A 230,686-nucleotide genomic window follows, 5' to 3' on the forward strand; every position below is an offset into this window, starting at 1 on the left:
AGATAATAGTATCAATATATATAAAGGTATGGGATTTAAGGGTTTAGACAATAATAAAGCTAGAAGTTTTGGTTCAAATTTAATGTCTGGACTAAATTGAATTGGTAAAGCTTGGAGTATTAGTCAAGCTTCCAATGATGAAAATAGTTTTTTTTTTTTTTTTTTGCATATATAACCACAAAGGAAAACCTTTATTTAATAGTTAGAATATGCTTATTTATCTTATAAAAATAATATATGAATGATTTTAAAACTTCGACTTTTTGTCAAAGGACATATGACTTCTACTTAGATTTTTTGAATAATATACAAAGATCGACATAAATTAATGCAACTATTTTTGAAAAAAATTTTCATCCCGTTCATATTAAAATAATTCTATAATAAGTTGAGGTATTAATATGAAAAAGTTAATTAGTATTTTAGGTTCTATTTTTTTAGTAGCACCATTAAGTGTTAGTGTTGTATCATGTAGCTCAGGAATCTCAAAAAGAGATTTAAATTCTTTAGCTATAAAGGATTTAGGTGAAATAAAAGGTGTTGAAGACATCCCAACACTAGAAACAATTGTTAAATGATATGTAAAAAAAACAGGAGACAATTTATTTACCGTTTATGATGTTAGGTTTGTAGGAACTCCAACAAAATCTAAAGCTACATTAGAGGCATTAGAAAGCTCTGCAAGAATCACTGGTTCAGTTACATTTAACTATAATTATGAACTTGAAGAACCAATACTTTGGCCATCATCATCAAGAGAAAACCTTAAAGTTGGTCAAAGTGATAAAATTTATGTTGATATAGAAAACAGTATTGATACAGTTAAATTAGAAGCAACTATAGAAGATGAAAGAGATAAAAAAATGATTACAGTAGCTTCTATTGAAAAGTTGGAAGAAAATAATGTTATCGATAAATATAAATCAAGATACATAGTTAATTACGAAGTTAATGATTATATAGCTAAGGATGTAGAAAAAGAAAAAAATAATATTAAAGCGACAATGTCACTTAAATATAGAGGAGTAACTAAGAATACCGAAATTACTGTGAATAGAATTTATTTGGGCGATCTAAATACTTCTATCAAATGTACTTGAAATTCTAGTGAACAAGCAACTGAAGAACAAATTATCGATGCATGAAACAAAGCTAATCCAAAGAATAATTTATTATTAGGAAAAGATGTAGAAGTTTTACGTCAAAAAATACAAAACAATTTTAAATATGGTTTGAAAGCCATAGTTAATTTAACAACTTGGTATAGGGGTACTATAAATCTAACTCATTATGCGTGTCAAAATAATGATTAGCATAACTCTTTTATTAAATAGTTAACTTAAAGAGATTTATAAAAGTTTTAGACTTATTACAAATTTTGTTTGATGTTTGTTTAATACATTGAGACCTATTTATAAAGAAAAAAACATAAGTTTTATAAAACATTCGTTAATATAAAAATGAGATAAGTAGACGTACTTGCCGAAAGTTGATTTTATTGAAAAAAGGTGTTTAAAACAACGCTTATCTAAAAGAGGATGTAATTCTCTTTTTTTGTTTATTTCAGGTTAAACATATCTTTACTGTTATATATACCTCATTATTTATTTTATTTTTACCTATTTCTCCATTATTTTTATGAACAAAAGCATTATAATCCAAATCTCTATATTCTTTAAATTGTGTATATGTATGTGTTTTAGATTCCCAGAGAACTTATGTGCTTGTGTTAATATTGTCCATGATATTTAATTATTTTTATTGTTCTTTTAATTTAAATTGTTTAATAATTTCTAAATTATTTCTCTCATGGATATTACATCATTTTTTTACTCAGAAGTGATCAAGAACTCTAAAACTAGATTTAATGTTTCTCATAATGCATTTAGAAAAAAGGATACTTAATTGTATAGAAAACTATTGAAAAAACAGCTATTTATCTTGATAAAGAAATAGAGTGTGACTATATATTTACAAAATGGTATAGTAAAAATATCAATTATAAAATGTCATTATCTGTACAAGGAAATCAAATTAACAATTTAATGTGTGGACACTATTTTTCGTTGATAAAAGGAAATAATAATCTAATTTGAAAAAAATTTATTTTCATAGTTTTTAAAGAGTTTTTTATAAATATGTTAATTTTTACTTTTACATATATATAATGTTTAAACATAGTAACTAACTAACTTTTGCTTATCTTTTAACTAACATAAAAAAATACTTCTAACTTTATAGAAGTATTCTTTTAAAACACATTGTATACTTAATAAGTTTTACATTCTTTTTACATATAAAGAAGTTTTTATTTTTCATTTATTTCATACTATATTATTTTTCTGGAATTAATAATAAAATCCCAGAGATCAAACCAAGTGGCATAAAGAATATATGGCAAATACCTAATGTTATATGTTCTTGATTATCATCCATCGCTTTTTTAGTAGCTAATGTCATTGGAATACATCACAATAACGGTATCAACACTACACCAGCTAACACTGTACTAATAATTGAAATTATATATGCTGCTTTTCTCATTACCACATCCTCCAATTTCATATTATCATATAAAAATAACTATGGTCAATATTAAATGGGGGGGATATAAAAGTAATTTCTATTATTCAATTAAATATATTTCTTCAATTAAAGGTCACGCCGATCTACAGTTATTTTTAAATTATACTGATAACTTCATTTTAAATTTGCTCTTTATAAAATTTATCGATTTTGATTTGATAATAGCTGTTACTTTAAGGAAACTCAGAATCATATAAATTAACATGTATAAATAGAAGTATGTGATATTTATGTTACATTCTCACTAATTTAAAAGAAAATCTAAGATTAGCGAAAGCATGAATAATCATTTAGAACTAAGGTTATAAAATTTAGCATTGATATGGATTACATAATTGATTTAACTAACACTTTAAAAGGAAATTATTTACTGAAGAAAGATGAAAACTATTAAAGCCGTTCATCAACATACTCAATAAAAAACACACAATTTAATCATTATAAAAGCGAATAAATCAATAATTATTTTTGATAAAAATTAATAATGTGCTATTAATAATAAAAATATAATAACTTAAATTAACTTTATTTATAAAAAAACAACTTTTTTTATAATTTTATCAGAGTTAAAACAACTCATTTTAATAATCATAGCCACTTAAATAGAAAACCGATATTAAGTATTATGGAAAAATTATTAAATTTTTATAATTTATTAAAAGATATTACTATAAGCTATAATCAACATGTAGGAAAACTACGAATGGTGGAATATGAATGTTTATAATGGGTTTATTAAACTCAATGACATTAATTAGCCAACCATTAGCAACTACATATAGCGCAAATGTCATTAATAATATATCTAATATTAATGAACGTATAGATCTTGGTGAAATTTATATTGATACATCTGACTTTATAGTAGATAAATATAATAAGGATGGCTCATTTAATACTCAAGATTTAACTAAAGAAGTCTCATTAAATGCCTATAATAAAAATAGAGAAATAAAGGGTATGAAAGAGTTCTTCAATAGTTTTGTAAGAAATACTAGAGATTGAGAAGTTATAGGATTACCAAATTCACTACCCACTCAGTCGAACCAAAAAGTAGAAACCACATTAGCATTTGTTCCTATGATTGAAAGCTTAAATTTTGATAATTCATTACTTTTAAATGTAAACTTTTGTAGAACAAATGGAGAAGAAGGTTGTTCTAAAACAAAACCAGAAACAAACACAGAGAAAAAAGCTAAATTAAAAGATATTTTAAAAAATACCCACATTGGTACAATAAAAAATCCAAGTGAGAAACTTGTATTAACAAATGTTGTTAAATTAAATAATGATTTAGTTGTTAATGATTTAAATATTGACTCAATTAGCTATAAAGAAGCAATGATAAGTTCAAAAACTTATGATGGATCTGTTTTAGTTGATTTTGATAGCAAATTTGTTAGTGAACAAAATGAAAATAATAGTTTTAGAACTCAAAAAGCACAAGTGGAAGCATATAATAGTGAACAATCAATGACAAAATCTGCAAGCTTAAATTTTAACATTGCACTAGGAAAAGATGCATTAGCAGGCTCATTTGATTATATAGGTATCAATTGAAAAGGTTATTCTTGAAACAATCAGGATAGTGAGAGATGACATAATAACGATCACTATAGTGGTACTACCGATAACATCGAATTTACAACAAAAAAAATAGGAGTTAGAGGTACAAATGATACTGCAGTTTTTGATAGAATTTATTCAAATACAAACTGAATGAAATGTTTTGGTTACATTAGTATAAGCTGGACCGATGACTTTACTTTATCAATAAATTGTTGAGTAGAAGTTAGTTCATATGCAACAGCGTGAAATGCTTATTGAGCAAAGGCCGCAGCATATATAGAAATTGATAATGTATTATTTATTTAAAGTGTAAATATTTAAGTTTAATTACAAAATATATTATATTTTTAAAGATAATATTAACCAATGAACTGTGTTCACTCTAATCTTTTAAATATAAATTATTATAAATTGAACTTCTTAATAAGTTTCAATGATTCTAAAATATATCAAATAGATATAATAATCAAAAAAATAAATAATTTTGTAAGATAGTTATTAATATAATTATAAAATTTATTATTTTAATTGAGTCCTATTTATCAATTTTTGTAAATTTGAAACCGTAAAAAAAATATTATTCTTTTATAATATGGTAATAAAAGTTATTAAGTGATGCACATATAAGTATTTAATATAATTTGTATAAAATTTAAATAGGAATGAATGAGGAATGAATCAAATGAGAAAAACTTTACAAATTTTATTAGTATTTATAATGACTACCTTAACCACATTGCAATTTTTTATATTAGGATCAAATATCACAAATGAAAAGCAATATAATTCATACGATAATCGTTTATATAATAAAAGGAAAGAAGAAAAGGTCGATTCATTTGGATGAGGCGGACTTGCTATTCAATATTTTATTTTTGTACATTCAGATATATTGCAAAATAAATATATAACAGAATTAAAAGATAGTTTTTTAAACACAAAATCTTTTGAAGATAAAAAAACATTAACTAGTAGACAAAACATATTTTACTCAAGCATAGTTTCAAGTGCTTTATTGTTATCACTATATTCAACAACAGATTATACTGAATTTTTTGCAGAGTCTAATTCAAAATGACAAACATTCAACGATAATATAAAAAATAAATCATGAGAGGTTTTAAATTATTTTTTCTTAAATATTTATAAACTACTAAAAGCAAACACTCCTGGAGCTTTAAAAGATTTTAATTACATAAAGAATATAATCGATAAAGATTTTAAAAAAGAGGAGAGCAGAAGTTTAATATTTCGTACAACTTTAGAAAAACCGCAAACCGATCTAACTTATGAAGATCTTTATTATGAAGATGCTAATTTTGGAATGAGAAATTTTAATTCCAATGCTTATTGATATGGATTTGTACCAAACATTCTTGATTATTCTTTAAACGCTTGAACATATACATTAAATAATAATTTGCATCAATACTCTTTTGCATACTCTTTTAAAAAATATAATAGTGTAAACATCAAACAAATTTTAAAAAGTTTTAATCAAGAAAGTTTTAATATAGATGAACTCAGGAAAACTAAATAATGATATTTATACAAAAGCATCTCCAGAATCAATCAAAAATTTTCACAATATTCTTGATAATTCAAAATTTAAAACATTTGAAGATCTTTCAATCTTTTATAAAAATTTAACATATATAGAAAAATATAAATACTCTAATATAGATTTTGAGAAAAGCGTTTATGCGTTAGGATATGTTAATAATTGGTATCTTAAAAAAGTGGAACAATTTAAAAGCTTACTTCTTAAAGTATATAATTTAGCTTGATATATAACAAAGTATGAAAATGAAAATTATTTTGCATATTTTATATATACAAATATATATACGTCATCTTGACCGCTTTTTGAAGGAGCTGCTTCAACCGCCTATACATTCATATACACATCTAATGATTCTAGTATTGGAACATATCAATTGTATTCAAAAGATTCTTTCACTAAATATAAAAGTGAAAAATATAACGCACAGTATTATAATAATATTATTTCCACACCAGTTGTCATTAATTCAATAAGTCATGAAATGGGGCACTCATTGGACTATTTCCTTGGTCAAACTAAACAATATGAAGTTATACAAAAACAAAATTTTAAAAAGAAATTAGAAACTTCTTTTAATAATAGAAATCTTTTTAAAAAAACTATTTTAGGTTTAGATACAATTGCTCCAGAAGGTTATCCTCAACCTGAACCTATACCACCAGATCCACCAATTAAACCAGATCCACCAATTAAACCTAAACCACCAAACACAAACTCACAAAGTAATGGGTTATCTTCTTGAACAATAACAACATTGTTATTGGTTTTTACAATAGTCCCTGGCGTAATAATTTTTATAACTATAATTACATTAGTTATTGTTAAAAAGTATAAAAAAAATAAAAAAAAGCAATAGCAGATTAATTTTATTTAAAGTATGTATTAATAATTTGTCACAAACATATTCTGTCAAGTATAGAATATGTTTTTTTATGATTATAATTCTCTATGTATTTAGTTAGAATAAAAAAATTCTAATATAATCTATATATAAGAGAATTGTATTTAGTACGGCATTTAATTTTATTAAATAATATTTATTGAATAAAATTAAATTTATTTACCAAATAGATTCAAAATTGTATAAATATACAGTTTTATTAAAAGTAAAGTTTACTATGGGAGCAAATTTAATAAATCTCTAAGGATTTAGAAAATTAATTTATAGGCTAAATAAGAATAATCATAAAAGTGCTTCATATTTGATGTTATTTAAATCTTGAAATATATATTAACTCAAGTACTAAAAGGCTTTCACTTTCATAAGATATTGTCCTGTATTTACCCATAATATTTATAGTAAATAACCATGATCGTATATTTGTGTACATCATTCAACAATTTGCATACAGAGAACACCTTTTACTTAACTATATATATATTCTAATTTATATCCAATAATACTAATACATTCCTGTTTAGATTGACCTTAGGAAATATCCCTTCAAATAAAGACTCATTTTTGATATAATAATACAAATATAGTAAAAGGGGTCTTTTTATGTACGTAAGAAAAATAATTGTTAATAATTTTATTATGCCGGGAAAACAAACTTTTGTTTTTGATGATGATCAAAAACTTATAGATGGTGAATTTTATAATGTAGAAGATTTAAAATTAATTAATGAAATGTTTAACGGTAAGTGATTAGAAAGTACACTTAGCTTCGAAAAGTATTATCCAAAATTTCTGAAAAAAATACCAGACATGGATCTTCAATTAGATGCTCTTATTGAGTTTACAGACGAAGAACTTATGAAGTTAAATGTGATTATGAAATCAAGTTATTTGAAACTTATCAAATCAAAACTTTGATTTTATTCAATCAAATGTACATATCCCTATATATTCCCTATAGTTTCACTAAAACCAGCAGAATTTGCAGATGATAAAACTATCGGAATAGGGAATCATTACGACAAATTTACTAAATACAACTCAAGTAAAAAGGATTTATTAACAGTTACAGGTATGAACGCAGTTGGTTTATTGAGAGAAAAATATTTTGAGTATTCAAAAATGCCGATTGAAAAAACAGATATTTTACTACATAAGCAATATCTAGAAGTCTTAAAATCAACATTTAGAAATGATGAACAATTTATTAAAAAGTTAGGACAAATCGTTTTTAATATGGATGATGGTGATGTTTTAAACTACGGAGATCAAGCAGAATTCTTTTTTCAGAATAAAGCTTTTGAAGAGTTCATTGATTCAATTCCTCTTATGAGAAATGAACCAAAAATAAGAGAAGATTTTTGCGAAATGTTATATGAGTGCTATTTTAGAGATATTCAATGAATATATACAATAAAATCATCTAATGATGCTTTAGAAATAAAACAACTAGTTTTTGACTCATATTGTGAGAATGCAATTTATACTAAGGAGTTTATGAATTTATTTAACTTCAAATTGCACGATGATTCAGACAAAGAAGCTTTACTATTTAAAAAACTAGTAATAAATGACGATGACTTACTTGATCAAGATAAAGAACCATTTAATATTTTCGATAAGAAAAACAAAAAGTTTGTTTATCAAGAAATAGTTGTTGATGAACCTAAAGAAGTTAAAAAGAATCAAAATGCTATAAAACAAGAAAAAATTAGAATAAAAAAAGAAAAAGAGAATAGAAAAAAACAAAGAAAGAAAATAAAACAAGAAAATAAAATAAGGGAAAAAAAGAAAAAATTAGACATAAAAAGAAACATTCAAAATAAGAAAAAAGATTTAAAAAGACAATTAAAAAGACTTTCTAAAAAGCGTTAAAAAAATAAAGGCGGTTAATATATAGTGAAAAAATTTGAAAAAGAAGACAAAAATTTTAATACTCTAGTCGACAGAACCGCAATTTATGACTCAATTAAAAATAATAAAATATCAAATGAGGAAGCACAAAAATTTGTAGACTCTATTTTTGAAAATTATTTTTTAGATAATGATAATATTAATTTCTTGCAATCAAATGATATCGATTTCTTCAGATTTAAAAACGAAGAACTTTGCTATTGCTTGAGTACCTTAGCTTTCAAAGATTGCTGTAAAAAATCTATGAAGTCATCTGTAAGTAGCAAGTACGTTCCTTTTGTTAAGAGTCTATTATCAAAAAATGACTACGAAACATATTTGAATTATTCAAGTAACTTATTTACGCAACACTTCAATGATTTAGCTAAAAAAGAGAAGTGTAATTTTAAAGATTGTAGTAATAAAGCAACAGAAAATAAATTATACAATTTGAATTTTGATAAAAATCCTATGGTAACAACAAATAAAGTAAATCCGTTCGACAATAATTATAAAATGGGTGAGAACTTTTTTTCAGAAGTAACAGACAGTAATTTCAAATTTTTTGGTCTGTGTAGACAACATGATAACGAGATAAAAAAAATTGAGTTAGATAAGAATTCTAAAAATGTTGATATTTATAAAGTGCATTTTAAAATAGTCCTTTACAGATTATTTATTAGTAGAGTTCAATTAGAAGTAGCTAAAGAAGAGTTTGTTGAAAATTTTAACAACATTAAAGAAGATGGTTACAAAGCTTTAGAAATTTATAAATTAAAAAAACTTTCTAACCATGTTAAATCATTGATTAATTTATATACAGGTTTTATAGAAAATATATTTAACAATAAACCAACTTTTAAGGTGCTTACTTTCAATCTTCCACAAACTGAAATATTTGAAATATCAGATATATTGCAGCCACAAGTTTGTCCAAAAGATTATCTACTTGTAAATTCAGTAAATAATATTTATATAAAAAATAGGGCAGCAACAATAAATTTAAAGAATCAGGATAATTATTCGTATGTAACAATTGTTTATGATTCAAAAGATGATAGACTTTCTAGTTTTTTTGAGCAATATATGGAAGAGATCAAAGGTAAATTGAAAAATGAGACTGCCTTTATTTCAAATTGTTCTTTAATATTATGCGACAATATTTTATTTAACAAAGATTGATGAGATAAATTAAAAAATGAAGATAAGCAATTATATTCTGCTTTAAATAAATTCCGTTATGAAAATCCTAGTATCGGTCAAGAGTATATCAAAATGAAGTTCTTTGCAGGATTTAGTAAAGGAAACAACTTTTTTAATAGGAAAAAGTAAAAAATCGCTAATTAGCGATTTTTTTACATAATTACCTATTTAGTAAATTAATTATTCTTCTACTGAGTGTAGTCAATCGATATCATTTTCTTCTTTTTTATCATTATCATAGCACTCATCACAAACTGGAACAGCAACTTCATCTTCAATATTCTCATCATATTTATATACTCTTTTTGGGCTCAATTGATTGATTGCTTTTCCACAACCATTTAATAAACATTTTTCCATAAATAACATCTCCTTTTACAATCTTATTTTATAGTAAAAGGGTATTAATTACATTCATAATTACTTATAGTACTATAGTTTATTAAAAGTTACTTGTTTTTAAAATTACATAGTCTACTTTTTTAATATCACTAACAACTTTTCCACCAGAATAAGAAATTGATGATTGCAAGTCCTCGTTCATTTCTTTGTAAGTTTCCAATAACTTACCTCTTACTTGAATAAGTTCTTTTTTTCCTTCAACATAACGTTTTTCACCTTTATTATACTCACTGGCACTACCATAGTATTCTTTAAATAAAACGCCATCAATTTCAACATTTTTACCAGGAGATTCCTCGTGAGCTGCGAATAGGCTACCGATCATACACATAGTAGCTCCGAAACGTATTGATTTAGCAATGTCTCCGTTTACTCTTAAACCACCATCAGCAATTATAGGCTTATTGGCAGCCTTACTACATCATTTAATTGCTCCAAGTTGTCAACCACCAGTTCCAAAACCGGTTTTAAGTTTTGTTATACAAACTTTTCCAGGTCCAACTCCGACTTTAGTGGCGTCAGCTCCTCAATATTCTAAGTCTCTAACAGCGTGTGGGGTACCCACGTTACCTGCAATTATAAATGTTTTATCTTGCATATATTCTCTAATATGCTCGATCATTTTTTTTACATTGATAGAATGACCATGAGCAATGTCGATAGTTATATATTCAGGTATTAAGTTTTCTTTTGCTAGTCTTTTTATAATTTCATAATCTTCTTTTTTAACACCAACAGAGATTGATGCTATCAAACCCATACTTTTCATTTTTTTAGTAAATTCAAAAGTATCTATATTAAATCTGTGCATTACATAAAAAAAGTTATTTTTTGCTAATAAAACACATAACTCCTCATTGATAACTGATGCCATGTTAGCGGGTACTACAGGCATTTTAAAAGTGTGATTTCCTAGTTTTACCGATGTGTCACATTCACTTCTTGAGTTAACTACACATAAATTAGGTATTAACTGGATATCTTCATAATCAAAAGCGTACATAAATTAATATCTCCATTCCTAAAAAATTATACATTAATTATTTTATAAACCAAAGATAAAAAAACGAGTAAACTCGTTAAAATTTAGCAGCAATTTCTTTTATCTTAGAAGAAATGCTTTCAATTGCTTCTTTTGGTGTTTGTTTTGATATTGGTTCAACTTTAGTACCAGCGAATAATATTGGTTCATTAACTTTTGCCCCAACAAATTCCCATGTACCTTTAAGATAAGCAGTGTGATCTCCAAATGGATACCAACCATAGGGAGCTCCTTGCGTTGTTAAGATTTGAACTTTTAAGTGTTCCAACAATCCTTTAGCATCACCTTTTTTAACATACTTATACGAAAAAGTTTGATCAGCCATTAAAATATGATCTAAATAGTTTTTGATCATAGCAGTAACGGCAAAATTATTCATTGGACTAGAAATGATTACTTTATCAACTGACTTTAATTGATTGATATATTTTATTGAATCTTCTTCATTAAAAAATTCTTTGAAATTATCTCTTGTTAAAGTTTTTTGAGCCATCACTTCTTTATTCAAATCTAAATAAATAATTTCATCTTCTTTGTTTATTTTAGAATACTCTTCGATAAATTTTTCAGATAAAGCAATTGAATATGATTTATCAGCTGGACTTACTGTACCAGAAATTACTAATACTTTTTTTGACATATTTACCTCTTCCTTTGTAACTATTTTATAACTTATTTATAGAAAAATTTATTTTATTTACAAATAGAAAATGACCATACAATAAGGCATTAAATCCCAAAAGTCATGTGACTTGGTGATTTTCATAACCTTTGCAACATTAGTTTAACATTTTAATATTTTTTTTTGCTAAACTATATTGTGGAGAAACTTATGAGAAAAGTCACAATAATTTTAATTGCTGGTGGTAGTGCTAGCGGAAAATCTACTGTTTCTAGAAAAATAGCCGATGAAATATTAGATAAAGAATCTGTAGTTAGAATTTGTATGGATAGTTATTACAAGGATTATAGTAATTTATCCAAAAAAGAACGTAGTAATCTCAATTTTGATCATCCAAATTCAATTGATATAGAATTATTATGCAAACATTTGGATGAATTAAAAGAAGGTAAAAGTGTAGATGTTCCAATTTATGATTTTACAACACATTCTCAATCAGGAAAAACCAGAAAAATCAACTCAAGTGATGTGATTATTTTAGATGGTATTTTAGCTTTACATATCGAAGAGCTAAGAAAGAGAGCAGATATAAAAATATTCATTAGAACTGATGACGATATCAGGTTTATTAGAAGAATGATTAGAGATGTTAAAGAACGCGGTAGGGAACTTGATGATATTGTTAACCAATATTTAACAACAGTTCGTCCAATGTATAAGCACTTTGTGGAGACATCTATTGATTTTGCAGATATAATAATTCCTTATTACGAAGGAAATTATATCGCTATTGATATGATTGCAACGAAAATAAGAAGTATATGTAGAAAAAATAAAAGAAATTTAAAGTAATTGAAATAAAAAGTCATATTAAAAGCATCTATTAAGATGTTTTTTTTAATTTGAGTTGTCTAAAAAACTTGTTGTATTTTCATTTTTCCGATCAAAAAACCTAAAAAGTATTCTTAAATCACTTGAAAATCAATGTTTTTTTATTAAATTTAGCGGTTTTTTTAAGAAAAAGTAAGATTTAATCGCATTTTTTTAATTTTTAGCATTTATAAATTTTTTGTGTTATATTTAATTTATTAACTAAATTAACGGAGTTTTAAAAAATGGCAGAGACAAAAAAAGATTTATTATATACAGAAGATAGCATTCAAGTTTTAGAAGGTTTAGATGCGGTCAGAAAAAGACCTGGAATGTACATCGGTTCAACAGATGTAAAAGGATTACATCATTTAGTATGAGAAATAGTTGATAACTCAATTGATGAGGCATTAGCAGGTGTATGTACAGAAATAAATGTAACTCTTGAAAAAGATGGTTCTATCACAGTTAAAGATAATGGTCGTGGTGTTCCAATTGGAATGTATAAAGGAACCAATAAATCAACTCCTGAAATAATTTTCTCCGTGCTTCATGCTGGTGGTAAATTTGGGGGCGATGGTTACAAAACTTCTGGTGGTTTACATGGTGTTGGTTCATCAGTCGTAAACGCTTTATCAAGTAAGTTTAAAGTAACAATTTATAGAGATGGCGTAATATCAAAAATTAAATTTTCTAAGGGTGGTAAACTATCTCAACCTCTAAAACAAGTAGGAACATCTAAAACTACTGGTACAATGGTTAATTTTACACCAGATGAAACAATATTCTCTACAACAAAATTCTCTTTTTCAACTATATCAGAAAGATTGAAAGAATCAGCTTTACTTAATTCAGGACTAAAACTTACTCTTAAAGACGAAAGAAGCACTAAGTATGTTGAATACAAGTACGAAAACGGATTAATTGAGTTTGTAAATGAATTAAAAGGTCAACAAAAAACCTTGTGTAATCCAATCATAATAAAAGGAAGCGAACTTGACATTGATGTTGAAATAGCTCTTACATATTCAGATGATTTCTCAGAAACAGTTCTTGGATTTGCTAACAACGTTAAAACAAGTGATGGTGGTACACATATTACAGGTTTTAGGTCTGGGTTAATAAAATCACTTAACGAATATGCAAAAAGTCATAGTTTAATTAAAGAAAAAGACAAAAAATTAGATTCATCGGATATTAAAGAAGGGTTAATTGCAGTTGTAACAGTTAAAATTCCTGAAAGTTTAATTCAATATGAAGGTCAAACAAAAGGAAAATTAGGAACTAGCGAAGCTAAACAAGCTTGTGAAAAAATAACAGAACAAAGTTTTAATTTCTGATTACAAGAAAATAAAACAATTGCAATTGCAATTATTGAAAAAGCTCTTTTAGCAAGAAAAGCAAGAGAAGAAGCGAGAAAAGCAAGGCAAGCTATAAGAGATCAAAAAACAAAAACAAAAGGAAAAACAATGCTTGGTAAACTAACACCAGCTCAAGGGAAAAACAAAGCAATTAATGAACTATTCTTAGTTGAGGGTGATTCAGCTGGTGGTAGTGCAAAATCAGGTAGAGATAGAAAATTTCAAGCGATTTTACCACTTAAAGGAAAAGTAATAAATGCAGAAAAAACAAAGTTAGTAGATTTATTAAAAAATGAAGAGATAACTACAATTATTAACGCAATCGGGGCTGGTATTGGAAGTGATTTCGATGTTGAAGATATTAATTATGGAAAAATAATTTTAATGACGGACGCCGATACAGATGGAGCACACATTCAAACATTATTGTTAACATTCTTTTATAGATATATGAAAGAACTTATTTTAGAAAAACACATTTATATAGCAATGCCTCCTTTATTTAAAATCACACAAGCAAGTAACAAAAGTAAATTCATTTATTTATGAACAGAAGATGAATTAGTTGATTATATGAAAAAGGTAAAAACAAAAGTAGAAATTCAAAGATATAAAGGTCTTGGTGAAATGAATGCCATACAACTTTGAGAAACTACAATGGACCCCGAATCAAGAAAATTAATTTTAGTAACAATTGATGATGCATTAGCTGCAGAAAATGCTTTTAGAACATTGATGGGAGATAATGCAGAAAAAAGAAAAGAGTGAATTGAAGAGAATGTTAAATTTACACTAGAAGATAATAATGAATATGTAGAAGTATAATAAGTATATTATTCCGGAGGTATACATCTTGGAGCAACTAAGTTACGAAAAAAAGGTGCAAGCAATTTTAGAGAAATTCTTGGAATACAACAAAATTAATAAAGACATTAAACGGTTTGGTATTTTCAACAGTTTTAGTGTTTCTCATCAATTTGATCAGGGTAAACTTTATTTTGAAATGAGAAATACAGATGATGAAGACCAACTTTTAGTAACCTCCGCTTCAAGTGAACAATCTATAATGATTAATATTGAAAACGATAAAGAGTTTAATTGATTAATTAAAACTATGAACCGTTTCATTGAAAAATCAAAAATATCTATGAAAAAGGCCCGTGAATTAGCAAAACCACAAGTAGGAATCTTGGTATATGATGAGTTCACCGATTCATATTATTTAAATCCAACTTCTGGACCCGTTCTTTTAAAATCGAAGGAAATCGCTAAAGAAATAGCTTCAACAAGAATTGATATTTTTGGGATTTTCATAAACCTAAGATCCATTTTGATCGAAAAAGATAGAGTATCTGAGATTATTGGTGATAGTCTTGATGTAGTTTGTGAGAAAAGCAAAGAAAAAATCAATAAAATCATCGATATTGAAACCAGATTACGTAAGATAGAAGGAATTCCTAGGTGTATTTGTTTTTATAAAGAAGATAACGATACTATTTATTTTGAATCTTTTGTAACAACTGACTTCGGACTAGAAATTGAAGAGTACAATAAAATTAATGAAAATAACTTAAAAGTTAACAAGACAATCGCATCAGAAGTAGAAAACATGTATAACTACATCGGTCTTGTTGAAGATATTTCATTACAAATGATCGAGATAGCAAGAGATTTAATATCAAAAAATGACCCAAGAATGTATGTCCAAGATAAGACAACAAAATTATGAATTTTAACAACTGAGGGTAGAAATACTATGCAAAATTTAAATATAATGGATTTTTTAAACAATGATATATCAGAGATAAATTTTGAAATTAACTAAAGGAGACAATTATGGCTGACAATAAAAATGAAAAAGGAATATTGAATTATTCATTGGAAGACTTGATGGGTGATCGTTTTGGACGATATGCTAAATACATTATTCAAGAAAGGGCATTACCAGATGTCAGAGATGGACTAAAACCAGTTCAAAGACGTGTCTTATATGCGATGAATGAAATAAATTTAACGCATGACAAGCCTTATAAAAAATCTGCTCGTATTGTTGGTGATGTTATTGGTAAATATCATCCACACAGTGATACATCAGTATATGATGCATTAGTTCGTATGAGTCAACATTGAAAATTAAATATACCATTAGTTGATATGCACGGTAATAATGGTTCAATTGATGGTGATGGTGCTGCTGCAATGCGTTATACTGAATCAAGATTGTCAAAAACAGCTAGTTTATTATTAAATGACCTTCAAAAAGATACAGTTTTGTTTGCACCAAACTTTGATGATTCTGAAAAAGAACCAACAGTTTTACCAGGATACTTTCCAAATATCTTGGTTAACGGTGCTACTGGAATTGCTGCTGGTTATGCTACAAATATGCCTCCACATAATATCAATGAAATTATTGATGCCACTATATTCTTAATTAAAAACAAAAAAGCTAAAATCACTGATATTGCAAAAATTATTAAAGGTCCTGATTTTCCAACAGGAGCAATTGTTATGGGTAAAGAAGGTATTTTAAATGCTTTTGAAACCGGAAAAGGGAGAATAATTTTACAATCAAAAATGCATCAAGAGGAAAATGCAATTGTGATTGATGAAATTCCCTATGAAATTGTAAAACAAGATTTAGTTAGAAAAATAGGTGACGTTGTAGACGCTAACCCTCAAATAGAAGTAAAAGAAGTTAGAGACGAAACAGATAGAACTGGTTTAAGAATAGTTATTGAATTATCTCCTAAAGCAGATTATGAATTAACACGAAAATTTTTATTGAAAAATACACCATTACAGGTTTCTTATAATTACAATAATGTTGTTATAGTTGATAAACAACCTAAACAACTTGGAATTATTGGAATTCTTAATGCTTACATTAAACATTACCAAGAAGTATTTACAAGAAAAACACAATTTGATTTAAATAAAGCAAAGAAAAGACTTGAAATAATAGAAGGCTTGATAAAAGCTATCTCAATTCTTGATGAAGTGATTAAAATAATTCGTGAATCAACCAACAGAACTGATGCTATACAAAATTTAGTAAATAAATATCAATTCAGTGAAGTTCAAGCAATTGCAATCGTTGATTTGAGATTATATCGTTTAACTTCAACAGATATCACAAAACTTAATGAGGAAAAAGAAGAGTTAATAGGATTAGTTTCACAATACGAAGCAATTTTAAATGATAACAAAGTTTTAAATTCAGAAATTATCAAACAATTGCAAGACACTAAGAAAAATTATGGTGTCGAGAGAAGAAGTGAAGTTGTAGATGAAATCGAAAATATCGATGTTGAAATTAAAAAAACAATCGTTCAAAAGAACTATACAGTTTGAGTTTCACAAGATGGATATCTAAAATCGATTGAGGAATCACAACTTGGAAAATTCTCTCCAGATGACTTTAAAAGAAAACCTAATGATATTTGAATATCACAGTTTCCAGCATCTAGTTTAGATTTCATTTTATTAGTATCAAGTGCTGGGACTTACTATTCTATACCTGTTTATAAAATAACTCCAAGTAAGTGAAAAGAAATTGGTATGCACCTTAATAAGTTAGCAACATTAAGTGGTCAATCTGAAAAAATCTTAGCAGCTTTTGTGGTTAGAGATTATAAAAATGCAAAACAAGAAATATTATTAGCCACTAAAAAAGGGATGATCAAACGAACACCTGTTGAAGATTTAGAAACAAAGATGTTCTCAAAATCATTTAGAATAATGAAATTAGCAGAAGATGATGAATTAGTTTCTGCATCACTTGTTACTTCTAAAACTAAATATGTGACTATGTTAACTAGAACTGGTTTTTCTGTTAGATATGATATTTCTGAAATTCCAAGTGCTGGTCCTAATGCAAAAGGGGTTAAATCAACGGTTGTAAGGGATGAAGACATAATTGCAGGGAAGGCATTTGACTCAGGAGATATCTTAATCCTAACAAATAAAGGAAATGTTAAAAAAATTAAACAAGATTTAGTTCCTATAATGACAAGACCAAAAAGAGGTGTTAGGTTATATCCTTGAAACAAAAAACGTGATGAGTTTGCAACATTTCTATATAACGTAAATTCAAAAGATATTTTAAACATTTTAGATGAGGAAGATAACCTTACCCAATTAAATGTAAATACTTTCAAATACGCTGATCTAGAAGATGTTCCAGAAGACTTAGACATGAATGAAATTTTAACAACAACCTTGGAAAAATCATTTATCATTAAAAACAATGATATACCGTTACCTCCAAAATCAGCAGACGAAGAAAAACCTAAGGAAAATATTATAAAAAAACCTTTAGAAAATAAACAAGCAAAACAAAAATCAGAACAAACAAACTCTAAGGAAGAAAAATCAAATATTATTGACAATAAAGTAACTGATGATAATAAAGAAGATTCAACTCAAGACTTAAAAATAGATTTTGATGATTTAATTTAAAATACTCAGGGAGTATTTTTTTTCTATAAATAAATGTAACTAATTTAAAATAACTATGGGAGAATATTAATATATGCAAACACTTAAAGGCAAAGTAAAAAAATTTATATATAATAGCGATAATTTTGGTGTTGCCATTTTTAACTTGATAGATAATGAAAAGAAATCTATTGTTATCACAGGTCCTATTACAATTATGAAACTAGGTATAATATACGAAATCGAAGGAGAACTTCTTATAAACAACAAATTGAATAAGACAAGTTTTGTTGTTGAAACAGTTAAACAGGTTAAAGAACTTACAAGTGATTTAATCATACATTATTTAAGTTCATCTTTATTCCCAACTATTGGTAAAACTCTTGCCAAAAATATTTTTGATTTCTTTAAAGACGATGTATTCAAAAAAATTCTTGATAACCCAAATGATCTTATGTTAGTAAAAGGGATGACTAAAGAAAAATCACAAATAATTCAAGATGTAGTTAAAAAAAATTTCAATGAGAACCCAATTTTAGATACTTTTTTAAACAATAATTTGAAAATTGAATTCTATAACAGATTGCAAATGGATTTTGAGAACAAAGAAGAGATGTCATGAGTCTTAAAAAATGATTTTTACAAATATGCAAATAACAGCGGATTGAGTCCATTTGAAGAGGTAGACAAAGTAGCTTTGGCATTCGGTGAACCTTACGATAGTGAAAAAAGAATATCTTGATGAGCTAATATGTTGACAACCAATATACTTTTTAAAACAGGAGATACTTATACTGATTTAATAACACTTAGAAAAGAACTTATTAAGCATTTTCCTCATATTGATAATATTGACTCTAAATTATTGTATGCAAAACAAGAAAAAATATTATACTTTCAAAATAAAAAGGTGTATACAAAAGAAAGCTTTGAAGATGAAGAATACATAGCAAAAATTCTTAATGAAACAAACGAAGTATATCCATCTGATAAATGTAATAAAAGTTTTGATGAAATATTGACCGAAGTTGAAGAACATATCTCAAATACATTAAATATTGAAGGATTTAAATATAATGAGGAACAAGTTGAAGCATTAGAAAGTTTCTATACTTCCAACCTAATTATAATTACAGGTGGGCCAGGTACTGGTAAAACAACTGTGATTATGGGTTTAGTTAAAATGTATGAAATCATGTTTAATCTAGAAAGTTATGCGATAGCTGCTCCAACAGGAAGAGCTGCTGGTAGAATTAAAGAAGCATCAGGCTATTCAGCTACTACAATCCATAAACTATTGAAGTACTCTGGTAACGATAAATTTGATTTAGATGAAAAAAATCCTACATTCAAGGACCTTGTAATTCTTGATGAATGTTCAATGATTGATAATCATTTGTTCGCTTGTCTATTAAAAGGTGTATTGATAGAAAAAAAACTAGTACTTGTTGGTGATGTTGACCAACTTCCAAGTGTAAATTACGGTAACCTTTTTCAAGATTTAATTGAAAGTAATAAGTTCAAAATTATCACTTTGACAAAAAATAATCGTCAAACAAATCATGAAGGTAAAGAAAATAAAATAATAAAATTGGCAAACTCAATCAAAGAATCAACTATAAGAAACTTTGATTTTGTTGATTCTGATAATCTACATTTTATTTTTAATGAAAATAATGATGCTCTTTTAAGTGAAATTAAAAAAATTTATTCAGAATATAGACCACTTATATTGGAAGATGAGTTAACAGACATTCAAATTGTGGCACCAATGTACAAAAATAACTTGGGGATCATTAATTTGAATGAAGAAATTCAAGAACTCGTAAATCCAGCTCGTCTACACGAGAATGTTTATAAACGTGGTGCATATGAATATAGAAAAAATGATAAAGTAATGTATATTGAAAACGACCCTAAATTAGAGCTATCAAATGGAGATATAGGTTTTATAGAAAAATTAACTTTCGATAATAAAAAACTAGAATATGGTTACATAAATTTCAATGCTAGATCAAAATTCTTTAAACCTGAGGGTTTTTCTAAAATCAATTTAAATTATGCTTGTAGTATTCATAAGACTCAAGGGAGTGAATATAATACAGTAATTTTAGTATTAGATGACACAAACAAGTCTACTAACTTCTTTACAAATAAAAAAATGATTTACACTGCCATAACTAGAGCCAAGAAAAATTTATTTATCCTATCAAATAAAGAGTTATTTTTGAGAGCTTGTTCAAGAGAAATGAATCACCGAAAATCAACTTTAAAAGAGAAAATTATAAATTAATTACAAATCAAACATTATATAATATTTAAAGAGGTCAAATTATGAAGCATAAAACATTAATAATAATAACATCTTCATTTGCCATTACTTTTCTAACATTTCTTATCATTTCTTTAGTTTTAAATAATAAAGTGAACATTTCTAATGAAATCGATAATATAATGAAGTTTTTAGGTGACGAAGGCAAAGAATATTTCACACGTGTAAAAAACAATCTTAAAAACCCAATAGATTTAGCGTATTTTGTTTTTGGATTGGAAGGGCTTCCAACAATGATCAAAGTTCATTCATCATTACTAGTATTTATTGCTGTTATGTGGTCTTTTTTACTACCAATGCTAGGTATTATTTTAGGATTTTTACTATCAATTTCAGTATTTCTAACAATAATAGAAAAAATAAAAAGACAATACAAATATGATGCAATCAAAACTGTTGGTAAATATGGTATGTATGTATCTTTTGGAATCTTTATATTTATAGCTATTGTTGGTTTGATAACCATTTCTTTGTTGGAAGGACAATTAAACCAATTAGAAAATGTTAATAAGATTTGAAACAGTCTAGATAAAAATTATTTTTCATCTAACTTAAAGAATAGTTTTACTTACTTAACAATAATAAGATATCATTTCCAAAATGGACTAAGTAGTTTGCTAGGTAATGGTATTAACGAAATTAATAATACTTATAATGGTAATGTTTCTTTAAATCTTTTACAAGCATCTCTTGTATTTATCGTAATCTTATTACCAATATCTCTATCTTCTTTGATAATATTTTCAACTATGTGAGCAGCAACATTTATTTCAACAAGAAATAATGGTATGTCAAAATTCACAGGATGACTTGGAAATGTTAGAATAGATTCTAAAAGAGAATTTAAAAGTATGATATTAAAAAATGCTTGATTTTGATTTTTGATTATAACTTACATATTAACAATGATTTTACCAGGGTTAGTACACCCATATAAAAGTCCAACACAAATAACTATTGCAGTTTTAAGTATTGTAATTATGCCTTTCGCATTAACTCCTATTTTAGTAGGGTGGATTATGGCAATAAATATAAAACGTTTTAATTATAATAAATTGATGTTTAACCAATTGATAATATTATGAACTGTAACAACAATTATACAATTAACTATTTGAACTTTATTTAGAGAAGAGATTGCAGCGCCGACATGGTTAATGACATCTTGACCATTAGTATTAATATCATTCTCAACCGCATCTGTTTTTGGGTTCATTAAATGAAAATCTTAAAAAGATTTTTTTTATTTAATAACGGAATGTTAAGAAATTTACCTTAAAATTAATGTGTTAGGAGAGTAAAAATGATTTTAAAAAATGCACAAATTGTTCTAGAAAATGGAATTATCGAAAACGGTTGAATAGAAATCGAAAATAAGAAAATCAAGTCTATTAACAAGGGAGAATGTTTAAAAGATGGAATTGATTTAGACAACAATTTTATACTTCCTGGTTTTATAGATTGTCACGTACACGGTGGTTATGGTGTTGACTTTGAATCTGGAGATATAGAATCATATCATAAATTTGCAAATATTGTAAAACGCGAAGGAATAACAAGCTTTATTCAAGCAAGTGTTACAAATTCAAAAGACAACAATTTGAAGTATTTGAAAGCTTTTAGTGAGTTTATGAAAAATCAAAGATCAAAAAACTCTAAAAACTTAGGTTGCCATTTAGAAGGTCCTTTTATTTCGCCTTCAAAAAAAGGTGCTCATGAATTAGCATTATTAGAAACTCCAAATATCAATACTCTAAATGAGTTTATAGAAGCATCAGATAATAATATTAAAATTGTTACCTATGCTCCTGACTTACAAGATGGTAGTTTTACAAAGTATTTATTAGAAAACAATATTTTACCCTCTGCAGGACATACAAATTTGATGTTGAAGGATTTTATAAAAGATTATAATCTTGGTGTCAAACATGTCACTCATTTATTTAATGGTATGAGTGGTGTTTCACAACATGAACCAGGTTTAGCAACTGCAGGATTATATTTTGATGACATTTTGTGTGAAGTCATATCAGATGGAATTCATATAAAACCAGAAACTCTACGACTTATATATAAAGTTAAAGGACCCGATCAAATTTGTATTATAACTGATGCGATGAGTGCAAAAGGCTTAAGTGATGGTAATTACAAATTAGGAAACTTAGATGTCATTAAGGAAGGCATGAAAGTTTATCTAAAAGAGGGGGGTGCGCTTGCTGGAGCAGGGGCAACATATGATCATAATGTACGTGTAATGATGAAAGAAATACCTGGATTAACATTAAATAACTTGATAAAAATGACTTCTATCAATATTGCCAAACAACTTAATATCTACGGGCAAGTAGGTAGCATTGAAGTAGGTAAGTTGGCAGATTTGGTTGTTTTAGACAATAATTATGATGTCATTAAAACTATTATCGAAGGTGAATTAGCTTATGAAAAATAAAATAAATCCAAAAACGTTTGTATTCATTAAATTTTTATTGACTTTATCTTTAATTTTGATGTATTCAATTGGTTTGATTAGTCTAGTATATGCAATAAAAACTAAAAACAATGATGTGCTAGCCTTTAGTGAAATTTATTACAAAATTCAATTTACACTTTATTTTCTAGCAATTCTAGCTGGCATCATTTACTTCATTTTAAGATTTTATATACATAAATTAACTAAACAAAAGTTTACAAAGAATGAAAAAATATACATATCAATGTCTTGTTGCTTCATGATTGTTGTTTTTTTACTTGGTTTAGCTGTTATTTTATTCAAAAATCTAGACCCACGAACAAGATTAATATCAACAATTGTAGTAATTATAGTACTATTTATATTTGGTGTTTCTATTTCGATCCTAGAAACATTATCAAGACTAACTGAACAACATCACATTAATAAAACTTGATATGAAGAAATTAAACTGAAAGAAACAGTTGTTAATCCTATGAACAAAACAAAAAATATAGAAGAAAAAGTTTTGGATAAAAAAAAGGTTGACAATCCGTTTATGGAGAATGATAATTAATGATAAAAATTGGAACTATTGGGACAGGAAAAATTGTCGAAGAGTTTATCAAGGCTGCTTTAAAAAATCCAAATCTTGAAATTGCTTGCTGTTACTCAAGAAAAAAAGACAAAGCACAAAGTATCATTAGAAAATACAAATTATATGCAAGGGCAGTCGATTCATTTAATGTAATGATTGATGAGGTTGATGCTGTTTATATTGCAACACCTAATGGTTTACATTTTGAACAGGCTAAATATTTCATACAATTACAAAAACATGTCTTATTAGAAAAACCCTTAACATTAGAATATAATCAAGCACTCGAGTTATCAAAATTAGCAATAATGAACAATGTCATTTTAATGGAGGCATATAAAACAATTCATTTACCTCAATTCGCAATCTTATTCGAATACTCAAATAATATAAATCCTTTTTTAGCAACATTTAATTTAAAACAATACTCATCAAGAATGGAAAATGTAAAAAAAGGAATATACGATTCTGTATTTGATGAGAAATTAGGTAAAGGTTCAACTTATGATATGCTTATTTATCCTGTTGAATTAGCAATATCGCTTTTTGGTCCTGTAAAAGAAGTGAAAGCAATGGGTTTGAAATTACCTAATGGTAGTGGCTTAAACGATTGTGTATTACTAAGACACGAAAATGAAGTAATTGTAAATATAGTTTGTAGTAAAGCTAGTGCAGGAACAATAAAAAATGAAATATCTTCTGATATGGCTACGATTATATTTGATGATTGTATAAGTTTAAAAAATATTTCTGTTCTTTCTCATCAAAATATGAACAAAAATACTGTTTATGAAGAAAATGCTCCGCTAGAAGTAAACTTATTTGATTACGAATTAGCAGTTTTTTCAAAAATGATATTAAATAACGATTACAAATTAAGAGACTATTTATTGAATATTTCTTGTGAGGCAATTAAAGTGCTTAATGTCATCGAAAGAAACCAAGACGAAAGAGGTGTTATATAACATGAAAATAAATAATTACATAGATCATACTTTACTAAAACAAACAGCCACTAACAAAGAAATCAAGGAGTTATGTTTAGAGGCTATCAAATATGATTTTGCTACTGTATGTGTCAATCCTACTCAAATCGAACTTGCAAAACAAACCTTAAAAGGAAGTAATGTTGGCATTACAACAGTTATAGGCTTTCCTTTAGGTGCGACCTTAACATCTGTTAAGGCTTTTGAAACAAAAGAAGCATTAAATAGAGGGGCTAATGAAATAGATATGGTAGTTAATATTGGTGCTGTAAAAGATGGAAATTGAGATCTTGTATTAGAGGATATCAAAGAAGTTAAAAAACAAGCTCCAAATAATATTGTTAAAGTAATTTTGGAAACTTGTTTATTAACTTATGAGGAAATTATAAAAGTTTGTGAGTTAGCATTGGAATCAGGTGTTGAATATGTCAAAACATCAACTGGGTTTTCAACACAAGGGGCAACATTTGAAGTTGTTAAACTAATGCTTTCAGTTGTAAAAGGAAGAGCAAAAGTAAAAGCAGCTGGTGGTGTGAAGACTTATGAAGATGCTAAAAAAATGATAGATTTAGGGGTATCTAGAATAGGGACAAGTTCTGGGGTAAAAATAATAGAAGGAATTTCTATAGAAAATAACAGCTATTAATCTTTGTGTTAAAATAACCAAACAAGAATAATGATAAAAGCAAGATTCATCTCTAAAATTTTATATCTTATATCAATTTATGTGTTTATCGAGTTTTCCATATTAAATTAATTTAGGATATTATTTTGCAAAATACAAAGTAATATATATTACAATTAATTCAATAATGAAAGTTGGTTTTATATGATCGTAAATAAATTTAACTATATCGCTACTAATGATGCGGATATCAAATTATTTAATGATTTATTACAGAAAACATTAAACTCGAGTTATTTTAATAATAAATTAATTCATTTAGATCAAAATGTTATCAAAGTTCTCACTAAATATAAATCTGGGAAGCAATCATTGACTATATACTCTCTTTTATTTATCAGATATGATTTTATATGTAGTAAGTTGTACAACGAATGTAATGCTTTACTTGAAGCAGTTATGAAAAAATTGCCAATGTTAAAAACAAGCATAGGGTATGAATTAAATGTTGAGGATAAACCATCAGGATTGCAAGAATCTTGCATTAACTCATTTATTTATTATAAATGGTTTCAAAATCAAGAAGGTAATTGAATTAGCAAAGCTAGCGACTTATTAATTAGATTTTGTAAAGGCCATTTTCTAATTAATGGTAACAAACGAAGCGCAGTCTTATTAACGACATCTTTTCTACATAAATATTGTATTTACTTATATAACTCTTTCGAAAGTAATGAATTTATTAAAAAATGAGAGAAATTAGTGTCAGAAATTGTAGACAATTGCGAATATATTTATGTAAAGAAAAATGGTAAAATTAATTTAGAAAAGAACTCAAGTAAAGTATTTTCTGAAGATGAATTATTTTTATATGTATACAAATATTTATATGATCAAGCGTATTTGAGATTATTTTAAGGGGTGATCACATTGAAAAAAAATAATGTAGAAATAACAAAAGAAAATTTTAAAAATACGGATATTTTAACAATTGATAAAGATAAAATAGATAGCTCAGTAGATTTTGTTTCTAACAATAAAAATATGTCCGATTTATTTGCTAATTTAAGTAAAAAGTAATTTATCTAAAACAAGTAGTTACAACTAGAATGCTTGTTTTTTTTTTTTTTTTTTTTGAATGTTTCTTTATAAGTGAAATCTTATTCAAAAGAGTTATTTAAGTATGAAAAATCCTTCACTCTTTTTTGGATAATAAAATATTGTTTATTTTATTGAAGGTTAATCTACATTAAATTACGTGCACTTTCAAAACACAGAAATGTGTTATCAATAAGTATTTTATGATATAATAAACTTATAAATGTTGAGAAAAAACTCGATATTTTTTTATTTAGGAGAATTATATGAATCGTGCAAAATTATCTATTTTAGTTATTTCTTGTATTGTCGCAGTTTTGGGATTTTTATCTACAATAATTGTACTTATATCAGGAAGTTCATTAACTATTATTATTCCATCATTACTAACTGGGTTTTTAATAATAGTTGCAGCTATGTTTAATTTTCTTTTTTGTTTCAAAAAAGTTCAAAAGTTAAAAGTTTCTTTGATTTTATCTTTTGTGTATACATTGCTGGTTATTGTGTTATTTATTTTATACCCAATAATTGTTGGTTATTCTATAGGAACTATCATTGTTTATTCAGGAATTTTAGTATTTACTTTACTATTTTATGTAAGTATTATAGTTGTAAACTTTTCTGAAAGAATAAAAACACTTGAATATTAGTATTACGACAATACAAAATCGAAACCATATTGATGGTTTTTTTATTTTAAAATTTAAACATGTAGTGATAGGTAACAACTAAACCTATGATTTCAAAAAAACCAACTTGTTATATCTAAAAACAGTGTTCTACACAATAATTCAATAGTAATAGCAATATACTTATGTGTTTTATAATTGAAGAATGTGATATTATCAAAGCGGACAAGAAGTTTTTTTATGATTATTAATGATCGTAATCATATGTTTACACGAAACACAAATGGCTTACAGGATTAGAGAGCTTTTTTGTTATAATAAAGTTAAATCACTTATTTTAAGGAGAATATAATGGCTAAAATAAGAAAAAATGAAGTTAATACATTTGGTTTACCAAAGTCTATAAGAAGTAGAATAGATGAATTAGTGAATTTGAATTTAAATCCTACAACAGTAAACTTGCTTACATATGAGTTTTCTAATTTCGATGAAGAAATCAGAAGCAATATTGGAAAATACATAGAAGGATTATTAATAATCGAAAACGAGTTATTAGAAAATCAACTAAATCTTTTAAAAGAGAAAAACATTTTTGGAAATAATAAGCAAGAGTTTGTTTTGAAACAAAGAAAAAATAATTTATTAAGAATACAACAATTATTTAATAACGAAAAAAATAAGACTTATAACAACCGTAAGAACTCGGCAACTGAAGAAAAAACTAATTCTTTATTGAATAATGATTTCAAAAAGATCATGGTAACTAATCAAGATAATAAAACTCCAGAGCAAAGAGAAAAAGAAAAGTTTAGAGAGTTAGCAAATAAAAAGAGAATGCTTGAAGTTGTAATAGACGAGGAAAATAAAAAAATTAAACTTGCAAAACAAAATTATTTGAAAGCAAAAAAAGAAAATGATATTGCTTTACAACAAAAAAATTTAAATTTAATAAATGAAGCTAATAATAAATTAGTTAAGATAGATGACGCAATTAAAACATATAAAACCGTAGAATCTTTACCATTAGATTTACTTTTAGCTGATGACCTGACCATCGACATTGAAAGAGATGAAAAAAACGTTAGGGATTATTTAAAAGAAAAAAATAATGTGGCTTTGAAAAAACTACAAAAAGATATGATAAGGTTTAACCAAAATAAAATAAATAAAAATACAACAAACAAAAAAACTAACGAACCTTATGTAGATAGTTTCTTTACTGTAGAAGGTTTTGATGATGATTATGAAAGTGATTCACAAAATATTTTTAGTGAAGATGGAATTAATTTTACATCGAAGTATAATGCAATAATGGATGAAATTGAATCTGATACAGTAAAAAAAAGCAACGAATAAAAAAATAAATAATATTTTTAATACGTTAGAGTCAACAGTAAATAAAAAAGAAAAAAGTTTAGACAAGCTAAACAAAGAAAAAGAAAAACTTTTAGAAGAATTAAATTTTTTAAAAGAGCAAAATAAAATTGAAAAAGAAAAAAGAATATTAAAAGATAGAGAACGTTTAAAAAAAGAAACAGACTATATTATATTTAGAGATAAATACAAAGTATCCTTAGCTTATAAACATTTAGAAAAAAAATGAAAAACGTTCAACATGAAAAAAAACTTAGCAACAAAACATTTGTTCCTAAAAGCAATAAAAAATTTAAAACAAAAAAATAATAACATAAAAAATAACAAATATTTATTAAATGATGACTTAGTAGAAACTCCTTTGATGGATGAACTTACTTTCGAAGAGAAAATAACTCAAGCAAGAAATGTTTTTGAATTCGAAAAAGAGGAAACAAATAAAAATAATTATAAGTTTGATAACTTGAAATTATTAATAAATGAAGCTTATAACTTACAAATACAAAAAAGAGTTAGTTATTTAGAACGTAAAAAAATTTTGAACACCATTACCAAAAAAGAAAAATTAGAATTGGAAGAATATAAAAGACATAGTAATCAAGGATTATTAAATAAAAAATATAACTCAAAAAAAATAAAGGTGAAAATGTATTTAAAGAAATAGAGTTGAATGCAAAATGAAAATAACTGCTTTAAGAAAAAAAGAATTAGATATATCCTATTATACAAAAGCAAGCTTTAGAAGTTTTGTAGGGAAGTTGGGTGCCAGTTTTTCTTTTGTAATTATTCTAATGCCAATATTTGGTTTAATAATTACATTTGGAAATATTTTTAGAATATATTTACCTGGTGGTAGCGATAATGTTTTGTCTAAACTTTTTACAAGTGTTGGACAAATACTTTTTTTAAATATTGGTGTTTGGTTTGCATTAGCAATCAGTATAGGTTTTTCTAAGAATAAAGGTGCGGCTGTTTATGTTACCTTATTGAGTTATATTATTTTTATTGTTATCATTAACTCATTTTTAAAGATTAATGATAACAACAAAAATACTTTTAGTATATTATTTTGAAAAGCCCTTAATCAAAAAATATATTTAACTGATTTGTTCGGCTATAAAACATTCAATACTGGAGTTATTGGAGGAATAATGATCGGTTCATTAAATGTTATTTTTTTTAACTTTACAAAAAATGTTAGCTTACCAAAAAGTTTAAGTTTTTTTGAAAAAGAAAAATTTGCATTGTTAATTATGCCGCTTTACTCTTTTGTATTTTCTTTAATTTTTATTATGATATGACCGATTTTAGGATTTTTACTAAGTTGACTTGGGTCACAAGTTGCAAAATCACCAAATGGTTTAGATTCATTTGTATTTAGAACTATACAAAGAATGCTGATACCATTCGGATCTAGTTTATTGTGGCAAGCTCCAATGTGGTATACGCAAATAGGGGGAGACCTTTCACAATATCAAAGTCAATTATTAGCAGAGTATTTATCTAGAACTAATGGTATATCAAGAGAAATTTATGATCAGATTTATAATTTAGGATCTTTGGATATAGACTCAATATTTGATATTTTAAAAACCAATAACATTGAATACTTACTAAATAATATTGAAGAATGAATATATCAAACAAGTTCCGTAGAAAAACTTTGGGAAATAAGTGGTGATCAAAGAATATCTATTGCCATATTAAATAGTAAATATGTTTCTATTGATGATTGTTGAAATATAGGTTTTAGAGTTACTCGTTTCCTAACTGGTGGATTTGTAAATTCTATGTTTGTCTTACCAACTCTTGCGCTGTTTCTATTTTTAAAAAACTCTAATAGAAAAGAATATGGTTATTATATCTCAACAGCATTAACTTCTTTCTTGTTAGGAATCACTGAACCAGTAGAATATATGTTTTGTTTTATAATGCCTGGTTATTTTTTTCTTGTTTATGCACCGTTAACAGGGTTTATGGGAATGACAACATCATTGTTACAAGTAAAAGTCGGTACAACTTTTTCAACTGGACTTTTTGATTTTGTAATGAATGGAGTTATACCAACAATAAATGGTCAGAAGACTGGTATATATTGAATTCCTTTGGTAGGGATCATTTATTCGCTAATAGGTTATTTCTCATTTTACTTATGGTTTAAATTCTTTGACATCAATATTGAGAAGACAAAAAAAATATCTTCATGAGAAATAAAAAAACAATGTTTAGAACTTATTGAATATTTTGAAGGTTCAAAAAACATTATGAGTATAGAAATTAATAATGATATTTTGAAACTAAAGTTGAGAAGCTTGTCTAATTTGAAAGGTTATCATAAATGATTTAAGAATTTTAGAATTGAAAACGGATTTCTTTATTTCGAAATAAATGAAGAGAGAAAAAAATTAATGAAAACTTTTGTAGAAAGTTTTCAAGTAACAAACAAATTAATTATGCACCGCTAATTTTTCATTGATAGCTTTAATTATTTCAAATGCCACTGAATGTTTTGGTAAGTTATCTAGGTGAATAATATTTGTATTATCATTAAACATAATTTTTAAACTCGTTTTATCATTTCCAACAGAGTCTAATAAATTAACAACAAGCATATCTAAATTTTTTTCGACTAGTTTTTCTTTAGCTTTTTGAAAATCAAATTCATTTGATAAACTAAATCCTACTAAAAACTGGTTTCTTTTTATACTGCCTAATTCTTTCAATACATCTATTGAGTATTTTAAATCTAATTTCAATGAGTTATTTTTTAAATTTCTTTTTTCAATTTTTTTATCTACATACTCTAACACTTCAAAATCGTTAAGTGCAGCACAACAAATAACGACATCACTATCGAAAAAGTTTTTTTTCATTACTTCCAACATCTCTTCATTGGTGTTACAATAAATGTTTTTTTCATTCTGTTGAAGATTAAAATCTGTATCACCAAAGACACTGATTACACTTTGAGAATAATTAAGAAGGGCATTTCTAAGTGCTAATCCCATTTTACCGCTACTAGTATTTGTTATATACCTAATCTTATCTATGTAACTTCTTGTTCTTCCAAAATTCAACATAAATTTTTTATTATTGATATTAAGATAATCAGTTAATTCTTCATCTATTATTTTGATTGCTTCAATTGGTTCTAATGATCTTCCGATACCTTCATGTCCACTTGCCAGTTTACCATATGTTGGTTCAATTCATCTTATATTTGTATGGGTTAAAAGAGTCTTTTTGTTTTTTTCTAATATAGGACTCAAATACATGTTGGAATTCATACTTGGAAAGAGAATAGTTTTTGACTTAGAAGCAGCAAAAACTAGAGATGGTAGGTCATCAGCAATACCGTTAGCTATTTTACCAATAAAGTTAAAACTAGCTGGATAAACTATATTCAAATCAGACTCATGAGACATTTTAATATGTTTACCATAATGATGTGGGTCATAAAAACTTTCAGTAAAAATTTTGTCATGTGTTTCATACGACTCAAAATCAACAAACTTTCCAGCATTTGTGCTAAGTATCAATTTCACATCATATTTTTTAGCTAGTAAATGATATAATTCTTTTGACTTACTAGCCGCTATTCCACCTGTAACAATCAAATTCAAACGTTTCATATCTATATAACCCCTTATTTATAGTTATTTTAACTATATTTCTTTTCCAAAAGTGATAATTTATAAAAAAAATGAAAAAAAATATGTAAAATTATTCACAAGATATACATTTATATGTATAATAATTTTGAATTAGGAGTTGAAATCTAGATGGCAAGTGTAGTAGTACGCGAAGGTGAACCAATCGAAAAAGCACTTAAACGTTTTCAAAAAGTAGCTGCCTCTTCTAAAGCAGAAGCGAGAAAAAGAGAGTATCACTTAAGCAAAAAAGAAAAACGTATTTACAAACAAAAACAAAACAGAAAATTTGGTTAATTCCAATTTTTTTATTTTTTACCACTATTTTCATATTTTTGTAAATTATAAATAATTTTACTAAATCTAGCTTTTTGTTTTAATATAGTGTTAAATACGATATAATTAATATGTTTACAAGTATTGAGGAGAATCGATTATGATTAAAGCAACTAAGGCAAGCACTAACCAAAAGTTTGTCAATGATAAAAAGAAAAATACAGAAGATAAAATGTCATCTGGTAAAGTTATTACAAGACCAAAAATGTTAGAAGAAAAACACTCAAAGATTTACCTTTTGAAGCAATCAGCTATCGTTGCATCTTCTAAAAGTGGTAAAAGTAATCTTTCTGAACTTCCTAAAGGGGTTCAAGATTCTATAAAAAATAAAGAAAGAATAGATTCAATTATAAATAGAAAAAATAATAACTCAGTCGATTCTATGAAAAATAAATATGACATCGACGGTAAACCTTTAACTTTAAAAAGAGCTAAGATGATCACCGAAGAAAGAAATAGTTTTTTCAACTCAAATAGAAATAAAAAAACAATTTCTGTTCCAACCGAAACAGAAACAAGCAAGGTAGTTAATTTAAGCAAAAAAGCTGAAGGTAAAAAAGCTAGCGTATCAACTAAGAAAAAAGAAACCAAAGTGGCATCAACAACTAAGAAAAGTGCTACTACAACAAAAAAGAAAAATATTAGTAAATAATTGCACGCAAGTGTAATTTTTTTATTTCCCAACTAGATTATACATATTGGAGGTTTCACATGTATTTTTTAAAAGGGGAAGTTATTGAACATAACAATAAGGATTTGTTGATTGAGGTTAATGGAATCGGTTATAAAGGTATATTAATAGCATCAAAAGACGAAAGTGTTTGTAAAACAGATTGTGATTTATTTTATATATTACATTATCGAAATGATTTTACAGATAAAATATTATTTTTTTATAATTCTAAAACACGTGATTTAGTTGAAATATTACTAGAAATAAAAAATGTTGGTTTAAAAACTATTGAAAATATCTTTGATAATGTCAAACTAGATGATTTTTTAACTTATATAAAGTCAGGAGACATTTCTAGATTAACAGATCTTAGCGGAATAAGTGAAGTAAATGCTAAAAACATCATGTACAAATTGCGCGAGAAGTATTTCAAACAAAAATATTCACAAAAACAAATGAATGTTATCAATTCTTTACATAGACTTGGTTATAAAATTTCTGATGTTTATCAAGTTGTAAATAAGGTAAATTTTAGTCAAAAAGAAGACATCATATTGAAAGAATCTCTTATTTTGTTGGGGAAAAATATAAATGAATGAGTTTAGACCTGAGTCTTTTTCCGAATATATTGGTCAAAAAAATATTATTGAAAATTTAAAAGTGTGCCTTGAGTCTGCGCGAATTCGAGGTAAATGTGTAGATCATATTTTTTTGAGTGGTGGCAGTGGAGTTGGTAAAACTAGTTTAGCTTATTTGATTTCTAAAATATTAAAACAAAAGATTTATATATTAAATGGTCCTAGTTTACAAAAAGCTAGCGATATAATTTCACCGTTAACAGCGCTAAAAAATAATGAAATTATATTTATTGATGAAGTGCATTCTGCATCAAAAGAGGTTTTTGAGATTTTATATCCTGCTCTTGAAGACCGAAAATTGAGCATCATAATAGGTAAAGAATATAACTCTAAAATAGTTAATATCAAGCTACCAGAATTTACTTTGATTTGTGCCACAACTGAGATAAACAAAATAATACAACCATTTGTAAATAGATTTCCTATCAACTTTACATTCGACAATTATACAAATGAGGATATTTCTCAAATAATTAAAATAAATGTTCAAAAAATGAATTTTAACATAGATGATGAGATTGCAAATTTTATATCTGGTTTCTGTAAGTTAAATCCAAGGGTAGCTATCAACTTATTAAAGCGGATAAATGACTATGTTGTAATAGAAAAACCTTTAAGTATTAATATTGAGTTTATAAAAGATACTTTCAAAAAAATGAATTTATTTAAGTATGGCTTAACATCTTTAGAAATAGATTATTTAATCATATTATGGAAAAACGGTTGTTTAGGGATTGAGAGTATTCAACAAATTATAAATATGTCGCAACAACTTATTATAACTTTAATAGAACCAAATCTTTTAAAAAATAACTTAATAATAAAAACAGCAAGAGGAAGGAAGTTAACAAGCAAGGGAGTAAGTTTTTTAGAAAACTTTCTTAATATGAATCAATAGATATAATTTTTAAAATAAAGTATTATATTGGAAATTTTACCGAAAATAGGTTTATTATAAAGGTGGTTGAGAAACCACGAATGAAAGAGGTGTTAATATGAGTAATAATATCACAAAAGAAGGTATTGAAAAAAGATACGAAAAAATAAAACCTTTCTTAAATAAAACTCCTATGATATATGCGACCAAAATGAGTCAACTTACCGGGAACGAAATTTATGTTAAATTAGAAAATTTACAAAAAGCAGGTTCTTTTAAACTTAGAGGAGCCTTGTCTAAAATGATGTCAATTGATCCTGAAGTTTTGAAAAAAGGGGTTGTTGCTGCCAGTGCTGGGAATCACTCTCAAGGGGTAAGCTTTGCAGCTAATTTGTTAAAAGTGCCAGCTACAATTGTTATGCCAAAAACTGCACCGTTAGCTAAAATAAATGCAACTAGAAATTACGGTGTGGAAGTAATTTTACACGGAAATTTCTTTGATGACGCAAATGCTAAAGCAATGGAAATTGTAAAAGAAACAAATAAGGCATTAGTTCATGCGTTTAATGATATCGATGTTGTTATGGGTCAAGGAAGTATTGGTATAGAAATAATGGAACAAGTGAAAGATGCTGATTATGTACTAGTTCCAATTGGTGGTGGAGGTATATTAGCTGGAATTGCTACTTATATCAAAAATGTAAACCCTAATTGTAAACTAATTGGTGTTGAAAGTGAGAATGTACCAAGTTATTATGAAGCTAGAAAAAACAAAAAACCATTCATGGTTGACGGTAAACTTTCTATAGCAGATGGTATCGCTGTTAAACAAACAGGGGACGTAACTTTTGAATTACTAAACAAATATGTTGATGATGTGGTTTTAGTAACTGAGGAAGAAATAGCAAAAACAATTCTTTTCTTATTTGAAAATTGCAAAGTAGTTGCAGAAGGTGCTGGAGCTGTTTCGAGTGCGGCAATGTTATTTAATAAACTAAACATAAAAGGTAAAAAAGTTGTTTGTGTATTATCTGGTGGTAACATTGATGTTACAACATTTTTAAATATAACAAACAGAGCTTTGATTGATTTAAATCGTAGAGTGGTTATCAAAATAGATGCTCCACTAGGAAAAGGACATCTTTCAAAAATTACTAATATTGTAGATAATAATGGAGTGCAAATACATAAAATCTCAGATTCACAATTAGAAAATACTTTGGGAATTAATAGAGAAATTATAAGATTAGTAGTTGATATCAATACTAAAGAAGAGTTAAAAAATGTGATTAATGACTTGGAAAAAGATGGATATTCAGTTATGGAGAAAGAATTTTTAAATTCTATCATTTAAATGAAATATATTCATACCCCAAAAGCACCGAAAGCTGTTGGTCCTTATTCACAAGCAATTCAATTAGATAACGGTTTCTTGTATGTTTCAGGTCAAATTGGTTTAGACCCTAATACTATGGAATTGAAATCTGATTTAAAAGGTCAAACTGAACAAATTTTTGCTAATATTTCTGAAATATTATTAGCAGCGGGTTACACAAGAAATGATGTTATTAAAACAACTATTATTTTAGAAGATATCAAAGATTTTTCAGAAGTTAATAATTTATATGAGAACTTTTTCGAAAACCATAAACCAGCAAGAAGTACATTTGCTGTAAAAAACTTACCAAAAAATAGTCTAATAGAAATAGAAGTTATAGCTTTTAAGTAGCATAAAGAATGAGTAATCAAAAGTTAATCAAAAATGTTATGGAAAACGAAGAAGAACTACAAACTCATATATCTAACCTTTATAATTTAGCAGAGATAAAAATAGAAATGAAGACATTCTACAAAGAGCAACTAGGATTTTTAAGAAAAGAATTTAAGAATCAGAGGCTAACTAAAGAAGAATTTGATCAAAAAGTTGTGGAGTCAACAAATTTATATTCTGAATATGTATCCAAAATTAAAGACTATTTAGATTTAAATTATTCACTAGCTATTTGAGAGTATAATCAGTCAAATTTAATAAAAAATAATTTAAACTATATTGAATTGAAAGCTGAATATCAAGTAAAACTAGAGAGTTTAAAACAAGAAAATAAAAAAGACAGTATCAAGAAAGTAAAACAAGATTACTCAATTTTAAAGAAAACTCTAAAACCTAGAAATATAGCTTTTATTGCGATATTAGGGACTATCAGTTTATTGGTTATTAGTTTGATTGTTAATTACTTATATTATTTTAAAGTAGCTAATAATGGAGAAACATTTAGTTTTAAAGATAAGGATCAGATTACAGCCTTTATATTTATGTGTATCGGTGTTTGTTTGATAATAGGATTCTTGGTCTTTATAATTACCAAAACAACGAAAAGAATTTTTCTAGATAAAGAAGAAAACCTATTTAAGACTTCTTCTATTGGATTCATAGGTAGTTTTACTGACACAATTGGTGTTGGTTCATTTGCTGTTACAGTTGCTGCATTAAATGCCACTAACACAGTAAAAAATGTGAAGAATTTACCCGGAACTTTAAATATTGGCTTAACTATTCCAAACTTATTAGCTGGTACTTTGTTCGTGAGTGCTATACAAGTTGAATTAGTGACATTGATTAGTCTTGTAATATCAGCTATGATAGGTGCATTTCTAGCAGCTAAAATAGTTAACTTAGTTAATAAAAAAGTAGTAGCTTTGTTTGTATCAGTTTGCTTAGCAGTTGCTGGTATATTAATGATTCTTGCACAAGTTGGTTTATTTGAAAACGCAGGAACTAAAGGGCTATCTGGTTGAAAATTAGGTGTTGGTATATTAGCATTCTTTATAATTGGTGGTTTACAAAGTTTTGGTATCGGTTTATATGCACCCGCATTAGCGATAGTTTCGTTATTAGGAATGGAAACAATTATTGCATTTCCTATAATGACCTGTGCAGCTGGTTTTGCATTGCCAACAACAGCATGAACTTTCCACAGAGATAATAATTATAATCCTAAAGTAGCATACGGTTTGCTAATTGGTGGAGTATTTGGTACAGTGTTTGCATTTTTCGCTATATTTGTAGGTATTCAAGGTGGATTAAATATCAAGATGAATGACTTTACATATTACTTAAAATGATTTGCTGTTATAGTTATGTATTACGCATCATTTATGTTATTTCGTAAGTTTTTAGCTCTTAGAAAAGAATCGCTCGGTCTCGTTAAAACTGAGCCAGAAAATTATTACGAGAAGTATGGTACTAATTATTTAAAAATGTTAGATAAAAATTTCTCATCAATTATGGATTCTAAACAAATTGATATTACTAAAATCAATTTAAAAATTGACAAAAATAAAATAGAGAAAAAAAGTTGGAAGTAAATTATAAAACTTAATAAAAAAACTTTTTCAAATGCCTTGTTAATAATAAGACACTAGAAAAAAGTTTTTTGAATTTTGTCGCGGTAGTACCATATAGTTAAAATTCCAAAAGTATATATTTTTTCTCATGGACTGGAGACATTAAAATGTTAAGTATTGATTACATAGAAAATAATAAAGATGAAATAATTAGATTGCTTAATACTAGGCAAAAAAATTATACAAAAGAGATTAGTGAACTTTTGTTACTCAATAAAAAACGAAAAAAAATTATTTATGATTTAGAAAACTTGAAGTTTGAGAAAAATAAGATAACCAAAGATGTACAAAACAAAATTGTTGTTTTAGAATCTGTAAAAGTAAAACTTCAAGAAATAGAAAAAGAAATTTTGTACTTAGAAAAGATTTTAAGTGATATAGAGTCTAAGATCTTTACAATTAATATCAACATACCAAATATTCCTGATAAAAGTGTAATAACTGGTTTTGATGAAAATGATAATAAAGAGATAAGAAACTGAAATAATGATAAAAAAGTTGCATCAAATTTAAGTCATTGAGAAATTGCTGAGAAATTAGGATTGATTGATTTCAAATTAGGTACTAAATTAGCTGGATCTAGATATGTTGTTTATAAAAATAAAGGTTCACAACTAATAAGGGCTTTAATTGATATATTGTTAAAAAAACACTCAAAAAAAGGATATCAAGAGTTTTGGTTACCTTTAATTGTTAACGATAATATTATGTTTGGAACAGGTCAGTTACCAAAGTTTGAAGAAGACCTTTATAAGCTACAAGAAGGGGACCAATATTTAATTCCAACCGCAGAAGTTCCATTAACAAATTTATTAAATTCAGAAGTAATAGAACATTCAAATCTTCCATTATATTACACTGCATTCACACAATGCTTTAGAAAAGAAGCAGGAAGTGCCGGCAAGGATACTAAAGGAATAATTAGATTACACCAATTCAATAAAGTTGAAATGGTCAAAATCACTGATAAAGATAGTTCATATATAGAGTTAGAAAAAATGGTTGAAGATGCTGAAGAGTGTTTAAAATTATTCAATTTACCATATAGAGTATTGATGTTGTGTACTGGTGATATGGGTTTTGCATCAGCAAAAACATACGATTTAGAAGTTTGATTTCCAAGTCAAAATAAATATAGAGAGATATCATCTTGTTCAAATTGTTTAGATTTTCAATCAAGAAGGATGAACTCAAAATATAGAGTTAACGGTAAATTGGAATATTTACATACCCTAAATGGATCAGGTTTAGCAATTGACCGATTGCTTGCAGCCATTTTAGAAAATTATTATGATGGAGAAAAATTAGTATTACCAGATGTTTTAAGACCATATTTTGATAATAAAAGTTTTATAGAATAATGAGGTATATGTATGGAACTAGATATTATTAATTTTAAAAAAATAATTGTAGAAGAAAACATGTCTGTTAAAGATATTAAAAAAAATATAAATATAGAATGAAAAAAATATATTTTAAAACACAACGATTTAATACTAAACGATGAAGTGATAATAAAAATGGGATGCACACTAGAACTTTGCGAAAAAAATGACGAGTTAACTGAAATAACTATGAACAATATAGCAAAAAATTATCTTTACTCTTTATTAATTTCTAAATACAATTCTAAAATTTATAATTATTTTACAAATGACAATTTTATATTATTTGACACAACAGAAAATTTAAGCGGAGTTAATAATAATATCATAAAAATTGCTAAACCTATAAAAAGTTTATCAATAAGGGACGAGGTGGAAAAAGATCAAAATGAGAATTTGTTTGATTTAAAAGAGCTTGATTTTACAGATATTCAATATAAAGAAATAATATTTAAAATAATAAATATCTCTGCTTTTCATTTAAATGAAGAACAATCAATACAAAAAATTGAATTTATATATGGTTTCGATAATGAAGAAATTCTAAAAAAAAGTGAGCTTTTAGATGAAAAAAGACAAAGAGATCATAGAGTTATTGGTAAAAGATTGGAAATATTCAATATAGACCCATTAATTGGTCAGGGATTACCTATTTGATTACCGAATGGAACAATTTTAAAAAGCGAGATAAAGAAATACTTGTTGGAAAAGGAGTTCGAATATAAATTTATACAAATAGAAACACCTGTATTAGGTACAGAATTGCTATATAAAACATCAGGACATTGAGACCATTATCGTGAGAATATGTTTCCTTCAATTGAAATGGATAATAAAGAAAATCTTGTTTTAAGACCAATGAATTGTCCTCATCACATTTCGGTATATGACTATAAAAAAAGAAGTTATAAAGAATTACCTCTAAGGTTTGCTGAACACGCAATACAACATAGATATGAATTTTCTGGAAGTTTAACAGGATTGGAAAGAGTAAGGGCGATGGAATTAACTGACTCTCACATTTTCGCAACAAAGGAACAATTAAAAAACGAGTTTTTAAATTGTTACAAACTTATCAATGAGGTATTAGAGAAATTCAATATAACTATCAACTATATTTCTTTATCTTTAAGAGACTCTGATGATAAAGAAAAATACTATGATGATGATGATATGTGAAATGAAGCAGAAAATAACTTAGAGCAACTATTAGATGAGCTAAAAATCGATTATAAAAAAATGGTAGGAGAGGCTGCATTTTATGGTCCAAAATTGGACATACAGGCTAGAACTTCTCAAGGTCATGAAATAACTGTTTCTACAATTCAATTAGATTTTTTACTACCACAAAAATTTGACCTTACATATGTAGGACCTGATGGTAATCTTATTAGACCAATTATGATACACAGGGGATTAGTTGGTACATACGAAAGATTTATTTCTGTTTTATTAGAACAAACTAACGGGGAATTTAGTACATGATATTCTCCTGTTCAAGTCGATATATTATCTTTAGGAAAAGATGTAAATGATTATGCACAATCTATCCAAGACATTTTTTTCAATAATAAAATAAGAACATCATTGGATGATAGTGATGAGAGAATTGGTTACAAGGTTAGAAACTCAATCATAAAAAAAACACCATACTATATAGTTGTTGGAAAGAACGAAAAAGAGAATAATATATTAACAGTAAAAAAATACTCAAATAATACAGAAATCAAATATAAAATAGATGATTTTATATCAATGATAAAAAAAGAAATAGAAGAAAGAATATAAAAAAATAGGCAGCCATTTTTAAAAATGGAAAAAAAATATTTTAAAAAGTGGTGTATAATCAACTCAATTAAAGGTGTGGTGAATAAGTTGGAAAATAAAATTTATAACTTAAAAGAGTCTAGCTTGGGTAAAATTACATTTTTAGATGGCACAGCTTTTTTAGCGGTGTCATTCCTTTCAGACAGTGGACAAAAAATTAATGAGGTTCTAATTGTAGGGTCAATTGATGAAGGTATTAAGAGACTTCCATCATGAATTTTTGATTTAACTTCAAAATATATTCAAGATAAAGGTTTTATGAGAAACGAAATTACGAATTGACTAATAGAAAATTGACTAGATCCTGGTATAACTACCTTTAAACAAAGAATGGCTGAAAAATATGGATTTGATGAATTTTTAAATCAAGACCCAATAGAGTGAATAAAAAAAGAACCTGAAATGACACCACTAACCTTAGCTCATATAGCGATAAATTTTACTAATGGTTATTTATCTTTACCATTTAGGGAATTTGAAATCACTGTAAAATTTGTAAAAAATATATTAGCGATAAATTTTTGAGAAGAAGGTAATCCAAAAAATAGTGATCCTATAAAATAACAATAAATAATGTTTATGAAAAGGTTTATACCTTTTTTTTATTTTGACTTAACTATTTTAACCAACAAACAAGTAATAGTTAAATGTTAGGTTTCAATTTGTTATAATTTGAATGAGGTGCTTATATGAAAAAATTTTGAAGAATCATAAGTGGAAATTTTATATTTTTACCTTTATTATTAAGCACATCTTGTGGAACCAGTAAACCAGTTATAGTTGCCGAAGAATTTAACAATAATTTTGTCTATGTTAACACTTTCTCATCAAAAAAAACAAATGATAAAAAATTTTCAATGCTTCCAGATTTTAACAATGATAATCTAGATAATTTAAAAAATTTTGTAATGAAGGACAATTATTTTGGATTAAATTGCAATGATGCGATGAAATGCGAAAGAGAAAAAGAGTACACAGCTCAAAACATAATGAGTAGCGACTATAATAATCCTTTAAAAGAAAATAAGAAGGATTTTGACAATATCAAAAAAATACAGTTCTCTTATGACAAGTTAGCAAGATCATTAAATGTTATGCCATCTAATGGTGAAATCTTTTACAAGATGGAAGGTAAACAAATCACTATCGATGAAACCGAAAATACATATTATTTCAACGCATTGGAAGAAAGTAAAGATTTAATATTATTTTCTGAACAAAACGTGACTTATAATTCTAATAATAACCACAGAGAAAGATTGGCATTTTACAACACTTCATTTATACTAAACATAAAAGCTTTGAAAAGCTTGTTAAATATTGATGAAGAAGGTCCTGAAAACATTGAAGTTCAAAAAAACACAATTCAAGAAGAAGAGAATAAAGATAAGAAGGATAATTCAATGTCTGAACAAATAAAAGAAGAGGAAAATTTAGGAAATAAAATAGTTATTACCGTAAAAGAATCAAGGATAAATAATGTAAAGAATTATATTAAAAAAGTTCTTAATAATTACGATGAATCTTTAGTTTTTGAAGGAAATATATCTCAAAAATTCGAACCATTTTCATTTGAAAAGAAGTTAATAAAAAAAATAGAAGTTTTAAAAGTAAGTGAGGAAAGCAAAGATGAAGTTTAAAAAGTTTTTAACTCTTTTTTCGTTAATACCAGTTTCTTTTTCGCCTCTTACAGTTATTTCTTGCGAACCAATACAAACATTTCCTTCTATAAGTTCACGTATAACAACTGATGGTTTAGAAAAACTTTTTTCTGGTGACAATAAAATAACACCGGTTAATTTCAAATATCTAGAATACATAAATGGTTATTGAGAACACAATGGTTTTGAAAGTAGTTTAGATACATATAAAGTAAACAATCACATTGTAAATATATATGGCGAAACAGAAGAGGAAATTGCTGAAAAAATTTTTTTTACATCATTAGCTCAGATATTTGATACTCCTTTAGTTAATAATGAGTATGATTTTACAGGGTTAACTTTTGTAATAGAAAATATTTTTGTTGATAGCTTAACATTTAACTATCAACAAAAAATTCTCGAGACAAATACACAAACAACACTAGCAGTTACTGTAAATAAAGGTTGAGAAACTAAAGGAAAAATGCTATTGGAAGTAAAAACATCAGAACCATATTCAGAAATAGATGCTTATGCATTTATTTGTAAATGAATGGAGAGCACTTTATATAATTTTAAGGTTTTAGAGTATAACGATAAAGAAGCCATTTACTATATTAATGATGATTTTTCCTTTGAAAATGAGGAACTTATAACAACCTTGATTCAAAAAAGCAAAAGTTTGAATGGATTAGTTGTTAAAAAAAGTGATATTGAATTAAAAAAAGATTATTTTATATTTTTAAATAAAAAGTTTATGCATATCAAAGACAAAGACACTAACTTAGAGACAAAAAAAATTTAAAACTTATAACAATAGTTACAAGTTTTAAATTAATGTTGATCTAAAGTTGAATATACATCGACAATTAAGTCGATTTTTGCACATATTTCATCGCATATTGATATACCTTGATTAAAGATTACAACTTTGGATCTTTTATCAATAACACCAGTGTTTAATTCTTCTATATCAAATTGATCAATTTCGTTGCCAATTATTGTACCAAAATAATGTGCAATTATAGTGGCTGCTTCATTTCTATCCTTTATTTCATTATTATGATTTTGAAGTATATCTAATTCTTCTTTATAATTTTCTGCATGAGTAGGGTGGATTGTCGACCAATGTAACAATTTATCGATACTTGTTTTTAATTCACTGTCTAATATATACTCAATATCTTCTCGTTCAATTTCTTCGAAGATCGTATCTTTACCTAACTTATTTTTTAAAACTTCTATTACTTTCAAAGCTTTTTGAGTACTTTTCGATATGCTACCTAGTTGCATTTTAACGATTACTTCAGTAACTTTTTCATTTATATCGCTGGCATTGGTTTTAAAAGCCTCTATTAATTCATTTTGCAAGGTATTTCCTCTAACATCTTCTTTACCATCCGCTGTTTTAAGTATCATCTTGTCAATGAATGAATTAACTTCTTCAAGAGTCTCAATAATTTTTACATCTTTCTTAAGATTTGTAAAAATTTTATTTAATGTAGCTAAATTTGGTGTGAAATCCGCATCTTCATCGGTACCTACATCAAAAAAACCAACTTTAAGTTCATCCATCTTAGTTGTAAAAAAGTTTTTAAATCATTGTGAACTCACATTGTTTGTGAACTCATTCAAAATACTAAAATTTTTCATTTTAATTTATACCGCCTAACAATTATATAATATATTATTATTGATTTATTTTAATATATATTATGATAATATACTATTAAAGTAGGTAAAATAATGAAAAGAAATTTGATAAAGTATCTCGATGATGGTTCTTTTCTTTTAAATAAACACCAAAGCTTTTGATTTGATAAAACTGTTGCAAGGAAGTTATTAGAAAACATACAGTTTCCAATAATAGTATTAGACACAGAGTTTTTCAATCACTCACATGACAATGGCGAAATATCAGAAAAATTGTATAACGAGAATGATAAAGACCTAGTTTATGTAATACAATATAGTTTTGCAAAATCTTTAAAAGAAATATCGCATAGAGATAATAAGAAAGCGATTAAATCTATAACTATCAAAAGAGCTCATAATGATGCAGATTATGACTTTCATAAACAATATAAAAAAATGATAACAAGTTTCCTTAATATGTGTAGAAATAAAGAAATAAGAACCATAGTTTGTGCTGGTGCAACAAATGACATAAAAATAATAAATAAATGAATAAACGATAACAAACATTTTTTCACTCGAAAAACCCTAAATTTAGCTTTCTATAACAAAGAAAAAGGTGAGTTAAATGCAAATTATTTCGACATATATGATATATTAGAAAACTCTATGAGTTTCACAAATACCAATAAAGATGGAGAAAGTTTTTGAAACGCTAATTATCTACCTATTGGTAAACAGGGACACGACTCTATAGCTTTAACAAGTAGTAAAAAGTTCTTTGATTGATTTGCTTTAATATCTGAAAATACATTAAAACAAGAAAATGAAGACATTTACAGTATGTGTTGCAGTGCCTATAATTTTTATTCCTACCCAGTAAATAAAAAAATGAGTTTCGAACAATATCAAGAATTGAATAAGATAATTAAAAAAGTGATAGACCATTGTTACAACGATGTCTTAAAAGTACTTTTCTTTTTAGCGTTTGTTTACGAGTTTACATACTTACCTTTGTCAAAAAACAGTTATATTAAAAAAAGCGACATACTAAGTAATACAAATAAGAAGTAGGAAATCAATTTAATGTATAATTATATTTGTTAAGAGGTGTTAATTTTTGGAAAATAAAGTGAAAACAAATGGTATTTCTCTACTATTAAACTATTTCAAACCTTCTATCTACTTAGAAAACTACAAAAAAGTTAATCTTGACTCATTAAAAAATAATGGAATAAAGTTGATTTTATGCGATATGGATAATACATTAATCGGATGAAATGAAAGAATTCCAAGCACTGATGTAATTAACTTTGTAAAGAATGTTTATGCCCATAATATGGAGTTTGTTTTATTTTCAAACAATATAAGAAGTAGGGTAGAAAATTTTGCAAAAAAAGCTGGTATTATTAACTATTTTTGAGATTGTAAAAAACCTTTGCTTGGTAAAATGAAACTTGTTAAAAAATTATTGTCTTACAAGGAACACGAAATGGTGCTTATTGGAGATCAAGTAGTTACTGATATCTTAGTAGCTAATAGAGCACATATTAAAAGTATATTAGTGTCACCAATAAACAGAAATAATAGTGAGGGAAAATTTGTTCAGTTCTTAGAGAAACACTTATTAAAAAAATTAGCACAAAAAAATATACTTCACGAAGGTTTTTATAATGAAGGAGATTTAGGAGGTAATTATGAAATACTCTAGCGATAATAATTTAGATGATATTGAAAAAGATATTGATATTTTGGAAGATAAAATCCTCATTGATCATATTGAAAGTCCAAAAAAAAGAAAGTTTAAACAAAAAAATAAAGTTAGTTTGCATGAAATAAAACCTGGGATCGGAAATACAACTAACATCAACTCAAGTGGTCCTAAAAAATGTGTTGGTTGTGGGAAAGAACTACAGACAACTGACGATACTAAACCCGGTTTTGCTATCGATGTTAAAAATCAGGATTACTGTTTAAGATGTTTTAAAATAAAACACTATAATAGATTAGTTGAACAAGAAATAAATGACAAAGATTTCATAGATATATTAGATAATATAAATAGAACCACAAATAAAATAAGATATTATTATGTGGTTGACATATTCGATCTACCTGGAAGCCGATTAACTTGATTAGAGCAACTAATATCAAAAAAAGAAGTTGTAATTTTGGTAAATAAGATAGATTTACTACCAAAAGCGGTAAAAAAAGAGAAAATTTATAAATATGTGCGTAGTATTTTTTCAAGTTCGCCACTTAAAGATTCAAAAATACTTCTAACTTCTTCAATAAAAAATCAATATATTTATAATTTAATTAATGAATTAAAATCTGTTGAATATGACCAATACATCATAGGAATATCAAATGCTGGAAAATCTAGTTTGATCAATGCTTGCTTAAAGGCTAACAGTCAAATACCTTCAATTGTAACTTCAAAATACGTAAACACTACATTAGATAAAATAAAAATAAACTTCACAGAATCTAATTTCATTTACGATACACCCGGTTTAGTAAAACATAATCACATAGCTATAGCAACAGCACCATCTTATTGAGATTATTTTTTCTTTCAAAAAGAAATTAAACAAGTTACATATCAGTTACTAGCTGGTCAAACTATTTTTTATGGTGGTTTAGGATGGTTTACCTTTTTAGAAGGTGAAAACATTGACAATAAAAAAAATAAAGTATTAAAGACAAATTTTCATTTTTACGTCAATAAACAGTTACCATTACATAGAACAAAAGAAGCTAATACTGATAGGTATTTTAGAAAAAATAGACACAATCTTTCACCTAGATTGAAGGATAATAGTATTAAATTTACAACAAAAGTATTTGATTTTATTGATGAAGGTTACTACGATATAAACATTTCAGGTTTAGGGTGAATAAATTTCAAATCTTACAATGGTTTGAAATTATCTGTAACTGTACCAGTTACAGAATTCGGGGTTAAAATATCTCTATTACCTGCAATGATTTAATAATTAGGAAATTATATATATAATAGTAATAGATATTTTTTATGAATATGAAGAAATTCTTTTTTGGGGGTAAATAATATGAAATTAATTTTATCCATTGAACTAGGCGTGAATGCATCAAAAGTTGGTTTGGTCAATCAATACGGTGATATACAAGCTAAATTTTATGTTGAACATGATAATTCAAGACTATTAGAAAACTTATATGAAAAAATAGTACAAGGCATCGAAACAGTAGGTATTAATTACCAAGATGATATTGATAAAGTTGGCATAGCAGCAATTGGTTTTGTTGATCACATGTTAGGAATTGTAAGATATTCTGCAAACCTAGAATGAAGTAACTTTTATTTAAAAGACAAAGCTGAGGAACTTTTCAAAAAACCCATATTTGTTTTAAATGACGCTAATGCAGCTGCATTAGGAGAATTTTGAACTGGGGCTGCAAAACAACATGATTCAATTATTTTTTATACAATTGGTAGTGGTATCGGTGGTGCTGTTGTTTTAGATGGAAAATTAATTTCTGGAGCAAGAGGTTTTGCAGGAGAATTTGGTCACGGTGGTGGTGTATACCAAGATAAATACATTTGTAAATGTGGATTAACCGGATGTATTGAACCAGTTTCTTCAGGACCAGGTATTGCTAAGTTTTTTGAAGATACCTTTAGAGAAGAACCAAATCACCCTGCTGCAATTTATTTTAAAGAAATAGAATCTTTTCAAACAAAAGATATCGTATCAACTTATGAAGAAAACAATGAGCCGGTCGCTATTTTAGAGTTACTAGAAAGAGCATTGAACCCATTAATAATGCATATGGCAACGATGGTAAATGCATTAGATCCAGAAGCAATAATAATATCTGGTGGACTTGGTAATATGGGTGATTTATTAGTAAATATTATCTATAAAAATATAAAAAAATATATTATAAAAAACTTCGCCGATGAAATCATTGTCGAAATTGGTCAATTAGGAAATGATGCAGCAGTTATTGGAACAGCTTATTATGCCTTAAATGACTGAAAAATATTTTAAGAGGAAAATTTTGTGGAAAAATTATTAGATAGAATTAACGAATTAGCAAGATTAAAAAAAGAAAGAGAATTAACTAATGAAGAATTAGAAGAAAGAGATTTCTTAAGAGAAAAGTATATTAGTTTGTTCAGAGAGGGATTATTAGAGCAATTAAAAAGTATAAAAGTTGTAAATGAAAGTGGTGAAGATATAACGCCACAAAAAATCAAGGATTTAAAGCAACAAGTTTAATAGATTGCAACACTTTATTTTTTATCATACGTTTTTAAGACGTAAATAAAAAATAAAGTTTTTTTCATTATGAATAATGAAAAAAACTTAAGTAAAATGAAACGAATTTGCATCAACACTAAATAATTTGAATCTAAAATTAATTAGAAGTTTTTTTATTTCTTAATCTATATTCTATGTATCTAAATATATAATTATCTTAGAAGGTAAGGTATTCGAATAATGAACAAAAACAATAAGAATTTAAATGCAATGAGAATTCTAGGTATTGAATCAATTAATAAGGCAAACTCAGGACATCCAGGTATAGTATTGGGTGCAGCTCCTATAATTTACACACTTTTCACTAAAGTGATGAATATTAATCCCTCTAATCCAACTTGGATTAATAGAGATAGATTTGTATTAAGTGCTGGTCATGGTAGCGCATTATTATACTCTGCATTACATTTATCAGGTTTTAATTTATCAATAGACGATTTAAAAAATTTTAGACAGTTAAATTCTTTAACCCCAGGACATCCAGAATACGGACACACAGAGGGTGTAGACGCTACGACAGGTCCATTGGGGCAAGGTATGGCTATGGGTGTCGGATTGGCTCTTGCAGAGAGCCATTTATCAGCTAAATATAACACAGAAAAACATAAGATAGTTGATCACTATACTTACATTTTATGTGGTGATGGAGATTTACAAGAAGGGGTTACAAATGAAGCTATTTCTTTTGCTGGAAGATATAAATTAAATAAACTAATTGTTTTACACGATTCTAATGATATTCAATTAGATGCAAGAGTGGAAGTTGCCCAATCAGAAAACATAGCTGATCGTTTTAAAGCAGCGGGATGAAATACTTTGAAAATTGAAGATGGTGAAAATTTAGATGACATTTTGAAGGCTATCGAAATTGCAAAAAATTCTGATAAGCCAACATATATTGAAGTTAAAACAATTATTGGGATTGGTTCAACAAACAAAGGAACAACTAAGGTTCATGGTTCTCCTTTAGGACTAGATATCGTAAATGTAAAGAAATATTTTAACTGAGAAAATGATGATTTTAATGTTGATCAAGATGTCTACAACTACTATAAAACACAAGTTTACGATAGGGGAGTTGTAGCGAATGAAGAGTGGGTTAAAACTTTTGCGGAGTTCAAAAAAGAAAACCCAAAACTATCCAGTGAATTTGAAGTTTCATTAAACAAGGATTACAAAATAGAAATAGGGGAGTTAAAATCTTTAAATAAAAAAGTTGAGCAAGCAACAAGAGTATCATCTGGGGAAGTTTTAAATCTACTAAGTTCTAATATAACTTCTTTAATTGGTGGAAGTGCTGATTTAGCAGAGTCAACTAAGGCCAAGGGAGCCGATGGTAACTACGATTACAATAATAAACTAGGTAGAAACGTTATGTACGGTGTAAGAGAGTTTGCTATGGCTGCTATCAATAACGGAATAGCATTGCATGGTGGACTTCTTCCGTTCTCTTCAGGGTTTTTTGTATTTGCTGATTATTTAAAACCAGCAATAAGACTTGCATCATTGATGAAACTACAAACTTTATTTATATTCACACACGATTCAATTGCAGTAGGAGAGGATGGACCGACCCATCAACCAATTGAACAACTAGCAATGTTACGAAGTATACCAAACATAAACGTTTTTAGACCTTGTGATATGGCTGAAGTTCAAGCAAGTTATCTGCATGCGTTGGAAGATAAAACAAAACCAAGTGTAATTCTAGCAACTAGACAAAACTTGAAAGAACTTGATCATAAAAATGTTTTTAATGATGTAAAAAAAGGTGCCTACTTAATTAGTGAAGCTGATAATCCTTCTATAACACTTATTGCTTCAGGAAGTGAAGTATCAATCGCTTTAGAAGTAAAAGAAATTCTTAAAAATAAAGGATTTGAAGTAAATGTAGTATCTATGGTTAATATGAATGCATTTTTAAAAGAAGATGTAAGTTATCAAAATAAAATCATTAATAAGCAAACCAAACGTTTCTCCATTGAATTAGGAACAACTTATGGCTGACATAGATTTTTAGGTGATGATGGAGTTGCCTTTGGTATCGATAATTTCGGATATTCTGCACCTTATGATGCAATTATGAATCACTTAGATTTTAACGCTAAATCAATAGCAGAAAAAATCGTCAAGTTTATAAATCAATAAACTTATGTTATATTAATATTAAAGTAAAATTTACATAGGAAGGAATTTAAATTATGGTATGATGAGGAGTCCTTATAATAGCTATCGTTGCCGCTCTTGTTGGTGGAATTTTAGGTTTTATAATAACAAGAAAAATAATTCAAAAACAATTAAAAGATAATCCCCCAATTAATGAAAATCAAATCAGAGCAATGTATAGAAGCATGGGTCGTAAACCAACTGAAGCAGATATCAAAAAAACAATGAATGCCGTTAAAAGAGGTAAATAATTATAAGCACCAGTGTGCTTTTTTTTAAACTTTTTATGGCTGAGTGTTGTTTGTTAATTCGATACAATCATTTGAAGGGTAACAAAAAAAATACTTCGCGATGATTGATACGAATTACTAAAGAATAAAACACTTAAGAAAATTAATGTATATTTAAAAAAAAATAAATTAAAATAAAAGACTTTTTAGATTAATAATATGTATAAACATAAAGGTCTTATAAAAGTTAAGTAGAAGGTGAATGTTGTGATACAAGTTTTTAGTGATATAGATTTTAAAAGAACAAATGCGTATCTTATTTATAATGAGGACAAAAAAGGAATTTTAATTGATACAGCTTTTCGAAAATATCGTGAAGTAATCGATTTTGCTATCAACAACAATATTGAAATTACAGATATTTTCATAACACATGGACACTTTGGACATTTTTATGGAATAAATGAAATAACAGAAATATTGAATTATCCTAATGTATATATTGGTAAGGATGATTTAATGGCATTATTTGATCCAAGTAAAAACACTAGTGGTCTTTATGATGTTCTTGAAAAACCTTGAGCAGCAAAACCAATAAAAAACTTAAGAGTTATTACAGAACAATGTTCAATGATGGTAAATGGTTATAATTTACAAATTTATACTAAACCAGGACACACAATTGGTTCTATAATGTTAGATTTTGTTGATCTTAAGAGTTTATTTAATGGGGACTCATTGTTTTTAAAGTTTGATGTTTTAAATTCAAAACCTTCTGAGAAAAGTAATCAAAGTATCTTAGAAAATATTAAATGAATCTTAGAAACTTATTCTCGAGAATACTCAATATATCCAGGTCATTTTGATTGTGGTTTCACGATTCGTGATGTATATGAAAAAAGTAATATAATAAAAAAAAGATATTTTAAATATATTTTTCCCAAAAAAAACAAAGAGAAATAATAGCATTGAAACAGATACTTTAAAGTATCTGTTTTTTTACTTTAAGCGAGAATTATTTTTAATGACTATTATAGTACCGAAATATCTACGATACTTTATAAACAAGATTTGAAAACTAATTATCAAGTGAACTTAAATCTTAAAATGTATTTTATGATATTTAATAATAAAAAAATCCTCAATGAGCATAGTTGACGAATCACTATATTTATTTACTCAAAGAGGATTATGTAAATTTTTATTTCTTTTCATTCGAAAGTGTTTGTTCTTTTTTATCTTTTTTAGATTTTAAATAAGCTGGCTCAACACCTTTGATTAAACGTTTTATATTAGGTACATGTCTTAAAATTAAAACTATAGTTGACATTGTCACAACAATGTTCATTGTTAAGAAACTTTCAAAATAGCTATGTTTATTTCAAACATATAAGTAATTGAATCAACACAAATGATTACCATTATCATAAATAGGGGTGAAAAATTCTATTCCATTTATTATGAATGAACTTCCACCAGTTATTTGTGGGACCCAAAGTAAAATCATAGAAATAATTGATGAAAATATTGATGCAATACTTACTTTTTTGGTTGTTAGTAATATTAATCATCAAAGACCAAAAAACACTAATAAGATAGCTCAATTTGTAACCATCATTAAACCAAAAAAACAACTAACCGCTTTACCACCTTTGAATTTATAATAAATTGGAAAACAGTGACCTAAAACCGCAAAAAAAGATGCTACAAAGAAACTAGTCTCATTGAATGCTGGAGACGGTATGTAAGAAAATAGCATTGCAATAATTGCTGTGAATAGTATTTTAAAAGCATCTAAAAAAACAATTACAACCCCTCATGCTTTACCCAAGATCCTACTAGCGTTAGTGGCACCAGCATTTTTACTTCCTTCTTGCCTTATGTCTTTTTTGGTTTTAATTTTAACAACAGTAATTGAAAATGAGAAACTACCAACAAAATAACCAATTATTGATGCTAAAATCGTACCTATCACAAACATAAATTAACACTCCCATACTTTTATTTTGAACTATTAATTATGATACTACAAAAGGGTGGTTATGTATATTAAAATAAGATAAAATAAATGTGATTTACCAAAAAAATCATAAGAAGGAATGAAAAATGAATTTATACGACAAAATAGATTTAAAAAAAATAGTTTTTAATTTATACAAAAAAGATGTTCATTCATTAATAGAATCTAAAGATTACAAACTTAGTGAGAAAGACGTATCTGAAATAATTGTTTTAGCTAAAACCGATAACTTGAAAACTCTTTACGAGGGATTAAATAATGTTTTCGAAAAAAACTTGACCGATGATAAGTTTGAGTTGAGCTTGATGTTGACTTTATTTTTACAAAGGTATCATTATTTCTTTGTTACAGAAAATGAGTGAAAAAAATATTCTATTGGGATAGAAATACCAATGGAAATAAATCCTGGTACATTTTTCTTGGAATACGTTGCTCCTTTCTTTGAAACTCAAATCAAAAATTATACATATAATTATTTAAACTTAATTGAATCTTTTAATATATTGAAATGAAATAAAAAATTTGGACAAGATTTAATAAATATAATCAATGATATTAATAATAAGGATGACTTCGTTGAAAGATTGGCAAGTTCAGAAAACTTAGTAAAATTCTTGCAAGATACAAAGAATATTTACGCATCACTTGAAGCTGTTGGTATTGAAAGTGAAAAAAAGGAATTTTTAGCTCACACAAACGAAATCAAAATAGTATTTCAATCAATGAATCATATTATAAACGAAATATTGCTAAGCATTGTTAAAGCAGAATAGGGGAATTATATGTTTGAAAAATATAATGATATGTCATTAGAAGATCTTAATAACTCGTTGGAAAAACAAAAACAAAAGCAAGAAGTTTTAACTAAAGAAGAAAATTTTTACGAAAAAAAAGCAAGAAAGAATTTATACTTTTGGTTTATTTTACCAGTCTTTGGTTTATTTGCTTATTATTTTCATCTAACAAGAAGAAAATCTAAACCAGAAATATTCGAAAAGCTACACGAAATAAAAAATAATTTAGGATTTGTTGAGTTAGAAATGATGATAATAAAAACAAAAATAGAAAATTATAAAGAAAAATAATAATCAGGAGGTTTCAATGGTTAATTCATTTTTTTACAATAACTTATCTAGAATAATGATCAATTTACAAGAAAGTATGGCATTAGTTTGTGACTTTGAAAATTGATCTAATTACGAAGAGGAACTAGTATCAAACCTTAAAAAGTTGGCAAAAAAATATGAATTAAACACAACCTTATTGGTACCAGTAACCAGCGAAATCAATACTGGACTATGAAACTACGAAAATATTAAAGAACTAGCAGATAAAAAGAATATCACTAACGTTATATTTTATGTTCTTAATGATTTTACAACCGATGATAATCAAGAGTATCTGCATTCAAATCTTTATGAATTTCTAAATATAAAAAAAATAATTGTTGTTGATAATTTTAAAATAAAAAATAAGATAGTTTTTTCAAGTGAGTTCTTTAAAAAATTCTGGAAGAATAATTGTTTTCTTATCGAAGAAACTATTGATGAGCAAAAAAACTCCTTAAGAAAAATCCTATTAGAAGCCGATTTCAAAAAATTTAAAGAAAAAACGGGTCTTTATTACAAAATATCTGGGAGAGTCTCTGAGGGTAAAAAAATGGGTAGAAACCTTGGGTTTCCAACAATAAATTTATTAACCCCTGAGCCAATCTTATTATCAGAAGGAGTTTACGCTTGTGATGTGCATATAAAACATCTTGCAAAAAGCTATAAAGGTGCTGGTTGTTACTGAATAAATGAGTTAAATCAAAAAGTATTAGAAATAAACATTTTAGATTTTGATAAGGATATCTATGGCTGAGAAGTTGAAATAACACCAATTTGCAAACTTCGTAATAATAAAAAGGTTAATACAATAGAAGAATTAAAGGAACTTTTGAAACAAGATGTTGAAAAAGTTAGACAAACAGAAATAAACATTTCTTAAGGAGATAAAAATGGAAAAACAAAAATTTTATTTAGGTAGTCATGTAGGTATGAATTCAAAGAATAAATATCTTATTGGAAGTGTTTTAGAAGCGTTGAGTAACAACGCTAATACACTAATGTTTTTTACTGGTGCACCGCAAAATACCATTAGAACAGCAGTAGAAAAATTAAATATAAGCGATTTTAAAAGGCTTTTGGAAGAAAATAACATAGATATTGAAAAAGTAGTATGTCATGGACCTTATACCATCAATCTTGCTAATTCCGTTAAACAAGAGACATTTGATTTAGGAGTTAGATTATTAAAAGAGGAATTGATTAGATTAGAACAAATAGGAGTTAAACTTTTAGTGTTACATCCAGGGGCAGCAGTTGGTGCCCCTAAAAACAAGGCTCTTGATAGCTTAATTTTAGGTTTAGATAAAGTTTATGATGAGTTACCAAATATAGAAGTAAAGGTGGCTCTAGAGACAATGAGTGGCAAAGGTACAGAAATATGTACTAACTTTGAAGATTTGAAGTATGTATTAGATAATGTGAAACATAAAGAAAAAATAGGGGTCTGTTTTGATACTTGCCATATGCATGATTCTGGTTATGATATTAAAAATAACTTTGATCAAGTTGTTAAAAAATTTGACCAAATGATTGGTTTAAACAAACTATTGGTAATACACTTAAACGATTCAAAAAATCCAATTGGAGCACACAAAGACCGTCATCAAAACATTGGCTATGGACATATAGGTTTTGAAGCATTAGCAAGTATTGTGCATAATCCACTTTTTAAAGATACTCCAATAATTTTAGAAACACCTTGAATTGATGGTAAGTATAGTCCATACAAAGATGAAATAGAACTATTGAAACAAAATACATTTGAGAAAAGATTTGACATTGAGATTTAGCAAATCTTTTTTTTATTTATTTAAAAAAAGCAAAATATTATACAACTGTAATAACGAAAAAAAATACTATTTTAGAAAAAAACTCAAAAAAATGTTATTATTATCTTGGTCAAAATTTGTAAAATTAAACGGTATTTAGTTTTATTTTTTTTGTCTCTTTTATAGAAAGGTAACATTTATGGATTATCATTATGCATTAAAATTCTTTTTTAGTGAATTTCTAGGAACATTTGTTCTTATATTCTTAGGAAATGGTGCAGTAGCTTGCTACGACCTAAAAGCTACAAAAGGTACTCAAAGACCAGTAGGTGGACTAAGTTGACTTGGTGTTGGTATTGGTTATGGACTTGCTGTATTCATAGGGGTAATTGGTTCAGGTTTTTCAAACCATCAATTAAACCCAGCAGCAACACTTTTAGATATAATATTGCAAATTGGAGGTAAAGGAAATACATTTGAACATGGTTATTGACTAGTACCAGTTGCATTGCTTGCGCAATTTGTTGGAGCAATGGCATCACAATTAGTATTAGATGGTTTATTTTATATTAGTTTTAAAGAAACTGATGACTCAAGCAAAATTTTTGCAATGCACGCAACAACAAGAATCAAAAGCGATAAAGTTTCAGTAAAAGGACAATTTTTAATAGCTTTTTGTGTAGAAACAGTATGTACTTTTATTCTATTGATAGGATTAAAGGGTGCAGATTTATATTTCGCAGCCGGAAAAGGGACATTCGATTTAACTGGAAGTTCTAAAAACTTCATTTTTGGAATCACAGCAGGACTTTTAGTTATGACTTTAGTTATTGGAGCTGGTGGAATTACTGGTCCAGCTTTAAATCCTACTCGTGATCTAGCCCCTAGAATTATTTACACAATTCTACCTCTACCAAATAAATCAATGAAATCTGCAGAATGAAACTATGCATGAGTTCTAATCGTAGGACCTTTACTAGGTGCTACATTGGCAGCAGGTGTATTCTTAGGATTACAATCAATATAAAAAATTATTGAGACACTTTATATAAAAAATTACGACTGTTGTCATAATATTTATATAAAGTGTTTTTTTGTTGCACATTTTTTTATAAGTGTGTAATTTTATAAGTTAAGTTTATAGGTCATAAAATGAAAAGAACATCAAATAAAGAGGAAGATAGTTTGTTTGAAATAGAAACTTTTATAATCGATGGAAATAACGAAAAAAATACTATGTACTCTAACTCACAAACACAATTTATTCCTAATGAATAAGGCGAAAAAACATCTATTGTAAAATTTATTAAAAACAAATAGGGAACCCAAAAAATATTCTTATAAGTTCATCGAAAACTAAAAAAATAAATTTAAAATACATTTTGCATCAAAAGTACAAACAATGTTTGAAAGTACTTTATTTATTTACGTAACTAATGATAAAAATACTTAAAATAATTTACTTATTTAAAAATTATTTATAAAATATATTTTTTATATACTATTCTTATGAATCATTTTATTATTAATATAGAAATGAGTGATCTTATTGTTTTTTAATGTATATTTAATAAAAATCCTAACTTTTGGATCGATATTAGTGTTAGAAATTTTGCAAGCAGCTACAACTATGATGGAATTACCTGATTATCTAATACCTTTATTACTAGTAATTATTTTATTTAAAAATAATAAAATAAGACAATTTGAAATATTTAATAATATATTTGAAAAATGAGTTATTTCTGACTTTAGGTCGGTATTAGGACTAATAACCAAATATCACAAATATTAACATATGAAAATTTTTTTTACTTTTTTAAAAGTAAACTTATAGTATTCAAGGAGGCCGTTATGGTTATATTTTCATGATTATTAGCAATATTTCTCTCTTTATTTTTATGAACTTCACTATCATTATTTCCGAAATTTTATAAAAATAAAAAAACTTACACATCAATAAGAGTTATATTAATAGTATTTTTACTATTTGTTCAACTCCAAAGAACATGATATTTACATTTAAGAGTTAATGGTTGAGGTAACCCTGCAGACTACTTCTTATTGTATTTCTGTTCATTATCAGCATGAGCTGCAATTGTGATTTTGATCTATCCAAATAAAAGAACTCTAAATTGCTTTTTCCCATATATGATAATGGGTCCTGTTGTGACATTTATTTTTCCAACAGAAAAACCAGTTTTGTGAGATATAAACTTTTTCACTTTCTACTTATCTCATGCTTGCACTCTATTTACTGCAATGTATATTTATTTATATGGTTATACAGACTATAAACTTTCAAAAGATTCAATAGTTTGAAGCGCAGTTACAGGTTTTATAGTGGTATTTGGTGTTGAAGTATATAATCTTTACTTTGATCAAAATTTCATAATTGGTGATGTTGCTGGTGCATTTAATATCACTCATCTAAAAAGACCTTTACAATTATTGATAACATTTGTTGGGGGTGTCCCATTTGTCTTAATTGGATTGAGCTTTACCTACTTTTTCAAACCAATTTATATAAAAGAAGGTACCAAAGCTCATAATACTTGGTGAGAAAATTTTTTAATCAAAGTAAAAGAAAAAAGAGAGTTAAAATTGTCTAAAAAGTAATTTATATTACTTTTTTTTATTATGATTAAGTTATGCGAGTAAAATAATATTTGAGAAAATAAAGGAGATTTATAATGCAAACAGCTTCATTATCGTTATTGATAGTACTAATAGTATTGGTTTTAGTTCTGATTTTCATATTTGTTTTTAAAAAATCAGTTAAAAGCACTGATGGTGTTAGAAAAACTGATTTAGAAAATTTAAAACTAGAGTTTGACAAAACTAACTCTGAGAGTTCTAGTGAACTGAAAGTAATGTTATTAGAAAATATGAATAAACAACAAGAAAGTTTATACAGTGTTCAAAATAATTTTAGAGAAATCATTGCAGAAAAAACCAGAGAAACACAAGATAAACTAGTAAACGCAAACGAAATTGTTAGGTCAATGATATCTAAGGTGGCAGAACAATCACTACCAATAGCAGAAGTAAAAGAAAAAGTTAATAAATTAGACAATCTATTAAGTCAAAATAATAAGGCGGGTAGTTCAGGGGAGTATTTACTAGAAAGAATATTTTCTAACTTAACTGGTTTTATCAAAAATCACAATTTGATCTATGAAAGACAATATACAATGAAAAAACTTAATGAAGGTAAAAAACTGATAGTCGATCTTTTCATTAAAGGTGATGACTCAAAATTTGTTAATATACCGATTGATTCTAAGTTTCCTTTCAATGCATATACAGCGCTTCTAAATGCAGAAGTCGATTCAAATAACTATAAAGACTTAGTTAAACAGTTTGAAAAAGATGTTAATGCAAGAGTCAAAGAAACATCAAAATATGTTAGTAGCGAAGATAACACTGTATATGCCATAATGTTTGTGCCAAGTGAGGGAATATTCTCTTATATAAATGCTAATACAGATATAATAGACAGTGCATACAAGAAAAAAGTAATAATAGCAGGTCCAAGTACATTGATGGCGATTCTTCAGTCGGTTGACAAGTATATGTCATTATTCGATGATATTAGTAAATTCGATAAAAAGGTGGAAGTTCTTATTAAAACAATGAAATATATAGAAAATTATGACGCCAAAATGGAAGAGTTATTCTCAAATATTGTTAAACTTTCGAAAAGCTATGAAGAAGTAAAAGTAAAGGAAACATCTTTGAAAAATATATATAAAAAATTATTAAATGAAAGCAACATTGAAGAAATTAGTGAAATTAAATTATAAGATTACTAAATTACTTTTATGATAAAATCATTCTAAATAAGAATAGGTGAAAAAATGAAAAAAATTCTATCTCTAATTGCATCAGTTGGTCTTGTTACAACTCCAATCACTTCTATGGTAATCTCATGCAACACATCTACATCAAATAAAAAATTTAACAGCATCTCGGATATTGGAAAGCTTTGAAATACAAATAATTTTAAAACTATATCTTTATCAGAATTTTATGTAAAATCAAAAGTTGAGGAAAATTCTCAAAATGAAGATAGTTGAAAAGCTAAATTAAAATTATCTTTATCTAAACTAGTTGCATATCGATTTAGTGCAACAGATGGTGATGAAAGTAGTCAAGAAAAGGCATATACCGAGTTCAATAAAGAAGATGTTAAAGTCTACTTTGATAATCCACAAAAAAATAAAGAAGCTGAAGAAATCAATGATACTAATTTAGAAGACTATTTAGAATATACTGGTTTATCAAGTAATGAACCAGTAATGGCTACATTCTATTTAAAAAGTGACAACTTGGGAACTATTGATTTCAATGTTACAAATAAACATACAATTTATTTAAATTCAGAGTCAATCGCTGGTGGTGATTACACATATGTACTCGGTTGAAATGAAAAAATGAAAATATTAAAAAATTGAAAGAACAATATGAAAGCATCAACAGATCAAGAAACTACTGGTAATAATCCAACATTTTATTTAGACGAAAATGTCAAGGGTGAACTAACAGAGTTAGATTTGAAAGTAGAAATTTTAAAAGCTTTAAACAAGAATCTAAATCACGCCTTATTCATAAATAGTTTAATAAAAAAAGACACAAGAAAATCCCCAACAGATGAATCTAAAACAGAAGAGTATAAAAACTTTAGCTCTGAAATGTTAATAAACTATTTAATTGGATACAAGGAAAAAATCGGGGGTAATATTCAAACAAACTCAGTTTCACAATTAGATGCTAAAAAAAGTTTTGATGCAACCATCTTTGGTCAAGAATTTACTATAAAATGTATCAAAGGTATAACAATAGTAAAATAAAACAACTTCATAAACAAAATGGACTTTTTCAGGGTCTTTTTTTTGTTATAATATAAACAATTATTGAGTGAGGTAAATATAATGACTCTTAGTGTTAGTTTTTTGAAAAAAAGAAGAAGAATGTCTATTCAAATGATTTATAGAGCGCTTATTCTCGATGAAAATATTGATAGAGTAAAGCAAGACGTTCTTGATGGATTTCAATTACAAAATATTGATGATAAAACTAGTGAGTATTTGTTAAATAACCTAGATTATTGTGAGAAAGCTTATTTCATCATCAAACCTTTCATTGGTAAAACATGAAGTTGAGATAGATTACCTAAAATGATTCAGGCTATATTATTAAATGGTGTCTACGAAATAAGCGAAACAGATATTCCTAAACCTGTTATTATCAACGAATCAATTGAGTTAGTAAGAGAATTTTTACCGAACTGAAACCCAACATTCATCAATGCAGTTTTAGATCAAATAAATCCTATTAAGGAAGGTTAATATTGTGGAATTAAAAAACTATGATACTTTAATCTCAGAAGCACAAAAACTTTTTCTTAAAGTCAAAGAAAAAATACGGGTTTTTTTTATGATTGATTTCAAGAACTATATCTATAAAACAAAATTAGAAAAGTTTGATAATGTAGAAAAAAGTTTCTTGAATAAAGGCTTTTCTGAGTTTGTAGCTGTTCATTATTTAAAGAAAATAATTGAAAAAAACTTTACAGAAAATAATTACAAATATTTAACTAATTATAATTCTCAAGCAACAAAAAAAATTGAGAATAAAGAGTATGATAATATTCTTATAATTGGAGCCAATAATGTAACAAAAGAAAATAAAAAAATGGTTGACCTCGTAAATAAAATAGCAAAACACACAAACAAAAATATAAGTATAAAAAATATGAATTGATACAATAAGGTTTACTTTCATAAATTCATATTTCATCACTCGATGTTGAATTACTTGCAAACAGACTTATTAAATGATTTTTCAAATTACGATGTTTCATTATTTAACAACATTACAAATTACAAATTTAAAAATACAAGTTTAAACTTTGAAAACGATTGAAAAAACTACTTAAATTTTCATATAATACCCGAATTCAAAATTTTTATGAATACATACATAGAAGTCGATAGTGATTCTTTAGAGAAAAAAATAAAAATGAGTGAGGATGCAATTACTGAAAACACACTAGTTATTTTTTACAATAATGTTAAAATGAACTCACTTTATAAATCTTTGTATTTGAATAATATAAGTACGTTTTTAAAATTGTTAAAAAATAATACACCCGTAATCTCAATAAGAAATACTAGTTTATTCAACTTAATTAAAACTTTAGAAATATATAACTTTGAAAATCTAGAAGATTTGCAAAAGTTGTTATGTCAAGATAACGTTTCAGAGCCAATAAAGCCAACTGATATCTTAAATAATTATTGAGAAGAAATTTTAAAAGATCAAACACTATTAGAAGAAACTTTAAAAGATGATGATAATTTTTCTGCAAAAGAAAAAAATATGTGAGAAGATAGTGATCTTTTGAAAACTGTTGACATCAATGAACCTCACGAATTTAATATTTTTAAAAACAAAAACACCTTACTAATTGATAAATTATTAAGCGATAATAATTATAGTGATATAGATTCATTCAAGTTTGACTCCAACAAATTGAAGGAAAGTTTGAATCGATATATTGATCTATTTAAGGAATTATGAAAAAGTAATACTAATGTGAGTTTGAATAACACAGAAAATAAATGAAACCATTCATCATTAGATGGTATCACATTGAAAGAATTGCATGTCTTAGTCAACAATTCTTGCGAACGCATTTTAGAAATAATTAAGACAAATAACTTAGACCTTAATTCCTATCACTATTATTATCAGTTATACATGAAAGTCATAACGACAACGAAGGAAATTAAATTAATTTTAGAAAACTATAATTAGAGGTATACATTTTGGAAACAAAAGTTTTAAAAATTAAAGATTTGAATGAAAACTTAAAATTTTTTATAGAGTCATCAAATAATTTTAAAAATATCAATATAAAAGGTGAAATTGCAAACCTTACTTATAACAAATCAGGTCATATATACTTTTCTTTGAAAGATAATGAAGCGAAAATAGATTGTGCTATTTGAAAAAGTAATGCACAAAAGTTTATCAACTTAAATCCACAAGAAGGTACGGAAGTTATCGCATCAGGATCACTTAGTTTTTATAAACCAACAGGAAAATTAACATTTACAATTGTGAATGTTAAGCTCGATGGTATAGGTGAGTTATCGATAATTTATGATAAACGATATAATGAGTTGAAACAAAAGGGTTGATTTGATAATGAAATCAAAAAAAATATTCCTAAAATTCCAAAAAATATCGGTATTGTTACAGCTGAATCGGGAGATGCAGTAAGGGATCTTATAACAACAGCTAAAAGAAGATATCCACCAGTGAATATTTATTTATTCCCATCATCAGTACAAGGAGAAACTGCAGCTAATGATATCGCTAATAAAATAATGAAGGCTAATAGATTTCATAAAAAGTTAGATTTACTGATTGTTGGTAGAGGTGGAGGAAGTTATGAAGATTTATGAACGTTTAACGAAATGGCAGTATTGGAAGCAATTTATAAATCTAATATTCCCATTATTTCTGCTGTAGGACACGAACCTGATGTAACATTGGCCGATTATGTTGCTGATTTGAGAGTTTCAACACCAACAGCCGCAGGGGAAAGAGCTGCGCCTGAGAAAACTAACTTGATCCAAGCTTTAAATAATAAACTAAAAGAGTTGGGTAATGTGTTATCAAATAAAATAAATATTGAAAAAAATAAAATATTAAATTTTGAGAACGAACAAAAGAAAGTTTTAATAAATAAAATTTTATTCATGGATAAAGAATTATCTAACTTGGATAACTATTTGAATGAAAGTTTAATTAGAAAATTCCAAATGGCAAAAACAAGTTTAAATAACCACATCAACAATGTAAGATTCCTATTCAAACATAATTTTGATAAAACAAAAAATTATTTAATTGCAACCAATGAAGGATGAAACAAAAAATTATTAGAAAACTATAATTTATTGAAAAATACTATTTTTCAATTAGATGAAAAGTTAGATTTATTAAACCCTCTAAAACCTTTAGAACACGGTTTTGCAATTTTAAAACAAGATGAAAAGATAATAAAATCAGTCACAAGTATCAACAAACAAAATAACATAGAAGCTATTCTGATTGACGGTAAAATCAATTTGAAAGTAGAAAATTAAAGGAGAATTAAAGAATGTCAAATAAAAGTTTTAATGAAATGTTAGAAAATATTAAGTTAATATCTAATAAATTAAATGACCCAAATACATCAATGGAGGAGTCAATTAATTTATTTAAAGAAGGTAAGGAGATCATATCTCAAGCAAAAACTCAACTAGAAACTTTAGAAGGTGAAATAAAAAAAGTTCTAGATAATGATGAGTTAGAAGATTTTAATTAAGACCTTTTTAGGTCTTTTTATGTTTAAATATAGAGAGGGGAGTTGATGTTTATGAACTGAAAGGAAATCAATAATTACAATGATCTATCAGGTTGTGAAAGTACTGATACTCTTGCTTCCTTGGCTGAGGAAATAAGGAATTATCTTATTAATTTTACAAACTTGAATGGTGGTCATATCGGAAGTAATCTTGGTGTAGTAGAACTAACTATTGCCTTACTTTCGAGGTATAGTCCAGAAAAATATATTTATCTTTTTGACACAGGACATCAATCTCATGTTTATAAGCTTCTTACAGATAGAAAAGAAAAATTTGAAACTATAAATAAATTTAATGGTATTTCTAACTTTCAAGAGATTTCAGAAAGTGATTTTGATTATATATCAACAGGTCATAGCGGAACAGCAATTGGATATGCTATGGGATATAGCGTTGGGCAATCAGAAAAAAAAGTTATATCTATTGTTGGAGATGCTGCATTTTACGGTTCATATACCAATGCAGGGTTGTTAAACTTGATTAAAAGTGAAAATAAAACTATAACTATTGTTAATGATAATAATGAAGCAATTGGTAGAAACTCCATCAAAATAAAGAACTTAAGATCATATGTAGAAGGAATTGGATTCAACTATGTATATTGTGATGATGGTCATGACTTTTCCAAATTGTTTGATGCTTTCAATGAATGTGAAAAATACAACAATCATGTAATCATACATGTGATAACTAAAAAAGGATTTAAATATAATGGTGAAAAGGAATTAACATTCAATCACACAATAGAAGAAAATAAAAATAATACATTCCAAAAAAAAATACCTGAACTTATTGAAAGTTGTTTTAACAAAAACTCCTACTTGATTTGTCCTGCAATGATTAATGCCAGTGGCTTCACAAAGCTATGGGAAAATTATCCTAAAAACGTCATAGATTGTGGTATAAACGAAGAACTAACAGCACTAGTTGCAAGCTCGTTGGCTAATTTGGGTAAAACGGTTTTTATATCAGTGTATTCAACATTTTTCCAAAGAATGTTTGATCAGTTAACACACGATATTTTTAGAAATAACTTAAATATTATTTTTCTAATAGACCGAGCAGGTATAAATTATACAACAGGTATAAGTCATCACGGAATTTATGACGTTAGTTTAATCCAAAATTTCAATGACACAATCATTTATTGTCCAGCTACTTCAAGCGATATTTCAAATATAAAAAATTTAATTGTTAATAACAAAAAACAATTATTCATAAGATATGAAAAAGCAGAAGTGATAAATTTAAATTATAATGAAAATCAAAATGATCAAGGATGAGTGGAAGTTATTTACAATAAAAATAACTCATCAACTATAATTACATACAGTGTGATCTTAAAAGAGTTTTACGACATCATAACCAATAACAACTATCCTATAAATTTAATAAACGCCAGATTTATAAACCCCATAGATAAAAAAATATTGGAAAAACATAAAGAAAATAAAATTTATGTATACGAACAAGTTATAAATAAAAATAATTTATTTACAAACATAGATTTATTTTATAAAAAGAAAGATAATATATATAGTTATGCTTTAAATAGAAATGATATTCATCACGGTTCTAAAAAAGATTTGCTAAGTAATTTGAAAATGGATCCAGAAGATATAGTGAATATAATTTTAAAAAACAATTAGTAAAAAGGAGGTAAATTATGAATGATACAGATAAAGAGTTCTGACTTAAAAAAATAGCAGAAGAAGAACTTTTAAATAATTTATTAGACTCAAAATCTGAAAAAAAATTAGAAAGTTTTCTTGAAAATTTAAATCAAATAAAAGAAATACTACATATAAAAGAAAAGAATGATAAAAAAATCTTTCAAGAATACAATAATAAAATTGTCATACCAACAGGTAGTGAAGAAACATTAATTGAAGAGTTAAATATTTTTAACAAAAACATGTATGATGATTTTCCAGAACATTATAATTTAGATTTTCCAGAAAAAATAAAAGAACTAAAGAAGGAGTTCACTAAACCTAAACCAATTAAAAAAAATATTTTTAATTTATCTCAACCATATATACAGGAAACCACTAAAGAACTAAATTCTGATGATATGAAAACAATTTTATCTCCACAAAGTATTATAGAACAAGAAGAATCAGATAATAAAAATGAAACTTTATCAGATGAAGTTAAAGAAATTTATTTGAACTCAGAAGAAGAAAAACAAGAATGTTTAAATGAAATAGCAAATAATTTAAACAAAGGTAATTATAATAAACTTAAATTAAATAGAAGAATGTCTTTAACATGCAATAGATATATGAAAAAATTAAATAAAATTAAACAAGGCTTTATTGATACATATGGTTCAGAAATATTTAAGAAAATTAGAGGGTGAATAATTGAAGAAAATATTCTTTACCACAATGCTGACAAAGAAAAAAAACTTGAGGCATTGAATTTAAAGAAAGAAAAGATAAATGCAAAAAGAAAAAGATTTAAATAGGAGGTGAAAGGATGAAAGAAAGGTTGGACCAAATTTTATTAGACTCAAAACTAGTTGAGACTCGCAGCAAAGCAAGAGGTTTAATAATGGATGGAAAGGTTATTGTCAATAATGAAAAAATAACTAAACCAGGAACATTATTTGATCGTGAAAAAATAAAGCTAAACTTAGTGAATGAGGATAACCAATTTGTAAGTAGGGCTGGAGCTAAATTATCAAAAGCTATTGAATTATGAAAGTTAGATATAACAAACAAAGTTTGTTTAGATATTGGTAGCTCTACTGGTGGCTTTACAGATTGCTGTTTACAGTACGGAGCAAATCATGTATTTGCTGTGGACGTTGGTACAAATCAATTAGATTATAGGTTACGAACCGATAAAAGGGTAACTTCTATGGAAAAAACTAATTTTAGAAATGTAACAAGAAAACATTTCAATAGAAACATTGATTTTTTTTGTTGTGATGTGAGTTTTATATCCTTAGATAAAATATTAAAACCTTTAAAAGATATAGTTGACGATAATACTTTTGGTGTACTTTTAATAAAACCTCAGTTTGAATTAGACAAAGAAGATGTTAAAAAAGGAAAAATCAACTCTAAGATGGATCATAAAAAAGCGATAAGTAGGGTAGTTGATTATTGTAATGCTAATAATTTCAGAGTAAACGGAATTGATTTTTCCCCTATTTTAGGAAATAAAAAGAAAAATATTGAATACATTTGTTACATCGAAAAACTAAGTAATGTCAGTCATGAACAACCTACAATAAATAACATATTAGATATAGTTGAAACTGCTTGAAAATATTTTGAGGTTCACAATGAATAAAGTTATTTTCTTATTAGATATGGATGCTTTTTTTGCAAGTTGTCATATGGTTAATGACCCGAGTTTGAAAAATAAAAATGTTGTTGTGGCATCAACTAATAGAAGAGCAATAATTACAACTGCAAGTTATAATGCAAGAAAGTTTGGAATCTCAGCAGGAACACCAGTGTTTAAAGCTAAAGAATTATGTCCGGACTTATATATTGCTGAAAGTGATTTTAATCTTTATATACAATACTCTCATAGGGTTTTTGATATAATATACGAACACTTTACAAAAAATTTTGAAGTAGCTTCAATCGACGAATGCTATATAGATGTGACTAATATTTGAAAAAAACATGGTACAGTAAAGAGAACAGCTCAAGCGATTTTAAATAAAATATTCGAAGAAACAGGTTTAACTTGTTCAATTGGAATTAGTACAAATAAATTTTTAGCAAAGACTGCAGTTGATTTCAATAAACCTTTTGGAATTTCGTTCTTATTAGAAAAAGATATACCAGAAAAATTATGACCATTACCAATAAAAGAAATGCATATGGTTGGAGAAGCTACTGAAAAAATTATGAAGAGCTTAGATATTAATACTATTGGAGATTTAGCGAAAGCTGATGTCAATGCTGTAATATCTTCCATCGGAAAACGTGGCTATGTTTTATGAAATTGAGCGAATGGTATAGGTGATGATTCAGTAACTAGAGAGTCTAGTGAATTGAAATCTATTGGAAACGAGATGACACTTCATTTTACAACAACCAACAAAGATGAAATTGAAGAAATAATATACGAATTATCACTAAAAGTTAGTGAAAGAGCAAAGAAAAGATATTTGGTTGGTAAAACTATTGCTATAGTTGTAAAATTTTTAAGTGATAGTCATGGCGAATACAACAAGAAGGAAAGAAAGAAACACTTAATAAGACAAGAAACTATCACCGATCCAACAAATGATGTAGAAGTTATTTATTCAGTTGCGAAAGAATGTCTTTATGATATTTGAGAAGGTGATCCACTCTTGTTATTAGGAGTTCGATTAACCAAGTTATCAAATAAGATAGAAGAGAAGAAACAAATAACCTTTGATGAAATTGATTTAAACGATACTGCTAATTTAAATTTTATTGAAAGAATAATTTATGATTTGAATATCAAGTTTGGTAAAGAATTTATTTTCACTGGTAATAAATTATTGATGTATAATGAAAAAAATCGAAGTCAAAGTAAATATTTAAAAAATGATGATGTACATTTATCAAACAAACAAATAATGGATAAATGAAAAGGTGAATAACATGTCACAAGTAGATATTAAATTAGATGATATCATTTTAGAATTGAGATCAATTCATAGGCAACTTAATCAAATATTTTTTGAAGGAAAGCTGCATTCTGTTCAAATCAATATAGAAAACAACATTAGACGTAGAAAAGTTTTAACCCAAGGTACTTTCGAACCAAATGATAATTGAAGTTCAAAAGAGAGTCAAATCACAATATGAACATCTTCATTAGACGGTGATTATTATAATATAATAGCCATCTTGCTACACGAAATGGTACATCAATTCAATTACGAAAACGGAATAAAAGATGTTGAAAACAATCAGAGACATAATAAAAAATTTAGAGATGCGGCATTAAGAGTGGAGCTTTCGTTACCTAAAACTGTGAGAGGTGATGGTACAAATTCTAAAAAAGGTTTCATGTTTACAGAACCTAGTGAAAGTTTAAAAAAATTAATAGACGAAAAACTAGATTTTAATAAATCTGTATTTAGTCTTAAACATAACTATGCAATAAATAGAGCACAAAAGGGGTATAGTAGTAGAAATACTTACACTTGCTTAGGTTGCGACTTAAAGATAAGTAGTTCAAAAGAGCTAAATTTAAAATGTTTAGATTGTGATTTAACTCTTACCATCAAATAAAGTGTATATTTAAATATACACTTTATTTGATGTATTTGGTTTATTCGGATAATATAATTATAAGTTACTTTTTTTGACCCCCTATTGTTTTGAGTTTAAAAAAAATGGTAAAATTAGTATATTAAAGTCTACTTTAAGACTACTGGAGGTAAGCACATGTCAGGTTTCGCACCAAAATTTTGTCCCACACATTTAAAAATTCACGTATGTGAGCTACAAAATGTAACTAAAAAGGTTTCTAATATTGAGAATGATTTAGGAGCTAAGGTAAGAAGGTTGCACGGGATACAAACAGAAGAAGAAAGACTTAAAGAAGAAGCAAAGCGAAAGCCACAAAAAGGTACTCTGGGAGATATTTTAGCCAGAGCTAAAGAAAAAATAAAAAAAGAAAAGGAAGAGTACACTAAAAAAACTGGGATTGATAGTGATACCGACTCTAAACCAGTTACTCAAGAAGAAATATCTGACAGAATGGCATCACTGAGAAGAAAAATGTTAGGAGGGGAAGATATTATCAAAACTGATAACTCCCCTATCGTTGAGCCTATAACAACAAACAAAAATAAAAGTTCTTCACCCAAAAAACAAAAAAAATCTACACCTCCTATTAAAGAAGAAAAGTTAGAAGAATCAAACAAAAGTAAAAAATTATTCACAGAAGAAGAAACACAAGAGTTAATTCAAAACGCTGTTAAAGAGGCTTTAAAAAAAGTTGGGTATTTGAATGATACTAAACTAAAGACAGTTAAGACAACTTCTAGTAATACAAAAAAAACAACCAAACCACAAAATTTAAAAGAAAAAACAACAAATAATAATAGTAAAACAAAAAGTAAAAAATTATAGACTAACTCATTAAGATTTCGTCTATAATTTTTTTTATTTGTTTATGAAATTGTGAAATATTATAATTATTTTTAATAACATAATCGAACTCACAATTTTTTAATTGTTCTTTTTGATACTTAGTTATTTTTTTAAACTCATTCATTCCCCTTTTATCTCGCTTCAAAGTATCAGAAAAACGTTTAGTTCATTTTTTCTTTAATAGTATTTTCTTATCAAATTTCATATCAATACCATTGATCATAGCAGCTTCAACAACTATCATATCTTTATCCATATTATTCGAAACTATTGTTTTTATTTTATTTGAAATAAGCGGTCACATGAGAGATGTAAACTGGTTATTTAAAAATGTGTTATTAAATACAATATTTCTCAATATACTTTTATCAATTATATTATCCTTTATTGCTTCTGAGACATTATTTTCAATGAATCTCACAACATCTTTGTGATATAAAAATTCTCTTGCTATTTCATCAGCTTCGATGATTAAAACATTTTTCATAGTTTTAACATATTTTAATAAAGTTGTTTTACCACTACCAATAAAACCACTTACTCCTACCAGTTTCAAAATAAACCCTCCACAAAAAAATCTAATTTACATTAGATTAGATTAATTATATATTATTTTATTGGCATAATTAGATAGCTTTGTTTTGATAGGAGACATTAATTGAAGAACTTCTAGACAAGTATCTCGATAATCTTCATAATCTTCAGCTTGCTTTGCTTCATCAAGTCTTCTAAGATAATTAGCTTCTTTTTGAATATGTCTGAAGTGAGTTGTCAATCTTTCTTTGATGCAGTATCCAACCTTTGCAAGTAATGCTTCTTTTCTGAATGCGATTGCAAATATTTGTTCTACAACACTTTCAGCAACTAAAATATTTCATGTTTCAATTGCAACTCAATAATCATTAATTAGTTCTGTTAAATCATCAAGATACCTTCCAAAAATATTTAAATCTTTTCTTTTGGTTAAATTTTCAATCATTTTTACAAATCTTTGATCAGTATGTGTTAAATCTTGAAAATTCTCTTTGATCTCCTCAAAAATAAAGTTTCAGTTTTGTGAGTCTTTAGTTTTAACAATAAAATCATATTTATTCTTATTTTTTGTATAAAGACTGCTATTAGTATTTTTAGATATTTCAAGCATTTTCAATAATGTTCTATAATAATTTAAACATTTTCGCTTCAATTCTTCTTTCTCGTTACTCAACTCACTTGTTTGACTTTTGTTCTCTTTAGCTTCCAATATTATTGATTTCAGATTTGGCTTTTTAACATATTCATACTCAGGAGTTAATTGTGTCCCAACGTATGCATCAATATCTTTTAAAACAGCTATATTGATATTTCATCAAGCACATTCTCCTATAATAACACCAATAAAAGATATAAATAATATAGGCAAAATTAACAATGTTGGTGTTAGAATTCACCCTCATTTTAATAATTCATTATCACCTGCTGTATAAATTAAACCATCATAAAACCAAACCAAACTAGGTCAATAGAATGCTTTATAAAGTTTATCTGCTGATTCTGTTAATATATCTGACAAGGATTTTACAATTTCTGAATTAACCATAGGAGTGCCTTTAAAACTATATTCTCATAAAAGTCCTATCGAGAATGGTGCAGAAGCATTCAAGGTGATTAAACTTCCTAATACCAACACTACTATACCTATTCAACAAATTATCATTGTTAGTTGATAACCCCTAATAGGTTTAACTATTCTTGCAACTCCTTTTTTAGTTTTGTTATTATAACCTACATTATGAATAATAATTCTGGTTAGAATCAAAAATAAAATTGAGCCACCTATAATCCACGGTAGATAAAATAATGTAAATTTATTTGGTACAAAAATAAAATAACCATCTTTGTAAAAAATAAAACTTAATATACTAGGCATTCTCTTGTAGTCTCTGTCATAGAATAATGAGTATATTTTTTCGAATGATTCATCAATTCCTGTTTCACCAATAACTGCTGGTGAGAAAAACATTAGAGTTCCGAATAAGAGGTATAAAAAAGCAAAAATAGCTAGTGAAATTAACATAAATTTAGATTTTCTATTATTTTTTAAAATCTTTATTTTTTTCAAAACATTTCCTCCAAAACTATCTTAAAGTTATTATATAATAACAAGTTATTTTATATAAGCAAATGAGTAATAAATAATTAATTTAAGTGTGTTTATAAAAAATTATTAATTATATAACTAATATTAATTATTCTTTTTAATTTTAGATTCAGTTATTGAATATTTTTTAATTAAAATCTCTTTTTTATGCTCATTAGATGCTTTAAAAGTGCTTATATAATTATTTCTATTATTATTGATTACATAAAACATTATATTTTGCCCTTTATTTATAAATAAACCTTCGTTTTCAAGTTGTCTTTTCATTCTTGATTTGTTTACAAATTTTCAGACATTTTTGTCAACCAATCTATTAATGATGGGTATTGATACCAAACACAAACAAATAGAGAATGAAGTATCTGTAATATAATGCCCTCTCATAACAACCGTTGCAAAATTCATTGAAATTGCGTGTAAAGTTATGATATACATCAATATTATTTTATAATTTGATAACTTACGTTTTTTATTTTTTCCAACAAGTAAATAAATGAATGTTCCGTTAGTAAATGCTGATACAACATGACCAGAAGGAAAAGCATAATCAAAAAAACTTCGACCCGCAAAAGAGTTATTGTCTCGTAAAAAGAATGCATTAACTTTTCATCATGGTCATTCCCCGTTTATATTACTCGTATAACCATTAGTTAATTCATCAAAACTGCCGAACCTTAAGCCTGAATTCAAATAACTTTGTTTTCAATCTTCGCTAAATTTAGAATAAAAATCACCAAAGAAGATATTGTAGTAATAAGGTCTACCAAATAAAACTTTTAAAAAAACAATAATAAAATAATTTAAAAAAACAAACATCAAACCTTTGATGGCGTCAATTCAATACTCTTGTTCAAAAATATCTTTACGCTTTGGGAACCTTACGATCATATAAAACATAATAAAAAATAAAAATGGTAGTTCGTAAGAAGAAGCAACTAACTTACCAACAATTTTATATTTTATACTATCAAATATTTCTATATCATTACCTAAACCAATTCCATTGTCCACAAAAAACAAAGTACAAAGTTCATATGCTCATGCACTTAATCAAGCAGTCCCAGCAAAAATGATTATACTTTTTGTTAATCAATGTTGATTAGAGTATCAAGATGCTGGTTTTTTTATTCTCATATATTGAAAATGCGTTTGTAATAATATCGACCCTAATAATAAAAATAAGACAGATAAATCCATATTACCAGCCATCAAATAATACTGTGACCAATACTTTCAAACTTCATAACTCAATGCTTTTTCAAATATTTTAGCTAACTCTAAATCATTTTCTCAAGGGCTTGCATAAATAAAAGCAGAGAGACTTAAAATAAACACAATTGCTCCGGGAATAAAAATAAACCTAAACATTTTTTTATCTTTGATAATCATAAGGTCCTCCACAAATATTGCAAAAAATTTTTAACTAGTAATTTTAATATTTTAAGAATTGTTCAAAGTCAAGTTTTAGATCTCGATAAGTAAGACAATCATTAATTAAACGAATTTGATTCTCTACAAGTTCGAATGGTTTAAACGAGAATTTTTGAGTTTCTCCTAAATAGATACCCTCTTCTTCAATTATATGTTCAGGTTTTACACAAGCAGAAATATTTTCTCTATCCATTTTATTTTGACTAGTTAAATATTTAAACATAGGTCGGTACTCACCTCTACCAGGTCCCATATTAACTAAACCAAATGCAAATCTAGGATCAACAACAAAAACACTCAAAACATTTAATTTTGTTCTTTCATCCATAAAATGTGCAATTGTCTTGTTAGTAAGTAGGAATGAAGATTTTTCCAACATTGAGATTTTATACATTTTTAAAAAAGTATTATTTACAATATTGTGAAAATAATAATCGACAAACTTATAATTTTGTTCAAGATCAACATCATTAGGAATTATTATTTGTTTTTTATATTCTTGTTCACTAAAATTTATTCCTGAGTTTTCTACATAATCATATAAACTTTCAAAAGTTCTAGAAGTAAATATGTAATCGTACATTTCAAATATAACATAACTTATTATTGATAAGATTGTTCTTCTAACTTCTGATGGTGTTTCTTTATTTACAGCATCGAAAAGTCTATATCTTTTATCCCTAGACACAAAAAAATATTTGTAGTCGCCATTTAGTAAACTAACTAAAAAATAGAAATATTTTATAAAAAGAACTTCTTTACCTGTCAAAGAAATATAACCATGTTCTTTATCTACTCTTCTTTCGATTATAGACTTTGCAATTTTTGAGATTTGATTATATCTTTTATTTATTCTATCAATGTTAAAACTCGTGTCTCAAGAAAACAAAACATTTATAAGAGGTTCATTGTATACATCAACTTCAATTATTTCATCTGATTGAAAATCTATATATTTAAAACATTTTGTACCGTCTTCTTTGGTACTTATTCATTTATCTAAAAAACTACTTGGTAATATTAAGTTTTTTTTGATCCTTTTTTTTTCTGAAATTTCATTATACTTTTCGAACATGTTTTTATCCTCTTTACTCATTCTCAATCAATCATAATTGTTTAGTTGGAGAAATCGGTGTTGCTGTAATTATGGTCTTCGTACCTATATCTATAACTAAAAAAATGTCTTTTTTATTAACTTTAATATAAATGTATTTTGTAGTTTCAAAGTGTTCAGTTGAGCTTTCAATCAAGTCAAGTACCTTTTCTTTTAATAAAAACTCTTCTTCATTAGGCAGTAAAAGTCTTTGACGAATTCTGTGAATGCTGTGGGTTGAAAAATTAAACTGACGACGATAATAATAACCCATAATACACACCTTCTAATTACTTTATAATATTATTATAATGAAAAATCAAACTAAATTATATAGTTTGATTTTTTTGTCTAATCATTTTTAGGTTTGTTACGACCTTCTCTTTTCTCTTTAATTTTTCTGTAGAAATTGTCAACCTCTTCTTGATTTTCGTATAAAGTTGGATCCATTTGATATTTGCGACCTTGAAGAGCTTCATTAATTAGTTTTTGGTATTCTTGTGTAGCTCTGATAACTTTTTGTCTATCTAATCTTGGATTAATTGAAATCAACACTATTAATGATGCGAATGATGCTATTAAAAATACAAATAATAGTCAAATAACCGCTTTTATTAAAGGTAGATTAAATTTACCTACTAAGAAATCTACTAATCTTTTTATATCTCCATCATTTATTTGAATATCTTTTTGAGTAGAAAGGAGATTTGAAATGTTTTTTTCTAAATCATTCATACCAAAAATATATGAAAACCCGCCAATACCAGGTGTTATAACGATAGCGACAAGGAATATTACTGGAACAATAAGGTTATAAATTGGAAAAACAAATTGTTCTCTGTATCTCTTCGGTGGTGCAACTATTGTATAAACAATTCATGAAAGCAGTAACATTATTAAAATAATCATAACGTAATTGGCTTGACCTGATTTAATTCCTAGTAAAGAACCACTATCGATAATCCCTGTTTTTCCACCAAGGAATTTTCAATTTTCAAATAAATCTTTAATTTCATCAACAGATGCTCCTACATTTTGTTTTTGAAATAAAAATAATAGATTAAGAACAAGATAGAACAACCCTGTCAAGCCGAACATAACACCAAATACCAATTTCACTCACCTAATATACTTAGGTTTAGTCAAATATGGGTAAAATCTTGGATCTTGCATTGGTGGGATCGGTATAGATTCACCCTGATAGTTATAGTTGTTGTTGAAATTTTGGTTGGTATTACTATTTGATTGATTAGGTTGTTCATCAGATTTGTCCACCACTTCAACAGTTGGGTTTTCTTTTGTATCTTCATTATAAAGATTTTTCATTTCTTCTGATACTCTACTATTTAATTGGATTTCTTTCTCACTGATATCAATCAAACTATTATTCAATTCATCTCTAGATACACTGTAATTATTTAAACAAAAAGTAAGTGTATAAGAATAATCGGCATATATGTCTTCAAGTTTTTTATTATCTGGTTTTTCGAATTTGATTTTTTGTTTTAAAATGTTTACAATTGACTTTCCAAAAATAGGACTTCATTTTATATCCTTATACAAAGTCTTTTCTTCTACTTCTAAAAAAAGTAGATTGTTAACCATTTGAATTACTTGTTCTTTAAAATTATCATCCAAAACAATTTTTGTTCTTAATTTTTCATTCTTTACGATATTAAATAAAGAAATTACAGTGCTATCATATATTTTTTGTGCTTCCAAGACAATCTTTACCTTTCAAATTATATTAAACAAACATTTTTAACAACATTACAGAAGGAATAATCTTATTATCGATAATACCTTCTTTGATACTTTTATCTAATATATATAACAATTTGATTTTATCATTAATTTGTGTGATATCTCACTTATTTTGCTCCATTAATTTTTGTATTCTGTAGGGATTTTGAGACAAATATGAAGCTATTTGTGAGTTGCTTTGCCCTTCTTCTTTTAATATTATTGCGTTTCTTAGTATTATAAAACTATTTGCTAAAAGCATCAAAAACCCGAATATATCTTTATTACTTTCTGAGTAATCTTTTCAGCTTTTTAAAAATTTTTCAATATCATTAGTCAAAAATGCATTGGCTATTTCAAAAGTGTCATATTGCATATATTTGTTGAAAAATGAGTTAATAACTTCCTTAGTTATCTTTTTTTCTATGCTCAATAATTTGTTCAACTCATTTGAAAAAATAGACATGTCTATCGGTATTAACTCTAAAAATGCTAAAATTGCATCTTCTTCAAACTCCTTATTTAAAGTGGTCAGTTTTTTTATAACTAATTCTTTTTTTGTTTCAAATGTTGGTTGATCAAGTTTGATAATTTTCACTTTACTTTCAAAAAGTTTAACTATTTTTAGCCTTTTTGAGATTTTTTCACTGTTTAAGGTATATATAAAGGTTACATTATTTGATTTTAATTCTAGAAAATTCTCAATATATTTTAAATCAAAGTCACTATTTAATTTAACTTTTGATTCATTCATAAATCAGCAATCATTAATAATTATTAGTTTTTTGGTATTAAATAAAGAATATGTTTTGGCTTGTTCATCGATATTTCTTATTGAGTGATCTATCAAAGAATATGTATATATTTCATATTCTTGATCAGACGTTAGTTTTTTAGTTATTTTTTCTACTTGTTTTTTTATTAAATAATTGTCACTAGAATAGATAAAAAACATACTTAACACTCTTCTTTCAATATAATTAAACACTATTTTTTGTAAAATATTGTATTTTTATTTGTTTTGCTGTCCAAAATACTCTATAATCATTTTGTATATGTGAAATTTTACTATAAAGGGGTGAATTAGATGGCAAATATTAAATCACAAAAGAAACGTATTTTAACTAACGAAAAATCTCGTTTGGCTAATAAAGCTTTTAGAAGTCAAGTCAAAACTGCTATCAAAAAAGCAGCACTTGCAAAAAAAGATGGACTTGAAGAACAAACAACTTTAATCAATACTGCAGTGAGTTTGATTGATAAATCAGTAACTAAAGGAATTTGAAAAGCAAACAAAGCAGCTAGAGAAAAATCAAGATTGATGAAATAATTATTCTATGAGAGTTTTATAACTCTTTTTTTATTTCTCTAACAATATTGTCATCAATTTCATATCTAAAGCTATGCCTAGAATATGTAACACTAGTTTTGCAGTGAGCTTCATTCAAAGTATTGATAGTTTCTATATTAGGGAAAGGTCTACTAGGAATATTTTCACCAGAAATAAAACAATACTTTGGTTTTAATAAGCTTATAAATTCTTTTGAACTACTTGTCTTACTTCCATGATGACCTACTTGCAATAAATCCACTCCATTTCCAATAGATTCTATAAATCTTTTTTCCGTTATAACTCTATATTCTCTTTTCTTAGTAGTGTCACCCGTAAACACCTTTTTTCTATTTTCAATTTTGACGACTGAAATTTGTGAATTATCGTTCTCATCTTTATTTCCATTTTCGACAAAGTTGTCTATTTTTAAATCCTTATAACTAAAATATTGCACCTTGTCATAGTTGTAAAAAATATTTTCAATATTATATTCATCCTTGATAGTTTCCAATAAATTATAATGGTCCTCATGATTATGTGAAATAAAAACAGTATTGACAGTACGAACCCCTAGATAGTTCAAATAATCTTTTAAAAGGTTTTTACCATAACCACCCTTACCTTTACCTGTATCAAATAAAAAAGCTTCACCACGATGTATCAATACAAAACTGTTTCCATTACCAACATTTAACATATCAACTGATGAATAGTTTAATTTAAATTGATTTCATTGAATCATAAAAAATATGATTAATAGTAACGTCCCTTTTATTAAATTTTTTGTTATTCTACGAGCTAATTCACTTTTCACGAAAACAAACAAACACAAATAATAAGCAAATATCAAAAAAACACTGAAATGTCCACAGTGAGTAATGACATTATTAGTTTTCAAGAAAGCGACTGTCTCATTTAAAGTGGAATAAAAAAAAGTAAATATAGGATCAAGAAACTGAAGAAACCCAAAAAAAGATAAAAAATAGCAAATAGAAATATTTGGAAGCAAAAACATTTGTTGTATTTCACTTATTCAAAAAACTTTATAATCTAAGTACATTTGAATAGGAATAAACACTAAATTTAAATTTATAAAATTCAATACTATATTAGAAAACATTCTTCTATTTTGAAACTTTTTTAAAAACACAATAACTACCGATGAGTATATAAAACCAATATTATATACATATAAAGGGTCTCAAATTAGCATTATACTCCATACCAAGGAGTTTTTTATTGTCCGTTTCAGAGTGATACCCCTTATTTTGGCAAACCAATTTATGAATGAAAATATAATAAATTTCAGTAAAATGCTTGGTCACCTTAATAAATAACAATAAATCAAAAGTAAAAAAGTAAAAATTACTTTATACTTTTGAAGTTTTTTGCATTTTCTAAAAATTACTTTATCAAAAATCAAAGCTATACCGTATAAATAAAAACCACTCAGATTTAACATAAAACTTAAACCTAACTCAACAAGATTTTTATAGATAGGGTCATTTGTTCTTTGTTGATAGAAAAATAGGTTCATCAATTCAGTACCTTGAGTGTTTTTAAAGAAATAATAACGTAAATTATGGAAGCTATACTTTTCAATTGTATAATTCATTATTTCATAGATAACATTTTTGTCATTTAAATAAGAACCAAAGTCAAACTCTCAAAAGTTAGCATAACCATTGAGTTTTTTAAACTCCCCTATTATCTTTACATACTCCCCTACCGCTAATTTTATCTCCCCTACTCTTAAATAATATTTATCTAGTCCCTTTGATAAGAGGAAATAGTTATCTTTGACATCATAGACTTGGTAAAAATTTATACTATTGATTACAAACAGATTGTATTTATAGAAAATCAAAAATAGACACAAAAATATAACCCACACTATTAGGAATTTATAGCTATTTTTGATATCAATCAGGTATGTTAAAAATAGAATTGAGTAAATTGATCAAGTAAAATAATCAGAATTAAGTTTCTTTGTTAAACAAACTAATACAATATTAATAGCTGTCAATATGATGTAGTTAACATTAGTTAACCAAACGCCATAAAGCTTCTTTAAAAAACTGCCTATTATAATCACTCCCAACATAGATTTTTTTAAGTTTTGTTAAACACATTTCGAAACTTAATGAATAATCTGTAAATATTTTTACGGTTTTATTACTAACATTGGTTGATATTCCCCTAGTTTCAAAAAAGCCTACGGTAGTTTTAAATCTTGATACTTTTATAGTTTGTATATGTTCTTTTGGCAATAAGTTAATTATTTTTTTACTTTTGTAATCTTTGTTATTTTCTACGTAAAAAATATTATACAAATGTAGTAGTTTATTTTTCTTTAATAAATCATACTCATCTTTTGCATCTTTTAAATTTTCAATATAATCAGGCATAAGATTTTTATCCTTTAGTTGTATGTTATATTTAACTTTCAGAGTAATCTTATTGTCAATTTTATTTATAGTTGCCGTACTGTTGTTACGAGTAAATAAGAAAATACAAAATGCAATTAACAACAAAATTAAAATAATAAAAAAGTAATGAATCTTTTTCAAAGTACCCTCCACAAATATATTCGTACGTTTTTTTTTTTTTTTTTTAAAAAAAAAAAAAAATCCTTTAGGCGAGATAGATCTTTGACAGAATTCAATCATCGCTTATTTAAGGATTTTTTATTATCTTTATAAAATATTAAGATTGTAGTTTTTTAAGATGCACACAATCTTTTGAGGGTTTATTGTATTTGTTGATAGTATCATAATACATTCCAGTCTTTATGAATCCTGCTTTCTCCATGACTCTTTCCGATGGTACATTTTCAATATCGTGTAAAGCATATATTTTTTTATATTTAAATTTTTCAAATGCGAAGTCAGTTAAAGTTTTTACAGCCTCTGTACAATATCCGAGGTTTTGAAAATTTTTATTAACAACATAACCTATTCCATAATCTTTCTCATAACTTCTTATATTTATCGCTCCTATAACCTTGTTATTCTTTTTTAATTGAATTAAAAACTTTCCTTCTGGTTCATTTAAATAATATTCTTGAATATTTTTTTCTGTATCAGTAATTGATTTATGTACTTCAAATGAAAGAAAATAATTTATCTTTTCGTCACTACAATATTCAAATATATCATGTTTATATTTTTCTTCACACCGAATTAAATTAATTCTTTCACCACCAATGAACTTAATTGGTTTTCATTTAATCATTTTTATTGATATCCGAAAGCTTTTCTAAAATTATATTGTATTGATTTTCATACTGATCATATTTTTTTCTTTCGTTTTCTACCTTAGAAGCATTAGCTTTTTTTAAAAAGTTTTCATTATTTAATAAGTTTTTGCTTCGTGTAAGTTCGTTTTCTAATTCTATTTTCTTAGAAATCAATTCTTGTAACTGTTTTTCTTTATCGATGAAATCACTATTTAATATTTCTAAAAAACAATCATATAAAGGTATAGAAGTAATATCATTTGAAGGAGCTTTTTCTAATGAAACATTTGAATTACATAATAAACCTAAATATTTATTCAAAATATTTACAAGACTTTTTATTTTTTCTGACTCCTGAGAGGTTGAATAATTAAGGTAAAAAGATAATGAAATAGTATTTTTTATGTTATGTATTGCTCTAAATTCACGTATTTTTGTTATTGATTCTAAAATAACTTCTTCAAATAAGTCATTCTCAAATGCAAAATTAACTTCACTTCAGCTTTCTAACATTATAGATTCTTTTAAATCAAAATTCTGATAAATTTCTTCTGTCACAAAAGGCATGAATGGATGCAACATTATAAGTATATGTTTAAGTACATATCCAAGAGTTTCTTTAGTTTTTAATGCAGCTTTATTATTTTCACCAATTTTAGCTTTTGCTAACTCTAAAAATCAGCTGCAGTAATCGTTTCAAATAAAATTATATAAAGCTTTACCAGCAATTGTGAACTCAAACTTGTCCATAGCAGATTTAACTTCTTTTTTAGTAACAGACAAGCGATTTAATATTCATTTTTCTAGTTTGTTATCTTCAAAAGAAAAGTTTGACGTACTTAAAATAAAGTTTGTTTCATCAGGAATAACATCAATATACATCATGACAAACCTTGAAGCGTTTCAAATTTTATTTACAAAGTTTCAACTTGATCTTATTTTTTCTTCACTATAACGTAAATCCTGACCTGGGGTTGAGTTAGTTAAAAGAAAAAATCTTAATGCATCAGCACCATAATCTTCAATAACTTTCATAGGGTCCACGCCATTACCAAGTGATTTTGACATTTTTCTGCCTTCTTCATCCCTAATAAGTCCGTGTATTAGAACGTTTTCGAACGGTTTATAACCTGTGAATTCAAGACTTTGGAAAATCATTCTAGCTACTCAAAAGAAGATAATATCATAACCTGTAACCATTGTTGAAACTGGAAAATATCTTTTCATTAAATTTGAATCTTTGGTTGATGATCAATCCATTGTTGAAAAAGGTCATAGAGCAGAAGAAAATCATGTATCTAAAACATCTTCATCTTGTACTCAATTTTCAATATCAGTTGGTGGATTGGTATCAACATATAATTCACCTGTTTCTTTATGATATCAAGCAGGTATTTGATGCCCTCATCATAACTGACGACTGATAGTTCAATCATTAGCGTTTTCCATTCATTTTAAAAGAACCTCATTAAATCTTGAAGGATAAAAGTTTATCTCTTTTTCAGAATCTTGTAAATTAATAACTTCTGTTGCTAGAGATTCCATTTTAACAAATCATTGTTCTGATAGATATTGTTCAACAATAGCACCACTTCTTTCAGAATAACCTACTTGATGGACAATATCTTCTTTTTTTATGAATGTTCCTTCATTTTTTAATTTTTTAACCAAATTTTCTCTTGCTTCAAAACGTTCTAATCCTTCTAAATCATTAGCTAGCTCATTTAAAGTACCATCTGTATTCATACAAATTGGCATTTCCAAATTATATTTTAAACCAAGTTCAAAATCGTTAATATCATGTGCGGGTGTACACTTCATAACCCCAGTTCCAAATGCTATATCGACATATTCGTCTGCTATAACAGGGATAACTTCCTTATTAGCTGGATTTATAACATTTTTACCGATAAAGTCTGTATAACGACTATCGTTGGGATTCACAACAACACAAACATCACCAAACATTGTTTCTGGTCTTGTAGTAGCTATTTCTAAATATTTATCACTATTAGATTCTAAAATATATTTGAAGTGATACATCCCACCATTTGTTTCTTTGTAAATAACCTCGATATTAGAAATAGCGGTTTTTTGTTTAGGATCTCAATTGATTATTCTTTTAGATTTGTATATCAATCCTTTTTTATACATCTCTACAAAAACAAAATTAACAATTTTATTCATTTCTGGAGAATATGTAAACTTCTCTTTTGTATAATCTAAACTTAAACCAAGTTTTTTCCATTGTTCCCTAATAGTATTGGCATACTCTTCTTTTCATTCTCAAGCTTTTTCTAAAAATTTCGCTCTACCTATTTCATATCTAGAAATTCCTTGTTCCTTTAATTTCTGTTCAACTTTAACTTGAGTTGCAATTCCCGCATGGTCCATTCCAGGAATTCACAAGGTATCATAGCCAAATAGTTTTTTGTATCTAATTAGTGCATCTTGTAGGGCACCATCTCACGCGTGACCTAAATGAAGCTTACCAGTTACATTTGGGGGAGGAATAACAATTGAATATGGTGGTTTATTTGAATCATTTTCTGCTACAAAGAGATTTTTTTCCATTCAAAAATCATATTTATTTTCTTCCACTGCTAAGTGATTATATTTTTTTTCTAACTCTTTTTTCATACTTTCTCCTTTTTAAATAAAAAAATCGTTCCTTCTTATATAAAAGGAACGAATTAAATCCGCGGTACCATCCTGATTGACTCATTAGTAGAGTCCACTCTAAAATATTTAATTTAATTAACCATACAACCTTCGGTATTTTATAATATTAGTTCGCACCAACCACTAACTCTCTGAAAGAATAAAGATACCTACTCCTTATGTCTAGAAATATTATACACTTTTTTTGGGTTTTAATCATTTATATACTCAACCTACATGCTTGAAGTCTAAACTTTCGTTACTTTTCTCTTCTTTAAGTTTTTATATATCTTGAGATTCTTATAGTATTTATATAGGTTTTTTAACCCAAAGCATCTTATAATTGTTTTCATATAAGTTTATTAAATACTATAATTATATATGCATATAAATTACTTCATTACTATAATCTCAGTAAATACTTAGATATTTTTTTTCTTTTAGTCTTTGTTTTTTTTATTGTACTTATTTTAAAATAAAGCATTTTATTAACCTTGTTTTAATTGATTCAAACAAATGAGGAAATAAGTAACTATTATTTCACTTATAAATATCTGAATTTAACAAGTGTATAACACTCTTACAAAATCATCTAAGAAGTTATGATAAATTTAGATGCGTTTTTTATTTGAAAAAATTATAAAAAATAACCTAGTAGAGTCAAAATTATTGAGAAGACTAGATTTAAAATGAACATTCAGTTTTTGATAAATCAATTTTTACTTAACTCTAATCCTTTGCAAGTTAAAGTAGGCGTCAATTCATAATATATCAATCCTATTTTTTGATCACCTTTAAAAAATAACTCTTGAAAAAATCTTTCCCTACTCGAGGAATTGCTTAAACTACATCTAAAATTTCTAAAATGAAAATTATTAAATACATCATTTAAAGCTTTTGCATTATTCAAAAAATCACTATGTTCATCCGAATTATAATTTTCATAAATTTTCATGTTGTTCTCGTTATTGTAATAAATACTATTAGCTGCATCACATCTGATATATTTTATCTTAATATAGGTAGTTTTTATGTAACCTTCAACAAATAAATGATAAGATCTTTTAAATTTATCTAAAAATCTTGCAAAATTACGATCAAAATCGAATTCTACATACTTTTGTACAAAGAGTGACATATCAAAGCTTTCTTTTTTATATCAATCATCTTTTTCTAATTTCTCAAGATTTATTTTTATATTCAAATATACTTTTGTCTCTTCATTTTTAAATTCTAGATTCTTTCTTCTTTTATCATTTTGCTTTAAATTAGAAATATCAGGATAAATATATTCTTCATAACCATGTTTTACTAACGGCACGTTTTGAGAAGTATACTTTCCAAAACTATTAAATTCAGTAAAAGATTCAAAAAAAATAGCTTTTAATAAGTTTTTTTCATAATCTTTTTTAAATTTTTTAACTTCCTTGTTTGTATTCATAATTTTCAAGCCTCAATTTTAATTTTTGTTTATTTAGTACTTCTTTTTTCGATTTTTTACTGGCTTTAAACATATTTAGTTGAAAGATATTGAGGCAACTCCTAATATCTTTATTATATTTAATTTTTATTTAAATTTTAATCATTTAAAGAAACTTTACTTAGTTAGGGGTAAATATAATCGCTCCTTTTTTTTAATTTCTCATTTATGCAATACAATAAATTAAAATTGCATACATTTTTATTTTTTTAGCGATATTTGATTTATTTACTTTAAGTTAGTCATGACTTTTTTAATTTTTAGCAGATCACAGCACATTTAATTAAGTTATGCTTATTCATTATTTGCGTATTTGCGCTTTAAATCACCTTATTTCCTTTTTATAATCAAAATAAAAACTGCTTTTACATCAGTTATAAATATTTACTCGATCTATTTATTACCTCCTTATATTTCCCTCACCCAATTATATTCATAAAAATATCTTGTTCTTTATAAACATCCTTAGTTAAATAATTTTTAACATTGTAATTAACTTTATATCTTGATTTATATTTATTCATATCATTATTTAACTCCAACTTTTCAATAGAAGTAACTTCAATCAATTCTTTTATCTATTTCATTCTCTAAAGTTGCTTAAAGTTTAGTTGTCCCATAATTGTTATTTATATACACAAAAATTGTATCACTTTTACCAACCTCAAAGTTTTGACCTAAAAAAGATGACCAAATTATTGGCTGTATATGTTTGTTATCATAGTTAAATGTAACTTAACTAGTGAGTTGAATACCATTTTCATTAGGTTCAAATGTGGCTTGGGTTTTTGTTAGATTCTTACAAACCTAACATCGTACCGAAATAAAAAATGATCTACAAATCTTTTCTGATATGATTTAACAATTGTTTCCAATGTTAGGGTGTTTTCTACACCTTTTATCTCGCCTTAATCTTTTGTATCTCCGGAATTTAGACTTTTTTTTCTACTTGTTGAATGCATGATACAACTGTGATACTTAATGGCGCTACTAAAAAAAGCAGAAAGTAAAATACATTGGATTCTTATAAATTATTCTTGTCAAAAGACAATAAAAAAAAGAGATGCAAATCTCTTTTTAGCTAAATGTTGTTTCAAACATATCTTTTTCACCAAATCATCATTTAAGACATACATCTACTTCTCACACTTTTATATAAGAAAATATTTCATAAAATTTAAGTTTTTGAATCATAAATTATTTTAAATTTAGTAACCATTTATTAAGTAATCTTTATAAAGATAATAAATTATTATAATTTTCTTAAGATTTGTCCACTTATTACAATAATTATTGTAAATCAATAATTTATCCTCCTCATAAAAGGTTCACAGACCCACGATACCATGTTGTTGCATTAATTCTTGCTTTTAAACGGTATACAAATCTACCCTGCTCTTTTTTTCTTATAACTTCAACATCCTTTTTTACTGATAATTGATATTTAGGATTTTTCAAGTTTCAAGCATTAATTATTTCTTCTTCAGTTGCCATATTATTTATGTCTCAATTACGAGTTATAATGGGGTTTAATTTATCACTTTCTAAGTTAATTCTATGTACAACAATTTCAGTATCCTTAGTTACTTCTTTATATTTAAGTGACATTATCACTTTGATATTTTCTTGTTCTTTTTCTAAATCCTTAGCTATATAATCATTAACTTTGTAATTAATTTTATAACTTGATTTATATTTATCGATATCATTATTTACTTCCAACTTTTCAATAGAAGTAACTTCAATCATTTTTTTATCTCTTTCATCTTCTACAGTTGTTTCAAGTTTAGCTGTACCATAACTGTTATCTATATCAACAAAAATTGTATCACTTTCCCTAACTTCAAGGTTTACTTTTGATTGCGATGATCAAATTATTGGCTGTATAAGTTTGTAATCATAGTTAAATGTAACTGAACCAGTAAGTTGAACACCTTTTTCATTAGGTTCAATTGTGGCTTGGGTTTTTGTTGGAGTTCCTACAAACCTAACATGATATTGAGATAAAAAATGATCTCCAGTTTTTTTCTCATATGATTTAACAATTGTTTCTAGTGTTGGGATGTCTTCTACACCTTTTATCTCGCCTAAATCTTTTGTAACTACAGAATCTAAATCTCTTTTTAAGCTTTTTGAACCACACGATACAACTGTGATACTTAGTGGCGCCACTAAAAAAGCAGAACCTATAATACTAATTAATTTTTTCATATTAACACCTATTTCTTTTTCTTATGCATTGATTTTATTATGAACGCACTGAAAAACTTTTTCAAGTTGTTCTCATTACTTCAAGTTAGTCTTTCAAAATTATCTAAATAATAAAAATAGTAAACATAAGTGCTAACATATTGAATTGATGTATTGGATATTAAGTCAATATTATTCTAAAGCGTTTTCGTAACTATCAAAATATATATACTTATTTTTAATTTTATAAAATAAATACTATATTCGCCGTTAGAAATCAAAGAACTAAAATCATTCATCTCATTTTCAAAATATGGATATAATTCTCTAAATATACATTATGTTAAAAAAACAGAAAATTATACAAGGAGAATTTTTTATATGGCTAATTTAAAAGGAAACAAATCAAACATCCTAAATTTTGATACTAAAAAAGAATTGATTATCAAGCATTTTGATCAAAATTTATCTTATAAAGACCTATCAAAAATGTGCAATATTTCATATTCAACAGTTAGAAGAATGTGTGTAGATTGAGAAGTTTTTGGTGATGAGTCGCTTATTTCGAAAACTGGAAAACACAATAAGCACAACGGAAAAATTAGAATCAAGTCAAAAGATCCAAAAGATAAGAAAATTGCAGAACTTAATAAAAAATTGAAATGATTAGAAATGGAGAATGAGGTTTTAAAAAAGTTCAATGAACTGATGGAGAATTCAGAAAAAAAATTATAAAGTATTACAAAACTATAGATAAATATAATAACAAATACACGGTTCTTTCTTTATGTAAATTATTTAATGTCACAAGAGCGAGTTATTATCGCTGATGTGGTAAAAATAAACCGGATTATGAAATAAAAATAGATATGGACTTAGCATATAAAATAAAAAATATATTCATGATAAACAATGGCATTTATGGTGCACCCAGAATAAAAATAATTTTAAATAATCAAGGCATAGTAGTAAGTCAATCTAAAGTTGCTAGAATAATGAAATTATTCATTTTATATTTAGTTATAAGAATAAAAAAGTTGTATAGAAAACCAAAAGAAGTCAAAAAAAATAACTTATGGTCCTAATCACGCTAATAGAAATTGATCTTTGTATTCAAAAAATAAGCTTTGAGTTACAGATATTACATATATACCTTTCAATAAAAAATTTTGTATATTTCAGTGTTTTTAAAGACGAAAACACTGAATTCATAGTAGTTCATGAGGTATCTTTAAAAAAGGATATAGATATTTACAGAAAAACACTTGAGAAAGTTTCGTTTCATAGACAAGATCTATCTAAAAAACTTATTATCTATTCTGATAACGGAAGCCAATATACACCTATATTTGCAAAGCGTTATGCTAAAAAAAATAATATTATAATATCATTATCTAGACCATGTAATTCTATTGATAATGGAATATGTGGAACCTTTTTTTCATCATTAAAAGAAAAGTAAAAAACAAAACTAAAGCAAAATGAGTTTCGCAAGTTGAAAATAGCAATTGACAATTATATAGAGTTTTACAATTATGAAAGAATAATGATCAAACACATGAGACCTCCAGCATATGCTTATTTAGATTCCAAATTATAAAAAAAATGCTTCAAACTTTGTTGAAGTATTCTTATAAAAAAACATTCTGTATACTTAACAAAATATATTTACCTCTTTCTAGAGTAAAATTTATTTTTCCCAGTTTAATTAGTTAGTTTATATTTTTTTAGCATAACTTTTTTTTGAAAGAACTTAACCTAATTTAGGATAATAATTTTTTAATAAAATCTGAATTAGTATTCTTAAAAAGAATAAGTAAGAAATATTATCAACTGATTTTTTTAAAATACTTTAAATACGTATTAATGTTAGATCATATATTGAGTAGTTGAAGTTCGTAAAACTACTTTAGATAACTAATAAAGATAAAAAATTATAAACAACAAGTGCATATAAATTAAATAATAATCTAGACTACATTAAATAAGATAAAAGGAATCTACTAACTTTAATTGAATACAATCCTTAAGAAAGTATAATTTATAATGCATCATTGAGAGATATATTAACTTGTTTTTTTAAAAAAATAGTAACCAAAAAATCATTGAAGTTTTGTGTCAAGTTAACTAATCAAAATGTTCAGAAAATAGTATTTTAAAAACATTTATAATAAATGATTTTAAAGATTTATCTGGTAGTAAAGTACATAGAATATCAATCGCAAGAGCATTGAAACAAAATAAGCCACTTATGATTATGGACTAAATTACAGCAAGTATAGATAAATGGTCTACTTAGACTCCCATATTCAAATTTAGTCAATCTATAAATCTATAATTTTATTAAATTTTTTCAAAATATCACTATTTACTTTATGAGAAATCATTATTATCGTTTTATTTTCATCATTAAGAAAAATATCAAAAATTATACTAGCAGTTTTTTCATCTAGCGAAGAAGTTATTTCGTCTAAATAAAATCAACTTTTATTTGACAATAATGATCTTATAATCGATATTCTTTGTCTTTCACCACCAGAAAAATTAGAAAAATTATCTTCAACCATAGAATCAAGACCATTTGGTAATTTTGAAATTAAATCTTTCATATTTAATAGGTTAAAATAATTTAAAACTTCTTGCCTATTTTCATAATTATCATCAATAACTAAATTGCTATAAAGTGTACCTTTATTCAAAATACTCTCTTGATTCACATATGATGCAAAGTTTCTAATTTCTTTTTCTGCCATTTTTTTATCATTAATATAAACTTCTCCTGAGTTTTTTGCAATTGGATTAAATAATAATTTTAATAAGGTTGTTTTACCAATTCCACTTTTTCCACGAATCAATATTTTATCACCCTTATTTATTTCTAAATTAAAATTATTAACTGTAAATTTATTATCATTTTGAAACTTAAAATTTAAATTTTCATATTTTATTTTTTGCAAATCATTGATTGAATCAATTTCTTTATTTTTTCTTGAATTATCAACAATTGTTTTATTTATTAATTTATAGTCATTTTTTAGTACTTTTTTAAAAGATAAAATTTTCATAAATGCTCTAATACTATTGTTTCCAAAAAATACATATGTTGCACTAATTGTAGTTAAAGTTGTAATAATCCCAATACTATTAATGAATCCTTTTAGATAAAAATAACTAAATACTATTATTAAAATAACTTGACCCAAAAAAATAATTAGTTGATTTAAAAAAGAACTTAAAGACATAATGTTTTTCATTCTTTTATTTTTTTTCTCAAGTTTTAAAGAGTTGCTTTTTATATCTTTTATTAGCTTATTTGATAAATTCATAGTTCAATAAGTTCAATATGAATTGAATATATCTTTTGAAGATTGTAAAAATTTATCATTTTCTTCATTAGTTTTATTAACTGCTTTTTGACTAATTTTTGACATTGAGAAGGGAATGATTGTAACAATTATAGACAGAATCAAAATTGGCATTAAAGCAATTCAACTAATATATATTACTAAAACAAAACTCACAATAATTGCTAGTAAACATTTTGTAATTTCAAAAATGCTTTGAAAATAATTATTTTCTATCTGACTAATTTTATTTGAATTCATATTTATAAATTCACCTGAATCTAAATTAAGCTGATAGACATCACTAAATGTATTTTTCGCAACAATCTCTCTAAGGCGTGTATTTAAAGAAGTTAAAGCTGAATTAAGAATTAATTCTCCAATATATTCAAGTAATAAATGCATTATGATAAAGAAACATGAAAGTCCTGATCAATATAAAAAACTATTAAAATTATTTTCAATTGCTTTATCAATAATGAATGAAAAAGAATATGACATTGCCAAATAACACACATTACCTAATAAAGTTGAAAATGTGTATGACATGTATTGTAATCAATTCAATTTATTAAAATATTTCATAATATACTCCTATATCTTTTATTTTAAAAATAAAAAACACTTTATTTTTTTTATTATAAAACATTTAAAGTGTTATAGTACAGAAAAAAACTAATGATTTAAGTTTCAACAATTACCCATTTGCTCTAAAGCTTCTTGGATAATTTCTGCATCTTCTAAAATTTCTAAGATATCACTCATTATTTCCGCTCCTTTTTAAAACTTTTATGATAACATTAATATTTTAATATTACTAAATTTACAATTAATATTTAATTCACTATTAGTTAAATGATTAAATATATTGTAAGATAATTTTATCCAATCACTAAAAGTATCGATTTCCATCCATTCTAAAACTCTATTGTCATAATATCCATAATCAATCATTTTAATTAAAACTTTTTTTCATTTTTTATTAAATTTTTCATATTTTAATAATTCAAATATAAGATCTACATTATTTTTAGAATACTTATAACATTTTAGTAAAACTTTTTTTACAAAAAAATAATCTTGACTAATTGAAGAATAGTTTTTAGCTAACAAATTGCAATAAACATTCTTGTAATTAAGTTTAAGTATTTCTTTTTTTGTAAATTTTGATTCTATATATTTTAAAGCATTTTCTTTGTTATGTTTTTTTTAATTTGTAGAATGCAATTAAGTTAATTTTTTCAAACTTACTTTTTGAATTAAGAATAAGTTTTTTCAAATATTTTAAAGCAATTGAATAATCATTTCTAACAAAATAACTAAAAGTATTTAAGATTGATAACCTTTTTTCGTATGATTTTTTAACCAATTTAAATGCTTTCTCTCAAAGATTTATTTTATATTTAATTTTATAAAATTTTAACGAATGTATAATATGAATTATATAATATACATTATTTCAATCAACTTTAAATTCGTTATAAAATCCTCTACAACAAGAAACTTTAATGTTATATCAATTGGCATTTCTTTTTGAATATATTTTATCTTTTTTTATTACTTGAAAATTTATACCTAAAAGTTCTCTTAATACTATCAAAATTTTTTTAGAAAATTTATCAATGTTGCTGTCATTGTATAAAATAATATAAATGTTTATTTCTTTATATTTTTCTTTTATCTGACAAAAAAACAAAATTATTGAGGTCATATATCTAAAAATAATAGAGTTAGTAGCTGAAGATAAATTTTTATTTGGAATGTTTATGAAATGATTTTTATATCATTCCTTATCCAGTATATATCTTGCATACTTTTTTGTCTTTAATTGTTTAAAACCTCTAAAGCATTCAAGAATTTTTCCTGTTTTAAAAAATAATTTAAAAGTTTTTTTCATTTTTTTAATTATTAATGTTTTTTTGTCTATGAAACCTTTTTCTTTATAAAAAATAGATTTTTTATTACTAAAAAAAATCTATTTGTTTAGTAATTATAAATATAGAAGGTAACAACTCATGAAATTCAATTTTGTTTTCAATTTTTATTAATAATTCTTCTTTTCCGGAATCAATATTTCATTCAGATTTATCATTAGGATAATAAAACTCAGGCAATGCAGTAATGTTTCCTATATAACCCTTAGATAAAATATAAGGTTTAGAAAAAATTTTAGATACTTGTTTAATAATATTTGCATTCGTTTTTCAATCAGGTTCATCAGCACAAAGTATAGAAATATCTGGTGAATAATTTTTAAAAATTTTGCATAATTCATTTACAGAATTAATTTTAGTTTTTTTTTTATAATTTTAGAGTCATTTGAACATAATTCTTCAAGAATATCTACTTTGAATTTACCATTTTTTTTTTTTTTTTTCATTTATATCATCAATTAATATTATTTTTTTTATGTAATTTAATTTACTTATAGATAAATACAACAGACTCCCCATTGCACCACAACCTATTATTAAAATAGTTTTATCTTTTATACATTTCTTATTATTATATATTTTCAAAATGTTTAATTCCATTAAATGATATATTATGTTTTCTGCTTCGTTAACTGATTTTATTTTAAACTCATTTATAAAATCTAACATTGATTTTTTTGATTTTAAAAATAATAATACTTCTATCATTTTTTTTGTCAAATTTTAATTTTATTGCTTTAAAAATTCAAAATCATCTATAATTATTTTCCCTTTACCTTTATAAATTTAAATATCTTTATTTATTATATATTTCATTATTATCACCTAAATTTATTTTAGATGAATGATTTATTAAAGTCCACTTTTTTAATGATACGGATGTGAGAAATTTTAAGGGGTATAGAGATTTTTTTAAATTAGAAACTGGTTCTAAATTTAAAAAATAAGCTAAATCAATCAAACTCCTTTTTAATTAATTTTTATTTGGATTTTTAATATCACATTCATTTTAAAAAAATACTAAAAAATAAGTTTAATTTCTTTTTCTTATATGAATAAGAAGCGATTATGTACTCATTTATAATAAATAAATAGAGAAAATTATGAAAAGAAACTTTTTAAACACCATGAAACAAGAACAACTAAGATTAATTAAAGAACTATCTCTAAATAAAGACTCAATTAAAAATATTGCATTTCAACTTGGATATAGCATTAAACATACAAGAAGAAAATTAAATGAGTATAAAAAAATTGTGCCAAAAGCTTTTATTCACAAAAACTCTTTTAAGACACCAATTAATAAAATTCAACAAAGTACAAAAGATGAAATTGTTGAACTATTTAAAAGTACATATTATGACTTTAGCATTAAACATTATTGAGAATTAGTTTGAAAAAAACAAAATTAGTTAATCTTCAATTAGAAAAATATTGCTCCAAGAAAAAATTTTAATCGAAACTTTACATAGAAAAACAAAAAAAGATATTCTTAGAAATTTAAAAGCAGCAAAGCACAAAAATTATTTAGAAGAGTATATTTCAAAATGAATTATAACAAGTAAACCCCATCCAAGTCAAAGAAAAATAACAAAATTTGGAGAGATTTATGAAACTGATGCTTCAAATCATCAATGAATCAAAGATATAAAATGTCATTTACATTTTGTAATTGATAAAGCAGGCAAAAGAATTTTAGTTGGTTATTTTAGTGAACAAGAGACTACTGAAAGTTACTACAAAATCTATAAATTAGCATTTAAAACTTATGGTTTGCCAGAGTTAAATGTTAGTGATAATAGAAATGTTTTTAGTAGTAAAAATAATAGAGATCTAGAGGGAAATAGTGTTTCTAAGACTCAATTACAATTTATTTTTCATTCATTAGGAGTTAGAAAAAAAACTACTTCTATTCCTCAAGAAAAAGCTCTTGTTGAAAGAACTTTTGGTACATTACAAAATAGATGACCTCACTGATTAGAACTATGGGATTGAATAGCATTGAAAAATTAAACGAACATTTACCAATGTTAATTGAACAATATAACGCAATGTTTTGTATTCCAATAGAAAGTTTAGCAAACATTAAAAGACCATTTGATAAAGATGAAAATATTGTATTTCATATAGAACAGAGCGAGTTATAGATAGTGGTCACAGTATTAGTTTTCAAAACAAAAATGATTTGCTTGCGTTGGTTTTACACCAGTTTATCTAAAACCTAAATAAAGATAATGATTATGCAAACTAGTGAAGATAAATTGTTTGCATCTTATGGGAATGAAATTTATAACCTGTTTGAAGTTGAAGATAACAGATTATATGAAAATAAAGATACTTTGTTTGAAGAAGAATGTGAAAATATAAAGATTTCTAAAATTGATACTCCGTGAAGGTATTCAAACTGATATCTATTCAATAAAAAAAATACAAGATCTATTTACTAGTTCTTGTATTTTGGAACATAATTGCTTATTATTGACAGGTTATTTTTAACACATATTACTATAAAAATAAACTAATTGCTTTTTAAAATCCTTAATATCATATTGATTTTAATTTAAAGTCGTTATTTAATAGTTGTTTTTGACTTCAAAAATAAAATATTAAAGTTGTAAAATACCCAATTATAGGAATAAATGAACTGATTCCACTAGCTACTTTTTTAGATTTATGTTCATCTTTTAACACAACTTCTAAGATCAATCTTCTAATTGATCAATAAAATCATACTTGTTTTATATATAAAAGTAATAGACATATTCCAGCAGATGTTGTAAAAGGAATATATAAGTAATCTAAATTTTTTAAATTATTTAATAAATATATTGTAAGAAATATAAAATATGAAATTATTACAATCAATTGAATTATTCCTCAAAATAAATAAAATATTATTGGGTTTTTATTCAAAATTTTTTCTTTATAATCTTTTTTATAATAATTGTATGTACATCAACTGCATACAAAAAAAATTGTTTGAAATACATAATCAATAAACATGTGCAATATCCTTTCTTTTTTTTACTTAGTTAAATAAAATTATTAATAAATTAATTTATTAATTGGCCTTATACAATAAAACGTATAAGAAAATTTGCTACATATTCTCCATATGATACACGATATACTTCTTCATAATCATTATCTGGTAAATTATCTTTATCTATTTCTACAGTAAAGCTTACGATTAAATTATTTTTCGTAGGTTGTTTTTCTAATTTCAATTTGTAAGCTGTATTAGGAACATTTTGATCCTCAGTAGCTGTTAATGTTATTCCGTCTAAATATTCAGGTACTTCTATTGTACTAGTTTCACTTAATTTATTTTTATTCAATTCTATGTTAGAAACTTTTATGTTAGGTGCATCTGGATCAAAAAGCTTGGCATTGCATGCATTTACAATAACCCCTGAATTTATTAAAAAAAACATTGATGTAAGCGAGCATGATATTTTTTTCATTTTTATATCCTTTCTTTTAATAAAACTGATATAGAAGCTAATAATTTTTTAAATACAATTCACATTTTTTCTTTATATAATCATATATTAAAAGCAAAAAATGTCAATAAAGTAGGGCTGTGGGAAAAAATAAGGGGGTATTGGACTTTTTGATTCGGTTTATTCATATCAAAAAAGATTCAATTATTCTCAAGTAAAAAATTAAAATTGCTTATAGTTTGGAAAATTAAGTTCTACAGCTATAAAATAACAGTGCTGGCGTTAGCTGACTTTTTTCAATTTAATACTTTTTGTATTTTTTGTTATTATTTCTAATTATGTTTGATAAAAAATATAGATTTTTTTGAGTTTAACATACCATTTTTAGTCTACAAAAAAATAACTTATATAATGAATATTTATGGAACTAAACGATAGAACTTTTAGGAATATATTAAAAGCTGAGCTTTCTTTTAAAAGTATTCACATCACCTATCATATTTTTATAATTTATATTATCTATTCTTGTAGATTTCCCTAATCTCCTACACCTTGAATTTGTTGCTTTTCTATTTTAATTTATTGGGTAAATATAAACTTCAATTAATTTTAACTTTTTGATTGTGAAACTTAAATTTTCATATTACATTTTATCAAATGAGTGAATTTTTTCTGTTTTTGAACATCTTCAATTATCATTGCTATTGTTGATTAATTGTCGATCATTTAGCTAATAGAATTGAATAGTTATTATGAATTCAATATATCTATCTACACAATGTTTATCATCTAAGCTTGAGTTATTATTTTTCGTTCGTGTAATATATTAAATCAACCACATTTCTATTTAATTAAATATATTTTGTCAAGTATACAAAATGTTTTTTATAAGAATACTTCAAACTTGGTTGAAGTATTTTTTTCATAATTTGAAATCTAAATAAGCATATGCTGGGGGCTCTTGTGTTTAATCATTATTCTTTCATAATTGTAAAATTCTATATAATTGTCGATTGCTAATTTCAACTTGAGAAACTCATCCTGCTTTAGTTTTATTTTTCACTCTTCTTTTAATGATGAAAAAAAGGTTTCACACATCCCATTATCAATAGAATTACCTGGTCTAGATAATGATATTATAATATTATTTTTTTTAGCATAACGCTTTGCAAATATAGATGTATATTGATTTCCGTTATCAGAATGGATAATAAGTTTCTTAGATAGATCTTGTCTATGAAGCGAAGCTTTCTCAAGTGTTTTTCTGTAAATATCTATGTCATTTTTTAAAGATACCTCATGACCTACTATGAATCCAGTGTTTGCGTCTTTCAAAACACTTAAATATGCAAATTTTTTATTGAAAGGTATATATGTAATATCTGTAACTCAAAGCTCATTTTTTGAATACAAAGATCGATTTCTATTAACATGATTAGGACCATAAGTTATTTTTTTGACTTCTTTTGGTTTTCTATACATCTTTTTAATTCTTATAACTGAATATAAATTGAATAATTTTATTATTCTAGCAACTTTAGATTGACTTACTACTATGCCTTAATTATTTAAAATTATTTTTATTCTGGGTGCACCATAAATTCCATTGTTTATTATAAATAAATTCTTTATTTTATATGCTAAGTCCATATCTATTTTTGTTTCATAATCCGGTTTATTTTTACCACATCAGCGATAACAACTTGCTCTTGTGACATTAAATAATTTACATAAAGAAAGAACCGTGTATTTTCTATTATATTTATCTATAGTTTTGTAATACTTTATGATTTTTTTTTTGAATCCTCCATCAGTTCATTGAACTTTTTTAAGACCTCATTCTCCATTTCTAATCATTTCAATTTTTTATTAAGTTCTGCAATATTCTTATCTTTTGGATCTTTTGGATTGATTATAATCTTTCCGTTGTGCTTATTGTTTTTTCCAGTTTTTGAAATAAGCGACTCATCACCAAAAACTTCTCAATCTACACACATTCTTCTAACTGTTGAATATGAAATATTGTGCATTTTTGATAAGTCTTTATAAGATAAATTTTGATCAAAATGCTTGATAATCAACTCTTTTTTAGTCTCAAAAATTAGAATGTTTGATTTGTTTCATTTTAAATTAGCTATATGAAAAATTCTCCTTGTATAATTTTATGTTTTTTAACATAATGTACACTTAGAGAATCATATTCATTCGCTAGTTAGAGCTGTTAAATTAAACAAAAAAAATAGAGTCCTAGCGTTGCTAGTGTTCTATTTAACTTAATTTAAGTATAACATAGTTTTAAAACTCAAAGTCAATCTCATTATCTTTTAAAACTTTTTGGAGCTGATTGTTTTTTTGCTTTCGCTCTTTTAACTTGTTTTCTAACTCTTTAAACTTGTTTTCTAGCTCTTTGAACTTGTTTTCTAGCTCTTTAAACTTGTTTTCTAGCTCTTTAAACTTGTTTTCTTGATCAAGTAAAAAATTATTTATTTTTTCTTCTAAAATTTTATTATTTTTCTCAATTTCTGCACTACATTTTGACATCTCCAATTTAACTCCTTAATTCATCTTAGATATCTTTATTATACTTATATAATTACTTATTTCAAAATTTAGATTTTTTAACAATTTTTTTAATCTTTTAGGGAAGTTAACTTTGTGCGAAACAACAATAATAATCTCATTATTTTCATTTCCAACATTAATCATAATACTTATCATTTTTTTATCTCATTCTAACTTATCAACGATATTTTGTTCACTCATATTCAGGATAAGTTTTTTTATGCTTTCTAATATTTTCTTCTAATTAAAGGGTCATCCCAAACTACAATTATTTTAATAAATTACTCTTGTACATTTCTATAGTTGCAATTTTTAATTTATTTACTATTCTATTGTTTGAATAATTTCAAATACAATTTTCCATTTAAGTTAAAAAATATTTTTTTGTTTGAAAATTTATATCCTTTAAGATAATTCTGTTTGAAACTATTAAAGAATGTTTCTACTATTGCGTTTTGTCATAAAGCATAACCATCCGTCATACTTTGTTTTATTTTATTTGCTTTACAAAAATTCATCATATTAATACTTCTAAACTGGGCTCCTCTATCTGTATGGATAATTGAATTATTTATATTGTAGTTATCTTTTAATATATATAGTGATTTTATAATTCTTTTGTAGTTTGATTACTTGAAAATAAGTTTTTAACGGTAATCTAGAATAAACATCAATATATGCAAACATATATAATTTAGAGTTACTAAACTTAAATTCTGGTATATCTAAACATATTTTTCCAATGGTCTTGAAGCAAAAAAATCTACTTTACCAGTAATTGGATTTTTCAATAAATTTGGAGCAGTATTTACAGGTTCTTTTTTGCCACTAACATAAGATTTTCACTTTCTACTTTTTTCACAATTATCAGGAAAAAGTCCTTGACTTTTCATTGAACTTAAAACTGTTTTTCTACCAATACCGAATTTTAAAGCTATTTTTTTATGCCCTCATTTACGGTGTGTACCATATTTTAAGTCACAATCATTAAATACTAGTTTTATGAATAAATCATAAGAAGTATTTCTTTTTGTTTTATAATCTTTTGAACCATTATTAACTCAACTTTTATAAGTTTTAAAGTTAATGTTTAATAGATTTAATAATCATGAAAGTTTTATATTTTTTTGCAAGTATTTACTTATTATTTTATAAAATTCAATGTTTATTTTTTGTTTTTTAAATCCTTTACCAGAGATGCTGTGAACTTTTCCATAATTTCGACCTTATTAATTAACTCTCTATTTACCTTATTTTTATTTTGCATCTCTTTTCTTAAAAAATTTAACTCTTGTTTTATGTTTTCGAAGTTTTTTTGTTTATCAATACTGGATTTTCTGCCTTTTTTTTGACAAATAAACCAGAGAACCCACTAGTTATATACCTATTCTGTCATTGATAAATAGTACATGGTTGTTTAATATTATATTTTTCTGCTATTTTTTTGCACTTATATCAGATGATAAAAACTCATTTACTATTTTCATTTTTTCATCTGCAGTAAATAGTTTTGTTTTAGCCATAAAAAAGAACCCTCTTATAAAAATTATATACATAATTTTTGTGTAGTTTGGGGTGACCCTTTTACTTGACAAAATATATTTATTTCTTAACCTTTGCCGGTCTTTTTCTTGTCATTTTTCACAGGGCTAAATGATACGACTCATTCACCAATTTTCTATTTAGACAATTTCGTTACCTTTCTTATTAATAAAAAAGCACACAATGTGCTTTCATCTTGTTTAAAGGGAACACCCTACCTATCATAAATAGGCCTAAACTATCCTTAGAATTAGGATAATTTAAGTTTATCATAAATAGTTGAAATTACAATCTTTTTATACTTTTCGCTGTGGGAAAAAATAAGAGGGTTTTGGACTTTTTGATTCGGTTTATTCAAATCAAAAAAGATTCAATTATTCTCAAGTAAAAAATTAAAATTGCTTATAGTTTGGAAAATTAAGTTCTACAGTTATAAAATAACAGTGCTGGCGTTAGCTGACTTTTTTCAATTTGATACTTTTTGTATTTTTTGTTATTATTTCTAATTATGTTTGATAAAAAATATAGATTTTTTTGGGTTTAACATACCATATTTTAATATACAAAAAAATAACTTTTATAATGAATATTTATGGAACTAAATGATAGAGCTTTTAGGAATATATTAAAAGCTGAGTTTTCTTTTAAAAGTATTCACATCACCTATCATATTTTTATAATTTATATTATCTATTCTTGTAGATTTCCCTAATCTCCTACCCCTTGAATTTGTTGCTTTTCTATTTTAATTTATTGGGTAAATATAAACTTCAATTAATTTTAACTTTTTGATTGTGAAACTTAAATTTTCATATTACATTTTATCAAATAAGTGAATTTTTTCTGTTTTTGAACATCTTCAATTATTATTGCTATTGTTGATTAATTATCGATCATTTAGCTAATAAAATTGAATAGTTTATCATGAATTCAATATATCTATCTACACAATGTTTATCATCTAAGCTTGAGTCATTATTTTTCGTTCGTGTAATATATTAAATCAACCACATTTCTATTCATTTCTATCTTTTATTATAAAAAAAATATTACCTTTAGGTTCACCAAAATTTTATTAATTGCAAAGTTCTTTACAGTTTCTAAAATCCTAACTTTATTTATTTTGTTTTTTTTGTTTCTTAAGTAAGGAAAATGAAAAAAATAGATACATTTTCACATTTTGATACTTTAAATAAGTTAATATATTAAGTCTATTTTGTAGGTCAACACGCTTTCAATAGATTCTTCACTTGAATGAGAATGAATGACTAATTCTTTGTAGATGTCTGAATCTATGTTTTAAATAAAACATTGTAAGTAAGATTCACTAGACCCACTTCATTATTAATAGTCTCCATATTTTCTCCTAAATAAATAATAAAAAAGTTACCTTAGGTAACTTTACACATTATAACTATATATTCTTTAGACATAGTTGGAATAACACCAACCTTGTTATTTGAGTTTGAAGCTAAACTAGGCATTCTCTTATTCAAAATATCTCTTATTATTGTTTTTTTATGTTTAAAACCATTTTTCTCAAACATTCTTACCGTTATATCATCCAATGGTATTTCTATATTTCTCACTCTTCTGTTCCCAACAACATATACGACTACTCCACCTTTTTTTACTTTTTTAGAAACCATTTTTATAGAATTATAATAATCTACAAAAAAATAAATTACTTCTAAATATCTTTTAGATTTGAAATGTTTTTCCTTTTCTTTTATCTCGTTTATTGTTTCGTCGAGTTCTTTAATATCAAAAACATAATTTTTATCCTCTGTATTTTTTGTGCCACCCATAAGCAAGTTATCTAACTTATTAGCATTTTCAATATTTAACCATTCATTTGATAATCTCGAGAATTGACCATAAGCTACAGTGGTTCTACTATCTCCGTAAGGTGGAGATGTAACAACCAGTTCAATTGAATTGTCTGGAATATCTTGTTCACTAATGTTTAAAACCGATTTATTAAACAACTTTATCATACTTCTTTTTTTGAAGTTTGAATATTCTTCTATCATAAATAAATTGTTTTTTAGTATATTGAAAAAGCAATCAAAAACGTTAGGGTTATGAAGATTTCTTTTTTCTTTTTGAATTCTATAAAGCTTGAATTCTCCATTTCTTGTCATAGAACAAGCCCTTATAGTTTCTGAAAAACAAACCTTGAAAAAGTTTTTATTTTCCAAACTAACTTCTTTATCTATATAACTTTTTATTTTTGAAAGATCTTCTATAGTGTTTTTCTTAAATCATGTATCAATTATATTAAATGTAAACATCTTGAAATCAATTTGTAAAAAATCAAAATCAATACATTTTTGTATCTCTGACTTAAGTAAGTCTATATTATATGTGTCTGTTTTAACTTTTGCAATCAATACAGCCAAAGGATTTAAATCTACTCCATATATTTTATCTACGCATTGCATTTGTGCTTCTACAATAGAAGTTCCAGAGCCCATATAAGGGTCCAAAAAACTTTTAATATCTTCATTTTCCTTTAGTATGGCTCTTATAATTCTCGGCATAAGCATAGCTGGATAAGGATGTATCCCGTGAACTAATTCTTTCATACTAAAATCTTTAAAATTTCAATTTTTATCATATATTTTCATATTCTAATTTTATATTTATTTTAGAAGATTCTATTTAAAATTTTGCTTTTTTAACATTATTCATACTAAATTGTTCTACCTTAACACATTTACGAAATTTAATAAAAAATAACGTGATAAGTATAACCAATTCTAAAAAAATTTCATAAAACTTAAAACTGATCTTTGTTTTGACATAAATAAACTTTTTTTTGTTTAATTTTGTTCAATATCATTTTACTTCTGCATAATTATCTCGCTTCACTAATTGGTTGATTTCCTAACGAGGTTGTTTCTTTCGTATTATTAGGTTTTTGACAAAATAGTAATATTTTTTTCAGCCTATATATTCGGAAATATAAGGGTTTACTAAATTACATTATCAAATTCAAGATTAGACTTTCAAATGACTTAATTATACAAATAAAAACATTTTAAGAATTTTCCTATAAAACTTTTTTTTCTTTGATAAAGAAAAAATATTGTTCATGATTAATAAGATTTTAATTGTTAATAAACATAAATAAAAATATTTTGTTTAAACGTATATGTGATCTTGTAACTCAAAATTAATTAATTTTGTATTTTATATAAATTTTATTTACAAATACTCATTTCACATTAATTTTTTATTTAAGCTTAAAAAGCAATGTTTATTCCTGAAATTCATATACAATTACTTTTCTTATATATACATTCATAGTTGTATGATACTTTATCATTAAACACTTAACTCATATTGATTCATTTAAATTTTTTTTACTACATTTCTCACTTCTAGTAAATTTAATCTTTTATTTAAATCACAAATTAATAACTCTTATTATTTTATGTTGATTTTCCCTTTCCATTATGTTGATTAATTTTTTTGTATTTAAACATTAATTATATAATGATTAATCACAACTTCATATTTGGTATCAAATAATAATATGACGTATTTCTCAAGGCACAAATTTTCATAAAAAAAAATTCTCCTTGTAAGATTTATGTTTTTAAACACAATAATTACTTAGAGAATTTTCTTATTTTGATAATTTTAGTTATCGATCATTTCGAGTATTAAATTTTATAATTTTATTTTGAAAATGCTTAATGTATTATTTTCTCCATCCTGTGTAACGGGTCTTAATCCAATTTTAAGCATATTTTCATTAAATGGCAGATTTGGTATATATGCTGCCTTGATTTTTGACTCACCAACACGATATCATTTATTGACTAGATTATAATAGACTTCGAAATAATCATAATTATTATTGTCTGTCTCTCATTCTAATCGAACATTTGTATTTCCATTTCCTCTTGTTATGATAGCTTCTGAACTTAACTTTTTAACTTTAGCACCTTTATAAGGATTAGTAGTTTTGCTGATATTAAACTCACCAACATTAAACTTAAATTGTGTATTATCATTTACATTAATTTTAAGTCCAATTTTTGCTAGAGTTTTTTCTTTTGATGTTGCAATATTTTTAATTGTAATTCTTGATCAACCATCTTCTAGATTTTCGATAACTGGTTTATGAGATTCAATTATCTCTCTTTTCCCATCATTAGTAAAAGTAGTAAGTACATTTATATTTTTAATTACATCATTCAAGACTTTGTTATCATGACTTGCTTTCACTATAAAACTTATGTCATAAGAATCTTTTGAAAGGTTGCTACCCATTATATTCCAATCATAAATAGAATTTGCTTTTCAAGTCCCTTCAGTAATTGAACCATCTAGTTTTAATTGTCCTCCAAAAGCGAGTGAGTTACCTTTTTGATAAATATCATAGTAATCATAAAAACCATTCAAACCACCGGTAATAGGTAGTGAAGATAAATTATTTTGATTATTTTGTTTCATATCAAAATTGTATGTAGGGTTTAAATCTGTGAATCTTCTATTTGTTCATGGATAATTGCTAGTTTTTGTTAATAACTTACCTTCTTTGTTTCTATTTAAGAAAGTTATACCATTACCAAGTGAAAAGTTCGATTTTATACCACCTTTATCTGCTAAGTTTTCATCATTGATTGTTGTAAATTCTTGAATAATGTTACCAATCCCGAAACTATTAGAAATTAATCCGTTATTTTCTTTATAATCATAAACTTTATAAATTGGATTATTATCATCAACTTTTTCATTCCCTGTGTCAATTCTTGGATCGGCTTTAATCATATTGGAAACATTATTACGGTAATTAGCGTTTAAACCTTTGTCTTTTGACGATAATGAAGAGTTTAAACCTGAGAACATATAATTTTCATATAAATTAGCTACTTGTTGAGCATATAAGAACGAGTTTAATCTTTGTTGATAATTTGTCAAATCAACATTTTTGTTTGCTATTTGGAATGCTTGACTACCAAACTCCCCTGAACCAGCACCTGAGAATGAAGAAAAAGATTGATAAATATTTTTGTTGTATTCATTTTCATCTGGATTCGTACTTGCTTTACCATAAACTAAATTTCTAAAATCGTAGTTACCAATAAAACCATAGTTTGCTGATAGTTCAATTAGATTATGAACTTTATTAGGATTTATTTTGTTATCAGTTAAGTAACGATTATTTGTATCTGGACTAACTCTAAAATCTAATTGCGCAATGTCTGCGTATTCAGCAGTTTTGACATAGTCGCCATAAACAGGTGTTCCATTAACTTGGTCATAAGTTGCACTATCTTTATAATATGCTAACTTTAAGTTTTTCTTTTTTTCATCGTTACTATTTTTAGTTTTATCTCTATATTGTTTTACAACATCAAAAGCATAATTTGAAGAAGTTACTGTACCATGTGGTCAACCCCCATTTGCTTCATCATTAAAGAACCAACCATCAAAGCCATAAGTTATAGCCATATCAATTAAAACATCAACAATTTTATATGTACCATCAGAGTTTTTTTCTAAAAAGTCCGCGACGTCATTTCTTGAAAGACCACCATATCCAGATAAGAAAATTAGTCCAAATACAGGCGTTCCATTGATATGTCCAGCGTCTATCACATCTGCAGCAGGTGGCGAGATGTTACCGTGTTGACCTCAATCAAATAAATAGTCTCTATATTGATAATTTGAAATAGTTTTTTCAAATGTGTTTCTGGTTCCAACGTTAGTTGCTTGATATGAACCATTTACTCTCGAATGATCTCTAATGTCTCCGAATGAGATTCTTTCATCTTGTGTCTCTACTGACTTTAAAGCTGTTTTGGTACGTTTTTGTAATTTTTCAGTTGACATACCGTATTTTAAATCAATATCCTTATTATTGTTTCATTCCAAGATGGTATTAGCTCTTAGTCCTTTTCTTGCTTTTGAAGTAATTCCAAACTCCGCTCAAGTATTACCTGATGAGTATATTTTATTTATAGGTACTCCTGTAACCGCTTGTTTTGTTAATGAAGACGATTCTTTGAAATTTGTGTCAAGCACATCGTAATCAAAATAACTACCTTTGAAATTAGGTTCTACAATTTCATTTGATTCCTCAAAATTGAAGTCTGATTCATTCTTAAGTAAATAATCAACACTAACTGTAGGTACATTAATGTCGTTTCCCCTTGAATCTTTTTCTCAATCAAAGTCCTTCAAAGAAGAAAGGAACTTGTTTGATGATAGTTCACCAATATTGCACGATACTACAAATAGAGTGGTTGGTAGTACGATAGATAAGGATAACATAAAGTTTATTAATTTTTTCATTTTAGTTTTCCTTTCTATTCAAACTTTCATACTTCTCAGTTGATTTTATTGCAAAGTTTAAAAGCTTATTTGAGAGTCTTAATACCGGATTACTAAATAAAACTTGAGTATCATTTAGATTACTTGAGTTGAATATAGGGTGAACATAAAAATCAAATGAGAAATAGTATCAAGTATTTTCTAAATCTTCTTCTTCAATTGGTGCTCAAAATTCTATATACCCTAGAAACATATCAAAGTTCTTAGCACAAAACAATAAATTTAACATCCTTAAATCTAACAACGGTAATTTTGCTGTTAAGTCTTTTTGACTATTGTAGCAAGCATTATACATCATTTGAGCATAAATTTGAACTAAGTAACAAGCTGCAATTGATTGCATAACGTGTTGATCACTTAGGAAATATTTAAGATATATAAACGCTCTTCATTGTAAAAAAGATAAATCGTCATTTTTATAATTGTTGACATTAAGTTTAAATTTTAAAGTTTTATTATCCTTAATCGCTTCAATATTAATATATGCCGAACCTTCTATATCACTACCCTTGAAATAAATTGCACCATTTTCATCGATTGGGTCATTCTCATTTACTAAACTAATTGGTAAATCTAAACTGGATGAACCTTCAGAAGTTATATTAACTTTAAAAATATATCCCTTATCTTTAAGATATTTGTAATTATATATTTGAATGAATTCTACTTCTCCTAAGGTTGATGTAGCAACTAATGATCCATTTACTGGAATTTCAGGAGAGTTTCTATAAGGAAACTCTAAATCAACGAATATTTTGGTTTCGTAAATATCATTATCCAGATCTTTTTGAGGTAACGGTTGCAATTGAGATTTTAAAGAGTTTATGTTTCCCTTTTTCCATTTTCTTGCTTCTGCATAAACGTTATTATTAAACTCTTTGAAATACTTAGCAAGAGTTGTGGCATTTTGCAGTAACAAGTCTTGTCAATTATTCATATATTTATAATCAACCTTTGTTTCTCTAAAATTTAGAATATCATCTATTTTTAATTCATTATAATTAGAAATAGAGCAAGAAATTGATGAACTAGTAATTGATATCGGTAAGAATGTAGATAGTATAGTTAGAATTAATTTTTTCATGTTAGTCTCCTTTCTTTAAGATACAAAGTAGTTCAATACAGACCAATGATTGTTGCAAACTCAAAGATAATAATTGAGAAAGTAATCAAGTAATTTGTTGTAAACAGATGAGTCGTTAAGTTAGTGATTACTAGATTAATCAACCCACTATCAACTTGTATATCGATATAAAATAAATAGATCAATCAAGTTAAATATTTATTTGGAATCAAATATCCAAAATACATTATTTTGTTTGTAAAAGTTGCATCGTTTGGACTGACTATATGTTCGCTAAATATTAGTATCAAACATATTATCAAAATATTGATAAGTTGTGCTAAAGCAGTTTGCTTTATCAAAGTTCCAACGAAATATCCATAAATAAAGCTAAATATAATAGATAAAAGAAGCACAAATATAATTCCCAGTGTTCTTCTAAAAGTTGATAAAAAATTAACTGTATCTTGATTAACAAGTTCCTTATAATAGTTAAGATTCAATGCATTTAAAAATGATTTATTTTGAAGAAATATATCTACAGTTGAGCAAAGTATCATAAAGATAAATAAAGATAAAATATTTAAAATAATAAAAACCAACAATATAGAAAGTATCATATATATCTTTTTTAGTTTAAATATTGAAAGATATTTGTTAAATACTGAATTATTTCAATCAGAAATCATTGAAGTAATGAAAAAGATCGAGAAAATAGATGGTAATGTTAGTTTGACTACCATAATTGCAGGATTTACTACTTTTAAGTCAAAATTAGATGTATAAAAATAAGCAAACAAATAAACAAGAAATGGTATTAGTATCATGTACACATAAAGTTTAAAAGATTTAATTGAGGAACAAAAAGTAAATAGAATAGTTCTAGAAAAACTGTTTTTTGAAGTTAAATTATTCATTAATTTTTCACCCCTCAACTAAATTTATATTTAATATATAGACACATAGATATTAGAACTAAAACTGATATGAACAAAGGTATGTATATATTGTTAAAAGATACAAATAAACCACTTATATTATTTGTAGATAATATTTGTTGTATTCCAAAACTATCTATGAATTGGTACGATGTGATTAGATATATTATTCATACACAATATTTCAAAGGGTTTAAATATTCTAAAACAGCAATAAACTTTATCTTAGATGTGATATAAGGAATAATTGTTAAATCACAAAGTAATATAATGATAAATAGTGCTGCTGTATTGATTGCTAAGATGATATATTTATTGTTTGAAATATTTGAAATTGATATAAATATCATTAAAGAAACAATTGACATCAAAAAACTTGATAGTAGAAAAAATATTCAAATATATCAAGTTGCATTAATCAGCATAGAGAAGTCAATTGGAAACATTGGTATAAATCTAGTTGTTATTGCAGCTAGACTTGCAGAAAAGACAATTGAAATAAAAGAAAAGATAATAGCATTGACAAAAAGAACAAGCATTATGTCTAATGACGATATTCCAGACCCTTTTATTTTTTTCAAGAAGTTAGTTGACTTTCATTCTGTAACAACAAGAGAAAGATAAAATCCAACCATTATGCTTCCTATTGATAAAAATCCAAATAACTGAGGTGTATAAATAACATTCACAATCATTTTTCCTCAAACTCAATAAAGTAAAAATGATAATACCATCGGGATCAAAATTGAAACAACATAAATTTTTGGGTCTTTGAAAAGAATCTTTGTTACTAAGAAAAGTAACCTATTTAAATTTGTAAATTTAATTTTTGATTTCATTTTGTACCTTCGAATTTCTAAAATGATTTTCTAAAAAGTTTTTTACTGTTTTGTGCTCGTCAATAACCTTATTTAATTTTATATCTTCGTAAATGCTCCCATCCTTCATAACAATCAATCTATCGCACAAGGTTTCAATTTCGTCAGGTATATGAGAAACTATTAATAAAGTTTTCTCTTTACTTTCTTTCATCTTTTCAAAAAATGAAAGAAGTTTTAAATGTATTCTCAAATCAAGACCAGTTATAAGTTCATCTATAACAACCAATGATGGATCGTTAATAATTGCTAAAAAGCAATTTAACCTTTGTCTTTGACCTAGTGAAAGTTTATTAATATCGCGTTTATAGATTTCTTCAATTTCAAAGATTTCAAAAATGTCTGCAACATACTTATCCTCTGATCATTTTTGCCCTTTAAAAAACTTTATTAAATCTAAAGGTCTTGTTTTTGTCGGCCAGTTACCTTCCTGAAACTGTATACCGATTATGTCGTCTATATTTTTAGACATTTTTACACTACCGCTTGAAGGTTTTTGGATTCCGGAAATAATTTCTACAAGGGTTGACTTACCACTACCGTTTGCGCCAATTATCGCTACATTTTCACCTTTAGAAATATTTAATGATACATCATTCAAGGCAACCTTATTTCCGTATTTTTTTGTAATATTTTTAATTTCAATCAATTTTCTTATCCTCCCTGTTTGATTTAAAATTTTTATTTAAATCAATTTTCAAAAAAAACATGTGTTATCTTTTTTATATGTATTTTTACAAAAATTATATTTATTTTATTATAACCTTAATATTTCTAGAAACTTTTAAATGTAATCAAAAATTATCAATTCACAACTATATAAAAAGTTCATTAATTACTTTTCGTGTTACAAAAAAATCGCCTTGAATTATAAAAATTCTGGCGATTTATCCCGACTATTATTATTAATATATTATTTTATTAAAAAATTCATTAGCAATTAGAAATCACACTTGTAAATATTAAATGTATCTTTCTAATGGTGGGGTTGTAGCCTTTTTAGTATCTCGAAGTATTTTAACCTCACTAAAAATAACTTTATATAAAGTATATAAATAAGTTTCTATAAAAACAATTCTATTTTCAGCTTGTTTTTCAAGTAGGAATTTCTTAAACTCTAATTTAGACTCTTTTTCTTTTTTATTAGATATTTTTGACATTCTATATACTTTTTCAATACTTTTAATAATTTTTCTTTGCATTCTTACTTCTGAGACTTTGAAGCAAGTATAAGATATGATAATACCTGTTCCAAGAATAACAAAAAACAATGATGATGAAGACACCAATAGATAAATTATGTTTTTAACATAATAATTATTAAAAATATTCATTATATCTGTGACAGAATTTAAAGCTCAATAATCACCTTGTTTGTAAATTAAACCGTTATTTCTTGAAAAATTCTCAGTAAATTCACTTTTTTGTAAGAAGTTAATATAGTAAAAAGTTAATAAGATAAATATTGTTAAAATTAAACCTGTTTTTATAATATTATGAAACATTTTATTCTTAAAGAAGTAAAAGTAAGAAGTAATTTTTTTCTTTTCTTCATTATAACTTTTTACAAAATTTTTGAATTGAAATACAAAGATTTTTATAAAAATCAAAGAGATTACAAAACTTATTGTTGACTTAGCAGTAAAATAAGCTTTTACTCCAAACTCATTTTTGAAAAGAATATCTAAGCAAGGAAGTATAGCAAAAATTGAACATAAAATGACTAATGACAAACTAATTTTTGACTCTAAAAATGATTTTTTATTGCCTCTTGTGAAAACCATTGTTTATACTACCTTTCTTTTATGAATTTAAATACATTATGTATATATTTTATAACTAAAATATGAAAAAATTTTTTTAAGTTTCATATTTGTTGTATAAAAAACTAAGGATTACTAACCAATAACCTCTTAAAAACGTAGCAAAATAAAACTACTTAATAGTAGTTTTATATTTCAAAGTTACTTGTTTTTTTTAGAGTTTAAATATTCTTCCTCTACTTTTTTTTGAAGTTTTAGAGATCTTGAAACATCATTGATTGCACCATTATAAGCTATATATCTATTGCTCATTCTTTTATTAATTAAATGTAGTAATCAACCTAGCAATATTGCAGAAATAAAGTTTCCAAGCAATGTTGGCAGTAAATTGAATATTAATAAGTAAATAAATACCATAATGGATGAGTGTTGATGAATACCATGCATTAAAATATCGTTTTGACAGATTGCTTGAAACAAAATTAATATATATAAATATCAATTAGCAACACAGTGTTGATAACCAGAAATTGCAAATAAGAAAATCATAACCGACATTAAAAATATAGTTGCACAAAGGTCGTTTGTACCTTTTACAGACTTAGATGCAGGTAATGCAGCAGTAACGCAAAATCCACACATCATAGCAGAAAAAAGACATTTAAGAATAGTAATAGCATAATCCTTAACAGAAATGTTTCCTGTATTAAATTCTGATAATGCTAATGCTGATTTACCAATATCAAATAATCTAGAGACACCAACATTATATAAATAAGTATTCATTTCTAAATCTTGTCCAAAACTACTAAATTGTCATAGAACAGCAAAAAATAGTTGACCTATGATATTTCCTAGATAAATAAAGCCAAAAGCTCTTAATAGGGTCATCACTTTATCCGATCCTTTTATGACACTAAAAGTAATAAAAAAATATGATGTTAAAAACTGACCACCAACAAAAAAGATTGGAGAAAGGACGGTTGCAAAAACTACCCCCAATAGTATTTTTTGTGCAGATGGTGCTGATAGTGCATATGATGCATAAAATGCAGCAGTAAAAGCAACCCCAATTCAAATTCCAGCTAATATTCCTAATATAAAATGTTTCATATTTGAAAATTTTATTGTATCGCCAACAGCTTTTAACGCTTCAACATAACCAAGTTCAAATAAATAAAGTGGTTTTTCAACTTTTAAAAGTTCTTCTTTATCAATATTATTTAAATCCATTTTATAACTCCTTTCAAATTGTCTGAACTAAATTTAAAATAAATCTTTATCCAAACTTAGAAAAATTTTATACTAATTTGGAAAAAAATCTACTAAAAGTGGAGAAAATGAAAAAAACCGCCACTCTCGGCGGTTAATGTTATTTTTTACAACATTTTAGTAAATATTAAAGAATTCGTTACCTTCATTATTAAAAGATCTAAATGAGGTAATAACTCAATGTGGTGAAGATGGGTCTATACTGATATTTTCCCAAACTATTTTATATTTATTTTCAACGGACTCATATTTATTATAGTCTCCTAAACCATCATAAGCTTTGAGATCATCTTTACTAATAACACCACTGTTAACGCCTAATACTTCCCCAGAAATTCTAGAAGTGTCTATTCTACTTCCTAACTTTTCAATAACATCTTTTTGATTATCTTTTATTGTTTGATAAGGATTGAAGTTTTCTGGAACATCTACTTCTTTTGTTTGTTTTGAAGCATTTGAAGTAGTATCGCCCTTTCCTTTATATGTTAAATCAAACTCCATCTTTGCTCCAATACTTGTATTACTTGTTGAAGAAACATAAGTTACATTTTTATCTCAGAATTCATCATCAACTAAGTATTTAAATACTTTATCATGTGGTTCTTTCATTTTATTTGATAATTTATTTTTAAAGCCTTTAAAAATATATTCCAGTTCCTTAGTTCCCCTAATATTTTTATCTTTTAAACCTTCAAAAGCTCTTCCTAGAAAACTATCTTTAGTGAATTTTCCATTTTTATAACCAAGCATTTCTAAATAAACTTTTTTCTCTTTTAAATTCAAACTAGTAAATTTCTTTTTTTGAAGTTCTCTCATATAATCAGCAGCTTTATTCATTTCCTCTTTAATATCGTCATTAATTGCATCTTCGAATGGTCTTTTCATAAGCGACATAATATTGATTCCACCAATACCATTTTTTTGGATAGTATTTTCTCATAAACTTCCATCTGCGTCGATACTTTTTAATTGTTCTTCAAATGCTTTTTTAAATGGTGAGTCATCCATGAACATCATTCTTGCGAACTCTTCTTGTTTTTTAGAGTCTTTTAAATTTGAATAAACTTTTTCTATATCATCAATCATATTTAAAATGTACTTGGCATTAGTTCCATTATTTTCTTTGTCATTTGGCATTAACCCATATAACTTATCAAATCCGATTTGATCTTCATTCCCTGCTATTGATGATCCTGGGTTTGGTGCTTTATCTAAATTAGAGTAAGCTTTTTTTGCAATATCTAGTCCAACTCCTTGTAAATATTTTTTGACATTTTCATTGTCTATTATATTTTTTAACGCACTTCAAGTTGATGTCACCAATTTAAAACCTTCAACTTGAGATATTGCTTGCGCGTCAAAACCGTTTTTGCTAGACATTGGAACTACTGGTAATAAATAACTCATCAATTCACCTAATATCATTGCTCCAGATTCTGTTTCAAAAATATTATCTAAAAAACTACCGATGTTATTAATATGAGCATCAAAGTTTAATGCACCAGCAGTGTTAACAAGTAAAGAACCTGTATTATTAAATTCTACTTCGTCACTATTTTCTTGTAATATTGTTCCAAAGCTCTCTTTGTTCTCATTTTTTATTAGTTTGATTTTTTTGTTTTTTAACTTTTGATTAACATCTAATTGTTGTATACCGTTTGCGTTTTTGTTACCTTTTGTTGAACTTATCAAACTGTTATATCAAGCATAACCCCCACCATTGGTACCACCTAATTTGTCACTTGCTGGATTCATTGGTGAAATAGTACTATTTGCATCACCTGGAAAACCACCATCTAATCCATTAACAAGTAAAAAATTAGTTAATGCTCCAGTATCTTGTATACCTCAACTTAATGATCTTCTTTCTTTTTCCTTTGCTAAGTTAATATCTCTATTTAAACCTGCAGCATAACCAGTTGCATTATTTTTGTTTTTATTGTTACCAGTGTTACCTTCTTTAGAAAATGTATCATTAAAATAAACTGCTTTATCACTACCTTCAGTTATAAAATTTGAATAAAACTCATTATCATACATACCCATAACGTAACTTGCGTACATCCCTGTAAAATGATTGTCATCAAATAAGTCTAAATTTGGCTCTAAAAGTCTTTTGAATTTACTAATTTTTTCGGTTACATTGATTTCTTGATTGTTATATACATAACTTGTTGGAACTTTCAAAACAGAGTTATTAGGTGTTAAATACATTGATAAAATTTCATTTAAATTGTAGTTTAAATTCTCATGTCTTGAGGCAACTACCAATCTTGAAATGAAATCCGCCCCCTCTAGCATATCTTTTTGGTTATTTGTTTCCTTTTGTTTTTTAGATGTTACTTTTGGTTTGTTACAAGAAATAACTGATGATAAAGAAGTTGTCAATAAGCTTCCAGCCAACAAAAAATTAAGTAATTTTTTCATAAAATCTCTCCCTTTTCCTATTCATTTTTGTTTAGATAAGGATTAAATTTGGGGGAGTATTACCGTTTTTTAAATCAATAGTAATTTTAGTTTTAATAGTATTAACTTTGAGTAATACACTATTTTTTCGAATATTTAATAAATTCTTGGTAATGTTATTAAATAATATTAATATGAAACTAAAATTTAAGTTGACCAATATAAACTTAGATTTTATATTTATTATTGAAGAATGATTGATATTTTTAACAATGTATTTTTTTAATTTAATAATCAAAAAATCTATGAACAATACATATGTTATAAGTATGTTAAATCAAAGCAAACAAAAGAAGAAAAATGCCACCAAATATAAAAGCGTCATGATAATTAGTTTTACAAAATTACCGTGAAAAAACAATAGCTTTAGTGTATACCCTAAATCAAAAATGGTGTCATAATCAAACATATTAAAATTAGTGACATAAATATAAATGGCAAATATAAATAAAATAGAAAAATGTAAAATATTTAAAGAATAAATAACTTTGTTTTTAATACTAACAAAGTTAAATTTATTTAAAAAGAAAAATCTAGTTATTATAGAATAACCACTGATTATAGTCATAACTGATAATTTAAGATGACGTAATACAAATTTTGTTCATGACAAGCAAAAATAAAAGAAAAGATAACATCTTAAAGCAATTAAATTATTAAGTTTCATAGCTGTTCACCTTTTCTATACAAACTTAATCGTAGAGGAAATATCAAAAAAATCAATACATTACAACTTAATAATGAAATTTTTTTTCAGTTTCAAACATTTAAGTGGATATAAAAATGTTTGATATATAATGTTATAAATATTAACTACATAAGTGGTTAATATTTGAAAGGAAAAACAAATTTATGAAAAAATTATTAGGATTATTAGGGGCAATGGGAATGGTAGCCTCAACAGGATCTGCTGTAGTTTCATGTGGTAATAAATCAAAAGATGAAGCTAAAGCAACTTTAGAAAGTATTGTAAAAGTAAAAGCATTAGGAGAAATAGAAATTGCAAGTGATGCAGAAGTTCCAACTCTTGATCAATTACTAGTAGCAATTAAAGCTAAAAACGCAAGTTCTACTTTAACTAAAAATGATGTTGAATTAGATGGAGCAGCAACAGCTACAAAAGCAAAAATAAAAGCTAAAGCTGATTCATCAAAATATACTGGAACTGTTGAAGTATCATACACAGTTAAAAAAGCAGCAGCAAAAGCAACTTTAGAAAGTGTTGTAACAAAAAACGGTTTAGATACAATCAAAATTGCAAGTGATAAAGAAGTTCCAACTGATGAACAATTAATAGAAGCAATTAAAGAAAAAAATTCAGGAATCGATTTAACTAATGAAGTTACTTTTGAAGGAAAAACTGCTACAGAAGCAACTGTAAAAGCTAAAGAAGAATCATTAAAGTACACTGGAACAGTTAAAGTATCATACAAAGTTGAAAAAGCGGTTGAAAAACAAACTTTAGAAAGTGTTGTAAAAGAAAAAACATTGGGTCAAATTGATTTAGGTAAACTAGGAGACACTCCAAGTATTGAGCAATTAATATCAGCAATTAATGGTAAAAATGCAAGTCTAAATTTAACTAATAGTGATGTTGAAATAGATGGATCAGCTACAGAAACAACAGCAAACTTAAAAGCTAAAACTACTTCATCAAAATATAGTGGAACAGTTACTGTAACATACACAGTCACAAACAAAAAAACACAAGCATAATTAAATTTATTTATTAAAAAACATTGTATGACTAATTACAATGTTTTTTTTGTCTAAATTTATTTAAAATACTTCAAAACTCAAAGTTTTTTTAGTATTATTAAGTATCAAATACTAAAAAAATCTTTACTTAAAAAAGTAAAGATTTTTTTAGTAAATATTGTAAAATTGTTTTCCATTTTCATTAAAACATTTGATAGAAGTAACTACTCAATAAGGTGCTTGAGGGTCTTGACTAATATTTTCTCAAACGACTTTATATTTATTATTCACAGGTTTGTAGTTATTATAATTACCTAACCCGTCATATGCTATAAACTTATCGTCATCTCAATTTCAACCGAAACTTTTATTATTTACTAAAACTTCACCTGAAATTCTTGATTCATCTATTTTGCTTTTCAAAGAATTAGCGACACCTTGTTGATGTTTGATGTTAGTTTGATATGGATTAAAGTTTTCTGGAACATTTACTTCTTTTGTTTGTGTTGACGCATTGGAAGTTTTATCCCCGTTACCAGTGTATGTTAATTCAAACTCCATTTTGCCACCAATACTTGTACTGCTTGTGGTAGACAAAACAATATCATCTTGTTTTCAATATTTATCTTCATATAAATATTGAATGACGTTTTCATGTAATTCTTTCATTTCATTAGATGCAATGTTTTTGAATCCAGATAATAACCCAGCGATTTCAATAGATCCTGGTATTGAAGAATCTTTTAAACCTTCAAAACATCTTTGTAAGAAACTTCCTTTCTCATATTTACCATCAACATAACCTAACCTTTTTAGATATTCTTTTTTATTCGCCAATGAATAAGTACTATAATTACTATTTCCAATATCTTCCATAAAATCTTTTGCATTTTCAACTTGTTCTTTTATTTTATCGTTAGTTGCATCTTGAAATACTCTTTTTATGATGTTCAAAAGTTTTATACCACCTGATCCATCTTTTTTAATAACTGATTCTCACAACGATCCGTCTTTATCTATTATAGATAACTTAGATTTATAAGCATTATAAAAAGGGGAATCTGAGTTTAGGATAATTTTTTCAGCAAACTTATTTTTGTCATTATCCTTTAAATTATTATAAAAAGTTTCAATATCTTCAATGAACTTAATTATATATTTTGCATTAGTTCCGTTTTTACCTTCTTCTTTATCATTATTTTGAGTTTTATAAAGTTGCTCGAAACCTATATTGTCTTTGAGACCAAATGATAAAGCATCATCCAAATTTAAATAATCTTTATTTTTTAATTTAAACCCTTGTTCTTCTAAAAATGTTTTTGCACCAGAATACTCGTCAGACTTAAGTAAATTATAAATTCCTTTTCATGCATCATTTATCATACCAAAACCATTATTTTGAGTTAATTGAGCAGTATAACCTGATGTTATTCTTTTAATTGGTAAGATATAACTCAAAAGTTCCCCTAATATTAAGGCACCAGATTCTGTTTCTACAATATTATCTAACATACTTCCAATGGCATTTATATTTCCATTGACATTTAACTCACCAGCTTTATTAACAAAAAGAGAACCAGTATTATTAAATTCATAATCCTTATCATTATATTTAATATTAGATCCAAAACTATTTGGACCTGACATCCCTGTTATATTTAAATTTGAATTTTTTAATTTTTTGTTTATGTCGTCATATTTATTGGGTCTAGTCTCTCTTGTATTAGTTTTAGAACCAGGGTTAGGATTACTAATTACACTATTGTATCATAAGTAACCACTAGCATTTGTTCCACCATCTTTATCCTCTGGGTCAGTATCTGTACCTTTTGTTCTATTCACCTCACCAGGAAAACCACCATCTAAACCGTTATTTAACAAGAAGTTTGTTAATGCACCAGTATCTTGAATACCTCAGCTTAGATTTCGTCTTTCTTGATTAGAAGATAAATTTATGTCTTTATTTAAACCAGCTAAGTACCCAAAAGCATTATCTTTCTTTTTATTATTTCCAACATTCCCTTTATCAGAAAAGGTATCTTCAAAATAAGGTTTATTGTTTTCAGGAGATATAATATTTTTATAAAAATCATCATCATACATACCCATTATGTAACTAGCATAAACACCTAAATAACTATCATTATTGAATGCGTTTAATCCAGGAGCCAATACGTTTTTAAAACTATTTAGTTTTTTAGATAAATCTATATCTTTTCCGTTATAGGTATATGCTGTTGGTAACTTAAGTGCAGTATTAGATGGTGTAATAAAGCTTGAAAGGACTTCATTTAAATTGTAGTTTAAATTTTCGTGTCTACCACCAATAATAAGTCTAGTCATAAATTCAGCACCTTCTATCATTTCTTTTTGATTATTAGTTGCTGAACTACCTTCGTTTTTTATGTTCTTTTTACTACATGAAACAACGGTTACAAGTGTTGATCCCACTAGCGTTATTGATGATAATAAGTTTAATATTTTCTTCATATTTTTTACCTCTTATAAATAATACAACATTTATAAATTAAGTAACTTAAAATGAAAGATAAATAAAAAATTTTCAAAAGAATATATTATTTTACAAATACTCATAACTGTCGCCTTTATTAACCTAATGAATAATATTTTTTACTCTGAAAAAATAATTCATTTTTTTAACTTTAAAATGTTATTGTGAAAACACTTAAAGTAGGTTTATATGACAAAAACAACTAAAAAATATAAGTACAATTTCAGTAGAGTATTTTCGACAATTATGTTATTTCCTATAGTCGCTATCATTTCCAAGAGAAGGTTCAATAACTTCAGAGACTTTTGTTTTACTTACCCGAGATTTGGTAGATATCAAGGTAATAATGAATATTATAAAAAAATACCCACAGAAACAAATACATTAGAATACCACTATTGAGACTTAGAAAAAATGAACTTAAAATTTAAATCATTTGAAAAAGATGAACTCGAAGAATATCAAATTCAAACCGATAAAGGTAATATAAGTTGTTTAAAAGCAATAGTAAATAATTCTAGCAAATGAGTTTTTGGTTTGCATGGCTGAACTGAAGATAAATACTTAGGATTAAGATTAGTTAGACACTTTTATGAAAAAGGATATAATATACTAACATTCGACTCATTTGCGCATGGAAAAAGTTATGGTGAAAACACAGATATCGGTTACTCTTCAATTGAAATGATGGATGCAATAATTGAAGATCTTAAAAAGACGCATAAAGTTACATCCATTGGTTTAATAGGAAATAGCATGGGAGCTTCGACATCTATTCTATACTCGCAAAAAGGTAATTATAAAGACCTAATAAGTTGAGTTGTTTCTGATTGTGGATTTAGTAGTATCAAATTGCAATATCGATACTACATACAAAATAACTTATTTAAGAAGCCTTGGTGAATAGTTAGTTTTGGTTATACGAAGAAATTGAGTAAATTGACAAAGACTAATCAAAATAAATACAACTTATTGAAGTATATGAATTTAAACAAGAACATTCCTATATTTTTCGTACATGGAAAAGGAGACACTTTCATTGCATATGAAATGAGTTGAGATATGTATGAAAAAAAGGTTAAGAGCGAACCTAATCCCCCAATTAGTAAAATATGGACACCAGAAGGCTCAGAACACGTTTATATGATTAGTGATTATTACAGTGAATATATAACTAGAACACTAGAATTTGCAAAAGAAAGTGAGAAATTAATAAATGAAAAATAAAAAGATGGGTTTTTGAACAGTACTAGCTATGACATTAACTGCAACCATTGGTACAAGTATAATACTTACTTATGGTAATGTTTATTCTTTAAGTCAAAACAATCCTTTATTGATGATTTTTGCTTGAATTATTGGTGGAATAATAATTCTTCCTGAAACTTTCATAATGATCGAACCAGCAATATCATTTAAAGAAAATGGTACCGCTTATAGTTGACTAAGGAGAGCAAACTGAAAGATTGTTGCCTTTTGGTTTGGATGAGTACTAACACTGTTTGTTTCTGCAGTAGCAATTGCTACTGCCAGTCTAGCGATAACAAACATTTTACAAGAGTTTACAAATTATCAAAACGAGTATCTGTGAAAATTTACGTCAATATTGATATTATTTTTCATTGGTGGTACACAAATATTTGTTAAAAATATGAGTACTAAAAGTCAAATTGTCTTTATGGTTTTAAAAACCTTTCCAATTTTATTCATATTAATATTGGCACTAATTTATGGTACAAAAGATGACTTACTAAGTTCAAACGCTATGAAAAAAAATTTAACAGAAGCTTATATCGGTGGTGCTTTTATGATACCTGCAATTACTATGACTATGTTCTCGTATTCAGGTACAGAAATACCTACATATGTTACTTCTGATACTAAAGAACCCGAGAAAACAACACCAAAAGTTATTTTAGTCGGTGTCCTAGTTGTTATGTTAGTCTATCTAATATATGCAGTTGCTATCTTATCAATTGGTTCAGTTGGTGAAAATAAATTTTTAAATGTTTTTGCATATACTCCATATTGAGCAAAAATAGTATTCAATGCCATTGCTATTATCTTATTTGTTGGTGGCCTTAATTCCTATTTAGTCTATCAAACTAGTTTAGTTCAAAAAATGGCATTAGAAAAAGACTTATCTCACCACTTTTTAAAAGAGTCTAAATTCTCAGGAAAGCCATATAACTCAATGTTGTTGTTGATGATTGCTGCTTCATTTTACATAATATTCAATGAAATTAGAGATTTATTGGGTTACTTTTCCCTTGCAGTTAGTGCTTTGAAAATAATAATGACCACAAACGTTGTTTATTTAAGATTGAAAGACAAAGATTATAAGAAAGTATATAAAAATTGATTGTTTTGGTTGTTTGTAATATTTTCATACATTACTTGCATATTAACTTTGGTTGGTTCAGTCATGATTATGATAAGTGGAATATCAACTAAGGAACTTTGAAAACCGATTGTTATGATTATATTAGTTATTTTGATTCTACCTATTGGGGCTTTAAAATATTATATACAAAATAAAATTGAAGCAAAAAAAAGTAACGACACTAACCCTTCTCCAAAAACACTTGAAAAATAAACATTATCAAACAAATATGTTTTAAATTACTATCAGCTTTTAATTAAGTGACTGAAAAAACACCTTTAAAGGTGTTTTTTCTATTTAATAAATACCAAAATACTTGTTTGTTTTATAAAATATTACTCTCATTTAAAAGTTTTAACCGCTAGATAACTTAACAAACCAGTATAGCCTATCAATATTAAATATAATCATCAAACTTCCCCAGTATTTAAACCATTGCAAAGATATTGCATTAAAACTACTGAGCACCCAGTGGGAGAAAGATATTGCACATACTTGAATCAAATATCCTTTGGATCTAAAACGTATGTTGGCACTGTTGCTCCTGTAAGAAACATTAGAGCGTATAATGCAATAATGGTTACAAATGTATTATTTTTTAGAGTCGTTGTATTATTTGCAATGATAATAGACAACATGAAATGTATATAGAAAATAAATAGTGGCAAAAATATTAAAGTTAAGATCATTCTGGCCGAGATTTCAAGATTAAAAAAGATTAGGCTAATTGCTAAATTTATAGTGAAAATAATAAGATATGAACAGTAATAAAATATAATTAAAGATAATAGATACTTCTTTCTTGACCCTTCAGCTAATGATATATGTTTGATTCTCTTATCTAATCTATCAGAACCTAAAATAATAGGTACATTAGCTATCGTAAAAGATAAAATCAGAAAAATAACTATTGAAGGCATAATAAAATTCATCATATTGATATCACTACCGTGAAACTTAATAGAATATTTTCCTCACAAAAGTGCTATTGTTACATTTCATACAATTGGAAAAATAACAGAAAAAATAATATTGAATGGATTCTTAAAAAACTTATAGATTTGGAGTTTTATCAACGGTTTCATAATCATTTTCCTTTTCTAATATTTCTAAGTTATTTTTATAATCTGAACCTAAAGCAATATCTTTAACAATGTTGCCCTTTTCTAAATAAACTACCCTTTTGCAAAGACTAGCAACTTCACTAACATCATGCGAAACAAGGATTAATGTAACTTTGTTTTTGTTAAGATATTCTTTTATTAAATTTATAATTTTTTTTCTTCATTGATAATCGAGGGATGTTGTTAGTTCGTCTAACAACAATAAATTAGGTTTGTTAATAAAAGATATTAGCAGCTTGAACTTTTGCTTCTGACCACCAGAAAGCTTTGCATATTTTGCCTTTTTAAAGTCATCTAACTCAAAAATTTGGAATAATTCATCTATATTTGCACTAGCTTTAAATAATTCATTATAAAAATTTGCAATTTGTTTTAAATTGATCTCATTATCAAATGATGTTTCTTGAAAAACAGCATTCTTTCTAAGATCTTTATTATCGATTTTCAAGGTTCCTTCTGTAGGTTTTTTAGTACCTAAAATAATTTCACCTAAGGTTGATTTACCACTACCATTAACACCCATTATCCCTAAATGTTCATAATCATCTACTGTCAAGTGTTTTATATTTAATACAGCTTTTTTTTGATATATTTTTTTAATGTTTTCTATTATGTACATAAAAATCATCTTTCTTTAATTTGAAATATTAAGTTTTCTTTAAAACTTAATTAAATATTAGCATATAAATCATTATTATTAAAAAAACCATTCTAAATACTTAAGATTTAGAATGGTTTTAGAGAGTTTTTAAGAAACACCTATTAACGATGCTAATTTAGTTTTTGACATACTATATATTATTACAAAGTAAGCGATTGCAAATATCAATAAACCAGAAACCAATATTATCGGGAACACAGTTCAACTAAATGATAAAGGCACTGCAATATTTAAAGATATTAAAATTTTAGGAATTGCTGTGTAAATAATTAAAGTTACCAATACTTCTGCTAAAACTATTCCTATCAGTGTTAAAGGTAGGAATATCCACATAATTATGGAGTTAACTTCACGCATCGAGTATCCTTGTATTCTCATATAGTTCATAAATCTTTTATATTTACCTACAAATAAGTCGGTGATTAAGTATATAACGATGATGGCACTAATAATTGAAATACTTACAAAGACAATTGATAAACTCGTTGCTGAGCTAATCAAGTTTGAAGTAGCTTCTTTTCGTACTTTCATATAATCAGTTTTACCAATTGCGGTTGCCATATATTGTTTGAAACCATCTGTTGTTATATTTCCATCTTTTGATTGGAAAATGATTCTTTGTAATTGATCTGATATCATATCATTTGAACTCATTTTCGCATTACTTCAGATGTTTATACTTGTTTGACCAACTTTTACTCTTTCTTTAGGATTTTTATATCCAAGTATTTCATTAGCCTTTTCTTGATCAACAAATATTTTTGGTTGATCATAAGTATCTACTATATCAACAACTCTATAATTAATTTTAGATTCATTTGATAATTTATTATTAACGAATAGACCTTCTTTAAGAGCTATGTTTCATCAATTGTTAGTTCCACCAAGTAAGTTAGTAATCTGAAGAGGTTCTCATTTATCACCACGATACATTCTCACATCAAAAGGTTTTACAGTAATATTTTCATTAGTTGTGTCTACATCAAATCCAGAATACTCTTTATACTTACTATTAACTTCTTTCAATAGTTCTTGGTTAAATAGTTTTTTAGGGATTTTCAATTGGATATTTTGTAATTTGTTATAGTTACTTAGCTTATCATTATCTCTATAATTCCATTCAGACAACTTATCATCATTTTGCTCATAAAAAGTTAGTTTACTTAAATCCATTGAGAAGACGTCTTTAGTATTTTTAGAATCAGAATAGCTTCATCAATCGTTATTTACGGGTGTAAATGAGTTATTTTCAGATTTTAACTCTATTATATTTTGTTCAGTTGCTAAATTAATTTTTGAACCGATATTGTATCCTTTTAATTTAAGTTTCCTATTTATAATGATTGGTATTTCATCATCTCGCATACTTTCAAATAACTTGCTTCTATTTTTGAAACCTATACCTTTGAAATTAGACTCTTTATCCAAACCATATCCAAGAACATTTATACCGTCTTTTGATCCATCTAATATTCTAGCGTCGAATTTTGTAAATAGCTCATCTTCATTTGAGTTGAAAGGAATTGAACCAAATCCATATGTAAAGTTCTTAAATTCTGAATCATCATTATCCCATAGTTGCTTAATAGATGATGGCAAGATGTTATTAGAAATTTCTTTTATACTTTCTTTATATGACCTTTTTTTATTGTCACAACTTAGTGGTTTTTGATTGAATAGTTTAGGAATAACTTCACAAGTTAATTGATTTAGATACGTTAGAACAAGATTTTCTTCCCCTTTATTAAATAAACTTTCATAATGGTCTACCATTTTATCCATTATTCCAACTGATAATACATTTCCTTTAAATGTAAATAAATTATTTATCAACATTTTTTCAAAGTAATTTTTATAATCTCCCGAGTTTTCCTTTCAATAATTTTTAGATGCTTTATCTTCACCAAATAAAGTCACTTCTTTTCCTTCTTTGGTTTTTATAATACCTGAAAAAGTTGAAGCATCCATAGTACTTTGAGTAATATTGTTATTCAAATTATAAAATGAATATCTAGACAAAGGGTTATTTGGCGTATTGTAGGAGTATGTGTAGTCATTATTGTAACGAACATTTCGGTAATATTCATTGGACATTGTTGATAAAATGCTAGGTGTGGCTACAGAAACCATTAAAATTATTGAAGAAATGAACATCACTGTCAAAAAGATGAAAATATCTTTTAAAGAGACAGAAACAATAACACCTCTTAATTTAGAAGTAAAATTGATATATTTAATGAGCGAGAATATTCTAACTAAAAACAAATTAGGATGCGAGCTTTTTGAAGGTTGTAATAATGTTAAAGGACTTTGTCTAACAGTTAAATATGCTGTCATATAGACCATAAAACCGACAACAAGGAAGAACCCTAATCACATTATTAATAAAAATTTTCAATCAATTGTTAACATTGAAGGAATATTAAAATAATATTCAAAAATGTTCATGATTGGAGTTTGCAAGAATACACTTATTGCTCAACCAATTGGAACTGTAATAATTATTGGTAACGTCATATACATTACATAATTCACTAATATTTTATTATTGGTGGTTCCTAATGATTTTAGGGTACCTATTTGAGATCTTTGAGATATTAAGATTTTTCGTACAATATTGTATACCACAAATAAAATTATTAGTAAGAATATGACACAAAATACTACTGCTATTAATAAAAATAACTTTGTGACACTACCAAACAGTGTACTTCTTAAATTTATCAAATTAGTATCTTTATAACTTTGGACATTTATTCTTGACAAATCTGAGGTTTCACTTAAAGAACCTTTGCTAGCATAGGCTTCTTGTTGTTCTTTTACTTCATTTATATTAACCAAATTATCTGCTGCATATAATTTAAACTTAGCAAGGTTGTCTTTTTTCTCATGTATCTTTCCGTGATAATACATATACCCTCTACTAACGTCTTGGTATTTACTATCATCAACAATGTTATTTTTTTGATTGTTAGTTTCGTTAAACATTGTTCTAAAGGTATCATTTGATATATAAAATATCGCTTCATTTTGTTGATTAGTTAATAAGTCTTCTTCGTAGATTGATGGATACACATTTTGAGAGTCAACACCAATTGCATCTAATCTAAGGGCTCCATTTTTACCCTGACCAGGAAAGATTTCATACTCATCTCCTAATTCCATATTATTATATTTAGCATAACCACTTGATACCATGAAACTTTTTTCAGTAAACAGAGATCCATCATCAACTTTTAAACTTTCGTAAATAGTGTAATTTTTTCTATTATAGAATTTTACAATATTTTCATTTTTTTCGTTTTTTTCATTATAGAATGCAGAAACATATCTAAACTTTTTACCAGATGAGTCTCACATAACAACTTCACTTGTTAAATCAATATTAAAATCTGAGAGATCACCTAATAAAGAATAATAATTTTTAAATAAATCTCTAGAGATTAATGGATTAGACTTTATATTATATGGATTATTATTAGTACCTGGATTTATAAAAAGGTTATAAGCAGAAAAGTTTTTAATTAAATAACTTCCAAACTTTTTAAGTGTGTTATCTGGGTCCAAATCTTTACCATTCAGTTTAAAGTTTATATCTTCACAAATAAAATATGAATTTTGATCGTCTTTATCGCCCTTTACTATGTTACCAATTCTACCATTATAACCGTTTTTGATGATATCATCTTTGGTTTTATCACCATTTATACCATCACCATTTATGTATTTATTCATCTTTTGTACTTTATCATCTTTTAGTGTTTCATAGTAATTCACCATAGAAGACTTTATAACTGATGTGATTGAAGAGTTATTAACATAGAACATATAATCAAAAATATCAAGAGCAGTTTTTTCTGTTTTCTTAGATAATTTGCCTTGGAAATAATCATTTTTTTCATATAACTGACCAATTAATGATCTTTTGAATGCATTAGAGTTTTTATTAAATCTATAAAAACTTCCAAACTCCATACTTCTGACTTTTTCTATTTTTTGTTCCTTAGTAAAATTAAGTATGTAATCTTTTTCAGATGTTGGCTTATAACTTAAGTCTTTTTCTGAAGATATTACGTTTGGTTCTACATCACCAAAGTGAAAGTTAATTCATTTTTTGCCACCATTACCTTTGTCACCAATTATATATATGCTTGAATCATAGCTACTTTTGTTTTCTTTTAATCCATCTTTAAATGTATATGCTTTTAAAACACCGTCGTTTCCACCAATCGTAAGTGTTGGAAAGTAATTATCTTTATAATCTTTTACTAAATCTGAATCAAATGCAAATCACGGCGACAAAGTTTGTGTATCGTTAGATTTATATTTACTAGAAGTATATCTAAATGAGTAATCGTGGTGTTTACTATGACTAGATACCTGATTATTGGTTCTTAATAGATTGGAAGCCGATATACCAAAAGTTGCTGTAAAAATTACAGCAATACTAATTAGTATAATATATATTGAAAATTGTATATAATCTTTCAAAAGGTTTTTCAAACCATTTTTAAATAATAGCATCGTCCACATTCCTTAATATATATTGAAAAACTCCAAATCTTTATCATTATAACATTTCAAAGAAGTTATAACTCACAAAGGTGTATCTGGGTCTTTACTAATATTTTCCCATATTATTTTATATTTGTTACGAACATTTTTATAATTATTGTAATTACCTAAACCATCATATTTTATTAGATCTTCATCATTGAAATTACCATTGAACATGCTGTTGTTTATTAAAACTTCACCTGAAATTCTTGATTTATCTATTTTGTTTTCTAAAGTTTTGGCAACCTCTTCTTGATGTTTGATTTTAGTTTGATAAGGATTAAAGTTTTCTGGAACATCTATTTTTTTATATTGATTTGATGCATTTGAAGAGATATCACCGATTCCTTGATATTCTAAGTCAAATTCAAGTTTGGCACCAATACTTGTATTACTAGTTGAAGAAATATTTACATTTTTAGAAACTCAGTAGTTATCATCTATCAAGTATTTGATTAATTTATTATGAACATCTTGCATTTCATTTGAAACTGTATTTTTGAATCCTGCAAATAATTGTCTAAATTCTTTTGAACCGATTGCGTTGTCATTTTTTAATCCATCAAAAGATCTTTTTAAGAAACTACCATCTTTGAACTTACCATTATCATAGCCTAGAATTTTCAAATACTGTTTTTTAGAGGCGAGGTCGAATGAACTAAATTTAAAGTTTTCAAGTTTATCCATAAATTCACCAGCTTGTTTCACTTGCTCTTTTATATCATCATTGGTAGCATCTTCAAAAACCCTATTAAGCATATTTAAAAGATTTATTCCTCCTTGACCATCATTTTGAATAACGCTATTTCATAAGCTTCTATCTTTGTCAATTTGATTTAATTGAGACGAATAAGCTTTTTCAAATGGAGTGTTTTTACCGATCATTAAACGATTTGTGAACTCAACTTTTTGTTCTTTATTAAGATTTTTATAAATGCTAGTTAGATCCATAATAATATTTTTTAAGTACTTCATATTAGTTCCGTTTTCGTTTATGTCATTTGGCATTAACCCATATAACTTATCAAAACCGATATTTTCAGGTTTTGGGCTTGGAATTAAACCACTTCCACCGACATCTGGTGCTTTATCTAATTTAAAGTAATCTTTATTATCATCAAAACCAACTGTTTTAAGGTAATCAACAACTTCTTTATTATTTAATAAATTGTAAAATCCTTCTCATCCAGAAGTTATTAATTTAAATCCCTGTTGTTGCATTAAAGTATGTGCATTTGGAGAGAATAATCCACCGGCCTCGGTAACTCTTGTAGGTAGCACATAGTTAAGATATTCCCCTAATACCAATGCTCCAGACTCGGTTTCAAAAATATTATCTGGCATACCACCAAACATGTTAATATAACCATTAATATTCATTTTTCCAGCAGTATTAGTTAGTAATGAACCTGTGTTATTAAATTCTAAATCTTTGCCCTTAAATTTAAGCTTTGAGCCATATTGGTCATCTGTATTATTTGCCTTTGAAATTTTTATTTCATTCTTCAATTTAGTATTAATATCTAATGGATTTATTTTGTTTGCATTATTTTTACCTTTTGTTGTGCTTATTAAACTGTTATATCATGCATAACCACCACCATTTGTTCCACCTTTTTTATCAGTTGCACTAGATTTAGGTCCACTTGTACTATTTGTATCTCCTGGAAAACCACCATCAAGACCATTGTTTAATAAAAAGTTAGTTAAGGCACCTGTATCTTGAATACCTCAACTTAAGTTTCTTCTTTCTTGGTTATTTGATAATTTTAAATCTTTATTAAGACCTGCAAGATAACCAGTTGCATTATCTTTAGGTTTATTGTTTCCAACATTACCACTTGCAGAAAAGGTATCTTCAAATGAATAGCCTCCATTATTACCTTTGATAAAGTTTTGATAAAAGTCATCATCATACATACCCATAACATAACTTGCATACATACCTGCATAATTATCAACATCAAACTTATTAATGCTTGGAAACATAAGATTTTTGAATTTAATCACATCTTCCAAGGCGTTTATTTGTTTATTCTCGAATGAGTATGAAGTTGGTATTCTTAAAGCTGTATTAGTTGGTGTTAGATACATTGATAAAATTTCATTTAAATTATAATTTAAGTTTTCGTGTCTACTACCTATTATCATTTTAGTAATAGATTTAACACCATCGAACATATCTTTTTGTAAAGTTGTTAAATTTTCTGAATTATTATTGGACTCTTTATGTTTATTGCCACAAGCAAGTGTGGCTGAAGAAGAAGCCCCTACTATAGTTGTTATTGCTAAAATATTCAGCATTTTTCTCATTTTCTTTTTCTCCTTAAATTCAATTAATCTTGTTAAATTAAATGAATTTAAGGTTTGGAGGTGTAGTTCCTTTTTTAAATATGAGTATAATATTAGAAAACTTTACTTTTATTATTAAAAAAACAGATTTTCTTACTAAATTTAGAAATAGTTTTATTTTTTCTATAAAAAGTAAGATTATTGTAGCAATACTCAAACCAAGAATAGCTTTTTTATAAATAGAAATATTTTTGAGTATAATATAATTTCTAAAATCTATCATTTTCTTGAATATAATTGAAGCCAACTTGTAAAGTATCACCATTACAAATAGAAGTGTAGAAAAAAGTATCGGTAAAAAGGCAAAAGACATCATTAAAATTAATTCATAAATTAAGTATTGAATATTGAATATCTCTATGAAACCAAAAAGTGAAGAAGTTAATACGTTATCTTTATAATTTTGGTGAACCAAGCTTTCGATATTGCATTCTTTAACCATAACATTAATTATAAATAATCCAAGAAATGGTATCACTAAAAGAAAGAATCTATAACTGAAATAAATAAAAGTCTTAAATATTTCTTTAGTGGTTATTTTATTCTTCATTAATAAACTTAGTTTCTCACGTTTAGAATATTTGACAAGAACAGTTATGTATATGCAATTTATAAAAATAGCAAATGTTATATTAAGAACAACTTTAAATATTATAAAAATATTTATATTTTCAAAAGTGACAAAATAATTTTCTAATATAAAAGATGTAACAAATAATGACATCAATGTCAAAAAGAGCAATACTTTTAAGCATATAAAATGTTGTTTACTTGCTCTCATAAAAACACCTCTTTTGAGTTTTCTCAAACTTATTTAAAACTTACTTTATAATAAAGTAAAAAGCAAGTTATTTGACTTAAATATTTGAGTTGGGTAATCATTTTAAAATTTTTCTCAAGAATTAAAAAAACTCCTAAAAGTTTAGGAGTTAAGTGTTTTCATATATCTAATGATTAAATTTCAAAAAAGTCTAAAAATATGTGGTCGTATATTCTTTCCATTCAATACAGTTTGTGTGAAGCTGATTTACTAAATTTGCTTTTCAAACGAGATTGAAGTAAATCGTAATAACTTGTTCATATTTTTGAGTAAGTTTTTAAAATTTCGTTATTTATTTCTTTAATATCTTTTGCTTCTCTATTATTTAGATCATCTTGACTTAATAGTACAAATATTCCGTTTTTAGATTTTAAATTTGGTTTTACGCAAGTTAAGTTTAAATAATTGCTTTCAAATTCAACATCATCAAATAAACTTTCATTTGAATAATATTGATCTTTAATTAACTTGATGTAGTTAGAAGTTACTGATTGGTTTCCAGCTGCCATAGTATTGAATGAATTAATAAATGTTGGTACTAATAGCATGTCCATAGAAACCATTGTAAAAGCTTTTACAACAGTTAATTTTGGGCTAGTTTCCAAAAATGTTAGAATTTCATATTTTACCAAGACTGCTGTAAAGAAATTTGAAGCAACTGTTCAAAATAAAAATGTCAATGGTGAGAAATCAATATTTCTTTGAACATACACTTTAGTACGGTCAACATGTAATTGAATTTTAAATACACTTATTGATTTATAATAAGTATTTATTTTAAATCAATTTATCAAAACAAATTTAAATAATAAATAACCTGCACCAATAAAAATCAAAATACTTAAGTAGCTTATGTTATAAAAAAAATTATATATAAATACAATAAGTACTGATAATAATATTGTTTGATCTAAAATGAAATATGAAAACGCACCCTTTTTAAGTCTCATTAAACCATTAATGAACTTCATCTGATCTTTTACAAGATTTGGTTTTTCCATAAATTTCTCCTTTTTATATATATTGATAATAAATTATTATATATAAAAAAAACAAATAGTCATTATTAAGTGTAATACTTTTATTTTTTAAAAAAAATTTTCTTTTTGAAAATTATTTATTATTAGAAATACGTTCGGCTAAGTCATAGTCTTTAGAAATTTTTCAATTCAATAAAGCTCCCAATCCAATAATAAATCCAATAATCACAGGGATTGTTAGGATTAACAATACTGGACCACTAATTGGAAGTCCTTTTAAGGGCGTTGGGTTATGTACTTCAAGAAAAAAATATGGGTAAGGTCTATGTGGTTTTGCTAAATCCCAATTAGAATTATAGGCTCTAAATATCATTTCACCCCTTAATAGTGAATAAATTAGATATATAATTGGATAAATCATTGCATACAACATATCTTTTTTTGCAAAATTTCTGAATGATTTAGCTACGAAAGTTCGATCATTAAATAGGAAGACATATAAAAACATCAATAACGGAATTATTAAATGTAACATCATTTGTTGAAATCAAGCATGCGCATTAAATATTTTACCGCTCATTAATGAAGCTGGTAATATTACAGAATTATAGACTACACCAGTAATTATTATGTAAATTGTTATTGAAATTGTGGCTTCTCTTGATAAAATTATTGATTTTTTTCAAGTTTTTTTGTCACTAGAATGCTTCAGTGCACTAACAAAAAATCAAATAAGAACCATTATGTTTGATTGAATGGTAAAAAAACTCAAATATCTTATGGTAAAACCTTGATAATCATTTCCATAAGAAGTTTTTGAATCATCTAAAATTATTCTTCAATCAATACCATCAAAGTCGAAGCCGCTATTTGCAATACTTACGATGTTTGTTGTATAAGTGTCTATCAACACAGCAAAAACTAATAAAGCAGCTATAACCTTATATAAATATTTTCAATCTTTTCAAACTTTTGTTTTAATTTTCATAACAAATCCTTAATTTGATAAAAGAATATTTTTTATCTCTAAAAAATTATTTATCTAGTGCTGTTTCTATTTTACCTGATGATTTGAAGTAAAATATTCCAATATTAAGAGCTTTTCTTGCTTTTATCATATTTATATCAAAGGTTTTCCTATTAACTAACAAGAACGTTGTTCCACCAACAATTGAAAATAAACATAAGACACTCAATATTACAAATAAGCAAGCAAATATTATTTCCAATCTTCATCACCTAGGTCTTATAAAAATAAGAACTGATGCTATTATTGAAAATAGTATGAAGCTTATAATTGATATGATTAATACTTTTTTAATATTTTTCTTTATATTTTTAATTGTTTCATTCATTAAAAACAACTCCTACTAAGAAATTATAACATACTTCAACATTACTAATAAAGGCATAATCTTATTACAAATTATTCAATTATTATTATTTATATGTTGTTATCATTTATAGTACATTACCAAATTAGAAATTGATTTTATAATATTGCCGTTAATTGAAAAAAAAAAAAAAAATCTAGAGAGTGTTTGCTCTTTAGATTTCAAAAAGATTAATAATTGGTATTAACTTTGTAATCTTTTTCTTTTTTTCTTTGTTTTTCTCTTATCGGTAGCTATCATTTTTTCTAATATCATTTTATTTCTTCTTCTTGGTTCTGGGAAATAATGATAACTGACAAAAATTATTCCATCCACCATTAAAATTAAAGTTCCTGGTATCATTGCGAATGCTATAAACATTGGAACAAAATATCAATTAGAACTATTATAACTATTTGTAGGAATTAAGTTAAGTACATTATCATTCATTCCTGGGGTGAAAACAACAATTACATTCAATGTGAAAGATAAAAACGAAGATAATCACAAAGGTTTGTTAATGATTATATTAAGTTTTTTTGAAGATTTTCAATTTGATAACTTAATAAAGTTTGCGTATAAACAAGGAGCTACTGTAATTGTTAAAAATACAGCTGTTCTTCCATAATTACCTAACATGGTTTTTTTCTCGATATCCAAGTTAGGATCTCTTAATGCTTTTCATCAAGAACTATAATTATTTGATTCAGTTATGTTACATAGTTCTTCATTTGTTAAAAATGTCATCCCTAAGTAATAAGCAGCAACAGTTGTAGTTGATGTAAACAATATTATTTTAAACAAAGTGAAAATAATTCCTTTAAACAAAGAGTTTTTACCTTTAATTGGTTTTATTTTCATTAAAGTATCATCGTTTGCTCCCATACCAATTGCTAAAGCTATCAGTGATTCAACAATCAGATTCATTCATAATATATCAGTTGCTTCTAATGGAGAAACTGTATTTATTGAAGAAAGGATGAATATAGATAATACGTTGGCAAGATTTACACCAATTACGAATGCAATAGCACGTTTAATTTTTTGATAAACATTTCTACCTTCATGAACTCCCTTGATTATTGTTTCAAAATTATCGTCAGTTAAAATTATATCACTTGCCTGTTTTGCAACATCAGTACCTGTAATACCCATTGCAACCCCGATATCTGCTTTCGCTAGTGAAGGTGCATCATTTACACCATCACCAGTCATACTTGTTATGTTATTTCTTTTTTGTAAAGCTTCCACAATTCTAACCTTATGTTCGGGATTAACGCGAGCAAATACTTTTATTTGCTCAATAATATTGTAAAATTCTTCATCAGAGAGGTTGTTCAACCTTTCTGAACTCATAACCTCATCCTCATTTTCTGTCAAATCTAGATCCCTAGCAATGGCTAATGCTGTGACTGCATGATCTCCAGTTATCATAACAACCTTTATTCCGGCATCTCTAGCTTTTCTTACAGCCTCAATTGCAGATGGTCTAACTGGGTCAATCATTGCGACACCACCAAGAAATGTTAAATCATTTTCTAAATTTTCCTTATCTTCTAATAGATCATATTTATCATTATATGCAAACGAAAGAACTCTTAAAGCGTCATCACTTAGTTTACTTGCCATTTCAAGTAATGAATCCTTATCTTGTTGAGTAATTGGTCTTTCGACGTTGTCTACTAAAATTTTAGAACAATGTTTTAATAACTCATCTATTGCCCCTTTAGTAAAAATAGTATTGACACCGTTAATATTGTTTACAGTAGTCATCATTTTTCTTTCACTGTCAAAAGGTATCTCATCTATTCTTTCAAACTCATCACGCGCATCTTGTTCATCGTAGCCCAAAGTTTCGGCATAATCAACAAGAGCTAATTCTGTAGGATCTCCAATTCTTTCATCATTCTCTGTAATTGAATCATTACACAAAACTAATGATTTGATAAATAAATCCGTGTGCTTATTTATTTTATCTTTTGAGTAATCGCGAGATTCTATGATCTTATTATCTATAATTATTTTTTTAACAGTCATTTTATTTTGAGTAAGCGTACCTGTTTTATCTGTACATATAACATTTACACTCCCCAGTGTTTCAACAGCTTGTAATTTTTTTACAATAACATTTTCCTTAGCCATTTTTTTAGTGCTAATACTTAAAATAGTTGTTATGATTGCCGCCAAACATTCAGGTATAACACCTATTGACATAGTTATCGCAACCATCAGGTAGTTTGCTCATGCATTTTTAGTACCAGAAAAGAATAAAGTTATAAAAATTAATATACCAATTACAAAACTCATCAAAGCAACCAAAAGAGTAAATTTAGATAACTTTTTTTCTAATGGTGTACTTTCTTCTTCACTTGAGTTGATTGATGCAGCAATTTTTCCGATCTCTGTATTTTTACCAGTTTTTATAACCATACCAACAGCTCTACCCGAAGTAACAAATGTTGACATAAATGCAATATTTTTCATTTCTGCTAAAATTGTTGTTTTTGAATCTAAAGATGTATGTACCTTTTCAACAGGGGTAGACTCACCAGTAAGCACTGATTCATCAAGATAAAGATCACTAGATTCGATTATTCTAAGTTCAGCAGGTACATATTTTCCAGCTTCCAATATAACTATATCCCCAGGAACCAGTTCTGAAGCATCTATTTCTTGTTGTTGATTATTTCTTAAAACTATTGTTTTTGGTTTTGATAAACTTTTTAAGGAATCCATAGATTTTCTGGCTTTAACACTTTGTACTGTTTCTAATATCGCATCTATCAAAACTATTGAGAAAATTACAATGCAATCTATAAACTCATCAAAGTTTATTTTTCATCCATTACTTATTAATGGTGCAATGATACTTATAAAACCAGCTGCAATAAGTATTAACTGAATTGGTTCAATTAAAGTTTTTATAAAGATTACATATCATGGAGTAATCTTTCCTTCTGGAAGTTCATTTTTACCTGATTCTAAGCGTTTTTTATCGACTTGACTTGTATTAAGTCCGTTTTTTATATTTGTATCTAAGTCCTTCTCTAAAATATTAATTTTTTTCGACAGATATTCTTCCATTTTTTTACTTCACATTTCCTTTTATTTTTAAATTGATTTAAAAAAATTATAACAAAATCTCAAAAATTTGTAAACTTAATTTAATTTAACTTATTTTTTTTGGTAGTGAGATTTTGAAAGTTTATCAATCAAGTGCGTATTGCTTAAAGGGTTTTCAAAAACATATAATTATAAATTCTTAGGAGTCTAATTAATTATAAAAGTCCTTACCCATGAAAAAAGATAGGCTATTATATGAGTAGAAGGATCGATAGCATAAAAACATGGATTGTTGTTTATTAAACTCACACAAATATATAAAAAAATAAATAACATAGAAGTTATTTATTTATGTGTCAATTTTTAAACAATTGTTTTAAAAAATATTCACATTTTTCAAATATATGGTTTTAATTTTTTGAATCAGTTTGGCTTATCAATGGTTTGATTAATATTTCTTCATTAGAGATTATTGGAGATGTAATTACACCATCAAACTCTAATTGTAAATATAATTTTTGTAGTTTTGTTGGATATTCAGCACCAACAAATGTAATTGCACCATTAAAAACCCTATTATTTTTTTTACTTTCTTTAAAATCAGATACTTTTAAATCACAATTGTTTATTATAATGTCTCTTGAGTCCCTAAAATATCCCGCAATTTTGTATTTTGGGTTCAAAAGTTCTGGTAAGATAACGAAAATATTTATTTTATCTTCCTTTGATGTGATTTCATTTTTGTCTAAAAAACCTAGCTTCTTATCAGTTGTAAATACAGGGAGACTTTCACCACAAGAAGTAGCCATATAGCTGGTTGATACACTTAAAGTGAATGCACTTAACATAATCAATTTTTTCATTCGAAACACCTTCATTCAATAAATAAATATTAATAAAAATTTTCCTCTTACAATGTAAGTATATTATATAAGAAGAGAAAAGATTAATTAAAACGATAATTCTATAAAAATAAAATGACTTGTTTATTGATTATATGATATCTAGTATACTCTTGAAATATGATTATCTTAAAAAAGGAATCATATACAATTTTCTATAATTTGAGAAATTACATTGCTCTTCATTCTATGATTTTCATAGCCAAAAAGCACCATTTCCAGATTCATTATAATAAATCTTGAGGAATAGATGCTTTAAGGTTAATGCTTGAAAAATAAAGAATTTCATTAAATATATAAATTAATTTTTATATGTAAAACCTAAAAATTAACATCAATTTTTCTAATCAATAATAAGAAATTGAAACATTATCTTTAACATTGGTAATAGCCCCCGTCTACTTGATAAACACTTGTTGACGCTCCCCACAGGAAGCTTCAAGGCATATTATTAGTTTTATTATTCCTTATATATAATCCATTCTTTTTATATTCAACATCAGAAATAAAAAAGCACATCTCAATTAGTGCTTTGGAAAATATTTTTTAATAAGAGTATATTTTACAGTATCTCGTATATATAGAAAAATAATTGTGTTAAGGCTATATGTCTATAAAAAAAACCAGAGTTATCCCCTTCAAAAGTGATTATTTTATGACTTTTTTGAGGAAGATAATTTAGCTTCTCGATTTGATTTAATGTAGAAATAATATAATTAATATTTTGACTGAAATAAAGATAATTTTTTTTGATAAACTTCAATAAAGTTTCGTTGTCTCTTCCAGTTAAAATAATCAGGTTTATTGAATTATCAAAGACATTAAGCTTCTTTATTAAATAGTTTTGTTTTGAAACATCAATTATTTGAGAGTAAATATTTGAGTTCAAAAGTACTTGTGCTAAAAAATTAGCGCTTTCCATCGATTGAAAACTAGGAACTATATTTACACTTTTAATATATTTCAAATCTTCTTTAAAAGATTTAACAAAATCAACGTCTTCATAGACTCATTTAATAATTGAATTGTTTATAAAATCTTTTCTGTCTTGTTCAACTGACTTTAATTTTTTTTTAGATGAAGTTTTTTGATACTCTACTTTCATTAATACTATCAACTCACGATAACCACTGCACTTTATAGATTGTGCAAATTTTGTAACTGTTGACTTTGCTACATAACAATCACGTGAGATTTCGTCTTGTGTTTTAAAAACTCCACTTGAGTACATTTCAATCAACTTAGTAGCTATTAATTTAAATGTAGTTTTCTTAGTTTGTCTTGATAAGTTTTCTAATTGTTCATAGATTGACAACATAAACTTATACCCTTTCAACAAAATTTAAAAATCAAAGTTATTTGGATCTGGTCCGTCACGGTACTCAGAAATACTTGCTAATAATTCCATATCTTCGATAGTTAATTCAAAATCATCTATTTTAATGTTTTCTACAACCCTTTCTGGTTTAGAGGATTTTGGTATAATGACATACCCCTTTTGATATGCTCATCTTAAGCATATTTGAGGTTCACTTTTTTGATACTTCTTAGCTAATGTTTTGATTTGTTCTATATCAAAACATTTTCCTCTTATTAATGTACCCCATGACTCAACAACTATTCCATAATTTTGACAAGCTTTTACCAAAGAATTACATTGAAGTGCAGGGTGTAATTCAAACTGATTAATAACAGGTTTAATTCTTGCAACTTTCATCAGTTCATCTAAATGTTCATTAAGGAAATTACTTACACCAATTGATTGAACTTTACCTTCATCAACCGCTTCTTCAAGAGCTTTTCAACATTCTAATCTATTTTCTGTTGGTCAATGAACTAATACCAAGTCTAAATATTCTAATTCAAGTTCTTCAAGCATAACTTGGATAGCTAACTTAGCTTTTTCATAATCGTGGCTACTATTCCATACTTTTGATGTTATGAATAATTCCCCTCTTGGTACACCTGAATCTTTTATTGCTTTAGCAATAATCTTATGATTCCCATAAATTGTAGCAGTATCTATATGACGATAACCTGCTTTTAAGGCTGCTAGAACTGAAGAATATGTTTCGTGTTCATTAGTTAATTTATAGGTACCAAGACCTACTTGCGGGATTTCTAATCCGTTATTAAATTTTAGATATTTTTTTAGAATACTCATTATGATTACCTCTTTTTGTTATTTTATAACAAAGATAAAAAAAATGTAATTAATACAACTATTAATTACATTTTTTATGATTTAAAATTTGTTTTATTCTGTAATTTTTACATTAAATGATTTTGTTTCTTCTTTGCTTGATCATATATATTTGTCTTTATCTTTTGAATCGCTGATTGAATATTTATATTTTACTTTAATTGTTTTTGTGACAACGCTAGCCTCAACAAATAAGATTTTACCATTAGCAGCAGGATCAGCATCATTGGCAGTTACATTATTAACAGAAGTTGCAGCATCTTTTACTGCTTTAATTGCTTCGTCGTTATTTTTGAATGTTTTATCTTTTACTGCTTCTTCGATTTTTGCTAACATATTTTTTTCTGTTTCACTAGTTTCTTTTGAAACTTTTGTTCCACAAGAGATAACTGTCGCACCAGTTGTAGCAACCATTCCCATTGCTCCTAATATTCCAAGAATTTTTTTCATTTTATTCCCTCTTTCCATATGATATTGTATTCAAATTTTTTCAAATACAATTTTTATGATAGAGAAAAAAAAGAAAAAACATAGGTTTTTTTAAATAAACTCTTCTATTAGTTCTGTAATTTTTTTACCAACACCGTCATTATCAATGGAATCGATGACCTCTTTAGATAGTTTTTTTATTCCATCAATGGCATTTCCCATCGCATAAGAGTTAGGAAAGACTTTAAACATTGGATAATCATTAAACTCATCACCAAACACGTGAACATCTTCATCGGATAAGTTAAAATGTTTCAATAAAGCTCTGATACCCCAATCTTTACCAGCACCTTTTTTATAAATTTCTATATTAGTTCTTTTATTATAATTGAAAGAAATTATTTCAATGTCTAAATTTTTTAATGCATTATAGACATCCTCTTTTTCTTGAGAAGTAAAACACTCTACATTGATTGAAGGGAAAGACTCTAATTTAATAATGTGCTTATATAATTCTTCATAATTATTGTAGACATTAAAAGCTTTATCTTTTTTATGAGAAAAGTCTCATTTTATTTCTTTGAACTCCATAACATAACCAGCATCTTTAACCAAATGAACTTCAAAATCTCCTAATAAACTATATTTGAAGTTTTTTTTGTGTAATATATCAACTATACTTATCAATTCTTCATTAAAAAAGTGTAATTTATCAATGTAAGAATGTGTAAAGGGGTCAATTACACTGATACCATTTGTTGTTATGAGAGGTAGCTTTATGTCCAATGTTTTTGCATGATCTACGGTTAAAAAATAATTTCTACCAGTAACAAAAGTTAAAGCATGATTGGTTTTTTCCTTAAATTCTTTAATAAGATTTATAGTATTCATAGATATTTGATTGTTTCTGTTAACAATAGTCCCGTCTAAGTCTGTTGCCACTACTTTTTTGATTTTGTACATATCGATTCCCCTTTTTCTCTAATATTATGGGTTGATCATTTCAACTAGTACATCATAAACATTTTGCAAACTGTTTTTTTCCATAGAGGAAATTGACAAAAATTTATCCGTATCCACAACTTTTAAAGTTTCTTTTATGATTTTTTCATTTTTTTTGATATCGTTTTTTTTACATTTGTCTTTTTTTGTTGCAACAATCAAAACAGGTATATTATGGTGTTTAAAAAAATTGTACATTTCTACATCATCGTTTGTTGGTTTATGTCTTAGGTCAACCAGCTGACATACAAATTTCAAATTATTTCTAGATGTTAAGTATTCATCCATCATTTTTGCAAACTCAAGTTTTTGTTCATGATTAACTCTCGCAAAACCATAACCAGGTGCATCGACAATTCTAAACTCACCATTATTTATGTCAAAAAAATTCAATAATCTAGTTTTTCCAGGAGTTGAAGAGGTTTTCGCTAACTTATTTTGATTAGTTAAGGCATTTATAAATGTTGATTTTCCAACGTTACTTCTTCCGATGAAACAAACTTCATTAACATTGTCTTGTATTCATCCACTTTTTTGAGCTGCTGATTTTATAAATTTAGCTTGTTTTATCATATATTATTCCTGATCTATAATTAATCCTTTTGTATTTTTTCAAAGGGTTTAATTAAATTTTTAAATTCCTTATCCAAGTTTTGGAAAGGATCTTTAGTTGACTTTTCACTAATTAATACTACTTCGTAGTAGTATTTATTCAAATCTGCTACATATTTTTCTTGCTTTTCTATTTGTTTTTCGGTTACTTCATTATCAACGTTATCACCGTAATAACTTTCTTTAAGGGATTTCAGGAAAGTTTCTTGCATTTCTAAGTATGAAAAAAAGTCTTCTTTTTTAATTTTTTTAATATTCTTTTTTGAAAATAACTTTTTTTCCTCTTTATTTAAAAATGTTTTCATCATTTCGACTTCCGACCTTTCTTTAATATTATTATAATTATAATTTAAAGAGTAAGAAAAATTGTATATTATTTTAATAAGTTTAGTTTACCTTAAATCAATCATATAATTCTCAATGATATTTGATAGTCATTGTTTCAATGTTTTCCTCTTCATTTTTGAATGTAATTATAAGTGATTTTCTTCTTAATGTTGGTTGAATCGATATTATAGATTCCTTAGAAATTAAATTATTTATAAAAAAATAATTGCCTTGATATTCTGCAATATACATAGAATTAATTATTTTTTGACCAGTTAATATTATTAACAAAATAATCAAAATATAAAATAAGTATAAGATATTAAAAACCAAACCAAGATGGTGCTTATCATTTTCCCCAAGAACCAAGGACATTGTTCCTAAAGTTATATTAACTGATAAAAAGAAAGGTACAATAAAGCAAATTGTTCAATAAAACAGATGATAAACTGGTTTTCTTATATATACACGATCTTTATCTAGTTTTTGCAATTTCCTTAATCTAATAATAGTGATTGTTAACATTGATAAGTAAACTAATGTACAAATTAAAATCATAATTAACCCAGTAATTATTTTGGTTTTTGATATTATCATTTAATTATTACCTCCCTCTATAATTTTTTTGAATGTTGTAAGTAACTCGATATCCGAAATATTAATACGATATCTAACTTTCTCTAGAACAATTTCAATTCCATTATATCAAGTCTTATCAATATTATAAGTTGCCCCATAAATATTTTTTATCTTTGTTATAGGGAACTGTATAAATTCATTTGGTGTTTCAAACAACACGCGATTATTAGTGACAAAAATACTAGTTACTAGACAACTTTTCTTATGTTTTATATATATTAAAGAAAAATTATTTTTTAAGGAGCGATAAAATTCAAATTTAGGATTTGCATCATTGATAGACTTTTTCTTTTGTTTCTTAATTATTGGATAAACATATAAGGGTATATTTGAAGCAAAATAGTAACACTCTTCATCTTTTGGCATTTCATATTTTACATCATATGTTTTTAAAGTAAAATCTGGATCAACATTCTTTAATATTTGAGTGTATTCTTTATTTAAAGACAAATAATTTTTATGTCTTACCTTATATATTATCGCCAAGGAACCTGTAATTAATAAAGCAAATATTCATATAATTATTATTATTACTAGCATTTTTTCTTTATAACCCATAGTTTTACTCCACTATTAACTTTCTTTTTCATTAAAAGAAACTATTTTTATTTTATAATTAATCTCATCATTTTAATATAAAATAAATCACTTGTAAAAAATAAACAAGTGATTTATCGAAAACAATATAAATTTAATACTGATATATACGCTTATTTTTGAACACTCTTAAAAACACACATGCAAACACTGTTGTACCAGTATATTGTATACATTCATTTATTAGTGATTGAATTGCTCTACTACCATCATATGTAATTCATGCATAAGGTACATAAATGAACACTGGTAGGTAAGCTATGTAAACCACAATGTACATAGTTATTTTTTTTTTAAGTAAAAAGACTATTAGAAAAATAAGTAACTTAACCACTATCGTGATTGGTATATATATTATACCTCCACTAGCTAAATCAATTAATATTCCCGAACAAACGGAGGCAAATACTAATATAAAAAAAGGAACTGTGTTAACTAATGATAAAGAAATAACTTCTGATAACTGAAGGATACCTTTACCTGTTTGTTTTGTAAAGTAACTAGATAGCATTCCTAAAACAACCATAAGACTTGTTAAAAATGCAATCATAACCATATTTTTAGTATTTATTTTTTTATTCAAACGAATCACCCCTATTAAAATAATTTATAATTCCTAATGTAATCAATACCTTAGATATTTATTTTAAAGGGATTTTTAAAAAATAGCATAAAATTTATTTTTTTATTTAAAAAACCCACATTTTGTGGGTTTAAGATTTATTTTATTAGATTTATTTCTGATACTTTTAATTTTTTATTAACCACTTTTAGTTTAATTTCAAATTTGTTAGTTATTTTTCCATCTGAAACAGTGTATATAAAATCGTTTATATCTTTAATCTCAGTAGTCACTGTTAGTTTTTTGAATACTTCAAACGCTTCGTTTGTAATTTCATCCATACTCTTGTTGTATGATTTTAAATAACCGTCGATAACTTTTATTAAAGGTTCTACAACTGGTTTTACTTCTTTCACGATTTTAAATAGTTGTTCTAAAACAGAATCAGCTTTGATTTTAGCCTTACCATCACTAGTTTTTTCTAAACCTAGGATAAAGAACATGTTTTCTACATCCCTAAGTGCTCTTACTAAGGTGTCGTCTTTTCTCATTTTTACAATCAAATCTTTGAATGTGTCAAAATTTATTGTAAAACTATCTGAGTTCGTAACTTGCAAAGAACTATTAAGATCCTTAATAATATCTGCTAAACTTTTTTCTCCAAAAATAAGACTAAATGTACTCATTTGTTGGTTGAATTTTTTTGGCTTCTCAGTATTTCCACCAATCCCTAGTAAACCACCACTTAAAATATTTTTAATTGGGTTATTTAGTAATCCTTTAATAGATAAATTTAATTTTGAATTATCGTTATTTCATAAGTAACCTAATCAATCTTCGCTAAAGTTTTTTCAATCACCGTTATCCTTAATTGGTTTTAGTATTTTTTTTAACATTTCAGGTAGTTTGTCAATAAAACCCTCAAATATCGGCATTAAACTCCCAACAGTATTTTTCTCTCCTAGACCATAATTAAACAACATTCTTACAAAACTACTAACATAAATTTCAAAAGTTCCAACTTTTAGGCTTTCCCCACCAGCTAGTTTTTCAACAACAGCAGTTATGATAGACATATATCCATCAGATGCAGTTGACTTATAAGGTTTATTAAACTCAATCTTTTCATTAGTACTTAAGAAAATGTTTACTAAGTTTTTAAAGACGACACCTTTTTCATCGTTGACCATTTTTTCTAAAATCTCTAATATTTTTTTAACATCAAAAGAGTTTTTCTTTATGTCGATCTTTTGTGTTCTTTTTTCGTCAACATCATTAATAGTTAGTGGACTCTCTTTTACAAGTTCATCTTTAAATGAGTCAATATACAAAACCATAGTTCTTACGAATCTAATTACCTCAGCTATAGAGTCGATATTTTCTAAAATATCAAATTTAAAACTTTTTTCACCAGAGAATAATCCTAAAACGTTTGTAGCAATAACATTTGTTGCTTCCTTAAAATTGGTTTTAATATCTTCATTAGATTTGTAAGCTAGTTTTTTTACATTTTTTCCGTTTATCAATTTATTTACGGCATTAGACAAACCAATAACACTTGAATTTAAAGCTTCTTGGTAACTCATATCTTTATAAATATCATTACTAAAAGCGTTTTCTAATGTTTCTAATGTTTCATCGTTTAAAACATTAGCCAATGTTTTTAAAACACTTGGAGAAATAATTGATGATATTTTATCAACATTACCTGCAAAACCTAATAAAAGTTGTCCAACCTTACTAGGATCACTTAGAAGGTTTAATATTGTTGGCACCATTCCAGTAATTGATGATAGAGTTGAAACAATAGAACTTTCTGGTGATAAAACTTCTCCTTGATAAATATCATCAGATAATTTTAGATCATCAGATAGTAAATTGCTATCTAGATATTTATTATAAATTTCACTATATCTAGTTGTGTCCATAACACCTTCATTTTCATTAAAATCTTTTAATCCTAAATCACTCAAATATGAGTTTTTTATTTTTTTAGCCATTAGATATTCTGAACTAAAGTGATACTTATTTTTCCCTAACTCATTTTGGTTTAAAAATAAACCCTTTGAGTAAGAAGACATGATTTTTGATATTGAATCTTGTTGACTTTTATTGTCAAAGTTTATCTGTTCACTTTCTGCTTGACAAGCAACAACAGTTGCGCCTGCAGAAACAGTTAAACCAAGAGCACCTAATAGTCCTAATAATTTTTTCATACTTTACTCCTTTAATTAGATTTTCATTTTTCTTTAACTATATCGATTAATATTTTTGAAACATATTCATGTCCTTTTTTTGTAGGGTGCACTTCATCTATAAAGAAGAAGTTATCTTCCTTACCTTTATTATTTTCATCTTTGATTTGTGCATTTAGTTCTATATTACTAAAGTCCATGTCACCAAGGTTGAAAGCGTTTGATTTACATAACGCATCTGTTGTGTTTGCACCATTTCCGATTTCTTTTTTGAAACCATTAAGTATATTTTCTAGTTCTAAGTATAAGTTATATTCTAAAATAACATCCCCAAAACTTTCGTTTATCTTTTTAACAATTTTAGAAATCTTTACATCAAACTCTTTATTAACTCTTTCAATATTTTTTTTGACTTCATCATTTTCCTTATTGAATCTAGGTATTATTGTCATTTTTGGGGGAGCTGCAAAAACTATTCTACGAGCACCATTATTTAATAAAGTGTAAAAAGCATTTTTGATGTTTTCTAACGCTTGGTTCATAACAGAAACTTGATGATTATAGTCATTAATATTTCCTAACATTTCAAATAAATCATTTCCACCGATTTCAATAAAAAATAAATCTTTATCATTGATAACTTGTTGTTGAACAAGTGCTTGTGCTTGTTTATATATCCCTGTGTTTCCCATCAGTAATTTTCCAGCAACACCATCACTTACAAAAGCTGTTGCACCACCAATTGAGTAGTTTTTACCTCAAACTTTTGTATCTTTATATTTTTCGTTAGTTACATCTGCTTTATGAATAATATTTGATGTAACAAATTCTTCAGAACTAAATCCTAGAGCCGAATTAACTAATCTAGCGGCTGTTGGTCCATTACTAAAACCTTCTTTATATTCCCCAGTCATTTTTGCATTTGCTCCAAGTTCATCTTTGATAATTGTTGTAAGTCCGTAGTTGTCACTTAGACTATCTCCAAGAGTAAAGAAGTTTGAGAATCCAAAATGTTTTTCTGGATCACTACTAGTATCTTTGGCATTACTCTTGTCTAAATTTTTTCCAATTGTGTAATCTTTTTCAAAGCTAACGTTTGCTTGAATTGGAGTACAGGCTATAACTGATGAGGCTGTACTCACTGTTAAAGATACTGAGCTTAAAAACCCTAATAATTTTTTCATTATTTACTTCCTTTCTTTAAGTTGATTGCTAGCATTGTAATTGCATAAGCAGAGGTTGGTAATATAAATATTATGTAAATAAAGAACATTATAATTCCAGATCTCAATACTTCTAAATTATTAGTGAAAAATGGTGTATATAATTCATCTTTAGTAACAAATTTTTTAGGCATATTTGATTCGTTAAGTTCTTTGTTTTTGAAAATACTATGTCCAAATATACTAAAACCGTATTTTATGTTTTCAATTTGTAGATTTAAGAACCATACTTTGTTATTAACTAATAAAGTTCCTATTGATTGATTAATTGTTATTCCCTCTGTTCCTGGAGGAGTGTTGTCCATATATGAATTATAAGTTTCTTGGTCTATACTTGTTTGATTTCTTTTTAAGTCATCAAATCTTTCTTTAGAGAAGATATCTTTGATCCCTCCATTTTGGAAAAATCATTGGATACCACTGTGAACGTAACCATAGCTCAGGAATTCTGTTGAAACAGCTTGATCGAATTGAACAAGGTCCATTCCTAAATCGTAAAGATCAACATCTTGTTTTTTTTCAATGACACTTGATCATCTTTTATTGAATCAATCATCTGAAAACTTGATGTAAGCTTCTTTTTTTTGTTGATAATTTGTTTCTTGATAAGAATTTAGTGTTGAAACAGCATCGCTTGAGTATGCACTTTTTATAACAGAGTTCATGACTGCTTCGTATGTCGGGTCACTAGCTTCAATTACATAAACTCCTTGTGGCATAACCTCCTTGATTTGTTTTTCAATACTGTCTATAAATCTTTTAGCTTCTAATCCAACACCTGGAACAGTCATCAAGATGCTTAATAAGAATACTAATGAAGATATAACTGAAAATATTATCAGTTTTAATTTTGATTTTATTGAGAAAAACTCTTTAAGTTTTGCTTTCATGTATTTTTTACCTTTCTAATTGCTTTTTAATTTTACAACATAAAAAATACAACTAATAAAAGATTTAAAATGTAAAAATCTTTTTGTATTATAAAAAATTTATATTTTTGAAAATAAAAAAAATTTTGGTTTTACCCAAAATTTTCAAAAATATTTAATAATTAAACTGTTTTAGCATTAATAGTAATTTCAACTGCTTTATCGATGGTTGTTTCACCAACTTTAACAGTTAATTTTTCTTTAGTCATAGTTGCTGGAAGATCAGCACCTTTAAGACTAACTTCTATAGTATATTTTGTTTTAGTGGTTCCATCTTGTACCGCACTACCAAATTTTAGAAGTGATGTTTTTGCATCAGAAGATGCAATAATTGTTTTAACATCCACTTCTTTATTTAATTCAATTGTCAAAATTATTTTAGTATCTTTTGTATCAATTGTATTTTTATCTGCTGACACTTTACCAGATAAAGCAACATCGGCTGCTTTTTTAATAGTAATTTCTATTTTTGAACCGACCATTTTATCACCAAGTGAAACATTAACTTCTTCTTTAACGTCTGCTTTTGGTAATTCATTAGCAATTAAAGATACTTCAATAGTGTATTCTTTTTTATTTTTTTCGTTAACTTTTGCTTCTCCAAATTTTAAAATACTAGAAGCAGCTTTTGATTTAGCTACTAATTTAACAGTATCTTTTTTCTCTTCATTTAAAGTTACTTTAATAGTAATTTTATCTTCAACTTTTTCGATAATTTTTTTGTCAACTTCAACTTTTCCTAAAGTGTCTTCTTTTTTGCTACAAGCAACAGCTGTTGCTCCAGTAGAGGCTACCATTCCCATAGCTCCTAATAATCCAAGTAATTTTTTCATTTTTTCTCCTTTTAAATATCGCATATGTTTACATATGCTTATAAAAAGATTACATTTTGAAAAGAAAATAGCAAGTTTATGGAAATATTTTTTAAAATTTGTTAATTCTTTTCAAAAATTATTTTGAAAAAGAATATTTTTTAGCAACTTAATAGTTCATTATATACTTTATGAATTTATTCGTTTTATTTTTTTGAGACTCTCCAACAAAAAGAACTACATAACTATATGTAAATATTGCAAAGTTGAATAATACAATTACTATTGTTCCTATGATAGTTTCAATTAAGGCTCATATTTTAAAACTAATCACATAAATGTTATCAGCCCCTAAACTCATGAATAAAAACTCACTCATTTTTATCATAGATATCATTCCGATAGCTAATGGAAATGTATAGCATCCTAACAAAGGAGAGAATTTTTCTCTTGAGACTTTAAATAAAGATAAGTAAACAATTAACGTAAACAAAATAGCCAATGCACATAATATATATACAAAAAAATATTTATGGTTATTAATATCTTGATTACTAAAGGTGGTTAAATAACCTGCTAATAAAAGATTTGGTGGCGCTGCCATAACACCAAAGGTTTGTAATTTCTTTTCTTTCAAATGATTTGTAAACAAATATTTATACATCATTGGTGGTAACATAATCACATAAAAAGCAAGACCGATATATCAACAAGACTTTGATATTAAATTGATAACCGCAGCAAAATCACCACCTAAAAAACTTCCCAGATTATTTGACATAACACAAGCAACTACAATTCCAATCGGTGGTATAAATCATGAAGCCATATAGTTATTAAACTTAAAACGTACTAGGTGGTAGATCAAAAAAGAAACTATGTAAATTAAATGTAAAAAAACACAAACTAGTCAAATAACTATTTGTATTCAATTACAATTAACTACACCAAAAAAACCAGATATCACAAATAGAGCCATAAAGATCGTAGGAATAAAATTACTAGACACTGGACTTTTAAAATCGTTTATTAAATCAACTGGGTGTATTATGTATCTAATTAACATTAATATTATCAACAAAAGAGAAATTGATATAGTAATATATTTCACAAAACTTCCATCAAATGCAAAACCTATAGGATTATTAAATAATCCTCAAGCATTACCCATAGTGGCTGTTCCAAGTGCTGTACCAGCTAATGATAATGGTAGTTTAGAGGAGTTTTTATAAAATTTAACAAATGGGTTATTCATAGTTCTCCTTTTAAAATTATTATTTATTGGTTTTTGCACAAATCATTCCTAAAATTGAACCGACTAAGATAATCAATCCTGCTATTCCAAAAAATATTAAACCCAAACCTGATAATAAAATTTTAGAGCCATCAGATGCACTTGTTGCCGTAGCTGAAAATATCGATAGAGATACTAAAAACAAGATCGCTGATCCAATAATTCCCAAAAGATATCCAACTCTTTGCGTAAGGGCTTTTTGTGAATTTACAAAAACTAAGAAAATTATTATAAAACTAAGTATGATTAAACATAAAACAAACAATAAAGATCCTAACGTTTTTATGGAACTTAAAACTTCACCTGTTAGTTCTCTTAGAAACTGACCAAATTTATGTAATTGGTCATAACCACTTTCAATAAAAGATGTTGAACTTATCAATAATATTGAAAAAGTCATAACTAATGGCAAACAGCTCAACAGAAATATTGCTCCGATATTCACAAGTGTTTTAGATAACCTCGACATACTTACTCCTTAATAATAAAAAGATTATAAATTGTTTCAAAGAAAATATCTATCTATAAAAAGTGTTCATAAATGAAAAAAACAAAAAATTGAAGCACAAGTATAAATGCTTGAACATTTTGATAGTCGAATGAAATAACCATATATAAAACTAAAGACGAGATATTACAATTTATTAGGAAGTAATGGTGGATAAAAGCGACAAAATAAAATTAATAGTATTATGGTTCATAATTACAAAAATCTTGCTAATATCTAGCAAGCACAATTTTATTGTCTAAGGACTTGTTAGTCAAAAAGAGTTATTTCTGAAATTAAATATAAACCGTTTTTTTGAGTTATTTGAATTTCATACTTATTAACAATTTTGCCATTTGATACTTTGTATGTAAATTTATTCTTTTGTATTTTAGATTTCGAGATTTTCAAGTTATTGAATTCTTCGGTTATTATTTTATTGTACTCTTCAAGTTCTTGTAAATAAGTTTTTATGTAAGATAGAACTTTAGTTAAAGCGTTCTTTATTCAATCAATGTTTTCTTTTAAAATTAACGCTAAATAATAAAGCGGAGACCCTTCTTTAAACTTTTTACTTGATGAATCTAGTCCTAAAATATTAAAAATGTTTTTTGGATCTTTCAATGCATTTTGCAAAGTATTACCTTCGTATAAACTTTTGAACAATAACGCAACATCATCGAAATTCAAAGTTGCATTAGAAGATTTTACAGATTCATATAAGTCATTTGCAATTTCAGAAATACTTTTTTGCATTAGAAAATCCATTGAGTTATTTTTTTCTTTATTGAAAGTTTTCGAAGGGTTTGAACTAAATAAAGAACTTTCCATAATACTTTTTAAAGGTTGGTTTAATAATTTCTTTATAGAGAAGTTTAAAGTTTGGTTATCGTTATTCCATATATAAGCTATTCAGTCTTCCTTGAATTTGTTTCACTCTTTATCATCAAAAGACTTGATTATATTTTTGAACATATCTGGTAAACTATCCCCTGCCTGTAATATTAATCCAGGAGTAATAAGACCTGACCTTAATAAATTAGAGACGAGATTTTTCTTATCGCCTAAACCTGTATCAATAAAGCATCTCAATAAATAATCAACATTTATTTTTAAATTTACTGTTTTTATATCTATCTCTAAATAATCCTTATTTATTAATTTGCTTAATATCTTTGTTAAGACTTTGACATAACCACCGTTGCTGTCCCCTAAATAACTCATAGCACCGTTTTCATCTTTATTAACATTGCTATTTGCATCATTACCATCAACTATATTTCCAGTTCCTAATAAAATATTTATAATATTTTTTAAAATCACTCCATTTTCATCTTCAGTCATTTTTTTAAGTAATGTCACAAGTTTATTAATATTTATTTTATTTGTTGTAACTTTACTTTTTCTTTTATCCAAAACATAATCGAGACTTAATGGTGATTTTGTTAGTTCATCGGAAGTAAATGAATCGATTGCAAGGAGCAAAGTTCTTACAAACCTTAAAATCTCAGCAATTGTACTCATATTCTTCTCAATATCAAATGCTAACTTTTTTTCACCTTTGATTAAAGAGATCAAATTATCTCCTAACTGATCAATTGCTGGTAAAAAGTTTTTAGCAACGTCATCAGAATTATCATAACTAAATATTTTATTTGAGTTGACATTCAGTAATGTTTCAATCGCATTAGCGAGTCCAATAGCACTAGAATCCATTGCCTGTTGGTAACTCATGTCTTTATAAATATCTGGACTAAAAGCCTTTTCTAAAAGCATCAAGTTCTCATTGCTTACATAATTAGCAACCGAAGCTAATAAATCTGGTTTTAGAAACCCACCAACCATACTTCCGAGACTGGCTAACATTGATGGGTCTATCAATCCATTCAAAATCATAGGTATTAAACTAGAGTATTCATTTATTGAACTTAATGTACTGTTTGATGGTGACAATACGGTTCCTTGATAAATATTATCAGATAATTTTATCTGCTCAGAAAACAAAGAGTTATCGAAAAACTCTTCGTAAACTTCATTGTATTTAGTATCACCAGATAACTCACTAGGTAATTTATCAATACCTAGATCATTGAGAGCTTTGTCTTTTACGAAGTTATTCAAAATATAATTAGTACTGATATGTTCGTTATTTTTGATACTATTTTGATTAAAAAATAATCCTTTTGTAACTTGGGAAAGAACAACAGATAAAGATTCACTATGTTCAAGTACATTTTCATCTTTAATTGTGGTTCTTGATATCTTAGGTCCACAACTAACAACACTTGTTGAAGCTGATGACAATAAGGTAAACGTTCCAATTATCCCTAATAGTTTTTTCACGAAGTTCTCTCTTTTCTAAACTTTTTTTGAAGTACAAGTTAAATTTATAATAAACTAAAATATCCAATAATATAGAAATTCAAAACAAATTTAGATAAATAAAAAAATTTTACCTACATATAAAAAAATCTTACATAAGTAAGATTAATTATTATTCACTTTTAGGTTTTTTGCTAACCAATGTTCTTATCAATTGAGCGATTAATAAAGACCCAACAACACAACCAACAGTGATACCAATAATCATAAATAAGTTTGATTTATTGTATGTTTGGTCCCCTTCATATCCTAAAATTCTCCCTTTATAAGTTACATTGTTTGGATTTTGCTTTATATAATCAGAAAAATTTCTTTTATTCATTTCGGAATAAACTTTTAGAGATCCTAAATAACCGTCCATTACATGACCCATTTCGTGATTTAATGTACAAAAAATGTTCGGACTACTTCATCAACCTTTTTGGTATTGATCATTCAAGCTTGATGACTCATACATATTCATTGATTTACTAGAAAAAATCAAAAAAGCACTGGATGACGAAACTGCTAAACTTCTATTACTTTTATTAACTACAAACTTAGTTAAGGTGTAGGCCATTGTTGATTCTCCAGCATCTTTTAAAGGAAAATCTCGTGAAATTATAAAACCTCATAAATAATATAATAAATAATATTCATCACCGTACTTACTCAATTTTATTGATATATTGAATAAATCCAATGTTTGAGATTTGAGTTCATCTACTTTTTCAGTGCTTCAGTTATAAAATTTACCTAATCTTTCGATTGAATCACTTAATGCTATATTAGCGCCTGGATTTAATTTGTATTTGTTATTTGAATAACTATCGTTATTTGTAACTTTTAAATAATAATCATTCATTTTATCGAAACTTTCAAACATGACATTTTCTTTTTTAAAAGTTTTAAATTCTTGGATAGATTTATCGCTAGCTTTTGTGAAAGAGTCATTCATAATTGTACCTAGTGAATTATAGGAAAAAATGCCAAAAAACTTTTTAACTTCATTATCAATAAGATAAGATGAAGTGGCACCATAGTTGGTATCATTAGAACCATTACCAATATAATATTGAGCACTTGCTAATAATGCATTTTGACAATATTTGATTGAATCATTTTCACCAATACTTCTTAAACCAAAATTTTCACTTTTATAAAGCAAATCCTTATATGATAAATCATTTTCACTCTTAGTTTTTTTTGTGTCATATGAAATATTAGAACTAATTGTACTTTGATCAATTAATGCTTTTATATTATTTCAATTAGTATCATTTATTACACCAGAATACTCATTTTTAATATTATTATAAATTTTTAAAAAATATTCATTCAATATTTCTCATGACTTATTTTTTGCAGTATCCTCAGTAGTTGTTCATTTAGAATAAGCCTCAGCAAAAAATTCTTGGTAAGATGACATACCATAAGCTGATATATTAATTACACTTGATATTAAAGACATATAAAAATAATCATCTTCATTATTTTTGTAAATATCGAATAATCTGCTTTTAAACTCTCTTAATAATTTATTTGCATCTTCATTTTCTTTAATATTTGAGTGCTTATAAATAAAATATTGTAGACTTTTTCCGCCCCACATGAAGTCATTAACATTCGAAGAACCTTCTTGTCCTTCTGCAAAGTTTTTGGTAACCACTTCATCTTCTTTATTTGAATTTAGCTTCGTTATAAAAATAATAATTGGAGATAATAAAATGAAAGATAATAGATATATCCAAAATTTTTTAAACATGTTTAAGCCAACTTTCTTTGGTTTTTTTATCAAACTAATTGATTTTATTTATAAACTCATCGAATTTTATAGTTTTGTAGTTTCAATTTGAGAAGTCGTATTCAGATTCTTTAGAATCGTCATCTTCATTTCTTTCAACTTTGTTTTCCACTACTTCAACTTCTTTGTTATTATCATTAGTTTCTTCATTAAAATTACTATCATTTGCTTCGTTTGATAAAATAGTATCATTGTTTGTTGTCTCATTTAAAGTTGTCTCTTCATTTTCGTTTGAGACATTATCAAAGTTATCTACAGTTAATGTGTCAAAATCTGCACTTGATACATCGTCAAAGTCAACAACATCAATTTTAGAGTTTTCTAAAATCTTATTAGCAGTTTCGATAGTAGATGACAGATAATCTTCATTTTTTGATTTAACAACGTGTTTATTTTTAACAAATATACTTTCTAATGGATTAATAAAGCTATTATCTTTATTTTCTGATAAAAATGAATTTGTTTTATTTGAATAATCATTTGCTACTGTATTATAGTTTTGATTTATACTATTTGGAAATGGTTGATTATTTTTATTCATATAATCTTGATTTGCTATGAAAGTAGCAGAACCTTGATTATGAGAAGCTAATTGAGCTCCAAAAAAATCATTTCTAGGCGAGTAACTAGAGTTTGTTGAGTGATTATTATTGAATGATAAACCATTATTTATATCATAATATGATTGATTAGAAAAATTACTATTAACTAATCCCACATTTTGATAAACATTGTTTATTTGCGTAGAATAAAATAAACTTTTTAAATAATAATCGTTTTTCATTAATGTTTGATAAAAATTATTAGTATGTGCATTTAATGAATCACAAAAGTTTTTAGCTTGATTAAAATCATTAAATACATAATAAAAACAACCATTTGCATCTGTTATAAAGAACAATGAACTTGATCCCAATACATAATACATATAAATTCCATCCTTCATTTCATTTCATTTTTATTTATTTTATACTAAATTTTTTATTATGTCGTTATTTTTTGCATTTGCTTCTAATGCTTTATAAATTGATTCAATATTAACTGGTAACTTTACCAAGTTTAAGATTGGTGCAGTTTCTTTAAGTGAGTATAAAAATACTCAATTGATTTCTTTTGAAGTATTTGTAGCAATAACAAGAGAGTTTTCAAACTCATCATATTTAAATGTTTTTAACCCTTTTTCTTTTAAGAATGCTTTCAATTTAGGTAAATTAATTTCATCAGAGAAGAAAACTTTATATTTAGAATACATATCAAGTTGTAGTTTTGATCCCGTAAAAAGTAATTTTCCTGCTTCAACAACTATATAATAATCAATTAGGTCATTTACTTCATCAATGTTGTGTGAAGTCATAATGACAGTCTTGCCAGCGTTTTTGTAATCTATTAATAAATTTCTTACTTTATTTCTTCAAAACGAGTCTAGATTGGCTGCTGGTTCATCTAAAACTAAAACATCAGCTTCTTTTATCAAACAAAGAATCAAACTTAATCTATTTTGCATCCCTCAAGAGTATTCTTTAAGTTTTTTTGTTTTATCTTTTCATAAATCAAAATACTTCAATCAGTAATCAATTTTAGCTTTGATTTCTTTCTTAGGAATTCCCATTATTAAACACATTTGTTTTAAGTATGGAATTGCTGACATTTCGAAAAGTGAGAAATCAAGTTGAGTATAAAGACTAATATCTTTATTTCCGTAAAAGTGTTTACCGCTTTTTTTTGAAAATCCATTAACCGTTACTTTTCCATGAAATGTTTTAATAGCTCCAATTATGGTGTTGATGATAACCGATTTACCACTTCCAGATGATCCTAAAATAGCTGTAAATTGACCTTTTTTTATACCGAAACTTAATGGACCTATTTTGTGGTTTCTAAATTTTTTTACGTATTCATCAAAATGTATGATTAAGTCTTCCATATTATCTCAAGTCCCTTCTTGTAAATTTCAAACCAGTAATAAACATTAATGTTGCAGCAATACCTAATTGAACACCTATAAATATAATAGGATTCAAGAAATCATTATAAGTTTCTTTTTTTATAGCACCGTCATCATTTAAATTAAAGGTATATTGAACATAAGGTAAAAATAAGTTGTCTTGATTGTCTAAAATTATTTTTGAACTACTGTATGGACTAAATCAAAAGTCCTTAAATGAGTATCCAGAAAAATAAGTATATGTACTTCAAGTTCCAAAAAATGGACTTACATAAGAGAATATTTCAAGCGCATCTCTTCCAGATTTATAAGTTTTTCATTGACCTTGCTCTTGAATTACAGGGTTTTCTGTTGCTATTTGGTAGATAGTTGCATAATCAACCAAGTATTTTTCTACTATATTTGCAGCTAACATAAGTGGGAAATACATATTATTTTCCATAAAACTTGCTACTTCAGTACTTGATGAAACTGTTAAATCAGTTGGAGAAGCCGCACTTGTAAAGTAATATTTATAAATAGATTTTAAATATGAAGTTGTGAATGTAACTTTATCAAGTTTTTTATTTTTGTTTTTATTTTCCATAAAACTATTAGCTTCATCAACATAAATAAAGTCATTAAATAATTCAGCTTTTTGTTTTTGTAGATCTGGTAAAATTGCTTGTATTGATTTTGAAAAATCATAAAAATCTTTTAAAACATTTTTTTTATTTTGATCTGTTTCATTTAAAATAACGTTCTCTAATTGATAATCGTTAATAAATAAATTCTTCATTTTCATATCTATTTCGATTGGATCGTTAAAATCCCAACCTTTAAGTTCATTTGGAGAATTCATTAAAGTTGCATTTAATTTTTTGAATTCTCTTGTTTTTTCATCTACAAGACCTAACTCTTTTCAATAATTATTTAGTCTTTTTTCAATAGTATCTTTACTTGAAAATGTTCCTTTTTCAAACTTATTTTCAAGTATAAAATCATTAAGAGATTTTGCCAAATAATTGTATTTAATATCTCCTGAGTTAATATATTTTTGCAAATTGAATGTTTCATATAAAGAAGAAACCGTTAACTGTTGTGATCTATTTGTATTCTTCATGTTAAAAACTAATAATTCATTTTCTTCTTTAGTTTTTAAAAATTTTAAAGGTAGATTTGCTATAAATGAGAATGATAATAATAATGTTGAAGCAATCATTGTTATTTGAGGTGTTGTTAATAATAACAAAAATAAAATGAAATTGATTAAGCAAACACTAACCACAAATGTATAAAGTAGGAAAACTGTTGTTTTTCTAAATAAAACATTATTAACCTCAAATTGATTCATAATTAAATAATTAAAATTTATAATAAAATAACCAAATAATACATTTGCTCATGAAACTATAACTATCAATGATCATTGAGCTATAAAGAATTTTTTTCTTGACACTTGATTTGATATAACAATATACATTGTTTTATCTTCAACTTTCCTATTAAAGAAAAACTGTAGTCCCCTTAGTATTATTATAAAAAGTAGACTTGATATGAAAATTAATGTGTAGTAATCAAAAGCAATAACTATTTCTTTTCCAGATTTCAAAAATGATGTGTAAAAAGAAAACCCTATTGAGAATATTGAAACTACTAAATTTAATATTACAAATGATTTTTCTAAAACTACAGATTTAAAAGAAAATTTCAATAGTAATCAAAACGATATATTTCAAACCTTCTTTTCATTTTTATTCAGCACAGTTTTTTCCTCCTTGATACTCTTCTAAAATAAAAATTTAACATATTTTTTAAATTGACTTTATAATATTATTAATTTATCTTTAAATATATTAATTTATACTTTTTATCCCTTATATTATAAATGAAAAACACTATATATCATAGTGTTATTTTTAATTACCTAAATTCCATATGTAAATAAATTACTAAGGTAAAAAATCTTTTTAAAAAATTTCTGAGCATAAAAATATTCACTTATTAAACTAAGTGAATATTTTTTTAATTTATCACTTTGATTGATTTAATTTTTGATACTTGCATATTAGTTTTTTTAGAAAGTTCAATTCTATTAAAGTTCTTTACAAAAAATCTTGAAGTAAATATTGTTTGATAATTATCTGCAAATAGTTCTATTGAAGAAGAATCAATAAATATTTCTACAATTTGTTCTTTTAATTTTCTTTTAGCAAATCGAGGATTTTCGTAATCTCAATCTACAATTTCTGAACCACAATCTCGGTCAAGCATAATTTCTTTTTCTGAAAAACTTATAACAACATTTTCACCTTGGTCGTTTGAAATTTTAATTTCCAAAATGTCATCAAGTTCAAATTTAAGGTGGATGCTTTTGTTCACTTCTAAATTATCATCAAAGATTGTTTCAGTTTCTGATAATGCATTCATTGTAAATCCAATATATGGTTTTTGTATAAGATTATCACCTTCAACCGATAGTTCTCTTGGTATTGTTAACATAGAATGTCAAGAATATTGATCTGTTGGGTATTGAACACCAACAGCTCCCATTCAACCAATCACTAACAACTTGTTATTTTCAAAATATGTTTGAGGTGCATAAAAATCATGTCCATAGTCCATTGTTCTGGGTTCGAATAATTCATTTAACTTAGTATCATCAAAATCTAATTTTTCAATCAATGTATAAACAACATTTCTGAAACCATTCAATTCATATTTATCATCTTCTTTGATTCAACCTTCTGATGACATTATAAATAAGTATTTATCTCCAACTTTATCTAAATTTGGACATTCTCACATATAACCATAATAATTGTTATTAGATTTTAATGTAGCTTTATATTCAAATTGATCTTCGTTTATCATTTTGTATATAGCCAAACCACCATCCTTGTCATCACTAGATTGAACACCAAACAACATATATTTTTGTCCTTCGTATTCAAATATTTTCGGGTCTCTAGCATGAGGTGTAAATTTAGTTGCATCCCATTCAACAGCAATTTTTTTATTTGTTACAACACCGTTGATTAAATCTGCAGAGATTTGATGTTCTTTTGCAATATTATTTGATTCATCTTCAATATTTCCAGTATAGTATAATTTAATCTTATCTCCCAAGTCGATAGCACTTCCTGAAAATGCCCCATTCATTTCAAATTCTTCTTCTGGCACTATTGATACGCCATGGTCTTCAAAATCTATAAAATTTTTAGTAGTTAAATATCGTCAGTGTTTTAAACCATGGTAAGGCTGGATTGGTGTTCATTGATAATGTATGTGGTGTACTCCATCTTTATAAACTAAACCATTGGGATCATTTAATAGTCCGTTTGGTGGTGCTATGTGATAAGTTGGTCGGTAATATATGTCACTTTCAACAAGCTTATTAGCTTTTTTATATTCATCTTTTGGTATTTCGTTGTATTTTGTATTTAATAATTCATCATTTTTTTTCATATTAACTCCTTACGATTCATTTCGTTTTTTGATAGGGATTGGTGCAAAATCTCTTTCTAGTACTTTTTTTGTTGAAATTTTGAAATAATTTAATCTAGAAAGTAAAATAGTTGCTAGAAAAGTAGTTATTATTGTTGCTCCAAGTGCTACAGCCATCCATAAAAATCCTGTTCCTGGTCATGTTTCAATACCAAATGATGGTGCAGCAGTCAATGCTTGAGGAATTGTTGATAAAAATATTAATAAAGAGGCCGCACCCATTGTGGTAATTACACCTGAAGCTGTAGTTATCAAGATACCAACAGTGGCACCAATACTTGTTGCTATAACAGGGAATAAAAATCTAAGTGAAATACCAAATAAAGCAGGTTCGGTTGTTCCACCAATATAAGCAATCAAATATGATGGAATTGCTTCTTTTTGTAATTCTTTATTACTTTTATGTAGTAAAGAAAAAGCAAAAACACTCGTTGCGACAGCAACATTTAGTTGTGTGAACATTGGCATAATAGAAGTAGCTTGATAAGTTGCAAATTGTTGAAGGTTTATAACAACAAATATTTGAATAAATCCAGTAACAACTAACCAAGGTAAAAGTAAACCAAATATTGGATTGAAAATATACTTTGCTATTTTATTGGTAGTTCCTCATAATACTCCGATATTCATTCCGTAAGTAATCATCATTCCGATTGGTGCTAATAACAATATTCCTACAAAGAAAGAGATTATTGTTACCATCGGAATACCTATAAGTTCCTTTATCACACCATATTTTATTTTTTTGACTAATCTTTCAATATAAACTGCTAAAAAACCAATCATTACAAGAGGAATGATTTGACCTTCGTAAGAAATTTTTCAAGGATAACCACTGGCTAACTCCCCAAAAGACAATCCTTCTCCCCCTTTAGAGGTAATTCAACTAAATAAAGGTTGATCGGATTCCATAAACTTTTGACTTACATATAGGTCTTTGGCACACAATGAAACTCCAATGCAAATACCAATTGCTTGACTACCATTCATCATTTTAAAAATTGATCATGGTATTAGAATCGAAAACGCTAATGTTAAAGCATTCTGCAAAGTAACCAACATTTCACCAATTATTTTCAATGTCGAGCCTTGTCCAGAAAGCTTTTGACCATTTATTTCTATCACATTAAATATGTTAGAAATAGTCGAAACAATTGCTAAGGTTATTAAATATGGAATTAATGGTGTTATCAAAACACCAATTCCGTCCATTGTCGCCTTGAAAAAGTTTTTCTTTGTAGTTAATTTAACATCAAAAATATTTGTCACTTTTCGCAGGGAAATACCCAAACTTCTTAGATATTCTTTATTAATCGTGTTCAAATCACCTTCAACTATAAGTTGAATTATATTTTCTTTGATAATTGCACCTTTTACAAATGATATATTTTCAACATCATTGATATTTATACCCTCGTTATTCTTAACAACAATTCTCATTCTTGTTGAGCAACGATTAATACTATCAATATTTTCAATTCCACCTAACAGTTTTGTTAAAAGAATGTAATCATCGCTATGAAGACTTTTTTGTTTGAACAGTTTCATAAATTCAATCCTTGCTAAAGTAATTTATTAACATAATTAAAACATAAAATTCATATATTTATGAAAAAAATAACTTTTTAGTGTTTTTTTTCAATGTTAAAAAATAAAAAAATGAGTTGTAAAAACTCATTTTTAGGTACTTATTAGAAATTAAACAAACAGCGGAAGAAAATCACGCATGAAATGTCCAAAAATATCAAAAAACATTATTTTAGTTATGCTACAAGTTTGTTTTATCATATTTGGATATTTTAATATTTCTACATAAATATTAATTTCGAACTCATTCAAAGTGTTTAAAAATCTTACTGGACTTGATTGCAATGAAAATTCCATTTTTTCAAATCCTATATTATCATCTCTACCTGAATAAAGATTTAATATCTCATCAATATTATTCTTGTCATCATCAGATAACTCCATCAAATAAGAAATAGTGTCCTCATTGCTAGCTCTATAAATGTATGAATTGGGATTAAATTTTAAAAATATATTTATATTTTGCATGTTTTTATTTTTAAAACTTATTTTAAACAAATCTTTTATTACCCTATAATTTTCTTTTACCAAAAATCTTGCATCTTTTGGTGCATAAAAAAGAATATCTTGGCACCCCTGTTTATTTAAAAAAATGTTTATTTGTTTCATCATTTCTTTTTTATTCATAGCAATTCTCCTAAATATGTATAATTTTATCATTATTAGCACCAGTTTATAAAGTTTTATAATAACTACAACAGGTAATAAATTGAAAAAATAAATTTATTTTAAAATTGAAAATTATTTTTAACTAGTGTACCTTAAAATGAAAAAAAACATTGTTCTTGGAAAATTACGATTTTTAGGGGTTTTTTAACGTGTTTCACAGTAATGCCATTTATGAGTGGTGTAAAAGTAACATAGATAGTGTTATAATAGTGACACTATCTCGGTAGTACAATATAAAGTAGACAAAATGATAGTTTACATTATCAACTTTATAGAATTACTATCCAAGCATAGTATTTTATGACGACCTAATTAGTTATCTATAAATGGCTTATAAATAATGTATCAATAATAATTTTAAAAAATTGATATGGAAGTTATAGGTGGAAAAAGATGAAAAGTATCGAACTAGTTATACCAAAAGTTAAATTAAGTAACTCAGAAGCTTATTTAGCTCAATATATTAACCAAAATCCTGAAATATTTATTACAGAAAAAATAAATGATATCGCAAAAAAAGCAAATGTGTCAACTTCTACGATCACAAGATTGTCTAAGAAGCTTGGATATCAATCATTAAAGGATTTTCAATTAGAAATATCAAATAAACATAACTTTGCAAAACAAAATTATGATTTTATAGACGAAACAAATACAAACGCCATAATAAATAACTTAAAGCTTTATCATTCATATTCATTAAATGAAACTTTTGATGACTTAGATTCAAAAGAGATTGATAAGTTGGTCGCAAAAATGAAAGTAGCAAACAAAATTTTATTGTATGGTGTCGGAACTAGTTACATGGCTTGCCGTGAACTAGCTAATAATTTAGAAAAAATCGGTATGGATATAATCCTAAATACGAATTATCATCAGCAATTGTTACATTTTGCGAAGCTCGACCAAAATAGCATGGTGTTGCTAATTTCTAAAAGCGGAATGTCTAAAGAAATTCAATTTTTAATACAAAAGTCTAAAGAAAACAACATTCAATGCGGACTAATTACTTCTTCACTAAGTTTTAAAAATGTTGATAAAGTTGATTATCTCCTTAACTTTAAAACATACGAAGATAATCAAAAATTAACATCAATTTCGTGTAAATTATCTCAACTAGTTGTAGTGGACTTAATTTTTATGGAGTTATTTAAAACTAATATAGAACAAAATGCCAAAAATCTTGAAATTGGTTATGATTTGATTAAAGAATGAAATTCTACTAAATAATATTGCATACAATTTAAATATAAAAACCCAGTTTAATTAGGATTAAACTGGGTTTTTATATTTGATAGTTAAAATTTGTACGGATACATTTTTATCAAAAAGTCTTTTCAACCTGGGTTTGGACTATGTTTAGGATATATTTGATTAAACTTAGTTTGCGCTTCATAATAATCAGAACTTTTTATATGACCATTTCTAACTAAAAACATGAATACTATGGAAGCACTTCTGTTGACTCCTCATAAACAATGAACATAAATCTTTTTGTTATTTATATTTTGCTCAATAGTATTGATTGCATCCTTAACTAGATTGATTTCCATTTCTTCAAAAATTGGATAATCTTCAAATTTATAGTAAATGCATTTATCTGCTTCATCATAGAAAGAATTTTTTTCTTTATCTGGTGCCATTTTTAAATATATTTCTTCAGCACAAGATATTCTTAATTCTGTGTCTTTTGGAGCGCTATTCATATCACCTAAGTATAAGTTTTCTATAATTTTTTTCATAAAACTCATCTCCCAAGGTCATTATATTCTTTTATCGGAAAAAACTTTTATTTAATTCTTTTAATTTGTTTCAAAATTACGGTAATAATTTTTCTTGATTAATGAGTTACTTAAAAAGTTGTATAAATATGAAAATCCAATCATGATTCCAATTATTCCTACAAAAGCGATCATAAATCATACATATCCAGGTAGATTCATAGGACCATTATGGTGTACATCTAAGAAAAAGTATGGGTAAAGATGATTTTGAACTTTACCTGAACTATTTAAATAAGAATAATACGATTCGTTTGCATATCTTAATTCCCCACGAACCATTGCAAATATGCAATAACCTAGAACTAGTGTAAATTGAATTCAAAATTTTTTAAGGAAGAATTCATTGTAGCCAACTCTTTGCTTACCAGTCATAAAAAATAATACGTATATTACAAATGCAACAGGTACTATTGCATGATCTACTAAAGTAGTAAATACTGAAAATGCAGATGACGGAAAACCGTTAACTGGAATTAGTACACAATTGTATACTAAGAATGTAATTGTTATCATAGTAGCTAATGCATTAGCTGTTGTATAACTTAATAATTTTGTTTTACCTTCATTTTTGTGTTTGATACCTGAATAAATTAATCATACATGAACAAGTACATTTGATAATAAGGTAAATGTTGTAAAGTAATCTATAGTGTATATCTCATAGTTGTTATAATATGTATCTTTGATTTCACTTCCATCAATTACATTATATAAATAATAACTATATAAAGTTAGAGCTGATAAAATACCAAAAAATAATTTATAGCTCACTTGAAAATTTTTATATTTCATTTTTTCTCTCCTATATTTACAAATTATATATTATATTGTTATTCGAAATACAAGTTGTAAAAGGTTTTTAAAAGTCTAAAATATTTTTATTTTCTTGTAAAAGATAGACTCTTATTCTTTTTGTTTAGTATTCACTTTTTTAGATTTATTTACAACCCTATTTTTTAGATTTAAGTTCTCGTTTTGAGTTAAAGTATTTTTTAACGCTTTCTTGTTTGCCATTTTTTTGAAACTAAAGAAATATATTATATTAACTGTAATAAATAAAATATGTACAGAGACAAAGAAAACAATAACAGACAATATCAAATTAATAATTTCACTCATAAAATCATTAAGACTTTTAGAATTATTGTCAAAGAACGGTGAGTACGGATAAATTATTTCAATTGGTACATCTACGAACTTAAAATCTACAGTATACATTATTAATCTTCCTATCAAAAAAATAGTATATGTCCAAGGATAAATTAAATATAAAAAGAAGCTTTTTGTAAAATATTGTTTTTTAGTAATATTAGATAAATCTATGTTTTTAACACAATAAAAAATCATTAAAGGCGGTGATATCATATGAAAGAATGTTCCTCATACCATATCTAATGGATTGATTGGTTTTTTACTAAGAAGTATTGATGGGAATAGTATAAAAGTATAAGTGACACATGTTACTGTAATATACGAAGTAATTGACAATAGAACTGTTTGATTTTTACAAAATGCTAATTTCTTTTTATAAAATATTCCAGAAAGAAGCAAGAAAACCGCAACAATAAAGTTGCTTTGATAAGTGAAAAAACTAAAAAATTGCCCCTGAAATATTACTACTGAAAAAGGATATTTGATATTACGTAGCCAGTATTGGTTAATCATATGGTCAAGATAAACATAAACTAATCCAAAAATGATCATAGAACCTAGTATTATTTCGAAATAAAATCATTTATCTTTGTATTTATTCATTTATAGTTCCTCAATTAATTTCTTATATTAATGATAATAACATAACTATTTATAAGTAAAAATATTATAAATAAGTCTAGAGAGACGTTTCTATTATAAAAATTAGTTTTTGCAAATAATAATTTAAAGAAATATTAAATTTACAATTTCTAATTCCAATTTTTACTTCTTTTAGTCTTATTCATTTAATCATGATTTACAAATATTCGCACTCTATTAATGAGATACAAGTGCATCAAAATAAATTCCTTTGTTAGTGAGGTTAGCGAATAAACATTGCTTAGAAACTTATTTGAAGTTTTTTACAAAATTATTCTTTGTATCTTCTTTATATAGCACTAATAAAGCATATTTTAAATTATGTTTTTTTTTTTTTTTTAAAAAAAAAAAAAAAAAGCACAGCCTTGCTTCATTTTCCTTTAATAATTTTAAAATTTATTCAGTCTTTTTCTCAACTTTATTTTTCTTTGATTTGTTTTTGATCTTCAACAAATTGACAATAATAAAAAATAAAATTATGACACTTGCTGCCATTGCACAGGCGTTCGCTATGTATAATTGCATGTTTTTTTCTATTAAACCATATGTAAATCACAGTAATGCATTAACAAAGGTTAATAAAAACATAACTAAAGATAATGATTTTGTATCTCTTGATCTTATAACTTTAATAACCTGAGGTAATAGCATAGAGAAACTAGTAGCAAATCCTAATCAGCCTATGACTTCTTTTGCTATGTCCATATAAATACCCCCTTATTTCTATACTACCAAATAGATGCTTTATATGCAAATTGCTAGTGTATAAGGCTACTTATAATGAATTACTATAAAGTTTTTTAAGTTAATAAATTCATTTTTATATCCATCAATGCGATGTTTTTTCTCCTTATTGATTATCACATACAAGAAAAGTTAGATAAAACTGCTAAATAAGAAAAGATACTTCTTTAATTTGAAATCATTTAACGACTAAATTATGATTTCTATAAAGTAAACTAAAAAATAACCTTTTATTTATCAAAGTATTTTAAAATATATAATCTAAATAAAACCGATTGTCTTTTAAAAAACAGTTTTAGTTCTTAAAAATAGAATTAAACATAAAATATATTAAGTTTTTTAATTGAGCTAACAAAAATAGTTTTAAAAAAACTTTTTTTGTTTTATTTATAATTGAAAGTGTTTTTTTTCCAAGAATGTTAATATTATAGCAAATAAATAATAAATTATTTTTTTCTATATAATATTTTATATGGAGAAAAAAATGACAAAAGAACTATTAAAAAAAATTATTATCTCAGAGAATATAAAATATATAAAATTACAATTTACTGATATGTTGGGGTTTCTTAAAAGTATTGAAATACCTGCTGAGAAAATTGATAAAGCATTAGACAATGAAATAATATTTGATGGATCTTCGATAACAGGATTTTCTAAAATAAATGATGCAGATATGTATCTTTATCCCGATTTGAATACTTGATTAATTTTGGAGATGGAATCTAAAAAAGAATATAAAGTAGGAAGACTATTATGTGATGTTTACACTTCAAATAAAACACATTTTGAAAGTGATCCAAGAAGTATTTTAAAAAAATGCATACAAAAAATGAGAGATTTAAAAATAGGAGAATATTTTAATGTGGGTTTAGAACCAGAGTTTTTTTTATTCAAACTTGACGAAAATAATACTCCAATTTTAGAACATACAGATGATAGCGGGTATTTTGGTACGCCTTCAATTGATACATCTTCTTTAGTCAGAAGAGAAATAATGTACGAACTACAAAAGTTAGGATTTAATATGGAAGTCTCTCACCATGAAGTTTCAAGATCTCAACACGAAGTTAATTTTGAATATTCAAATGCCTTGGAAACATGTGATAAATTACAAACTTTCAAAGTACTTGTAAAAGCTGTGGCAAAAAAATATAATATGCATGCAAGTTTTATGCCTAAGCCTCTAAAAGGTATGAATGGTAATGGGATGCACGTAAATTGCTCCATTGCTGACAAAAATAATAATAATTTATTTTATGATTCATCTAAGGAAAACGGTTTAAGTGAGTTGGCTATACATTTTATAAACGGTGTATTAAAACATGCAAAAGATATATCTTTATTAACAAACTCTACAATAAATTCATTTAAACGATTGGTTCCTGGATATGAAGCTCCATGTTATATAGCATGAAGTGATTCCAATAGGTCAACAATGATAAGAATACCAGCCGCCAATGATAAAGCAAAAAGAGTTGAGGTGCGTTCGGTAGATTCAACTTCCAATCCTTATCTAGCTTTAAGCGCAATACTTATGGCCGGAATAGATGGTATATTAACAAAAGAAACTACTCACCAATCAATCAAGAAAAACTTGTTTAGCCTTTCAGAAGAAGAAAGAAAAAATTTAAGTATAGAAAATTTGCCTACAGATTTAAAAGAAGCACTTAATTTTTTTAGAAACTCGGACTTAATTAAAAAAGTTTTTGGAAATGATATTATTGATAAATTCATAACTATCAAAGAAAAAGAATGAAAAGATTACGTTTCAGAAATAACAGACTGGGAAATTAAAAAGTACTTTAACTACTATTAAAAAATGCTAATCATTTTATTGATTAGCATTTTTTATTATTTTGATTTAAATATTTTTTAAAATTGTTTTTTAAACAAATTTATTAAAGTTAGATATATATCATCTAAATCATAACCCAGAATACCCGCATCATTTTTTATAAGATCATAACCACAATCTTTAGCCATTTTGTAAATTTGGTCACAAGTAACTTTCTTATTTTTGTCTTTACCATAAATGATTTCTAATGTATCATAATTATCTAAATAATCAATAGCAAGTCAAGAAACAACAGTGCTATAAAAAAGCTCTTTACCTTTTTTTGATAATTTATTAAAGTTTCTATAAAGAATTTCAAATAAGCGAGTAGAATCAAACTTTGTATCAAAATTTAAAAACTCCTCATTTATAATTTTATATTCGTTTGATATTTTATCTGTTCGTTTTATTATTCGAAAAGTTTCTAGTACATCTAAGTATTGTCTAATTGCTGAAAGACTAACTATTCGCATTTTCTTATCGGTTGGTGTAATTTTAATTCCATTACATACTAGACTATATTGATTGTCTATATACTTTTCTACTTTTATGAAAGGTATGCGTTTACTTGATTCTATAGATGTAAAATTCAAATAAGTCTTATCTATTATTGTTGTTATCTTAGTTTTGACGTTTCAAAATTTATAATCCTCTTTATCTTTAAATAAGTTAAGAATTCTTTGTACTTTATTCAATTTCATAAATATCATTAACCAATATCTTAGCTAACTTTGCACTTCGATCATCTATCATTTTAAAATCAAAGTGGTCAATATCAACTAAGCTTTCGTTTTTATTTGTGAAAGGTATTTTAGCTAACCTTGAATCACTTGCAATATAATTATTAACTTTTATTTTAAAGGGAGAGTTACTTAATTCTGAATTATTTTTAGAATCCAACAATAAAAGATTACCAATTCTATTTAAAAATGCAGCGTGCTTATCTTTTAATTCTTGTCTGTTAAGGTTTTCTTTTTCGTTTAACATTTCTCACCACTCCTGATTTGGAGTTTTAGGCATGATATGTTCTACTGTAGATACTTTAAATATAACTTCTTGACAAGCTTTTGTACTTAAATTTAATCAGTAATTTTCTAGTCTTTTTAAAAATATTACTTTCATGTAATTATTTTGTACATCCCTATTTTTTAATGAATCGATCGCAACGTCTTTTGAAGGCAATTTATTTTCCAACGGTATTAGTAGATGTTCATTTTCTTTAGTTATTTTTGTTTTTCCTGCAAATCATTCTTGTAAATGTTGAGGTAAATCTTGCTTGAAGTTAGAATAATTTTCAAAAAGTTTTAAATATCTTACCAATTTTATCATAACAGCGCCTTTTAATGATTGACCTGTACCTTTAACTTGCAATAACATAATAAATCATCTTTCTATTTGGAATAAACATTTTTCAAGAAGTTGCTCATTAAATAGATGTAGTTTTCGTTCAGCAGAGCTTCAAGAATTGTCAGAAAAAACATCAAATAAATAGAATAAACATATTGAGAAGTCTTTTTCGTCTATGTTGGAAAGAGTTGTTCTAAACTTATAAAACTCACTTGTAATATTTTCATAATCTTTAACTAATTTCACATTTTTATAAATATAAAAATAACGACCTATCTCACTGCAGATAGAGGCGTACTTATCAAAAGTAATATTTTTTTCATTGTAAAACTTTTTAAAAGCTTTTAATAAACTTTTTTTATTTTGTTTTAGATCAATGTTTGTTGTACCTTTAAGCGCAATCTTATAAGTCAAAAAGTTGAAAAAGAAAGCCTCATATTTTTTATTTTGTTCATCTTCTTTACCTTTGAATTTGGGAACTAAACTCAAATTAAAATACTTGTTGTACTCATCTACAACTCTTTTTGAATTTTCCTTAAATACTTTTTGATCGACCATATTATAAATATAATTTTTCAACATATCAAAAGTATCTAAATCTTTTCCTTTCGAGTTAAGATTCTCGAATACTTCCATTTCGTTTATATCATCATCATTAAACCTTATACAAGAGACAATAAAATTATTTGCATAATAATTATATATATCCAAATTTTTTTCTATGGTATAGTTTTTAAACACACTGTAAAAATACTCATAATTTGTTATAACTTGACTTCGTGTGAGTAGCTTCAAATCATTTTTAAACTTGGATGCAATATTATATCCTGTAAGAACCTTATATAAACTGTATATATTATTTTCTGATGTAGAAGTACTATTCTCATATTTAATTTTTATTAAGGCATCTGAATGTAAATCATTTATTTTGTAATCAAATAAGTCTGTTAACTCTGTTGGAATGGATTCAGAAAAATCATCCAGTTCTTTTTGTTTATCTTTAATAACATCAAATATAGCTTTAAAAAGTATTAATGAGGTTGTTACACGTTGTTGACCATCCATTAATCTTACTTCTTTTGTAAAGTTACCAACTTGGCTAGGAAACATTCTACATGCCATCGTTCCAAAATATATTTGTTCATTTGAATCTTTTTTATCAAATAACTGCTCAATTAGTTCTTCACACTCTTCTTTAGTTCATCGGTAGTCCCGTTGATAAGTAGGTATGAAAAAACGTATCTTGTTATTTAAAACGAAATCTCCAATAGATAATTTCTCTGTAATTATTTGATTATTCTCATAATCAAAATCTTTTTTGTCTTTTAAATTCTTCGCCAGTTTGCAAGTATTATAATAAATATCATCATCACAATCCGGCAAGTTTATTTTTGTGTCTTCAAAACTATAAATAATAAAATGTAAAATTTTACGTAAAGTTAAAATGAAATTTACCTTTGAGGTAAATGATAATTGATATTCAACATAAGATAAATCATTATGATGCACACCTACACTTCTTATAGAGTTTAATCATTTGAAAGACGCTAAAATATTTGAGGGTAAGGCATCACTTTTTTTGAGTTTATAAAATAAGTTAAAATTATTTATTAACTCTCCTAATGTTTTTTTTATTCTTTCTTCTTCATTCATCACTTGTTTTAAAAGTTTTTCTAACAACTTAGCTGAATCTACTTGTAAAGTATATTTGTCATCACTTAAAAGACTATCTTCGATAATAGATATTTTTTCATAAACTCATTTGTATTTATGATAGTCTTTCAAAAATTCAAAGTTTTTACTAATCATTTTTAGAATCTCCTCTTTTTTTAATTATTTTGTTAAAAATTGCTACTAAGACATTCACAACTATGGAATTTCCAGCCTGCCTATACAGAACTTCTTTTTTTAAAAAATCATTTTGAAAAATTTTATCTACATCAGCTTCGTGAAAACCCATTAGCAGGTACGCCTCTCTTGGTGTTATAAATCTATACCGCGCTTTTTTTCCTCCACCTAATTTTGTACTTTTCAGATCTATGTTTCCTGCATTAGGGTGCCGGTCTTGTTTAGTTGTTATTGTGCTACAATGAGTTAAATAATATTTATTATCCACTTCATAATATTTATACTTAGCTTGTTGCTCGCGAGAGTTTTTTTTTGTTTTTCTAAGTGTAAATAATAATCTATTGTCATCATACATACGTTTTCTACTAACGGTCCTGTTTGGTATTGCTTTTAGAGCTTCATTTTTATCATTAACATTATCGTAATCAATATGTAAAAGCTCATTTAACTTACGTGAAATATTAATCTCACTTGATATATCTTTTGGTTTATTTTTTTCCGTTATGTATCCATTTTTTTTAAATGTATCATGAAAAACACCATCATCGGCATCCCTTACACTTAGAGCATAAACTCTTTCCCGAGATTGGGGGACACCATACTCTAAGGAATTTAAAACGTAAGTTTGTGTTTTGTATCCAAGACTAGATAAAAACTCAAGTCATTCTTCATAATCTTTTCTATGTCTTTTAGAAATCATATTTTTCACATTTTCTAGTAATAAATATTTTGGTAGTTTTTTTATATCATCAAGTTCAATTAATAATCTTTCTATTTCTCACAATAATCCACTTCGTGTATTTGAACCCTTGGCCATACCTTGGTTAAATCCGTGGAAACTACCAGCAACACTAAGATCTTGACACGGGAAGGAATAAGTTAACATTTGAAATTCATCAATGTTCTTTATCAAATCTTCGCCTTTAATTTTTGTAATGCTGCCTTGATTTTTAGAATTAACAATAGAACTATAAAGAAGTTCTTTTACATTTCTTTGTAACCCAATAACGTTTTTTGGTGACATAGGTTTTTTAGAATCCCTTGAGTGTTCAAACTTCAGAAGAAACTCATCTAATTCATCTTCACTCAAATTCTTAGCTATATTTTTATTGTTATGATGAATTGCGTTATAACTAATGTTTGCTCAAATATCTCATTCACTAGTTCCAGCAATTTCAAATTGATAATCATTTTTTAAATATTCTTTTAAAATGGAGATGGCTTTGTGTTGTGCGCCAATTCCTGCAAATGTTTCAAATACTCTTATTTTATTCATAAAAAAAATTACTCTATCTAGAAAGAGACTGCGATCTCTTATGAGAGTAATTATAGTTTTTTTTTTTTTTTTTTGCAAGAGGTTAGCAATTGAAATTGCTTTTTTTATTTAATTTCCAAAGTATATTGAACTTTATTTATTAGTTTTCCATCTTTTAATATTTGTACTTGCTTACTGTTATGGACTTTATCAACTATACCTACTAATTGCTTTAAGTCTTCTTTTAATTCTGCCAAATCTTTTGATTGATATATAACAAAGGTTTTGAAATTTTTTGTATCTTCCATCTCTAACTGATTTTTTTGTTTCATATTTTCATTTGTGGTTCAACCGTTTGGTGACTCCCAATATAAAAATTTATTTTTATAGTCGTAGCTATTTCTATGACCATCTTTAGTTAACGCTGTCTCAGAACTACAATCAATTAGCAACTCGTTGTTAAGACATCTTACAATACCTTTATTTTGTGTATCAGATGTAAAAGATTGCATATTAACCATTTTTCCTAGCAATGCTTTTGCTTGATTAACATTTAAATATATATTTTTGAATGATTCAATACTTTCATCGACAATGTTGTTTAATAAACTTTTATCATTTTTTAGCTTATATTTTATTAAATATGTAAGCTCTTTTATAAAAGCCTTATTATCATCTTCAAAAATACTTTCTAAAGCTTTTTGAACATCGTCATAAAGAGGATTAGATTTGTTTATGCTATAAAAATAACTGTTTAAAAATAGAAAGTTTATTCTACTATTTGAAACAAACTTTTTATTTTCAAGAATGTAATAAAAACCTTCCAAGACTTCTCTTAAATTTATATAAGAGAACTTTTTAAATATTGTTAGACGGTTACGATTTTCTTTAAAGAAAGATCTCATTTTGTAAAAGCTTATTATATTGATACCATAATCATTAAAGAACGACTCGTAGTCTTCGAAAATTCCAGTAACATAACTTTCCATAATCTCATGATATAGATTATTGGACTCAAATGTTTTTAACTTTGAGATCAAGTCTTGCTTAATATATTCGTCCATTATAATTCTTGTGTTTCCTGGTAAGTAAGTATCTATATAATTAAATTTCTTAACAATTTCTTGTAAGTTTAAATTTTTAGTAAGTACTTGTATAGGAATCAATGGGTTAAATCTCTTGTTTACCTTCATATCAATATTATTAACAAAGTCATAAACTCTAAGTTTTTTATCCAAATGTTTCCTCAAACCCCTACCTAGTTGTTGTAAGTATAAAATTTTTGATGTTGTTGGTCTTAGAAAAAATACACAATTCACTTCTGGAACATCAAAACCTTCGTTTAACATATCTCTAACACACAAATAATTTACTCTTCCTTCTCTAAAATCGGATATAACTTCTTTTGGAGGTTTTTTCATTTTCTTACTTTCAGAAACCAGTAGCGCACTTTTTTCTCCATGTTCTTTCAAATATATGTCTAAAGTTTCCGCATGCTCAACACTTTCACAAAACATTATGGCTCTAATATGAGAATTATTTTGACCAAGATGCTCCATGATTGTTTTGTAAATAAAATCATTTCTTTTATTAGAACTTAAGGTTTTTAAGTATTCACCTTCACGTTTTAAAATATCAAATCCACTAAGATCAATAGAATTATCTTTGATGAAATAATAATCTACATCACAAAGAAAATCTTTTTCTAATGAATCATATAATCTGATATCTACCAAGGGTTCATCCCCGAAGTATTTCAATACATTTATACCATCAGTTCTTTCAGGTGTTGCTGTAAGACCAAAGACAAGATTATCATTTTTTACTACAGCATTGTAGATATTTAAGAAAGTTGTTGCCTCTAAGTGATGAGCTTCGTCAAATATAACGACATCGAAATAAGTATCTTTAAATTGTTCTATTTTATTATTACCTGTATAGTTAGTAGTAAATATTACTTTTTCTTTCTTAATATTCAAATTAGGATTAATGCCATCGTATAAATCAACACCAAAGTCGTCTATTTTTAATATATTACGGAAGGTTTTTTTTGCTTGTTTCAATATTTCTGTTGATGGTGCTATATATAATAAGGACGGTTCATTGTTATTGAATCACTTTTGCAAAATTCCATAAATAAAAGCTAAGGTTGCTGTTTTACCCGTTCCTGTTGCCATGATTAATAAATGTTTTTTTATACCTGCTGATAGCCTTTCCTCAAAATTAGAGCAAATTTCTTTTTGATAATCATATGGTTCATAATTTTTATGAAATTTGTTTACTCTATCTAAATATTCAATAGGTAAATTATCGTACATTAAGTTTTTTATGGTAGCTATTTTTTCTTTCTCTAAAATATCAATAAATAAATTATCTTCAAATAAGTTGTCGAAGTCATTTATTGCTTGTTTAATAATTTCTTTTTCTCTAAATTCACTAATCTTAACACTATATTCTTTACCTGTTACAAAACCTGTTTTGGTAAAGTTGCTACTTCCAATGTAAAGAGAAGAAAATCCACTATCTCTTTCAAATAAATAAGACTTGATGTGTAATCTATTTACATTTTCGCTAAAAAGATTTTCTATTTTCACTCTAATACGACTAGGATAATCTTCTACTAATTTTTGCAAGCCTTCAATATCCAAAAAATTAGATTCTCCATTGTAAGTAGTTGTAATAATTTTTATCATAACGCTTTCATCAGTTTCTTTAATTATTTCTCTTAGTTCTTTTACACTTCATTTTGTTAGGAAAGGACAAATAATTTTAATTCTATCGCAAGAAAAAAACTCTTGATGCATTTCTTTATCAAGATTTCTCGTTATTATTTTATTTTGACTTAAATTATTAATATAAAATTTTTTTTCAAGATTCTTTCTGTTAGCAACTAATTCAGACAATTTATCATTTTTTAAAAAATTATTCAAATAATTTATTTTATCTGCTTTCTCCTGGAATTGTTTTAATTTTTCTTTAAGAAAACGTGAGAACTGATTAATTAATCATTCATCATCGACATCCTCTAATATATCAAGTTCGTCTTCCTTAAAAGCATCTGCTTCTAATCTTGTTAATAAAAGTTCATAAATTCCATTGTTAAAATTACTCATTTTGGTTAACCTCATTTTCAGTTTAACAGAATTTTTACTTATTTTTTACCTATGATTGTGATTGTTTTGAGATTGAGAATTCTTTTATTATTATAATTTTTGATTACCTCAATATCTGTAAAGCCTATATTACTTAGCATTTCTTCAAATTCTTTAACACCATATCATCGTAATTTCATTAATTGTGTTTCACGAAGATTTTGGTCAACATAGTATTTAATTTCGTTGATTGTATACTGTTCATATCAATTGATCTCTTTAGAGTAATTCTCTACAACCACATGATCATTATTCAATTTATGTTCCATCGAATGTTTAGTACCTGCTTTAAAGTCTATTGGGAGAATTAAATCTATTGCCAAAGTACCACCCGATTTAAGGCTATTGTAAAAGTTTTTCAAAACTATATTTGCCTTTTCTCTATTTTCTAACAAACAAAAACTAGCATTTGGCATAATAATAAATTCAAAAAAATTGTTCTCGACATAATTTTCAAGGGTTGTATGAATAATACTAGCATTTAAACCCGCCATATTCATATTTTGTTTACAGATTTCAATCATTTCCAAAGACTTATCTACTCCAATAACATTGAGTTTGTATCTTAATAACGGTATTAAAAGTCTTCCATTGCCAACACCCGCTTCTAATATATAACCTTCTACTGGCAACAATAAATTTTTATAGAACTCCAAATCACCATCAACACTAGTTCCAGGTGGTTTAGTTTCATTATAAAGAATACAACTGTATTTAGAATATTTATTTTCCATTATTTATCTCCAATTTAATAATTATACAATAAACAAATTTTATAAATATTTCAAATAGATTGATGATAAAAAAAACTTACCGTACGGTAAGTTTAGATTAAATTTATATCTTTCAAATAAACAATCATTCTAGAACTTATTTCTTGACTGGCAATATCAAGAATTTCTTTGAACTGCTGTTCATTTGTTTTGTTAGTGAATTTATCACTAACTATTTTAAACGAAAAAATGGGTTTTTTAAACAAGTAGGCGGCCTGGCAAAGAGCAGCGTACTCCATATCTACAACATCAATTTGGTCTTTTATAGGAACTATAAATAATTCTTTTTTTTCAAGGCTGTTAATGAATATGTCACTAGATGCAATATTACATATTTTTATATCTTTATTTGTTTTAAGAAATTGGTCTATCAGATTTAAATCTGAGGAAAAGAATTTTGGCATTTGAGGAATTTGACCGTAATTATATCCAAACCCAGTAGCATTGGCAGTGCTAAAGTAAGTTTTCTTGATAACTAGACATTCTAATGACTTATATTCATCGTTAACAGATCCAACAAGCCCACAATTGATGTAAAAATTTATTTTATAATTAGTTTCTAAAAATGTTAGACAACTAGAGGCATTTACTAAACCAATACCACTAATTGCAATCAAAATATTATCCTTTTGAAAGACTTTAAAGGGCCAACTTGATATTTGTTTTGCTGCACAATCGTTTAATAACGATTGTGCTTCTTCTTTCATTGCAAAAATTATACAAACATTCATTATTTAACACCTTTTACTCAATATGAATAAGCTTCTTTTAACCTAGTCCCGATGGAATCCATCCCATGCTTTGAAACAGCGACTTCAAATTGATTTTTCAACAACTCTATAAATCCCGTTTTCAAGTCAGAATAAACTAATGCACGGTATTTATCGACGTCCTTATATTTTCTTTCCGAAGAGATTTTATCAGCACAAAATACTATCATATCTAAGGTTGACATTTTTTTATCACCAACCGTATGTTTAAATATTGCACTAAATATATCTTCGTCATCCATAAGTCAATCGTTTTTAATATGGATTGCACCAGCAAATGAGTGTCATACAGGTTTAGGTTCGTTCAGCAAAGTCTTATCAAAAGAAGTTAATGCATTTATCATTGCTTCATCACTTCATTGTTTTGCAATATCATGAAGTGTACCCGCAATCAAAGCCTTGTTCAAATCATAGTTGTTCAGGTTAGCTAACATTAAAGCTTCTCTTCCAACATTTAATGAGTGAAAATATCTTTCTTCATCAACTTTAGATTCAAGTCTTTCATACAAATACATTAATTTTGAATTGACATAATCATTCACTTCTTTAATTTGTAAATGTAAATCTTCTAAATTTCTAATTTTTGTGGAACTAAGAAAATTATTTTCAAATTCGAAAGTTTCAATATTATATTTTTTGATAACATCTTTGTTAAAAGTTTTATTTCTTAAAAAAACTTTAAAATCTATCTCTTTAATCAATTTTTCAAAATGATCTCATTTTTCAAAATTATCCAATTGGTCAGAACCCATTATAAATGAAAATTTATAATCAGGAAACTCCTTTTTGTAATAACGTACCGTATCATATGTATAACTTTTTGTAGATTTTCTAATTTCAAAAGTTTTAATTTGTACAAAGTCAAGACTCTTGGTAGCTAATTTAAGCATCTCAAGTCTTTGTTTTACACTTGAACTAGACAAAACCTTAAAAGGGTTTACATATGCAGGTATAATTCAAACTTCATCAAATCCTAAATACGAGTGACAAGTTTTTACAATATTGACATGATCAGTATGAACTGGGTCAAAACTTCCACCGAATAAAGCTATTTTTTTCATTCTCATTAATCTTCTAATAAAGTTGAAAGATACAATCCAACCCCATTATCTTCAATAGATTTTAAGATAGTTTTAGCTGTATTTTTAAGTGCAGGGACAGCATTGTCGACAGCGCATCCAAACTTGGATTGCTTTGTCATTTCAATATCGTTGTTATTATCTCCAATTGTATGGATCAGCTCAACATCAACCCCAACTAAATCTGCTCATTTCTTTAAACCAGTTGCCTTATTGATATTTGAATTCATCGCATCAATAAGTATTCTATTATTCATTAAAGTTATGGGGTGATTTAAACCAAGGTTTGATAATAGATTCTTAGTATTTTCCACTATTTTTCCATTTCCTTCCTGAGGAAACGAGAACAAAAATTTAACAGGTTTATGGATATTTTTCATGACTGCTTCTTTCATGTCTTCAAGACTATCAATAAAAACAATTTTTGGCTTCATATCATTGTCGATATCTGCATAAGCTTTTTTAAAATAATTAGCTCTTTCAGAGAATGTCAAGGCAATCATAGCAGATGAAGTATAGAACGCTAAGTCAAGTTGATTTTCAATAGAGAAATCTATTAATTTAACACTTATCTCGGTATTTATTACATCTTCAAATATAACATTGCCAGTTATGGGGTCTGTTATTACTGCACCATTGCAACCAATTACTGGTAACTTGACCTCTAATTCTTTAGCATACATTTTAGTTGTTTCAAACGATCTTCCAGTTACAATAAAGAACCTAGAACCGCTATTTTGCTGATAATTTAATATATCATTTATTGTAGATTCTAAGATCTTGAAATCTTCATTTCTAACAATTGTACCGTCTAGGTCACAAGCTATAAAAGGCATCGCCATAATAAATATCTCTCCTGTAATTTTTTGATTTCTAAACTTATTTTAGCATTAAATAAAGTTTGTCCTTATACTATATTAAAAAAATATTTTAAGTTTTTGCATTGAAAATAAATTTCATTTGTTTTATGGTATAGAAAAATCAATAACTTTTTAAAAAAAAGTGAAAAATTATTGCAACTCATTAAAATATTTGTTATTCTTATTTTGTCAATTTAGACAACTTATGGATAAACAACTGTTAATGACAAGCTCTTTCGCATCACTTTCGAGCCTCATTATAAGGTTGTTGATAGTTTTATTTATAACATCCTTTCTTTCGACTTGACTTATAATCGCTTTCCATAAGTTTACGAGTTATTATAAGTCTTATTCATTACTCATTCATATTTTTTAATTATTAACAAATCAACTATATATAAATGTATGTACTACATTTTACATAATAAAAAAAAGACGCTTCGAACGTCTTTTTTTGTTTCTAAATATTATTATCAGGGTTGTTTTCATTGTTTTTAACATTATCATTTCAATAATTAACAAACGCTTGATATATTGATTTAGATTTATAGATATTAAGTCATACTTCAAGTTTTGTAGATGATAAATCGTATAAGTCATTATACCATCATTGTGAATAATCTAATGTATCGACTTTTTTACCATAGGTATCCAATGTACCAACCATAAGTCTAAGATCAAATGGTTTTAAATTCTCTAGTCCAGCCTCATGTATAAAATCTCTTGAATCAGAGTTACCGTTTTTATCAACGTCTACAATGTGGAATGGTAATTCATTTCCACTCTTATTAGAGATAAGTTCTGCAAATGCTTCATCATCATTAGATTTTCCATTTATAAAACTTGACGGATTTGAATGGTTGGTTAATTCACCAAAAACAAGATTACTAGCTGATAAATTATAATCGGTAATATTCTCATGTGTTTTCGAACTTGTATCGAAAATCTGTATTAATCTTTCTTTTGATGTTTTATTTATAACACCCAAAAGATTCCTAATTCTTCAATCAGAATCATCAGCATTATCACCTAACCATTGTTTTAAGTAACCTGCATCTTTAAACCATGATGGATTTTTTACATTATTATCATCAACTTCGCTTAGATTAAATGGTTCAATAACAGTCGCTTCACTATCTTCATAATCGTCTATTAATGTTTGATTATTCATGTTGCTTTTTTTATTAAACGTTTTTAGTAATGTTTCAAATCTTGGTTTAGTAAATACATTTTTAAACCCAAGATCAGAAATAAATTCATCTTTAAATGGAGTTTTATTTTCGTCTGACAAATAAGTGAAGTCTGGTCGATCACTTTCTACAATTGGTTTATTGTAATATATTACTTTAAATTGATAACTACCATTTAAACCAAAATCTTCGTAATTTTCTGGTTTAAGTAGCGGAATATCATTACCATTATTGAATGAATTACTTGAGAAATCATAGTTTCTTTTATACATTTCTGTTGTTATATTTTTTTCAGCAAAATCAACTTCTGTCTTAGAAACATCATTGTCATTTTTACTAAATTTGATAATTTTAAGTAGATTTTCATATACAGTCTTTGCTTCAGATTCAGAAAGACCACCATCCTTAGAAAAGTCAGTAGATAAATCTTTATCTTTTTTACTGATGAAGTCCTCGATTATATTATTAATAGTATTATAGTCATCAGAATTGATATATTCTGAATCACGCACTCTTTTTGCCTTTGTTATTATCGAGTTTCAATACATTGTAATTAATGAGTTAGAATATACCAACTGTTCTTCCTTAAAGTCTCGTTTCCTTCTTAATAAAAGTTCTTTAAATAAGACAGCATAAATTTGATTTTTTATTCTTATTTGAATGTGATCTGAATTCATATTATCGCTTATAAATATTGGGTTATCTAATAAGTATTTTTCGATTGCTTCTTTTATCTCCTCTTTAGCATTTTTAAGCGATTCATTAACGATATCACCTTGTAAAATAGAGTTGTTTACAAAATCAGTTGCAGATGGAGTATAAATCAGCGAACCACTAGGGAGTGTAGTTCTATTCGGATCATAAATGTCTGTCAAATTTATAAGTTCAGATGAGTTAACAAATCCTTGATATATAAAACCACGTTTTTTTGTTTGATCACTTGTAGATGATGCAATTGGTAAAAATGCACTAGATCCATCAATTTTGTTATTTTCGTCTGGTCAAACTGCATCAGGATTAGAATTTTTGAGATCTACTGTTCCGTCATCATTAACTCCTACTTTTTGGTTGATGTTTATACGAGCATATACAGGATTATTTATTCCTACTCAACCTGTTAAGTCTTCATTCAAAAATGTTACAGATATACTTCATTGGTCATTATTTTCCATTCATCCACTTGCATTTTTTGCAAATGCATTTTTTTCGTTATCTACATCGTAAAGTTGATTAAAACCTCAATTTAAATTTTGTCACTGTAATTTTTGAACAATTCAACCTAATCCCGGTACTTTTGCTGAAATTTCTGACAATAACATATTAGACATAACAAAAGAGCGAAGACTTTCGATCATCGCTGTTGCTGTGGGATTATTTTTTATTACTTCAGTTAATTTAAGAGCTTCAACTAATTTTCATATTTCTTCAGTTGAGATATTTCCACCTAATTTTACATTATTTTCGGTTAATGAACTTTTTTTCAAACTAGTTAATGAAGTGATTTTTTCTTGTTCACTTGTAATAACATTCATTCTGCCTGTTCTTCCACAAGATACTACAGTTAAAAGAGAAGCGCTAGATATAGAAATTGAACCTAGTAACATCATCAGTTTATTCATATATTCAACAACTCCTTTTTATTAACAATATTATATCTTAAATGTTTAATTTTAGATTAATATTGGTGTTATTTATTAAGACTAGTTATTCTTTTTTTTATTTTTATTTTGTATTCTAGCTTCTATTTTGTTTATTTTCAGGTCTCTTTTTTTACTTTTTCATTCACGATATTTTTCAAACCATTTCCCTAATATTGCACTGATTTTTATTTGTATTCATTTTAAAATCATCCCTAATGCTCAAAAAACCACTATTGAAGTAAATAAACAACCAACACCATAATATAAAAATGCAGCAATTCCAGCAGTTCTTATTTTAAATTCATCACTAAATGCACCACTTATTGCTTTATAGGTATGGTGAGGTAATAACCCTCCCCCATTCATTAGTGAGATCAATCCTGGAATTAATATAAAAACGCTTCCTATTATAGCGAAATGAATGAACTTACTCCATTTCATATATTTAACTTTCGGGGTGTTAATAAACTTTTCGCTTAACTTCTCATTAATATATCAGTTTGCAGAAATAAAATATAGAAAAGGTATTATAGCAATCGAAGGAAATAAACCCAAAACAGTTGCAGCAAAAATAAATCCTTGACTAGAATGTGGTTCTGAACGAGAATCCAACAACAAAGAATGAACACCACGAGATCAATAAAAAAAACCAGAGTTTATATGAGGAACAACAATAGTGAGTGAAAGCATTATTAATTGAAATAGAAATAAGACAACAAGTGTGAATGATAACCAAAATATTTTATAAAGACTCTTGTAAGGTTTTAATCTTGTATTAAAATCTATTATTTTCTTCATAACTTTCTCCAATCAATATAAGTATATTTTAAAGGATTTTTTTACATTTAATAAAATAAACACTAAAATATCTACATATTTCTTATAAAATAATTTTAGCGAGGTATACAAATGAACGTAATTAAAGTAACCCCAAGAGGTTTTTGTTTAGGAGTAGTTAAATCTATCAAAATGGCAAAAGATGCGTTAAAAATGTACCCAGATAAAAAAGTATATATGATAGGTTTGTTAGTTCATAATAAAATAATAGTTAATGAACTTAGCGAATTAGGTATCATAGCAATCGATGACTGAAAAATTCCTAGAGAAGAAATAATAAGAAATATACCATCAGGTAGTGTGGTTGTATTTTCAGCTCATGGTACAAATGCAAAGGTTATAAAATTAGCAGAAGATTTAGGATTAATCACGATAGATACTAAATGTGAATGAGTTCTAGAAACCGAAATTTTAATTAATGAATATTTAGGTAAAGGTTACGATGTAATCTTTATTGGTAAACATAATCACCCTGAAACAATTGCTTTAACAACCATAAATAAAGAAAAAATTCACTTAGTCACAACCGTTGAAGAAGTTAAAAATCTCAACATAGAAAATGAAAATATATTTGTTACAAATCAAACCACTTTGTCAATAATAGATACAGAGGAAATCTATAAAGAAATTAAAAGTAAGTATGATAAATGTCTTTATAAAAATGATATATGCGAGGCAACATTAGTTAGACAACAAGCTGTTTTAGATTTAGATTCTAATTTGGTTGATCTTTTATATGTTGTTGGAGATGAAAGAAGTAACAATACTCTTAAACTTGTTGAGTTGGGTTTGAGTAAAGGATTAAAAACTTTACGAATAGACACAAAAAATAATATAGATTTAGATGACTTAAAAAATATTAAAACAGTAGCAGTCACAGCTGGTGCATCTACATCTAGTATAATCCAAAATCAAGTTATAAAATTTTTAGAAGAGCTTTAGAAATAAAAAAACCTATAAATATTAATTGGTACTAAAAGGAAATTCTTCTGGTTACCAATTTTTATTTTAGGTTTTTTTTAATAAATTATGAATGTATTTTTAATATCAAATGCGCATATTTTTAAGTCATCATTAAATGTTTTAAGTAACTTGTTCTTAATATCGTCAATAAAATGATTTTCCATGTAATGACCAACAGTTATTAAATCAATATTATTTTGATCTGCATATAACCATTGATCTCATTTTGCTTCACCAGTTATAAATACTTCGTTCTCAAGTTCCAAATAACTCATGGTTGATGCTCCCGAACCAGTAGTTAAATAAAACTTTTTAACAAACTTTTCTAAGTCTATATTTTTTGTTAGATTTGCTTGTTTGCGGCCGAATATAAATTTCATTTTATCAACTAACTCTTTTAGAGTTACGTCATTTAATAAATTTATTTTATAACCTTCATTAGTTTCTCCAACTTTTTCGACTTTTTTGATATTAAACTGGGTAGACAATAATTCAATTATATTTTGACTAACACTACAGTCGTAGTTTGTATGAATAGAAAATACTTGAATTTCGTGTTCTATAAGTAGATTGCGCATTCTACGTTTAGCTGAATTTTTCATTTCTTCTTCAAGTGAGTTAAATAAAAATGGATGTCGAGATATTATAAAATTAGATTTAAGTTCAATAGCTTTCTCAATAACTTCTTTAGTAACATCTAAACAAACTACAACTGTATCTATTTCATCTTGACTTGGTAGATTGTAAACTTCTTCAATTTGAAAACCGACCTTGTCTCATTCAGCAGCAGTTACTTGTGGAAAAATGTCATTAAGATATTTTATTAGATTATTGACTTTAATTTTTGGCATTATTTATTAATCTCCTTCTTTAGCATTTTTTTTATGAAACGCTCTCTTTTTTTATATTGTTTATGTTTCTTTGTATGCTCTGGAATTTTAGTAAGAAGTAAATGTAGTTTTTGTTCTTCTTTCATTCAACGCTCTAAAAAAAGTTTATTTTGTTTATCTTTTTTTAAAATTGGACCAAAAACTAAATCTTGTTTTGTTCTTATTTTTTGACCAGCGTATTTATTTACTTTCATTAGTTCATAAATAATATCATTATCCAAAACTATTACTTCTTTTTCTACATAATATTTATTCTTCTTAACTCATTCTCTTATCGGATCTAGATTGGTATTAGAAGAAATAATGTAACAATCGATGTTGTCATTATCATTTTTTAGTATATCTAAAATAGTTGAAGAACCTACCCCAGCAATAATACAAGAAGAGATTTTTATATTTCTTGATTTTGTTCAAGAAATTCCGTTTTCTAATAATGTTTCAACTTTGTCTGAAACATTAAAACTATCAATATTATTTTTAGCTACTTCTAGTGGTTTTTTTGCAATATCAGTAGCATATATTTTTTTGGCCTTATTTGCTTTTGCTAAATAAATAGATAAGTAAGCGTGATCAGTACCTATATCGGCTACAACTTCTCCATCAGAAACCAAGCTTGCTATAGTTAATAACCTGGGTCGTAAAAAATTCATATTAACCTTTAAAGAAATCTCTTAATACCTTTGCTTTTGGATTTGAAGCAGAAGGCTTAAACTTTCTAATAGTTTTAGCTTCAATTTGACGTATTCTCTCTCTTGTTACTTTAAGTTCCTTACCTACTTCTTCTAAAGTTTTTGGTGAGTCATACTTAGATAAATGCAATTGAATCATCGGATGTCTATATCTTTGTATTTTTTCAATCGAAGTATCATAGTGTATATCTAGATCACTGATAGTTTCTTTTAGTTGTTCGTAAGAGTCATCTTCGCACTCCTCTGCCAATCTAACTAAAGTTCTAAGTTTAGTTGGAAGAATTCCAAATCTCATTCTTATAACTTTTTCTTCCCTAGGTGCAAGCAGTTCTGCAAATACATCATCAATAACTTCTCTTAGCGCTTCTTTTTCTGCATAATCGTCAGGAGAAGAAATGTCTTTGTCTTCAACGAAGTCACCAAAATGAGTATCATCTTCATCACCGAATGGTTTTTCTAAACTAACTGGCTCTATTGATAACTTTTTGATTTCAACAACTTTTTGAGGTGTTATTCCTTTACCAAAGTTTTTTGCTATTTCCTTAGATGTTGGTTCGCGTCCTAACTCTTGAGTTAATTGTCTTTCGATTCTTGTTAATTTATTTATAGTTTCAACCATGTGAACTGGTATACGTATTGTTCTAGCTTGGTCAGCGATTGCTCTAGTTATAGCTTGACGAATTCATCAAGTTGCATAAGTAGAAAATTTGAAACCCTTTGTATAGTCAAATTTATCAACAGCTTTCATCAAACCAATATTACCTTCTTCAATAAGGTCGGCAAAATCTAAACCTCTATTCAAGTGTTTACGAGCTACAGAAATTACAAGCTTAAGGTTAGAAGTTATAAGTTTGTCTCTACCTTCTTTTCTGATTTCTGGATCATCATCTTCTAACATTTTCGCATATATAACTTCTTCATCTTTTGTCAAAATCTTAGATGAACCGATTTGATTAAAGTATGACTTTATGATATCTTGTATTTTTGTTTCATTACTGATACCACCAACCCTATATTTTACAGGACCGCTGTTTTGGTTTGCACTTTTAATATCTTTTTGTTGTTTTTTTCTTTTTGCAAAACCTTCAGCTAAATCAGAAGCTGATTCACCATCTTCTTCATCAAGGTTTGAGGTTAATTTTTCTAAATCCTCTTCTTCTATCAATTCATCGGTAAAAACTACATTTCTAGAAGCTAGTTCTTGAAACAATTCTCCAATTTCATCGTCATCTACATCTTTGAACTTTTTAAAGATGACTTCTTGTATTTCTTCTTGAGCAATTTCATTATCATTTTTTTCTAAATAACTAAAAAGATACTCCTTAAATTCCTCCATTGTTTCAAATTTCTTTAAATTTAATGCCATTGTTAATTTCCTCTCTTTTTTTCTACAACCTGTATTTGTTTTCTAATATTGTCAATTTGCAACATAAGGTCTTTCTTTAATTGATAATTGTTAGTTGATTTTAATTTATTGATATAATTTTCTTCTTCTAATTTTAAACGATAAATCTCGATTGTATCAAAAATATCTTCTATTGCTTTTTCCGATAACCTATTCTGAACTCAAGCAAAGTTCAAGTTATTTATATTATATAGAATTTCTTGAAATTTACGGCTTATTTGTGAAGCCGCGTTAGCAATTATTTCAAAATCATTACCATTGTATTTATTTTCTCGGTATTGTTCTATTATAAACTTAGCTATCGTTCGTAATGAACTGGATTCAAATAAATTTAATTTTTTTTCAATAACCTTAGCATTTTCATCACTTCTTAAAAGTTCTAAAATTATTGCTGATTCAGCTTTATTTTTTGCAGATTTAATCCTATTAAAATCCCGTTTATTTAAGTTATTATCAAAACTTTTTTTAGTAACTAAGTTTAGTGTTTTTTCTTGTAAGTCATAATTTGGTATAAAAAATCCATTATCTTGTGTTTCATTACCAATAATATATGGAGGAATAAATTCCGTTTTTGGTTTCTCTTCCTTAACAAATATATTTGGAGTTGTCTTTGCTAAAGTTTTCTCTATAAGAGATTTATCTATATTTGTTAACTCAGAAATTTTATTGATGTTCTTAGCTGAAATAATTTCGTTTTTTTCATATTGTAAAACATCAATAACGTTTTTAATAAAATTATCGACTTGTAATGTGTCATTCAAATCAGTTTCTTTAACAAAATAGTCAATTGCAAAGTCTACTGGATGTTTTGAATTAGCTATCATTTGATTAATTAAATTTACTTCACCTGCTGTAACTAATTCATCAGGGTCCTTAGATGTATCATTTTGAATTATTGTTACATTTAACCTCTTTGACATAAGAAACTTTGCAATTTTTAGCGCGGCCATAACTCCTGGTTTGTCACCATCTAAAAAGAGTTTTATGTTTTTAGTAACTTTTGTTATCAAATCTAGATGAAAGTTTGAGAAAGTTGTTCCCATGATTGCAATAGAGTTTTTTATATTAATTCTTTCTAAACTTATAACATCCATAAAACCTTCCAAAATTAAAATCTCGTTTTTGATTCTGATCTCTTTTTTTGCATTTTCTAAATTATAAGCTAACTGAGATTTTTTAAATACATTGTTTTCACTACTGTTTTTATATTTAGGTGTATCGTTTGGATCTACTACTCTTCCAGAAAAACCTATAATATTAGAATCTATATCTGTAATAGGGAAAATTATTCTATCTTTAAAAAACGGTACTTGATTAACTCCTTGAGTATAAATAAGTCCTGATATTTCTATTTCTTTTTTTGTGAAACCTTTTCCTTTAAGAAATGAATACAAATTTGAATTACCCGGGCAGTAACCAATCTTAAATTTTTCTATTTCTTGTGAAGATATATTTCTATTTGTAAGATAGTTACGAGCTTTTTTTGCTTCACTAGTAAGTAATAATCCATTAAAAAATTTAGCGGCTTCTTTATTCAAATCGAATAATCTAGATTCGAAAGAAGAGACTTTTGGTTTATCTTCTAAATTATTTAACCCCTCGATAACTATGTTTGAATCCTTTGCTAATAAAGATAATGCCTTATAAAAACTTATATTATTAAATTCTTGTAAGAAAGTTATTGCATTGCCACCTGTCCCGCAAACAAAACATTTAAAGATTTTTTTCTCCTTAGATATCATTAAAGATGGAGATGAATCATCATGAAATGGACAAACAGCCCTGTAATCTCTACCTTTTTTTTGTAAATCTAAGTATTTACCAATCACTTCACTGATATCTGTTAATTGTATAATGTTGTCAATCTGTTGTTGTGAGATTTTCATTTATCTTTTTCCTCTTAAGAAAGTTTATTCAATAAGTATGATTTTAAATCTTTTACATTAATTCTTTCTTGTTCCATTGTATCTCTATTTCGTACTGTTACACAACCATCATTTTCAGTGTCGAAATCGATAGTTATACAAAATGGAGTACCTATTGCATCTTGTCTTCTATATCTCTTACCTATATTACCTGTTTCATCAAATGTTGCATCAAAATCCAATAAAAGATTTTCATATAATTTATAAGCTTCTTCTTTTTGTTGTTTTTGAAGAGGCATAACAGCTAATGAGTATGGTGCTAATGCATAAGGTAATTTTAAAACAACTCTTGTTCCAGACTCTAAAGATTCTTCATAGTAACTTTGACATAAAATAGCCAGCATTAGTCTTTCCACACCAACACTTGGCTCAATAACGTGTGGTATTATTTTTTTATTAGTTAAAGGGTCTAAATATGACAAGTCTTCCCCACTAAACTTTTGGTGTTGAGAAAGGTCATAATCTGATCTATGAGCAATTCCTCATAATTCACCAACTCCGAAAGGAAATTTAAATTCAATATCAGTAGTTTTGTTTGAGTAATGTGAAAGTTCATCTTCACTATGTGCTCTTAAAATGAAATTCTCTTTTTTAAGCTGAACTTTATTTTCCAAAAAATAAACTACTTTATTTTGTCAATAATCAAACCAATCAAAACTATCATCAGGAGAAAAGAAAAACTCTAATTCCATTTGTTCAAATTCTCTAGTTCTAAATATGAAGTTACCTGGTGTTATCTCATTTCTAAAAGATTTACCGATTTGTCCAATTCCAAATGGTAATTTCATTCTTAAAGACCTTTGACAATTTTTGTACTGAGTAAATATACCTTGTGCAGTTTCTGGTCTAAGATAAACAATTGAAGAGTCATCTTCAACAACACCTTGATTAGTTTTAAACATTAAAGTAAACTGTCTTATATTTGTGAAATCTAACTTACCACATTTTGGACAAGCTATTTGCTTTTCTTGTATATAGTTTTCTAACTCCTCGTTTTTTCAACCACCAACATTCATATCTGGAAACTTTTCTTCAATAAGTTTGTCAGCTCTTCATCTAGAATTACAGTTTTTACAATCAAGTAAGGGATCATTAAAGTTACCTAAATGACCACTAGCTTTTCAAACATTACTATTAAGAATAATTGAAGAATCTAATCCAATATTATGAGGATTTCTTCTAACAAAAAAATCTCATCACATTTTTTTTAGTTTATTTTTCATTTCTGCACCTAACGGTCCATAATCCCATGAATTAGCTAAACCTCCATAAATTTCTGAGCCTTGAAACACAAATCCTTGCGATTTTAGATGTGCTATTAATTTATCAATTTCTAATTTCATTTCTTTTAAACTCCTTACAAATAAAAAAACAAACTTGATATCGTTTGTTGATTTACACACTATTTGTACCCTATTGATTGTCTATGTATACCAAGTTTTTGTCAACCTACTATAAGTGTTATTTATATAAATCGATGATCTTCTGGTTTAAGTTTGTAGCGGAAGTGTTCTTCAATAATTTTGAAGGTGGTATATAAAATCCTAAATCATACTCGAAATAATCCAATAATATATTGTGTAAAACAATTAAATCATGTGGGTTATATTTCTTTTGTATGATTTCAATAAATGACAAACTATCAAAAGTTGTTATTAAATCTATGAAAGATATAGGTTGCTTAACTTCTTCGGGTCAAATACATTTATAACAAATTAAAGTTTTATTAGAATGTTCAAATCTAACAAAGCGATTATTAGTTTTTCTGCATCTACTACATTTTGAAATATGAAATTTATACCTGCTATTTTGAAGTAGAAAAAACAATAACATTAAGTAGTTTTTAAATGCATCTCTGTTTGACTCCATATTTTCCATACAAATTACTAATGCATCAAAAAATTTGTAGTTTTTTTGACCAAATTCGAATATTTGTTCTGTAACTTTCATAATTATTGAACAATAGACATAATTGGTGAAACTTTTTGTTATAGCATAATAATCTTTTATTAAGTATCCAGTTTTTAATTTACTATACTTATCGCTTCTCTTGGATTTGAATATTTCAAAATGACTATACGAGAAATTTTGAACAGAGTAGCTGTTTTTAGAGGTGCTTTTATTAACACCAGGAGCATATAAATTAAGTTTTCCATATTGTCTTGTAAAAACCGTCAAAATTTTATCAAATTCTTCATAATCTTCGTTACTTATTACAAAAGCATCTATTTTAATAGCACTCATTTGAAGTTTTTAATAGCTATCCTTATCATAACCAAGTTGTTTTAATAAGGAAGCAGATTGTTTTCATTTTTCCTTAGTTTTAACAAACAACTCTAAATAAAACTGCTTTGTAAAAAGTTCTTCTAATTTTTTTCTAGATTCAATACCAATGGACTTGATTTTGCATCCTTTGCTTCCAATAATAATTCCTTTTTGACTAGTGCGTTCACATATAATAGATGCAATGACTTTGATAATATTTTTATTTTCTTCAAACTTATCTATTAATATAGCAACACTATGTGGAATTTCTTGTTCAGTTTGGAGCAATATTTCTTCTCTTATTATTTCACGTATCATGAATCTTTCGGGTTGATCTGTATATTGGTCATCAGGGTAAAACTTAACACCATTTTCAGGTAAAACTTCTTTTATTTTTTCTAGTAAAACATCCAAATTGAAGTTCATAGTAGAAGAAACTTTTATAATTTGAGCAAAGTTAAAACCTTGGTTTTTTCAATCTTTGATTTTAATGTCCATACTTTTTTCATCAACTAAATCTGCTTTAGTTATAATCAAAAATACTGGTAGATCTCTTTCTTTAAGAGCGTTTAGTACAAATCTATCATTTTCTCCGATAAATTCATCCGAAGGTGCTAAAAACAATATTAGGTCTACACCTTTAGTAGTTTGCAAAGCTACTTTATTCATATATTTACCCAACTCATTGTGAGGTTTATGAACCCCTGGTGTATCAACGAATACATATTGGCAGTCCTCTTTTGTTAGAATTCCATTAATTCTATTTCTAGTAGTCTGTGCCTTATTTGTTACAATGGCTATTTTTTTAGATAATAAAGTATTAAGTAAAGTAGATTTTCCAACATTTGGTCTACCTATGATTGCTATGAATCCTGATTTAATATTGTCCACGTTTTTTTCTCCTTAGAAGCTAAATCGTTGTGGCAGCTTCTTTTAATGTATTATTTCTTTCTTCTAAAAATTCCTCAAATTCATCTTGACTTTCAAAACTATTAAGAACTATTGCTTTAATTTCTTCCCTATCTTTGATAGTTCATGTGTAACGAATCGATGCTTTAAAACTTAAAAACCAAGGTACAAAGATCGCAAGATATGCATAATAATATCTATAGCCACTAATGTAAGCTTTATTTTGTACCAAATATAAGCTATAAATAAATAAACATAATAAAAATGTTTGATTAACTCAATAAAAAATTAAACTTATTTTACTATAGGGTATTACATAGGCACCTAGAAAAACTACATACCCGAAAATTAATATAATATATTTCATTACAGTAAAATTAGTATCAATAAACACATCGCATAGTTCGAAAATTGAGGCCGTTAAGATAGCGAATCACCCTGCAATAATCATCCCTTTTCTAGATTTGATTTCTCCTGGGGTAACTCATGTTTTAAATACAAATTCGTTCTCTTTATCCTCTGTTTTTCTATATCTATCTACCCTAATTCATTCTCTATTAAGCATATTAACATCCTTAAATATAGAACACATAGGAATAAATGATCAAACTGCTATAAAAATGCAAAGCAATCATAACCATTGAGTTTTTAATACTTCCCAAATAAAAGAAATATTTTTAAATGAGTGAAGTAAACCTGTTCAATCTAATATAAATATAAAACTTCCATACAATAAAGCTTCTGAAATAAATAGTAGGTTAAAAAAGACGGTGTAAATGGTTGTACCAACACCCATAGTCATATTCAACATGACAATTAGAACAGTTGATAATATAAATATATGGTAAATTTGTATGTATATATAACTATTTAAGACTGATAATTGTTCTTTATATAGCCAAGACATAGCCTCATTACTTATAAGCGAATTATTATATTGCTTACCAACAACAAATCTTGCATATAAAAAGAATGCAATTCAAAGACATTGAAATATCATAGCTCAAGTAGCCTTACAACAACTACTTAATCTAGCTAAATAATCTCCTTCTGAGACCATATTTACATATTTTGATTTTAAAAATCTCTTTGTGAAAACTTCACCAAGTTTACCATCAATATTTTTACTCATATGTCCCATATTTTATCCTCCTACGTGATGAATATATTGATGAATATAAGTAAAAAACCAAAAACACCAGTGCCGATTGAACACCAAAATACAATCACATAATCCTTTCATACTTTTTCTTTTTTAGCTAAATTTATTCTTCGTACTTCATCATTAACAACAGTTTTTACTTTGAAAAACTCTAAAAATTTATTAATACCTGTACCAATAAAGGCTATAAAAAACATAACTCATATTGAAACAATCCCAGAAGATTTATCCATAGACTTCATATTAGTTAATCAATATCAAAGATCAAATAGAGATCCACCCATAATAATTCCGATAGTTACAATCCATATCAAAAAGTGAACTAACGACTTATTATTGATTGTTTTGTGTATGAACCTTTTTGCAAATAACTCATTGAAATATAATACTAATTCTCTTGAGTTATATTCCATTGCACCGCGGAATATAGTTTTTGCATAATCAACATCTCTGTATAATCTTTTTTTATCTACACCTGTTATTTTTAATAATTTTAAATCATATTTCAACTTTTCAAAAAGTTTTTCGCCATCAACTTTCGTGTGTAAACGACCATTTAGTATTTTACGATGTAACATCGAGAAATAAAATGGTGATAAAACTATTATAACAAGGCCAATAATTGACAAAATATCTGTTACTATTGTGTTTTCTTGAAACATTATAATTTCTCCTTGTTTACGAGTGACATATTATTCATTATATAAAAAAAACTAAGAAAATTCTTAGTTATTTTATTCTTATTTGATATTTAGTTATCTTAAAGTAATAATATTGATTATGTTAATTAACTTTCACCAAGAACATAATTTAATTTATTGAGCTCGTAGGTTGAAACTAATGTATTCAATAGTTGTCTAAATTCTATCAGGTTACTTCAATGTCTTTTTTCAATGCACAAACATTTTTTTCTGACAATTTCACATATATCGGATAAAGCCTTAACTTCGTCTTGACTAAATATCAATGGTGTTTTGAATTTTATCAATAAGCAAGCTTCGAAAAGAAGACAAAATAATTCTCTGGAATACTTACCAAATGTGTGATTCATTGTATTATCAATATAAAAATATAGTAATGTTTGAATTGTAGAAAAATAATTATCTCCACTACTTACTTTTTTAAATAGCTTAAATAAGTCCTTCAAAAATTTATAACCAGAGGGTTTAAGAATATTAAATCTATAAATCATTCTTTTTGTAGGATCAATGTTGGAGTAAACATTTCGCATATCATGAATCAATCTGACTTTTCTATACTTATAATCTAATTTGTTTTCAATCTCAAAAATAATTATTTTTTTCACAAGTGTTCAAGAATTTAATAAATTATAAATTTCTTCTTCAAACAAATCTTCTTTATCATCTTGTATGTCAGTATTATTAGAAATGAAGTCTTCGAATTCTTCTCACAAGAAAGTTCTACCCTCTAAATAGGACAAATTGCATAAAATATTATTGTCAATTTTATCTCAAGGTATATCATAAATATTCTTACTCATTAAGACCTCCACTAAAAATCAAAGTTTTCTTTATTAATTTCTAAATAATATTCTGACTTATTAATTCATAAATTAACATATTGTCTGAATATCGTATTTTCAATTCATCGATTTTGCGGTATAGTTGAGCAAATCTCCACTGTTTTAGTATGTTGATTATATATTTCATTAAAAAACTCGTCTTCATCTATAAAGACTAGCGGTGATACATCTTTAAATATCAACAGTCCTTCAATAAGTGAAAAAATAAATGGGTCTGTAAACTCACCTAATGGTTTTTTGATACATTGTTCGATAAAAAAGGTTGCCATATATTCCAAAGTAGATTCATGACTTTCTTCAATTGATAAATGTTTTAATACATCATTGATAGCCTGGATGAAATCTTTGCTTTCATCTGATTCACCTAAAAAATAATCTCTATAAGTTTTTTTTGGATCTAGTTTTGTATAAACGTCTAAAAGTTGACTAATTTCAATTGTTGATTCCACATTTTTACTTTCAATATTGTATTTAGTTTCCAGTATTAATTCTTTTAAAGATTCCCAAGACTTTGCCATATTAACAATTTCATCTTCAAATCCATGATCTTCATTTGGGTCTAAAAATTCTCTATTAATTATAAAATCGTTAATTTCTTGAAATGAGCAAGGTATTCCCAAAATCATAGCATAACCGCTAATTGCTCTTGCACCTATTTCATTTCAAACAATAGGTTTTTTAAAGAGATTTAAAGTTTTAGTCGCCATTTTTCCTCCGTTAAATTAAAACTACACTGAAGTGTAGTTTTAATTTAATTATTAATTTATTTTATAGGACTTTTAGTTAAAATGTTAACTTACAAGCTATTTTTTGAAAAAAAATAAGGCAGAAACGAGCTCAATGTAAATTCACCTAAAAAATTATCAGCATTATAAAGCCACATTTTTTGTTCTGGTTCAAGCAACTCCATCAATGTTTGTCTACAAGTACCGCAAGGTGAACCAAAACCCTTAGAATCAGTGTATAATGCTAAAAAATCCACATCATTTTTGTTATAACCCTGTGTAACTAGTTGTGAAATTGCTGTTCTTTCTGCACAAATAGATGGGTTATATGCAGCATTCTCAACATTAACCCCTTTTATTTTTTTGCCATTTTTTAAATAAATGATGCAAGAAACCCTAAAATTTGAGTATGGAGAATACGAAAAGACCCTTAGTTCCTTTAATTCTTCATATACTTTGTCGAATGTATAACTCATAACTTACCCCTTTTAATTGATCATACTTGATATTTTTTCAATTAACATCGGTAGATAAATCAAAAATCCTACAACAACCGAAATAAATGCATTTATTATACTAGCAGCGGCACATATATCTTTTATTTTTTTTGCTTGTATATTATATTCAAAGCTTAGTAAATCTACAAAATTTTCTATAGAAGTGTTAACAAATTCGAAACCAATTAAAACACCGATTGTGATCAAGATTATAGACCACTGAATGTAACTTAATTTTAATCAAATTCCAAATCCTATACAGAACAAAATAGCGAATAAGTACACAATTAAAGTGGATTCTTCTTTAAATGCAGTAGCAATCCCTCTTGCTGCATTTCCGAATTTGTTTTTAACTCTTATTCCAACTTTGGATTTTTTCTTAATTTTATTCGACATAATTAGCTCCTATGAAATTTATTATACTATTTTATATTTGACATTTATTTTATTTAATATTTTATCCGTAAGCGCAAACATAATTTCTTCATCTTTATCACTCAACTCGTGATCATAGCCTAAGATATGTAACAATCCATGAACAAATAATCAACACATTTCAGTTTTAATGTCATGATTGTATTGGTCAGCTTTTCTTTTGGCCTCTTGATAAGTTATAAAAATATCACCAATTTCCCTAAAATCTAATTGTTCATACAATCCATAATCATCATCAATCGGGAAAGAGATAACATCTCCAATATAATCTTTGTTACGATACTTCTTATTCAATTCAAGTGATTTTTCATCTTTTATATAATTAATAGACATACTTAAACTATTATTAATGTTAAGAACATCTTTTGTGATTCTCACTAACTGAGAAAATACAGATTCATAGTTCTTTAATTCTTCGCTATTATCATCATAAATAAAATTTAAATCGTCCATAAAGTCACCAAATAAATTATATCAATTAAAAGAAACTATTTAATAGGTATTTTAGCAAAGATATTTTTTCCTTGTATAACCAAATTTTACCATTCAGTTTTTTTATATTACTTACAACCTCTTCTTTTATTGTTAATAACCCATCTTTATACTTTAAAACTTCATTACCAAAGTTCTGGTAACCATTCATAAATTCCACTTTTACCGATTTAATATTTGAAATATTAATCTTCTCTGTTGTTAAAATATATGGTTCTTGGACTACTTCGCCTGTTTCTTTCATTGATTCTTTGATATAAATAGTAGCTAAAGAAACATCGCTTTTTTTGATAAAAGATAAAACTCCAATTAAACTTATTGTAACTACAATTGATAAATATAAATACATTAAAACCCTATTAGAGATATTACAACACCAAACTTTCTTCAAATAAATTCTGATAATCAAGATTATGATCTGTCATTATAATTAAACTATTTTTTTTAGACTCTATAAATTTTTCTAACAACACTCTTGCTGTTTTACGATCAACATTACTTAAAGGTTCATCTATCAAATAAACCTCTTTCTCCACAAAAAACAAACCTAAAAAATTAATCATTTGTCTTTGACCTTTACTCAAGTTGCTCCCATTATCAACTATTGTTTTGTGGATGTCAATATTATGAGATTCTAAAATTTCTAAAAAATTCATATCCTTGAAGTAGTCGATATTTATAAAATTCTGAAAACACTGTAGATTTTTTCAAACTGTATCATTAAATAAATAGTCATATTGTCCTATGTAACAAATTTTTGAGGTTAATTTTTCTTCATTTAAGAGAGAATGACTAACATTGTTATATGAAACCTTGCCCTCAAAATTTTGAATATTACCTGAAATTAATTTGAGTAAACTGGTCTTTCCTGATCCTGAATTACCTTTTATAAAAGTGTTTTTATTAAACTCAAAACTAACATTTTTAATCAAACAGGACTCATTTTTGAACTTGTAAATATTTTCACATTTGATTGAGATTATTTTACTATTTAAGCTCTCAGTTTTCTTGTCAACACTTGTATCAAAAATAAACTTAAGCTCACTAGAAGCGATTTTTATCTCTTGATAGTTGAATATTAATCCTGCTAGTGAATTAGTAAAACTATTTATATAAAGCGAAATAGAGATATAAAACAGAAGTTCATTAAACTTATACACATTATTTGTTATCATATACGCAGAAATATAAAAAATAACAAGAAAGAAAAACTTACTTAATAAGCTGGATGTCAGACTATTTAAACTCGTTTGATTATTAGACAACTTACTTATGTTATTAACTTCGCTGAAGTTATTTTCAATATTTCTTGAAAAATATGAAGACATTTTTTTAAATTTTATCTCGTTATATCCATCAATAATTTCTCTAAACATTGATCCAAAAATTATATTCTTTCTCTTAGCCTTAATACTAGTATCTCTGATGAAGTAAAAGAAAACAAAGGATAAAAATACCGATACCAAGTTTTCTAGTAAAATGATTGCTAATAATAAATTTGAAATCATAGAAAGCATTATTAGTGACATAAAGAAGAGAACAAACTGTATTGGGATAGTCAAAGTAGTTTGCACAATGAATGATGACATTACATTTATATATTTAAGTTTGTTTAGTCATTCTTCTTTCGAAACAGAACCAAAATCTTCTATGTTAATGCTTAATATTTTATCCTTATAAAAAATGAAAATTCGCTTATTCAAGTCGGATTGTATATAAAAAATTATTTTATTTACCACAAAACTAATAACTATTTGAAAGACAAACAAAAGGCTAAATGCCAAAAAAACTTTTTTAAGATCATCAAAATCCTCTAGACCTACATTTAAAGAGTAAATTTTTAAAAAATTATTTGATAATAATATCGAAAGATTTAAAAACAAAGATATAAATAGAATCATTAAAATCTCTTTCAAATAATAACCAAGTAACTTATATCATGATATTAATTTGTTACTCTTAAAAGTAATCCTCTTTAAAAGACTTGTTGTAGAAAAATAACCCTGATAAACAGATGCCAATTCTTCTTTTTTGACTCATAATATATCATTTTTATCTGGGTCAGCTACTAAAAAATGATTTTTTTTCTTTTTATATACAATTACATAATGTTCATCCTTATTGGCATTCAAAATATTTACAACTACTGGATTAGATATATCAAGCTGTGAGAACTCTTCGAATTCACAATAAAAAGACTTGAATTCAATTTTATAAACTTCTAGTAATTTTTCAATATTATGCAAGCTCATTTCACTATCTTCTAAAGTATTCTGGAAACGTAGTTCTTCAATAGAAAAGTTTTTTTTGTGATAATAGTTTATTAACATCGAACTAACAGCTAGACCACAATCTTTTGCACTTTTTTGTTTAACAAATTTAAGCTCCATAAATACCCCTTAGATATATCGTCACAAAAATAAATTTATTGCAAAAAAAAAAAAAAAAAGGTTTAAAACTTTATTGCAAACCTTATAAAATTTATGTCTTCGTATTTAAGTTTTACTTTTTTTGGTTTTCCTTTAATAAAAAAGGAGAAAGTATAATCTTTTGAAACTTTATCATAAGCATCTAAGTAAGCATTAAATTCATTAACTCCTTCAAAACTGATATTAGATTTGACAAAGAAATAGCTTCCGATATTATTTATTAGAACTTCTTCTTTTTTTACTTGGCGTTCAGCACCAGCACTTGATACTTCTAATATATAATTATCGGTTATGATATCCTCTTTATCTAATAAATTAGAAATTTCCTCATTTGCGCTTACAAGTAGGTCGAAATCTATGAACATCGATTTTTTATCGATGTTCTCAACTAAAACTTGTAAAACATTTGACTCAAAATCAAAAATTCAATTTAATTCATATAAATCAAATCCATATTTCTCCAAAATGATCTCTATATTTTTTTTATATTTTTCTTCAATAATTTTCAATGACATTTTTAAATTTCCTTACCAAAGTTATTTTATCTTAAAAACTAGAAACAAAAAAAGCCTTTTAAAAGACTTTTTAAAAATCGAATGCAAGTTGCTCATCATCTTTTAGATTATCTGTAATTTTCAACTTAGCAAAAATTTGTAATTGCGTTTGGGTTACTTGAGTTCGTTGTTTTAAGTCGTTGACACTTGTAATTTGTCTTATCTTTCTAGCGTTAACTATTGAATTAGCAACTGCTTCACCCAAAGAATCTATTACATTGAAAGGCGGATATAGTATTTTTTTTCCGGTTTCTTGGTTAATTACTGTTTTGAATCTCATACCATCAGAAATATTAAAATTGATATTTTCCATTGTTATACCCCTTGCATACATTTCAAGAAGTACTTCAAAAGTTGTAATAAGCCCTACTTCTTTTGCAGAGACAGGCATTTTATTAAATTGTCTTTGTTTAATGTCTTCTAACTTAGACTTAATTGCCTCAGGTCCTTTTATGGTTGTTTCTAAATCAAAAAAATCTGATCTTGTAGAAAATCAAGTTGCATAATACTCTTCTGGATAATAAATTTTGTATCAAGCAACTCTGTATGCCATCAAAACATAGGCAGTTGCATGCGCCTTAGGGAACATATACTTTATTTTCAAACAACTATTGATATATCAATCAGGAACACTATGTGCCTTCATCATATCAATTCATTCTTTGTTAAGCCCTTTGCCTTTACGAACACTTTCCATAATTTTAAAACTTGTAGATGCATCTAAATTCATTGACATCAAGTAAACCATTATGTCATCTCTACAACCAATTACAGTAGATATATTAGCTGTTCCATCTTTGATCAAAGATTGAGCATTACCAACATAGACATCAGTACCATGACTCAAACCAGAAATTTGGACTAAATCAGCAAATGTTTGTGGTTTAGTTTCCTTCAACATATTTCTAACGAATTGAGTACCAAATTCAGGTAATCCAATGGCCCCAGTTGATTCACCAAGTAATTCATCTGAATTTATATCTAAAGCTGACAAATTAGAGAATAATGAGTAAACTTTTTTATCATTTGTAGGTATAGTTATTGGATTTACACCCGTTAAATCATATAACATTCTTAAAGCGGTAGGGTCAACATGACCTAAAATATCCATTTTTAATAAGTTATCATGAATTGAGTGGAAATCAAAGTGTGTTGTTTTTCATTCACTCGTATCATCATCGGCTGGATAATTAACAGGTGTGAAATCTTCAATTTCGTATTCCTTAGGAAGAATAATTATTCCTCCGGGGTGTTGACCTGTTGTTCTTTTTACACCAGTACAAAGATTGGCTAATCTTTCAATTTCAACTTTCCTAATTTGAGATTGATTTTCAAATTTTTTTTCAAAATAACCCATTGTAAATCCATAAGCTGTTTTATCTGCCACTGTTGAAATTGTACCGGCTCTGAAAACATTATTTTCTCCGAACATTTCTTTGGTAAAGTTATGAGCAATCGGTTGATATTCACCTGAAAAGTTTAAATCAATATCTGGTACTTTATCACCATCAAAACCTAGGAATGTTTCAAAGGGAATATCATGACCATCACCTATCATTTCGTTGTTACATTCTGGACAAACTTTTTTTTCTAAATCATAACCACATTTCACTTCTGGTGGTGTGTTAAAGTCAGAATATTTACAATTCGGGCAACGATAATGTGCTTTTAAGGGGTTAACCTCTGTTATATTCGAGGTTGTTGCTACAAATGATGAACCAACAGAACCCCTACTTCCAACTAAATAACCATCTTCGTGACTTTTTTTAACTAGCAAGTGACTTATTCAATATACGACAGCAAAACCATGTTTTATGATTGACTCTAACTCTTTTTGTAAGCGTTTTTCCACAATTTCTGGTAACACTTCTCCATAAAGTGATCTCGCATTTTTATAACATTCATCCTCAAGCATTTTATCAACGTCATCGATATTCGGTGGAAAAGAACCAAACTTAATCGGGCATATACCAGAGTCAATAACTTCTGCAATAAGATTTGGATTAGTAATTACAAGTTCTCTCACAAGTTCTTCATCATCAAGTCATTCAAACTCTTTCAACATTTCAGAAGTAGTTCTTAAATGTTGATCAGGATTATCTTTTACTCTTTGTTTGAAATCATACAACGGATGATATACTCCACCTAGTCCTTTTGTATTGATATAAATATCACGAATAATTTTCTTATCAGGGTCAACGTAATGTGCATCACTCGTAGCTACAACTAATTTATTCAAATTCTTAGCTTCTGTAATTATAAGTTTTAAATAAAATTTCAAATCTTCTAGAGTTAAATCTCCTACTTGTATTAGTTTTTTATAGACACTCAAAGGTTGTATTTCAATATAATCCAATAAACTTATTGCTTCACGTAGCATTTTTTTAGTGCCTGTACGTGCATAATCAAAAACCATCCCATTAACACAACCATCACCAATTAGTATGTTATTTCGGTTTTTAAATTCTAAAATAGCACTTTTGAATATTTTTGGACTACCTAAGAAGTTTTTTGTATGAGATAACGAAATTATTTTATATAAATCTTTTAGTCCTTCTTGGTTTTTGGCAATGATATTTAAGTGATGACCTCTAACTCTTTTATGGTTTTCTTCTTCATAAGGATTATTTCTGAACAAGTCTCAATCACTATCAATGTCAATTGGTCTTATTTTTTTTGCATCACTTCACATATGTTCGTAAAGATTAGTTAGAACCTCAGCATCGTAATCTGCACGGTGGGCAATTTTTTCGTCATATAATATTCCATAAGCCTTAGCAACCGTTCCTAATCGATGGTTCTTTAACTTTGGTTTAAGACTACGTGCAAGTGTTAAAGTATCAATTACTGTGTTTTTTAATTCTCCATATCCAAACTTAATGGCCAAAACGTTTAAGAAATTAAAGTCAAAGTTCGCGTTGTGAGCAACTAAAATTCCATCTTTAATTATTTCCATTATGTTTCCTATTTCTGATTCGATTGTATTTTTATCTTCAAGCATTTCATTTGTGATATTAGTTAAATCTGTTGTGAACTTTGAAATAGGTTTTGATGGTTTAATTAAAATATCAAACTTTTTAGAAGTCCCATTTTTATAATCGTAAACATTGGCTCCAAATTCAATTATTTCGTCATATTCTGGTGATAAACCTGTTGTTTCTAAGTCAAATACCACAAATTTAGCTTCTCTTAGTTTAGTTTGCTTAGGATTTTTTACAAATCAGAAATCGTCATCCAACATAACGACTTCACTTCCATAAATTAATTTTAAATCTTGATCGCTTTGAATAGAATCATTTGCATTTTTTAACGCCCAATAGGCATCAGGAAATGATTGGACATTTAGGTGGTCTGTAATAGCAATGGCTTTTCAACCCCATCTTTTAGCAGTTTCAATATATTCTTTTACAAAACTAACACCATCCATTGCACTCATTTTGGTATGAGTATGAAGTTCCACCCTTTTATCAACTGCATTATCATTTCTTAAAACTGTTTTTGATTCAATTTTCTGAAATTTATCTATGTAAAAAATATAGTTTTTTTCATATTCTGAGTAAATGTATTTTCCGTTGAAAGCTACTCAATCATCTTTGTTTATTATTTGATCTTCATAACCCGCAAAAAAACTTTTGTTATCATCAGTACATTCATCAAAATAAGTTGGATTAGAGTCTGACTGAAAAAAGACACACAAAACTGATGATTTACCATCTGTTATTGGAAGGTGGTATATCTTTCTTCCGGTTTTAGAAACACGAGCACTTTTTGAAATTAATTGACCATGTATTGTGACATTTTGAGCATTTTCTTCTAAATCAGCAATACTCTCATAAGTTGGAGTTTCTAAAAGAACTTTAGTAGATTTATATTTAGGTTTTTTTGCAACAACAGTTGTATTTTGTCTTAAATGATTTTCATTATAAAACGAAGCATCTTCGTACATTTTCTTCACGTCATTCAATGCATTTGACTCTAAATCATTTTTAACAATAACAGATAAGTTGATATTTGTAAAACCGTACTTGATTAATTTATTTTTATAGTAATCAGAATGCATATCGAGAAGATTTTTTTCTAATTCATTTTCAGCATAAAAAATAACCGTTCTATTATCAACATTGTATTCTATTAGTTTTGGAGAAAGAGTTTTAATTGTACCCGTCTTGACTTCAGCTTTTTTATCTTTTATGTATTCTATATAATTTCAAATTAACTCTTTATTATAGTTTGTATTTTCAACTTGTAAGTTTAGTTTAGTTGGTAAAAATGTATTGTTAACTAACTCTGATTCTAATCTTTCAAGTAAAATAATCGGCAAGAAATCTTTAAGCTTAACAAATATGCGTAACATTTTTAAAGAATTTATGAATTCAGATTTTTTATATAAATGAGCATCCTTAAAATAAAGAGTTTCCTCTTCACTTAAAAAGATACTTAATTTATCGAAAAACTCCTTCAAACTTTTATCCATTTTTCCTCCAAATAGTTAAACAATAAAATCTTTTATAGTAACAGCGATTAATAATCCCAAAAATAAGACCCCACCAATGGTGTAAATAATAATTTTGTACTTTTGAGGAATTTCTCTTCTAATAATCATTTCTATGAAAAGTTCTACAACTTTGTAACCATCAAAAGGAGGGAAAAACATCAAATTCAAAATAAATAAATTAGCACTAATCATTGCAACATATAAGAAAAATTGATCTGCTGATTGCAACATTGTTGCCGTTTGTCCAGCTATTCCAATTGGTCCTGAAAGTTGAGAAAAATGTCCAGTAAATATCATACCTAGTGATTTGATAATCGATAATGATTGATCAAATGTTTCTTTTCAACCCGCAAGATAAGCTTCGTTTGATGATTTATAAAACCTATCAGGCGAAGCAATACCAACATTTTGTCCAGATTCATAATATAAATTGTCATTTATATCCGTACTTGACATTTCAGTAATTCTTCCATCTTTGTAACCATCTAAGGCTAAACCTGAGAATTTATCTACTTTTTTATATTGGAACATAATTTGTACATTTTTATGGTTTTCACTACGTTTCAAATTATCGATAAAATTATAGACCGTTTTTTTGTAATCGACTGCTTGTTGAGAACTTATCTCATTAATCTTATCGTCGCATTTAGTTGTTTCATCACAAATATTATCAAAAATAAATTCATTTGTATCAAAGTCCTTTAAAGTTCAACCTCAAATAACATATTGTTGATTGATATCGACTTTATCTGTTTTGAGAAGCTTTTTTTCTTCTTTTTCAATCAGTTTATATGCGATTTTATTTTGGTCATATTTAGCTCCGAAGTAAGACATATCATTCTTTTTAACTTGGGTGCTGGCAAATATTATTGTAAATAAAAGTAATGCAATAAATAAATTCATTAGTGGACCTGCAATAATGAAAAAAAATCTTTTTCATCTAGCAATATAATCCATCTGTCTTTCCTTGGGTACAACCACATCTTCGCGGTCTTTTGGTGGATCAACTTTATCTGATGCAATTGAACAATAACCACCTAATGGGAATGCTCTGATTGATATTCAAGTTTCTTTTCCCTTAAAAACAAATATTCTTGGTCCAAATCCAATCGAGAATTCATATACATATGCCTTAGATAATCTGGCAACAATAAAGTGTCCGAACTCATGTATTGTTATTAAAGCTAGTAATGCAAAGATTCCAACAAAAAATCCAAGCACGATCATTAGACTACTCATTTAATTTACCTCATTAATTAATTGTATTGTTTTTTTTCGTATTTTTGAATCAAAATTCGAAATATCTTCGTATGTATTCAATATTATATTCTCCGTATTCTCAAATACTTGTAAAACAATTTCTGTAATTTGATTAAATTTTAACTTATTGTTTAAAAAATAATCAACACATATCTCATTTGCTGCATTCATCGCAATAGCTTTTGAGTTTTCCTTACCAAGAATTGATAGTGCCATTTTAATTGGTGGAAATCTTTTTTGATCTATCTCACTAAAATTTAAACTTAAGTTTTTTTGAAAACTTAAGTTTTTTTGTCCTTCAAAATTAGTTCTCAGTGGATATTCAAGAAAATAATTGATTACTTGCTTCATATCTGGCACCGACATTTGTGATATTATCGAACCATCAGCATAACCTACCATAGAATGTACAATCGATTCAGGATGTACTAACGTACAAATATTTTTGATTTTGAACAAATGGAATGCTTCAAGAATTTCAAATGCTTTATTAAACATAGTAGCGCTATCAATAGTGATTTTAGCTCCCATGTTTCAATTTGGATGATTCAAAGCTCTTTCTAAAGTAACATTTTTAGTTTCCTCAAGCGAAATGCTTCTAAACGGACCACCAGAAGCTGTTAAATAAAGGATTTCTGGTTTATTTTTACTATCGAGACATTGAAAAATAGCACAATGTTCTGAATCTAGGGGATAAATTTTAGCCTTTTCATGATTAACTAATAAATTCGAGATTAAATCACCCGCAACCACAAAAGATTCCTTGTTAGCATTTAGAATAATTGAGTTTTTCTTAATTGCTTCTAGGGTTACTTTAAGACCAAAAAAACCTGATAAAGCATTAACAACAATATCATGTTTTAAAGTCAATAGTTTACAAATATCATCATTTATAAATTTAACATTCGGAAACTCTTGTTGTCATTTTTCTGGATCTTGTGAAACGTAAATCATTTGAATATTTGGAAAAGTAGCTATCATTTCTTTCAAATTCTTTGTATTGTTACCAACACTCAAACCAACTATTTCAAACTCGGTTTTTTTAAATGTTAAAACATCTATTGTTTGTTGACCGACATTACCCGAAGCACCAAATAAAATTAATTTTTTCATCTATACGAAAACTATTATCAAAAATAGAACAGCAAATGATAAAATGACCGAGTCCATTCTATCTAAGAATCCACCATGTCCTGGGATGATTTTTGAAAAATCCTTAATATTTGCGCTACGTTTCACTCATGAAAATAGTAAGTCACCAAACAAACCAATTATCGGAAATAATAAGCTAAAAATCACATAAAATGCTATAACAGTGTAGTTATTACCAGATCTTGATTGTAATTCAGAAATAGCTGAATTAAATGGTTTAAAATCTGGTAATAAATATAAAAAAATTACAGAATAAATTATCCCAAATACTGTTGCACTAGATAAACCTATTAATGCACCTTCTCAAGTTTTTTTTGGACTTATTTTAGGAGCTAAAGGTGTTTTACCTAAATTAACTCCACCAATATATGCAAAAGTGTCAGCAAATATGATCATTAACCATATTCAAACCGCTGTATTAAATGAATATTCAGGAGTTGTGTTGTAAGGTCTTTGTAAATCTAAAGAAGTGATTGTAAAAGCCTTTATCCCAAATGTTATCAGTAAACAAATTACAAAATTTATTCCTGTATTTTTAAACCCTATAGACTTATCTAGTAATCCTAAAATGATGTAGAAAAGAAAAATCATCGGGAAAAGTAAGGTAAATTGTCAGGTTGCAAATCAGTTGTCCATATTTAATAATCGATAAAATGAGAAATTATATAAGTCTTTTGACACAGGGAAAAAATATAAAATCACATTTAAACTTATTAATATTAGTTGTTGATATCACTTTTTAAAACCTAATGCCCTATTTATTTCAAAAATACTGATCGATAGTACTGCAATATTCATTAATATTGAAAAATAAGAAGCAATTTCAATATTTTTTGAGTTCGGTAGATAAGAATATAAGGCACCAGTTAAAACATATAAACTTAATAGTATTAACAAAATAATAGCAGACAAAGTTCTAACTTTTAAAACACTCATACCTGTTGTTGTTTTAAAACTAACATCTAGGTTTTTTTCTTCGAAATTATTGTTGTCTTGCATTTTATTTTTCATAACTACTCCTTAATTGTTCCAAATCTTCTATCTCTTTTATAATAATCCTCTATCGCCTTTTCAAAATGTATTTCATCAAATTCTGGTCAGAAAGTGGTTGTGAAATACAATTCTGCGTATGCTGCTTGTAGTAGCATAAAATTACTCAAACGTTTTTCGCCACCAGTTCTAATCAAAAAATCAATATTTGGTGAATCTTTCGTATAAAAGTACTTACTAATGTCATTATATTGTAGATTATCAACATTAACATTGTTTTTTTTGATTTCTTGACACAAAGCCTTCAAACTGTTTTCTAATTCTTCACTAGTTCCATAATCAATGGCAATATTAACAACTATTTCATTTAAGTTTGCTGTCTTTTTTTCAATATTTTCAAGATATTTACGAGTTGCATTAGGAACTTTTGTTCTTCTTCCAACCCAAACTATTTTGATTCCCTCATCGATAAATTTTTGTTGTTTTTCTTTGCTAAATATTTCTCCTGGAAACTTCATTAAATACTTAACCTCAATATTTGGTCTGTTTCAGTTTTCAGTGGAAAAACAAAATAAACTTAAAAACTTAATATTATGTTTTTTTGCAATCATAATAGTTGAAAATATTTTTTCTATACCAACTTTATGTCCGTATGTTCGATTTTTATTTTGTAACTTTGCCCAACGACCATTGCCATCCAATATAATTGCTACATGATTCAATTCTTTCATAGAAATTACTTATTTTTTGTAATTTGCAATGATCTTAGTGGTGTTGTTAAATATTCATATCCTGATTCTGTTACTAAAATATCATCTTCAATTCTAACTCCACCAAGACCAGGGATGTAAATTCCTGGTTCAACTGTGACACACATTCCAGGTACTAATGGTTTATCACCTGTAACAGAGTTATAAGGTTCTTCGTGAATTTCTATACCCAAACCGTGACCTGTTCCATGAGTGAAATATTGTCCATAACCCTTTTCTTCGATGTAATCGAAACAAATTTTATGAATTTCTTTACCCAAAACACCTGGTTTTATTGCATCGATACCTGCTTGTTGAGATTCATAAACTATTTGATAAATCTCTTTCATTTTAACATTTTGATCATTATAGATTGCAAATGTTCTTGTCTGGTCTGAACAATAACCATTATAGTAGCAACCCATGTCTAAGGTTACAAAGTCCCCTTCTTCGATCACTTTATCTGTTGGTACAGCGTGTGGCTTGCTACCATTAACTCCAGAAGCAACAATCGTATCAAAACTTAGTTTTTGTGCTCCGTTTTTCAAAAATGAGTCACTAACAAATCTAGCTAATTGTAATTCAGTAATACCAGGTTTAACATAATCCAAAACTTCTAAAAATACTTGATGTGTTATCTCACAAGCTTTTTTAATTTGTTCGATCTCTCAACTATCCTTAACCATTCTAACCGCTTCAAAGTTATATTCAGCTAACTCAGCATCTAATGATTTAGCAAACCTTTTGGCTTCGTTGACAAATACTCAATCTGACTCAAATATTATTTTTTTGATATTATTCTCTTTGATTATATTGTTCATCAATTGAAAAGGATTTCCAAAACCAACAATCTCATCAATATTCAATAATAAGTTGCTTTCCTTAGCAGCAGTAATATATCTTCCATCAACAAATAGATAGCTTTTATTTTTTGTAAATAAAATATACCCTAACGAAGATGGGAATCTTGAGAATCAGTATCTATTTTGGGGAGAGTACAATAAAATAGCCTCCGCATTGTTTTCTTCTAATATTTTTAATAAAAGCTCTTTTTTCATAATATATTCCTCTCATTTAGCTTAAAAAAAAGAGACACAAAAAGCATCCCTATTTTTTTTGTTTATGTACTTGATGTGCATTACATTTAAAGCAATGTTTTTTTACTTCGATTTTTTCTTTTCTTTTGTCATTCTTAGCAATATAATTTTCTTCTTTGCAGATTGAACAACGTAAGATAACTCCTTCGCGCATAGTAATAGCCTCCTTGGTTATTTAAGATATAAGCAAGTTAATGATATCAAAAAAAACTATAAAATATAACATTTTTCTTACTTTTTTTAGATATATTCTTGAAAAAAGATTTTCTTTTTTTCATTTTAAATTATTTTATAGTTTTAAAAAACCTTTTAATGTTCTTATAGACAAACTTATAAGGTGTATTATTAACACATATATAATGTATTTTATATATAGGGAGGATAAAAAAATATGAAAAAACTATTAAGCTTATTAGGAGCTATGGGAATGTTGGCATCAACTGGTGCGACAGTTGTTTCTTGTGGAAAAAAAGACACAGAAGAAAAAAAGCCAGAAGAAGAAAATAAACCAGAAGAAGAAAATAAACCAGAAGAAGAAAATAAACCAGAAGAAGAAAATAAACCAGAAGAAGAAAATAAACCAGAAGAAGAAAATAACATAGTAAAATCTGTAACAATTAGTAAGAAAACTATAGATAAAAAAGCAGGGACATCAACTGTAAAAGTAGAATTAAATAAAAATCTGTCATCATCTGATAAACTTACATTAATAAGTGATAAAGGTGACCTCTCAATATTAAAAATAGCTGATGGTGTACCCAATAGTAAAAATAGTCAGATATATGAGTTTAAAATAAATATCAAAAATGATTTACCCAAAGAAAAAACTACAGAAACATTAACTGCGTACTTTAATGGAAAATCTACTGATAAAAGTGTTGAGTTGTCAATATCTACAAGAAGTGGATTTGATCTGAGTGTTATAGGCCAATTTATCAATGGAGAAGGTACTGTAGGAGGATTTAACAAGTTCGGTAATAAAGGTTTTTTATCAATCACATCTGGAAATATGTCTAACCAAAATGCTATTTTAGAAGCAATAAAATTATATGTAAAAAATGTTTTAAACATACCAATAGTTAAGTTAATTTTTAAATTAGATGCTGAAAAAGTTATTAATATGTTGAATATCGAATATTTAGATGAGTCAAAAAATATAATAACCAACAATGAAAAAGTTGCATTTATAAAAATTTCGATAAAAGAAGGTCATGCCGATGATATAGATGATTATCACGCCTTTGGTACTGCCGAAGTAAAACTCGCAGAACAGAAAAAAATATCAGAGCTTATTACAACTTCTGATTTAGGAGAAATGACATTCAAGAATCTTGATGACCAGACAGAATTAAAGACAGCTCTACAAGAAAAATTATTAGCTGAAAATGATAGTGAACCACTAGGTACAGCCTTTAAAACTAAGGATATTGAATTTGACAAAGTTGTAATTGACAAAGAAAAAAAGACTGGGTCAACTAAATTTAAGTTTTTGTTTAATAGTTCAATTCAAAACGATGCAGAGATAGATATCAAATTTACAATTGCATAAGTTCAACATCATTTATATATTAAAAATAAATTAAAGTTTTCAAACAAACACTAGTTCTAGCTAGTGTTTTTATTTCCTAAATCATTATATTAATTTTATAAATGGTTATATTATTTCTTTTATGATCACAACACTTATAGGAATAACATTCACAAAAGTCATCATATATAAAAGCTTATTCACTATTTTAAAAGTAATTGAACAAAAGCAAAAACTTTGATTATTGATTAATTATTTTAAATTGATAAAACTAGATAAAAATTGATTGTAATTTTGTACTTTTTATTATTTACTCACGAATAAATGAATTGATATAAATGATTTAATTCATATTTCACATATAATAGAAACTTAAAAGCTTTTTTATTTTTTTAATTATTTATCTTTTATCTAAGAAACATTTGTTATTTATAATTTTAAAAGAAATTTAATGATTTAAAAAAACTTTTATTTCAACCTTTGTTAAATCTTAATAGTGTAATATTAGTTTATATATAATAAATTTATTATATAAGGAGGAGAAAAATGAAAAAATTATTAAGCTTATTAGGAGCATTAGGAATGGTTGCATCAACTGGTGCAACAGTTGTTGCATGTGGAAAAACAACCACTGAAACAAGAGAAAGCAATGCTACAATCATGTCTGTAACAACAGACAATGATACTATTAGTAAAAAATCAGGAGAATCTATTGTAAGTGTTAAATTAAAAGAAGCGTTATCATCTTCTGATAAACTAACAATTACAAGTGACAAAGGTAATGAATCAATTTTAAAAATTGCCGATGGTGTAAAGAACAATAAGAACAATAAAATCTATGAATTCAAAATCACTTTAAAAGACGACTTACCGCAAAAAGAAACTACAGAAAAATTGATTGTTAATTTGAATGGAAAAGCAACAAATAAAAGTACTGAAATATCAATTTCACCAAGAAGTGAATTCGATCTAAGTCTTATTGGGGATTTCATTAATGGAAGTGGGTTAGTTGGAGGATTCAATCCATTCGGAAATAAAGGATTTCTTTCAATAGATTCTGGAAACATGTCTAACAAGATTTTTATTGAAGGAGCAGTTAAGAATTACGTGAAAAATGTTTTAGAATTAGAAATTGTTCAAGGATTTATAAAATTGGATGCACAAACAGTTTTAAATATGGTACAAATAACTCATTTAGATAATTCAGGAAAAGAAGTTACTGGAAATAATGCTGTAGCATCAATTAAAATTACAGTTAAAGATGGTCATGCTAATGATATTGAGGATTATCATGTTGTAGGAGAAGCGAAAGTAAAACTTGCTGAAAAGAAAAAAATATCAGAAATAATAAAGGATTTTAATTTAGGAAATATAACATTAACTGACGAAAATAAATTAAAAGATGAAGTTTTAAATGCATTATTGTTCAAATATAATGATGATAATTTAAAAAATGCTTTTAAAAGTCAAGATGTTGAGCTAGACCAAGTTAAATATGATAAAAACACTAAATCTGGATCAGTTAAACTTAAATATAAATTTAATAGTTCAATCCAAAATGATAAAGATACAGAAATTACATTCAAAGTTAATTAAAAACGTTTAATCTTACCAAAGTAAGTTAAAAAGTATAAGTTTTAGAAACATACGCTAGCATAAGCTAGCGTTTTTTAATTGTTATTATATTAATTAACACTGCTCTAGATTTTGTTTAAAAAAAGATATGAGATATAGCAGTTATGTAAATTTATATGAATAATTATCATGTTATAAAATTCGATTGTTTTTGATTACGAAATGAGTAATATCTCTTAATAGTGTGGAGTTTCTTTATTCGTTATTTTTTTAATATTATTTATAATAAAATTTATCAAACTTTTCAATAAAGTTAATATATAAACCATTAAAAAGAAGGAAAACACAAATTACATTGCCATTCCCTCCTACCCCTTTTTTAGAAATTATATAAAGTTTATGTTCAAAAATGTGTAAAATAATATTGATATTTAGGAGTGAATAAATGAAAAAGCTTATCAGTATACTTACTGCAACTACTTTAATAGCATCATCTACAGTTTCAGTAGTTGCTTGTAGTAGTAACGCTAACTTTAGAGAATTTAAATCATGAATAAAAAACGAAGATAGTTTTTTATTGTACATTGGAGCCAAAGATTGTGATTACTGTCAACAATTTGAAGACACATTAAAAATGACCAACAATGAATTAGAGCAACTATTAGCTAAAGCTAATAGTATATATAATGCAAAACATAGTAATGAATCTGAAATAAATAACGGTGATTTGACTGATTTTGGTCGAAAAATAAAACACAATAAAATAGATTTTCATCAATTTATTACTGATGAAAAAGCAAATAATTGAAATGAAAATTGAAGTAAAAATATCTACAATTGGATCGTTGAACAAATAGTAAAAGTTTATATAAAAGTAAGATTTGAAACAAAACCAGAAATTGAAGACAATTATAAAAGATATTATAAGATTGCTGAAGATAGAGTTAAAACCTACTTATCTTCTAATAGAGGGACACCATTCTATCTTTTGGTTAGAAATGGTAAACTTGTATTTTGAGAAGTAGGATTTGAAGGTGCAACTAACAACAATCATAAAGAAGCTTTAGAGAAATGATTTAAAACATTCGATGATGCACTTAATCAAGATCAAATAGAAATTAAAATAGCAGATAAAATTGATGGTTCGAAACCTTCTGAAGATAAAAAAGAAAGCTTATCAAATTTTAAAAAGTATAATTACAATTTAGACTTTAATAAATACATAAATAAGAAATAAAATCGTAAACCTAAGATTCCTTAACGAAAGTCTTAGGTTTTTTTATACTTCTAATAAAAAGTTTAATTATAAAATGTCTAGCATTAACATTCATTTTTAAAAGAATTCTAAAATCTAAAAATTTTTTTATATTGAAAATTATTCTCACTTTTTTGTGTATTATATTTATATGTGTATTAAATATTAATATACTAAAAGGAGAAAAATATATGAAAAAATTATTAGGATTATTAGGTGCACTAGGGATGGTGGCCTCAACAGGTGTATCTGTTGTAGCATGTGGTAAAAAAACTGAAGAAAGTAAAACTCCCGAAAAAGAAGAGGCGGCTAAAAATGAAATTAAACTAGACTTTGTGTTCAAAGGAGTCGAATCTATAGAATATGACGGAGAAGAAGAATTAGCAGATATTTCTAAACTAATATTAGACGCACTAGCGTTGACAGCAGGTGGTGATGACTCATTTTATCAAACTCTTATGTACGAGGGTGACGAACAAGTTTATGAATTTACTTTAGAAGATTTCGAACAAAACATTAAAGAAATTTTTGAATTTGAAGTAGCAGAAAATAAAGAAAGTGTAAAAATAAGTATCAAAAAAGCAGACTTCTTCGATAATTATTTATTTATTGGAGAACCAATAACAATTGCACTTGATAATATTGGAGAATAAGTTGCGTAAAAACAATAAATAATCTCATTTATATTTTAGAAACAAGTTTTTAAATATTATAGGATAACACCGACAATGGTTGGTGTTTTTTTTATTTTAACTCCCGTATTATTATGACGTCTTTCATTGTATGCATCAACCATAAAACGCTTTCACATTTGAATTATGCCTAAATAATACATAAATCAACTTCTTGGTTACTTGATTTGTAAATAAAATGTATTGAGTATTGTTTTTTAATGCTCATATTTTTTCCAAGATTCTATGTGTTTTATTTAAAAAACGATGAGTAATTTATCTTAGATTTATAGGTTTATATTTTAATTCGTTATTTAATTTTCTTCTTACAACTGAGTTTTACATAAAAAATCTACATAATTTAATGTAGATTTTTTTTAAATTCTCTATTGGGTTTTCTCTATTAGAGTAATTGATATTTGATAGTTCTATAAAATTGTATTTATTTGCTTACATACGCCTCTGCTTTACCTGTTAAATGTAATCCTTTTAATGAGTCTTCTTTACCCTTTATAATTTCAAAAGTAAATGACCTTACTGTATCAATATTATCTTTTGCTAGTTCTTTCTTATCATTAAAATATTCAATTTTAACTATTTCATTAACAAGTTTATTTATATCCAGTTTTTTTAATACAGGAAAAAGAGAGCTATAAGACTTTACCAATTTATCAACATAACTTATAAAATCGTCTTTAACTTGTGTTTGGTTTTTTAGATCTACACTTTGACTTAACTTAACATCTTTTAAAAAGCTAGAAAGCATCGAAACTTCAACATTATGATAATCAAAAACAAATGGTAAAGGTAAACCTACAACACTAGATTTGTTGTCTTTATTAATTACTATACCTATAAATTCTGTTGTTGGTTTTTTCAAAGGACTATAGCCAATTGCTTCTGGTTTAATTGATACATCTATAGTATATTTTTTATTATCTTCTGGGTCCATTACTAAATCAGTAACATCAAAGTTTGATTCTTTAGACTTTGATATATATAACTTTTCGCCTTTCCCTAAGGGTTTGTTTAATATAACTTCTATTTTACTGGTATCATCTTTTTTATTAAAAATGGCTTTTGAAGCATATGTTTCTCCAAAATGCTTAATTTCTATAGTAAATCCATGTCCGATATTATCATTTCCAAGTTTAAAAGTTAACTTTTCAGTAGTAAATGGCACGTCTTTTAAGTTTTTCAAACTAATAGTACCTTTAAAATAGCTACCTTTTTTTGTAAACTCAGAAATTTGAAGAACTGACTCAGTACCTTTATCAGAAGATACAACTATTTTATCTGTTTCATTTAAGGTTTTATTTATTTCAACTGTAATATCTACTTTTTGTTTTTTACTAGTAATGATTTTGCTATTAAGAGTTACTTCTCCAACCGGCATTATTTTTATGGGAGTAGCGTTTCCAACTAATTTGTCCCCTTTTTTAACTGTTAACATTTCTGTAGTTGTACCATCAACGTTTTTACTCAATTTGATGATACTTGTATAAAATTTCGGGTCTTTTTCATTTTTTACAAATTTACTTAGTTTTAAAAGAGATTTATCTCCTTTATCAGAAATAACTTCTAAAGATTCGTTACCAGCCAACACTGAAGATAATTCAACATTTAAAGTTACTTCATCAGAACTACTTGCAATTTTTGTAGAAGAAAGATTTACATCTCCTATTATATTAATTTTTATTGAAACTTCTGATCCAACTAGTTTATCACCAATCTTAACAGATAGTTTCTCAGTTACAATACCAAAATCTTTAACTTTAATTGTACCTGTATAAACTTTTTTATCGAAAAAATCCTTAGTAAGCTTTTTGGGTAGTTCTAATAAAGATTTATCACCTTTGTCAGAAAATAGAGATAGTTCTTGATTTGGTGCTAAAGTATCTTTTAAATTGACAGTTATCTTAACTTTTTGAGATTTACTTGTTATTTCATTAATATCAGTTTTAACAGTTCCTAAATTTTCGGTGGGTGTTTTTGGTTTTTCCTCAGACTTATTCTTTGTACCACCACATGCAATTACAGCTGAACCAGTAGATGAAATAAGTCCTATTGATGCTAATAATCCTATTAATTTTTTCATTATATTCTCCTTTAATAAGGACTAATTAAAATTAGTCCTTGTTCACATTAATGAAATTAATATTTTTATTATTTAATATAAATATTATGATCAATAAAATTATTATTAAAAAAATAACTAAATGACAAATTAATATAGTTTAAAAAAAACGGAAATTATTTAACTATAGTTAATTGATTATATTAAAGTCAAATTAGTTAATTATTAAAAAAATTTTAAACAAGATTTTATATAAAACACTTTTTATAAATTTTAAAAGTAATTTTTAGACCTATAAAAAAATTACTTTTTTCAACTATAAAACAATCATCTTACTTTAACATTACACCTCTCTTCATAATAATGTCTTTTAAAATCACATTATTGACATAAAGTATTTTATATTTATTAAAAGAAAAAAGTTACTCTTTTCAGTAACTTTTTTTAAAATATTTTCCATTTTATGAAAAAAAATATCCTCCGTGCTTACTTGTATGATTGTTATTAATATTCAAAACTAGAAAACAAAAAAAGACACACATGTGTCTTATCAAGTCCTATAAATGGTCCCCGGGGCCGGACTTGAACCGGCACGACCGTTTAAAATCGCTGGATTTTAAGTCCAGTGCGTCTACCACTTCCGCCACCCGGGGGTATTAATAAAAAATGGTGTCCCGTATAAGACTTGAACTTATGACCCACTGGTTAAAAGCCAGTTGCTCTACCGACTGAGCTAACGAGACGTATTGATAAAATGGCTGGGCTAGCAGGATTCGAACCGGCGCATGAAGGAGTCAAAGTCCTTTGCCTTACCGCTTGGCTATAGCCCAATAATAAAAAAATGGTGGGGAGAGACGGATTCGAACCGCCGAACCGAAAGGAGATGGTTTACAGCCACCCGCGTTTAGCCACTTCGCTATCTCCCCAAGATAATAAGTGGTGCTGACTAAAGGAGTCGAACCTTCGACCTATTGATTACTAGTCAATTGCTCTACCAACTGAGCTAAGTCAGCGTCTTCTGATAATTCTTAAAGATAAGAACCTTTTCAATTATACAAAATAATAAGTCATTATGTCAATAAATTTTAATTAATTTTTAAAAAAATGAGTAATCATCTTTTATTTACATTTGACTAAAAAAATGTAACTTGTAAGTAAAGAAAATAAAAAGTACTCTGGGCGGAGCACTTTTAAAAGATTTAATCCAAAACAAGTCTATTATTATAATTAAATTTATAAAAATGCTTATTTGATAGGGCTAAATAAACAACATGGGCTATATTTAAACCTGTTCCAGACATATTTAATTATATTTTATTTTGTTCAGAATATCAATAAAGAGTAATTATTTTGTAAATAATATTTATAAAAAATACTTACTTATAATAAATAATCTATTGATCAATAATTTAGACTCATTTCGCTAAGCAAAGATAGTGTTTTTGCCCTATATAAGGGTCATAAACAACCAAAAATAGACTTAAAAGATGTGATTCTAGGTTTTTTTGTTTGTGATTGCTTTGAAGCCCCATAAAGTGGTATCAAGTTGTTTTGATTTATAAAAGTTTTAAAAAATAATCTAAATTAATGAATAATTCACAAAATAAAATACTCATTAAACATATTAATGTTCAATGAGTATTCAGTTACATTTATTAGTCATTAATGATGACTAGTTTTTTAATAATCTTATTTCACTTATTTGTGCTTTAGAGTTGGTTGTTTTCAACTTTATATTAAATATGTTAGTAATTTTCCCATCTGATACCTTATAAATAAAATCATTCTCTGCATTTATTTCAATATCAACAGTTAGCTTTTTAAAATATTTGTAAACTTTTTCTTTAATAGTGCTTAAATTAGTAATTTCTTCATTTATATAGTTATCAAGGCAACCAATTAGAGGAGTTAATCAATCTTTATTTTCTGCACCCATTTTGATTACATTACTTAACACTGATGACTCTACAAAACTTCCATCATCATTTAGTCCTAAATGTTTAAATAAATGGTTAACATCGTTAAGAGCATTTTGTAAGGCATCATTTTCATACATGCTTTTAAATAAATTTGCTAAGGTATCGAAATCAACTGTAGATTTTTCAACTTTTTCTGTAGAATCTTTTAAATCTTTGAAAATATCTGACAATTTCTTATTAGAAATCATATCTAATGCATTATTTGTTACGTGATCAAATCCTAATGCTTTATCTGTTGGTTGTTTTTGAAACATCTCTACTATCTCACCAACAGTTTTGTCTAAATAACTTTTTAAACTTAAATTTAAGTGTTTATTATCATTATTTCATAAATACCCAACTCAATTTAAGGCAAACTTATTTCAGTCATTGTTTTCGTTTACTGCTTTTATAACATTTTTTAAGAAATCTGGTAGAGCTTCAACACCTAATAATGTATCAGCGGTGATTGTACCATCTTCAACATAACTAGTTAAACCATTATCATCCTTATTTTGCCCTAGACCCATATTTAAAAATGCTCTTATAATAAAATCAATTGAAATTTTGACTTTTAGTCCCGCAACAACAGAGAATTCTACAAAGTCTGCTTTATTAAGTTTTTCAACAAATTTAGAAACTAATTTGATTAAACCGCCTTTTTTGTTTCCTTTATATTTTACAGTTCCAAATATTGCATCAATGTAACTAATATTTAGTTTGTCGTCAGTTCCCAAAAGAAAGTTTACTATATTTTTTAAGATGAAGCCTTCATTATCAGTTGATAAAGCATTTAATATGTTGAAAATATTTTTTATATCTATTTTGTTAGAAACAATTTTTGTATCCCTCATGGCACCAACCTCGTTTAAGGTCATTGCTCTGGATGTAATATCTTCAAACTTGAATTGATCAAGCGGCAATAATAAAGTTCTTACAAATCTAATAACTTCAGGTATAGCTTTAATATTCTTAGTTATGTCAAAACTAATTGTTTTTTCACCACTCATTAGATAAGAAATATTATTAGCAAGGGAATCTATTGCTTTATCATAATTTGAGTTTATATCATCTTTTGTATCATACTTCAATGTATCAGAACCTTCATTCGAAAATAGATTGTTTACAGCGTTTGCTAATCCAATAACACTAGAATCAAGTGAATCTTGATATGTCATGTCTTTATAAATATCGCTGCTAAAAGCTTTCTCAAATAATTTTAGAGTATCATTATCAAGTACTTTTGCCAATGATTTTAAAGTATCTTCTGAAATTAAATTTGTAATAACTGAAGGGTCTTTTGCTAACATTAAAAGCAATTGACCTAAACTAGAAGGATTTGTGCATAAATTTAATATTGTTGGTAAAAGATCTGTAACTTTCTTCAATGACTCAATAGTTTCATTATCTAGAGCTTTGACATCACTTTGGTAAATATTATCTGACAAGTTTAACTCTTTTGCCATCAAGTTTTTATCAAAGTAAGTATTATAAACATCATTAAACTTACTATTTACATTTATATCATTTGAATTTCCTACTTCTGTAATATTTAATTCGCTCAATGTTTTATTTTGTACAAGTGAGGTTAATATCGAAGAAGTACTTATGTGCTTATTATTGTAATCGATGTTTTCATTTTGATTCATAAACAAAGCTTTTGCCGTTTGTGACATCAATTTTGATGTAATTACGCTTTTATCTTGTTCGTTATTTGAGTCTATTAATTGAGTATTTTTAGTACCACATGCAACAACTGTTGCACTCGTCGAAGCACCAATACTGATTGCTCCGATTAAACTTAATAATCTTTTCATATTTTTTTGTCTCTCCTTATATTTTTTTTATTTTAGTAAAAATGACTAACTGGAATATATAGTAAAAGTATTACTAAAAAGGTTTGTTAATCAAATTTGTTTATTTATATTCTTATTCACCGACAACATTTTAAAATCAACACACCTCCTTGATTTTTTTAATTTTACATTATAAAGTACGAGTGTAAGAAAATGTAAAACAAATTTGAGAATATTGAAAAAATTTTAAAAATAAGTATGGTGCTGATTTTTTAGTACTAATTGAAAATTGATAATTAGTTTCAAAAAAACATATTAAAAAAACACGATGCTAAATGTCGTGTTTGTTCATTATTTTAAGGATTAATGGTTCTTTTATTGGTTGAGGTAAAATATCTATTACAGCATGAGCTTGTAATGTAAAACTCTCTAAATTGTCTTTGTTTGTAAATAATGTCATAACGACTTCGTTTTCTTCTACATAATCATCTGTTGTTTTATTTAGATATATGCCAGAAGCGAAATCTATCTTGTCATTTTTAGTTTTTCTACCCGCACCTAATTCCATTGATAAAAGGCCTAATGATTCAGCAGATTTGAAATTAATATAACCTTTTTTAGGAGAACGTATTTCGATAGTATGGGCTGTTTTAAAATTTTTATCGTAATTTTCGATAACCGAGAAATCTCCACCTTGCGCTATTATAAATTGTTTTAACAAGTTGGCTGCTTTACCAGATTTCAATACTTTCATTATTTCTTTTTCAGCTAAGTTAAGATTTTCAAATATCTCAGACTCTACAAGCGTTATGCTGGCTGCTTTAACGCACAATTCTATCAAATCCGAAGGTCCACTACCATTAAGTGTATTCCACGCTTCTCTTACTTCTAAAGCGTTTCCAATAGTTCTTCCTAAAGGACGATTCATATTTGTAATCATAACAGTTACATCTCTTTTATGAGATAGGCCAATATTAATCATAGTCTTTGACAACTCAATAGCGTCGTCGAATGTTTTCATAAATGCTCCGCTTCCTACTTTAACATCTAAAATAATCTTGTCAGCTGGTATTACCAGTTTTTTAGACATGATGCTTGAAGCGATTAAAGGTATTGAATCCACAGAACCAGAAACATCTCTTAATGCATATATTTTTTTATCAGCTGGTACAATATCTTCGGATTGACTCATAATCGAAAGTCCAACTTCTTTTAAAATTTGTTTGAACTTGCTTTCACTTATTTCACCTGTTCAACCAGGACAACTTTCAAGTTTATCAATTGTTCCACCAGTTTGCCCTAAGCCTCTTCCTGATAATTTGGCAACTTTTACCCCAAATGCAGCTACTAGCGGTGCAAAAATTAAACTAGTTTTGTCTCCAACACCACCAGTTGAATGTTTATCGGCAGTTGGCCCATTTACACCTTCTAAATTATAAGTTACTCCAGAATTTACCATAGCTTCTGTAAAATATGATATTTCATTTTTAGTCATTGAGTTAAATCAAACTGCCATATTAAACGCAGACATTTGATAATCTTTTAAAGAGCCATTAGTAAATGAACTTACTAATCATGTTATTTCTTCTTTTGATAGTTCTATGTTATTTTTTTTCTTTTCAATGATCTTAACAAAGCTCATTACGTTCACCTATTCCAATCTATAAGATTGATAAATATTAATAAAAGCTACATTTATTTTTTTTGTCCACTTTTTTAGGAACTAAGCCATTTGCTTTTGGATCAAAATTTATGTATTTATCCATATTTTTTTGAACTTCTTTTTGAACATTTTTAGTTAATAATTCTGTTTTGATTGATATAAATTTTTCAGGCATCATTGGTTTACCAAAAATTACCTTAACTTCTATTTTTTTTGGCCTATTTTTATCAAATAGTTTGCAAGAATCAATAATTGTTACTGGAACAATTGGTGCATATGCCATTTGAGCAATTTTCATGCTTGCCCCAAGGAATTCATTCATTTCTTGTTTAGCACTTCTTGTACCCTCAGGGAAAACTACAACAGTTCTTTTATATTGGTTGATAAGTTCTTTACCTTCCTTCATAGCTTGTAAGGCGCTTCTAGGACTATCACGATTTAATGAAATGTTATCAGTTAAGTTCATAAAATGCTTAAATATTTTTTTTGTTCATAATTCTTCTTTTGCGATAAATGCAACAGGTTGTTGCAATGAATAATCATTAATTGCTAATAAAAGAATTGGGTCTAAATTTGATTGATGATTTGGTGCTAATACTATTCCTCTATCTAATCAATTTTCAATACCAAATACTGAAATGTTAACATTTGCAATCTTAAGAACTTTTCTGATTTTTTTCTTGACTCAATTATAACGATACTCCTCAGAATACATGTTAGGGTCTGTTTTTATTTTTTTTGTCATTTTTTTAGCTTTTTTTACAGTTCTTCATATCGTTCAAGCACTAAAAAAGATTCTTCATTTAGAAACAATTTCTCTTTCTTTTCTTTCTTTTCTAACTTGTAATTGCTTTTGGTCAGAGACCGCTACTTCATTTGCTTTTAATTCATTTTTCTTTTCCATTTTTTAATTCCTCGTATATATTTTAACTTCGAACTCATCGTTATATATGGTTTCTGTTAATGTAAATTCTTTATCATTGATTTGAGGTGCAAAAGTATCCCCTTCATAAAGGCCTTTAACAACGCTAACAACAAGTTTATTTGCAAACTTTAAGCTAAAATCGTAAATTTGCTTTCCACCAATAATTATAAGTTCTTCTGAGCTATTTTTATAAGAATTTAGAAAGTTTTCAAAATCATTGATTATTATTAGATCGGGGTGCTTCAAATCAATAACTCGAGATGTTACAACATAGTTTGTTCTGTTAGGGAGCGGTTTTAATCTTAAAGACTCTCATGTATTACGACCCATTAATACTTTTTTATTCTTTGTGTAGTTAACAAAGAATTGCATTTCTGACTTTATATTTCAAGGTAGTCTATTGTTTAAACCAATTACTCCTTTTTCGTCTTGTGCTCAAATCAAAGTAATCATTATACTGCAACAGCTCCTTTAATTGGTGGATGGCTTTCATATCCTTCTAAAGTGATATCTTCATAAGTAACATCAAAAATTGTTTTATTCTTGAAGTTAATTTTTAATTTTGGTAATGTTTTGGGTTCTCTAGATAATTGTAAATTAATCTGCTCCAAGTGGTTAGAGTATATATGAGCATCTCCGATTGTATGAATAAAGTATCTAGGTTTATAATTACATTCTAATGCAACTAATGTTAACAACAAAGAATAACTAGCTATGTTAAAAGGAACACCTAGAAAAATGTCTCCACTTCTTTGATATAGTTGTAAGTCTAAATAACCATCACTTGATACAAAAAATTGAAATAAAGAATGACATGGTGGCAAAGCCATAAAAGGTACTTCAGAAGGATTTCAAGCACTTATAATGTGTCTTCTAGAATAAGGGTTATTCTTTAGGTCATTTATCAAATTAGTAAATTGGTCAACTCCTTCAAAGTTTCTTCATTGTTTTCCATATACTGGACCTAAATCTCCGTGTTTTTTTGCAAACTCATCGCTATTTTTTATTTTTTCCACGAATTCGTTCAAAGTTTCCCCTTTGTAATCAGAAGATTTTTTATAAATTTCGAATGGTCATTCGTTTCAAATCCCTACCCCGTTATCGACTAAGTATTTTATATTGGTATCTCCTTTTATAAATCAAAGAATTTCATGTACTATTCCTTTAAAAAACACTTTTTTAGTTGTTAAAAGAGGGAAGCCTTCCCTAAGATCATATCTTGTTTGTGTACCGAACAATGAAATGGTTCCAGTACTAGTACGGTCCATTCTTGTTTCGCCTTTTTCTAAGATAGTTTTTACTAATTCTAGATATTGTTTCATAAACACCTCACTGTAAATAATTATATATTGATATTATGGTTTTATTGCAATTGCCACAGCATAGTTTCTTTCATGTGATATAGATATTTGAATGTCTTCTAATTCATCATTTTTTACTATTGGCTTGTTATTTAAATAACTTACATTGATGTTATGTGGTGCTATGTTTATATCAATTGCTTTAAAGATAGCTTCTTTAACGGCTCATCGACCCGCTAAAAATTGTAGTTTACGTTGATGGTCTTCAATTGCATTTAACAACTCGATTTCTTCGGTGTGAAGTATTCTTTTTATGAGACGTTCTTCTATAGAAACACGATTTATTTCTATAATATCTATACCAACTTTAATCATTCTCACCCAAATCTGCATACGCAAAGTATTTATTTATTCAAAATCCATTATAATTTTTTTTAGCAATATCAGGATTTTCAGATCCTCCTAAAACCAACAATGCATTTGGATTTAAATTACCTCAGTTTTCAATTTCACCTAATTTTTGTGTCAATAAACCACCAGTCGGTACAAACTCCATACCTTTTATAAAGAAGTTGGAAGAATATAATGAAGCTAAGAATGGGAAAGTTTCCATGTTTTTTGTTGTTGTCTGATTTACGTAGTAAATGTTTCTCATAAAACTATATGTCTTAACAGGGTTTCTTAAAACTTTTGAAAGTGCTCGTCTTTCACTGTCATCAGTTGCATTGTCTATATTGTCTATATTGTTAGCGATTTTTATAAAAGGATTAGTTTCATTTTGTGATGCGTCTGATTTTTGCTTGCTTCAATCATAAAAATCTTTTAATACTTCTGGTGTTACTCATTGAAGTTTTGTTTCTATATTTTTTTCTGCTTTAAAATCTTCTAAACTATTAATGAGTTCATAACTATTAACAGTTGTTTTTGCTGTGTTGGTAACAAATGCTTGAATTCCCATAAGTAGTAATTCACTTGTAATTCTAAATACACTTTTACTGTCTTCTGGCATAAGATTTATACAAGCTGAAATTGGAGCAGTTAAAGGATTGTCACTAGTGTATCCATTTACCATCAGTTCCTCAAATTCTTTAAAAACTGGTTTCAAAGTCGAGGTATCCATAGATTCCATCTTTTGATTAGCAATAGTTGTTAAAGGTTTAATCATATATTTTTGAATACATTGATTAGTATAAACTATAGATGAAAAATTCAAATAAGGAATCTCAGTTGAGATTTTTCTACTAATTGCATATCTATTAAATGAATTACCGTCTTTTGTCCAATCCGCTTGTTCTTTTTCGCTCATTTCATTAAAATTCAATCTTCCAAGAGTTTGTGTTTCAGTTGCTATGAATGGATTCGATAAAAGTGTTGTAAATATTAAAGAAAATGTCATTCCTATTGCAAACCCATTAACAGCCCCTAACATTGTGTCTGCTGAGCCAATTATTTTTAAACGTCTAATTCTTTTTTTAACAGCTATAAATAAGAATAGACCAATAAGATTGACTAAAATAAATGTCAATATTGTTAAAATTAAATAAAGAACACAAGCAACACAAACAGTAAAAAACTCATAGCCTAGGCCTTGAGAATCAAAATTAAGATCACTAGTAATACCCATGGTTTTGAATAAATTCAATAAAACGTCTTTTATACTATCAGACATTGATTCAAATGCAGAAGCCAAACCTTTTGAGGCTAAAAAATTCACAACTGTTTTATTGATTGAATTAGTTATTATTGTTGGAATAAACATCATTAAAACAATTGCAACAAGTTCAACAAGCAAGATATAAAAAGAAACGAAAAACCCTCGTTTTGCACCGAAAGCTGTAGTTGATATAATTATTGCTAACGCTAAGATATCAAAAAGTCATCATGGCCCAATATTAAATATCATCAAGAAGCGCTCCTTTATTTACTAAAAAGATTATACCAACTTTTATTTATGAAATAGAACATAAAAAGCAATAGTATAATATTAAGGTAGATTTTAAGGAGTACAATTGTGAATAACAAATCTTGAAAAAATGTTAGCCTAACAATCATCAATAGTATCACTAAAGAATATGACAATTACATTGAACAAAGTAAAAATCCTTATATAAAATACCTTATTAGACTTTCTAATAATGATGTTATAAGTATATATACAAATAATACTTTATTGATACAGTCTTCAAATTGACAAAAGTATGCTGTTAAATTCAATTTACCTTACAATAACACATTAAACAGTCAAAAAAAAGAACAATCAATGATTGAAAGTTTCAATGATATTAGTGTTATTGGTTGTGATGAAGTAGGAGTTGGTGACTTTTTTGGTCCACTTGTTGTTTGTTGTGCATTAGTTCCTAAGGACTTTGCCAAGTCAGAGCCTACCGTTTTCTCTAAAATAAAAGACTCTAAGAAGTTAACTGATAACGATATTTACCGAATTTATCCATTATTACTTGAAAATATAAAACACTCATTTTATACAATGGATAATCAGGAATATAATGATCTTTACGATAAATACCAAAATACACATAAATTAAAAGCAATAGCACACAACAAATGTTTAAATCAATTTTTAGAAGACGATGAAATCAACTATGACAAAATAATAATGGACCAATTTGTTAACAAAGAAAAGTATTTTTCTTATCTCGAGGACCAAAATACTAAGATTATAAAAAATATTGAATTTTACACTAAAGCAGAAGATAAAGTCATTGCTGTTGCTTGTGCCAGTATAATTGCTAGATATCATTTTTTGACCACAATTGAAACCCTAAGTAAGAAATATAACATTAACCTACCTTTGGGGGCTGGTAATAGTGTCAAGACATTAGTGAACAATTATAAAACCAGCTTGCCAAATGATGTAAAAAATTTTATTAAGTTACATTTCAATGACAAAATAAAATAAATGTCTCATAAAAACAAATAAATCCATACTTCAAAGTATGGATTTATTTGTATTAATTTTTATTTTATTATTTTAACTCTAATACTACAGCTTCTTTATACTCCAATATTACATTTGCATCATTTAACATTCTTTTTGATACTAAATTTTCAGTTGTATTGCAATATTTGTCAGATGAATATATGATTTTTTTGATTCCTGACTGAATTATACTTTTAGAACATTCATTACATGGAAATAAAGAGGTATACAATGTGCATCCATCAACACTTCTTTGTGAAGAAAGGATCGCGTTTAATTCTGCGTGAACTATGTATGGATATTTAGTATTTTCTCAGTCACCATTACGATCTCAAGGATAATTATCATCATCTAGTCCCCTAGGTAGTCCATTGTAACCAGTTGAAATGATAATATTTAAATTATTGACAATTACACAACCTACTTGTGTTTCTGGATCTTTGCTTCGCATAGCATTTAACTGAACCATTGCCAAAAAATATGTATCTCAGTCGATATAGTTCTTTCTTTTACTTATCATTATGACCTCCTACTTAAAAACGTACTAAGTTTCCGTTTGCATTGAAATACAGTCTTCATTTATTTAGTCCTAAAAAGCGATTAGCTTGCTCAACACTAAAAGTATTGTATTGTATATAAGCTCCCATAGCATTAATTGAATCACGGTCTTCTGCTAAAGAAGAATATGGTAAAAATAGGAAAATAATTGGAATGATTACGAATCCAGCAATCATTACAACTGGCATAACAAAGTATCTATCAAGATTCTTATAATTATAAGTCATCAACATAGTTAAAGCTCCAGAAATACCTGATGCAGTAACTATTAATATTATTTCGTTTGTTGTTTTAAAAAATAATGAATATGCAATCATTATAAGAAGTGGCATAATAATTCTATTTTTAGAGAAAATAATAACGGTGTCGTTTTTCTTATCTCAAGTTGTAACACCTAAAGCTGCAATTGTTGAGGCTGTGAAACCTAATACACCATTAAATTGACCAAAAGGTATCATGACTGATACAAATAATCCAGCAAGAACATAGGTTATTAATGTAATTGATGCGAATTTCAGTGTTCCCAGAACACCTTCTGTGTATTTAGATAGTTTCAAGGTTAAAGAACCAATAATAAATACTTCTATTATGGCTTTCAACAATCCACCATTATTAGCTGTAAAACCATATGTGAATATTCTTCAATATTGTTGTCCAATAACTGTTAAAGATCTATTTGTAGCACCAAAGAAAAGTGAGGCAACTGCATCAGATTTTAAAGGAGTATTTGGATTTCTCATATTTAACATAGTTCACATTATATAAGTAACAATTGGTAAAATTATAAACATTGCACCCAACAAAATTGACAACGCACTATTAGTTGTCATTCTTGCAGCTAGATTTTTTAACTTAATATTACTAGATTCTGAAGGATTTTTTAATGAGGCTAACAATTCTTCTTCATCGATTTCTGGAGAATCTTCGTTTTTTTCAATAACAAGACTATTTATTCTAGGGAAATGATTACTTAATTTAGTTTTAATAGTTTCTAAAGAGTCAACATCTATTAAAGTTCCATCAACAAGCGATATCTCTAAATTTGAAGTTAAGGCAATGATCAAAGTATTTAATTTTTCTCTTTTAGCAGACTTAACTGTATTTTTTATTTCTTCTAAATTCTTGTCTGATGTTACAGGATTACCAATAGTAACACATACAATTTGAAACTTATTTTTAGGATTAACTAAATAAGAAATATTTTCATTACTGTATTTAGGTAAAGCTTTATATTTTTCAACTTTAATTAAAAAGTGTACCAAGTTTAGTTTTAATTCACTAAGATTTGCGTTCATATTTTACACCTATTCTTCTAACTCTTTAAGTTTATCATTAAATTCTTTTGGTAAATCACTATTTAGACTGATATTTTTTTTTGATATTGGATGCTCAAAGCTTAAGTTGTGAGAATGCAAGTATTGTCCAAACTCCATTTTTTCATCTTCTTTATAAGCATAAAGCGGGTCTCCTAAAACAGGGTGTTTTATGTAATTCATATGCACCCTGATTTGATGGGTTCTCCCAGTTTCGATAACACACTTTAATAATGTATGTTTTTTGAAACGTTTCATAACAGTGAAATGTGTTCGAGCATTTTTTGAATTTAAATCAGTTACAGTCATTTTTTTACGATCATGTTTTTGTCTCCCGATAGGAGCATCAATAAGTCCTGTATTTGGTTCAACAACTCCGTGTACAAGTGCCAAATACTCTTTAT

At 26.5% G+C, this 230,686-nt stretch carries 204 protein-coding genes, 5 tRNA genes, 1 pseudogene and 1 other annotated feature (2 of these 211 running past the window's edge); of the genes and pseudogenes, 83 read left to right on the forward strand and 127 right to left on the reverse strand.

Annotated features, from left to right (window positions below):
• Positions 1–175 carry the final stretch of a hypothetical protein gene (locus SAPIS_RS02705; RefSeq protein WP_023789388.1) on the forward strand. Its footprint begins 1,664 nt before the window's first position, so the window shows 175 of its 1,839 coding nt (coding positions 1,665–1,839); the start codon falls outside the window, past its left edge; its stop codon occupies positions 173–175.
• A 226-nt stretch (positions 176–401) separates the two neighbouring features.
• Positions 402–1,313: a lipoprotein gene (locus SAPIS_RS02710; protein ID WP_023789390.1), complete on the forward strand. Its 912-nt coding sequence runs from the start codon at positions 402–404 to the stop codon at positions 1,311–1,313.
• A gap of 1,021 nt (positions 1,314–2,334) precedes the next feature.
• Here the strand turns inward: SAPIS_RS02710 and SAPIS_RS02715 are convergent.
• Complete coding sequence (locus SAPIS_RS02715; protein ID WP_023789392.1) at positions 2,335–2,544, reverse strand: hypothetical protein; 210 nt, start codon at positions 2,542–2,544, stop codon at positions 2,335–2,337.
• 759 nt (positions 2,545–3,303) lie between these two features.
• On the opposite strand from SAPIS_RS02715, the gene SAPIS_RS02720 reads away from it, so the two are divergent.
• The 5 genes from SAPIS_RS02720 to SAPIS_RS02740 all read left to right on the forward strand — a co-directional run bounded on the left by SAPIS_RS02720 (position 3,304) and on the right by SAPIS_RS02740 (position 9,842).
• Positions 3,304–4,461, forward strand: coding sequence for a hypothetical protein (locus SAPIS_RS02720; RefSeq protein WP_023789394.1), 1,158 nt, complete (start codon positions 3,304–3,306; stop codon positions 4,459–4,461).
• Between the two features lie 376 nt (positions 4,462–4,837).
• Entirely contained in the window at positions 4,838–5,695 is an 858-nt protein-coding gene (locus SAPIS_RS02725) for a hypothetical protein (RefSeq protein ID WP_023789396.1), read from the forward strand.
• Positions 5,673–6,575, forward strand: a complete 903-nt coding sequence (locus SAPIS_RS02730; protein WP_023789398.1) for a hypothetical protein — start codon at positions 5,673–5,675, stop codon at positions 6,573–6,575. The genes SAPIS_RS02725 and SAPIS_RS02730 overlap by 23 nt, the downstream gene beginning before the upstream one ends.
• 645 nt (positions 6,576–7,220) lie before the next feature.
• The gene (locus SAPIS_RS02735; protein WP_023789400.1) at positions 7,221–8,492 is read left to right on the forward strand and encodes a hypothetical protein; all 1,272 of its coding nucleotides are present in this window, start codon (positions 7,221–7,223) and stop codon (positions 8,490–8,492) included.
• Between the two features lie 24 nt (positions 8,493–8,516).
• Positions 8,517–9,842 (forward strand): hypothetical protein, encoded by a 1,326-nt coding sequence (locus SAPIS_RS02740; RefSeq protein WP_023789402.1) that lies wholly within the window; start codon positions 8,517–8,519, stop codon positions 9,840–9,842.
• Positions 9,843–9,893: 51 nt separating this feature from the next.
• Here SAPIS_RS02740 and SAPIS_RS02745 read toward each other — a convergent pair whose 3' ends face one another.
• From SAPIS_RS02745 to SAPIS_RS02755, 3 genes are all read right to left on the reverse strand, one after another.
• Positions 9,894–10,073: a hypothetical protein gene (locus SAPIS_RS02745; RefSeq protein ID WP_023789404.1), complete on the reverse strand. Its 180-nt coding sequence runs from the start codon at positions 10,071–10,073 to the stop codon at positions 9,894–9,896.
• Positions 10,074–10,155: 82 nt separating this feature from the next.
• Positions 10,156–11,118: a GMP reductase gene (locus SAPIS_RS02750; RefSeq protein ID WP_023789406.1), complete on the reverse strand. Its 963-nt coding sequence runs from the start codon at positions 11,116–11,118 to the stop codon at positions 10,156–10,158.
• A gap of 76 nt (positions 11,119–11,194) precedes the next feature.
• Positions 11,195–11,797, reverse strand: coding sequence for an FMN-dependent NADH-azoreductase (locus SAPIS_RS02755; protein WP_023789408.1), 603 nt, complete (start codon positions 11,795–11,797; stop codon positions 11,195–11,197).
• 192 nt (positions 11,798–11,989) lie between these two features.
• Between SAPIS_RS02755 and udk the strand changes: the two genes are divergently transcribed.
• The 16 genes from udk (at position 11,990) to SAPIS_RS02830 (ending at position 31,006) form a co-directional block, all read left to right on the forward strand.
• Positions 11,990–12,631: a uridine kinase gene (udk, locus tag SAPIS_RS02760; RefSeq protein ID WP_023789410.1), complete on the forward strand. Its 642-nt coding sequence runs from the start codon at positions 11,990–11,992 to the stop codon at positions 12,629–12,631.
• Between the two features lie 263 nt (positions 12,632–12,894).
• On the forward strand, positions 12,895–14,835 hold the full coding sequence (gene parE / locus SAPIS_RS02765; RefSeq protein WP_023789412.1) for a DNA topoisomerase IV subunit B: 1,941 nt from the start codon (positions 12,895–12,897) through the stop codon (positions 14,833–14,835).
• A gap of 28 nt (positions 14,836–14,863) precedes the next feature.
• A complete protein-coding gene (locus tag SAPIS_RS02770; protein WP_023789414.1) occupies positions 14,864–15,835 on the forward strand; it encodes a hypothetical protein in 972 nt (323 codons plus the stop codon).
• 11 nt (positions 15,836–15,846) lie between these two features.
• Positions 15,847–18,471, forward strand: coding sequence for a DNA topoisomerase IV subunit A (gene parC / locus SAPIS_RS02775; RefSeq protein ID WP_023789416.1), 2,625 nt, complete (start codon positions 15,847–15,849; stop codon positions 18,469–18,471).
• A 73-nt stretch (positions 18,472–18,544) separates the two neighbouring features.
• Positions 18,545–20,743, forward strand: coding sequence for an SF1B family DNA helicase RecD2 (gene recD2 / locus SAPIS_RS02780; RefSeq protein WP_023789418.1), 2,199 nt, complete (start codon positions 18,545–18,547; stop codon positions 20,741–20,743).
• A 41-nt stretch (positions 20,744–20,784) separates the two neighbouring features.
• Positions 20,785–22,014 carry a motility-associated protein Scm1 gene (gene scm1 / locus SAPIS_RS02785; protein WP_023789420.1) on the forward strand — a complete coding sequence of 410 codons (1,230 nt, stop codon included), beginning with the start codon at positions 20,785–20,787 and terminating at the stop codon, positions 22,012–22,014.
• A 71-nt stretch (positions 22,015–22,085) separates the two neighbouring features.
• A complete protein-coding gene (gene nagA / locus SAPIS_RS02790; RefSeq protein ID WP_023789422.1) occupies positions 22,086–23,231 on the forward strand; it encodes an N-acetylglucosamine-6-phosphate deacetylase in 1,146 nt (381 codons plus the stop codon).
• A complete protein-coding gene (locus SAPIS_RS02795; RefSeq protein ID WP_023789424.1) occupies positions 23,221–23,808 on the forward strand; it encodes a hypothetical protein in 588 nt (195 codons plus the stop codon). Before nagA ends, SAPIS_RS02795 begins: the two co-directional genes overlap by 11 nt.
• Positions 23,808–24,794 (forward strand): Gfo/Idh/MocA family protein, encoded by a 987-nt coding sequence (locus SAPIS_RS02800; protein WP_023789426.1) that lies wholly within the window; start codon positions 23,808–23,810, stop codon positions 24,792–24,794. Before SAPIS_RS02795 ends, SAPIS_RS02800 begins: the two co-directional genes overlap by 1 nt.
• 1 nt (position 24,795) lies before the next feature.
• Positions 24,796–25,461: a deoxyribose-phosphate aldolase gene (gene deoC / locus SAPIS_RS02805; RefSeq protein WP_023789428.1), complete on the forward strand. Its 666-nt coding sequence runs from the start codon at positions 24,796–24,798 to the stop codon at positions 25,459–25,461.
• Positions 25,462–25,644: 183 nt separating this feature from the next.
• Positions 25,645–26,358 (forward strand): Fic family protein, encoded by a 714-nt coding sequence (locus SAPIS_RS02810; RefSeq protein ID WP_023789430.1) that lies wholly within the window; start codon positions 25,645–25,647, stop codon positions 26,356–26,358.
• A gap of 12 nt (positions 26,359–26,370) precedes the next feature.
• Complete coding sequence (locus SAPIS_RS05420; RefSeq protein ID WP_166484601.1) at positions 26,371–26,520, forward strand: hypothetical protein; 150 nt, start codon at positions 26,371–26,373, stop codon at positions 26,518–26,520.
• 284 nt (positions 26,521–26,804) lie between these two features.
• The gene (locus SAPIS_RS02815; RefSeq protein ID WP_023789432.1) at positions 26,805–27,188 is read left to right on the forward strand and encodes a hypothetical protein; all 384 of its coding nucleotides are present in this window, start codon (positions 26,805–26,807) and stop codon (positions 27,186–27,188) included.
• A 330-nt stretch (positions 27,189–27,518) separates the two neighbouring features.
• Positions 27,519–28,523 carry a hypothetical protein gene (locus SAPIS_RS02820; RefSeq protein ID WP_023789434.1) on the forward strand — a complete coding sequence of 335 codons (1,005 nt, stop codon included), beginning with the start codon at positions 27,519–27,521 and terminating at the stop codon, positions 28,521–28,523.
• Positions 28,524–28,782: 259 nt separating this feature from the next.
• Positions 28,783–29,205, forward strand: a complete 423-nt coding sequence (locus SAPIS_RS02825; RefSeq protein WP_023789436.1) for a hypothetical protein — start codon at positions 28,783–28,785, stop codon at positions 29,203–29,205.
• A 13-nt stretch (positions 29,206–29,218) separates the two neighbouring features.
• On the forward strand, positions 29,219–31,006 hold the full coding sequence (locus SAPIS_RS02830; RefSeq protein WP_023789438.1) for a PTS transporter subunit EIIC: 1,788 nt from the start codon (positions 29,219–29,221) through the stop codon (positions 31,004–31,006).
• Here SAPIS_RS02830 and coaBC read toward each other — a convergent pair.
• Positions 30,989–32,173 carry a bifunctional phosphopantothenoylcysteine decarboxylase/phosphopantothenate--cysteine ligase CoaBC gene (gene coaBC / locus SAPIS_RS02835; protein WP_023789440.1) on the reverse strand — a complete coding sequence of 395 codons (1,185 nt, stop codon included), beginning with the start codon at positions 32,171–32,173 and terminating at the stop codon, positions 30,989–30,991. The two genes, SAPIS_RS02830 and coaBC, sit on opposite strands and share 18 nt — an antisense overlap.
• Before the next feature lie 150 nt (positions 32,174–32,323).
• On the opposite strand from coaBC, the gene rpsU reads away from it, so the two are divergent.
• The 12 genes from rpsU (at position 32,324) to SAPIS_RS02895 (ending at position 43,780) form a co-directional block, all read left to right on the forward strand.
• A complete protein-coding gene (rpsU, locus tag SAPIS_RS02840) occupies positions 32,324–32,488 on the forward strand; it encodes a 30S ribosomal protein S21 (RefSeq protein ID WP_023789442.1) in 165 nt (54 codons plus the stop codon).
• Between the two features lie 139 nt (positions 32,489–32,627).
• Positions 32,628–33,179, forward strand: coding sequence for a hypothetical protein (locus tag SAPIS_RS02845; protein ID WP_023789444.1), 552 nt, complete (start codon positions 32,628–32,630; stop codon positions 33,177–33,179).
• Positions 33,180–33,238: 59 nt separating this feature from the next.
• Positions 33,239–33,805 carry a helix-hairpin-helix domain-containing protein gene (locus SAPIS_RS02850; protein ID WP_023789446.1) on the forward strand — a complete coding sequence of 189 codons (567 nt, stop codon included), beginning with the start codon at positions 33,239–33,241 and terminating at the stop codon, positions 33,803–33,805.
• On the forward strand, positions 33,792–34,736 hold the full coding sequence (gene ruvB / locus SAPIS_RS02855; RefSeq protein ID WP_023789448.1) for a Holliday junction branch migration DNA helicase RuvB: 945 nt from the start codon (positions 33,792–33,794) through the stop codon (positions 34,734–34,736). Before SAPIS_RS02850 ends, ruvB begins: the two co-directional genes overlap by 14 nt.
• A 97-nt stretch (positions 34,737–34,833) precedes the next feature.
• Complete coding sequence (gene ilvA / locus SAPIS_RS02860; RefSeq protein WP_023789450.1) at positions 34,834–36,069, forward strand: threonine ammonia-lyase; 1,236 nt, start codon at positions 34,834–34,836, stop codon at positions 36,067–36,069.
• Entirely contained in the window at positions 36,070–36,444 is a 375-nt protein-coding gene (locus tag SAPIS_RS02865; protein WP_023789451.1) for a RidA family protein, read from the forward strand.
• An 8-nt stretch (positions 36,445–36,452) separates the two neighbouring features.
• Positions 36,453–38,081 carry a sulfite exporter TauE/SafE family protein gene (locus SAPIS_RS05195; protein WP_023789453.1) on the forward strand — a complete coding sequence of 543 codons (1,629 nt, stop codon included), beginning with the start codon at positions 36,453–36,455 and terminating at the stop codon, positions 38,079–38,081.
• A gap of 146 nt (positions 38,082–38,227) precedes the next feature.
• Positions 38,228–39,481, forward strand: coding sequence for a serine--tRNA ligase (serS, locus tag SAPIS_RS02875; RefSeq protein ID WP_023789455.1), 1,254 nt, complete (start codon positions 38,228–38,230; stop codon positions 39,479–39,481).
• Between the two features lie 12 nt (positions 39,482–39,493).
• A complete protein-coding gene (gene thrS / locus SAPIS_RS02880; RefSeq protein ID WP_023789457.1) occupies positions 39,494–41,293 on the forward strand; it encodes a threonine--tRNA ligase in 1,800 nt (599 codons plus the stop codon).
• Positions 41,294–41,380: 87 nt separating this feature from the next.
• On the forward strand, positions 41,381–41,896 hold the full coding sequence (locus SAPIS_RS02885) for a hypothetical protein (protein ID WP_144083786.1): 516 nt from the start codon (positions 41,381–41,383) through the stop codon (positions 41,894–41,896).
• Positions 41,897–42,021: 125 nt separating this feature from the next.
• Positions 42,022–42,972 carry a hypothetical protein gene (locus SAPIS_RS02890; protein ID WP_023789461.1) on the forward strand — a complete coding sequence of 317 codons (951 nt, stop codon included), beginning with the start codon at positions 42,022–42,024 and terminating at the stop codon, positions 42,970–42,972.
• Positions 42,962–43,780, forward strand: coding sequence for a hypothetical protein (locus SAPIS_RS02895; RefSeq protein ID WP_023789463.1), 819 nt, complete (start codon positions 42,962–42,964; stop codon positions 43,778–43,780). Before SAPIS_RS02890 ends, SAPIS_RS02895 begins: the two co-directional genes overlap by 11 nt.
• Positions 43,781–43,809: 29 nt before the next feature.
• Here the strand turns inward: SAPIS_RS02895 and SAPIS_RS02900 are convergent, their stop codons facing one another.
• Complete coding sequence (locus tag SAPIS_RS02900) at positions 43,810–44,628, reverse strand: hypothetical protein (protein WP_023789465.1); 819 nt, start codon at positions 44,626–44,628, stop codon at positions 43,810–43,812.
• A 93-nt stretch (positions 44,629–44,721) separates the two neighbouring features.
• Between SAPIS_RS02900 and SAPIS_RS05280 the strand changes: the two genes are divergently transcribed.
• From SAPIS_RS05280 to SAPIS_RS02940, 8 genes are all read left to right on the forward strand, one after another.
• On the forward strand, positions 44,722–45,684 hold the full coding sequence (locus SAPIS_RS05280; RefSeq protein ID WP_023789468.1) for a hypothetical protein: 963 nt from the start codon (positions 44,722–44,724) through the stop codon (positions 45,682–45,684).
• A gap of 46 nt (positions 45,685–45,730) precedes the next feature.
• Positions 45,731–46,321 carry a YqeG family HAD IIIA-type phosphatase gene (locus SAPIS_RS02910; protein WP_023789469.1) on the forward strand — a complete coding sequence of 197 codons (591 nt, stop codon included), beginning with the start codon at positions 45,731–45,733 and terminating at the stop codon, positions 46,319–46,321.
• The gene (gene yqeH, locus SAPIS_RS02915) at positions 46,308–47,606 is read left to right on the forward strand and encodes a ribosome biogenesis GTPase YqeH (RefSeq protein WP_023789471.1); all 1,299 of its coding nucleotides are present in this window, start codon (positions 46,308–46,310) and stop codon (positions 47,604–47,606) included. The genes SAPIS_RS02910 and yqeH overlap by 14 nt, the downstream gene beginning before the upstream one ends.
• 78 nt (positions 47,607–47,684) lie before the next feature.
• Positions 47,685–48,647, forward strand: a complete 963-nt coding sequence (locus tag SAPIS_RS02920) for an ROK family protein (RefSeq protein WP_023789473.1) — start codon at positions 47,685–47,687, stop codon at positions 48,645–48,647.
• Between the two features lie 12 nt (positions 48,648–48,659).
• A complete protein-coding gene (locus SAPIS_RS02925; protein ID WP_023789475.1) occupies positions 48,660–48,878 on the forward strand; it encodes a DUF896 domain-containing protein in 219 nt (72 codons plus the stop codon).
• 219 nt (positions 48,879–49,097) lie between these two features.
• Positions 49,098–51,068 carry a transketolase gene (gene tkt, locus SAPIS_RS02930; protein ID WP_041612595.1) on the forward strand — a complete coding sequence of 657 codons (1,971 nt, stop codon included), beginning with the start codon at positions 49,098–49,100 and terminating at the stop codon, positions 51,066–51,068.
• 53 nt (positions 51,069–51,121) lie between these two features.
• Positions 51,122–51,337: a YneF family protein gene (locus tag SAPIS_RS02935; protein WP_023789479.1), complete on the forward strand. Its 216-nt coding sequence runs from the start codon at positions 51,122–51,124 to the stop codon at positions 51,335–51,337.
• 246 nt (positions 51,338–51,583) lie between these two features.
• Positions 51,584–52,279 (forward strand): MBL fold metallo-hydrolase, encoded by a 696-nt coding sequence (locus SAPIS_RS02940; protein ID WP_023789481.1) that lies wholly within the window; start codon positions 51,584–51,586, stop codon positions 52,277–52,279.
• A 238-nt stretch (positions 52,280–52,517) separates the two neighbouring features.
• Here SAPIS_RS02940 and plsY read toward each other — a convergent pair whose 3' ends face one another.
• Complete coding sequence (gene plsY, locus SAPIS_RS02945) at positions 52,518–53,297, reverse strand: glycerol-3-phosphate 1-O-acyltransferase PlsY (protein WP_023789483.1); 780 nt, start codon at positions 53,295–53,297, stop codon at positions 52,518–52,520.
• Positions 53,298–53,422: 125 nt separating this feature from the next.
• Here plsY and SAPIS_RS02950 point away from each other — a divergent pair, with 125 nt between their 5' ends.
• The 20 genes from SAPIS_RS02950 (at position 53,423) to SAPIS_RS03040 (ending at position 70,714) form a co-directional block, all read left to right on the forward strand.
• Positions 53,423–54,109, forward strand: a complete 687-nt coding sequence (locus SAPIS_RS02950) for a hypothetical protein (RefSeq protein ID WP_023789485.1) — start codon at positions 53,423–53,425, stop codon at positions 54,107–54,109.
• A 9-nt stretch (positions 54,110–54,118) separates the two neighbouring features.
• Complete coding sequence (locus SAPIS_RS02955; protein ID WP_023789487.1) at positions 54,119–54,421, forward strand: hypothetical protein; 303 nt, start codon at positions 54,119–54,121, stop codon at positions 54,419–54,421.
• Positions 54,422–54,437: 16 nt separating this feature from the next.
• Positions 54,438–55,325 carry a riboflavin kinase gene (locus SAPIS_RS05205; protein WP_023789489.1) on the forward strand — a complete coding sequence of 296 codons (888 nt, stop codon included), beginning with the start codon at positions 54,438–54,440 and terminating at the stop codon, positions 55,323–55,325.
• 10 nt (positions 55,326–55,335) lie between these two features.
• Complete coding sequence (locus SAPIS_RS02965) at positions 55,336–56,235, forward strand: deoxyribonuclease IV (RefSeq protein WP_023789491.1); 900 nt, start codon at positions 55,336–55,338, stop codon at positions 56,233–56,235.
• A gap of 178 nt (positions 56,236–56,413) precedes the next feature.
• Positions 56,414–57,241, forward strand: coding sequence for an MIP/aquaporin family protein (locus SAPIS_RS02970; protein ID WP_023789493.1), 828 nt, complete (start codon positions 56,414–56,416; stop codon positions 57,239–57,241).
• A 125-nt stretch (positions 57,242–57,366) separates the two neighbouring features.
• Positions 57,367–57,492 (forward strand): hypothetical protein, encoded by a 126-nt coding sequence (locus SAPIS_RS05565; RefSeq protein ID WP_023789495.1) that lies wholly within the window; start codon positions 57,367–57,369, stop codon positions 57,490–57,492.
• A gap of 271 nt (positions 57,493–57,763) precedes the next feature.
• Positions 57,764–58,009, forward strand: coding sequence for a hypothetical protein (locus SAPIS_RS02975; protein WP_023789497.1), 246 nt, complete (start codon positions 57,764–57,766; stop codon positions 58,007–58,009).
• Between the two features lie 59 nt (positions 58,010–58,068).
• The gene (locus SAPIS_RS02980) at positions 58,069–58,833 is read left to right on the forward strand and encodes a TMEM164 family acyltransferase (protein WP_023789499.1); all 765 of its coding nucleotides are present in this window, start codon (positions 58,069–58,071) and stop codon (positions 58,831–58,833) included.
• A gap of 74 nt (positions 58,834–58,907) precedes the next feature.
• The gene (rmuC, locus tag SAPIS_RS02985) at positions 58,908–60,020 is read left to right on the forward strand and encodes a DNA recombination protein RmuC (RefSeq protein WP_023789501.1); all 1,113 of its coding nucleotides are present in this window, start codon (positions 58,908–58,910) and stop codon (positions 60,018–60,020) included.
• 54 nt (positions 60,021–60,074) lie between these two features.
• On the forward strand, positions 60,075–61,067 hold the full coding sequence (locus SAPIS_RS02990) for a lipoprotein (RefSeq protein WP_023789503.1): 993 nt from the start codon (positions 60,075–60,077) through the stop codon (positions 61,065–61,067).
• 81 nt (positions 61,068–61,148) lie between these two features.
• On the forward strand, positions 61,149–61,565 hold the full coding sequence (locus SAPIS_RS02995; protein ID WP_023789505.1) for a transcription antitermination protein NusB: 417 nt from the start codon (positions 61,149–61,151) through the stop codon (positions 61,563–61,565).
• Positions 61,566–61,569: 4 nt separating this feature from the next.
• Positions 61,570–63,036 (forward strand): hypothetical protein, encoded by a 1,467-nt coding sequence (locus SAPIS_RS03000; protein ID WP_023789507.1) that lies wholly within the window; start codon positions 61,570–61,572, stop codon positions 63,034–63,036.
• Positions 63,037–63,047: 11 nt separating this feature from the next.
• The gene (xseA, locus tag SAPIS_RS03005; protein ID WP_023789509.1) at positions 63,048–64,373 is read left to right on the forward strand and encodes an exodeoxyribonuclease VII large subunit; all 1,326 of its coding nucleotides are present in this window, start codon (positions 63,048–63,050) and stop codon (positions 64,371–64,373) included.
• A 14-nt stretch (positions 64,374–64,387) separates the two neighbouring features.
• Complete coding sequence (gene xseB / locus SAPIS_RS03010) at positions 64,388–64,594, forward strand: exodeoxyribonuclease VII small subunit (protein ID WP_023789511.1); 207 nt, start codon at positions 64,388–64,390, stop codon at positions 64,592–64,594.
• A 51-nt stretch (positions 64,595–64,645) separates the two neighbouring features.
• Entirely contained in the window at positions 64,646–66,283 is a 1,638-nt protein-coding gene (locus SAPIS_RS03015) for a 1-deoxy-D-xylulose-5-phosphate synthase N-terminal domain-containing protein (protein WP_023789513.1), read from the forward strand.
• A 17-nt stretch (positions 66,284–66,300) separates the two neighbouring features.
• Positions 66,301–67,104: a hypothetical protein gene (locus SAPIS_RS03020; protein ID WP_023789515.1), complete on the forward strand. Its 804-nt coding sequence runs from the start codon at positions 66,301–66,303 to the stop codon at positions 67,102–67,104.
• 11 nt (positions 67,105–67,115) lie between these two features.
• A complete protein-coding gene (locus SAPIS_RS03025) occupies positions 67,116–67,937 on the forward strand; it encodes a TlyA family RNA methyltransferase (protein ID WP_023789517.1) in 822 nt (273 codons plus the stop codon).
• On the forward strand, positions 67,930–69,231 hold the full coding sequence (gene dinB, locus SAPIS_RS03030; protein WP_023789519.1) for a DNA polymerase IV: 1,302 nt from the start codon (positions 67,930–67,932) through the stop codon (positions 69,229–69,231). Before SAPIS_RS03025 ends, dinB begins: the two co-directional genes overlap by 8 nt.
• A 1-nt stretch (position 69,232) precedes the next feature.
• The gene (locus SAPIS_RS03035) at positions 69,233–69,868 is read left to right on the forward strand and encodes a SprT-like domain-containing protein (protein WP_023789521.1); all 636 of its coding nucleotides are present in this window, start codon (positions 69,233–69,235) and stop codon (positions 69,866–69,868) included.
• A 156-nt stretch (positions 69,869–70,024) separates the two neighbouring features.
• On the forward strand, positions 70,025–70,714 hold the full coding sequence (locus tag SAPIS_RS03040) for a hypothetical protein (RefSeq protein ID WP_023789523.1): 690 nt from the start codon (positions 70,025–70,027) through the stop codon (positions 70,712–70,714).
• 1 nt (position 70,715) lies between these two features.
• On the opposite strand, the gene coaE is transcribed toward SAPIS_RS03040, so the two are convergent.
• From coaE to holA, 7 genes are all read right to left on the reverse strand, one after another.
• Positions 70,716–71,291, reverse strand: a complete 576-nt coding sequence (gene coaE / locus SAPIS_RS03045) for a dephospho-CoA kinase (RefSeq protein WP_023789525.1) — start codon at positions 71,289–71,291, stop codon at positions 70,716–70,718.
• A 42-nt stretch (positions 71,292–71,333) separates the two neighbouring features.
• Positions 71,334–72,836 (reverse strand): hypothetical protein, encoded by a 1,503-nt coding sequence (locus SAPIS_RS03050; RefSeq protein WP_023789527.1) that lies wholly within the window; start codon positions 72,834–72,836, stop codon positions 71,334–71,336.
• 123 nt (positions 72,837–72,959) lie between these two features.
• Positions 72,960–74,264, reverse strand: a complete 1,305-nt coding sequence (locus SAPIS_RS03055; RefSeq protein ID WP_023789529.1) for a phosphatase PAP2 family protein — start codon at positions 74,262–74,264, stop codon at positions 72,960–72,962.
• 43 nt (positions 74,265–74,307) lie between these two features.
• Positions 74,308–75,381 (reverse strand): hypothetical protein, encoded by a 1,074-nt coding sequence (locus SAPIS_RS03060; RefSeq protein ID WP_023789531.1) that lies wholly within the window; start codon positions 75,379–75,381, stop codon positions 74,308–74,310.
• Positions 75,382–75,394: 13 nt separating this feature from the next.
• A complete protein-coding gene (locus SAPIS_RS03065) occupies positions 75,395–75,673 on the reverse strand; it encodes a hypothetical protein (RefSeq protein ID WP_023789533.1) in 279 nt (92 codons plus the stop codon).
• A gap of 77 nt (positions 75,674–75,750) precedes the next feature.
• The gene (locus tag SAPIS_RS03070; RefSeq protein WP_023789535.1) at positions 75,751–77,121 is read right to left on the reverse strand and encodes a hypothetical protein; all 1,371 of its coding nucleotides are present in this window, start codon (positions 77,119–77,121) and stop codon (positions 75,751–75,753) included.
• Between the two features lie 25 nt (positions 77,122–77,146).
• Positions 77,147–78,097 carry a DNA polymerase III subunit delta gene (gene holA / locus SAPIS_RS03075; RefSeq protein ID WP_023789537.1) on the reverse strand — a complete coding sequence of 317 codons (951 nt, stop codon included), beginning with the start codon at positions 78,095–78,097 and terminating at the stop codon, positions 77,147–77,149.
• Positions 78,098–78,229: 132 nt separating this feature from the next.
• On the opposite strand from holA, the gene rpsT reads away from it, so the two are divergent.
• Positions 78,230–78,472, forward strand: coding sequence for a 30S ribosomal protein S20 (rpsT, locus tag SAPIS_RS03080; RefSeq protein WP_023789539.1), 243 nt, complete (start codon positions 78,230–78,232; stop codon positions 78,470–78,472).
• Positions 78,473–78,488: 16 nt separating this feature from the next.
• On the opposite strand, the gene SAPIS_RS03085 is transcribed toward rpsT, so the two are convergent.
• The 7 genes from SAPIS_RS03085 to SAPIS_RS03110 form a co-directional block, all read right to left on the reverse strand.
• Positions 78,489–80,342 (reverse strand): ComEC/Rec2 family competence protein, encoded by a 1,854-nt coding sequence (locus tag SAPIS_RS03085; RefSeq protein ID WP_166484603.1) that lies wholly within the window; start codon positions 80,340–80,342, stop codon positions 78,489–78,491.
• Between the two features lie 175 nt (positions 80,343–80,517).
• The gene (locus tag SAPIS_RS03090; RefSeq protein ID WP_041612597.1) at positions 80,518–81,045 is read right to left on the reverse strand and encodes a hypothetical protein; all 528 of its coding nucleotides are present in this window, start codon (positions 81,043–81,045) and stop codon (positions 80,518–80,520) included.
• Positions 81,046–81,181: 136 nt separating this feature from the next.
• Complete coding sequence (locus tag SAPIS_RS03095; RefSeq protein ID WP_023789545.1) at positions 81,182–81,709, reverse strand: GNAT family N-acetyltransferase; 528 nt, start codon at positions 81,707–81,709, stop codon at positions 81,182–81,184.
• A complete protein-coding gene (locus tag SAPIS_RS03100) occupies positions 81,702–84,353 on the reverse strand; it encodes a valine--tRNA ligase (protein WP_023789547.1) in 2,652 nt (883 codons plus the stop codon). The genes SAPIS_RS03095 and SAPIS_RS03100 overlap by 8 nt, the downstream gene beginning before the upstream one ends.
• A gap of 41 nt (positions 84,354–84,394) precedes the next feature.
• Positions 84,395–84,570: a binding site (T-box leader), on the reverse strand.
• A gap of 441 nt (positions 84,571–85,011) precedes the next feature.
• Positions 85,012–85,815: a hypothetical protein gene (locus SAPIS_RS03105; protein WP_023789549.1), complete on the reverse strand. Its 804-nt coding sequence runs from the start codon at positions 85,813–85,815 to the stop codon at positions 85,012–85,014.
• 413 nt (positions 85,816–86,228) lie between these two features.
• Entirely contained in the window at positions 86,229–86,378 is a 150-nt protein-coding gene (locus SAPIS_RS05425; RefSeq protein WP_023789551.1) for a hypothetical protein, read from the reverse strand.
• A gap of 784 nt (positions 86,379–87,162) precedes the next feature.
• The gene (locus SAPIS_RS03110) at positions 87,163–88,065 is read right to left on the reverse strand and encodes a lipoprotein (protein WP_023789553.1); all 903 of its coding nucleotides are present in this window, start codon (positions 88,063–88,065) and stop codon (positions 87,163–87,165) included.
• Positions 88,066–88,425: 360 nt separating this feature from the next.
• Here SAPIS_RS03110 and SAPIS_RS05355 point away from each other — a divergent pair, with 360 nt between their 5' ends.
• The 4 genes and pseudogenes from SAPIS_RS05355 to SAPIS_RS05605 all read left to right on the forward strand — a co-directional run.
• Complete coding sequence (locus tag SAPIS_RS05355) at positions 88,426–88,779, forward strand: helix-turn-helix domain-containing protein (protein WP_023789555.1); 354 nt, start codon at positions 88,426–88,428, stop codon at positions 88,777–88,779.
• Positions 88,707–89,129, forward strand: a complete 423-nt coding sequence (locus SAPIS_RS05285) for an IS3 family transposase (protein WP_084203617.1) — start codon at positions 88,707–88,709, stop codon at positions 89,127–89,129. Before SAPIS_RS05355 ends, SAPIS_RS05285 begins: the two co-directional genes overlap by 73 nt.
• Positions 89,120–89,506 (forward strand): DDE-type integrase/transposase/recombinase, encoded by a 387-nt coding sequence (locus SAPIS_RS03125; RefSeq protein ID WP_023789557.1) that lies wholly within the window; start codon positions 89,120–89,122, stop codon positions 89,504–89,506. Before SAPIS_RS05285 ends, SAPIS_RS03125 begins: the two co-directional genes overlap by 10 nt.
• 30 nt (positions 89,507–89,536) lie before the next feature.
• Positions 89,537–89,644, forward strand: a pseudogene (locus tag SAPIS_RS05605) (IS3 family transposase); the annotation flags it as partial.
• A 724-nt stretch (positions 89,645–90,368) separates the two neighbouring features.
• Here SAPIS_RS05605 and SAPIS_RS03130 read toward each other — a convergent pair.
• The gene (locus SAPIS_RS03130; protein ID WP_023789559.1) at positions 90,369–91,973 is read right to left on the reverse strand and encodes an ATP-binding cassette domain-containing protein; all 1,605 of its coding nucleotides are present in this window, start codon (positions 91,971–91,973) and stop codon (positions 90,369–90,371) included.
• Positions 91,974–92,586: 613 nt separating this feature from the next.
• Positions 92,587–93,285, reverse strand: coding sequence for a hypothetical protein (locus SAPIS_RS03140; RefSeq protein ID WP_023789565.1), 699 nt, complete (start codon positions 93,283–93,285; stop codon positions 92,587–92,589).
• A 1,140-nt stretch (positions 93,286–94,425) separates the two neighbouring features.
• Here SAPIS_RS03140 and SAPIS_RS03150 point away from each other — a divergent pair.
• The 3 genes from SAPIS_RS03150 (at position 94,426) to SAPIS_RS03160 (ending at position 95,769) form a co-directional block, all read left to right on the forward strand.
• Positions 94,426–94,734, forward strand: coding sequence for a hypothetical protein (locus SAPIS_RS03150; protein ID WP_023789569.1), 309 nt, complete (start codon positions 94,426–94,428; stop codon positions 94,732–94,734).
• Positions 94,735–94,756: 22 nt separating this feature from the next.
• Positions 94,757–95,335: a DDE-type integrase/transposase/recombinase gene (locus SAPIS_RS03155; RefSeq protein WP_023789571.1), complete on the forward strand. Its 579-nt coding sequence runs from the start codon at positions 94,757–94,759 to the stop codon at positions 95,333–95,335.
• A gap of 227 nt (positions 95,336–95,562) precedes the next feature.
• Positions 95,563–95,769 carry a hypothetical protein gene (locus SAPIS_RS03160; RefSeq protein ID WP_041612600.1) on the forward strand — a complete coding sequence of 69 codons (207 nt, stop codon included), beginning with the start codon at positions 95,563–95,565 and terminating at the stop codon, positions 95,767–95,769.
• A 91-nt stretch (positions 95,770–95,860) separates the two neighbouring features.
• Here the strand turns inward: SAPIS_RS03160 and SAPIS_RS03165 are convergent, their stop codons facing one another.
• The 11 genes from SAPIS_RS03165 to SAPIS_RS03225 all read right to left on the reverse strand — a co-directional run bounded on the left by SAPIS_RS03165 (position 95,861) and on the right by SAPIS_RS03225 (position 109,200).
• Positions 95,861–96,325, reverse strand: a complete 465-nt coding sequence (locus tag SAPIS_RS03165) for a hypothetical protein (RefSeq protein ID WP_023789575.1) — start codon at positions 96,323–96,325, stop codon at positions 95,861–95,863.
• A gap of 68 nt (positions 96,326–96,393) precedes the next feature.
• Entirely contained in the window at positions 96,394–96,786 is a 393-nt protein-coding gene (locus SAPIS_RS03170; protein ID WP_023789577.1) for a hypothetical protein, read from the reverse strand.
• Between the two features lie 915 nt (positions 96,787–97,701).
• On the reverse strand, positions 97,702–98,247 hold the full coding sequence (locus SAPIS_RS03175; RefSeq protein ID WP_023789579.1) for a DDE-type integrase/transposase/recombinase: 546 nt from the start codon (positions 98,245–98,247) through the stop codon (positions 97,702–97,704).
• Between the two features lie 78 nt (positions 98,248–98,325).
• Positions 98,326–98,622 carry a hypothetical protein gene (locus tag SAPIS_RS05360; RefSeq protein ID WP_023789581.1) on the reverse strand — a complete coding sequence of 99 codons (297 nt, stop codon included), beginning with the start codon at positions 98,620–98,622 and terminating at the stop codon, positions 98,326–98,328.
• Complete coding sequence (locus SAPIS_RS03180) at positions 98,550–98,795, reverse strand: hypothetical protein (RefSeq protein WP_200859577.1); 246 nt, start codon at positions 98,793–98,795, stop codon at positions 98,550–98,552. The genes SAPIS_RS05360 and SAPIS_RS03180 overlap by 73 nt, the downstream gene beginning before the upstream one ends.
• Positions 98,796–99,060: 265 nt before the next feature.
• On the reverse strand, positions 99,061–99,306 hold the full coding sequence (locus tag SAPIS_RS03185) for a hypothetical protein (protein ID WP_023789583.1): 246 nt from the start codon (positions 99,304–99,306) through the stop codon (positions 99,061–99,063).
• A gap of 746 nt (positions 99,307–100,052) precedes the next feature.
• Entirely contained in the window at positions 100,053–100,460 is a 408-nt protein-coding gene (locus SAPIS_RS03200; RefSeq protein ID WP_023789587.1) for a hypothetical protein, read from the reverse strand.
• A gap of 1,800 nt (positions 100,461–102,260) precedes the next feature.
• A complete protein-coding gene (locus tag SAPIS_RS03205; protein ID WP_235049096.1) occupies positions 102,261–103,457 on the reverse strand; it encodes a TRM11 family methyltransferase in 1,197 nt (398 codons plus the stop codon).
• A gap of 1,090 nt (positions 103,458–104,547) precedes the next feature.
• Positions 104,548–107,181, reverse strand: a complete 2,634-nt coding sequence (locus SAPIS_RS03215) for an endo-beta-N-acetylglucosaminidase (protein ID WP_023789591.1) — start codon at positions 107,179–107,181, stop codon at positions 104,548–104,550.
• Between the two features lies 1 nt (position 107,182).
• Positions 107,183–108,304: a hypothetical protein gene (locus SAPIS_RS03220; protein ID WP_023789593.1), complete on the reverse strand. Its 1,122-nt coding sequence runs from the start codon at positions 108,302–108,304 to the stop codon at positions 107,183–107,185.
• Positions 108,292–109,200, reverse strand: a complete 909-nt coding sequence (locus SAPIS_RS03225) for a hypothetical protein (protein WP_023789595.1) — start codon at positions 109,198–109,200, stop codon at positions 108,292–108,294. Before SAPIS_RS03225 ends, SAPIS_RS03220 begins: the two co-directional genes overlap by 13 nt.
• A gap of 291 nt (positions 109,201–109,491) precedes the next feature.
• Here SAPIS_RS03225 and SAPIS_RS05365 point away from each other — a divergent pair, with 291 nt between their 5' ends.
• Positions 109,492–109,845 carry a hypothetical protein gene (locus SAPIS_RS05365; protein ID WP_144083788.1) on the forward strand — a complete coding sequence of 118 codons (354 nt, stop codon included), beginning with the start codon at positions 109,492–109,494 and terminating at the stop codon, positions 109,843–109,845.
• 198 nt (positions 109,846–110,043) lie between these two features.
• Here the strand turns inward: SAPIS_RS05365 and SAPIS_RS03235 are convergent, their stop codons facing one another.
• The 4 genes from SAPIS_RS03235 to SAPIS_RS03250 form a co-directional block, all read right to left on the reverse strand.
• Complete coding sequence (locus SAPIS_RS03235; RefSeq protein ID WP_023789599.1) at positions 110,044–110,748, reverse strand: ATP-binding cassette domain-containing protein; 705 nt, start codon at positions 110,746–110,748, stop codon at positions 110,044–110,046.
• Between the two features lie 313 nt (positions 110,749–111,061).
• Positions 111,062–111,883, reverse strand: a complete 822-nt coding sequence (locus SAPIS_RS03240) for a hypothetical protein (protein ID WP_023789601.1) — start codon at positions 111,881–111,883, stop codon at positions 111,062–111,064.
• 180 nt (positions 111,884–112,063) lie between these two features.
• Entirely contained in the window at positions 112,064–113,095 is a 1,032-nt protein-coding gene (locus SAPIS_RS03245) for a formate/nitrite transporter family protein (RefSeq protein ID WP_023789603.1), read from the reverse strand.
• A gap of 156 nt (positions 113,096–113,251) precedes the next feature.
• The gene (locus SAPIS_RS03250; protein WP_023789605.1) at positions 113,252–115,561 is read right to left on the reverse strand and encodes a hypothetical protein; all 2,310 of its coding nucleotides are present in this window, start codon (positions 115,559–115,561) and stop codon (positions 113,252–113,254) included.
• Positions 115,562–116,452: 891 nt separating this feature from the next.
• Between SAPIS_RS03250 and SAPIS_RS03260 the strand changes: the two genes are divergently transcribed.
• Positions 116,453–117,316: a lipoprotein gene (locus SAPIS_RS03260; protein WP_023789609.1), complete on the forward strand. Its 864-nt coding sequence runs from the start codon at positions 116,453–116,455 to the stop codon at positions 117,314–117,316.
• A 150-nt stretch (positions 117,317–117,466) separates the two neighbouring features.
• Here SAPIS_RS03260 and SAPIS_RS03265 read toward each other — a convergent pair whose 3' ends face one another.
• Positions 117,467–119,788, reverse strand: a complete 2,322-nt coding sequence (locus tag SAPIS_RS03265; protein ID WP_023789611.1) for a lipoprotein — start codon at positions 119,786–119,788, stop codon at positions 117,467–117,469.
• A gap of 211 nt (positions 119,789–119,999) precedes the next feature.
• Between SAPIS_RS03265 and SAPIS_RS03270 the strand changes: the two genes are divergently transcribed.
• Positions 120,000–121,037, forward strand: a complete 1,038-nt coding sequence (locus SAPIS_RS03270) for an alpha/beta hydrolase (RefSeq protein WP_023789613.1) — start codon at positions 120,000–120,002, stop codon at positions 121,035–121,037.
• Positions 121,027–122,406, forward strand: coding sequence for an amino acid permease (locus tag SAPIS_RS03275; RefSeq protein WP_023789615.1), 1,380 nt, complete (start codon positions 121,027–121,029; stop codon positions 122,404–122,406). The genes SAPIS_RS03270 and SAPIS_RS03275 overlap by 11 nt, the downstream gene beginning before the upstream one ends.
• Before the next feature lie 122 nt (positions 122,407–122,528).
• Here SAPIS_RS03275 and SAPIS_RS03280 read toward each other — a convergent pair whose 3' ends face one another.
• From SAPIS_RS03280 to SAPIS_RS03440, 33 genes are all read right to left on the reverse strand, one after another.
• Positions 122,529–123,278: an ABC transporter permease gene (locus SAPIS_RS03280; protein WP_023789617.1), complete on the reverse strand. Its 750-nt coding sequence runs from the start codon at positions 123,276–123,278 to the stop codon at positions 122,529–122,531.
• Positions 123,247–123,936, reverse strand: a complete 690-nt coding sequence (locus SAPIS_RS03285) for an ATP-binding cassette domain-containing protein (RefSeq protein ID WP_023789619.1) — start codon at positions 123,934–123,936, stop codon at positions 123,247–123,249. The genes SAPIS_RS03280 and SAPIS_RS03285 overlap by 32 nt, the downstream gene beginning before the upstream one ends.
• Positions 123,937–124,065: 129 nt before the next feature.
• Positions 124,066–128,502 carry an ABC transporter permease gene (locus SAPIS_RS03290; RefSeq protein WP_023789621.1) on the reverse strand — a complete coding sequence of 1,479 codons (4,437 nt, stop codon included), beginning with the start codon at positions 128,500–128,502 and terminating at the stop codon, positions 124,066–124,068.
• A 12-nt stretch (positions 128,503–128,514) separates the two neighbouring features.
• Positions 128,515–130,848 (reverse strand): hypothetical protein, encoded by a 2,334-nt coding sequence (locus tag SAPIS_RS03295; protein WP_023789623.1) that lies wholly within the window; start codon positions 130,846–130,848, stop codon positions 128,515–128,517.
• A gap of 37 nt (positions 130,849–130,885) precedes the next feature.
• On the reverse strand, positions 130,886–131,668 hold the full coding sequence (locus SAPIS_RS03300; RefSeq protein WP_023789625.1) for a hypothetical protein: 783 nt from the start codon (positions 131,666–131,668) through the stop codon (positions 130,886–130,888).
• A 173-nt stretch (positions 131,669–131,841) separates the two neighbouring features.
• A complete protein-coding gene (locus SAPIS_RS03305) occupies positions 131,842–132,708 on the reverse strand; it encodes a hypothetical protein (protein ID WP_023789627.1) in 867 nt (288 codons plus the stop codon).
• 112 nt (positions 132,709–132,820) lie between these two features.
• A complete protein-coding gene (locus SAPIS_RS03310) occupies positions 132,821–133,675 on the reverse strand; it encodes a Pr6Pr family membrane protein (protein WP_023789629.1) in 855 nt (284 codons plus the stop codon).
• A 46-nt stretch (positions 133,676–133,721) separates the two neighbouring features.
• The gene (locus SAPIS_RS03315) at positions 133,722–134,042 is read right to left on the reverse strand and encodes a hypothetical protein (RefSeq protein ID WP_023789631.1); all 321 of its coding nucleotides are present in this window, start codon (positions 134,040–134,042) and stop codon (positions 133,722–133,724) included.
• A gap of 222 nt (positions 134,043–134,264) precedes the next feature.
• A complete protein-coding gene (locus tag SAPIS_RS03320) occupies positions 134,265–137,144 on the reverse strand; it encodes a cation-translocating P-type ATPase (protein WP_023789633.1) in 2,880 nt (959 codons plus the stop codon).
• A 389-nt stretch (positions 137,145–137,533) separates the two neighbouring features.
• Positions 137,534–137,986, reverse strand: a complete 453-nt coding sequence (locus SAPIS_RS03325) for a hypothetical protein (protein ID WP_023789635.1) — start codon at positions 137,984–137,986, stop codon at positions 137,534–137,536.
• Between the two features lie 601 nt (positions 137,987–138,587).
• Positions 138,588–139,343 (reverse strand): MurR/RpiR family transcriptional regulator, encoded by a 756-nt coding sequence (locus tag SAPIS_RS03330; protein WP_023789637.1) that lies wholly within the window; start codon positions 139,341–139,343, stop codon positions 138,588–138,590.
• 24 nt (positions 139,344–139,367) lie between these two features.
• Entirely contained in the window at positions 139,368–140,189 is an 822-nt protein-coding gene (locus SAPIS_RS03335) for an aldo/keto reductase (protein ID WP_023789639.1), read from the reverse strand.
• Between the two features lie 93 nt (positions 140,190–140,282).
• Positions 140,283–140,678, reverse strand: a complete 396-nt coding sequence (locus SAPIS_RS05210) for a lipoprotein (RefSeq protein WP_023789641.1) — start codon at positions 140,676–140,678, stop codon at positions 140,283–140,285.
• 90 nt (positions 140,679–140,768) lie between these two features.
• Positions 140,769–141,620, reverse strand: a complete 852-nt coding sequence (locus tag SAPIS_RS03345; RefSeq protein WP_023789643.1) for an HAD family hydrolase — start codon at positions 141,618–141,620, stop codon at positions 140,769–140,771.
• A gap of 24 nt (positions 141,621–141,644) precedes the next feature.
• Positions 141,645–142,232, reverse strand: a complete 588-nt coding sequence (gene yihA, locus SAPIS_RS03350; RefSeq protein ID WP_023789645.1) for a ribosome biogenesis GTP-binding protein YihA/YsxC — start codon at positions 142,230–142,232, stop codon at positions 141,645–141,647.
• Positions 142,233–142,252: 20 nt separating this feature from the next.
• Positions 142,253–142,579 (reverse strand): hypothetical protein, encoded by a 327-nt coding sequence (locus SAPIS_RS03355; RefSeq protein WP_023789647.1) that lies wholly within the window; start codon positions 142,577–142,579, stop codon positions 142,253–142,255.
• Between the two features lie 79 nt (positions 142,580–142,658).
• Entirely contained in the window at positions 142,659–143,195 is a 537-nt protein-coding gene (locus SAPIS_RS03360; protein ID WP_023789649.1) for a hypothetical protein, read from the reverse strand.
• Complete coding sequence (locus SAPIS_RS03365; RefSeq protein WP_023789651.1) at positions 143,196–143,795, reverse strand: hypothetical protein; 600 nt, start codon at positions 143,793–143,795, stop codon at positions 143,196–143,198.
• A gap of 133 nt (positions 143,796–143,928) precedes the next feature.
• Complete coding sequence (locus tag SAPIS_RS03370) at positions 143,929–144,417, reverse strand: ECF transporter S component family protein (protein WP_023789653.1); 489 nt, start codon at positions 144,415–144,417, stop codon at positions 143,929–143,931.
• Positions 144,418–144,554: 137 nt separating this feature from the next.
• Entirely contained in the window at positions 144,555–146,612 is a 2,058-nt protein-coding gene (locus tag SAPIS_RS03375) for an MOLPALP family lipoprotein (RefSeq protein ID WP_023789655.1), read from the reverse strand.
• Between the two features lie 11 nt (positions 146,613–146,623).
• Entirely contained in the window at positions 146,624–147,775 is a 1,152-nt protein-coding gene (locus SAPIS_RS03380; protein WP_023789657.1) for an SGNH/GDSL hydrolase family protein, read from the reverse strand.
• A complete protein-coding gene (locus SAPIS_RS03385) occupies positions 147,775–148,704 on the reverse strand; it encodes a hypothetical protein (RefSeq protein ID WP_023789659.1) in 930 nt (309 codons plus the stop codon). Before SAPIS_RS03385 ends, SAPIS_RS03380 begins: the two co-directional genes overlap by 1 nt.
• A gap of 161 nt (positions 148,705–148,865) precedes the next feature.
• Positions 148,866–149,576, reverse strand: coding sequence for a lipoprotein (locus tag SAPIS_RS03390; protein ID WP_023789661.1), 711 nt, complete (start codon positions 149,574–149,576; stop codon positions 148,866–148,868).
• Positions 149,577–149,724: 148 nt separating this feature from the next.
• Complete coding sequence (locus SAPIS_RS03395) at positions 149,725–150,810, reverse strand: TDT family transporter (RefSeq protein WP_023789663.1); 1,086 nt, start codon at positions 150,808–150,810, stop codon at positions 149,725–149,727.
• 19 nt (positions 150,811–150,829) lie between these two features.
• Positions 150,830–151,318: a hypothetical protein gene (locus SAPIS_RS03400; RefSeq protein WP_023789665.1), complete on the reverse strand. Its 489-nt coding sequence runs from the start codon at positions 151,316–151,318 to the stop codon at positions 150,830–150,832.
• Positions 151,319–151,606: 288 nt separating this feature from the next.
• Positions 151,607–153,679, reverse strand: coding sequence for an MOLPALP family lipoprotein (locus SAPIS_RS03405; protein ID WP_023789667.1), 2,073 nt, complete (start codon positions 153,677–153,679; stop codon positions 151,607–151,609).
• Between the two features lie 151 nt (positions 153,680–153,830).
• Positions 153,831–155,462, reverse strand: coding sequence for a hypothetical protein (locus tag SAPIS_RS03410; RefSeq protein WP_023789669.1), 1,632 nt, complete (start codon positions 155,460–155,462; stop codon positions 153,831–153,833).
• Between the two features lie 34 nt (positions 155,463–155,496).
• Complete coding sequence (locus tag SAPIS_RS03415) at positions 155,497–156,429, reverse strand: hypothetical protein (protein WP_023789671.1); 933 nt, start codon at positions 156,427–156,429, stop codon at positions 155,497–155,499.
• A 39-nt stretch (positions 156,430–156,468) separates the two neighbouring features.
• Positions 156,469–157,425, reverse strand: coding sequence for an ATP-binding cassette domain-containing protein (locus SAPIS_RS05215; protein WP_023789673.1), 957 nt, complete (start codon positions 157,423–157,425; stop codon positions 156,469–156,471).
• 1 nt (position 157,426) lies between these two features.
• Entirely contained in the window at positions 157,427–159,190 is a 1,764-nt protein-coding gene (locus SAPIS_RS03425) for a hypothetical protein (RefSeq protein ID WP_023789675.1), read from the reverse strand.
• A 260-nt stretch (positions 159,191–159,450) separates the two neighbouring features.
• Complete coding sequence (locus SAPIS_RS03430) at positions 159,451–160,893, reverse strand: glycoside hydrolase family 32 protein (RefSeq protein ID WP_023789678.1); 1,443 nt, start codon at positions 160,891–160,893, stop codon at positions 159,451–159,453.
• A gap of 9 nt (positions 160,894–160,902) precedes the next feature.
• The gene (locus SAPIS_RS03435) at positions 160,903–162,480 is read right to left on the reverse strand and encodes a PTS transporter subunit EIIB (RefSeq protein WP_023789680.1); all 1,578 of its coding nucleotides are present in this window, start codon (positions 162,478–162,480) and stop codon (positions 160,903–160,905) included.
• A gap of 150 nt (positions 162,481–162,630) precedes the next feature.
• The gene (locus SAPIS_RS03440) at positions 162,631–163,146 is read right to left on the reverse strand and encodes a hypothetical protein (protein WP_023789682.1); all 516 of its coding nucleotides are present in this window, start codon (positions 163,144–163,146) and stop codon (positions 162,631–162,633) included.
• A gap of 435 nt (positions 163,147–163,581) precedes the next feature.
• On the opposite strand from SAPIS_RS03440, the gene SAPIS_RS03445 reads away from it, so the two are divergent.
• A complete protein-coding gene (locus tag SAPIS_RS03445; RefSeq protein WP_023789684.1) occupies positions 163,582–164,418 on the forward strand; it encodes a MurR/RpiR family transcriptional regulator in 837 nt (278 codons plus the stop codon).
• A gap of 68 nt (positions 164,419–164,486) precedes the next feature.
• On the opposite strand, the gene SAPIS_RS03450 is transcribed toward SAPIS_RS03445, so the two are convergent.
• The 4 genes from SAPIS_RS03450 to SAPIS_RS03465 all read right to left on the reverse strand — a co-directional run bounded on the left by SAPIS_RS03450 (position 164,487) and on the right by SAPIS_RS03465 (position 167,471).
• Positions 164,487–164,930 carry a dual specificity protein phosphatase family protein gene (locus SAPIS_RS03450; protein ID WP_023789686.1) on the reverse strand — a complete coding sequence of 148 codons (444 nt, stop codon included), beginning with the start codon at positions 164,928–164,930 and terminating at the stop codon, positions 164,487–164,489.
• Positions 164,931–164,990: 60 nt separating this feature from the next.
• Entirely contained in the window at positions 164,991–165,764 is a 774-nt protein-coding gene (locus SAPIS_RS03455) for a Pr6Pr family membrane protein (RefSeq protein WP_023789688.1), read from the reverse strand.
• Positions 165,765–165,875: 111 nt separating this feature from the next.
• Positions 165,876–166,727: a Pr6Pr family membrane protein gene (locus SAPIS_RS03460; protein ID WP_023789690.1), complete on the reverse strand. Its 852-nt coding sequence runs from the start codon at positions 166,725–166,727 to the stop codon at positions 165,876–165,878.
• Positions 166,728–167,162: 435 nt separating this feature from the next.
• Positions 167,163–167,471 (reverse strand): SemiSWEET family sugar transporter, encoded by a 309-nt coding sequence (locus tag SAPIS_RS03465; RefSeq protein ID WP_023789692.1) that lies wholly within the window; start codon positions 167,469–167,471, stop codon positions 167,163–167,165.
• Between the two features lie 523 nt (positions 167,472–167,994).
• Between SAPIS_RS03465 and glnA the strand changes: the two genes are divergently transcribed.
• Positions 167,995–169,329, forward strand: coding sequence for a type I glutamate--ammonia ligase (gene glnA / locus SAPIS_RS03470; RefSeq protein WP_023789694.1), 1,335 nt, complete (start codon positions 167,995–167,997; stop codon positions 169,327–169,329).
• A gap of 56 nt (positions 169,330–169,385) precedes the next feature.
• Here glnA and SAPIS_RS03475 read toward each other — a convergent pair whose 3' ends face one another.
• The 10 genes from SAPIS_RS03475 to SAPIS_RS03520 form a co-directional block, all read right to left on the reverse strand.
• Entirely contained in the window at positions 169,386–170,048 is a 663-nt protein-coding gene (locus tag SAPIS_RS03475) for a hypothetical protein (RefSeq protein ID WP_023789696.1), read from the reverse strand.
• Positions 170,035–172,503 carry a DUF262 domain-containing protein gene (locus SAPIS_RS03480; RefSeq protein ID WP_023789698.1) on the reverse strand — a complete coding sequence of 823 codons (2,469 nt, stop codon included), beginning with the start codon at positions 172,501–172,503 and terminating at the stop codon, positions 170,035–170,037. Before SAPIS_RS03480 ends, SAPIS_RS03475 begins: the two co-directional genes overlap by 14 nt.
• Entirely contained in the window at positions 172,496–173,818 is a 1,323-nt protein-coding gene (gene dcm / locus SAPIS_RS03485) for a DNA (cytosine-5-)-methyltransferase (RefSeq protein WP_023789700.1), read from the reverse strand. Before dcm ends, SAPIS_RS03480 begins: the two co-directional genes overlap by 8 nt.
• A 104-nt stretch (positions 173,819–173,922) precedes the next feature.
• Positions 173,923–176,910, reverse strand: coding sequence for a DEAD/DEAH box helicase family protein (locus SAPIS_RS03490; RefSeq protein ID WP_023789702.1), 2,988 nt, complete (start codon positions 176,908–176,910; stop codon positions 173,923–173,925).
• A gap of 38 nt (positions 176,911–176,948) precedes the next feature.
• The gene (locus SAPIS_RS03495) at positions 176,949–177,683 is read right to left on the reverse strand and encodes a class I SAM-dependent methyltransferase (RefSeq protein ID WP_023789704.1); all 735 of its coding nucleotides are present in this window, start codon (positions 177,681–177,683) and stop codon (positions 176,949–176,951) included.
• Between the two features lie 92 nt (positions 177,684–177,775).
• Entirely contained in the window at positions 177,776–178,453 is a 678-nt protein-coding gene (locus SAPIS_RS03500) for a 5'-methylthioadenosine/S-adenosylhomocysteine nucleosidase (protein ID WP_023789706.1), read from the reverse strand.
• Positions 178,453–179,553: a nicotinate-nucleotide adenylyltransferase gene (locus tag SAPIS_RS03505; protein WP_041612724.1), complete on the reverse strand. Its 1,101-nt coding sequence runs from the start codon at positions 179,551–179,553 to the stop codon at positions 178,453–178,455. Before SAPIS_RS03505 ends, SAPIS_RS03500 begins: the two co-directional genes overlap by 1 nt.
• Positions 179,554–179,558: 5 nt before the next feature.
• Positions 179,559–180,413, reverse strand: coding sequence for an HAD-IIB family hydrolase (locus tag SAPIS_RS03510; RefSeq protein WP_023789710.1), 855 nt, complete (start codon positions 180,411–180,413; stop codon positions 179,559–179,561).
• Between the two features lie 478 nt (positions 180,414–180,891).
• Complete coding sequence (locus SAPIS_RS03515; protein ID WP_023789712.1) at positions 180,892–183,240, reverse strand: hypothetical protein; 2,349 nt, start codon at positions 183,238–183,240, stop codon at positions 180,892–180,894.
• An 81-nt stretch (positions 183,241–183,321) separates the two neighbouring features.
• On the reverse strand, positions 183,322–184,059 hold the full coding sequence (locus SAPIS_RS03520; RefSeq protein WP_023789714.1) for a hypothetical protein: 738 nt from the start codon (positions 184,057–184,059) through the stop codon (positions 183,322–183,324).
• A gap of 111 nt (positions 184,060–184,170) precedes the next feature.
• On the opposite strand from SAPIS_RS03520, the gene ispH reads away from it, so the two are divergent.
• Positions 184,171–185,040, forward strand: coding sequence for a 4-hydroxy-3-methylbut-2-enyl diphosphate reductase (ispH, locus tag SAPIS_RS03525; protein ID WP_023789716.1), 870 nt, complete (start codon positions 184,171–184,173; stop codon positions 185,038–185,040).
• A 77-nt stretch (positions 185,041–185,117) separates the two neighbouring features.
• Here ispH and SAPIS_RS03530 read toward each other — a convergent pair whose 3' ends face one another.
• The 24 genes from SAPIS_RS03530 to rpmG all read right to left on the reverse strand — a co-directional run bounded on the left by SAPIS_RS03530 (position 185,118) and on the right by rpmG (position 210,878).
• The gene (locus tag SAPIS_RS03530; RefSeq protein ID WP_023789718.1) at positions 185,118–185,912 is read right to left on the reverse strand and encodes a Nif3-like dinuclear metal center hexameric protein; all 795 of its coding nucleotides are present in this window, start codon (positions 185,910–185,912) and stop codon (positions 185,118–185,120) included.
• The gene (locus SAPIS_RS03535) at positions 185,912–186,601 is read right to left on the reverse strand and encodes a tRNA (adenine(22)-N(1))-methyltransferase (protein WP_023789720.1); all 690 of its coding nucleotides are present in this window, start codon (positions 186,599–186,601) and stop codon (positions 185,912–185,914) included. The genes SAPIS_RS03530 and SAPIS_RS03535 overlap by 1 nt, the downstream gene beginning before the upstream one ends.
• Position 186,602: 1 nt before the next feature.
• The gene (locus SAPIS_RS03540) at positions 186,603–188,006 is read right to left on the reverse strand and encodes a sigma-70 family RNA polymerase sigma factor (RefSeq protein ID WP_023789722.1); all 1,404 of its coding nucleotides are present in this window, start codon (positions 188,004–188,006) and stop codon (positions 186,603–186,605) included.
• A gap of 2 nt (positions 188,007–188,008) precedes the next feature.
• Positions 188,009–189,931 carry a DNA primase gene (gene dnaG, locus SAPIS_RS03545; protein ID WP_023789724.1) on the reverse strand — a complete coding sequence of 641 codons (1,923 nt, stop codon included), beginning with the start codon at positions 189,929–189,931 and terminating at the stop codon, positions 188,009–188,011.
• Between the two features lie 14 nt (positions 189,932–189,945).
• Positions 189,946–191,313 (reverse strand): glycine--tRNA ligase, encoded by a 1,368-nt coding sequence (locus SAPIS_RS03550; protein WP_023789726.1) that lies wholly within the window; start codon positions 191,311–191,313, stop codon positions 189,946–189,948.
• Between the two features lie 118 nt (positions 191,314–191,431).
• A complete protein-coding gene (recO, locus tag SAPIS_RS03555) occupies positions 191,432–192,214 on the reverse strand; it encodes a DNA repair protein RecO (protein WP_023789728.1) in 783 nt (260 codons plus the stop codon).
• A 9-nt stretch (positions 192,215–192,223) separates the two neighbouring features.
• A complete protein-coding gene (gene era / locus SAPIS_RS03560; protein WP_023789730.1) occupies positions 192,224–193,126 on the reverse strand; it encodes a GTPase Era in 903 nt (300 codons plus the stop codon).
• A gap of 19 nt (positions 193,127–193,145) precedes the next feature.
• On the reverse strand, positions 193,146–194,285 hold the full coding sequence (locus SAPIS_RS03565; protein ID WP_023789732.1) for a hypothetical protein: 1,140 nt from the start codon (positions 194,283–194,285) through the stop codon (positions 193,146–193,148).
• An 11-nt stretch (positions 194,286–194,296) separates the two neighbouring features.
• Positions 194,297–194,968: a hypothetical protein gene (locus SAPIS_RS03570; RefSeq protein WP_023789734.1), complete on the reverse strand. Its 672-nt coding sequence runs from the start codon at positions 194,966–194,968 to the stop codon at positions 194,297–194,299.
• A gap of 125 nt (positions 194,969–195,093) precedes the next feature.
• Positions 195,094–195,807 carry a hypothetical protein gene (locus SAPIS_RS03575; protein ID WP_023789736.1) on the reverse strand — a complete coding sequence of 238 codons (714 nt, stop codon included), beginning with the start codon at positions 195,805–195,807 and terminating at the stop codon, positions 195,094–195,096.
• Between the two features lie 11 nt (positions 195,808–195,818).
• Positions 195,819–196,556 (reverse strand): hypothetical protein, encoded by a 738-nt coding sequence (locus tag SAPIS_RS03580; protein WP_023789738.1) that lies wholly within the window; start codon positions 196,554–196,556, stop codon positions 195,819–195,821.
• Positions 196,557–196,645: 89 nt separating this feature from the next.
• Positions 196,646–197,050: a cytidine deaminase gene (gene cdd, locus SAPIS_RS03585; RefSeq protein ID WP_023789740.1), complete on the reverse strand. Its 405-nt coding sequence runs from the start codon at positions 197,048–197,050 to the stop codon at positions 196,646–196,648.
• A gap of 12 nt (positions 197,051–197,062) precedes the next feature.
• Positions 197,063–197,467: a diacylglycerol kinase family protein gene (locus tag SAPIS_RS03590; RefSeq protein ID WP_023789742.1), complete on the reverse strand. Its 405-nt coding sequence runs from the start codon at positions 197,465–197,467 to the stop codon at positions 197,063–197,065.
• 21 nt (positions 197,468–197,488) lie between these two features.
• On the reverse strand, positions 197,489–197,959 hold the full coding sequence (ybeY, locus tag SAPIS_RS03595) for an rRNA maturation RNase YbeY (protein ID WP_023789744.1): 471 nt from the start codon (positions 197,957–197,959) through the stop codon (positions 197,489–197,491).
• Positions 197,960–197,984: 25 nt separating this feature from the next.
• Entirely contained in the window at positions 197,985–198,347 is a 363-nt protein-coding gene (locus tag SAPIS_RS03600; RefSeq protein ID WP_023789746.1) for a hypothetical protein, read from the reverse strand.
• A 19-nt stretch (positions 198,348–198,366) separates the two neighbouring features.
• The gene (locus tag SAPIS_RS03605) at positions 198,367–200,388 is read right to left on the reverse strand and encodes a cysteine peptidase family C39 domain-containing protein (protein WP_023789748.1); all 2,022 of its coding nucleotides are present in this window, start codon (positions 200,386–200,388) and stop codon (positions 198,367–198,369) included.
• Positions 200,389–200,450: 62 nt separating this feature from the next.
• Positions 200,451–200,942 (reverse strand): LSm family protein, encoded by a 492-nt coding sequence (locus SAPIS_RS03610; protein ID WP_023789750.1) that lies wholly within the window; start codon positions 200,940–200,942, stop codon positions 200,451–200,453.
• 70 nt (positions 200,943–201,012) lie between these two features.
• Positions 201,013–205,455 (reverse strand): PolC-type DNA polymerase III, encoded by a 4,443-nt coding sequence (locus tag SAPIS_RS03615; RefSeq protein WP_023789752.1) that lies wholly within the window; start codon positions 205,453–205,455, stop codon positions 201,013–201,015.
• Between the two features lie 15 nt (positions 205,456–205,470).
• Complete coding sequence (gene rseP, locus SAPIS_RS03620; protein ID WP_023789754.1) at positions 205,471–206,715, reverse strand: RIP metalloprotease RseP; 1,245 nt, start codon at positions 206,713–206,715, stop codon at positions 205,471–205,473.
• Positions 206,716–207,849: a 1-deoxy-D-xylulose-5-phosphate reductoisomerase gene (gene dxr / locus SAPIS_RS03625; RefSeq protein ID WP_023789756.1), complete on the reverse strand. Its 1,134-nt coding sequence runs from the start codon at positions 207,847–207,849 to the stop codon at positions 206,716–206,718. It lies immediately after the preceding gene.
• Positions 207,850–208,899: a phosphatidate cytidylyltransferase gene (locus SAPIS_RS05510; protein ID WP_023789758.1), complete on the reverse strand. Its 1,050-nt coding sequence runs from the start codon at positions 208,897–208,899 to the stop codon at positions 207,850–207,852.
• Positions 208,900–208,901: 2 nt separating this feature from the next.
• Positions 208,902–209,609, reverse strand: coding sequence for a polyprenyl diphosphate synthase (gene uppS, locus SAPIS_RS03635; protein WP_023789760.1), 708 nt, complete (start codon positions 209,607–209,609; stop codon positions 208,902–208,904).
• A gap of 5 nt (positions 209,610–209,614) precedes the next feature.
• Positions 209,615–210,685, reverse strand: a complete 1,071-nt coding sequence (locus SAPIS_RS03640) for an aminopeptidase P family protein (protein ID WP_023789762.1) — start codon at positions 210,683–210,685, stop codon at positions 209,615–209,617.
• A 49-nt stretch (positions 210,686–210,734) separates the two neighbouring features.
• Complete coding sequence (gene rpmG, locus SAPIS_RS03645; RefSeq protein ID WP_023789764.1) at positions 210,735–210,878, reverse strand: 50S ribosomal protein L33; 144 nt, start codon at positions 210,876–210,878, stop codon at positions 210,735–210,737.
• A gap of 237 nt (positions 210,879–211,115) precedes the next feature.
• Here rpmG and SAPIS_RS05370 point away from each other — a divergent pair, with 237 nt between their 5' ends.
• The 4 genes from SAPIS_RS05370 (at position 211,116) to SAPIS_RS03665 (ending at position 215,735) form a co-directional block, all read left to right on the forward strand.
• Positions 211,116–212,273 (forward strand): lipoprotein, encoded by a 1,158-nt coding sequence (locus SAPIS_RS05370; RefSeq protein WP_023789766.1) that lies wholly within the window; start codon positions 211,116–211,118, stop codon positions 212,271–212,273.
• A gap of 525 nt (positions 212,274–212,798) precedes the next feature.
• On the forward strand, positions 212,799–213,848 hold the full coding sequence (locus tag SAPIS_RS03655; RefSeq protein WP_023789768.1) for a lipoprotein: 1,050 nt from the start codon (positions 212,799–212,801) through the stop codon (positions 213,846–213,848).
• Positions 213,849–214,272: 424 nt separating this feature from the next.
• Positions 214,273–215,064, forward strand: a complete 792-nt coding sequence (locus SAPIS_RS03660; protein ID WP_023789770.1) for a lipoprotein — start codon at positions 214,273–214,275, stop codon at positions 215,062–215,064.
• A gap of 209 nt (positions 215,065–215,273) precedes the next feature.
• Positions 215,274–215,735 (forward strand): lipoprotein, encoded by a 462-nt coding sequence (locus SAPIS_RS03665; protein WP_023789772.1) that lies wholly within the window; start codon positions 215,274–215,276, stop codon positions 215,733–215,735.
• 56 nt (positions 215,736–215,791) lie between these two features.
• On the opposite strand, the gene SAPIS_RS05570 is transcribed toward SAPIS_RS03665, so the two are convergent.
• The 14 genes from SAPIS_RS05570 to SAPIS_RS03730 all read right to left on the reverse strand — a co-directional run bounded on the left by SAPIS_RS05570 (position 215,792) and on the right by SAPIS_RS03730 (position 227,376).
• The gene (locus tag SAPIS_RS05570) at positions 215,792–215,917 is read right to left on the reverse strand and encodes a hypothetical protein (RefSeq protein WP_268744265.1); all 126 of its coding nucleotides are present in this window, start codon (positions 215,915–215,917) and stop codon (positions 215,792–215,794) included.
• A 278-nt stretch (positions 215,918–216,195) separates the two neighbouring features.
• On the reverse strand, positions 216,196–217,851 hold the full coding sequence (locus SAPIS_RS03670; RefSeq protein ID WP_023789776.1) for a lipoprotein: 1,656 nt from the start codon (positions 217,849–217,851) through the stop codon (positions 216,196–216,198).
• Between the two features lie 543 nt (positions 217,852–218,394).
• Positions 218,395–218,483: transfer RNA gene (locus SAPIS_RS03675), tRNA-Leu, on the reverse strand.
• 14 nt (positions 218,484–218,497) lie between these two features.
• Positions 218,498–218,573: transfer RNA gene (locus tag SAPIS_RS03680), tRNA-Lys, on the reverse strand.
• 12 nt (positions 218,574–218,585) lie between these two features.
• Positions 218,586–218,660: transfer RNA gene (locus SAPIS_RS03685), tRNA-Gln, on the reverse strand.
• Between the two features lie 12 nt (positions 218,661–218,672).
• Positions 218,673–218,756 (reverse strand) — tRNA-Tyr (locus tag SAPIS_RS03690).
• Positions 218,757–218,767: 11 nt separating this feature from the next.
• A tRNA-Thr gene (locus tag SAPIS_RS03695) sits at positions 218,768–218,843 on the reverse strand.
• A 659-nt stretch (positions 218,844–219,502) separates the two neighbouring features.
• Positions 219,503–221,605, reverse strand: coding sequence for an MOLPALP family lipoprotein (locus tag SAPIS_RS03700; protein WP_023789778.1), 2,103 nt, complete (start codon positions 221,603–221,605; stop codon positions 219,503–219,505).
• Between the two features lie 310 nt (positions 221,606–221,915).
• The gene (locus SAPIS_RS03705) at positions 221,916–223,226 is read right to left on the reverse strand and encodes a thymidine phosphorylase (RefSeq protein WP_023789780.1); all 1,311 of its coding nucleotides are present in this window, start codon (positions 223,224–223,226) and stop codon (positions 221,916–221,918) included.
• A 37-nt stretch (positions 223,227–223,263) separates the two neighbouring features.
• Positions 223,264–224,151 (reverse strand): lysophospholipid acyltransferase family protein, encoded by an 888-nt coding sequence (locus SAPIS_RS03710; RefSeq protein WP_023789782.1) that lies wholly within the window; start codon positions 224,149–224,151, stop codon positions 223,264–223,266.
• A 3-nt stretch (positions 224,152–224,154) separates the two neighbouring features.
• Positions 224,155–224,625, reverse strand: a complete 471-nt coding sequence (locus SAPIS_RS03715; protein WP_023789784.1) for a dihydrofolate reductase — start codon at positions 224,623–224,625, stop codon at positions 224,155–224,157.
• A complete protein-coding gene (locus tag SAPIS_RS03720) occupies positions 224,625–225,494 on the reverse strand; it encodes a thymidylate synthase (protein WP_023789786.1) in 870 nt (289 codons plus the stop codon). The genes SAPIS_RS03715 and SAPIS_RS03720 overlap by 1 nt, the downstream gene beginning before the upstream one ends.
• A 33-nt stretch (positions 225,495–225,527) precedes the next feature.
• Positions 225,528–225,848: a holo-ACP synthase gene (locus SAPIS_RS03725; protein ID WP_041612614.1), complete on the reverse strand. Its 321-nt coding sequence runs from the start codon at positions 225,846–225,848 to the stop codon at positions 225,528–225,530.
• Positions 225,841–227,376 (reverse strand): CvpA family protein, encoded by a 1,536-nt coding sequence (locus SAPIS_RS03730; RefSeq protein ID WP_023789790.1) that lies wholly within the window; start codon positions 227,374–227,376, stop codon positions 225,841–225,843. Before SAPIS_RS03730 ends, SAPIS_RS03725 begins: the two co-directional genes overlap by 8 nt.
• 108 nt (positions 227,377–227,484) lie before the next feature.
• On the opposite strand from SAPIS_RS03730, the gene rnhC reads away from it, so the two are divergent.
• Positions 227,485–228,390, forward strand: coding sequence for a ribonuclease HIII (rnhC, locus tag SAPIS_RS03735; RefSeq protein WP_023789793.1), 906 nt, complete (start codon positions 227,485–227,487; stop codon positions 228,388–228,390).
• Positions 228,391–228,457: 67 nt separating this feature from the next.
• On the opposite strand, the gene SAPIS_RS03740 is transcribed toward rnhC, so the two are convergent.
• The 3 genes in view from SAPIS_RS03740 to SAPIS_RS03750 are tightly spaced (at most 13 nt apart) and all read right to left on the reverse strand, a layout consistent with a single transcriptional unit that may run on beyond the window.
• A complete protein-coding gene (locus SAPIS_RS03740; RefSeq protein ID WP_023789795.1) occupies positions 228,458–228,931 on the reverse strand; it encodes a deoxycytidylate deaminase in 474 nt (157 codons plus the stop codon).
• 13 nt (positions 228,932–228,944) lie between these two features.
• Positions 228,945–230,264 (reverse strand): rhomboid family intramembrane serine protease, encoded by a 1,320-nt coding sequence (locus tag SAPIS_RS03745; protein ID WP_023789797.1) that lies wholly within the window; start codon positions 230,262–230,264, stop codon positions 228,945–228,947.
• Between the two features lie 9 nt (positions 230,265–230,273).
• A protein-coding gene (locus SAPIS_RS03750) for an RluA family pseudouridine synthase (RefSeq protein WP_023789799.1) crosses the window boundary here: on the reverse strand, positions 230,274–230,686 show its final stretch. The gene runs 502 nt beyond the window's last position; the window shows 413 of its 915 coding nt (coding positions 503–915); the start codon falls outside the window, past its right edge; it ends in the stop codon at positions 230,274–230,276.

The organism is Spiroplasma apis B31 (assembly GCF_000500935.1).
Lineage (GTDB): Bacteria > Bacillota_I > Bacilli_A > Mycoplasmatales > Mycoplasmataceae > Spiroplasma_A > Spiroplasma_A apis.